The sequence below is a fragment of the Bacteroides clarus YIT 12056 genome (assembly GCF_900129655.1).
Classification (GTDB): Bacteria; Bacteroidota; Bacteroidia; order Bacteroidales; family Bacteroidaceae; genus Bacteroides; species Bacteroides clarus.
On record NZ_FQWK01000003.1, the window covers coordinates 288358 to 519043 of the forward strand.

At 43.5% G+C, this 230686-nt stretch carries 215 protein-coding genes, 1 tRNA gene, 6 pseudogenes and 1 riboswitch (2 of these 223 running past the window's edge); of the genes and pseudogenes, 121 read left to right on the forward strand and 101 right to left on the reverse strand.

What is annotated here, in order from left to right; all coding sequences use genetic code 11:
• Positions 1 to 900: the 3' portion of a TrpB-like pyridoxal phosphate-dependent enzyme gene (locus tag BUB52_RS05895; protein ID WP_009121524.1), read on the forward strand. 468 nt of this gene lie to the left of the window's left edge; 900 of the gene's 1368 nt are visible here — the last part of the coding sequence; its start codon lies off the left edge, out of view; it ends in the stop codon at positions 898 to 900.
• On the opposite strand, the gene BUB52_RS05900 is transcribed toward BUB52_RS05895, so the two are convergent.
• From BUB52_RS05900 to BUB52_RS05945, 10 genes are all read right to left on the reverse strand, one after another.
• A complete protein-coding gene (locus BUB52_RS05900) occupies positions 897 to 2474 on the reverse strand; it encodes a chloride channel protein (protein ID WP_009121523.1) in 1578 nt (525 codons plus the stop codon). The two genes, BUB52_RS05895 and BUB52_RS05900, sit on opposite strands and share 4 nt — an antisense overlap.
• 228 nt (positions 2475 to 2702) lie before the next feature.
• Positions 2703 to 3242, reverse strand: a complete 540-nt coding sequence (locus BUB52_RS05905; RefSeq protein WP_009121522.1) for a hypothetical protein — start codon at positions 3240 to 3242, stop codon at positions 2703 to 2705.
• A 27-nt stretch (positions 3243 to 3269) separates the two neighbouring features.
• Positions 3270 to 3626: a hypothetical protein gene (locus BUB52_RS05910; RefSeq protein ID WP_009121521.1), complete on the reverse strand. Its 357-nt coding sequence runs from the start codon at positions 3624 to 3626 to the stop codon at positions 3270 to 3272.
• A gap of 4 nt (positions 3627 to 3630) precedes the next feature.
• A complete protein-coding gene (locus BUB52_RS05915) occupies positions 3631 to 4170 on the reverse strand; it encodes an RNA polymerase sigma factor (RefSeq protein WP_009121520.1) in 540 nt (179 codons plus the stop codon).
• 145 nt (positions 4171 to 4315) lie between these two features.
• Positions 4316 to 4492, reverse strand: a complete 177-nt coding sequence (locus BUB52_RS05920) for a DUF4250 domain-containing protein (protein WP_009121519.1) — start codon at positions 4490 to 4492, stop codon at positions 4316 to 4318.
• A 187-nt stretch (positions 4493 to 4679) separates the two neighbouring features.
• Complete coding sequence (locus tag BUB52_RS05925) at positions 4680 to 5708, reverse strand: iron ABC transporter permease (RefSeq protein ID WP_009121518.1); 1029 nt, start codon at positions 5706 to 5708, stop codon at positions 4680 to 4682.
• Positions 5701 to 6834: an ABC transporter substrate-binding protein gene (locus BUB52_RS05930; protein WP_039950514.1), complete on the reverse strand. Its 1134-nt coding sequence runs from the start codon at positions 6832 to 6834 to the stop codon at positions 5701 to 5703. The genes BUB52_RS05925 and BUB52_RS05930 overlap by 8 nt, the downstream gene beginning before the upstream one ends.
• An 8-nt stretch (positions 6835 to 6842) precedes the next feature.
• Positions 6843 to 7970, reverse strand: a complete 1128-nt coding sequence (locus tag BUB52_RS05935) for a YncE family protein (RefSeq protein WP_039950512.1) — start codon at positions 7968 to 7970, stop codon at positions 6843 to 6845.
• Between the two features lie 24 nt (positions 7971 to 7994).
• Positions 7995 to 10013 (reverse strand): TonB-dependent receptor, encoded by a 2019-nt coding sequence (locus tag BUB52_RS05940; protein WP_039950582.1) that lies wholly within the window; start codon positions 10011 to 10013, stop codon positions 7995 to 7997.
• A 57-nt stretch (positions 10014 to 10070) separates the two neighbouring features.
• Positions 10071 to 10265, reverse strand: a riboswitch (cobalamin riboswitch).
• Between the two features lie 28 nt (positions 10266 to 10293).
• Positions 10294 to 11529 carry a multidrug effflux MFS transporter gene (locus BUB52_RS05945; RefSeq protein ID WP_009121513.1) on the reverse strand — a complete coding sequence of 412 codons (1236 nt, stop codon included), beginning with the start codon at positions 11527 to 11529 and terminating at the stop codon, positions 10294 to 10296.
• Between the two features lie 156 nt (positions 11530 to 11685).
• Between BUB52_RS05945 and BUB52_RS05950 the strand changes: the two genes are divergently transcribed.
• The 10 genes from BUB52_RS05950 to BUB52_RS05995 all read left to right on the forward strand — a co-directional run bounded on the left by BUB52_RS05950 (position 11686) and on the right by BUB52_RS05995 (position 28297).
• A complete protein-coding gene (locus BUB52_RS05950; protein ID WP_009121512.1) occupies positions 11686 to 12537 on the forward strand; it encodes a helix-turn-helix domain-containing protein in 852 nt (283 codons plus the stop codon).
• An 80-nt stretch (positions 12538 to 12617) separates the two neighbouring features.
• Positions 12618 to 13850, forward strand: coding sequence for a Cof-type HAD-IIB family hydrolase (locus BUB52_RS05955; protein WP_009121511.1), 1233 nt, complete (start codon positions 12618 to 12620; stop codon positions 13848 to 13850).
• 67 nt (positions 13851 to 13917) lie between these two features.
• Positions 13918 to 18792 (forward strand): RecQ family ATP-dependent DNA helicase, encoded by a 4875-nt coding sequence (locus BUB52_RS05960; RefSeq protein WP_009121510.1) that lies wholly within the window; start codon positions 13918 to 13920, stop codon positions 18790 to 18792.
• Between the two features lie 410 nt (positions 18793 to 19202).
• Positions 19203 to 19955 (forward strand): hypothetical protein, encoded by a 753-nt coding sequence (locus BUB52_RS05965; RefSeq protein ID WP_009121508.1) that lies wholly within the window; start codon positions 19203 to 19205, stop codon positions 19953 to 19955.
• A 104-nt stretch (positions 19956 to 20059) separates the two neighbouring features.
• Complete coding sequence (locus tag BUB52_RS05970; protein WP_005646340.1) at positions 20060 to 20257, forward strand: helix-turn-helix transcriptional regulator; 198 nt, start codon at positions 20060 to 20062, stop codon at positions 20255 to 20257.
• Positions 20258 to 20268: 11 nt separating this feature from the next.
• The gene (locus BUB52_RS05975) at positions 20269 to 23439 is read left to right on the forward strand and encodes a type I restriction endonuclease subunit R (protein WP_008644515.1); all 3171 of its coding nucleotides are present in this window, start codon (positions 20269 to 20271) and stop codon (positions 23437 to 23439) included.
• Between the two features lie 3 nt (positions 23440 to 23442).
• Positions 23443 to 25125, forward strand: a complete 1683-nt coding sequence (locus tag BUB52_RS05980; protein WP_009121507.1) for an HsdM family class I SAM-dependent methyltransferase — start codon at positions 23443 to 23445, stop codon at positions 25123 to 25125.
• Positions 25109 to 26284, forward strand: a complete 1176-nt coding sequence (locus BUB52_RS05985) for a PDDEXK nuclease domain-containing protein (protein ID WP_008644513.1) — start codon at positions 25109 to 25111, stop codon at positions 26282 to 26284. Before BUB52_RS05980 ends, BUB52_RS05985 begins: the two co-directional genes overlap by 17 nt.
• A gap of 1 nt (position 26285) precedes the next feature.
• The gene (locus tag BUB52_RS05990; RefSeq protein ID WP_009121506.1) at positions 26286 to 27068 is read left to right on the forward strand and encodes an abortive infection family protein; all 783 of its coding nucleotides are present in this window, start codon (positions 26286 to 26288) and stop codon (positions 27066 to 27068) included.
• Between the two features lie 11 nt (positions 27069 to 27079).
• Positions 27080 to 28297, forward strand: coding sequence for a restriction endonuclease subunit S (locus BUB52_RS05995; protein ID WP_009121505.1), 1218 nt, complete (start codon positions 27080 to 27082; stop codon positions 28295 to 28297).
• Here the strand turns inward: BUB52_RS05995 and BUB52_RS06000 are convergent.
• Entirely contained in the window at positions 28221 to 28763 is a 543-nt protein-coding gene (locus BUB52_RS06000; RefSeq protein WP_039950510.1) for a restriction endonuclease subunit S domain-containing protein, read from the reverse strand. The genes BUB52_RS05995 and BUB52_RS06000 overlap by 77 nt on opposite strands.
• A 53-nt stretch (positions 28764 to 28816) precedes the next feature.
• On the reverse strand, positions 28817 to 29809 hold the full coding sequence (gene xerA / locus BUB52_RS06005) for a site-specific tyrosine recombinase/integron integrase (RefSeq protein ID WP_009121503.1): 993 nt from the start codon (positions 29807 to 29809) through the stop codon (positions 28817 to 28819).
• Between the two features lie 78 nt (positions 29810 to 29887).
• Here xerA and BUB52_RS06010 point away from each other — a divergent pair, with 78 nt between their 5' ends.
• Positions 29888 to 30859: a restriction endonuclease subunit S gene (locus BUB52_RS06010; protein ID WP_039950507.1), complete on the forward strand. Its 972-nt coding sequence runs from the start codon at positions 29888 to 29890 to the stop codon at positions 30857 to 30859.
• A 268-nt stretch (positions 30860 to 31127) separates the two neighbouring features.
• On the opposite strand, the gene BUB52_RS06015 is transcribed toward BUB52_RS06010, so the two are convergent.
• Both BUB52_RS06015 and BUB52_RS06020 read right to left on the reverse strand, forming a co-directional pair.
• The gene (locus BUB52_RS06015) at positions 31128 to 32336 is read right to left on the reverse strand and encodes a relaxase/mobilization nuclease domain-containing protein (RefSeq protein ID WP_008644496.1); all 1209 of its coding nucleotides are present in this window, start codon (positions 32334 to 32336) and stop codon (positions 31128 to 31130) included.
• A 12-nt stretch (positions 32337 to 32348) separates the two neighbouring features.
• Entirely contained in the window at positions 32349 to 32732 is a 384-nt protein-coding gene (locus BUB52_RS06020) for a plasmid mobilization protein (protein ID WP_039950574.1), read from the reverse strand.
• A 359-nt stretch (positions 32733 to 33091) separates the two neighbouring features.
• Here BUB52_RS06020 and istA point away from each other — a divergent pair, with 359 nt between their 5' ends.
• Both istA and istB read left to right on the forward strand, forming a co-directional pair.
• Entirely contained in the window at positions 33092 to 34711 is a 1620-nt protein-coding gene (istA, locus tag BUB52_RS06025) for an IS21 family transposase (protein ID WP_009121500.1), read from the forward strand.
• A 21-nt stretch (positions 34712 to 34732) separates the two neighbouring features.
• Complete coding sequence (gene istB / locus BUB52_RS06030; protein ID WP_009121499.1) at positions 34733 to 35509, forward strand: IS21-like element helper ATPase IstB; 777 nt, start codon at positions 34733 to 34735, stop codon at positions 35507 to 35509.
• A 73-nt stretch (positions 35510 to 35582) separates the two neighbouring features.
• Here istB and BUB52_RS06035 read toward each other — a convergent pair.
• Positions 35583 to 35825: pseudogene (locus tag BUB52_RS06035) on the reverse strand (recombination protein NinG); the annotation flags it as partial.
• A gap of 217 nt (positions 35826 to 36042) precedes the next feature.
• The gene (gene dnaK, locus BUB52_RS06045) at positions 36043 to 37965 is read right to left on the reverse strand and encodes a molecular chaperone DnaK (protein WP_009121496.1); all 1923 of its coding nucleotides are present in this window, start codon (positions 37963 to 37965) and stop codon (positions 36043 to 36045) included.
• 503 nt (positions 37966 to 38468) lie between these two features.
• Between dnaK and BUB52_RS06050 the strand changes: the two genes are divergently transcribed.
• On the forward strand, positions 38469 to 39884 hold the full coding sequence (locus BUB52_RS06050) for an MATE family efflux transporter (RefSeq protein ID WP_009121493.1): 1416 nt from the start codon (positions 38469 to 38471) through the stop codon (positions 39882 to 39884).
• Positions 39847 to 40431, forward strand: a complete 585-nt coding sequence (locus BUB52_RS06055) for a Crp/Fnr family transcriptional regulator (protein WP_009121492.1) — start codon at positions 39847 to 39849, stop codon at positions 40429 to 40431. Before BUB52_RS06050 ends, BUB52_RS06055 begins: the two co-directional genes overlap by 38 nt.
• Before the next feature lie 124 nt (positions 40432 to 40555).
• On the opposite strand, the gene BUB52_RS06060 is transcribed toward BUB52_RS06055, so the two are convergent.
• Complete coding sequence (locus BUB52_RS06060) at positions 40556 to 41347, reverse strand: META domain-containing protein (RefSeq protein WP_009121491.1); 792 nt, start codon at positions 41345 to 41347, stop codon at positions 40556 to 40558.
• A gap of 195 nt (positions 41348 to 41542) precedes the next feature.
• On the opposite strand from BUB52_RS06060, the gene BUB52_RS06065 reads away from it, so the two are divergent.
• The 11 genes from BUB52_RS06065 (at position 41543) to BUB52_RS06115 (ending at position 59558) form a co-directional block, all read left to right on the forward strand.
• Entirely contained in the window at positions 41543 to 42736 is a 1194-nt protein-coding gene (locus tag BUB52_RS06065) for a saccharopine dehydrogenase family protein (RefSeq protein WP_009121490.1), read from the forward strand.
• An 89-nt stretch (positions 42737 to 42825) separates the two neighbouring features.
• Positions 42826 to 43272: a thioredoxin-dependent thiol peroxidase gene (bcp, locus tag BUB52_RS06070; RefSeq protein ID WP_009121489.1), complete on the forward strand. Its 447-nt coding sequence runs from the start codon at positions 42826 to 42828 to the stop codon at positions 43270 to 43272.
• Between the two features lie 102 nt (positions 43273 to 43374).
• Entirely contained in the window at positions 43375 to 44412 is a 1038-nt protein-coding gene (recA, locus tag BUB52_RS06075) for a recombinase RecA (protein WP_009121488.1), read from the forward strand.
• Positions 44413 to 44742: 330 nt separating this feature from the next.
• Complete coding sequence (locus tag BUB52_RS06080) at positions 44743 to 47886, forward strand: SusC/RagA family TonB-linked outer membrane protein (RefSeq protein WP_254795044.1); 3144 nt, start codon at positions 44743 to 44745, stop codon at positions 47884 to 47886.
• Between the two features lie 37 nt (positions 47887 to 47923).
• The gene (locus BUB52_RS06085) at positions 47924 to 49654 is read left to right on the forward strand and encodes a RagB/SusD family nutrient uptake outer membrane protein (RefSeq protein ID WP_009121485.1); all 1731 of its coding nucleotides are present in this window, start codon (positions 47924 to 47926) and stop codon (positions 49652 to 49654) included.
• Between the two features lie 48 nt (positions 49655 to 49702).
• The gene (locus BUB52_RS06090) at positions 49703 to 50767 is read left to right on the forward strand and encodes a DUF5017 domain-containing protein (protein WP_009121484.1); all 1065 of its coding nucleotides are present in this window, start codon (positions 49703 to 49705) and stop codon (positions 50765 to 50767) included.
• Positions 50768 to 50809: 42 nt separating this feature from the next.
• Positions 50810 to 51475: a DUF4627 domain-containing protein gene (locus tag BUB52_RS06095; protein WP_009121483.1), complete on the forward strand. Its 666-nt coding sequence runs from the start codon at positions 50810 to 50812 to the stop codon at positions 51473 to 51475.
• 31 nt (positions 51476 to 51506) lie between these two features.
• Complete coding sequence (locus tag BUB52_RS06100) at positions 51507 to 52463, forward strand: fimbrillin family protein (protein ID WP_009121482.1); 957 nt, start codon at positions 51507 to 51509, stop codon at positions 52461 to 52463.
• 46 nt (positions 52464 to 52509) lie between these two features.
• Complete coding sequence (locus BUB52_RS06105; protein ID WP_009121481.1) at positions 52510 to 54087, forward strand: fimbrillin family protein; 1578 nt, start codon at positions 52510 to 52512, stop codon at positions 54085 to 54087.
• A gap of 456 nt (positions 54088 to 54543) precedes the next feature.
• The gene (locus BUB52_RS06110; protein WP_009121480.1) at positions 54544 to 56934 is read left to right on the forward strand and encodes a polysaccharide lyase family 8 super-sandwich domain-containing protein; all 2391 of its coding nucleotides are present in this window, start codon (positions 54544 to 54546) and stop codon (positions 56932 to 56934) included.
• Positions 56935 to 56957: 23 nt separating this feature from the next.
• A complete protein-coding gene (locus BUB52_RS06115; protein WP_009121479.1) occupies positions 56958 to 59558 on the forward strand; it encodes a DUF4955 domain-containing protein in 2601 nt (866 codons plus the stop codon).
• A 729-nt stretch (positions 59559 to 60287) separates the two neighbouring features.
• Here BUB52_RS06115 and BUB52_RS06120 read toward each other — a convergent pair.
• Positions 60288 to 63188, reverse strand: coding sequence for a chondroitinase family polysaccharide lyase (locus BUB52_RS06120; protein ID WP_009121478.1), 2901 nt, complete (start codon positions 63186 to 63188; stop codon positions 60288 to 60290).
• Between the two features lie 303 nt (positions 63189 to 63491).
• Between BUB52_RS06120 and BUB52_RS06125 the strand changes: the two genes are divergently transcribed.
• Together BUB52_RS06125 and BUB52_RS06130 are read left to right on the forward strand one after the other, a co-directional pair.
• Positions 63492 to 64085 carry a hypothetical protein gene (locus BUB52_RS06125; RefSeq protein ID WP_009121477.1) on the forward strand — a complete coding sequence of 198 codons (594 nt, stop codon included), beginning with the start codon at positions 63492 to 63494 and terminating at the stop codon, positions 64083 to 64085.
• Between the two features lie 2 nt (positions 64086 to 64087).
• Positions 64088 to 64384, forward strand: a complete 297-nt coding sequence (locus BUB52_RS06130; RefSeq protein WP_009121476.1) for a UpxY family transcription antiterminator — start codon at positions 64088 to 64090, stop codon at positions 64382 to 64384.
• Between the two features lie 38 nt (positions 64385 to 64422).
• Here BUB52_RS06130 and BUB52_RS06135 read toward each other — a convergent pair whose 3' ends face one another.
• Positions 64423 to 64767: a helix-turn-helix domain-containing protein gene (locus BUB52_RS06135; RefSeq protein WP_009121475.1), complete on the reverse strand. Its 345-nt coding sequence runs from the start codon at positions 64765 to 64767 to the stop codon at positions 64423 to 64425.
• 161 nt (positions 64768 to 64928) lie between these two features.
• Between BUB52_RS06135 and BUB52_RS06140 the strand changes: the two genes are divergently transcribed.
• Both BUB52_RS06140 and BUB52_RS06145 read left to right on the forward strand, forming a co-directional pair.
• A complete protein-coding gene (locus tag BUB52_RS06140) occupies positions 64929 to 65525 on the forward strand; it encodes a hypothetical protein (protein WP_009121474.1) in 597 nt (198 codons plus the stop codon).
• A gap of 2 nt (positions 65526 to 65527) precedes the next feature.
• Positions 65528 to 65824: a UpxY family transcription antiterminator gene (locus tag BUB52_RS06145; RefSeq protein ID WP_009121473.1), complete on the forward strand. Its 297-nt coding sequence runs from the start codon at positions 65528 to 65530 to the stop codon at positions 65822 to 65824.
• Here the strand turns inward: BUB52_RS06145 and BUB52_RS06150 are convergent.
• The 3 genes from BUB52_RS06150 to BUB52_RS06160 form a co-directional block, all read right to left on the reverse strand.
• Positions 65812 to 66834 (reverse strand): YeiH family protein, encoded by a 1023-nt coding sequence (locus tag BUB52_RS06150; RefSeq protein ID WP_009121472.1) that lies wholly within the window; start codon positions 66832 to 66834, stop codon positions 65812 to 65814. The genes BUB52_RS06145 and BUB52_RS06150 overlap by 13 nt on opposite strands.
• An 82-nt stretch (positions 66835 to 66916) precedes the next feature.
• Positions 66917 to 67813 (reverse strand): LysR family transcriptional regulator, encoded by an 897-nt coding sequence (locus BUB52_RS06155; protein ID WP_009121471.1) that lies wholly within the window; start codon positions 67811 to 67813, stop codon positions 66917 to 66919.
• 20 nt (positions 67814 to 67833) lie between these two features.
• The gene (locus BUB52_RS06160) at positions 67834 to 68451 is read right to left on the reverse strand and encodes a DUF6621 family protein (RefSeq protein WP_009121470.1); all 618 of its coding nucleotides are present in this window, start codon (positions 68449 to 68451) and stop codon (positions 67834 to 67836) included.
• 189 nt (positions 68452 to 68640) lie between these two features.
• Between BUB52_RS06160 and clpB the strand changes: the two genes are divergently transcribed.
• Positions 68641 to 71235, forward strand: a complete 2595-nt coding sequence (gene clpB, locus BUB52_RS06165; RefSeq protein WP_009121469.1) for an ATP-dependent chaperone ClpB — start codon at positions 68641 to 68643, stop codon at positions 71233 to 71235.
• Between the two features lie 84 nt (positions 71236 to 71319).
• Here clpB and BUB52_RS06170 read toward each other — a convergent pair whose 3' ends face one another.
• The 5 genes from BUB52_RS06170 to nusB are packed head-to-tail and all read right to left on the reverse strand — an operon-like array spanning position 71320 to position 74715.
• On the reverse strand, positions 71320 to 71757 hold the full coding sequence (locus tag BUB52_RS06170; RefSeq protein WP_009121468.1) for a DUF5606 family protein: 438 nt from the start codon (positions 71755 to 71757) through the stop codon (positions 71320 to 71322).
• Between the two features lie 27 nt (positions 71758 to 71784).
• Complete coding sequence (gene coaE / locus BUB52_RS06175) at positions 71785 to 72399, reverse strand: dephospho-CoA kinase (RefSeq protein ID WP_009121467.1); 615 nt, start codon at positions 72397 to 72399, stop codon at positions 71785 to 71787.
• Positions 72396 to 73406 (reverse strand): CdaR family protein, encoded by a 1011-nt coding sequence (locus BUB52_RS06180; RefSeq protein WP_009121466.1) that lies wholly within the window; start codon positions 73404 to 73406, stop codon positions 72396 to 72398. The genes coaE and BUB52_RS06180 overlap by 4 nt, the downstream gene beginning before the upstream one ends.
• A 14-nt stretch (positions 73407 to 73420) precedes the next feature.
• Positions 73421 to 73750, reverse strand: a complete 330-nt coding sequence (gene yajC / locus BUB52_RS06185) for a preprotein translocase subunit YajC (RefSeq protein WP_009121465.1) — start codon at positions 73748 to 73750, stop codon at positions 73421 to 73423.
• A 38-nt stretch (positions 73751 to 73788) separates the two neighbouring features.
• The gene (gene nusB / locus BUB52_RS06190) at positions 73789 to 74715 is read right to left on the reverse strand and encodes a transcription antitermination factor NusB (protein WP_009121464.1); all 927 of its coding nucleotides are present in this window, start codon (positions 74713 to 74715) and stop codon (positions 73789 to 73791) included.
• Positions 74716 to 74886: 171 nt separating this feature from the next.
• Here nusB and BUB52_RS06195 point away from each other — a divergent pair, with 171 nt between their 5' ends.
• The 5 genes from BUB52_RS06195 (at position 74887) to BUB52_RS06215 (ending at position 78136) form a co-directional block, all read left to right on the forward strand.
• A complete protein-coding gene (locus BUB52_RS06195) occupies positions 74887 to 75288 on the forward strand; it encodes a PUR family DNA/RNA-binding protein (protein WP_009121462.1) in 402 nt (133 codons plus the stop codon).
• A gap of 139 nt (positions 75289 to 75427) precedes the next feature.
• Positions 75428 to 76021 carry a 50S ribosomal protein L25/general stress protein Ctc gene (locus tag BUB52_RS06200; protein ID WP_009121461.1) on the forward strand — a complete coding sequence of 198 codons (594 nt, stop codon included), beginning with the start codon at positions 75428 to 75430 and terminating at the stop codon, positions 76019 to 76021.
• A 139-nt stretch (positions 76022 to 76160) separates the two neighbouring features.
• On the forward strand, positions 76161 to 76724 hold the full coding sequence (gene pth, locus BUB52_RS06205; RefSeq protein ID WP_009121460.1) for an aminoacyl-tRNA hydrolase: 564 nt from the start codon (positions 76161 to 76163) through the stop codon (positions 76722 to 76724).
• Positions 76721 to 77137, forward strand: coding sequence for an RNA-binding S4 domain-containing protein (locus BUB52_RS06210; protein WP_009121459.1), 417 nt, complete (start codon positions 76721 to 76723; stop codon positions 77135 to 77137). The genes pth and BUB52_RS06210 overlap by 4 nt, the downstream gene beginning before the upstream one ends.
• A 12-nt stretch (positions 77138 to 77149) precedes the next feature.
• A complete protein-coding gene (locus BUB52_RS06215) occupies positions 77150 to 78136 on the forward strand; it encodes a Gfo/Idh/MocA family protein (RefSeq protein ID WP_009121458.1) in 987 nt (328 codons plus the stop codon).
• A 110-nt stretch (positions 78137 to 78246) separates the two neighbouring features.
• Here BUB52_RS06215 and BUB52_RS06220 read toward each other — a convergent pair whose 3' ends face one another.
• Positions 78247 to 78672, reverse strand: coding sequence for an HIT family protein (locus BUB52_RS06220; RefSeq protein ID WP_009121457.1), 426 nt, complete (start codon positions 78670 to 78672; stop codon positions 78247 to 78249).
• A gap of 54 nt (positions 78673 to 78726) precedes the next feature.
• The gene (locus BUB52_RS06225) at positions 78727 to 80994 is read right to left on the reverse strand and encodes a monovalent cation:proton antiporter family protein (RefSeq protein ID WP_009121456.1); all 2268 of its coding nucleotides are present in this window, start codon (positions 80992 to 80994) and stop codon (positions 78727 to 78729) included.
• A 251-nt stretch (positions 80995 to 81245) separates the two neighbouring features.
• On the opposite strand from BUB52_RS06225, the gene mce reads away from it, so the two are divergent.
• The 6 genes from mce to BUB52_RS06255 all read left to right on the forward strand — a co-directional run bounded on the left by mce (position 81246) and on the right by BUB52_RS06255 (position 87894).
• Positions 81246 to 81662: a methylmalonyl-CoA epimerase gene (gene mce, locus BUB52_RS06230; protein WP_009121455.1), complete on the forward strand. Its 417-nt coding sequence runs from the start codon at positions 81246 to 81248 to the stop codon at positions 81660 to 81662.
• 120 nt (positions 81663 to 81782) lie between these two features.
• Positions 81783 to 83336: an acyl-CoA carboxylase subunit beta gene (locus tag BUB52_RS06235; RefSeq protein WP_009121454.1), complete on the forward strand. Its 1554-nt coding sequence runs from the start codon at positions 81783 to 81785 to the stop codon at positions 83334 to 83336.
• Between the two features lie 47 nt (positions 83337 to 83383).
• Entirely contained in the window at positions 83384 to 84316 is a 933-nt protein-coding gene (locus BUB52_RS06240; RefSeq protein WP_009121453.1) for an OadG family transporter subunit, read from the forward strand.
• A 25-nt stretch (positions 84317 to 84341) separates the two neighbouring features.
• Entirely contained in the window at positions 84342 to 84773 is a 432-nt protein-coding gene (locus tag BUB52_RS06245) for an acetyl-CoA carboxylase biotin carboxyl carrier protein (protein ID WP_022219586.1), read from the forward strand.
• A 1-nt stretch (position 84774) separates the two neighbouring features.
• Positions 84775 to 85935 (forward strand): sodium ion-translocating decarboxylase subunit beta, encoded by a 1161-nt coding sequence (locus BUB52_RS06250; protein WP_009121451.1) that lies wholly within the window; start codon positions 84775 to 84777, stop codon positions 85933 to 85935.
• Between the two features lie 108 nt (positions 85936 to 86043).
• A complete protein-coding gene (locus BUB52_RS06255) occupies positions 86044 to 87894 on the forward strand; it encodes a glycoside hydrolase family 13 protein (protein WP_009121450.1) in 1851 nt (616 codons plus the stop codon).
• A 153-nt stretch (positions 87895 to 88047) separates the two neighbouring features.
• Here the strand turns inward: BUB52_RS06255 and BUB52_RS06260 are convergent, their stop codons facing one another.
• Together BUB52_RS06260 and BUB52_RS06265 are read right to left on the reverse strand one after the other, a co-directional pair.
• The gene (locus BUB52_RS06260; protein WP_009121449.1) at positions 88048 to 89058 is read right to left on the reverse strand and encodes a class II fructose-bisphosphate aldolase; all 1011 of its coding nucleotides are present in this window, start codon (positions 89056 to 89058) and stop codon (positions 88048 to 88050) included.
• A gap of 367 nt (positions 89059 to 89425) precedes the next feature.
• Complete coding sequence (locus BUB52_RS06265) at positions 89426 to 90433, reverse strand: endonuclease/exonuclease/phosphatase family protein (protein WP_009121447.1); 1008 nt, start codon at positions 90431 to 90433, stop codon at positions 89426 to 89428.
• Positions 90434 to 90624: 191 nt separating this feature from the next.
• Here BUB52_RS06265 and BUB52_RS06270 point away from each other — a divergent pair, with 191 nt between their 5' ends.
• Together BUB52_RS06270 and BUB52_RS06275 are read left to right on the forward strand one after the other, a co-directional pair.
• Positions 90625 to 90876 carry a type B 50S ribosomal protein L31 gene (locus BUB52_RS06270; RefSeq protein ID WP_004289781.1) on the forward strand — a complete coding sequence of 84 codons (252 nt, stop codon included), beginning with the start codon at positions 90625 to 90627 and terminating at the stop codon, positions 90874 to 90876.
• A 933-nt stretch (positions 90877 to 91809) separates the two neighbouring features.
• Entirely contained in the window at positions 91810 to 93636 is a 1827-nt protein-coding gene (locus BUB52_RS06275; protein WP_157183391.1) for a PL29 family lyase N-terminal domain-containing protein, read from the forward strand.
• Between the two features lie 123 nt (positions 93637 to 93759).
• Here BUB52_RS06275 and gcvT read toward each other — a convergent pair whose 3' ends face one another.
• The 4 genes from gcvT to BUB52_RS06295 form a co-directional block, all read right to left on the reverse strand.
• The gene (gene gcvT, locus BUB52_RS06280; RefSeq protein ID WP_009121444.1) at positions 93760 to 94851 is read right to left on the reverse strand and encodes a glycine cleavage system aminomethyltransferase GcvT; all 1092 of its coding nucleotides are present in this window, start codon (positions 94849 to 94851) and stop codon (positions 93760 to 93762) included.
• A 36-nt stretch (positions 94852 to 94887) separates the two neighbouring features.
• The gene (gene pepT, locus BUB52_RS06285) at positions 94888 to 96111 is read right to left on the reverse strand and encodes a peptidase T (protein ID WP_009121443.1); all 1224 of its coding nucleotides are present in this window, start codon (positions 96109 to 96111) and stop codon (positions 94888 to 94890) included.
• Between the two features lie 222 nt (positions 96112 to 96333).
• On the reverse strand, positions 96334 to 97743 hold the full coding sequence (locus BUB52_RS06290) for an amidophosphoribosyltransferase (RefSeq protein WP_009121442.1): 1410 nt from the start codon (positions 97741 to 97743) through the stop codon (positions 96334 to 96336).
• A 167-nt stretch (positions 97744 to 97910) separates the two neighbouring features.
• The gene (locus tag BUB52_RS06295; protein ID WP_009121441.1) at positions 97911 to 100073 is read right to left on the reverse strand and encodes a glycoside hydrolase family 97 protein; all 2163 of its coding nucleotides are present in this window, start codon (positions 100071 to 100073) and stop codon (positions 97911 to 97913) included.
• 204 nt (positions 100074 to 100277) lie between these two features.
• Here BUB52_RS06295 and crcB point away from each other — a divergent pair, with 204 nt between their 5' ends.
• The 3 genes from crcB (at position 100278) to eno (ending at position 102680) form a co-directional block, all read left to right on the forward strand.
• Positions 100278 to 100655: a fluoride efflux transporter CrcB gene (gene crcB / locus BUB52_RS06300; protein ID WP_039950498.1), complete on the forward strand. Its 378-nt coding sequence runs from the start codon at positions 100278 to 100280 to the stop codon at positions 100653 to 100655.
• Between the two features lie 10 nt (positions 100656 to 100665).
• A complete protein-coding gene (locus BUB52_RS06305) occupies positions 100666 to 101334 on the forward strand; it encodes a pentapeptide repeat-containing protein (protein WP_039950561.1) in 669 nt (222 codons plus the stop codon).
• Positions 101335 to 101399: 65 nt separating this feature from the next.
• Positions 101400 to 102680 (forward strand): phosphopyruvate hydratase, encoded by a 1281-nt coding sequence (gene eno / locus BUB52_RS06310; protein ID WP_009121438.1) that lies wholly within the window; start codon positions 101400 to 101402, stop codon positions 102678 to 102680.
• Positions 102681 to 102817: 137 nt separating this feature from the next.
• Here eno and BUB52_RS06315 read toward each other — a convergent pair.
• A tRNA-Thr gene (locus BUB52_RS06315) sits at positions 102818 to 102891 on the reverse strand.
• Positions 102892 to 103123: 232 nt separating this feature from the next.
• Between BUB52_RS06315 and BUB52_RS06320 the strand changes: the two genes are divergently transcribed.
• The 6 genes from BUB52_RS06320 to BUB52_RS06345 all read left to right on the forward strand — a co-directional run bounded on the left by BUB52_RS06320 (position 103124) and on the right by BUB52_RS06345 (position 107557).
• Positions 103124 to 103651, forward strand: coding sequence for a DUF4199 domain-containing protein (locus BUB52_RS06320; RefSeq protein WP_009121437.1), 528 nt, complete (start codon positions 103124 to 103126; stop codon positions 103649 to 103651).
• Positions 103652 to 103715: 64 nt separating this feature from the next.
• A complete protein-coding gene (locus BUB52_RS06325) occupies positions 103716 to 104669 on the forward strand; it encodes a glycosyltransferase family 2 protein (protein ID WP_009121436.1) in 954 nt (317 codons plus the stop codon).
• A 2-nt stretch (positions 104670 to 104671) separates the two neighbouring features.
• Positions 104672 to 105157: a DUF6452 family protein gene (locus BUB52_RS06330; RefSeq protein WP_009121435.1), complete on the forward strand. Its 486-nt coding sequence runs from the start codon at positions 104672 to 104674 to the stop codon at positions 105155 to 105157.
• A complete protein-coding gene (locus BUB52_RS06335) occupies positions 105126 to 105893 on the forward strand; it encodes a DUF6048 family protein (protein ID WP_009121434.1) in 768 nt (255 codons plus the stop codon). Before BUB52_RS06330 ends, BUB52_RS06335 begins: the two co-directional genes overlap by 32 nt.
• Before the next feature lie 4 nt (positions 105894 to 105897).
• A complete protein-coding gene (locus tag BUB52_RS06340; RefSeq protein WP_009121433.1) occupies positions 105898 to 106479 on the forward strand; it encodes a manganese efflux pump MntP in 582 nt (193 codons plus the stop codon).
• 55 nt (positions 106480 to 106534) lie between these two features.
• The gene (locus BUB52_RS06345) at positions 106535 to 107557 is read left to right on the forward strand and encodes an FAD:protein FMN transferase (RefSeq protein WP_009121432.1); all 1023 of its coding nucleotides are present in this window, start codon (positions 106535 to 106537) and stop codon (positions 107555 to 107557) included.
• A 29-nt stretch (positions 107558 to 107586) separates the two neighbouring features.
• On the opposite strand, the gene BUB52_RS06350 is transcribed toward BUB52_RS06345, so the two are convergent.
• Complete coding sequence (locus tag BUB52_RS06350; protein WP_004289767.1) at positions 107587 to 107955, reverse strand: DMT family protein; 369 nt, start codon at positions 107953 to 107955, stop codon at positions 107587 to 107589.
• A 37-nt stretch (positions 107956 to 107992) separates the two neighbouring features.
• The gene (locus BUB52_RS06355) at positions 107993 to 108745 is read right to left on the reverse strand and encodes a PP-loop family protein (RefSeq protein ID WP_009121431.1); all 753 of its coding nucleotides are present in this window, start codon (positions 108743 to 108745) and stop codon (positions 107993 to 107995) included.
• 135 nt (positions 108746 to 108880) lie between these two features.
• Between BUB52_RS06355 and BUB52_RS06360 the strand changes: the two genes are divergently transcribed.
• The 11 genes from BUB52_RS06360 to BUB52_RS06410 all read left to right on the forward strand — a co-directional run bounded on the left by BUB52_RS06360 (position 108881) and on the right by BUB52_RS06410 (position 119426).
• A complete protein-coding gene (locus tag BUB52_RS06360; RefSeq protein WP_009121430.1) occupies positions 108881 to 110311 on the forward strand; it encodes a tetratricopeptide repeat protein in 1431 nt (476 codons plus the stop codon).
• 7 nt (positions 110312 to 110318) lie between these two features.
• A complete protein-coding gene (locus BUB52_RS06365) occupies positions 110319 to 110789 on the forward strand; it encodes an NfeD family protein (RefSeq protein WP_009121429.1) in 471 nt (156 codons plus the stop codon).
• 40 nt (positions 110790 to 110829) lie between these two features.
• Positions 110830 to 111831 (forward strand): flotillin-like protein FloA, encoded by a 1002-nt coding sequence (gene floA / locus BUB52_RS06370; RefSeq protein ID WP_009121428.1) that lies wholly within the window; start codon positions 110830 to 110832, stop codon positions 111829 to 111831.
• Positions 111832 to 111926: 95 nt separating this feature from the next.
• Entirely contained in the window at positions 111927 to 112805 is an 879-nt protein-coding gene (locus BUB52_RS06375) for a nucleoside phosphorylase (protein WP_009121427.1), read from the forward strand.
• 464 nt (positions 112806 to 113269) lie between these two features.
• On the forward strand, positions 113270 to 114655 hold the full coding sequence (gene mnmE / locus BUB52_RS06380; RefSeq protein ID WP_009121425.1) for a tRNA uridine-5-carboxymethylaminomethyl(34) synthesis GTPase MnmE: 1386 nt from the start codon (positions 113270 to 113272) through the stop codon (positions 114653 to 114655).
• Positions 114656 to 114906: 251 nt separating this feature from the next.
• Positions 114907 to 115812, forward strand: a complete 906-nt coding sequence (locus tag BUB52_RS06385) for a helix-turn-helix domain-containing protein (RefSeq protein WP_009121424.1) — start codon at positions 114907 to 114909, stop codon at positions 115810 to 115812.
• 99 nt (positions 115813 to 115911) lie between these two features.
• Positions 115912 to 117018, forward strand: a complete 1107-nt coding sequence (locus tag BUB52_RS06390) for a site-specific integrase (RefSeq protein WP_039950494.1) — start codon at positions 115912 to 115914, stop codon at positions 117016 to 117018.
• 134 nt (positions 117019 to 117152) lie between these two features.
• Positions 117153 to 117452 (forward strand): hypothetical protein, encoded by a 300-nt coding sequence (locus BUB52_RS06395; protein WP_009121422.1) that lies wholly within the window; start codon positions 117153 to 117155, stop codon positions 117450 to 117452.
• Between the two features lie 2 nt (positions 117453 to 117454).
• The gene (locus BUB52_RS06400; protein WP_009121421.1) at positions 117455 to 118045 is read left to right on the forward strand and encodes a YqiA/YcfP family alpha/beta fold hydrolase; all 591 of its coding nucleotides are present in this window, start codon (positions 117455 to 117457) and stop codon (positions 118043 to 118045) included.
• 256 nt (positions 118046 to 118301) lie between these two features.
• Positions 118302 to 118985 (forward strand): hypothetical protein, encoded by a 684-nt coding sequence (locus tag BUB52_RS06405; protein WP_009121420.1) that lies wholly within the window; start codon positions 118302 to 118304, stop codon positions 118983 to 118985.
• Between the two features lie 66 nt (positions 118986 to 119051).
• Positions 119052 to 119426, forward strand: coding sequence for a helix-turn-helix domain-containing protein (locus BUB52_RS06410; protein WP_009121419.1), 375 nt, complete (start codon positions 119052 to 119054; stop codon positions 119424 to 119426).
• Between the two features lie 18 nt (positions 119427 to 119444).
• On the opposite strand, the gene BUB52_RS06415 is transcribed toward BUB52_RS06410, so the two are convergent.
• From BUB52_RS06415 to BUB52_RS06430, 4 genes are read right to left on the reverse strand one after another with little or no spacing between them, the layout of a single operon-like run.
• Positions 119445 to 120476 carry a nucleoid-associated protein gene (locus BUB52_RS06415; RefSeq protein ID WP_009121418.1) on the reverse strand — a complete coding sequence of 344 codons (1032 nt, stop codon included), beginning with the start codon at positions 120474 to 120476 and terminating at the stop codon, positions 119445 to 119447.
• Positions 120473 to 122383 (reverse strand): DUF3732 domain-containing protein, encoded by a 1911-nt coding sequence (locus BUB52_RS06420; protein WP_009121417.1) that lies wholly within the window; start codon positions 122381 to 122383, stop codon positions 120473 to 120475. The genes BUB52_RS06415 and BUB52_RS06420 overlap by 4 nt, the downstream gene beginning before the upstream one ends.
• Positions 122380 to 122772 (reverse strand): hypothetical protein, encoded by a 393-nt coding sequence (locus tag BUB52_RS06425; RefSeq protein ID WP_009121416.1) that lies wholly within the window; start codon positions 122770 to 122772, stop codon positions 122380 to 122382. The genes BUB52_RS06420 and BUB52_RS06425 overlap by 4 nt, the downstream gene beginning before the upstream one ends.
• On the reverse strand, positions 122757 to 124010 hold the full coding sequence (locus BUB52_RS06430; protein WP_009121415.1) for a hypothetical protein: 1254 nt from the start codon (positions 124008 to 124010) through the stop codon (positions 122757 to 122759). Before BUB52_RS06430 ends, BUB52_RS06425 begins: the two co-directional genes overlap by 16 nt.
• A 541-nt stretch (positions 124011 to 124551) precedes the next feature.
• Between BUB52_RS06430 and BUB52_RS15840 the strand changes: the two are divergent.
• From BUB52_RS15840 to BUB52_RS06535, 20 genes and pseudogenes are all read left to right on the forward strand, one after another.
• Positions 124552 to 124812 (forward strand): annotated as a pseudogene (locus tag BUB52_RS15840) (site-specific integrase); the annotation flags it as partial.
• 541 nt (positions 124813 to 125353) lie between these two features.
• Entirely contained in the window at positions 125354 to 127171 is a 1818-nt protein-coding gene (locus tag BUB52_RS06445) for a reverse transcriptase/maturase family protein (RefSeq protein WP_009121413.1), read from the forward strand.
• 109 nt (positions 127172 to 127280) lie between these two features.
• Positions 127281 to 127508 (forward strand): annotated as a pseudogene (locus BUB52_RS15960) (tyrosine-type recombinase/integrase); the annotation flags it as partial.
• A 224-nt stretch (positions 127509 to 127732) separates the two neighbouring features.
• Entirely contained in the window at positions 127733 to 128902 is a 1170-nt protein-coding gene (locus BUB52_RS06455; RefSeq protein WP_009121410.1) for a hypothetical protein, read from the forward strand.
• A gap of 3 nt (positions 128903 to 128905) precedes the next feature.
• Positions 128906 to 129784, forward strand: a complete 879-nt coding sequence (locus BUB52_RS06460) for a hypothetical protein (protein WP_009121409.1) — start codon at positions 128906 to 128908, stop codon at positions 129782 to 129784.
• Positions 129785 to 129841: 57 nt separating this feature from the next.
• Complete coding sequence (locus BUB52_RS06465) at positions 129842 to 130459, forward strand: DUF4313 domain-containing protein (protein WP_254302461.1); 618 nt, start codon at positions 129842 to 129844, stop codon at positions 130457 to 130459.
• 15 nt (positions 130460 to 130474) lie between these two features.
• Entirely contained in the window at positions 130475 to 130630 is a 156-nt protein-coding gene (locus BUB52_RS15730) for a hypothetical protein (RefSeq protein WP_004326287.1), read from the forward strand.
• 15 nt (positions 130631 to 130645) lie between these two features.
• The gene (locus BUB52_RS06470) at positions 130646 to 130990 is read left to right on the forward strand and encodes a hypothetical protein (protein WP_009121407.1); all 345 of its coding nucleotides are present in this window, start codon (positions 130646 to 130648) and stop codon (positions 130988 to 130990) included.
• A gap of 18 nt (positions 130991 to 131008) precedes the next feature.
• Positions 131009 to 131986, forward strand: a complete 978-nt coding sequence (locus BUB52_RS06475) for a hypothetical protein (RefSeq protein ID WP_009121406.1) — start codon at positions 131009 to 131011, stop codon at positions 131984 to 131986.
• A gap of 33 nt (positions 131987 to 132019) precedes the next feature.
• On the forward strand, positions 132020 to 132313 hold the full coding sequence (locus tag BUB52_RS06480; protein ID WP_004326290.1) for a DUF4120 family protein: 294 nt from the start codon (positions 132020 to 132022) through the stop codon (positions 132311 to 132313).
• A 299-nt stretch (positions 132314 to 132612) separates the two neighbouring features.
• A complete protein-coding gene (locus BUB52_RS06490) occupies positions 132613 to 133551 on the forward strand; it encodes a hypothetical protein (RefSeq protein ID WP_009121404.1) in 939 nt (312 codons plus the stop codon).
• Positions 133548 to 133817, forward strand: coding sequence for a hypothetical protein (locus BUB52_RS06495; RefSeq protein WP_009121403.1), 270 nt, complete (start codon positions 133548 to 133550; stop codon positions 133815 to 133817). Before BUB52_RS06490 ends, BUB52_RS06495 begins: the two co-directional genes overlap by 4 nt.
• Positions 133814 to 134626: a DUF4121 family protein gene (locus BUB52_RS06500; protein WP_009121402.1), complete on the forward strand. Its 813-nt coding sequence runs from the start codon at positions 133814 to 133816 to the stop codon at positions 134624 to 134626. Before BUB52_RS06495 ends, BUB52_RS06500 begins: the two co-directional genes overlap by 4 nt.
• Before the next feature lie 21 nt (positions 134627 to 134647).
• Positions 134648 to 135367: an N-6 DNA methylase gene (locus BUB52_RS06505; RefSeq protein ID WP_009121401.1), complete on the forward strand. Its 720-nt coding sequence runs from the start codon at positions 134648 to 134650 to the stop codon at positions 135365 to 135367.
• 26 nt (positions 135368 to 135393) lie between these two features.
• The gene (locus BUB52_RS06510; protein WP_009121400.1) at positions 135394 to 136284 is read left to right on the forward strand and encodes a hypothetical protein; all 891 of its coding nucleotides are present in this window, start codon (positions 135394 to 135396) and stop codon (positions 136282 to 136284) included.
• Positions 136285 to 136370: 86 nt separating this feature from the next.
• Positions 136371 to 136637 (forward strand): hypothetical protein, encoded by a 267-nt coding sequence (locus BUB52_RS06515; protein ID WP_009121399.1) that lies wholly within the window; start codon positions 136371 to 136373, stop codon positions 136635 to 136637.
• 42 nt (positions 136638 to 136679) lie between these two features.
• Positions 136680 to 137273 (forward strand): hypothetical protein, encoded by a 594-nt coding sequence (locus tag BUB52_RS06520; RefSeq protein ID WP_009121398.1) that lies wholly within the window; start codon positions 136680 to 136682, stop codon positions 137271 to 137273.
• On the forward strand, positions 137270 to 139204 hold the full coding sequence (locus tag BUB52_RS06525) for a hypothetical protein (protein WP_009121397.1): 1935 nt from the start codon (positions 137270 to 137272) through the stop codon (positions 139202 to 139204). Before BUB52_RS06520 ends, BUB52_RS06525 begins: the two co-directional genes overlap by 4 nt.
• Positions 139205 to 139206: 2 nt before the next feature.
• A complete protein-coding gene (locus BUB52_RS06530) occupies positions 139207 to 139551 on the forward strand; it encodes a hypothetical protein (protein ID WP_009121396.1) in 345 nt (114 codons plus the stop codon).
• Positions 139552 to 140137: 586 nt separating this feature from the next.
• Positions 140138 to 141886, forward strand: a complete 1749-nt coding sequence (locus BUB52_RS06535; RefSeq protein WP_039950488.1) for a hypothetical protein — start codon at positions 140138 to 140140, stop codon at positions 141884 to 141886.
• A 150-nt stretch (positions 141887 to 142036) separates the two neighbouring features.
• Here BUB52_RS06535 and BUB52_RS06540 read toward each other — a convergent pair whose 3' ends face one another.
• The 17 genes from BUB52_RS06540 to BUB52_RS06625 all read right to left on the reverse strand — a co-directional run bounded on the left by BUB52_RS06540 (position 142037) and on the right by BUB52_RS06625 (position 155481).
• Complete coding sequence (locus tag BUB52_RS06540; RefSeq protein WP_009121394.1) at positions 142037 to 142492, reverse strand: glycoside hydrolase family protein; 456 nt, start codon at positions 142490 to 142492, stop codon at positions 142037 to 142039.
• A 47-nt stretch (positions 142493 to 142539) separates the two neighbouring features.
• Positions 142540 to 143043, reverse strand: coding sequence for a DUF3872 domain-containing protein (locus tag BUB52_RS06545; RefSeq protein WP_009121393.1), 504 nt, complete (start codon positions 143041 to 143043; stop codon positions 142540 to 142542).
• A complete protein-coding gene (locus tag BUB52_RS06550) occupies positions 143040 to 143900 on the reverse strand; it encodes a toprim domain-containing protein (RefSeq protein WP_009121392.1) in 861 nt (286 codons plus the stop codon). Before BUB52_RS06550 ends, BUB52_RS06545 begins: the two co-directional genes overlap by 4 nt.
• Before the next feature lie 6 nt (positions 143901 to 143906).
• Positions 143907 to 144464 carry a conjugal transfer protein TraO gene (locus tag BUB52_RS06555; protein WP_009121391.1) on the reverse strand — a complete coding sequence of 186 codons (558 nt, stop codon included), beginning with the start codon at positions 144462 to 144464 and terminating at the stop codon, positions 143907 to 143909.
• Positions 144461 to 145375 (reverse strand): conjugative transposon protein TraN, encoded by a 915-nt coding sequence (traN, locus tag BUB52_RS06560; protein ID WP_005776862.1) that lies wholly within the window; start codon positions 145373 to 145375, stop codon positions 144461 to 144463. The genes BUB52_RS06555 and traN overlap by 4 nt, the downstream gene beginning before the upstream one ends.
• A 46-nt stretch (positions 145376 to 145421) precedes the next feature.
• Positions 145422 to 146753, reverse strand: a complete 1332-nt coding sequence (gene traM / locus BUB52_RS06565) for a conjugative transposon protein TraM (protein ID WP_073212625.1) — start codon at positions 146751 to 146753, stop codon at positions 145422 to 145424.
• Between the two features lie 225 nt (positions 146754 to 146978).
• Positions 146979 to 147602 carry a conjugative transposon protein TraK gene (gene traK, locus BUB52_RS06575; protein ID WP_004326315.1) on the reverse strand — a complete coding sequence of 208 codons (624 nt, stop codon included), beginning with the start codon at positions 147600 to 147602 and terminating at the stop codon, positions 146979 to 146981.
• 32 nt (positions 147603 to 147634) lie between these two features.
• Positions 147635 to 148648 carry a conjugative transposon protein TraJ gene (gene traJ, locus BUB52_RS06580; RefSeq protein ID WP_009121389.1) on the reverse strand — a complete coding sequence of 338 codons (1014 nt, stop codon included), beginning with the start codon at positions 148646 to 148648 and terminating at the stop codon, positions 147635 to 147637.
• Between the two features lie 3 nt (positions 148649 to 148651).
• Positions 148652 to 149281, reverse strand: a complete 630-nt coding sequence (locus BUB52_RS06585; protein WP_009121388.1) for a DUF4141 domain-containing protein — start codon at positions 149279 to 149281, stop codon at positions 148652 to 148654.
• Positions 149278 to 149637, reverse strand: coding sequence for a DUF3876 domain-containing protein (locus BUB52_RS06590; RefSeq protein WP_009121387.1), 360 nt, complete (start codon positions 149635 to 149637; stop codon positions 149278 to 149280). Before BUB52_RS06590 ends, BUB52_RS06585 begins: the two co-directional genes overlap by 4 nt.
• A gap of 43 nt (positions 149638 to 149680) precedes the next feature.
• The gene (locus BUB52_RS06595) at positions 149681 to 150295 is read right to left on the reverse strand and encodes a hypothetical protein (RefSeq protein ID WP_009121386.1); all 615 of its coding nucleotides are present in this window, start codon (positions 150293 to 150295) and stop codon (positions 149681 to 149683) included.
• A 5-nt stretch (positions 150296 to 150300) separates the two neighbouring features.
• Positions 150301 to 152820, reverse strand: coding sequence for a TraG family conjugative transposon ATPase (locus BUB52_RS06600; RefSeq protein WP_009121385.1), 2520 nt, complete (start codon positions 152818 to 152820; stop codon positions 150301 to 150303).
• A complete protein-coding gene (locus BUB52_RS06605) occupies positions 152817 to 153140 on the reverse strand; it encodes a DUF4133 domain-containing protein (RefSeq protein WP_005776857.1) in 324 nt (107 codons plus the stop codon). Before BUB52_RS06605 ends, BUB52_RS06600 begins: the two co-directional genes overlap by 4 nt.
• Before the next feature lie 3 nt (positions 153141 to 153143).
• A complete protein-coding gene (locus BUB52_RS06610) occupies positions 153144 to 153440 on the reverse strand; it encodes a DUF4134 domain-containing protein (RefSeq protein ID WP_007843736.1) in 297 nt (98 codons plus the stop codon).
• 184 nt (positions 153441 to 153624) lie between these two features.
• Positions 153625 to 154284 (reverse strand): DUF4122 family protein, encoded by a 660-nt coding sequence (locus tag BUB52_RS06615; protein WP_009121383.1) that lies wholly within the window; start codon positions 154282 to 154284, stop codon positions 153625 to 153627.
• 1 nt (position 154285) lies between these two features.
• Positions 154286 to 154723: a DUF3408 domain-containing protein gene (locus tag BUB52_RS06620; RefSeq protein WP_009121382.1), complete on the reverse strand. Its 438-nt coding sequence runs from the start codon at positions 154721 to 154723 to the stop codon at positions 154286 to 154288.
• Between the two features lie 5 nt (positions 154724 to 154728).
• The gene (locus BUB52_RS06625) at positions 154729 to 155481 is read right to left on the reverse strand and encodes a ParA family protein (protein ID WP_009121381.1); all 753 of its coding nucleotides are present in this window, start codon (positions 155479 to 155481) and stop codon (positions 154729 to 154731) included.
• Positions 155482 to 156101: 620 nt separating this feature from the next.
• Here BUB52_RS06625 and mobA point away from each other — a divergent pair.
• The 4 genes from mobA to BUB52_RS06650 all read left to right on the forward strand — a co-directional run bounded on the left by mobA (position 156102) and on the right by BUB52_RS06650 (position 160578).
• Positions 156102 to 156524 (forward strand): conjugal transfer protein MobA, encoded by a 423-nt coding sequence (gene mobA / locus BUB52_RS06635; RefSeq protein WP_032588422.1) that lies wholly within the window; start codon positions 156102 to 156104, stop codon positions 156522 to 156524.
• Positions 156509 to 157771, forward strand: a complete 1263-nt coding sequence (gene mobB, locus BUB52_RS06640; protein ID WP_009121379.1) for a conjugal transfer protein MobB — start codon at positions 156509 to 156511, stop codon at positions 157769 to 157771. Before mobA ends, mobB begins: the two co-directional genes overlap by 16 nt.
• Before the next feature lie 62 nt (positions 157772 to 157833).
• Positions 157834 to 159870: a conjugal transfer protein MobC gene (gene mobC / locus BUB52_RS06645; RefSeq protein WP_009121378.1), complete on the forward strand. Its 2037-nt coding sequence runs from the start codon at positions 157834 to 157836 to the stop codon at positions 159868 to 159870.
• Positions 159871 to 160164: 294 nt separating this feature from the next.
• A complete protein-coding gene (locus tag BUB52_RS06650; RefSeq protein ID WP_039950483.1) occupies positions 160165 to 160578 on the forward strand; it encodes a hypothetical protein in 414 nt (137 codons plus the stop codon).
• A gap of 3 nt (positions 160579 to 160581) precedes the next feature.
• On the opposite strand, the gene BUB52_RS06655 is transcribed toward BUB52_RS06650, so the two are convergent.
• The 7 genes from BUB52_RS06655 to BUB52_RS06685 form a co-directional block, all read right to left on the reverse strand.
• On the reverse strand, positions 160582 to 161865 hold the full coding sequence (locus tag BUB52_RS06655) for a sigma-54-dependent transcriptional regulator (RefSeq protein ID WP_009121376.1): 1284 nt from the start codon (positions 161863 to 161865) through the stop codon (positions 160582 to 160584).
• On the reverse strand, positions 161846 to 164167 hold the full coding sequence (locus BUB52_RS06660; RefSeq protein WP_009121375.1) for a hybrid sensor histidine kinase/response regulator: 2322 nt from the start codon (positions 164165 to 164167) through the stop codon (positions 161846 to 161848). Before BUB52_RS06660 ends, BUB52_RS06655 begins: the two co-directional genes overlap by 20 nt.
• A gap of 106 nt (positions 164168 to 164273) precedes the next feature.
• The gene (locus BUB52_RS15735) at positions 164274 to 164450 is read right to left on the reverse strand and encodes a hypothetical protein (protein ID WP_009121374.1); all 177 of its coding nucleotides are present in this window, start codon (positions 164448 to 164450) and stop codon (positions 164274 to 164276) included.
• A gap of 7 nt (positions 164451 to 164457) precedes the next feature.
• Entirely contained in the window at positions 164458 to 165366 is a 909-nt protein-coding gene (locus BUB52_RS06665) for a permease (RefSeq protein WP_009121373.1), read from the reverse strand.
• A gap of 26 nt (positions 165367 to 165392) precedes the next feature.
• The gene (locus BUB52_RS15740; RefSeq protein WP_157183390.1) at positions 165393 to 165953 is read right to left on the reverse strand and encodes a MerC domain-containing protein; all 561 of its coding nucleotides are present in this window, start codon (positions 165951 to 165953) and stop codon (positions 165393 to 165395) included.
• Positions 165954 to 165987: 34 nt separating this feature from the next.
• Positions 165988 to 166521 carry a hypothetical protein gene (locus tag BUB52_RS06680; protein WP_009121370.1) on the reverse strand — a complete coding sequence of 178 codons (534 nt, stop codon included), beginning with the start codon at positions 166519 to 166521 and terminating at the stop codon, positions 165988 to 165990.
• Positions 166522 to 166559: 38 nt separating this feature from the next.
• Positions 166560 to 166862, reverse strand: a complete 303-nt coding sequence (locus tag BUB52_RS06685; RefSeq protein WP_009121369.1) for an ArsR/SmtB family transcription factor — start codon at positions 166860 to 166862, stop codon at positions 166560 to 166562.
• A 187-nt stretch (positions 166863 to 167049) separates the two neighbouring features.
• Between BUB52_RS06685 and BUB52_RS06690 the strand changes: the two genes are divergently transcribed.
• Both BUB52_RS06690 and BUB52_RS06695 read left to right on the forward strand, forming a co-directional pair.
• Positions 167050 to 167400 (forward strand): ArsR/SmtB family transcription factor, encoded by a 351-nt coding sequence (locus tag BUB52_RS06690; RefSeq protein ID WP_009121368.1) that lies wholly within the window; start codon positions 167050 to 167052, stop codon positions 167398 to 167400.
• Positions 167401 to 167402: 2 nt separating this feature from the next.
• Complete coding sequence (locus tag BUB52_RS06695) at positions 167403 to 167723, forward strand: hypothetical protein (RefSeq protein ID WP_050792276.1); 321 nt, start codon at positions 167403 to 167405, stop codon at positions 167721 to 167723.
• Here BUB52_RS06695 and BUB52_RS06700 read toward each other — a convergent pair.
• The 12 genes from BUB52_RS06700 to BUB52_RS06755 form a co-directional block, all read right to left on the reverse strand.
• Complete coding sequence (locus BUB52_RS06700; RefSeq protein WP_009121366.1) at positions 167720 to 168052, reverse strand: hypothetical protein; 333 nt, start codon at positions 168050 to 168052, stop codon at positions 167720 to 167722. The two genes, BUB52_RS06695 and BUB52_RS06700, sit on opposite strands and share 4 nt — an antisense overlap.
• Before the next feature lie 91 nt (positions 168053 to 168143).
• Entirely contained in the window at positions 168144 to 168380 is a 237-nt protein-coding gene (locus BUB52_RS06705) for an ATP-binding protein (protein WP_009121365.1), read from the reverse strand.
• A gap of 108 nt (positions 168381 to 168488) precedes the next feature.
• Positions 168489 to 169256, reverse strand: a complete 768-nt coding sequence (locus BUB52_RS06710; protein WP_009121364.1) for a hypothetical protein — start codon at positions 169254 to 169256, stop codon at positions 168489 to 168491.
• A gap of 25 nt (positions 169257 to 169281) precedes the next feature.
• On the reverse strand, positions 169282 to 170325 hold the full coding sequence (gene arsB / locus BUB52_RS06715) for an ACR3 family arsenite efflux transporter (protein ID WP_009121363.1): 1044 nt from the start codon (positions 170323 to 170325) through the stop codon (positions 169282 to 169284).
• 11 nt (positions 170326 to 170336) lie between these two features.
• Entirely contained in the window at positions 170337 to 170792 is a 456-nt protein-coding gene (locus tag BUB52_RS06720) for an arsenate reductase ArsC (RefSeq protein ID WP_039950482.1), read from the reverse strand.
• A 34-nt stretch (positions 170793 to 170826) separates the two neighbouring features.
• Positions 170827 to 171288, reverse strand: a complete 462-nt coding sequence (locus BUB52_RS06725) for a TlpA family protein disulfide reductase (protein ID WP_073212627.1) — start codon at positions 171286 to 171288, stop codon at positions 170827 to 170829.
• A gap of 16 nt (positions 171289 to 171304) precedes the next feature.
• Positions 171305 to 172318: a hypothetical protein gene (locus BUB52_RS06730; protein WP_009121360.1), complete on the reverse strand. Its 1014-nt coding sequence runs from the start codon at positions 172316 to 172318 to the stop codon at positions 171305 to 171307.
• A 7-nt stretch (positions 172319 to 172325) separates the two neighbouring features.
• Positions 172326 to 173294 (reverse strand): permease, encoded by a 969-nt coding sequence (locus tag BUB52_RS06735; RefSeq protein ID WP_009121359.1) that lies wholly within the window; start codon positions 173292 to 173294, stop codon positions 172326 to 172328.
• A gap of 105 nt (positions 173295 to 173399) precedes the next feature.
• Positions 173400 to 173633: a thioredoxin family protein gene (locus tag BUB52_RS06740; protein ID WP_004326347.1), complete on the reverse strand. Its 234-nt coding sequence runs from the start codon at positions 173631 to 173633 to the stop codon at positions 173400 to 173402.
• Positions 173634 to 173667: 34 nt separating this feature from the next.
• Entirely contained in the window at positions 173668 to 174375 is a 708-nt protein-coding gene (locus BUB52_RS06745) for an aromatic aminobenezylarsenical efflux permease ArsG family transporter (RefSeq protein WP_004326348.1), read from the reverse strand.
• 11 nt (positions 174376 to 174386) lie between these two features.
• Positions 174387 to 174827: a nitrophenyl compound nitroreductase subunit ArsF family protein gene (locus BUB52_RS06750; RefSeq protein ID WP_005776839.1), complete on the reverse strand. Its 441-nt coding sequence runs from the start codon at positions 174825 to 174827 to the stop codon at positions 174387 to 174389.
• A 63-nt stretch (positions 174828 to 174890) separates the two neighbouring features.
• A complete protein-coding gene (locus BUB52_RS06755; protein WP_009121358.1) occupies positions 174891 to 175217 on the reverse strand; it encodes an ArsR/SmtB family transcription factor in 327 nt (108 codons plus the stop codon).
• 621 nt (positions 175218 to 175838) lie between these two features.
• Here BUB52_RS06755 and BUB52_RS06765 point away from each other — a divergent pair.
• The 10 genes from BUB52_RS06765 to BUB52_RS06810 all read left to right on the forward strand — a co-directional run bounded on the left by BUB52_RS06765 (position 175839) and on the right by BUB52_RS06810 (position 184529).
• The gene (locus BUB52_RS06765; RefSeq protein ID WP_009121356.1) at positions 175839 to 177656 is read left to right on the forward strand and encodes a DUF3945 domain-containing protein; all 1818 of its coding nucleotides are present in this window, start codon (positions 175839 to 175841) and stop codon (positions 177654 to 177656) included.
• Positions 177657 to 177709: 53 nt separating this feature from the next.
• A complete protein-coding gene (locus tag BUB52_RS06770) occupies positions 177710 to 177970 on the forward strand; it encodes a DUF4099 domain-containing protein (RefSeq protein WP_004326355.1) in 261 nt (86 codons plus the stop codon).
• Positions 177971 to 178046: 76 nt separating this feature from the next.
• A complete protein-coding gene (locus BUB52_RS06775; RefSeq protein WP_009121355.1) occupies positions 178047 to 179816 on the forward strand; it encodes a DNA topoisomerase in 1770 nt (589 codons plus the stop codon).
• 291 nt (positions 179817 to 180107) lie between these two features.
• Positions 180108 to 180323 (forward strand): hypothetical protein, encoded by a 216-nt coding sequence (locus tag BUB52_RS06780; RefSeq protein ID WP_009121353.1) that lies wholly within the window; start codon positions 180108 to 180110, stop codon positions 180321 to 180323.
• Positions 180324 to 180341: 18 nt separating this feature from the next.
• A complete protein-coding gene (locus BUB52_RS06785) occupies positions 180342 to 180551 on the forward strand; it encodes a hypothetical protein (protein WP_039950479.1) in 210 nt (69 codons plus the stop codon).
• Positions 180552 to 180569: 18 nt separating this feature from the next.
• A complete protein-coding gene (locus BUB52_RS06790; protein WP_009121352.1) occupies positions 180570 to 181631 on the forward strand; it encodes a PRTRC system protein E in 1062 nt (353 codons plus the stop codon).
• 44 nt (positions 181632 to 181675) lie between these two features.
• Entirely contained in the window at positions 181676 to 181897 is a 222-nt protein-coding gene (locus BUB52_RS06795; protein WP_004326366.1) for a PRTRC system protein C, read from the forward strand.
• A 36-nt stretch (positions 181898 to 181933) separates the two neighbouring features.
• Entirely contained in the window at positions 181934 to 183043 is a 1110-nt protein-coding gene (locus BUB52_RS06800) for a hypothetical protein (RefSeq protein WP_009121351.1), read from the forward strand.
• A gap of 5 nt (positions 183044 to 183048) precedes the next feature.
• Positions 183049 to 183750: a prokaryotic E2 ligase family D protein gene (locus BUB52_RS06805; RefSeq protein WP_009121350.1), complete on the forward strand. Its 702-nt coding sequence runs from the start codon at positions 183049 to 183051 to the stop codon at positions 183748 to 183750.
• Complete coding sequence (locus tag BUB52_RS06810) at positions 183747 to 184529, forward strand: PRTRC system ThiF family protein (protein WP_009121349.1); 783 nt, start codon at positions 183747 to 183749, stop codon at positions 184527 to 184529. The genes BUB52_RS06805 and BUB52_RS06810 overlap by 4 nt, the downstream gene beginning before the upstream one ends.
• Before the next feature lie 54 nt (positions 184530 to 184583).
• On the opposite strand, the gene BUB52_RS06815 is transcribed toward BUB52_RS06810, so the two are convergent.
• Together BUB52_RS06815 and BUB52_RS15845 are read right to left on the reverse strand one after the other, a co-directional pair.
• On the reverse strand, positions 184584 to 184889 hold the full coding sequence (locus BUB52_RS06815; protein ID WP_004326370.1) for a helix-turn-helix domain-containing protein: 306 nt from the start codon (positions 184887 to 184889) through the stop codon (positions 184584 to 184586).
• 410 nt (positions 184890 to 185299) lie between these two features.
• A pseudogene (locus BUB52_RS15845) lies at positions 185300 to 185422 on the reverse strand (metallophosphoesterase); the annotation flags it as partial.
• Between the two features lie 162 nt (positions 185423 to 185584).
• Between BUB52_RS15845 and BUB52_RS06820 the strand changes: the two are divergent.
• The 6 genes and pseudogenes from BUB52_RS06820 (at position 185585) to BUB52_RS15820 (ending at position 194259) form a co-directional block, all read left to right on the forward strand.
• Complete coding sequence (locus tag BUB52_RS06820; protein WP_009121347.1) at positions 185585 to 186616, forward strand: ComEC/Rec2 family competence protein; 1032 nt, start codon at positions 185585 to 185587, stop codon at positions 186614 to 186616.
• Positions 186613 to 190542: a hypothetical protein gene (locus BUB52_RS06825; RefSeq protein ID WP_009121346.1), complete on the forward strand. Its 3930-nt coding sequence runs from the start codon at positions 186613 to 186615 to the stop codon at positions 190540 to 190542. Before BUB52_RS06820 ends, BUB52_RS06825 begins: the two co-directional genes overlap by 4 nt.
• Before the next feature lie 478 nt (positions 190543 to 191020).
• A pseudogene (locus tag BUB52_RS15850) lies at positions 191021 to 191144 on the forward strand (transcriptional regulator); the annotation flags it as partial.
• 62 nt (positions 191145 to 191206) lie between these two features.
• A complete protein-coding gene (locus BUB52_RS06830) occupies positions 191207 to 192520 on the forward strand; it encodes an SIR2 family protein (RefSeq protein ID WP_009121344.1) in 1314 nt (437 codons plus the stop codon).
• On the forward strand, positions 192510 to 193877 hold the full coding sequence (locus tag BUB52_RS06835; protein ID WP_217176572.1) for an ATP-binding protein: 1368 nt from the start codon (positions 192510 to 192512) through the stop codon (positions 193875 to 193877). Before BUB52_RS06830 ends, BUB52_RS06835 begins: the two co-directional genes overlap by 11 nt.
• Positions 193870 to 194259 carry an ATP-binding protein gene (locus BUB52_RS15820; RefSeq protein ID WP_009121342.1) on the forward strand — a complete coding sequence of 130 codons (390 nt, stop codon included), beginning with the start codon at positions 193870 to 193872 and terminating at the stop codon, positions 194257 to 194259. Before BUB52_RS06835 ends, BUB52_RS15820 begins: the two co-directional genes overlap by 8 nt.
• A gap of 147 nt (positions 194260 to 194406) precedes the next feature.
• Here BUB52_RS15820 and BUB52_RS06840 read toward each other — a convergent pair whose 3' ends face one another.
• The 5 genes from BUB52_RS06840 to BUB52_RS06860 all read right to left on the reverse strand — a co-directional run bounded on the left by BUB52_RS06840 (position 194407) and on the right by BUB52_RS06860 (position 200696).
• Positions 194407 to 195696, reverse strand: a complete 1290-nt coding sequence (locus BUB52_RS06840) for a 5-methylcytosine restriction system specificity protein McrC (protein WP_009121341.1) — start codon at positions 195694 to 195696, stop codon at positions 194407 to 194409.
• Positions 195675 to 197918, reverse strand: coding sequence for an McrB family protein (locus BUB52_RS15965; RefSeq protein ID WP_009121340.1), 2244 nt, complete (start codon positions 197916 to 197918; stop codon positions 195675 to 195677). The genes BUB52_RS06840 and BUB52_RS15965 overlap by 22 nt, the downstream gene beginning before the upstream one ends.
• A gap of 133 nt (positions 197919 to 198051) precedes the next feature.
• Positions 198052 to 198783, reverse strand: coding sequence for a hypothetical protein (locus BUB52_RS06850; RefSeq protein ID WP_009121339.1), 732 nt, complete (start codon positions 198781 to 198783; stop codon positions 198052 to 198054).
• A 110-nt stretch (positions 198784 to 198893) separates the two neighbouring features.
• On the reverse strand, positions 198894 to 199475 hold the full coding sequence (locus tag BUB52_RS06855; protein WP_009121338.1) for an RloB family protein: 582 nt from the start codon (positions 199473 to 199475) through the stop codon (positions 198894 to 198896).
• A gap of 12 nt (positions 199476 to 199487) precedes the next feature.
• Positions 199488 to 200696, reverse strand: coding sequence for an AAA family ATPase (locus BUB52_RS06860; RefSeq protein ID WP_009121337.1), 1209 nt, complete (start codon positions 200694 to 200696; stop codon positions 199488 to 199490).
• 576 nt (positions 200697 to 201272) lie between these two features.
• Between BUB52_RS06860 and BUB52_RS06865 the strand changes: the two genes are divergently transcribed.
• On the forward strand, positions 201273 to 202085 hold the full coding sequence (locus tag BUB52_RS06865) for a TrmH family RNA methyltransferase (RefSeq protein ID WP_009121336.1): 813 nt from the start codon (positions 201273 to 201275) through the stop codon (positions 202083 to 202085).
• A gap of 11 nt (positions 202086 to 202096) precedes the next feature.
• Here the strand turns inward: BUB52_RS06865 and BUB52_RS06870 are convergent, their stop codons facing one another.
• From BUB52_RS06870 to BUB52_RS06915, 10 genes are all read right to left on the reverse strand, one after another.
• On the reverse strand, positions 202097 to 203134 hold the full coding sequence (locus BUB52_RS06870) for an alcohol dehydrogenase (RefSeq protein WP_009121335.1): 1038 nt from the start codon (positions 203132 to 203134) through the stop codon (positions 202097 to 202099).
• Positions 203135 to 203221: 87 nt separating this feature from the next.
• On the reverse strand, positions 203222 to 204598 hold the full coding sequence (locus BUB52_RS06875; protein ID WP_009121334.1) for an MFS transporter: 1377 nt from the start codon (positions 204596 to 204598) through the stop codon (positions 203222 to 203224).
• A 12-nt stretch (positions 204599 to 204610) separates the two neighbouring features.
• Complete coding sequence (locus BUB52_RS06880) at positions 204611 to 205510, reverse strand: glycerophosphodiester phosphodiesterase family protein (protein WP_039950547.1); 900 nt, start codon at positions 205508 to 205510, stop codon at positions 204611 to 204613.
• 22 nt (positions 205511 to 205532) lie between these two features.
• A complete protein-coding gene (locus BUB52_RS06885) occupies positions 205533 to 206408 on the reverse strand; it encodes a sugar phosphate isomerase/epimerase family protein (RefSeq protein ID WP_009121332.1) in 876 nt (291 codons plus the stop codon).
• A complete protein-coding gene (locus BUB52_RS06890; protein WP_009121331.1) occupies positions 206408 to 207463 on the reverse strand; it encodes an MBL fold metallo-hydrolase in 1056 nt (351 codons plus the stop codon). Before BUB52_RS06890 ends, BUB52_RS06885 begins: the two co-directional genes overlap by 1 nt.
• A gap of 28 nt (positions 207464 to 207491) precedes the next feature.
• Positions 207492 to 209498, reverse strand: coding sequence for an outer membrane protein assembly factor BamB family protein (locus BUB52_RS06895; RefSeq protein WP_039950546.1), 2007 nt, complete (start codon positions 209496 to 209498; stop codon positions 207492 to 207494).
• Between the two features lie 28 nt (positions 209499 to 209526).
• Positions 209527 to 210921 carry a RagB/SusD family nutrient uptake outer membrane protein gene (locus BUB52_RS06900; protein ID WP_009121329.1) on the reverse strand — a complete coding sequence of 465 codons (1395 nt, stop codon included), beginning with the start codon at positions 210919 to 210921 and terminating at the stop codon, positions 209527 to 209529.
• A gap of 24 nt (positions 210922 to 210945) precedes the next feature.
• Positions 210946 to 214341: a TonB-dependent receptor gene (locus BUB52_RS06905; RefSeq protein ID WP_009121328.1), complete on the reverse strand. Its 3396-nt coding sequence runs from the start codon at positions 214339 to 214341 to the stop codon at positions 210946 to 210948.
• Positions 214342 to 214444: 103 nt separating this feature from the next.
• Positions 214445 to 215437 (reverse strand): FecR family protein, encoded by a 993-nt coding sequence (locus tag BUB52_RS06910; protein ID WP_039950544.1) that lies wholly within the window; start codon positions 215435 to 215437, stop codon positions 214445 to 214447.
• Complete coding sequence (locus BUB52_RS06915; RefSeq protein WP_009121326.1) at positions 215437 to 216069, reverse strand: RNA polymerase sigma factor; 633 nt, start codon at positions 216067 to 216069, stop codon at positions 215437 to 215439. The genes BUB52_RS06910 and BUB52_RS06915 overlap by 1 nt, the downstream gene beginning before the upstream one ends.
• Positions 216070 to 216232: 163 nt before the next feature.
• Here BUB52_RS06915 and BUB52_RS06920 point away from each other — a divergent pair, with 163 nt between their 5' ends.
• From BUB52_RS06920 to BUB52_RS06950, 7 genes and pseudogenes are all read left to right on the forward strand, one after another.
• Positions 216233 to 216667: a DUF6078 family protein gene (locus tag BUB52_RS06920; protein ID WP_039950473.1), complete on the forward strand. Its 435-nt coding sequence runs from the start codon at positions 216233 to 216235 to the stop codon at positions 216665 to 216667.
• Between the two features lie 369 nt (positions 216668 to 217036).
• Positions 217037 to 217165: pseudogene (locus BUB52_RS06925) on the forward strand (DUF4357 domain-containing protein); the annotation flags it as partial.
• 101 nt (positions 217166 to 217266) lie between these two features.
• Positions 217267 to 217947: a hypothetical protein gene (locus tag BUB52_RS06930; RefSeq protein WP_009121323.1), complete on the forward strand. Its 681-nt coding sequence runs from the start codon at positions 217267 to 217269 to the stop codon at positions 217945 to 217947.
• A 210-nt stretch (positions 217948 to 218157) separates the two neighbouring features.
• Entirely contained in the window at positions 218158 to 219801 is a 1644-nt protein-coding gene (locus tag BUB52_RS06935) for an RluA family pseudouridine synthase (RefSeq protein WP_087942765.1), read from the forward strand.
• Between the two features lie 36 nt (positions 219802 to 219837).
• Complete coding sequence (locus BUB52_RS06940; protein ID WP_009121321.1) at positions 219838 to 220275, forward strand: GNAT family N-acetyltransferase; 438 nt, start codon at positions 219838 to 219840, stop codon at positions 220273 to 220275.
• 38 nt (positions 220276 to 220313) lie between these two features.
• Positions 220314 to 220706, forward strand: coding sequence for a VOC family protein (locus BUB52_RS06945; RefSeq protein WP_009121320.1), 393 nt, complete (start codon positions 220314 to 220316; stop codon positions 220704 to 220706).
• A gap of 108 nt (positions 220707 to 220814) precedes the next feature.
• Positions 220815 to 222113 (forward strand): rhamnogalacturonidase, encoded by a 1299-nt coding sequence (locus BUB52_RS06950; RefSeq protein WP_009121319.1) that lies wholly within the window; start codon positions 220815 to 220817, stop codon positions 222111 to 222113.
• On the opposite strand, the gene nfo is transcribed toward BUB52_RS06950, so the two are convergent.
• From nfo to BUB52_RS06965, 3 genes are all read right to left on the reverse strand, one after another.
• Entirely contained in the window at positions 222103 to 222951 is an 849-nt protein-coding gene (nfo, locus tag BUB52_RS06955) for a deoxyribonuclease IV (protein WP_039950540.1), read from the reverse strand. The two genes, BUB52_RS06950 and nfo, sit on opposite strands and share 11 nt — an antisense overlap.
• A 22-nt stretch (positions 222952 to 222973) precedes the next feature.
• On the reverse strand, positions 222974 to 223285 hold the full coding sequence (locus tag BUB52_RS06960; RefSeq protein WP_039950471.1) for an MGMT family protein: 312 nt from the start codon (positions 223283 to 223285) through the stop codon (positions 222974 to 222976).
• 127 nt (positions 223286 to 223412) lie between these two features.
• Entirely contained in the window at positions 223413 to 223895 is a 483-nt protein-coding gene (locus BUB52_RS06965) for a PepSY-like domain-containing protein (protein WP_009121316.1), read from the reverse strand.
• A 161-nt stretch (positions 223896 to 224056) separates the two neighbouring features.
• Here BUB52_RS06965 and BUB52_RS06970 point away from each other — a divergent pair, with 161 nt between their 5' ends.
• Together BUB52_RS06970 and BUB52_RS06975 are read left to right on the forward strand one after the other, a co-directional pair.
• Positions 224057 to 224512, forward strand: coding sequence for a GNAT family N-acetyltransferase (locus BUB52_RS06970; protein WP_009121314.1), 456 nt, complete (start codon positions 224057 to 224059; stop codon positions 224510 to 224512).
• The gene (locus BUB52_RS06975) at positions 224505 to 224879 is read left to right on the forward strand and encodes a nitrous oxide-stimulated promoter family protein (protein ID WP_009121313.1); all 375 of its coding nucleotides are present in this window, start codon (positions 224505 to 224507) and stop codon (positions 224877 to 224879) included. Before BUB52_RS06970 ends, BUB52_RS06975 begins: the two co-directional genes overlap by 8 nt.
• Here BUB52_RS06975 and BUB52_RS06980 read toward each other — a convergent pair.
• Together BUB52_RS06980 and BUB52_RS06985 are read right to left on the reverse strand one after the other, a co-directional pair.
• The gene (locus tag BUB52_RS06980; RefSeq protein WP_073212633.1) at positions 224825 to 225031 is read right to left on the reverse strand and encodes a hypothetical protein; all 207 of its coding nucleotides are present in this window, start codon (positions 225029 to 225031) and stop codon (positions 224825 to 224827) included. The two genes, BUB52_RS06975 and BUB52_RS06980, sit on opposite strands and share 55 nt — an antisense overlap.
• Positions 225032 to 225033: 2 nt before the next feature.
• Positions 225034 to 225498, reverse strand: a complete 465-nt coding sequence (locus BUB52_RS06985) for a MaoC family dehydratase (RefSeq protein WP_009121312.1) — start codon at positions 225496 to 225498, stop codon at positions 225034 to 225036.
• Positions 225499 to 225859: 361 nt separating this feature from the next.
• On the opposite strand from BUB52_RS06985, the gene BUB52_RS06990 reads away from it, so the two are divergent.
• From BUB52_RS06990 to BUB52_RS07005, 4 genes are read left to right on the forward strand one after another with little or no spacing between them, the layout of a single operon-like run.
• Entirely contained in the window at positions 225860 to 227734 is a 1875-nt protein-coding gene (locus BUB52_RS06990; protein ID WP_009121309.1) for a PAS domain-containing sensor histidine kinase, read from the forward strand.
• Positions 227735 to 227764: 30 nt separating this feature from the next.
• Entirely contained in the window at positions 227765 to 228175 is a 411-nt protein-coding gene (locus tag BUB52_RS06995) for a secondary thiamine-phosphate synthase enzyme YjbQ (protein WP_009121308.1), read from the forward strand.
• A gap of 9 nt (positions 228176 to 228184) precedes the next feature.
• Complete coding sequence (locus BUB52_RS07000) at positions 228185 to 228910, forward strand: SDR family NAD(P)-dependent oxidoreductase (protein ID WP_009121307.1); 726 nt, start codon at positions 228185 to 228187, stop codon at positions 228908 to 228910.
• A gap of 38 nt (positions 228911 to 228948) precedes the next feature.
• Positions 228949 to 229929, forward strand: a complete 981-nt coding sequence (locus BUB52_RS07005) for a lytic transglycosylase domain-containing protein (protein ID WP_039950470.1) — start codon at positions 228949 to 228951, stop codon at positions 229927 to 229929.
• A 3-nt stretch (positions 229930 to 229932) separates the two neighbouring features.
• Here the strand turns inward: BUB52_RS07005 and BUB52_RS07010 are convergent, their stop codons facing one another.
• Positions 229933 to 230686 carry the 3' portion of a TIGR03915 family putative DNA repair protein gene (locus BUB52_RS07010; protein WP_009121305.1) on the reverse strand. It continues 20 nt past the right edge of the window, so only the last 754 of its 774 coding nucleotides appear in the window; its start codon lies beyond the right edge, outside the window; the stop codon is at positions 229933 to 229935.

A 230686-nucleotide genomic window follows, 5' to 3' on the forward strand; every position in this document is an offset into this window, starting at 1 on the left:
GAAGCTGCTGTCTATCAAGTAAAAATCAGCTATGAACAAAAGCCTTACCGTCGCAGCATCATGCAAACATTCGGTGCGCAGGTTACTCCTTCACCGTCCATGTCTACCCGTGCCGGGAAAGATATTCTGACCGCCCATCCCAATCATCAGGGTTCATTGGGTACGGCTATTTCCGAGGCTATCGAACTGGCACGCACCACTCCCAACTGTAAATATACACTCGGCTCCGTATTGAGCCACGTCACCCTGCATCAGACTGTAATCGGACTGGAAGCCGAGAAACAGATGGAAATGGCCGGTGAATATCCCGACACGGTTATCGCGTGCTTTGGCGGCGGTTCCAATTTCGGCGGTATCGCATTCCCATTCATGCGCCATACCATCCTTGAAGGAAAGAAAACACGTTTCGTCGCCGCCGAACCGGCCTCCTGTCCGAAGCTGACACGCGGTAAATTCCAATATGACTTCGGCGATGAAGCCGGGTATACTCCGTTGCTGCCGATGTTTACACTGGGACATAACTTCGCTCCCGCCAACATTCACGCCGGCGGTCTGCGTTATCACGGCGCGGGTGTCATCGTATCACAACTGTTGAAAGACGGATATATGGAAGCAATGGACATCAAGCAACTCGAATCGTTCGAGGCGGGCTGCCTGTTCGCACAAGTGGAGGGTATCATTCCCGCGCCGGAATCTTGCCACGCCATTGCAGCCACCATCCGCGAAGCGAATAAATGCAAGGAAACGGGTGAAGAAAAAGTTATCCTGTTCAACCTGTCCGGTCATGGCCTCATCGATATGGCGTCGTACGACAAATACCTGGCCGGTGACTTGCAAAATTATGAATTGACCGACAACGACATTCAGAAGAATCTGGATGAAATAGGCAATCTGGCCTAATAGATATTCGCCATACTGACGAGCGGTTCATAGAGTTTCTCTATGTCCTGCGAATCCATTTCAATCTGCACCTGGTCTCCCGGAATCAAACTTGTTTCCGCAGGGACCAGGTTTTTTCCGTCCCTATGCACATTGATGATAACGCAGTGTTCGGGCAAGGAAAGCTCGCTTACGGATTTCCCGTCAAAATAGGAACCCGTCATGACCTCTACTGCCAGAGTATATCGTTTTTCTTCCCGGAAATCGGAAGAGTTAATCATATCTTCATACAAAGTGACATTGAAGGACTTCATCTGGAGCAGTTCCGTAAAATAATAGGTCAGCCCGCCTACTACCACCGAAGGGTAGAAAACCTCAAAATGCCCGGTAATCTCTGTTATCAGCACAATAGCCGTAAGCGGAGTACGCTCAATAGCCACCAGGAATGCAGACATGGATATCAGCATGACGTAAGTGATATTTTGAGGCTCGATAATGCCGTGCCTCACAGCAATCAACCCTACAAGCTGCCCCAACAACCCGCCTGTCACCAAAGTAGGAATAAAGCTTCCGCCCGGAAGACCGGAAGAAACGGAGCATACCGAGAAACCGAAATGCAGCAGCATGACGGCAAGTACCCACATTATTTCCGTACTGCCGTTCTGCGCCTGTTCCAGCAAGAATTGTTCGCCGCCGCCCGTCAGGTTTACTTGCATCAATGAGATAATGTAAGCAACCAGCACCAAATAAAACATCTTGATATATACCGGAGACTTGACCGTAGAATATACCCGTTTGAACGAAATCATAAGCGCAGAGTATATTTTACCGGTAATGGAAATAATGACAGCCAGTATGAGAAAATATTTCATCTGGACGAAAAAGGTCAAAACCGGTTCCGACACCTCAATCAGATGATAAGGGTTCACGGGGAAAACCAAACTGGCAATAGCCCCTGCCACCACACCGGCCAACAGCGTAGTAATAGCCGTCTTGGGTGCGTCGAAACGTTCGATAGACTCAATCACAATCAATGAAGAGGCCAGCGGTGCGGCAAAGGCGGCCGCAAGCCCCGCTCCTGCTCCCGCCGCCAATAACTGCTTGCGTTCTCCCTGCAGAATATGCGTCCACCGTGAAACGAGACTGCCTATATAAGAACCTATCTGTACGGACGGCCCTTCGCGCCCCAATGACAATCCGGCAGAAACGGAAAGGATTCCGCCGGTGAATTTGGACACCAGCTCTATGAACGGATGCTTATAAGTGATCCGGCCGTTAATTGCCCCACGTGTCTGCGGAATGCCGCCACCACCGATAAGAGGCATTCTGCCGACCATACGGGATACAAGAATCAGAATTCCCCAAAACGATAAGAACAATGGGATATGCCAGTACCAGGCCGGACGGGATGCAAAGAAGTCGCTACGGATATGCAGCAAATAATAGAGCAGATAATGATAAGGAACCGCAATGAGGCCTGTCAGCAAGCCTACAATCATGCTGACAAAATAGAGCCGCGCATCCACCAGCTTCAACTTCCAGATATGCCAGCCGCGAACTGTTTTCCAATTCTTTATTTTCTGAAACAACCGCATGGGATATGTTTTGTTATCTGCATTTCCCTACAACAAATTCTCCCCTGCGAAGTTCTGAACCGATATCCTATTATATTTATTTCACCTCTCAGCCTTTCCGGAAATACAAAAAAACCTCCCCTTTGCATGCACAGAGAGGAGATTTTTGGCTATGTCCAAGAAGCAGAACGATACTTTTTATATTATGACACACTTTTATATAAACCGATAAGCTTCTTTAAACAGGCTCTAAGACTTCTGAACAGGACGTACCGGACTTTTCTGCTTTCCTTGCGCAACAGTTTGTTTTTTTCTGCGGTCAAATTCTTTTTTCAGCTTATCGGCATTATTCTGTTCCGTTTGATAAATCTTCATAATCTGTTTGGGAGAAAGTATCTTTCTAAATTCATTATAATACTTCTCACGTACATCCAGAATCCTACGGCTTTGGGCAAAACGTCCTTTTATCTGCTGTTCCACCTCGGCATCTGTCAGCAACGGTTTGGGTTCCGGCTTCACACCCGTTCCTTCCGCTCTTTGTTTTGCACGGTTCATCATTCTGCATTCGCGTAACTCTTTTAAATAATTCTGATAAACCGGAATGAACTTGGCGGTAGTGGCGTCATCCAACATCAACATTTTTACCATTTGATTAGTCTGATGCTCCATGACCTGTTCCGGTGTATGACGTTTCTTCTTATCCTTGTTCACCGAGGTTTGAGCAGAGAGACTGAGTTGACTGCCTATCATAAGGCATGTCAAAAATACGTAAATAAATTTTGCTTTCATAATTCTTTCTTTTTTAAGACAATACTATTAATTTAAAAATATATCGCTTTCGGAGAAGCTGACGAGCTCTTCCAGCTCCTCGTCCGACATTTCACGAATCCATTTATCTGCAGGAACTACCGCCGTACAATTTTTGGTATCCAATATCTGCAAATCGGAAGTTCCTCTTTCGCCTTTCCAAAAATGGGACGGTATAAACAGAAAGCCAACTGATACCGCAGCTATGGCGACACCCGTAGAAACAGTTATCCATAAACGGTGTCCCGGAAACCTGCTGCCATAAGTACATTTCCGCACATTACGCTGCATCTCCTCAAAGAAGCCTTCGGGAACGCGATAGGGTGTTTTTTTTCCTATATCATCAAAATCAAACTCTTTTTTCATAGTCCTAATTATTTAGTATGTACTCTTTAATCTTCTCCTTCGCATAATGATAATTCACTTTAAGCGTGTCTGCCTTACTATCGAGGATATGAGCTATTTCTTCATAATCAAGCTCATCATAGTAGCGAAGGTTGAATATTAATCGCTGCTTTTCCGGCAATCTCAATATTGCTTCCTGAAATTTGACAGCCAACTCATTTTCATAATCCACATAATCGGAAGCCTTTAATTGAGAAATCAGGTTTTCCTGAACATCCTCGGTCGAAACCGTTTCCCGTTTCTTACGGCTGTTCAACAAGCGAAGACTTTCATTCGTCGCAATCCTGTAAATCCATGTGCTCAATGAACTCTCTTGACGAAATTGCTCCCAATGCCTGTATACCTGAATAAAGACTTCCTGCAATACATCCTCCGCATCTTCATGCAACACCACCAAACGCCGTATATAATAATATATCGGTTCTTGAAAGCATTCCACCAACAGTTGGAATCCTTGCTCACGGTTGGATTTATATATTTGCCGAATCTTGTTTTCGTTTATCATCAGTTCATCCGGGTTTTACAGGTTAGAAAGGGAAAAAAGGCCGAAGTTAAATGAGGAGCGGTACATTTGTTGTTTATTAACAAAAAAATCAGGGCTGCATCTTGATAAAGACGCAGCCCTAATCCATCTGTTTATAAGTTCGGAATTACCAGAATCTGTTTCGTGCAGGGTTATACTCAAATCCCACCGTTTTCAGCGTCCGGATAATTTCATCTCTTTCTACGTTCATATCCTCACAGAGTGCATCCAGTGAAGGATAAAAATCACGCAATTTCATGTTGATGAAGCTATACAGCATCATCGGATCTTCAGGTAATTTCATAATCGCAACCTTTGTTTAAATTAAAACTAATACCGGGTGCAAAAGTACTATAAAAAATAATACGAAAGCATCTAATCCTTTGAAATCTGCAAGTTATCCACGCAAACGATTGAAATAACATAAATGCAATGGAGAGCCGCTATTTATGAGCGCTCTAAAAGAAAAAGTCCTATATAGTTGAAGAAAATCAATTGAAATGCTGCGGGGTTCTCTGACTAATGATAACATAGATGATTACCGGCGCCCCGATAATCGGCGTAACCGCATTCAAAGGGATAATCCCCGCCTCACCGGGCAGAACACAAATCAAATTGCAAAGTAAAGCCACCGCCCCGCCACTCAAAATAGTAACGGGCAATAAAGAATTATGATTGGCAGTCCGCAATATCATACGGGCTATATGAGGCACGGCAAGACCGATAAATGCAACCGGTCCGCAAAATGCAGTGGTTATGGCGGTCAGCAAGCCGGTTATAACCAAAAGCCAGTTACGTACATGCCCTATATTTACGCCCAGATTCTCAGCATAGCGCTCTCCCAGCAATAATGCGTTCAGAGGTTTTATCAGTAGTAAGGAACCGAATAATCCGGTTACCGTTACCAATGCGAAAGCGGGCATTTGTTGCAAAGAGACGCCACCGAAGTTACCCAATCCCCATATCATATAAGATTGTACCCCCTCCGCCGTAGCAAAGAAATTCAACAAAGCGATAGCGGAAGAAGCGATATAGCCTATCATAATACCCGTTATCAGCAACATGACATTGCTTTTTAACAGCGTAGAAAAGAAAAGGATAAGCCCCATTATCAACATGGCTCCTACAAACGCCCCTGCCAATACGGAAAAGAAACCGGACAGGCTGAACGTTCCGGCCGATATGCTCCCGCCAAAGAATAACATCACAAAGGCCACTCCCAAACTCGCTCCGGAATTAATGCCCAAAATAGACGGGCCTGCCAACGGATTTTTAAAGGCTGTCTGCAACATCAACCCGCAAACAGCCAATGCGCTTCCGCAAAGCAATGCCGTCAAAGCTTGGGGTAAGCGGGACTCCCATACGATAAAACTCCAGCTTGCTTTTTCCCCTTCGTTTCCCATCAGAATACGGAATACATCGGATACAGGAATCGTAACCGACCCTATCAACAGATTAGCCACAAACAGTAATACTATTACTATTCCTAATCCGACACCATATTTCCATCCTTTACTCATTCAATTTGCAAAAATAACGCAAACCGCCTAAATCTCCTATTTCAGGGTGTAGAATCTGTATCAAATCCGCCAATAAATAATCCGGACGGAAAGGCGTTTCTTCATAGAAAGGTACTTTCGCCGTATTACATCCGTAAATATTCCTCGTCTTGAATGCCTTGAAACCTGTATAACCCATATAATCGGCTTTCAAATCAGCATAAGTCATATCCCGGTCGCGATTGTATTTGATGGTCCAGACATCGGCATCTCCGGCTTTATCAAAAACTGTTTCAAAAGCCAAAGGAATGGAACCGCTATGTTTATCTTCCGAGAAGACATAACGTCCGCAGGCGTCATTAAACAAGCGTCCGATTGTACTGCGACCACCCGGAACGTACCATGCAGAACCGCTTTTCAGTTCGCTAACAATTGATAATGACACTGACGAAAGCGCAGCACGCTTTTTAAGCCGGCCATAACAGCTATCCACTTCGGCAAAAAGGCTGTCAGCCTCGGAAGCAACTCCAAAAAGCAATCCATAGAAACGCATCCATTCGGCGCGGCCTAAAGCGGAAGTTTCCATATAATCGGCACATTCGATAATGGGAATATTCAGTTTTTCAATGCGTCCGTAACCGCCACTATTCTCAAATGGAGAGAGCAGGATGGCATCGGGATGTAACTCAATAATCTTTTCCATATCAGGGTTCATTCCGTCGCCGCAGTCAATAATAGCTCCCTTACTGCATCCGTCCTGTATAGACGGGAGTTTGATATACTTCAAGTCACAAACACCACCGATACTGCCCGTAACTCCCAAACTCTCCATAAGGCTGCAATGAACCGAAGAATAAATTACCGATTTGCGGAGAGGGGTACGGACAATCGTACCTTCGGGTAAATGAGCCGGCAATGATTGGGATGACGGAACCAGTATGTACGTATGCAATGTTTTCAGGGTGTCCCAAGGGTTGCGCAAAGTAGCGACGGTGCAATCGGAATAGGTTATCAATGTGAGATTGTCGGCATAGCGCAGGGGGATGGTGTCACCGGCCGTTAAAGCCAAAGAAGCTTTACTTCTCCCACCGCAAGAAGAGAAAAGCAAAGCTACTAAAAACAAGACTGATAATACAAGTCTCCTCATTGTCTCTGTTAATTAAAGAATACAGCAGAATTTGGGTTTTGACCACCACAATCAAATTTTTCCATATATGTACCGTCATTTCTGAAACGGTAAATATCACCGTTTACATTACTATGTCCTGTAGTACCGATATAAATATCACCATTACTATCGTTGACCGCTATCATGTAGATAACTGCTGTAGAAAGCTCTTCTGGAGCATTTTTCAAGAAAGAACCGGAGCTTTTAGTGCTAAGCTTTACATCATAAGTATAAAACGTATTGACTGCCGCAGTTTCCGGCCAATTGCTGTAATCCACTCTAGAGTCCACACAATACAATTTATCGTTTTCAACGGCCACGTGAGTGGCATATCCCAAATTAGTCACCTTATTATTATTTTTTGAATCTATCATCTGCAATACCCGGCTTTCAGCGCTATAATCCCAAGAAATAAGAAATACCTTGTCATTATCTTCCGTCAAATTATTAGGGTTTGAGGCTACCGTCAAAGTCTCTTTAAAAGAGAATGCATTCAAGTCAAAAACTAAAACTTCCGTATGATAAATATAGTTTCCACCTTCAATCTTATAAGCATTGGCTACATAAAGCATATCATTACAGATGGCAACCCCTTCCAAATTATCACCATATCCTGTTAGCTTCTTTTCTACTTTCAATGTATTGGCATTGATTTTGGCAACCACACCGCCATAGAAAGACGCATAAATATAGCCGTCATGAGCTGCAATATAACGAATACCGGCAGACAAATCTGCATCACCTACAAAAGAAACACGAGCCTGCTCCACACATGCTGCATTCAGTTTGGCCAAATAATTAGAACCATAAACAGAAACATAGATGTAATCTTCATACTCTATCATATCCTGACCGGTATCTCCCAATGAAGCCTTGTTCTGTGCTTTATAAATATCACCGATAACATCATTGTCTTTATTCGGAGCATAAAATGCTATACCGGCATTATTCTGTCCCATAGTTCCTTCATTCAAGAAATAAGCACGGACATAAGGTAATTCAATCTTTGAACCGCTATCGTCCCAACTTTGCCCATCATCATCACTGCAAGATGAAAATGAAACACTCAGTGCCAACATACACAGTACACTCAATAATAAACTTCTTACTTTCATAACACTTTATTAATTAAATTAATTTTAAAATTTAAACGTCCCTGTCACTCTCCACGAACGCCCCGGCATAGGATAATATTTTATCACATCATACTGTTCATCAGTCAGATTGATGATTTCTGCTTGAAGCTGTAATTTACACTTCTTAAAAGCACACTCTTTAGAGATACTGGCCGTATGTTCCATATAACCAGCTATCTCATTTTCAGGAATATTTTGTGACAAGCAATAACGTTTACTTACACCTACGACGGAGTAACCTATGCTAAACCAAGGCATTTCAAACCTCGCAGATACATTGCCGCTATGCTTCGGAGTATAAGGCAACTGTTCCTTATAATTTTTGGCATCCGAATCTGTAAGGTCAATTGCTTTCTGCAAAGTATATCCGCCGGATATAATCAAATCTATATTTTTAGCTAACGGCGCTGATATCGCCAAAGTAGCGTCTACTCCTGTAGCACGGACAGTCCCATAGTTTGCCATACGCCACGCATAAGTAGTGGGAAAAGCTACAATTTTATCAGTCACATCATTGTAATAGGCATCAAATGTCACAGAAATATAGTCTAAAAAAGACAGAGATGAACTGCTCCACGTAATCCCTACATTATATTCATTCGCCTTCTCCGGACGTAAACTTCGATTGCCCAATCTATAATAATACAAGTCGTTAAAAGTAGGTGTACGAAAAGTGCTTTTGTACATAAAACGCAGAAAAAAAGTTTTTTCCATCCAAGGCTGTATACTCACGGAAGCCGAAGGAGCCAAACGACGGAAATTCTCAGGAGCATTCCCAACCTCCACTTTTTCAGTGATAAAAGTATGTACCAATGAACCGGAAGCGGTAATTCTTCCGTATTGGTAACGGATATTGAAAGCTGTCAATGATGCATACCGGGTAGGAAACGGGCAGTCTTTCAGATTACTACGTAATGTATTTACAACCCCATCTTGTGCCAAAGACAAGGATAAAGTCTTAAATGGACGGTATAGAGCCGTTGCAGATAAATAATATTCATCCTGCCTATGTACAGCCTGATAATATCCGTCCGCATATTCCTTCCCTTCATCCTCATACCTATTCCAGCCATAGTTATACTTTGCCTGTGCCTGCAAACTCCATTTCGAAGAGAAGTGTTTTTTATAACGCGCCTGTACAAAGGCATTCTCATCCCAAAGCGTTTCGTCGGAAATCGGGTTATAAAGAGTTACCGCCCCCGGAAGCCCACGACGGGAATTGAAATAATATCCTTTTACGTCCACCTCACCACCATCTTTAAAAGTATGATATAGCGTTGCTTCTCCTTGCCAAGAATAAATATCTGAATTATTACGCTTTTCTTCTGTCACATACTTTCCATTGACCAAAGTAAAAGGATAATTTCCATCGGCACGCATATAATTAGCATTCAAAGCCAGACGCGTACGGTTACCTATTTTTTGCCACCAACGCAACGCGGAGGTAACATACCCAAACGATCCACTACTTATCCTAGCTTGGAAAGCAGCACTGCGCCCTTCATCAAAATGCGGTTTCTCAGTCTCAATGCTCAATACACCTGCCGATGCATATAAACGGGCTGATTGCAACATATTTTCTGTTTGTCCTATTGCTAAAGAAAGGGTTGAGACATTATCAAGCGAAAAACGCCCTATATCAATTTGCCCTGCCTGAGAATTACTCACAACAACCCCATCATAACTGACAGCCGTATGCACCGCCCCTATATTGCGCACAGAAACAGTCTTCAACCCGCCGATACCACCATAATCTTTTACATTGGCACCTGCAAAACGACGTACGGCATCTGCCATATTCTGTATGCCGAGACGGCTTATATCTTGTTGCGACAATGTTTGTATAGGTACAGCCGAAGTTACTTTATTAGGCATTCGCCGTGCCGTAACAGTCACCTTTTCAATTTGGTGCACTTTTCCTGTAATCGTATCCTTTTTCGCCACCTCTTGTGCCGAAAGCAGAGCACCGCCCATACAAAAGAAACCGATACAGGCAAACCGCACCTTCATTCTCCACATCATAAAAGAGTAAAGATTATCTTTAAACGACATACACTGTCCGCTTTCCTCGAACGGACAATTTTTTGACTTTGTTTTGCAGGTCTTCTGACTTATTTCTAATGTATCGCCTTCCCATTTTAATTAAAACAGTGGCTAAAGAATGATACATTCAACGCGAAACTCACAGCAGCGGGACTGTTCGGGATTTACACCCGATTCCCTTTTCATCCGTTTCCCGAATAGGGAACCGGAACAAAACGCGGGCAAAGATAAGAATATAATATAAATATTACTCAGCCCCTTATAACAGTTTCTGCAAAAAAACATTTATTATTCTATAAGGAGCGAAATTCAGAGCCTTCTTGCGGAAAGGCAACCGGTGGAAAGAAAAACAAGCACATACGCAAGAACATAACGACCCCATAAAGAATAAAAAGCCGGTAGACATTCTGATATCTCCCATACCTACCAAAGGCGATACAATCCCGCCAAAAGCAAATCCTATCGCGCCCAAAAGAGCGGAAGCCACTCCGGCGTTTTTACGTTCACAATCCATCGCCAAAGTGTTGGAAGCCGTAAAAGTCATCCCTACCATCGCAAGCAGGCAGAAAATCAGTATCTCGTAAATCCAAAAATTACAATCCAGGAAAAATGCCACAGAAAGTAATATAGAAATAAATAACATGCCATGATTACCTACATGTAAAGCCCGTTCCATTGTGGAGAAACGAACAGCCAAAGCGGAAGATATCACCATGGCAACGGCATTAACTCCGAAACAGAAACTGAACAACATCGGTGAAAGACCATAATATTGCTGCATGATGAAAGGAGCGGAAGCTATATTGGTAAACAAAACTCCCATCGTAAAGCCATACTGCAATATGTAACGTACGTACTGACGGTTATGCAAGACAATACCAAAACGGCGATACATATCTCCCCACCTTATATTCTGCCTCTGTCCGCCCGGTAAAGACTCTCTAAAACGCATACTTCCGATAATCAAAAGAACGCCTACTATAAATAAGAACCAGAAGATACCATGCCAGCCGCCAAAATCAGCCAGTACCCCGCCACCTATCGGAGCAACCACCGTAGCGATCCCATTAATAGCGCCGATAGTGGCAAGCATCCCCGCAAGTTCGTGAGCAGAATATTTATCGGCGGCAATAGACCGGGATATCACAACTCCTCCGGCTCCGGCAATTCCCTGTACAAAACGTAACGCGACGAATTGTGATATATTTTGAGAAAAAATACAGCCGACGGTAGAAATCAAGAACAAGGCCATAGCTATCAATAAAGGAGAACGACGGCCATACTTATCACTTAACGGACCAAAAATCAGCTGGCCTGTCGCTAAGCCTACCATACTTGTAGTAAGCCCCAACTGCACTCTTGAAGATGTGGTTTGGAAGAAATCCGACATTGCCGGTAAAGTAGGCAGGTACATATCCATGACAAACGGGCCAAAAGCGCTCAACATTCCCAGAAATACCAATATAAAACCTTTTGAATTTTGTTTACCTGTCATTACCTATTCCTCTTTTATAAATCGGCGGCAAAATTACCCCATATTTACAAGATAAGCTATGGCTTATCTTGTACAAAACGTTTCATTTTAGGAACAATATACGATATTATCATAGAATATAGCTACATTTGTTGCGTAAAAAAGAACTATATTCACATGTACGAATCGTTATCACCCGATACTTCCAGCATCAGATATGAGGAAACCGATTTATCGTATCTGAAACAGCGTCCATACCGTTTTAAATGCGGTATATACTTAATCTGTACACAGGGGCAAAGTATCATCTCCACAGGAGTACAACAATATACCTTTAATGAACAGACCGAACTGATTTTTCTTACAGGAAGCCTTATCCAGGTAATACAAGCCTCAGCAGATTTTAACGTACGCATGCTCCTATTCCCCAAAGATATTTTCTTAAAAGCCATATTGCCAATTGACACACCCTATTTCAACTATACCCATGAACATCCGCACTATCATCACACGGCAGATGAGAGAAGCCAGAAAACATGGCGGGAAATAGTATTATGGATGGATATAGCGCAAATGCTTTTCAAAGACAATACGCTCCAGTTCAGAAAGCAACAAGAATTTAATTTCCTGCAAAGCTTATTAATGTGGCTGTTCAACACTATTCCGGAGAAGCTGGCCGCCAACAAGCAATACAGCAGAAAACAGATGCTTTGCCACCAATTCATGCAACTGATACGTGAGCACAGCACCTGCGAACATCAGGTTCCGTTTTATACAGAACAACTGTGCATTACTTCTCGCTATCTATACGAAATCACTACTCAATACATGAATGGAAAAACTCCCAAGCAACTGATAGACGAGCAACTGATAGCAGAAGCCAAAGTTCTTTTAAATGAGCCGCAACTATCCGTTACCGAAATCGCGGAACAGTTGCACTTTGCCGATCAGTCTTATCTGAGTCGCTTTTTTAAGAAGAATACCGGTATCTCTCCTAAGGAATTCCGCCTGCAGAAACTGTTACAATAAGTTTCGTCAAAATAAATTAAATCCGTTCATTTTAACCGTCATTTTATTAACTTTGTTAGCATAACCAAAATCGAGTCGCCATGAAATATAAATTATTAGTTCTTGACGTGGACGGAACGCTTCTCAACGACGCAAAAGAAATCAGCAAACGCACTCTTGCATCTTTACTCAAAGCGCAGCAAATGGGAGTACGTATCGCATTGGCTTCCGGCAGACCGACTTATGGCCTCATGCCACTGGCCAAAACTCTTGAGCTGGGGCATTATGGGGGCTTTATTGTTTCCTATAACGGTTGTCAGATTATCAATGCTCAAAACGGAGAAATCCTGTTCGAGAGGCGAATCAACCCGGAAATGCTGCCTTATCTGGAAAAGAAGGCGCGCAAGAATGGCTTCGCCATATTCACTTATCATGATGACACTATCCTGACAGACAGTCCCGACAATGAACATATCCGCGCCGAAGCCGAATTGAATAATCTGAAAGTTATTAAGGAGGAAGAATTCTCCACGGCTGTAGACTTCGCACCATGCAAATGCATGTTGGTCAGCGATGATGAAGAAGCACTGGCCGGACTGGAAGAACATTGGAAAAAACGTCTGGACGGAACTTTGGATGTCTTTCGTTCGGAACCTTATTTTTTGGAAGTCGTACCTTGCGGAATCGATAAAGCCAATACCTTAGGCGCTTTATTGTCGCATCTGGACATAACTCGTGAAGAAGTAATCGCCATCGGAGACGGCGTATGCGATGTCAATATGCTCCAGATTGCCGGTTTAGGCATAGCCATGGGGCATTCACAAGATTCCGTAAAAGTTTGCGCCGACTACGTAACGGCTTCCAATGAAGAAGACGGCGTTGCCCAAGCCGTCGAAAAAATGATTTTAGCCGAAGTTCATGCCGCTGAAATTCCTCTTGACCTGTTAAACGCACGGGCACATCATGCATTAATGGGCAATTTAGGTATCCAATACACTTACGCCTCGGAAGATCGCATAGAAGCAACCATGCCCGTAGACCACCGTACCCGCCAGCCTTTTGGTATTCTGCACGGCGGCGCAACCCTCGCACTTGCCGAAACCGTCGCCGGGCTCGGCTCCATGATAACTTGTCAACCCGATGAGATAGTCGTAGGTATGCAAGTCAGCGGAAACCATATATCTTCCGCACATGAAGGAGATACCGTGCGGGCTGTGGCAACCATCGTACATAAAGGACGCTCATCCCATGTGTGGAATGTAGATGTATTCACTTCCACTAACAAGCTCGTGTCTTCCATCAGGGTGGTGAACAGTGTATTGAAGAAAAGATAAATGAAAAAAAGTTCGATGCAGATACATAACCAATTCAAGTTATAGAACTATTTATTATATTGAACATATGTCAATATGGAGCAAGCTCATAGGAAGCAAGAAAACCGAGGATAGGAATAATATCATCGGCAATAAAACTACCTCTGTACCATGTAGTATCCAAAATTATGCCATAGTAGATGTTGAAGTAGGCTTGAAAGATCATAAAATCCATGATATAGGAGCACTCAAACATGATGACACGACATTCCACAAAACGTCAAAAGAGGAGCTATTTATTTTCTTAAACGACATAGACTATATCTGTGGCCACAATATCATTCACCATGACGCCAAATATCTGTTCACGGATAAGACATGCCGCTGGATTTTAGTCGATACACTTTATATTTCGCCTTTGTTATTCCCGGAACACCCTTACCATAAGCTTGTGAAAGATGACAAGTTGATTAGCGAACAGATGAACAATCCGGTGAATGATTGTAAGAAAGCAAAAGATTTATTACTGGATGAAATAGCACGCTGGAATTCATTGCCAAAGGAAAAGCGTATATTATTCGCATCGCTACTGAAAGACAAGAAAGAATTTACCGGATTTCTCAGCATGGTAAGTGCGGAGTATACCCATGAAGGAATATCCGAACTCATCAAAGAACTTTATACAGGAAAGATTTGCCAACATGCCGACCTTGACATGCTCATCAAACAATACCCATGCGGATTGGCATACGCATTGGCTCTGATTGACACCACGGATTACCGTTCCATCACCCCCGGATGGGTACTTTACAATTATCCGGAAGTGGAATTTATTGTAAAACTCCTACGCCACACCAATTGCCGGGAAGGTTGCGACTACTGCCATACGCAATTGGATGTGCTCCATAATCTAAAAGTCTTTTTCGGATATGAACGTTTCCGAACATACGAAGGCGAGCCGCTGCAAGAACAAGCAGCCCAGGCAGCGGTGAAGGGTAAATCGTTACTGGCGATATTTCCTACCGGTGGCGGCAAATCACTTACCTTCCAATTGCCGGCACTCATGGCAGGACACGCCATGCACGGGCTCACGGTTGTTATCTCCCCTCTGCAATCTTTAATGAAAGACCAGGTAGACAATCTTGCCGACAGAGGTATCACGGACGCCGTAACCATAAATGGAATGTTAGACCCCATCACAAGGTCACTGTCCATACAAAGAGTGCAAGACGGAGAAGCCTCACTGCTGTATATATCCCCCGAAATGCTTCGTTCAAAAACGATTGAGAAAATATTGATAGCCCGGCACGTCGTAAGGTTTGTGATAGACGAAGCGCATTGTTTCTCTTCATGGGGGCAGGATTTCAGAGTTGACTACCTTTACATCGGCAAATTCATCCGGCAATACCAGCAAAAGAAACAATGCAAGAGTCCGATACCCGTATCCTGTTTTACGGCCACAGCAAAGCAGAAAGTAATACAAGACATCTGCGACTATTTCAAACAAACCTTAAATTTGGACTTGGAGTTATTCGCATCAACGGCTTCAAGAACAAATCTACATTATTCCGTCATACATTTAGAAAGCGACAATGATAAATACTTAAAGTTAAGAGAACTCGTAGCTGAATCCGATTGCCCGACAATTGTTTATGTATCACGCACCAAACGAACCAAAGAGCTGGCGGCCAAATTGACTCGCGACGGTTATAAGGCACTCCCTTTCAATGGCAAAATGGAAGCTGATGAAAAAATAGCCAACCAAGACGCCTTCATGAACGATCAGGTACACATCATTGTGGCTACATCCGCATTCGGCATGGGAGTCGATAAAAAAGATGTCGGTCTTGTGGTACATTATGACATTTCCGATTCACTGGAGAATTATGTTCAGGAAGCAGGTAGAGCAGGGCGTGACCCAGGCCTCAGCGCACGTTGTTATGTGCTTTATAGCGACAATGATTTGGACAAGCATTTTATATTGTTAAACCAAACAAAACTAAGCATCAGTGAAATACAACAGGTATGGAAAGCCGTCAAAAACCTTACCAGACAACGCATGAAAGTCAACTGTTCCGCATTGGAAATCGCCCGGCAAGCGGGATGGGATGATTCGGTATCCGACATCGAAACCCGCGTACGAACAGCATTAGCGGCTTTGGAACAAAGCGGATATCTGGTAAGAGGAAACAATGTACCTCATGTATATGCCACGGGAATCACAGTGAAGGATATGGACGAAGCAAGACAACGCATATCAGCCTCACTACTTTTTGGCAGTGACGAAATAGAAAAAGCAGTCCGCATCATCAAGTCGTTGATATCTCAAAAGTACATCGCCAAGGCACAGGATGCGGAAGCGGAATCACGAATCGACTATCTGGCAGATATATTGGGACTAAGTAAAAGAGAGGTTATATCTGTAGTGGAACGCATGCGGCAGGAAGGCATATTGGCAGACAGCAAAGATATATCCGCCTATTTGCAGGATGCAGGTGATTCGGAACGAAAGTCGCAAATGCTTCTCGAACGCTTTGCAAAACTCGAACAATACATCCTCAAACATATTCCCGATGAGTCTTTACGAATCTCATGCAAGCAACTGAATGAAAATGCCGTGAACGACGGAATCAATACATCCAAAGAAAAAGACATCCGGACGCTGCTCTATTTCCTTACCGTCAAGGGATATATACGTAAGAAAGAGGATGCGGCCCATAATATGGAAATAAGGCGCCAAGCAGACTTGGAATCTACCATCAGGCGCTTTGAGAAACGATTGGAAATAAGCCGTTTTACCGTGGAATGGCTATACAAATCAGCTTCAGATGCAGAAAAGGAAAATGTACCGGGCAAAGCTATTCAGTTCTCCGTAGTAGAACTTTTAGACCGGATAAAATCAAGTTCTCAATCCCTATTCGGAGGACTTGACGACATTCAGCTGGAAGACGTGGAAGAAGCGCTTCTGTACTTGTCCAAAATTGGCGCGCTAAAACTTGAAGGTGGTTTCTTGGTACTTTATAATGCCATGAATATCCAAAGAATAAAGGACAACAAATCGCGATATAAGCAAGACGACTACCGGATGCTCAACGAATTCTACAAGTTGAAAATCCAGCAAGTGCATATTGTAGGCGAATATGCCAATCTGATGGTGAGAAATTACCATGCGGCCTTGCAATATGTTCAAGACTATTTCCAAATGGACTACAAGAAGTTTGTCACAAAATACTTCAAAGGAGACAGAGTAAGCGAGATACAACGCAACTTAACGCCACGGAAATACAATCAATTGTTTGGGCGATTATCCAAACGGCAGATGGAAATTATTTCCGATAAGGACTCACGTTGCATTGTGGTGGCAGCCGGTCCCGGTAGTGGAAAAACACGGGTATTGGTCCACAAACTGGCCTCGCTTCTGCTACTTGAAGATGTAAAACACGAACAGCTTCTGATGCTGACGTTTTCAAGAGCAGCCGCAACGGAATTCAAACAAAGGCTCATGGAGTTGATAGGCAACGCCGCCCATTTTGTCGAAATAAAAACATTCCATTCCTATTGTTTCGACCTTCTGGGACGGATAGGAAATCTTGAAGAATCCAAAAATGTCGTTGCAAAAGCAGCCGAGATGATATACCAAGGAGAAGTAGAACCAAATAAAATCGGCAAGACAGTGCTGGTCATAGACGAGGCTCAGGATATGGGAACCGAAGAACACGCACTTGTAAAGGCTCTGATGGCTAACAACGAGGAAATGCGTGTGATAGCGGTGGGAGACGATGACCAAAACATCTATGAATTCCGCGGCTCCGATTCAAGTTATATGTATCGGCTGGCACAAGAAAACGGGAGTACATTTGTCGAAATGACCGAGAATTACCGCAGTGCGCACCACCCGGTGAATTTTGCCAACGAATTTCTAAAAAACATTGACAAACGGATAAAAAGTACGCCCATCATCTCCATGAGAGAAGAGGAAGGCCGGGTGGAAGTGACACGCCATCAATCAAAGTATATGTACCAGCCGCTTGTCGAAAACTTACTCCGACACAAAGACAAAGGCACATCGTGTATACTCACCCAAACAAACGAAGAGGCTGTTATCCTGATGGGGCTCTTACGAAAGCAAGGTGTGAGCAGCAAACTTATACAATCAATGGACGGCCTCCGCTTTTGGAACATGGCCGAAATGAGATTTTTCCTGAGGTATATAAACAAACGGATCAACACACCGCTAATTACAGAAGAACTGTGGGAGGAAGCCAAATGTGCAACCTTCTCCGCTTATGACAGAAGTCAAAGTTTGATGTATGTAAAGCAGTGTGTGGAGCAGTTTGAACAAACCAACAAGACAAAATATTTCAGTGACTTCAAAGAATTTGTATTTGAGTCGTCAGTGGAAGACTTTTGCGACATATCAGGAGCCGATGTCGTGGTATCGACCATTCATAAAGCCAAAGGCAGAGAGTTTGACGACGTGTATATGCTCGTATCCGACGGTTATATAAAGGACTCCCATCTGATGCGTCGATATTATGTAGGAATAACCCGCGCGAAAAACCGGCTGTTTATACATACGAATGGCGATTACTTCAATCATTTAAGTACAGACCGATATTTTATCGACCAACAACAATATGATATGCCTGAAGAAATCGTATTACAGCTCTCTCATAAAGATGTTTATTTGGACTTCTTCAAAGAACGAAAACAAGAGGTCTTGGCATTGAGAGGGGGAGATTCATTGACTTACAGTAATTTCTTTTTGTACAGCTCATTGACCGATAGACCTGTGGCAAAGCTATCATCAAAAATGCAGGGCATATTGTCTGAGTGGGAAGAAAGAGGTTATAAAGTAAAATCCGCATCCGTGCGATTTGTAATGGCATGGAAACCCAAAGACGCAGAAAAGAATGAACCGGAAACAGCTGTCCTTTTAGCAGACTTGGGGCTTTCTTTGTAGAGAATAAAAATAGGGTATAACTCATTGAGCTACACCCTATATTCCTATTTGTAGTTATCGTTGTTTATCGCAACTTACTTCACTTCCTCAAATATAATATATACTGATTATAAGTAATTTATAAATCTATGGTACAAATATGGGTTATTTAATGAGTGTGCATTGAATAGGTAAGCATAGAAAGCATAAAAAGAGCCTTCAACTTGCCGAAAGAAAATTTATATTTATTTAACTATCCATTTCTTATTTGCAGATGTTTTCATTTTCTCATCGGTATTTTCTCTTGTTATGCTCTTGTTTGCACAAACGCCATAAAATGAAGTTGTTGCCTCTTTGCTGCTTATTTTTGCCTTTCGTTTTTTACGGAAATACATTATACCTTTGCAAGACAACCATAGATAAAAATAGTTATGAAGCAAAGGCAACATATATTCCAATCATGGGTAATAGAAGTAATAACGGTACTTCTGGCATCCACAATATCATTTCCTATAAGTGATGCTTTGGGCGTGCGGTTAAGCATTCTCCCTTTTGTCATGGTAGCTTGTTATGTTGCTCTAAAACTCATTTACCATTTATACCTCTCTCTGTCGGCACATATAATATCTCTTGCTTCTTTAGTCCGCCACAAACCTATGCAATCTGACCGACAAAGTAAAGATGATTGCGCTTTTACAACTGCTATATCTATGGTTGGCAATGATAACATTCAAATGAAACGGATGGAGTTGTTTCATTACGAGTATCAGCATGAGGAGTGGCAATATCTCCAACAGAAAGAAAGAGAAGAAGATGAAAAGCTACAAGCCGTATTGCAATATACCCGAAATATATTCAAGCAGTTTGACTTTAGCGAAGAAGAAATCTTCCAAATCTGCGAATGCGTTAGATACTTTGTATCCAATCGGCAAGCTCTTAGTGTAAACATCCACATCAAACGACGCACTACTGTTACTCAAATTTCACTAAAGAACTTCGCTTGGAACATTGCTTTTCAATACAACATCAGCCGGGATGTTACAGCGCAATTTGTTATGCATACATTTCATGAATGGTTTGCCAATTCCACTATTGATACAGTCAGAAAGAACTTGCGTACAACAACGGGAAAACATAAGATTAATATTGATGAGAATATCATTTCTATTGTTCGTAATTCATAACTCGCTAGGCTCTAAATCAGTTATATAACATTAAATATTTGATTACATGATATATTTATCGTGTAAAATCACTATATTTGCATCAAAAGCATTATATTGGCAATATGGAAGATTTGAATCAATTAAAGCTCGTATTGGTTAAAAAGAAAAGAACCAACAAATGGTTGGCAGAACAGTTGGGTGTGAACCAAACAACGGTTTCCAAGTGGTGCACCAATACAACCCAGCCTGACTTGGCAACGCTAAAACGCATATCGGAGTTGTTGGAGGTTAGTGTGAGCGAAATTATCAACTTTGAATAGGATGTACGATTATGGGCAATAACAAATTTAATGAGAATACCAGAGTACAAGTTCCAGCAGCACTCCATCTGTGCAAGTTGGGATATACTTATTTGGATAACATCTGTGCCTATGACACAAAGACAAACATCTTGATTGACGTTTTCTTGAATGCAGTAAAACGCCTTAACCCCGGATTGTCAGGCTCAGAGGCATCACTATTGTATGCCAAAATCGTGAATATTGCCAATAACGATGATTTGGGACGTGAGTTTTACCAGTTGCTTTCAGCAAATAGCGGCATGAAACTTATTGATTTTGAAAATCCCGAAAACAACGATTGGCATGTAACTACGGAATTCACTTGTGAGAATGAAGACACCGAAGATGAATTTCGTCCAGACATTACATGTTTTGTAAATGGTCTTCCACTTGCATTCATTGAGGTCAAGAAGCCGAACAATCGTGAAGGTATTTTGGCGGAAAGGGAGCGCATCAACAAACGAATGAGTAAGTCTTGCTTCCGCCGCTTCTTTAACATCACCCAACTGATGATTTTCTCCAACAACCAAGAGTATGACACTGATAGTCGCGTGCCTATACAAGGGGCATTTTATTGCTGCGCGGCTAAGGAGAAGGCATTTTTCAACGTGTTCCGTGAGGAGGACAAACGGTATGTATCAGATTATCCTTATCGAATTATAACCGATGAAATAGAGAATAGAGTATTGAAGCACCGCAACTGCGTGGTCATTAAAAACTTGCAAGAATACCAAACCAATAAAGCTGTAACCACGCCGACAAATCGCATCATTACTTCCATGTTAAGCAAGGAGAGATTTTTATTCTTGCTACGTTATGGGTTCGCATACGTGGAACGCAAAATCGAATTGGATGACGGCACACAGGGTACTCAATTGCAAAAGCATGTGATGCGCTATCAGCAGTTATTCGCTTCGTATGCCATCCGCAACGCTTTATCAAAAGGCGTGAAAAGCGGCATCATTTGGCATACGCAAGGCAGCGGAAAGACCGCACTCGCCTATTACAGTGTGAAAAGTCTAACTGACTATTTCGCACAACGGAATGTGGTAGCAAAGTTCTATTTCATAGTTGACCGCATCGACTTGATGGAGCAAGCAACGGATGAATTTGCTGCCCGTGGTCTAGTTGTCCACAATGCCAAAAGTCGTAAGGAGTTAATGGATGACATAGCAAGCAGAGAAGTAACAAGCAATGATGAGGGAAAGCCTGAAATTATGGTGGTTAATATCCAAAAGTTCAAAGAAGACAAGGCCAAAGTGACGGTGGATGATAGTTACAGCACCAATCTACAGCGTATCTTCTTCGTTGATGAAGCGCACCGAGGGTATAACCCACAAGGCAGTTTCTTGGCAAATCTTTTGGAAGCAGACCAAAGCGCAGTCAAAATAGCATTAACAGGAACGCCGTTACTAAAAGAGGAACGCGAATCGTGGCGAGTGTTCGGCGACTACATCCATACTTATTATTACGACAAGTCCATTGCCGATGGCTACACTTGCAAACTGATGCGTGAGCCTGTCGAAACTGTCTATAAGGAGAAGATTGAAAACATCCTCGATCAGCTGGCCGGTAATGTGGAAGTTAAGAAGTCCGACATCGACCGTAATCAAATTATGGAACATGAAAGCTACTTGAATGCTCTGTTGGACTATATCATATCTGACTTCCGCCGCTTCCGAAAAGAACAAAATGATGAAACAGTGGGCGCAATGATAGTATGTCGAACAAACCCACAAGCAAGAGAACTATATCGTCTTTGGCAGGAACGCTTCAACATTGCAAGTAAGGTTAGCCAACACCAAGAGCAACAAATGTATATGGCGGCAGAACCGATGCTCCAATATGGGAACTACAAACCACTTACTGCATCACTCATACTACATGACGAGGGTGACAAGCAGGAACGCAAGGAGTATATCGAAGGTTTCAAGAAGTTGCAAGAGATAGATGTCCTCATTGTCAACAAAATGCTTCTTACTGGCTTTGACGCACCACGTTTGAAAAAATTGTATTTGGGTCGCTCTCTCGATGGACATGATTTGCTGCAAGCCCTTACAAGGGTAAACCGCCCTTATCATGATTTCAAGTATGGCTATGTCGTGGACTTTGTAGATATCAAAGAAAATTTTGATGCAACCAATGACCGTTATCTGCGAGAACTTAACCGCACTTCGGATGAGTCGGATAACACACATACCGAAAATATTGCCAACGATATATTGGTCAGCAAAGAGGATGTAGAAACTAAGATAAAAGAAATAAAGAGTGTACTTTTTAATTTCACCATTGATGATGTAGAGGAGTTCCGCAAACAAATAGACGAGATTGAGAATAAGGACAGCTTGTATAAGTTGCGTAACACGCTCACAGATGCCAAAGCTATCATCAATCAAGTACGTTCTTTTGGTGATGAAGAAACCAAAGAAAAACTTGCTTCACTCCCTATGGGAAGAATATCCTCTCTTATCACAGAGGTCACCCACCGCATTGAGCGCATCAATCTTTTTGAAAGCACAGAGCACATGGCTGATGTTTCCGGCATTATCAATGTGGCTCTTTCGGAATTAGAATTTGAATTCAAGAAAGGAATACCCGAAGAGTTGCGGATTGTTGTCAATGACATCCGGGAACGTAGCGAGCGGGTACAGGCAGAGTTTGAGGCGAACTTCGATACTAAAGAAGAAAGGTATGTTATCCTCGCCGATGAGTTCCGTGAGTATTTTCGCAAGAAAGGATTTGTGCCACAAAGCACCGAGGATGCCAAGGCAAGCATTCAATATATGGACGAGGTGATGAAGAAGATACGCGAAATCAACCGCCGCAATAATATCCTCAAACGCAAGTATAAGGGGGATGAGCGTTTTGTCCGCATTCATAAGCGCATTGAGGAACAGAACCAAAAGCGTGAACGTCCCATCATATCGGCACACGAATACGAGATAGCCGAGAACTTGGCCAAGATGAAAGATGAAATAGACAGACAGCTATTCCTTGATATTAATATTCTTGACAACGAGCCAGCATTTGGTCAGGATGTGCTGTCTATCATAGGCAAGGAACTTATAGCGATGAAGATACGGGCAGACATCAAAGACCGCAAGTATCTAAGCAGCTTGATAACAACAGAGTATTTACAACAACGCAATTACGCTTATTAGCATATGGGTAATATCAATATATCAGAGGCTACAATAGCTCTTATCGATTCTCTTAAAAGCACCACTGGAGCTTTCGGATTGGCAGGAACAGGAAGTGAGTACAAGATTGTGACAGAAATGTTCCTCTATAAATTCTTCAATGACAAGTTTGGCTATGAAGCCAAGCGTGACCCGATGTATGGTGAACGCTTGTCAAAAGCAGAGAAATGGGATGCCGAGTATGACACATTTACCGAGGAGGAAGTGGAAGATTTGTTCAGCTATCTGCCACATTCTGTGCCACGTTTGAAGCCTGAACATACGTTATCGCATCTTTATAATTCTGCCACAAAGGGCGATTTCTCCACTTTGCTTGATGCCACATTGGTAGATATTGCCTCGCTCAATGCCGAAACATTCTCTGTTACCACATCGGGAAAGAGCAAAGTCAATATCTTCTTCCCGTTGACAACCTACGTTACTGATACACAAAAACGTGACGAGTTCGCCAAGTCACTGATGCGTAATGTGGCTTCATTCAACTTTGAAGATGTTTTTGACGAAAAATACGATTTCTTCTCGCGCATTTTCGAACATCTATTAAAGGGGTTCAACAACGCAGGAGGCGGAAAATATGCTGAATATTACACGCCACGCGCCATCGCACAAGTGATGGCACGCCTGTTAGTAGGCGAAAACACGGATTTGCGCGGCGTGACCTGCTATGACCCTTCGGCTGGAACAGGCACACTACTTATGGCACTGGCACATCAAATAGGCGAAGAACGCTGTACCATCTTCTCACAGGACATTTCAGAAAAGTCTTCGGAAATGCTTCGCTTGAATTTGATTCTTAATAATTTTGCAGCCTCGCTCCCCAATGTCGTGCAAGGCAATACACTCACAGAACCGTCACACAAGGAAAGCAACGGTGTGTTGCGCAAATTTGATTTCATAGTTTCTAATCCGCCGTTCAAACTTGACTTTCCCGAATATCGCGACACATTGGCATCCGACACTATCCGCTTTTGGGCGGGAGTACCCAATGCAGTGAAAAAGGTTGATCCGATGAAGCCCAAAATGGCCATCTACACCTGTTTCATACAGCATGTGCTTAACTCCTTGAAGACTACAGGCAAGGCTGCCATTGTCATTCCCACCGGTTTCATCACAGCCAAAAGCGGTGTGGAGAAGCGTATCTTACAGCGAATTGTGGACGAGCGATGGGTGTACGGCGTGATTTCCATGCCGAGTAATGTATTCGCTACAACTGGAACCAACGTATCGGTAATTTTCTTCGATAAGTCGGCCAATCACGACAAGGTCATCTTGATTGATGCCAGTAAATTAGGTGAGGAGTATAAAGAGGGAAACAATCAAAAACGCCGCCTTCGCGACTTTGAGATAGACCAGATAGTCAATACATTCCAAAACAAGGAGGCAGTAGATGATTTCTCTGTAGCCGTGACCTACGATGAAATCAAAGAGAAAGGTTACAGTCTTTCAGCCGGGCAGTATTTCGACATCAAGATTGACTATGTGGATATAACAGAGGAGGAATTTTATGCTCGAATGGAAGAGTACAAACGGACGCTCGCTAAACAATTCGCTGAAAGCCGTCGATTAGAGGCAGAGATAATGAGGCAACTTGACAGCCTGCAATTCAATAACATAAATAATCCAGAGCAACATGATACAACAGACTAATAACATACCCGCAATATACACAGAGGCTGCGGAAACCATTAAAACCGCTATACTTCAAGGCCAATATGAGGCTCTGAAAGGTGAGAACCGCATCCAACTGGCCGTGTATTACAGCGTAGGCAAATATGTATCGCAAAATTCACGAAAGGGCAAATGGGGAACTGGTGCGCTTGCAAGCATAAGCAATCACCTCAGAAAGATACTCCCGGGATTGCGAGGATTTTCTGCGGAAAGTTTAAAAAAAATGAGGTTGTTCTATGAGGCATGGGATATTTTGGATAACAGCCTGCACAAATCCGATAATTCGGTAATTGCGATTACCGAATTAGAAGAAACGCCGCAATCGGTAATTACGATTACCGAAACGGGGCAGATAGACATATACCATGCAATGACTATTCCCAATACAGCTGACTTTCCGGCGATGGAGTTCTTGGCTGTGCCGTTTACGCACCATTCAAGAATTATAAGCAAGGTAAAAGAACTGCAAGAACGATACTATTATATTCGGAGGTGTGCGCAAGAACACCTGTCTGTAGAAGTCCTTGTAAAGCTCATTAACAACAACGCCTTTGCCTGCCAACAACAGCTTCCCAACAACTTTTCAAAAACGATGCTTGATGCAAAGGAGGCTCGCAAGGCTGTAATGATGTTCAAGGATGAGTACGCACTTGATTTTATCAATGTGGAAGAAATTGGGGAACGTGACAGTGAGGACGTTGATGAGCGAGTGGTGGAACAGCAGATTGTTCAAAATATCAAACGGTTCATTATGACCTTTGGGCGCGATTTCGCATTCATAGGCAATCAATACCATCTTGAAGTTTATGGTGTAGAGCATTTCCCTGACTTGCTTTTCTTCAATCGCGAACTGAATGCAATGGTATGTGTGGAACTAAAGACGGGCTCTTTCAAGCCCGGCTATCTTGGACAACTTATGGCTTATCTGCGCATTTTGGATGACCACGTGAAAAAGCCGCATGAAAATCCAACCATAGGAATTGTGCTGTGCAAAGAGGCAGACAAGGAATATGTGGAATATGTCATCCAAGATTACAATAAGCCAATGGGCGTGGCTACCTATACGACATCGGCAGATATGCCTGAAAAGTTGCGCAAAGCTTTGCCTGATAGTGAAGAATTAAAGAAATTATTGTGAAATGAGCAATCAAATATCGCCAAAATACCAAATGAATATCATACAAAACATCAATGATAAATTGTATGAATTGTTTAAGTCGTATGATGATGTAGAAGCTTATGTCTGCAAATGGCAAGTATTTTACGATGACTTTGGCAATGCAAATTTTTATATCCAATATAAAGACAATGAACATAAAAAAATTGATTTGAAGAAAACTCTCCATCAGATAGATGGGGAAACTTTGTTAAAGATAGCAATAGATTTAGGGCTTGACACTCCGGACTTTATACCATCAATTCCTATGTTTAAGAATGAATTAAAATCATCCTTTGAAACAGCTGCTCAAACATTTGAGAAAGCGTATTGTAATGTTGAAAAAGACCCTAGCCTTGCTATCGGTCTGGCGAACTCCGCATTAGAAAGTATTATTAAAGCTATTTTAAAGGATAAAAGAGTGTCCATACAATATAACAACAGGGATACATTGTCCACTTTGATAAAAAATATTTGCAAAGCATTTAATATTAACAATGACCAATCATGCCCTAAAGAAATTAGAACCATCGCCAGTTCCTTAATTAGTTGTAGCACAGCAATAGAAGATTTACGTAGCACAAAAACAGAAATGCATGGAAAAACGAAAGATGATTTTATTATAAACGACTCTTTATGCGCTTACTTTGTAGTTAACGCTGTATCTACAATCGGATTATTCTTGTTGAATTACTATCGGAATAAATATCCTGCACAAGCAAGATATGTATCAACCGAAATTGATCCTGATGATTTACCTTTTTAAAATAAGGCTATATGGAACTGAAAAAATATAAACTGGGTGACATAGCTAAGATTGAAATTAGCGGAGTAGATAAGAAATCCGTTGATGGTGAAACCCCTGTAAGGTTATGCAATTTTGTTGACGTATATCGAAACTGGGCAATTACACAGAAGTTATCAGAAAACTTTATGATTGCATCTGCGAAAGAAACAGAAATTGCCAAATGCTCTATTCACAAAGGGCAGGTCGCTATAACGAAAGATAGCGAAACAAGAGATGATATTGGCATTCCAGCTTATATCGCTGACGATTTTGATAACGTACTTCTTGGCTACCACTGTGCCTTGATTACACCTAATGATGATGTTTTAGACGGAAAGTATCTAAACGCTTTTATGCACACACGTTATATCCAAAAGTATTTTGAGAACAATGCTTCTGGAAGCGGGCAAAGATACACTCTTTCTAACGAAACAATATTTCAGATTCCCATTCTGCTCCCATCACTGGAAGTGCAAAAAGCTATTGGAAATCTGTTATCCAATATCGACCGCAAAATAGAACTCAATCGTCAGATAAATGATAATTTAGAGAAGATGGCGAAGCAACTTTACGACTATTGGTTCGTGCAGTTCGATTTTCCCAATGAGAATGGACGACCTTATAAGTCAAGCGGTGGAGCAATGGTGTGGAATGAGAAGTTGAAACGAGAAATTCCTAAAGAATGGGATAATTGCACTTTGGAATATTACCTCATTATCAAAAATGGGCGTGACCATAAACATTTAGGCAATGGAATATACCCTGTTTATGGAAGTGGTGGAGAAATACGTAAGGTTGATAGTTTCATATATTCTGGAGAATCTATCCTAATGCCTCGCAAGGGATCATTAAATAACATTATGTATGTTAACGATGCTTTTTGGTCTGTTGATACGATGTTCTATTCTGAAATGAAGCAACCACATTGTGCAAAATACGTATTTTATTCAATTAAAGATATTGATTTTACACGATGGGATTCTGGAACAGGAGTACCAAGTATGACTTCATCTACATTATACTCAATTTTATTGGTAAAGCCTGATGCAGACAGCCTTGCAAAATTCGATGAAATAATAACACCGTTATTTCTAATGATTAAGAAAAATGAAATGCAGATAGTGGAACTTACTAAGCAGCGTGACGACCTTTTGCCCCTTCTGATGAATGGCCAAGCATCGGTAAATTATCATTTATCGCACGACTAAGTTGAAGTTTCTTTTCTATATCAACAACTATTTTGCCGATATTCTGTTCTTCATCAGAAGAGAATGTCGGCATTTTATATCGCATTATTTGCTCCTTGTCGCCACGTGGCATTTTGCTTCCTTTCACGCCTTTCATTACATAGTCATAAAATGCGTCTTGCATCAATGTCGCATATAAAAAGTTTGGGAAATGTCCTTCTTTAGCTCTAAAAACAAGTACGTCAGACGAACATCCTCCTTCAATATCGGCAAACCAAATCTTTTTCAAATAGGGACGAATATTGGCTATTAAAATATCCTTAGGCTGAAAATGCATAAGGGCACAAGGCATTGGAGGCAAATTCTGCGCACATTCTCTGCCTCTCTTATTTTGTAATAAAGAGTCTGTAGTAACATAGTTGTTTAACGAAACATCGTTACTACTAATTTTATCTGTCACATACTCTGCAATATCAGCCAATATCATACCTAAATCTATTTTTATGCAAAGGTAGTGGATTTGGCTAATATTCAAGAATATTACCCTATATATTTCCTGTGAGCCATTTTCACATTGTTCTGATTGACCATTGCATAGTGCAAGGTAGTGTCAATCTTGACGTGACCGAGCAATCGTTGCACTTGCTCTATGGGCATCCCTTTGTCAATGGCCATAGTTGCCAATGTACGCCTGAACTTATGGGGATGTACCTTGGCTATATTCACTTTACGACCAAGTGTTCGCAAACGCACTTCCACGCCACTAATTGAAAGCCGAGAATGAGGATTTGAGAGCGATACGAACAATGCAGGATTATCATCCGTGCGACTACTCAAGTAGTTCTGTAAGTGTATTTTGGTTCGGGCATTGAAATATACTTCACGCTCCTTGTTTCCTTTTCCAAATACTACACATTGCCGTTCATGAAAATCAATGTCTTCACGATTGAGGTTGACCAATTCGCCTACACGCATACCTGTGCTGGCAAGCAAATCAATCATGGCGATGTCACGGATTTCTTGGCAACTATCACGCAGTACCTCCATGTTTTCATCAGTCAGTACCTCCTTCACGAGACTTTCCGTGCGCACTCGATGGATACGTCTTACAGGGCTTTTCACAATGAAATCTTCATCTTCGAGCCATGCAAAAAACGAAGAGAAGATGCGCCGCATATTGTCGATAGTTACTCGACTGACTTTCCGCTGTTCTTGATAGCCGGATAGATAGTTGCGTATATCGTTAGTTGTAACATCGCACACGGGCTTGCAAACAGCCACAAATAGCGTGTCAATAGTAGATTGATAATAGCCGATTGTCTTTTCTGAGCAACCCTCTATCTTCTTCGCTGATAGATACGCCTGCAATAGTTCTGCATTGGCTTTTGCTTGTTGTTCTTCTTCACTGATGGAAGGTATAACTTCGTAGCTATCTAATGCCTGCGTAAGTATGTTTTCAAGCAAATTAAGCTGCTCTTTGGATAAAATGGTTGCCATTCCATCCACAACGGTGTGTATAACTGTTCTTTTCATTTTCTATATCTTTAGGTTTATGTCTATATAATATAGAAAAGGTTGCAAGTGAATGCGCTAAATGATAATTTAGAGAAGATGGCGAAGCAACTTTACGACTATTGGTTTGTGCAGTTCAACTTTCCAGATGAGAACGGACGGCCTTATAAGTCAAGTGGTGGTAAAATGTCCTACAATAAACGGTTAAAGCGAGAAATCCCTATTGATTGGCAAGTCAAAAACCTAATAGACTTTACTGAAATCAAGAATGGTGCAACGCCTTCAACTGCTGATGAAGCAAATTACGGAGGAGATATCGTGTGGATAACTCCAAAGGATTTATCAGACCAACAATCAAAATTCGTGTACCAAGGTGAACGAAATATAACCAAACAAGGCTTTGATTCTTGCAGTACAAGTATGCTTCCCATAAACTCTGTACTTATGTCAAGCCGTGCTCCAATTGGTCTTGTATCTATTGCAAAGAATGATGTCTGCACAAATCAAGGTTTCAAAAGTTTTATTCCAAAGAAGATGGAAGACTCCATCTATTTGTACTATTACATAAAGCATCATATTAAGCAGATTGAGCAATTAGGTTCTGGTACGACCTTCAAAGAAGTATCAAGGGATGACCTTTGTAAATTTCCAATTCTTGTTGTTGGCGCAAAAGAATCTTATAGGCAATGGGCTGAATTACAAAATGGAATAGCTGATAAGCAATTTGTACTTCAAAAAGAAATCGCAATACTTACTAAGCAGCGCGATGAACTTTTACCATTGTTGATGAACGGCCAAGCATCGGTAAATTATCATTTATCAAAATGGAGTATAGGATTTTTATGTCTTGATATGCACATAGAATATGACAAGGACATTGTACAAAAGGAAGCAGACAAACAGGATTTTAACCCACTTGTCCGAAAGCCATATTCCTTTACTTTTTTCAAGCATACAAGCTATCCGTTTTTCATGTTCCTTTTGCAGTTCAAGTTGTTTGTTACGATGAGCCATAAGTTGCCGACCGACTTCCACAACAAAGTTCATACAAATGTTGTTCAAAGATTTTAGGGTTTGAGGATGTACTTGTGCATCGATTTTCTTCATCTGCATTTCTTGAGCAGATGAGTTGAATTTTGAAACGATGCTTTCCATACGGTCAATAGCGGCATTGAGCACAGCGGTTGTCTGTTTCAGTTCCGCTATGTTTTCAGTAAAGCTGCGTTCTACCTGCAAGATCTTACTCTCATTATTGGTACTTTCTATGAGGCCGTCAATGTTTATCTTGTCGGATTTCCCTTTTCCAATTCCCATACTTCATTGATTTTAAGTGAAACAATTATCTGTGTAGACCTCTCCTGCGCTTGCAAAAGTGATTAGCCATTTGAGCACATCGCCTTGCCCATTCACGTTCGTCCTCATCTTTATCTTTTCCCCATCCGCTCATGTCGGAACCTCCGCCGCCACTGGATGCAGCCATGCTCGTTGCACCGTCAAGGTATTCGGCAAAAAGGAGCAAGGCGGTTTTCTGTACATCTTCAATGGTCGCAAAGGAATTGTCATCCGGCACGGAACATTCCTTGCGGATGATTTCGTCCGCTTCTTCCGATATGGCCACATGGTAATGGTGGTATTCATCTGTGGAAATGTCGTAGTGCTTGATAACTGGGGCCAGATGGTTGGTCTGTGACATCTCAGTCGAAACGATAGCTGGCCGTATTCCCTGTTCGGAATTTGGGATTAGCGAAGATTTCCGCTCTCCATGAAGCCTTGCCCATGTCGCTTCTATCTTTGACGGCATGAGGTGTCGGCCTTTACCGAGAAGGGAGGATTTATAACTGGAGTTGCCCGACAGGACAGAATAGCCTCGTACATTCCCCTTGTCATTCTCTTGCAAGTGTATAACGTAGCCGTGCGCTTTCAGTCCGGCCTCATAGCCTGACCAACTGAATTCCGGCAAGGATCGGAGTACATCCATGCAAGTGTCAGCTATCTCCAGTCTGCGTTTCTCGTAAATATTCTCCGGCTGTACCCATCCACGCCGTTCATTGATGATGTACGCAGCCGACATTGCCCGTTCCGCTATCAGGTGGTCATCATTGACCTTTCCATCCATGTCCACACGGTTTACATCTATGTGTAGATGAGGTATGCCACTTTTCGCATCATGGTGGAGTGCAACTACATACTGACTGTTCTTCACGTTGGTGAACTTCGCACTGGCACGTTTGGCCTTTTTCGAGAGGTCGATGGAATCAAATACTCGGATGTACTCGTTTGCCAACCTTACCCAATCAGCCAGTGTCCAACCTGCGGATTCTTCCTTAGTTGGGGATATTTCCATTCTTATCACATTCCGTTTGAGCGGTCTGCCTTTGTTGATTATACTGGAAAATTCTTTTTGTTTGAGTACCATGCGCTGAAACATGGCTTCAGCCGATATATCATCGGGTAAGAAATTCACTTTCACTATCTCGGCCTTGTCCTTGTTGACCGAATAGCGGACGGCGTTTCCGCCGTGGCTGATGGTGGCCGCTTTTGCTATCATCTGGTTGGGGATTTATTGAGTGATGTATTCCTGAATTTCATTCCAACGGGCTATAAGGGGAACGGCGGCACGCATCCACTGCTCCACGAAACGGGTGTCTGCGAAGTATTGCGCCCGATGGCTGCCCTGTATGGACTTGACGGCTGCCGCTATTCGTATTAGTTCGCCCCGTGCATCAGAGAGACTGCAAAGGGCTTCCACCTCCTTGTCGGTAAGTCGCCGCCTCGGATGCTGCCTCAAAGCACATTTTCGAATATAGTCGCTCAAAGTCAAACCGCAGGTCTCGGCAAGTTCTACGACTTTTGCGTATTCTTTTTCGGTCACTCTGGCCTCCAGCCGCTTTGTGCGCTTTATAGCCTCTTTCTTTTCATCCTTGTTTTCTTCCGTTGTTGCCATATCTAATGATTTATAATAAGGTGATACGATAAAATAAAACTGGTCAGCCCAGTGCGAGCTTGCGAGCGGCTGTAACGGCTTATGTGGCATGGAAGCGCGGAGCGGTTTTGTGCGACATAGGCAATTCTTGTAACAGTCCTGACACGAACTTTGGATATATTACAGCTCACAGAAAGGATGGTTTGTCCGAAGTCTTTATAAACGTCTAAAACAAACGTACTCCGCCACATTCATTTCTGTAGCTAACACTTGAAAAGGGACCCGGAACAACATTTAAAAAGTGCCCCACCCATGGGTATGTTTAACCGAACAAAATTGGTATATTCATAAAAACCAATGGCGTTCATAATATGTACCACATGGAAGAAAGAGATTCCATAATTCTCGCCTATAGGCGTGACGGATTGAGCATCCGTGAGATCGCCCGTCGTAACGGCATGAGCCGCAAGACTGTACGCAAGTATCTCCGGGCTTTCGAACAAGCGGTCGGTGACAACCCCGACGCGGAAGTAATGGACACGTACCTGCAGCAGCCGGTGCGCTATGACAGCAGCAAACGTGTCCGCAGAGTGATGAACCAGCAGGTGATGGAGGCGATAGACGGCTTCATGGCCCGCAACCGGTCTAATGCCGCGGCCGGATTGCGCAAGCAGCAGATGCGCAAGATTGACATGTGGCGCCGGTTGCGCGATCAAGACATAGAGATTGCCTATTCGACGGTATGCCAGTATGTCCGTGCATTGGAAGTGGCGGTGTCCGCTCCGGCCAAGTCCCCGGCGGCGTTCATCCGCCAGGAGTATGAACCGGGGTTCCGGTGCGAGTTTGACTGGGGCGTGCTGACACTTTGGATTGCCGGTGTCAAGACGAAGCTGCACATGGCCGTGTTCACGATGAGCCATAGCAACCTGCGGCGGGCATACCTGTTCTCCCGCGAGGACACGTTGGCCCTGATGGAAGCACACCGCAACTGCTTCCGTGCTTTGGGGGGCACGCCGCAAGTAATGGCCTACGATAACATGCGGGTGGCCGTCAAGAAGTTCCTTGGACAGGAGCGCGAACATACCGATGCCCTGCGCCGCATGGAACTCCACTATTGTTTCACCCCTCATTTCTGTAATCCGCGTTCGGGATGGGAGAAAGGCAAGGTGGAGCGTTCGGTGGAACATATCCGCCGGCGGGCTTTCGCCTATGATGTCCGTTTCGGTTCGCTGGAGCAGGCGCAGTGCCATCTTGACAAGGTCTGTGACAGGCTCAACGGGGAGGCTTCCAACATGTCCGCTCAGGAGAAGAAGGAGCGCGTACAGGCCGATATCGCGGCTTTGCGCCCGCTTGACCACGGTGACATGGGCTGCTTTGAGCAGCGGCATGCCCGTGTCGGGAAGTATTCCACCATTACCGTCGATGGCGTGCATTACTCTGTGCCTGACCGGCTTGTCGGTCGGGAGGTACCCGTAAAGATGTATTCCGAGCGTATTGTCGCGCTTGACGGTCGCGACAAGGTAGCCACGCATGTACGCTCCCGGCGTCCCGGTGACTGGCGTATTGACCTGATGCACTATCTGGGCACGTTCCTGCGCAAGCCTGCGGCGTTGGGACGATCCACGGCCATGCGACAGGTACACCCGGGCGTGGCGGCACTGTTCCGCAAACATTTTGCGGATTCTCCCAGATCGTTTGTCGAACTGCTCGTGTTTACCCGTGACAACCGGCGCACTTATGCCGACATGCTGGCTGCGGCAGACCGTCTGTCCTCCCGGGGACTCAAACGCCTGTCTTCCGAACAATTGGGCGCCGAGATGCTGGCCAGTGACGGCAATGGAGCCGCAAACGTCCGTCAGGAAGCGGCCACCCCGACCCCGTCCCCGTCCGATCCACAACAGAGCGCCATTGAAGAATCGGCCTCACAGACATTGGACACACTTTCGGCGATGATCGGATGTGGCGCCGCACAACAACCTGTAAACAAAATTACCGTCTAACAACATAAGAATTGCATAGCAATGGAACAAAACGAAAATCAAGACTCCATACGCGAACGGATACGTGCGTATGCCTTCGACCTCAAACTCCCGCTGGTACGACGCGACATTGACCTGCTTATACAGCAAGGGCTTGATGAACAATGGAACCTGTGGATGTTCACGGCCGAACTCCTGCGTCGGGAAAAAGAAAACCGCTCGGAGAACCAGCGCCGGCACCGCATCAAAAATGCCGCGTTCCCACAGTTGCGATATCTCAACGAAATAGACACGGACGCGCTTCCGCCTGAAGCACGGAAGGCCTTGCCAAACCTTGAGACGCTCGATTTCATCAAGGAAGGGCGCAACCTTATACTATACGGGAATCCCGGGACCGGAAAGACCCATCTGGCTACAGCCTTGGGGATTGCGGCCTGCAACGCGGGATACTCCGTACTGTTCACTTCCGTGCCCAGGCTGCTTACGCAGATAAGGGAATGCAGGAACGCAATGACACTAAGGGCGCTCGAGAACAAGTTCGAACGATACGACATGGTCATCTGCGACGAGTTCGGATACGTTTCTTGTGACAAGGCGGGAGCGGAGATGTTGTTCAACCATCTCTCACTCAGAACTGACAAGAAAACAACCGTCATTACAACAAATCTCGCATTCAACAGATGGGACGAGATTATTGCGGACAAAGTACTGGTTACAGCAATGGTAGACAGGCTAACGCACAAGGCGATTCTACTGAACATGACGGGAAAATCGTACAGAATGAAAGAAACACAAGATATGATAAATAAACAAGTTTAATTAACTTTGCAAAACCTATCGGGTGGTACACGTTTCAAATGCTACCCGGGTCCCTTTTCAAGTGTTAGCTACATAGGGTTTCTTTGCTAATCCCGAACAAAGCATAGGCTTCGGGAACAGTGATATAGTCTTTGGATTTCGGTATCTTCTTCACAACCTCATCCAATTTCTGCATCCTCAGTTCCTCGTCCTTGTTTCTTTTCCAAGCAATTTTGGAGCATCTTGGAGAACAATACCAAGATTCAATGGTCTTCGCCTTGAACAATTCTCCGCAGACCTTGCATTTGCGTACTATCTCGAACTTTGCTGCTGGCATATCTGTCTTTGAAACATAAATTATTCACTATCAATACCGACAATATATTAAGTGTCACTTTATCTACTTTTAAGTGCCGGCACAAATATGGTACAAATATACGATAAAAATCCGAGAAACAAGCAAATCTATTAGAAAGTGCTAAAAACAAAATAGGGAGTAACTCATTGAGCTACACCCCACTTTTCTATCGTTGGTTATCGTTGTTTACCGATACTTATTTCACTTCCTCAAAGTCAGCATCCTGTACATTATCCCCATGCTTATTGCCATTATCCTGAGCGCCGCCTTGTTGTCCGGCATTCATATCAGGACCGGCTTGTGCACCACCCTGAGCACCGCTCTGAGCATACATTTCAGCGCTTGCGGCCTGAAAAGCAGTATTCAGTTCAGCCATTGCAGAGTCAACAGCAGCCAAATCCTGTGCTTTGTGAGCATCTTTCAGTTTCTGAAGGGCAGCTTCAATCGGAGCTTTCTTGTCGGCAGGCAACTTATCGCCCAGTTCCTTCAGTTGATTTTCAGTAGTGAAAATCATTGAGTCGGCTTGGTTCAGTTTGTCAACTTTCTCACGTTCTTTCTTATCGGCTTCGGCATTTGCTTCGGCTTCGGCTTTCATCTTTTCGATTTCTTCCTTGCTCAAACCGCTGGAAGCCTCGATACGGATAGCCTGTTCCTTACCGGTAGCCTTATCCTTGGCAGATACTTTCAAGATACCGTTGGCATCGATATCGAATGTTACCTCGATCTGAGGAATGCCGCGACGTGCCGGAGCGATACCTGTCAGGTTAAACTGACCGATTGACTTGTTCTGTGCAGCCATCGGACGTTCACCCTGCAATACGTGGATAGTAACTTCCGTCTGGTTATCGGCGGCGGTAGAGAATGTTTCGCTCTTCTTGCAAGGAATAGTCGTATTGGCGTCAATCAGCTTGGTCATTACACCACCCATAGTCTCGATACCCATAGACAGCGGAGTAACATCCAGCAATACAACACCCTTGATTTCGTCTGTCAAAACAGCGCCCTGTACGGCAGCACCTACCGCTACTACCTCATCCGGATTCACGCCTTTGGAAGGAACTTTACCGAAGAAGTCTTCAACCAATTTCTGTACAGCCGGTATACGTGAAGAACCACCTACAAGGATAACTTCATCTATATCGGAGTTGCCCAAACCGGCATCACTCATAGCCTTCTTGCAAGGTTCAAGACAAGCCTGAATCAAATTGTGAGCCAAAGCCTCGAATTTGGCACGCGTCAGAGTCTTAACCAAATGCTTGGGCACACCGCCTACCGGCATAATGTACGGCAGGTTGATTTCCGTACTGGTAGAAGAAGACAATTCGATCTTTGCCTTTTCGGCAGCTTCTTTCAAACGCTGCATAGCCATCGGATCCTGAGTAAGGTCAGCACCTTCGTCGTTCTTGAACTCTTGAACCAGCCAGTCGATGATAACCTGGTCGAAGTCATCACCACCCAGATGAGTATCACCGTTGGTTGACAATACTTCGAACACACCGCCACCGAACTCAAGGATAGAAATATCGAATGTACCGCCACCGAGGTCGAATACGGCAACCTTCATATCCTTATGCGCCTTGTCGATACCGTAAGCCAAAGCTGCGGCAGTCGGCTCGTTCACAATACGCTTTACTTCCAGACCGGCAATCTGGCCGGCTTCTTTGGTAGCCTGACGTTGAGAATCGGAGAAGTAAGCCGGAACGGTAATAACGGCTTCCGTCACTTCTTGTCCCAGATAATCCTCAGCGGTCTTTTTCATTTTCTGCAGAATCATTGCAGAGATTTCCTGCGGAGTATAGAGACGTCCGTCAATATCCACACGCGGAGTATTGTTGTCACCCTTCACTACTTTATAAGGCACGCGGGCTATTTCTTTTTGTACCTGATCCCAGTTCTCACCCATGAAACGTTTGATTGAGAACACTGTTCTCGTCGGGTTTGTGATAGCCTGACGCTTTGCAGGGTCACCCACCTTACGTTCACCACCGTCCACAAACGCCACAACAGAAGGAGTGGTGCGTTTGCCTTCGCTGTTTGCAATTACTACAGGTTCGTTTCCTTCGAATACGGAAACGCAAGAGTTTGTTGTTCCTAAGTCAATACCAATAATTTTTCCCATGATCGTTATTATTTTATTTGTTATTATTCAGTTTCGGTGTCCGCCTCGTTGGCAGACGCCAATAAAAAGACAAACGTCGTGCCAAATTGTTCAAGGAGGCGGCAGATTTATGAATGTGACAGTTTGTCTGTCAGTTTGGCAGAGTTAAATATATTTTTTCTGTCGGAAATTACCATTTGTTAATTTCTATCCCGTTCAAAAGTCCTACTTTTGCCCCCCGAAAAAGAAAAGAAAGTGTTTGAGACAGTTAAGACAAGTATTTTGATTTTCTTTTTTCAGGCTTTCTCAGAGGAAAGCCGAAATAAAATCAAAACACTGTCTAAAAAGAGGCATTGCTACTGTTTATTCGTTCCACCATGGTGGAACAGAAACTTCTCCATGATGGAACACAAGTTTCTCCACGGTGGAACGAAAACTTCCCCACGGTGGAACAAATAAATATTAGCAGCCGGACTTCTTAAACGAAGAAACAGATTACAATAATATATAGAAGACTGAAGATTATGGAAAAGATGAGAGACAGCATTGACTTCAAGAACATGGACATTGCGGCATTATTCCGCAAATTACTGCTCCCTACCGTACTGGGAATGATATTTTCCGCATTATTCGTCATTACCGACGGTATCTTTGTGGGAAAAGGTATAGGCAGCGATGCCCTTGCCGCCGTTAATATCGTGGCGCCGCTATGGTTATTCTCCACCGGCATCGGCCTGATGTTCGGTGTAGGAGCATCTGTAGTGGCTTCCATCCACTTGTCGCACAATAAGCCCAAAGTGGCACGTATCAATATTACACAATCCATAGTGGTATCCTCCTTGTTGCTGATATGCACTTCCACCCTGTTTTGCCTGTTTGCGCCGCAAGTGGTGCATCTGTTAGGCGGTTCGGAACGGCTCGAACCTTTGGCAGTAGAATACATGCGCTGGTTCGTGCCATTCTCCGCTTTTACGGCCCTGCTTAATTCGGGAATGTTTTTCCTGCGACTGGACGGTTCGCCCAACTTCGCCATGTTGTGCAATATAGTTGCCGCCGTTCTGAATATCATACTCGATTATCTGTTTATTTTCCCCTTCGGCTGGGGGATGTTCGGCGCGGCTTTCGCAAGTGCCATAGGAACGACGGTGGGAGCGCTGATGATTATTGTCTATCTCGCACGGCGCAACTGTGCCCTGCGGTTCTATCCGGTGAAGCTCAGCCGCAACAGCATGAAGCTGATGAAACGCAATGTGGGTTATATGTGCCGGCTGGGGTCATCCGCCTTTCTGTGTGAAGTGGCGATTGCCTGCATGATGTTTGTCGGCAACCTTGTATTCATTCATTATTTGAAAGAAGACGGTGTGGCGGCATTCAGCATTGCCTGCTACTTCTTCCCGATTATATTTATGGTATACAATGCCATTGCGCAGTCGGCGCAGCCTATTATCAGCTTCAATTACGGGCTCAACGAGACGCCTCGTGTACGCCAAGCCTACCTGCTCGCCTTAAAGACAGCCATTGGTTGCGGAATATGCTTTGCGCTGATTACAATATTCTGCAGCCGGGAGATTGTCGCCATGTTCATCGACCGGAGTTATCCTGCCTATGACATAGCAGTGAAAGGTTTGCCTCTATATGCATCCGGTTTCGTGTTTTTTGCGGTTAACATAGTTTCCATCGGCTATTTTCAGAGTGTGGAACGTGCCAAATACGCCACTTTCATCACGCTGCTACGTGGATTTATCCTACTGACACTCTGCTTTTACGGACTTCCGCTGTTGCTGGGTAAACCGGGAATTTGGCTGGCTACCCCGCTGGCGGAACTGTTGACCGCTCTTTTCATACTCATTATTTATATAGGCAGGAAAAGAAATGGCAAGGAAAAATCAATATCTTTGCAGCATGGAAATCATGCTAAAGAAATTCTGCAAGAAGTATAAACTGCCCGAGAAAAGTTTATTTGAGCTATTGTCTCATATGGAAGAAGTTGCTTTTTCCAAAGGAGAGCTCATAATAGAGAAAGGAGAACGGAATTCTAATTTCTACCTCATAAAGAAAGGTATATGGCGGGCATACTATCTGGCAGACGGAACGGAAAACTCCTTATGGTTCGTCAGTCCCGGTGATGCCGCATTCTCTTCATGGGGCTATGTGGACGACAAACCGTCTCAGGTCAATATCGAGTCTGTAAACGACAGTACAGCCTATTGCATCAGTAAAGTCAAATTGGAAGCTCTGTTCGCACACTCTATCGAGATGGCAAACTTCGGCAGGAAGATTTTTGAACGTGAAATATTGTCAGTAGACGCTTCGACACTGGCTTATGGGGCGCCGCCTACCGCCAAAGAGCGTTATCTTACATTAATGGAAGAGAACCCGGAACTATTGCAGGATGTACCGCTGAAATACCTGGCTTCATACCTGTATATCACTCCGCAATCATTAAGCCGCATACGTGCCGGACTGAGAAAAAAAGGGAATGTGTAAAAATAAGAAACACTTACTGTTTGTTTCTTTATTAAGCGCAAATTCCACGGATTTCACAGAATAAAGAATAAAATAAATCTGTGAAATCCGTGGAATCTTATATTGAATAACGTACAAAAGTCCGTTATTTCTTTACCAATACCATCACAAGGTTATTATCCGTGTCATAGAAGCCCATACCGCCGCCTGCCAGCTTACCGAAAGACTGAACGGAATTCAACGCTTTCAAGACCCGGCCTTCCACTTCCATATCAGGGCATGCCATCATAGTGCTGATGACTCTCGGGAACGAAATGGCCGCAGGATTTGCATCATCCACATCAAAAGAACCGTTGATGATGTTACATCCGGCATTACCGTGCATGCGTTTTTCCGCAATGTCAAACTCGATAGCCGGCTGTTTCTCCATTCCGGAAGGAATAGCCTGCCCGCCGGCCTCACTGATTATCCATCTGCCATTCAGGTCGGACAACTTGGAAGAAGCTTCCTTCTTCTGCAACACGATAAGGGGACGGTTGGAAGAACCGCACAATGCCATGTTCTCTTTGCCCAGTTGCTTATATTTCTTTACTTGCCCCAAAGCGGCCAACACATTCTTTTCGACTGTCATGTCAGGACACATCATACGGGTACTTCCCAGCGCTCCCAGGTCTATCTGTCCGGGCTTGGCATTCACGTCGAAAGAGCCCATCAGGCGGTTGCAACCGCTGTTTCCATAGACTTTTCCGGTCTTTGTGTCAAAACCGATGAAAGGGAATTCCTGATTCGGAGCGGGCACGACCGCACTGCCGTTTATTTCAATAATATTCCACTCGCCACTCAGAGAAGAGAGAGTTGCGGCATTTTTTGTCGAAGCGCACGATGACAGCCCCACCAGAGTAGCCGCCATACAAAGGGAAACAAATACTTTCTTCATTGCTATTTTTTGTTTAAGTTAATTTTTACGGAACAAAGATATGTAAAATAACCCAAAAGCAAACCTTTTGTTTAGAAATAGCAGTACTTTCCCCAAAGTATTTAGCAGGATTTTAATGTTTATCTGAGAATTAAGCCTTATATTTGCTCTTTGAAAAAATGATAATCATATTTAAAACTTTTGCAAGTAGAAGAAATGGGTAAAGTTCTTATTATCGGTGCAGGCGGTGTAGGTACCGTTGTTGCGCACAAAGTGGCTCAAAATCCGGATGTGTTCACAGAAATCATGATTGCCAGCCGCACCAAATCCAAATGTGACGCCGTTGCGAAAGCAATCGGTAACCCTAACATCAAAACCGCCCGGGTAGATGCAGACAGCGTGGACGAACTGGTGGCGCTCTTCAATAGTTTCAAACCTGAAATCGTCATAAATGTGGCTCTCCCCTATCAAGACCTTACTATCATGGAAGCCTGTCTGAAAAGCGGAGTGAATTATCTGGATACGGCCAATTACGAGCCGAAAGACGTCGCTCACTTTGAATACAGCTGGCAATGGGCATACAAAAAACGCTTTGAAGACGCCGGACTGACAGCTATCCTCGGTTGCGGTTTCGACCCGGGTGTAAGCGGCATATATACCGCCTACGCCGCCAAGCATCACTTCGATGAAATTCAATACCTGGATATAGTGGACTGCAATGCGGGAAATCATCATAAAGCGTTTGCAACCAACTTCAATCCGGAAATCAATATTCGCGAAATCACCCAGAACGGACGTTATTACGAAAACGGCGAGTGGGTAACCACCCGTCCGCTGGAAATCCATAAAGCGCTCACCTACCCGAACATCGGACCGCGTGACTCTTATCTTCTTTATCACGAAGAACTGGAATCTCTGGTAAAGAACTTCCCCACCATCAAGCGTGCACGTTTCTGGATGACGTTCGGACAAGAATACCTTACGCACCTGCGTGTTATCCAAAACATCGGCATGGCACGTATCGACGAGGTGGAATACAACGGTATGAAAATCGTTCCGCTGCAATTCCTGAAAGCCGTACTCCCCAACCCGCAGGATTTGGGCGAGAATTACGAAGGCGAAACCTCCATCGGTTGCCGTATCCGCGGTTTGAAGGACGGCAAGGAACACACCTATTATATATACAACAATTGCAGCCACCAGGAAGCTTACAAGGAAACAGGCATGCAGGGCGTGAGCTACACAACCGGCGTTCCCGCCATGATTGGCGCCATGATGTTCCTCAAAGGCCTGTGGAAGAAACCGGGCGTATGGAACGTGGAGGAATTCGATCCCGATCCGTTCATGGAACAGCTTAACAAGCAAGGATTGCCTTGGCATGAAGTAGTTGACGGAGACCTGGAAATTTAGTTTAATGAAGAATTAAGAATGAAGAATTTGGTTGCACAACACACGCCGCATGGTAATTCTTCATTCTTAATTCTTAATTTTTAATTTATATGAACGTAGGAGATAAAGCGCCCGAAATATTGGGTATCAATGAAAAAGGCGAAGAAATTCGTCTGAGCGATTATAAAGGAAAGAAAATAGTACTTTACTTTTATCCAAAAGACTCAACTTCAGGCTGTACGGCGCAAGCCTGCAACCTGCGCGACAACTATGCCGACTTGCGCAAGGCCGGTTATGAAGTTATCGGAGTCAGCGTAGACAACGAGAAGTCTCACCAAAAATTCATCGAAAAGAACAACCTGCCCTTTACCCTTATTGCAGACACAGACAAGAAACTGGTAGAGCAATTCGGTGTATGGGGTGAAAAGAGCATGTACGGACGTAAATATATGGGCACCTTCCGCACCACCTTTATCATTAATGAAGAAGGAGTGATCGAGCGTATCATCACGCCCAAGGAAGTAAAGACCAAAGACCACGCCGCACAAATCCTGTAATAAAGATTAGTGAGCAACGGTCAGTGATTAATGCCGTGCGATCCCGTTCATTAATCATTCACCACCGATCACTAACCACTAAACACTAATTATTTATTTTATATGGCAAAGAAAGACGAACTTAATTTTGAAAACGGAAATAATATGGCAGCAAGCGAAAAACTAAAGGCACTGCAAGCTGCCATGGATAAGATAGAAAAAAGTTTCGGTAAGGGTTCTATCATGAAAATGGGCGACGAAAGCGTCGAACAAGTAGAAGTAATCCCTACCGGTTCTATCGGACTGAACGTAGCATTGGGTGTAGGCGGTTATCCCCGCGGACGTATCATTGAAATCTACGGTCCGGAATCTTCCGGTAAGACCACGTTGGCGATCCATGCCATCGCCGAAGCGCAAAAGGCGGGCGGCATCGCGGCGTTCATCGATGCGGAGCACGCTTTCGACCGCTTCTATGCGGCCAAACTCGGCGTAGATGTAGATAACCTCTTGATTTCGCAACCGGACAACGGCGAGCAGGCATTGGAAATTGCAGAACAACTGATTCGTTCTTCCGCCATCGACATCATTGTGGTAGACTCCGTAGCCGCCCTGACCCCGAAAGCCGAAATTGAAGGCGATATGGGCGACAACAAGGTAGGCTTGCAGGCACGTCTTATGTCACAAGCGCTGCGTAAGCTGACATCCGCCGTAAGCAAGACCCGTACAACCTGTATCTTCATCAACCAGCTCCGCGAAAAAATCGGTGTAATGTTCGGTAACCCCGAAACAACCACCGGAGGTAACGCGTTGAAGTTCTATGCTTCCGTACGTCTCGACATCCGTGGAAGCCAGGCTATCAAGAACGGAGAAGAGGTAATCGGTAAGCAGACCAAAGTGAAAGTTGTAAAGAACAAAGTAGCTCCTCCTTTCCGTCGTGCAGAATTCGATATCATGTTCGGCGAAGGCATCTCGCGCGCAGGAGAAATCATCGACCTGGGCGCGGAACTGGGTATCGTCAAGAAAAGCGGTTCCTGGTTCAGCTATAACGACACCAAAATCGCACAAGGACGCGACGCCGCCAAGCAAGTTATTCTGGACAACCCGGAACTGGCGGAAGAACTGGAAGGACTTATCTTTGCAGAACTGAGAAAAGACAAATGATTCCTTGATTTATGATTCCGGATTTATGAGTGTATAAGTCTGAAATCAGAAGTCAGGAAATACTCCGGCACGAATTGTACGGCATCTTACGGATAAAGAATAAAATCCGTGGTATTCTGTACGATTCGTGCCTTATTTATGTCATTACACAAGCTACACCATACTCTGATGTGGCTTTCTTTTTATGTACAATTTTATTTTTGTACGAAAATGTACTCTGTCTGTACTATTATAGAAGAATGTTTTTACATATATTTATAACTTTGCCACCGGATTTAAAAAACAGCATAAGATAATCTTATTTTTGATAATATGAAAAGAAACCATTCCGTGAGCTTTAAAAGAGCGAGTTCTCTTTTATTCTTTTTGCTGCTTTCGCTGACTGCGCTGCAAGCACAAATCAAAATTACAGGTACAGTTACCGATGAGACTAAAGAAACAGTTATCGGAGCCAACATTACTGTAAAAGGAACCACAATCGGTACTATCAGCGATATAAACGGCAAATACTCGATTGAAGTACCTAATCAGAAAGCCATTCTTGTTTTCTCCTTTATCGGTTACACCACCCGTGAAATTCCGGTAGGAAAGAATAAAGTAATCGATGTCGTAATGAAAGAAGACGGCGTGATGCTGAATGAAGTAGTAGCCATCGGTTATGGTAGCGCCAAGAAAGGCGACCTTGCCGGTTCTGTGGCGAAAGTAGACATGGAAGAGCTCAATAAAACTCCTGTCGCATCGTTCGACCAGGCATTAGGCGGACGTGTTGCCGGTGTGCAAGTGGTAAGCGGTGACGGACGTCCCGGTTCGGCAGCGAACATCGTTATCCGCGGTAGTAATACGGTTTCCGACAACTCCGATGGTTCTCCGTTGTATGTTATCGACGGTTTTGCGACCGACGACCCCAACGCCGCCGCCTATAACCCGAGTGACATCGAGTCCATGGACATTCTGAAAGATGCTTCCGCAACCGCTATTTATGGCGCGCGCGGCGCCAACGGTGTAATTATCATCACTACCAAACGCGGTAAAGAGAGTGCTCCCCGCATGACATACGACGGTTACTTTACCTGGCAGGAACAGCCTCAATTCCTCGACATCATGAACGGTAAGCAATTTATGAAGTTGCAGACCGAAATGTTGACCGAAAAAGAGCTGAACGATACCTACTTCGGATATAGCGAAGCATTGGGACGTAAACGTACATTGGCCGATTACGATTACATACCTTATTATAACTGGCAAGACGAGGTATATCGGGGCGCTCCCATGACAAGCCACAATGTATCTCTTTCCGGCGGTAGTAAAAACACCCGTTATAGCTCGAGTATTTCTTATTATAACCAGCAAGGCGTTATCATCAACTCCTCTTACGAGAGCTTAAAAGCACGCCTTACTCTCGACCAGAACATCAGCAAATCCGTAAAGTTCGGCGCAACGATGAACTTTGCCAATAACCTGTCCAAAGGTTCGGCACCCTCACAGTCGGGCGGCGGTACATCTCAATATTACCTCTATCAGGTACTCGCTTACCGTCCGGTTACTTATAATGAGAAAGACGACCTGATTAACAACATGGTGGATGAGAGCGGAAACTATCCGTACAACCCCATGAAAACCGTACAGAACTCGTACGACCAGACCCGTACACGCCAACTGAACCTGAATACGTATCTGACTTGGGATATTATCAAGAACCTGACTTTCAAAGCCACGTTCAACTATACGTGGAGACAAGATGTGCGCCGGACGTTCTACAACTCGGATACCTATCAGGGAGACCCCAAATACTCCGCAAGTGGTGTAAACGGTAATTTCTCCGACAAAGACCGTAACAGTTGGTCCAACGAATACACATTGAACTACAAACGCCGTTTCGGCGATCACAATCTGGCAGGACTTCTCGGAGCTTCTCTTTCCAGCGACCGCACTACGGTGATGGGAGCCGGTTCGGGACTTATCACATGGGAAAGCCTCGGTTTCTGGGGATTGGATAGCGGTACTCCCCGCTCCATCACTACCACCAGCGTGGAAAGCAAACTGATGTCTTACTTCGCGCGTTTCAACTACGACTGGAAGTCACGCTACATATTGATCGCTACCATCCGTGCCGACGGTTCGTCACGCTTCCCCTACAACAAATGGGGTTATTTCCCTTCGGCATCATTTGCATGGTGTCTTTCCGACGAGCCGTTCATGAATTTGGAAGACACATTCGTGTCCAACCTGAAACTGCGTGTAGGTTGGGGAGCTACCGGTAACAACAATACTTACAATGACTACGCTTCTTCCGTGCTCTATGCCACCGGCCAGAACTACGCATTCAACAATATGCTCACTTCAGCCATCTACAACAGTCAGATAGGTAACAGAAACCTGAAATGGGAAACTACCTACCAAACGAATATCGGTTTGGACTTCGGTTTCTTCAACAACCGTATCAACGGTGAAATCGATATCTACAACAAAGACACCAAAGACCTGTTGCTCTACGCCGAAGTGCCCGGTTCGCTCGGTTTCTCTTCCGTACAACAAAATATCGGAAGTATCAACAACCGCGGTCTTGAATTTTCTATCAATACCGTAAACTTTGTAGGCGGTAAGGGCAAATTCAAATGGACCACCAACTTCAATATCTCTTTCAACAAGAGTAAAGTCACAGGACTTTCCGACGGACAGGAGAGCCGTTACAGCAGCGTGATAACCACTAACAACTATATCTGTAAGGTGGGACACCCGCTATCCGAGATGTACGGCTATGTATACGACGGTGTCTATCAGTACGAAGATTTCAACGAAGTGGCTCCCGGACAATACGTATTGAAGCCTGAAATACCCAATAATACTGAAGTTCGCAGCAACATCCAGCCCGGTAGCGTAAAATTGAAAGATTTGAACGGCGACGGTAAGGTAACGGCTGAAGACCAAACGATTATCGGTCACGGTCTGCCCATCCACACCGGTGGTTTCACCAATAACTTCGAGTGGAAAGGCTTCGACTTGAGCGTATTCTTCCAATGGTCTTACGGCAACGACGTTATCAACTATAACCGTACCCGTCTGGAATCGCTCAACAGCAAGCACACTAACCAGCTTGTTTCCGCCGCCAACCACTGGACACCGCGTACGGTTAACCCGGACGGCAGCATTACCGAGGGTAACTACACCAATTATCTGTGTGCTCCCAACCGCAGCCTGACCAACATCAATACCGACCGAGAAATAGAAGACGCTTCTTTCTTGCGGTTAAAGAATGTGCAGCTGGGTTACAGCTTCCCCACCAAGATGCTGAAGAACCTGAAGATACGTTCGCTCCGTGTATATGTATCCGCACAGAACATTTGGACGTGGACCAAATATACCGGTTACGATCCCGAAGTATCTACCCGTAACTCGGCAATGACACGCGGTTTCGACTATTCCTCCTACCCTCGCACCCGTTCCTATACATTCGGCGTGAAGTTAGGTTTGTAATATGATATTCAGAAGTAACTAAAAAGATATAAACACCATGAAAAAGTTGATATATATATTGCTAAGTGCCGGACTCTGCACCTCATGCAACTTTCTGGACACTGAAATTTACGACAATCCCGATGCGGAGACCATCTATCAGGATGAAACCTCTTGTATGTCCGGATTAGCCGGTGTATACGACGTATTGGGTTATGCGGGAGCTTACGGACAATACTTGTGGGGCGACCTCGACTCCGGAACAGATATTCTCGTCTACAACCGCAGCTACGGTAAAGATAACCTCCAACCCAATCTTTATACGCACAACAATACGGACGGTTATATCAAGGACTGCTGGCTTGCCCTCTACGACGGCATCAACCGCGCCAACGATTTTATCGACCTCATCAATCAGCGTACAGACGAACAATGCGGAAGCGCAAGAAACAAGAAAATGTATATTGCCGAGGCTCGCGCACTGCGTGCACTCTACTATATGAATCTCGTTGCCTATTGGGGTGAAGTGCCATTGCGCCTGACTCCTACCCGCGACCTCACCACGCAGCTCTTGGAAAAGTCTCCGCAGGAAGCTATATACGCACAAATCATCCGTGACCTGAAAGCGGCGGAAAGTGGCTGTCTCCCCGCTGACGAGCTGAACGCTCCGGGACGCATCTCCCGTACCACGGTACAGGCATTGTTGGCTCGTGCCTATATCTGGCAGTCCGGTTATCCTGTTTATGCCGATACTTGGGAAGAAGCCCGTACCTATGCCAAGAAAGTTATAGACAGCAATCTGCATCACCTTTACGGAGAAACAGACCCTGCTCACCAAGGCTATCGCGACCTTTTCATCAATATGTGTTCCAACCGTTACGACCTCGAAGCCCGCGAAAGCATGTTCGAGGTGGAGTTCTACGGCAATGGCATGGACCGCAGTAACGAATGCGGTAAAGTAGGTTTGTACATCGGTATATCGCAAGGTGTCACCACCGACCCTGATGTACCTTACGCATACGCCTGGTACGATGCTACCAAGATACTATACCGCCTCTACTTGGAAGACGGTCTGGAAAGTGACAGAGATGCGGAAAGAGAATACAAAGTAAATGTAGCCAAAGACAAAGGCGACCAGCGTCGTTGGTGGACTTTCGCCGACTACACTTATAAAGCCAATGCCAAGACCGGAAAAATAGAAAAGAACTACCTGACCGATGCCAACCTGACAAGCGCCAACAACTACGGCCGCACCGGCAACCCCGGCAAATGGCGTGCCGAATACGACCCCGTACGTCCGTGGGCACGTAACAATTCGTCCATCAACTTCCCCATCATGCGTTTTGCCGACGTATTACTGATGTTTGCCGAAGCCGAAAACGAGCTGAACGGCCCCACAGATGAGTGTATAAAAGCCCTCAACCGCGTACGCGAACGTTCCAATGCACGAACTCTCCTACAAGGAGAAGCCGGTAGGACCGACAACAAGGAGAACATGCGGCAATTACTGTTCAGGGAACAGACACGCGAACTCTGCTTTGAAGTGCCCCGGCACATGGAATTGCGCCGCCGCGGCGAACAGTTCTATTTCGACCGCATACGTATGCTCTACGACCAAACCGCTCCCGAGAACCCCAATTGCGGTGCTTCCAGCGCCACAGTGGGCTATGAGCGTAGCGACGTACGTTCCGTTCCGGCCTACAATATATCCGAGCGTAATTTGTATCTGCCCATACCGCAGTGCGAGTTAAGCACCAATACCATCTGTAAGCAGAACGAACGCTGGTAACCCGATTAAAGTATATAATAGAAACGATAAATAACAGTTCATAACGATATGAAAACAAATAATAATCCCACTTCCGGTAAACGCCTTGCGCAACTGCTGGCGTTATGCCTGCTCGCTACTTTTTCCTCATGCGATCGCGATGGAACCGAAAGTGTAGAATTCGGTGTAAACGTCCAAACACCCGATGCAGTGTATGCCGGTCAGCCTGTCACCTTCGAATTCGACGGAAATCCCGACTACATAGCTTTCTACTCCGGCGAGAAAAACGACCGTTATGCCAACAGAGACCGTACCACGCTGCCCGAAGTAGACAGTCTCGGACTTTCATACTCCGCCAAGATGCAATATGCCGAAAATTATGACTATTTGGGCGACCGTATCCTGCGCGTCATGATTTCCGATACTTACGACGGTTCGGGAGAAATCAACCCCGAAGAATGGCACGACCTTACCGACCCGGATCCGGCTGTCAATGAAGAATACCTGAAAAGTGTTATCTTGGAAACCAGTACCACAGCCAAACTGCCGTATGCCGCTGTCAATCTCAGCCAATACAAAGATAAGGATTTCTACCTTGCTTTCCGTTATCTGGCGGAGCCTCACACAGGAATAAAGAGCGAAGGACATACTCTTCCGAACAACCCTACAAAGACATATAGCTACGACAACCGCCCTCGCATCGACGTCACCGAACTTAAACTCGTGAAGCGCGAACCGGACAAAAACCTGATTGTAGTGGAAGACATGGTAAGGGAGTTCGTTTTCACGCCGCACTTTGTCACCTCCAAGGTACAGAACAATTTCACTGTCAGCAACTACAGCATGATGTTCCAACCGCAAGAATATGTCGTAACGGATGGAAAAATAACAGTCAACGAATCCCAGGATTACGACATCGATGTATGGATGGTAAGCCAGAAGCTGTCGCCGCATAGCGTAGAGCCCGACCGTGGTACTCCTATCAAGGGAACAAACGCCCGTCTCGGCATCTATCAGCACACTTACAGCGAACCGGGTACCTATACCGCCACTTTCATCGTTACCAATGCCAACAAATGGAATTCGGAACAGATAGTACGTGAAGTAACCGTTGAAGTGAAACCTGCACAATAATTCAAACAAGCGTTTTATTAACCACTAAAAATAATTATTATCATGAAAAAGATTATTTTAAGCGTTTTCGGTATGCTGGTTATGGCAGCCGGACTGCAAGCACAAGAATTGATAAAGGACAATGAATTCGACAACGCCGACCTCACTACAGAATATGGCAGCAAAGACAACGTGACATTCGGCACTTGGTGCGCCGTAAACGATGAAACCGCAGCTTCTTTCCGCATCATCAACGACAAGCAGCGCGGCAAAGTATTGGAATTTTCCGTAGACCCCAAACTGACTACCTGGTACAAGTCGTTCGTGGCACAACGTTACGAAGGCAGCGTAGAACCGGGTATGTATAAATTGGGTTTCTGGGCTAAGTCCGAAGACATGGGACAAGTAAAAGTATTCATCCGTCTGCGTGATGCCAACGGTAAAGACCTGCAACGTTTCTTTGTGTGCACACAAAGCCAGCCTAAGAAAGCGGATCGCAAATTCTACGGTGGTTTCGGCAAGGCGAACCCTTCGGGCAAGTGGACCTACTACACGCTCGACTTCAACTTCGGTAAAGTGGCCAACAGCATCTACCAGTTCAGCATGAACGATACGGAGGATGCTACTCCCACAGACTTGAAGAACTTCTCTATCTGTTTCCAAAACAGTGCATCCGAACCGTCAAGTGTCCTGATAGACGGCGTATCACTGAAGAAAATAGAAGAATAACACGCAATCAAATAAAGAAACGGTATCCGTTATGATAAAAAACAAACTCATATTTCTTTTCCTTGCAGGGGTTTTACTGACCGCCTGCAGCGATGATGAAGCACCTGCCGCAGACCCTAAGGCATACCCTCTCATTATCGAAGCAAAGGTGTACACCAACTATGACACCCAGCAGGAAGGAACTACCTGGACCAAGCCCGAGGACAAAATCGGCGTATATGTGCTGAAAAGCGGCAGCAGCGAAGTGGTGAGCCCGCACGCTAATCTCAGCTACAGTCCTACACCGACTTCGTATGACGACTATTTCCAGCCCGACCAAGTAGACGCCATTCCCTACTTTCCTACAACAGGTGAGGATGTATGGGATGTAGCCATCTACTATCCGCGTCAGGAAACGTTCGAAACCGAAGGTATGGTGCCTCTGAAGTTGGACAAACAGGGAGACATGAAAGCATCTTCCCTATTGTATGGACGTGCCAGCTCGCTCACTAAAGAGAATACGGTGGCTTCCATGCGCCTTGCTCCCGCCCTGAGCCGTTTGGTATTTTACTTCCGTGCGGAGGGGGATATAACGGCGGAACAGCTCGATAATGTGACAGTAGACCTTAACGGCCTACCTACCATCGGTAGTTTCAATGTTGTCGAGGGACGTTTCAGTGCCGATACAGAAAGTGTAGCCTCGTTCCGTATGCGTACTTCCTCGTCTACCGATGCCACTGTGGCACGTACCACAGAAGCATTCGTTATGCCTCTCGGCGGTACACAGGGATATGTAGCCACTATCAATGCAAACAAGTTGCCTGATGCGCTGAAGAAGAAGACTTATACTATCGGTAGCAGCATAGGTAGTTTTGAGCGTGGAATGCAATATGTATTCGATGTTACTGTCAGCAACACCGGCTATACTATCGAGAGTTCCTCCTCACCTATCGCAGGTTGGGAAGAAGACGATAAAATCAGTGGTGAAGGTGAAGAAGTACAATCTTAGTTAATCAAAAATAATATTTATCAACTATCAAAAACAATTGAAAGATATGAAAACCTTAAAACATTTAGCACTGTGCCTTGCAGCGGCATTCATTGCTACCGGTTGTAGCAATGATGAAAATGAACCGAAGACAGGTACTGTGAAAGAGGGCAAACCCGTGAAATTTGAAATGAATATCGGAAATACCAATACACGTACTGTTACAACTGGTAGCGGTAGTAACCGTAGCGTGTCTTGGCGTGAAGGTGATGCCGTAGGTATCTTTGTATACGAAAGTACCGGTGCACCTACTGAATATAGCAATAAAAAATACGAATATAAAGATGGTGAATGGAAAGCTTCTGGTGCTGACGACGCTATTATTCTGCCGGAAGACGGGGAATATACGTTCTATGCCTACTATCCTTATTCCGAATCTGTAGCTACTCCCGCCGCTGCTACATTAAGCGTTCAGCAAGACCAAACAATTGCTGACGGAAATAACGGAAATACTAACTATGATTTGAGCGACATCTTGACCGCTAAAGCGGAGAAGATTACCAACAACGCAACTATTACCCTACAATACAAACATCTATTTTCAATGGTGGAAGTATTGGTTTCCGGTGATTTGGTATCAGCAGCACCTGCAAGTGTTGTATTGAAAGATGTCAAAACTTCAGCAACTATCGATCTTACAACAGACGATATAAGCGCAACCAGTGATAATGCTGACGTATCTATGTGCCCTGTAGAATCCGAGACTACTCAAACTACTTATTTATACCGTGCCATTGTTCCGGCTCAAACGATTGAAGCAAATAAAACTTTATTAGAAGTGTATGGAGTAGGTGCAGATAAAGATAAGAATTATAGATTTACACACACAGCCGCTGTTTCTTATGAACAAGGCAGATACCGCAGAATTAATGTATTGATAGGTGAAAATAATGCAGGAATCACAATTCCCGGTGGAACTGTTGATGAATGGAAGCCATCAGATAAAATCGATGTAGAGGGAGAAGAAATCATAGCCCCTGTAACTACCTTTGATGTCCTTTTTGAGCAAAACACCCCGGTTGTAGACAGAAAAACATATAAGGAAGATAAAATAACAGATAACACTAATTTCTGGTTTGCCAGAGCCAATGCAACCAAAGTATCATACAACGCTACAGAGAATGCTATGGAAATTAAGTCTGATAATGCTTCAAGATTAACTTGGGATAATTCCAGCTTTGGTTATCATTTCGGAAGCAAGCCTTTGGTAAAAGGTCAATATCGTTTCTCTTTTAAAGCAAAACTCTCTATAGCAGATACTGGTCAAACTTTAGGTATAACTTTCAGAGATGCAACAGACTGTGTTGCATTTAAAGTCATCAGTAGCTTTAGCGGAAAAAGAGTTCAAATCGGACAAAAACTTACAGACGACTGGGCAGAATATTACTTTGATATTGACTTAAGCATGGCTGCCGCTAAAGCGGGTCTTGGCGATGTTCCTACAGAAGAAGAGGATCCTGAAGGATGTTATAAGTCAACAACCGACGAAAATATACAAGGTATAACGATTGTCCTTTGGAAGAATGTGGCAAAAGATTATTCTATATTCTTTAAAGACATGAAATTCGAGAAAATAGAAGAGTAGCAATAAATCATATCGCTAAAGGACTTAAGTGGTTAAGATTATCACAAATTTTCAACCTTAATCAAATCTCTATTCTTAACCAAAATCCCTTGCTCCGCCCCCGCAGCAAGGGATTTTTTATGTAGTTATTTGCAATACTTATATGGAAATTATCCTGTTCACTATATAAAAACAGAGGAGTGATAAATCATACAATATTTTACTCGATAGCATATGTTTCATGCAAAAGCTGTATATGTTTTGATAATTATTATACTATATTTATCATTCTATCCTCACTCCAAAATACATTCCGACGAAAATAAACATAAAGTCTCACTTATTCACGAATTACATCGGACACAAACTAACTCCCCTCCCTACTTGAACAATAATCTCCCCTTTTCTGTATTTTTTTATACCTCACATATCCCTCAAAATGCCGAATTTAGCAACCAAAATTAAAAGACTGATATTATGAAGAATTTTCTTGGCTTATTTTTACTTCTGTCCCTGGCAGGACAACCACATGCCCAGGCATCAGAAGCAACCGACAACAGTATCCCATCCGCCGTTACCCACCAATCCGGCAATACCTCCGATACCTCTATCGAAGACTTGCTGAAATTACGTAAAAAATATCCCTTGAAACCGGCAAAAGCCACCAAGGCAGAAGTACAGCGTGCTATCGACTTCATAAAAAGCTTTGATACCGCCAAAATGGAAACGGTAAAGATTGAAGATACCCGCAAACTCGCCGCCGCCATACGTGCATTGGCATACGCTGCACAAGAGAACCTGCCCGAAGGTTCCGAATTTTCTCCTTACCTGGATAAAGTACTGAACGACGGAGTAATAGAACGCATTCCCGCATTTCCATACAACTCGTACACAGACGTGCGTGTCGTTCCCGTCGATTTTCTTTCCGCCCTGCCGGTTTGTACTCCCGAACAACAGGGACGACTGATTGAATCGGTAAAAGGACTGATGGAGTTTTATAAACTCAACCAGAAAGACGCTATCCTGAAACGTACCGTCAACTCCGACTATCTGTACAACGTGCTTCCGCATCTGTTTGTATGCGCACTCCATAACCCGGACAATGCACAAGCAGCGGAAGACCTGCGTTCATTCTCACGTTATCTCTCGGCATGTACGCAATATGTACCCGGTGAAAAAGACATCCTGAAACCCGACGGTACAGGTTTCCACCACAAAACACATTACAACGGCTATATGTACTCCTACCGCACATGGGTGGAATATATGGGACGGCTGAAAGGCACTGCTTTCCGTATCACCCGCAATGCATACCAACGCATGAGTAAGGCAATCGTAAGCGTATACCTTATGGCTACGTCTTCCGCATCCGATACGGAACATTTCTACGCCAACAGCCTCGCCGGACGTCACCCGCTCTACGGACTGGACGTGAACTTTTCCAAAGCTCTTTTCCGCGAGCTGGTAGAGATTGGCGGAGACATGGACGGCAAAGAATTCGACCCGGAACTTGCCGCCTATTACAACGCCTTCTTCAAAACCGACCATTATAAAGGCGTCACTCCCCGAAAACTGGACGGCTTTTATCAATTCAACTACAGTCCGGCCGGCATCTATCGTCAGGCGAATTGGGTAGCCACCATGCGCTGCCCCACCACCCGTTTCTGGGGTGGCGAAATCTATAACAAGACCAACCGCTTCGGACGTTACCAATCGCACGGTACATTGGAAGTATTGTATGAAGGCTCTTTAGCGGCTTCCGGCTACCCTTACAAGGACAAGAAAAGCGCTGAAAAAGGCGGATGGGACTGGAACGTAATGCCCGGTACCACCACCGTACACTACACCGACTGGAAATCAATGTTGCCCAACGGCAACAACGCCGACCGTTTCGACCAATGGTCGCACACCACCAACTTTGCAGGTGCATTGGCATGGGGTGATTGCGGTCTGTTCGCCGCTGCCTTCGACCAGGACGACAAATGGGGCAGCCAACGTTTCGTTCCCACCCACCTCTCTTTCTGCAAGTCAGTCTTTGCCATCGACGGCATGTTGTTCAGCATGGGCAGCGGCGTAAGCGCACAAGGTGAATATCCTGACAAATGGATTACAGCCACCAACTTGTTCCAAAGCGTTACGGACGGCAAGGCCTCAACGATAGTCAACGGCAAACCGTTGGCAGAGGGCGATTCACTGAGCATCGCCTCTTCCAAAGATACTTGGATTGTAAATCCATGCTCTACCGGATACTTCATCCCTGCCGGAAACGACCCGCTTATCGTTCGCTACGGCAAGCAGACCACTCCATCCTCTTTCGGCCTTACCGAGCAAGGTATGGGAACAATGACAGCCGCCAAAGCATATCTTCTGCACGGCGCGAAGCCCGTACAAAAGAAATATCAGTTCCTTGTAGTACCTGCCACTACGGCCGAACGCATGCGCGCCGACGCCAAACGTTTTGTACGCAAAGGCGGTATCTTCGAAGTAAAACAGCAGCAAGATTCACTGCACATCGTGAAGCACACACCTTCGCACACAACCGCATACGCTTTGTTTGCCCCTGCCACAGGGCTGAATGAAGGTGCGCTGCTCGCCTCGGACACGGAGCTGCTGCTATTGGAACGCATCACAGGCAAGCAGCTTTCAATAGCTGTCTGCAACCCCGACCTGCGTCCGCAGTCCGATAAATACTTCGGTTGGGTATCCACCCCCACCACCGCTACACTGACTTTCCACGGAACATGGACTTTGGATGAGACAAGCGCTGCGGAAGCCCTGTCCGTAACTCACACCGACGGGCAAACCCGTGTAACAGTAGTGCTGGAAGACGGTTTCCCCCGTTACCTCAATTTTATCGAAAAGAAATAAAAAACCAAATCTAACACATAAGTATGAGAAAAATGAACATCAAACAACTTTTGCTTCCCGCCGTTTGCAGCCTGCTGCTACTGCCGCTGCAGTCGTGCGACGACGATGCCGACAAACAGGCACAGGCCGAGTATATGAAAGAGCAGGTAGCCGCCTTTGAAGGTACGGTCGACCGACTGAATGCCTCCATTCTTTGCTACCAAAGTCTGCTGTCCGGCGAGATTCCCGTAGGTATCACTCCCATCGAAACAGGCTATAAAGTAGAACTTTCCGGTGGTAACGCCTACAATATCGGCGCCGGAGAAGAGGTAGACGCTTTCTTCCCCCTTATCACAATCTCCGAAAAGGGTAACTGGGCTTATAGCTTCGACGGCAGTAATTATCTCGACTTCACCGACCCATCCGGCAAAACGCTGAATGCCTACTCGCTGGAAGATATAGAAGCCGCTTACCGTTCTCCTCAATTGCAGATTGACAACGAAGGCTTCTGGAAAATAACCTGTGACGGCGGTACCACTTATGCCTATCTGTCCGATACCTCACGCAGCCGCATCGCTGCATTTGGCGGTAAAGGCGCAGGAGTAAGCTCGCTCTTCAGTGACATCGTTTATAACGAAACTGCCGGTAAGCTATCCCTTACTTTGGGAGCGGACAAAGGATTAAAGGATTTCCCTGTCATCAGTAACTTCTACCTCAAAGTAAAAGGAAGCGAAGCAGAAGACGGGCTGACGTTCTTCCTTAACGAAGAACGCAAGTACGAAGTGGAGACAAGCGATGTAGTGAGAACCAGAATAAAAGCTCCCGACGGCTGGACGGTGACACTGGAAAACGATGAATTATCAATTAAGGCTCCGGCCACAGCATCTGCCACAAAGACACAGAATATTAACATTATCACTACTTCTTCCAAGCAATACCAACGTACAGTGACGCTGGAAGCCAAGTTGCTGAACACGACTTTTGACGCCGACTATTGCAATGCATGGAAAGAGTTTGTGTCCGGTTCGGAGAACAATGTACTGCTCGACTTTTCGTATGCGGGATATATGCATGGAGAAGTAGCGCCACCGGAAATGGAGGAGCTGATAGCTCGCGGATATAAAGTGTTTGATGTAACCCGTTATGGTGCCATACCTGATGATGACAAGTCAGATCGGGAAGCATTCTTAAAGGCTTTGGAAGCAGCAGGGGCAAAACGTGCGCTCAACGGAAACACTACCCGAATGCAAGTAAATGGAGACGCTCCTCTAAATGCCATTATCTACTTCCCGAAAGGAGAATATATTTTACAGACCGAAGAGGAAGTAGACAAGACTATCAGCCTTACTATGGGCGGTTTCCTTATCAAAGGAGCAGGTAGAAATCTTACTACGCTCAAGATGAATGCTAAAAACACAATGGCTACTCCCGGTGATATGTGGACGTGTCCCACGATGATTGAAATAAAGAATTATTCCGGTGTTGACATGAAATCCGACATTACCGAGGTTACCGCCGATACTCCCAAAGGCGGGTTTGAAATAACCGTGGGTAGTGCTTCTAAAATCAAGGCGGGTGACTGGGTATGTCTCTACGTGAAAAACAATGACCCGGAATTTGTTGCCAAAGAAATAGCCCCCCACCCCATCAGCGATTTGAACGCTGCAACTTCAATCGTGAAAGATGGAGCGGAGATATATGATTTACATCAAGTGGCTTCTGTCAATGGTAATAAGGTTACTTTCAAAGAGCCTATCATGCACGAAGTGGAAGCCAAATATAATTGGGTTATCAAAGAATACAAACATTATGAAAATGTAGGGGTGGAAGACATCGCTTTTGAAGGAAAAGCGGAAGAGAGATTCCAGCACCATGAAAGTAGCAGTAACAATGGTTCTTATGACAGCGAATACAAGCTTATAGACTTAGTACGCCTGACCGACTCATGGATGCGTCGTGTTAATTTTGTCAGTGTCAGTGAAGCAGCCTCTTTGGTTAGTTGCGCCAATGTGTCGGCCTATGACATAGAAATCAGTGGCAATCGCGGACATTCAGCCGTACGCTCCAATTCTTCTTCACGCGTATTTATAGGTAAAGTATACGACCATAGTAGCGGTTATCGAATTCCTAAAGCCGGAGAGTTGGCTGAATGGATGGAAAATGCCGGACAGTATCACGGTTGTGGCGTATCCAAACCAAGTATGGGAGCCGTTATCTGGAATGTACAATGGGGAGACGATGCTTGCTACGAAGCTCACGCATCACAACCGCGTGCCACATTGATAGACCGCTGTACAGGCGCTTTCATTCCCAGCCGTCAAGGTGGAGACCGATACGAAGTTCCTAATCATTTAGGTGACTTAATCATTTGGAATATGAATGCTACCCGCACGGGCTATGAAAGCAATTGGAACAATCAGTTTGTATGGTGGGATAAAAATTCTGCATGGAGCAAAACAGTACCGCCCGTTATCGTCGGTTTCCACGGCGCTTCTATCAATTTTGCCGAAACATTCATCAGTGACGTACCACAAAACAAACGTATCGAAAGCCAAGGCAGTCGCGTAGAGCCTTATTCTCTCTATGAGGCGCAACTCCGCCGCCGTTTGGGTTATGTCCCCGCTTGGCTTACGGCATTGAAATAATAAATCCTTTTTAAGGTTATAATATCAGAACAGAAAGGCTGACAATCTTGTCAGCCTTTTCCTGTTATCTATCCTGCTCCAAAAAAGTAATATCCTCATAAGATAAGATACTATCATCGGAAGAAACAACCTCTTTTTTCCTTTTTGCAGATTACCCCTTCACCTTTCACAACTCCCTATTCATACGGGATAACGGGTGAAGGAAGTGAAATACATTTTGTAAATACCCAATGACACCAATCAGTTCGACAACCTTCCCTTAAAAGACAAATCGACTTCACGAGATGAAACTATTTGTCTCACGATATAAAATTATTCATCTCACGAGACGAAATTATTTCCCACACGAAACGAATCTATTCATCTTACGAGACATTTTTTGTTATCAAAAGACCTCACTTTAACACCCCAAACACCACACCTTAGCAACTGAAACACCACAGCATAACACACCAAAGCCCTAAGGTTTGGGGAGCAAACCCCTGCAATTCGAGGAGTTAAGGTGAGGTGTTTGGGTTACTAAGGTGTGGCATTCTTGAACAACAAGCTGTGAGGAAATTGTGAATGGACAAAATCAAAGGGTTCACCCGCTATCCCGCATGAATAGAGAGTTGTGAAAGGTGAAGGGCAAAAGAGATAAAATGTAAACACCCCTTTCGCATCCTGTTTTGCATCAATAAAGAAACAGGAAGAACGAAAGGGGTGAACAAAATACCTAAAGAAAACCCGTTATTTCTTCAATCGGAATTCCACCGGCTGTCCGTGCCGGCAGGTAACGGTTATTTCCGTAACATCTCCTGCCGACTGTACTTTTACCTTTTCATTGGGTACAGCCAAACTCCACGCGCCTCTCAGATGCAAAGTTTTGAAAGACGGCGCACTGGGCTCGGGAGTAGTATATGTTTTTTCCTTGATGTGCAGGTCAGGGTCACAAACGCTGACAATCAGCGTTCCATCCTCTGCCGTACGGCGCATTACCATTGTTTCGGAAGCAATATCCGCAACAACTTCATCTTCCGGCAAACTGACAGCCTCAAAAGCGGCATACCCCGTTACCCCCGAAGCACGGTCGAAAACGATATGCGCCTGCCGGTCACGACGGAGAATGGAATAACCGGGCTCCTTTTGCGCTGCGGCAAGTTCCCCGGCAGTGGGCTGAATGAGAATACTGTAAGCATAGGCAGCGTCTTGGGGAGCCAGACCATGTACTATATAGGCACTGGCAAATGTACCCTTTGTCGGAGATTTATCCGTATCTTTGGCACTCTGTTGTTCGGCTATCTGCACACGTACAAGACCTTCCGGTACAAGATAATGATTGCCGTATCCGTCACGCAACCAGCAATTGGGATTACCCGCCAGTTTTGCGCCGAATGACGGTTTGTCTATCTCCTTTCCCATCACGGAGATGGCCGCCTTGCCCGGACGGTATTCACTCTGAAAAAGGGTGGTCTCCGTAGGATACTGCGCATTACTGTTACTGATGCCCGTACCCAGGCAAACGATACGATTATCGAAGCAGAAAGCGGACTTGCGTGCCACAAAGTCTGGAGTGAAATTCTTATAATCGGCCTCTTTCAACTTCATCGCAAACATACCGTGACGTCCCTCCAAAGAGGAAGTTCCGGCAAAGTTCTCGGTAGAACGCGCCATTAAAGTACCGGTACGGGGATTGTCCAGCAATTCCAAGGGTAGATGGATGGTTGTCGTACCCGGCAGGCGGTTCCAGTCCCACCCCTCTTCCACATACCCGCTCGCCTTACGTGAGGGATAGCCCATTATCTGAACGGAACCGTAGCTTTGGTAGCGTCCGTAACGGTTGTCTTTCGTATAAATCTCCGAACCCCACACATTGGTATTGAATCCTTTGAGTGTCACCATCCAATCGGCACGGCGGTGAATACCGGCAGCGCCATAGTTATAAACAAAGAATCCTTGCGGAGCTTTGGCCGGTTGAATGTCTTTCTCCTTAAAGAAGCGGGCTTCCGGGCTGTTCTTACCATTCATCAAACGAAGATAGTCGGCAGCCAGCGCATGGTCGAACTCACCGCCCTGTCCGGATAAGTCGCCGGAAAGAGCCAGTTGCGCAAACGCTTTGATGTCCGCCCCACCCATCTTGCCGCCGAAAGGATGGCGTCCGCCAAGCCCGGTACTCCACTCTGTAAGATTGGAATAATTGCACATGGCGGTAAAGGCGCCCGCCAAAAGACGACGGGCTTCGAGCGAAGGTACAAATTCCGTTCCACCGGTCATGGCAATATAATCGCTCACCGTAGCAAGTGCTCCGGTAGTATAAGCAGGATAGAAACCGCCATGATGAAAAGTCGTACCGTCCACTTTGATACCGCCAATCGTACCCGGCGTACAATTTACCGAACCGGACACCCAGCGGGACAAACCGCGTAAAGCCTGTACACGTCCGCATTCATCGGGAATCATCATGGCAGCAATCAGCTTGGGCTGCAACAAGGTATTCCAGGAGTCGAGCATTTCATCGCGTATCTCGGCGCAAGGGAGCCTGGTCTCCTGCAGGGCAGACCAAAAAAGCAGTGTTTTGAGAATGTCGTCGCGGCGTGAAGACTTCAGAATGGTTTTACGCATCAACCAAGCCGTGGTATATATCTTACGTATCTGGTAGCCGTAGTGATGGTTGGTACCCATACCGCTGCCATAGGCAAAACCCTGGTCTATCGCATACTCCCATACGGCAAAGTAATTGCTTTCGGCCTCATAGGACTTGTTACAATAAGCATCGTAGGCAAATCCGGCAAGCATGGCTTCAAGGTCATTCCAAGAAAGTTCGCCTTTATCACGATGCAGCTCGTCGGGAGCCAGTAAAGGCGCGCCCGTAAAGCCCGAACCCGACGGATAGATATCAGCCTTTGCATAAGTAGCCACGGCTTTTTTCACTGCGGCAGCCACGGCAGAAGCGGCCGGCGGTGTCAGAGCCTCATTCAGTCGTTCTTCTATCGTTTTAAGGTCCCGGCGTTGTTGTTCCGTAAGCTTGGCCGGACGGGGAATGTCATATTCGTACTGCTCCCACTCCCATACGCGGCACCAGTGCCAAAGGTCGCGCCCTACGGCAAGGCTGTTGTAATCTATCTGCATATCGGGGGTAGTACGCAGGTTCATCGCCTTTTCCGGGAATTTCCAGCGGTCGAAGAACACCCGGCCTTTACGGTTGGGAGCCACTATACGGTAAGAGGTGATTGACTTGTCCGCCTTATCGCCGCGCATGCTCTTGAAGCCAATCCAGCAGGCACGCCATCCGGGCGATTGCAACCGATACGTAAACCAATAGGACACTTTGCCCTCGGCATCGAGAAACTCAAAGCGTAATGAATCCGGCTGTGACTTCTCGTTGTAAATCCACAGCGTAATGCCGTGTGTGGCCTCTGTCTTATTGTTCAAAGCCAGCGGAGCGTCCAACGCAACGTTCATTACCGAGCCGGGACCGAAATTCCATTCAAGACTTTTCTTACCTTCTTTATAATAACGGTTTGATAAAGAAAGGGATTTCCTGTCGGGAGAGGTAAAACCCTCGGGAACCCGGTCTTCAAAGCCAATGACTTGCTGCGCCCCCAAAGGGAACGTACAAAGGAACGCAAGAGAAAGCAGAATAAGTTTCATACGCTATTTATATCGAATTAGGTTAATTTCAGGTGGCTGTCACCTCTTTTACGGATGCAAAAATACACGAAATGATAATAGAGCAAAGAATAAAATGTTCAGGAATTAGCAGAAATCATACATTTACAAAGATTGGCAGTATAAAAGCCGGAAACGTATAATCCGTAACCAATCGTCTGCAGTCAATTGTCTTATATACTTCGCGTTAACGGTAATTTGTATATTTGTTTTTACGATATTGTTGTTTTATCAATTATTTTATAATATTTTTGCCACTGCAACAAACAAAATAATAAATAGTGTATGGCATTAATAACGTACATTCTTATTGCGATACCGGTATGTCTGCTGGCTATCATTCTATGGCTGTGTTTCGATTATTGGAAATATAAACGCAAGAATCATTTTATACTCCTGATACTTCTTTTTTATCCGATATTGTCGTATGCGCAACATACGGACAAAGCACAGTGCAAAATCTCATTTTCATCGTATGCAAACCAGCCGGGTAAACTGGAATATACCCAAGACGGCATAATTTACCGTTTTACCCCGGAAAGCAATGCATGGGAAATAACCATCAAAAACAATACTAATAAGGATATACGGATAAACTGGGAAAAAGCCAGCTTTATCATTAATGGAAAAGCGTCCGGTGTCGGTTTCTGCCCTGTTACAGCCGATAGCCCCCCTACGGATGTTATCAAAGAAAAATCCGAAATAACCCGGACTGTCACTGCATCCAACTTAATAAAAGGGAAAAAAGTCAATAAAATATACAGTAAACGAAATCTGAAGAGAGGCGGACGGACTTCCGTCAATATCGTTTTACCAATCGGTATCGGCAATCAACCGCAGTTTTTTCATATATTCAACTTTGTTGTAACAGCTAACTAACCATGACTTTCCAATATATTATCAACCATTTGAATAAACCGCATTTGTGGTATATCGTACTGACCGCCCCGCACACAGAACTCAGTACCCAAAAGAAACTGGAACGGCAAGGATTTATCACTTATGTTCCGGCGACTTCGGTTCGGCGCACTTGGGACGGACGTATAAAAGAAATACACATCCCGGCAATAGCAAGATGTGTATTTGTATATGCAACCAACGAAGAAATGCAAGAGATGCAAAAGGAATATGCCGTCCTGTCTCCGCAAACCGTTACAACCTTATATCAAAACCAATAAATTCTTTTGAGACAAATTTATAAATATATATCCATGAATCATTTCAACACATCGGAGATTCTTTTTTTCAAATTCAACCTCGCCAAGTCTTCCGGTTTCAATTCCAACTCCACCAGTATTTTAGCGGTAGCAACATTATATACGGATTCTTTCACATCACAATTTGTCTGTCCTTCACGCAAAGAGTATAGCATGGCAAAATCATAATTCAATGCCCTTGAAACATTGTACAACGTATCTGTATCAATACTTTTCCGTGTCAACATATAATCGACACTTTGAGGCCTAACACCCAGTCTTCTTGCTAGTTCAGCCTTAGTAACCTGATTATCAGCCATGACATTCCTGATAATCTCGCCAATATATATATTACTCTTTTCCATTTCTATGAAGATACGAATTAATTAGCCACACGAAAACTACTTGAACAATAATTTATCTGTATATAAGTTCGAATTATCCCATAATTTATTTGTTTTATCAATTAATTTATGATATTTTTGCCACGTATTCATACGAATAAAAAGATAATACATATAATGCTATGACATTGACTGTTTATATTCTCATTGCAATTCCTATCTGTATACTGGCTATCCTTATATGGACTTACTTTGACTACCGGAAATACAAACGGGAACATCATCTCATTATTTTATTGTCACTTTTGTTTCCCACATTATCGCATGCGCAATATATCGATAATGAAAATTGCCGTATCTCATTTAAATCGTATGAAAATCATCAAGATAAATTGGAATATATCAAAGATAATGTGTTTTATCAGTTCATCCCGAACAGCAGTGCATGGAAAGTAATTATCAAAAACAATACTGATGAAGTAGTATGGCTGAACTGGGAAAAAGCCGGTTTCATCGTCAATGGGAAAGCCTCAGGCGTCAGTCTCTTTCCTTTTACAACCGACAAAGTTCCTACGGAAAGCATTCAAAGCAATCATGGAATAAACCGCACAATCACCGCATCCAACCTGATTACTCCAAAAGGGATTAACAAAATATACAATAAAAGAAATATTAGAAAAGGCGGAAGAACTTCCGTCACAATCGTTCTTCCGATAACAATCGGAAACAGGCCGCAATTTTTTCATGCATTCAGTTTTACAGTAACAAAAGCTAACTAACTATGACTTTTCAACATATTATCACTCACTTGGGTAAACCGCATTCGTGGTATATCGTATTAACTGGTCCGCACGCCGAACTGAGTATTAAAAAGAAGCTGGAACGACAAGGTTTTATTACTTACGTTCCGGTGACTTCGGTTCGGCGTTGTTGGGCAGGGTGCATAAAAGAAATACACACCCCGGTAATAACGAGATGTGTATTTATATATGCGACCGATGAAAATATTCAGGGAATACAAAACGAATATACCGTCTTGTCTCCACAAACCGTTACAGCCTTATATCAAAACCAATAGATATAGGCCAGCGTGCTGCAACTGATAACCACCCAAAGCAGTATACCCTGCACCAGCGGTTTGATGCCCACCGCTTTCAATACATCGCGGGAAAGGGAAGCTCCGATAAAGAATAGGGTAATCGTCAATGTCTTACGTGCAATGCTATTGATTCCTGCACCGATCAAAGCGCCCGTTTCGGAAAGATTCAACACATAGGTGTTGACAACCATTGCCAGAACGAAGAAGAAGATAAACCAGGGGATACTGATTTTCTGTCCCTTACTCTTAAAGATAAACGAAGTGGCGATTGCCAACGGGATAATCCAAAGCGCACGGGTCAGCTTGATAGTGGTGGCAACTCTTAGCGCTTCTTCGCCATAAGCAGCACCCGCACCAACCACCGAACTTGTATCATGGATGGCAATGGCAGCCCACGTACCAAATTCATGCTGACTCATATTCAGCGCATGACCTATCATCGGGAATATAAACAATGCTATCGCATTCAATATAAAAATCGTACCCAAAGCCACGGACATCTCACTATCTTTTGCTTTCAATACAGGGCCTACCGCCGCGATAGCGCTACCACCGCAAATAGCCGTACCGGAGCTAATCAGATAAGAAGTGTCCCGGTCTACCTTCAGGAACTTACGACCGATAACCCAACCGATAAGCAATGTGCCTACCACAGAGATAATCGTAAATTCCATGCCCTCCCTACCGGAAGCAAGTGACGCCTGCAAATTCATGCCGAATCCCAAACCTACCACAGAATACTGCAACAGATATTTGGATGTCTTTTTATTAAACTTAGGATGCGCCTGCCCGCAAAGCAAGGCAAATGCCAAACCAAGAAATAAAGCTACCGGCGGAGTAACCCATGCAGCATAAGCGTGCATTCCCGGAATATAATCGAGAAATAAAAAGACAGAAAGAATGATAAGAAGTGAAACGTAAATAATTTTGTTGTTGTTCTGCAAGAAAGGCATATTAATGCTTTTCGCCAATGCTCGAGTTGAAGCCATACTTTTTTATTTTTATTAATTTGTTTTCGGCCGCAAAGGTAGGCTTCTTTTCCCAATCACGCCAATTGTTTCTACTTATATACTATAACTTATTGTTATTGTGCATGGCAAACTGCATGAATACTTGCGCCAAACCGCTTTCTTGTCCCTGAGGTTGTGCAAAGCTAAAATCGCGCAACATAGGCATTCCCTTAATTTCAACGACACGCAACTGTCCTGAATATAATTCACGTGTAATGGAACGAATAGAAACAATGCCCAGACAATCCGTGTGCTCCAAAAAGAGCTTGATGCTTTCCGTACTTCCCAAATACATCAAAACCTGTAAAGAGGATAACTTTATATTATGTTGCTGTAAGGCACGCTCAAAAACGTCCAATGTTCCCGAACCTCTTTCGCGAAGCACCAGAGGCAGATGCAACAGCTCTTCGGGGGTTATCTCCTCTCCCACCGTAAGTCTACTGCCCGTACGAACCACCGCTACCAGTTCGTCTTCCAGAAAAGTGGTATATTTAATGTTAGGCAATCGGAATACCCCTTCGACAAAACCCAAATCAATGCGATGCTCCTGCAAAGCGGCTTCTATCTCTCTGGAATTACCGTTCAGCAACGATAAATTAACTTGTGGAAACTTACCGATGAAACTGGCAAGCAGAGGCGGTAACACATATTGGGCAATGGTGGTACTGGCGCCCAGCTTCAAACCGCCTGTATATTCATTATGCAACAAGTGCATTTCGTATTCCAACCGTTTGTAATCTTCCAGAATCCGTTCGCAATGTTCCAAGAGCAACTTACCCGAATCCGTTAATGAGATTCTGCTACCCTGGCGGTCAAACAAACGCGTCTGATAAGCAGCCTCCAACTCTTGTATATGCTTGGTTATGGCAGGCTGGCTGACAAACAATTCTTGCGAAGCTTTCGTAAAACTCAGGTTTTTCGCGACAGACTGGAACACTTTTAAACGAAAATCACTCACGGCACAATGAATTAGTATGATTAATTATTCTGCAAATCTTCGCTTCTGATACCCAATACCGACATCAGCGGATATCCCAACATTTCCCAATGACATACCGCCGGAGCCTCAGGCTCTTCCATACGGAAATAAACAATATCTTTTGCATTCTCTTTGCGCCCGGAGCTTCCTGCCGTAAATTCCTTCAATACGTCTTCCACCTCTTTGCCATACTCCTCATTAAAAGGAACTGCAACCAGTTTCTTCACCTCGGCGGAATTTAAGACTATCTGCAACAAATCAAGATATAAGTCTCCGCGGGACACAAAACCCTCTGAAGGCACAGCCATAAAACTGAATTCACCCAAAGAGGCTTTGAAGGCCACTCCGTCCAATTCGCTTTTCAGGTCGGACGGCAGGCAATGCTCCAATTTTCCGGACTGTTCATCATACACCAGCAGTATCTGCACATCGTTATCACTTCCTTTTACTCCGGCATCCATAGCCAGATACATGGTAAAAAGCGCCAAATCCACCGTCTGTAAAGAACGTCCCAACAGAGGTTCAAAATACTTCTTCAAATCATTTATAACAAAGTTCAGGTAGGCAACGTCTATCACCATTACCGTTTCGGAAAGTTTTATTCGGGCATTTTCCATAATCGCATATTTATTGAGGGAGTAAAGGTACAAAAAGTTTCTCAGATAAAAGCCATTTGTCGCAAATCAGCCATTTTGACATTCATTTTCTTCTATTAACTGAAATTTTGTCTCATTTCTGCAGCTGGCAAATCTTTTGCGCCCTTTGAGGTGTTATGAATCTGATAAAAATAGAAAGGAGAACAAGATATGAACTTTAACAATTTTACCATCAAAGCGCAGGAAGCCGTACAAGAGGCCGTAAACCTGACGCAGGCACGGGGGCAACAAGCCATCGAACCCGTACACTTGCTTCAGAGCGTGATGAAGGTAGGTGAAAATGTCACCAACTTCATCTTCCAAAAGTTGGGCATGAACGGGCAACAAATCGCGCTCGTACTGGACAAGCAGGTCGACTCACTGCCGAAAGTATCGGGTGGAGAGCCTTATCTGAGCCGTGAAACTAATGAAGTGTTTCAAAAAGCCACCCAGTATTCCAAAGAAATGGGTGATGAATTCGTTTCGCTGGAACCGATTCTGCTGGCTTTACTGAACGTAAAAAGTACCGCCTCCACTATCCTCAAGGATGCCGGGATGACGGAAAAAGAATTGCGTAATGCAATCAATGAATTGCGGAAAGGTGAAAAGGTTACTTCGCAATCCAGCGAAGATACGTATCAGTCATTAGAGAAGTATGCCATCAATTTGAACGAAGCGGCACGAAGCGGCAAGCTGGATCCTGTAATCGGCCGTGATGAAGAAATCCGCCGGGTATTGCAAATCCTGAGTCGCCGCACCAAGAACAACCCTATATTAATAGGTGAACCGGGTACCGGTAAAACAGCGATTGTGGAGGGGCTTGCACACCGTATTCTAAGAGGTGACGTACCCGAAAACCTGAAAAACAAACAGGTTTATTCACTGGATATGGGCGCACTGGTTGCAGGAGCCAAATATAAGGGTGAATTCGAGGAACGTTTGAAGGCCGTTATCAATGAAGTGAAGAAGTCGGAAGGAGATATTATTCTGTTTATCGATGAAATCCACACACTGGTAGGCGCCGGCAAAGGCGAGGGAGCGATGGATGCCGCCAATATCCTGAAGCCTGCCCTGGCGCGTGGCGAACTGAGAAGCATCGGCGCTACCACTCTTGACGAGTATCAAAAGTATTTTGAAAAGGACAAGGCTTTGGAACGCCGTTTCCAAATCGTCATGGTGAACGAGCCGGATACGTTGAGTACAATTTCCATTCTCCGCGGTTTGAAAGAGCGTTATGAAAATCACCACCACGTACGGATTAAAGATGACGCCATCATTGCCGCCGTAGAGCTGAGCAACCGTTATATCACCGACCGTTTCTTACCGGATAAGGCTATCGACCTAATGGATGAAGCAGCCGCCAAACTCCGTATGGAAGTAGACTCCGTACCGGAAGAACTGGATGAGATTTCACGTAAAATCAAACAACTGGAGATTGAGCGGGAAGCCATTAAACGTGAAAACGACCAACCCAAACTCGAGCAAATCGGTAAGGAACTTGCCGAACTGAAAGAGCAGGAAAAGTCGTACAAGGCGAAGTGGCAAAGCGAAAAGACGCTGGTCAACAAGATTCAACAGAACAAGGTCGAAATAGAGAATTTGAAGTTTGAGGCCGACAAGGCGGAACGTGAAGGCGATTACGGAAAGGTTGCCGAAATACGTTACGGCAAACTGCAAGCGTTGAATCAGGAAATTGAAGAAACGCAGCAGAAACTGCACGAGATGCAGGGTGACAAGGCAATGATTAAAGAAGAAGTCGATGCCGAGGACATCGCCGATGTGGTTTCCCGCTGGACGGGCATACCGGTAAGCAAGATGCTGCAAAGTGAAAAGGACAAGCTGCTGCATCTGGAAGACGAACTGCATCAACGCGTAATAGGTCAGGATGAAGCCATTGAGGCGGTAGCCGATGCCGTGCGTCGCAGCCGTGCAGGATTGCAGGATCCGAAACGCCCTATCGGCTCGTTCCTCTTTCTCGGTACGACCGGCGTAGGTAAGACGGAACTTGCCAAGGCACTCGCCGAGTTCCTGTTTGACGATGAAACGATGATGACGCGTATCGACATGAGTGAATATCAGGAGAAGCACAGTGTTTCCCGTCTGGTAGGAGCGCCTCCGGGATATGTAGGATACGATGAAGGCGGTCAGCTGACGGAAGCCGTACGCCGTAAGCCCTACTCCGTCGTACTGTTCGATGAAATCGAGAAAGCGCACCCGGATGTATTCAACATCCTGTTGCAGGTACTGGACGACGGACGTTTGACGGATAATAAGGGACGTACCGTAAACTTCAAGAATACCATTATCATCATGACCTCCAATATGGGTAGCGGATACATTCAAAGCCAGATGGAGAAACTGAACGGCTCCAACAAGGAAGAGATTGTAGAAGAAACCAAGAAGGAAGTGATGAATATGCTGAAGAAGACGATTCGTCCGGAGTTCCTGAACCGTATCGACGAGACAATCATGTTCTTGCCGTTGACAGAAAAGGAAATCAAACAGATTGTTGTACTCCAAATCAAGAGCGTACAAAAAATGTTGTCCGCAAACGGTGTGGAACTGGTATTGACCGATGCCGCCATAGACTTCCTTGCCAATGCGGGATACGATCCTGAATTCGGCGCCCGTCCGGTGAAACGTGCTATCCAGCATTATTTACTGAACGACTTGTCCAAAAAGCTGTTGTCGCAAGAGGTTGACCGCAACAAACCGATTACGGTGGATGCCGATAGGACGAAAGACGGATTGGTGTTCAGAAACTAACAACTAATCGGACTTAAAAAGAAAGGTGTATGAGAAGCGGCCTCTCATACACCTTTCTTTTTTAAACCTCAAAATGGAGTATAATTATTCTGCGGTTGCCTCTTTAGTCTCTTCGGCAGCAGCTTCAGATGCTTCTTCAAAGTCGGTCATGCCACTTGCCACCAGCAGGTTATACCAGGAAATCAGTTTTTTAATATCCGATACATATACGCGGTCGCGGTCAAAATTAGGCAACACTTCCGCCAAATAAGCCTGAAGTTCTTTCACGGAAGCCTTTTTCACATCCAACGCCACAGCGGCGCCGTTCTCTTTTTTCTTCATTGAAAGAAGTACGTCTTTCAAAGGCACTTCCTCTGCATCCGTATACATGGCAATATCGCCTAAAGAGATAATCTTTTCATTGCCGTAAGCCGGAAAACGTTTCTTATCAACCAACGACTCGACAATCAACATATTCTTTCCCTGAGAAATGAGCTTATACAATCCCGGCTTACCGGAAATAGACAAAATAGTCTTCAACATAGTATATTCTGTTTTTGTAATTAGTAGTTATTTTTTCGGTGGGCAAAGATAGGTATTATTTTGAGACAAGAAAGTGATTAAAGCTAAAACCTGCGGAATTAACGGTGTTTCACCATCATTCACTATCACAAAATCCGCTCGCATACGTTTTTCTTCATCGCTCATCTGGCTACGGATGCGCCTTTCTATCAGTTCACGCGAGGAAGCATCCCGTTTCATGGCACGTTGTACCCGCACTTCTTCGGGGGCATACACCATAACGACCGCATCTACCTCACCTGCAAACCCCGCTTCTATCAAAATAGCGGACTCGATACCCGCCATCGAACAACCCGCATGCTGCCGGACCCACTGTCTGAAATCCTCTTTTACACGCGGATGAACAATGCCGTTAACTTGCCGGGCATGTTCGGGGCTACCGAAAAGGTAAGAAGCAAGCAAAGTTTTATTCAATATTCCACCGACATATACCTCCTCACCCAACAGAGCGATCAACTCGCCGCGGATACGATTATCCGCCACCATAAGTTGTTTGGTTTCCATATCGGAGATATAGACAGGTATCCCCATCACTTCCAGCAATCGGGATACAACACTTTTACCGCTGCCAATACCACCGGTTATACCTATCCTGACGGTCATAATGAAGGGGAAATTTGCTCTATGAGAAAATCGACCTGTTCCGGATTAAAGCGCACCTGATTCACTCCTTCCGGAACATTCTTCAACTTTACAGTATATTTGTCCGAGCCCAAACGTAGCAGCTCCTCATAGGAGACATTGATATGAAAATCATCTGCGGTTATTTGACGAAAGCGACTGAGGCCTACCTGAAAAGTCACTTGAACCTTAGACGGGAAAGCGCGCAACACTTTATCCGCAGGGAAATTTACACCATGCAGCGGCACTTCCACCGTTTTTTCCGTATAAATATCCACAGGAAGCATCATTTCAATAGAAGCGGGTACAAACTTCACTCCCCGCAAGGTAAGCAAAGACACCTGCTGCCGTAATGTATCGGAGATATTCTCCAGCTTAACCTGTTGCGTATAGGCAGCGGTTATCGTATCCAATACTCCTTCCGGCGCATATGCCAAAACCGAATCCGGTTTAAACACCGTATCCGATAAATAATACTGGCGACCGGCGCTGACCGTTCCCGATAATTTGACAGGTACCAACTTTGACATCCCCGTTGCATAAATATACTCCAATGTATCCGGCTTCATGGAAAGCAGACGCGTAGAAACATTCAACTGACTTAGTATCTTCTTTTCAAATTGAGAGGCATAAACGCGTACATGATTATCCGTACCTTTATAATCGGAGAAATCGAGCGTAACCGGATAGAAACTCTTTCCCAACATGTAATTGAGCAGAACGGTTCCCTTATCTTTCACTTTAATACGAAGTTCGGAAGCCGGTTCCGAAGTAATCATCGTATTATTGGATACACCACGCAGACGCACCGGAATGGAAAACTCCGCTTCGTAATCATTGTTCAATGTCTGCAACAACCAAAAACCACCGGCTATAAAGAAGAAAAATAAAAAAACAAAGAACTCTCTGCTCTTATCACTGAGCAGAAAGTCCTTTGTTTTTCCGGTTATATTTAAATAAATACGTTTTATGTTCCTACGCTCAAACATAGGCTCACATCTATTTATTTAGAAGCCTGACTGCTGTTTGCATCAGCAGCTGCGGCAAAAATAGAATTCTTGTCAATATGGATTTTAACGTTAGAAGCAATCTCAAGTACTACGTCATTATCGTTAATTTCCTTGATGATACCGTGAATACCGCCGGCAGTAATAACCTTTTGGTTCACTTGCAGTGATTTACGAAAGTTCGCGATTTCTTTTTGCTTTTTATTTTGCGGGCGAATCATAAAGAAATACATGATAACAAACATAGCTATCAGTAAAATCCACATCATGCTTCCGTCCGGGCCTGCAGCAGGAGCTTGCAGGAAGAATACAGTCATTAAATTCATAAATATTCCGTTTTAGTTTTTATTATTCAACAAAGGTATCAGTTTTTCGATAACTTCCCTTCTTTTTTCAATTCCTTAACTATTCCATCTAAGGTTCCATTGACAAAACTACCGCTCTTAGTAGTACTGTATACTTTGGCAATGTCTACATACTCATTTAACGAAACACTAACGGGAATGTTCGGGAAACTCAATATTTCCGCCAATGCGCACTGCATGATAACCACGTCCATGAAAGCTACGCGATCCAAATCCCAGTTGCGCGTATTTTCACTGATAAGATGGCGGTAATAGTCGCAATTCAAAATAGTGCGACGGAACAGGCGACGGGCGAACTCCTGGTCTTCATCATCCTTAAATTCGGGAAGCAAAGCCTGATTCGCACCATTCTTCTCATCAAAACGTTTGATTGTTTTCAGAACGAATGTATCAACAATTTCTTTATCATCATTCCAGTAAAGACTTTGATCTTCGAGCAAAACATCGAGTTCCTCATTATTGAAAATAAAGGTCTTATAAAGCTTTCTCCACAATTCGCGATCGTCCTCGTACGTATTTTCAGAAGAAGCCATATATTCCTTATATATATCGGAAGCTACAATCTTTTCGAATAATCCTTTGACAAAATCTTCATCATTCGCCCAAGTACGTTTCTGATTGGAGATAAAATCCATCAACTGGTTGTTTACTTCCAACTGGGAAATGAATTTGTTTTCTACGAACTTCATGTTCGGATACAACTCGTCGGCCGTGGGAGCCAATTTTGCTTTTGCCGCATCAATGCGCTTTTGTGCGTAGTTCGTCAGGGCTATCATCAACATAAGCAGGTAGTTGTAGAGGTCATAGGCTTTGGAAAGGCTAAAGAACAACTCTTTTTCCGCGGCATCTAAATTTTTGCTGCCATTCTGATAATAAGCATATACAATTTGTATAATCTTAAGACGAATAAGAACTCTGTTTATCATAACTAAAGTAAATACTGGTGTTTTAACGAGGGGCAAAAGTAGATATTTTTAATGAGTTTACATAAATAAATCACATTTTTTAATGCAGATAATCATTATCCGGGCTTTTTCTTTTGACAGTTTAAAAAAAATCGTCAATTTTGAACCCGATTACAACAAGATAGCTAAAATATGGAAGACTTTAAAAAGAAAAGTGGGCTGGACGTGAACGATAAAGAGATAGTATTCTCCCAATCCATTAAAGCAGGTAAGCGCATCTACTATTTAGACGTTAAGAAAAACAGAAAGGATGAAATGTTCCTTGCCATCACCGAAAGCAAAAAAGTGGTAATGGGTGAAGGCGATGATTCTCAAGTAAGTTTTGAGAAACATAAAATCTTTTTGTACAAAGAAGATTTCGAGAAATTCATGAACGGCCTGCAACAAGCTATTGGCTTTATCCAGGAGCAGCAAGGGTGTTATGCGCGTCACAACGACAATGAAGAGTTGCCGGCCAATGAACAGCCGGCTGCAAAACAGGAGGAAAAAGAGTCCCAGCTTGACGGAGAAATTAAAATAGATATTGATTTTTAAGGGGCAACCTTTTGATAATTCAAAAAGAAGCTGTACTTTTGCACCGCTTTTTTGCAACATCGTGTGGTGAACCACATCGTGTGATGGTGAATTAAGCAATAATCTACTTAATTTAGAGTAACACAAAAAATTTAAGAAAATGAGATCTATTGAAGTAAAAGGAACTGCAAGAACTATTGCAGAACGTTCTTCGGAACAAGCAAGAGCTTTGAAAGCTATTCGTAAAGACAACGGCGTACCTTGCGTACTCTACGGAGCGGGCGAAAACGTTCATTTCACCGTACCGGCAGAAGGTCTGCGCAACTTGGTTTACACTCCACACATCTACGTGGTTGACCTGATCATCGATGGCAAGAAAGTAAACGCTATCTTGAAAGATATCCAATTCCACCCGGTAAAAGATACTATTCTGCACGTTGACTTCTATCAGATTGACGAAGCTAAACCTATCGTTATGGAAGTTCCCGTACAGATGGAAGGTCTGGCAGAAGGTGTGAAAGCCGGTGGTAAGCTGACTCTGCAAATGCGTAAACTGAAAGTAAAAGCCTTGTACAACGCTATCCCTGAAAAACTGATTATCAACGTATCTCACCTGGGATTGGGTAAGACAGTGAAAGTAGGCGAGCTGAGCTACGAAGGTCTGGAACTGTTGAATGCTAAAGAAGCCGTTGTATGTGCTGTTAAGCTGACTCGTGCTGCAAGAGGTGCTGCGGCAGCTGCTGCCAACAACTAATTAGCGCTTTCTTAGCAAGAAAACAAGATATTCCGGAACGCGGATTAACGCAGACGACGCAGATTTCATATCCGCGGACAGCTGCGATAATCCGCGTTCCTCTTTTATCTAAATTATCATCAAAGTAAGAATAGAAAGAATGAAATATCTAATTGTCGGATTAGGTAATATCGGCCCCGAATACCACGAAACCCGCCATAACATAGGTTTCATGGCAGTAGATGCTTTAGCCAAAACAGCCGGAGCGACCTTTAACGACGGACGTTACGGGTTCACGGCTACAATATCCGTCAAAGGACGGCAACTGGTATTACTGAAACCGTCCACCTTTATGAACCTGAGCGGAAACGCCGTACGTTACTGGATGCAAAAAGAAAACATTCCATTGGAAAACGTACTAATAGTGGTAGACGATTTGGCGTTGCCTTTTGGAACTCTACGGCTGAAAGGAAAGGGAAGCGATGCGGGACATAATGGTCTGAAGCATATCGCAGCAACACTGGGAACTCAAAACTACGCCCGCCTGCGCTTTGGCATCGGTAACGATTTTCCCCGTGGCGGACAGATAGACTTCGTATTGGGACATTTCACGGACGAGGATTGGAAAACAATGGACGAACGCCTGAAAACAGCCGGCGAAATCATCAAAAGTTTCTGCCTTGCCGGCATCGACATTACAATGAATCAGTTTAATAAAAAATGAGCGAAGCAAGAATAGACAAATGGATGTGGGCCGTACGTATCTTCAAAACACGTACCATTGCGGCCGAAGCCTGCAAGAAAGGACGCATCAGCATTAACGGCGCGCTTGCAAAGGCAGCCCGTATGGTGAAGCCGGGAGATGTAATACAAGTACGCAAGCCGCCGGTTACCTATTCCTTTAAAGTATTACAATCCATTGAAAAGCGTGTAGGCGCCAAGCTCGTTCCCGAAATGATGGAAAACGTAACCACTCCCGACCAATACGAATTATTGGAAATGAGTAAGGTCAGCGGCTTTATCAACCGCGCCAAAGGAACAGGACGCCCCACCAAAAAGGATCGCCGCGAACTGGAAGATTTTACCGCGCCGGAATTTATGGATGACTTTGATTTTGATTTCGACTTTGAAGAATAATATTATAAGTATATGAGCGAGAAAATAATAAAATGGGGATTTATTGGCTGTGGAGAAGTAACCAAATACAAAAGCGGACCTGCCTTTCAGAAGATTGAGCACTCCGAAGTAGTGGCCGTAATGAGCCGGGATATTTCCAAAGCCAAAACTTACGCCAAAGAGAGAGGTATTGCCAAATGGTACAACGACGCGCAGGAGTTGATTAATGACGAGGAGGTAAATGCCGTATACATCGCTACCCCACCCTCTTCTCACGCTACGTATGCCATCATGTCCATGAAGGCCGGCAAGCCCGTATACATAGAAAAGCCTATGGCAGTGACCTATGAAGAGTGTTGCCGCATCAACCGCATCTCCAAAGAAACCGGCATACCCTGTTTTGTAGCTTATTACCGCCGTTATCTCCCTTACTTCCTGAAAGTGAAGTCATTGGTGGAAGAAGGCGCAATAGGAAATATCATCAACATACAAATCCGCTTTGCACAGCCGCCCCGCGACCTGGACTATAATAAGGAGAATCTGCCGTGGCGCGTACAACCGGATATTGCCGGCGGCGGTTATTTTTATGATTTAGCTCCGCACCAGATAGATATACTGCAAGATATGTTCGGCTACATCCTTGAAGCCAACGGATACAAAAGTAATCGCGGCGGACTATATCCCGCCGAAGACACCCTCAGCGCTTGTTTCCAATTTGACAGCGGACTGGTGGGTAGCGGCTCGTGGTGCTTCGTTGCCCACGAATCGGCACGAGAAGACCGTATCGAGATTATCGGAGACAAAGGAATGATATGTTTCTCCGTATTTACCTATGATCCCATAGCTTTACATACCGAGAGAGGAAGAGAAGAAATCCCGGTTGAGAACCCTGTTTACGTACAGCAACCACTTATTCAAGCTGTTGTAGACCATCTGCTTGGCAAATCAATCTGTAGTTGCGATGGCGAAAGCGCAACACTGACAAACTGGGTAATGGACAAGATTTTAAATAAAATATGAAGTATAAAATAAAGTATAAGGTATAAACGGCTGCGCCGTGATATTACATACCCATTCGTAATTCATAAATCAGATTCATCGCAAGTTTATACCTTATACTTCATTATTTTTTAAAGTTTACTTCTCACCGCCTCAATCAACTCCTGATATTCGGCATCCGTCAGATACACTTTTCCCGGATTCATTTGGAAAGTACCGCCATAATCGGGACCGTCTACATATTTCGGTGCCAAATGGAAGTGGAGATGAGACAATTTGTCCGAGTATGCACCGTAATTAATCTTCTCCGGATTAAACGCTTTCTGCATGGCACGAGTTACACGGGCTACATCAGCCATAAAAGCATTACGTTCCTCATCACTTAACTCATTCAAATCGTTAACATGGTCTTTATAGGCCACGAGGCAACGCCCACGATAAGTTTGTTCCTTAAAGAGGAAAACACGTGATACACTAAGCTGCGCAATCTCAATCATCAGATTATGCAACGTTTCATTATTCTGACAATACAGACATTCTTTCGGATCGCTTTTCATGATATACTTTTTTTAGTTTATATTTACAGGACAAAGATAATCGTTCTCTTAATATTACAGGTCTACATTTTCATCATTTTCGCCGACTAATTTATACACATCAACATTTTCGCCGACAATCCACACTACATCCCCTGCTACAAAAGGCTCGTGCACGTCGGGAGCGTGCAAAGTCTCCTCTCCCCGCTCCACACCTACAATCAGACAGTGGTACTTTTCACGTATGCCCGCGTCTTTCAATGTTTTACCCAGAAAAGGAGAATTAGCGTCGATGCGCAACTGACGTAATATCATCTCGCTTTTTTCCACAACGTCCGTAGCTACCGTTGAAAGTCTATCCATCTCTTCGCCAAATACATTCAACTCCTCATCGGTAGCTATAACCTGTATCTTATCCAGAGGGAAAAGACGTACCGAAGCTCCGGGAATATTTATCCGCTTACGTCCGCGAAGAATAGAAACCACATGCACTCCATAGCGTTTACCGAAGTTCAACTCCGCCAACGTCTTACCCGCCCATGCCGATTCGCCGGGTATTTCATAATCCGTCAGATGTAAATCACGGGAAAGCAAACGGCCTGCATATTCCGGTTTCTTCTCACCCAAATATTCCGCCCGCATATCCCGCGAGCGCAGATTCTGGAAGAAAGTACGCTCAATCATGATAGACTGCCGCTTCAACTGCCGGGAAAGTATCATCACTGTAACCAGCAGCACCGCAACGCCAAAAACAAGGCCGACCGACAACTTAAACAGTCCGGCAATGACAAACATCACGAAAGAAACCGCCAACAGGATTCGCAGCACAATAGTAGCCACCAACGGAGCACGGTTTCCCCGACTGTCGCGCCACAAAGTAACAAATTCCACCGAATGATTTTTCTTAATCATAATGGCCCGCAGAAAAGGAGCGATAAACAGAATAATAACCAGAGCGGACAGCAAAGGTCCCCAAACGCCCGGCAAGCTTTCCTTGAAAAACGGTACAAGAAAACGGAATGCAATAGCTATCACCGCCACGCTTACAATGGAATAAACCACCGTAATACGCAACAAAGCGAGTATCAGTTTCTTCCATAAGCTTTCATGGTTCACCGTTTGCGAGCCGGAAGCGTAATGCAACAAAAACTTCTGCCACCTTTCCGGCAGATGCGTATCGACAAAATTGGAAGCCGGCTCGGCAAAACGAATCATATAAGGAGTAAGAAAAGTAGTGATAACCGATACGGCTACTACGATAGGATACAGAAAATGGCTTGTCACGTGCAAAGACACTCCCAAAGAAGCGATGATAAAGGCAAACTCGCCAATCTGCGTCAAACTAAAGCCGCATTGCATAGCCGTCTTCAGCGGCTGTCCGGCAAGCAATACCCCCAACGTTCCGAACAAGGACTGTCCGGCAATAACCGCCAACGTAATGACAACAATAGGTCCGGCATACTCCACTATCATCAAAGGGTCTACCATCATACCTACGGATACGAAAAATATGGCGCCGAACAAATCCTTCACCGGTTTAACCAGACGCTCGATACTCTCCGCTTCTACCGTTTCAGCCAGAATAGACCCCATAATAAAAGCGCCGAATGCCGCTGAAAATCCCGTATGGGCAGCCAGCACAACCATACCGAAACAAAGGCCGAGCGATACAATCAACAACGTTTCCTCACTCATCAGTTTACGGCATTTTTTCAGCAGGACAGGAATCAAGTAGATACCGACCACAAACCACAATATAAGGAAGAACAGCAGCTTCGCTATGCTGCCCAGCATTTCCGTACCCTCAAAATTATGGCTGACTGCCATGGTGGACAGCATAACCATCAGGACGATAGCCAGAATATCTTCCAGAATCAGAACACTGAGCACCAACCCCGTAAACTGTTTCTTGCGTATGCCCAAATCATCAAAAGCCTTATATATAATAGTAGTAGACGACATGGCGATCATACCGCCCAGAAAGATGCAGTCCATCCGCTTCCATCCGAACGCCGTGCCTACCGCTACACCCAATAATATCATACAAAATATAATCGTGCAAGCAGCAATAATGGCGGCACCGCCCACCTTCACTATTTTCTTAAAGCTAAACTCCAGCCCCAAAGCAAACAGTAGGAAAATAACGCCGATATCCGCCCAAGTCTGTATATTCGCCGTATCCATTACCGAAGGCGTATAGGTCATGTGGGGACTGGCTAAAAAGCCCGCCACAACATATCCTAAAACCAACGGTTGTTTCAACTTCTTAAATAGCAGCGTCATTACTCCGGCGCAAATCAGTATCAATGCCAAATCGGCAATCAAGGGAGCTAAATGTGACATAATATTTGTCCGATTGTATTTCTACTGACAAAGATATAACAAAAAAAGCTTTTGAATCTCTTTTTCACAAAAAACCGAACGCTATAAATTGATAAAATAACAGTTGGCAACCTCAATTATAAAATCAATTTAAGAAGAAATACCTTTATAATTAATTGGCGAAAAATTTCTTTATTCAAGTAGAAATATCTTTCTTTGTACTGCTTATTGTAAAAATTAGGAATTGAATACCAACATTAATAAAAACTGTTATGAAGATTTCACACATTGAACATTTGGGTATTGCCGTAAAAAGCATTGAAGAAGCCCTTCCGTACTACGAAAATGTATTAGGTTTAAAATGCTACAACATTGAAACCGTAGAGGACCAAAAGGTAAGAACCGCCTTCTTGAAAGTAGGTGACGTGAAAATTGAGTTACTGGAACCGACTTCCCCCGAAAGCACTATTGCCAAATTCATCGAAAAGAATAACGGTAACGGAGGTATGCACCATTTAGCATTTGCTGTGGAAGACGGAGTAACCGATGCGCTCGCCGAAGTTGAAGAAAAAGGCATCCGCCTTATCGACAAAGCTCCCCGCAAAGGTGCGGAAGGTTTGAACATCGCATTCCTGCACCCGAAATCCACCCTCGGCGTATTGACGGAACTCTGCGAAAAAGGAGAATAAACAATTATGAATTATAAATTAGAATTATGAATTGTAGTCATGTAACGTCTCAATTCATAATTTATAATTCACAATTCATACAACATAATTCATAATTCACCATTCATAATTTATAAATATATGAGTAATCAACTTGAGAAAATTAAAGAGCTTATTGACCGCCGTGCAGCTGCGCGCCTTGGTGGTGGTGAAAAAGCAATTGCAAAGCAACATGAGAAAGGTAAATATACAGCTCGCGAGCGTATAGCTATGTTACTTGACGAAGGAAGTTTCGAAGAAATGGATATGTTCGTTGAGCACAGATGCACAAACTTCGGTATGGACAAGAAACACTATCCCGGTGACGGTGTGGTTACCGGTTGCGGTACCATCGAAGGCCGTTTGGTGTACATCTTTGCGCAAGATTTCACTGTTTCCGCCGGTTCCTTGTCGGAAACCATGTCTTTGAAGATTTGCAAAATCATGGATCAGGCAATGAAGATGGGTGCTCCTTGTATCGGTATCAACGACTCAGGCGGTGCCCGTATTCAGGAAGGTATCAACGCTTTGGCGGGTTATGCCGAGATTTTCCAACGCAATATTCTTGCTTCCGGCGTTATTCCTCAGATTTCCGGTATCTTCGGTCCTTGTGCTGGCGGTGCCGTTTACTCTCCCGCCCTTACCGACTTTACGCTGATGATGGAAGGTACTTCCTATATGTTCCTCACCGGTCCGAAAGTTGTAAAGACCGTAACAGGTGAAGATGTCAGCCAGGAAAACCTGGGTGGCGCAAGCGTACACTCCACCAAATCGGGTGTAACTCATTTCACCGCGCAGACCGAAGAGGAAGGTTTGGCTTTAATCCGCAAGCTCTTGGGTTATATTCCTCAGAACAACCTCGAAGAAGCTCCCTACATAGACTGTACAGACCCTATCGACCGTCTGGAAGATTCTTTGAACGACATTATTCCCGACAATCCGAACAAGCCTTACGATATGTATGAAGTTATCGGCGCTATCGTCGATAACGGCGAGTTCCTCGAAATCCAGAAAGATTACTCCAAGAATATCATTATCGGTTTTGCCCGTTTCAACGGACAATCAGTCGGTATCGTAGCCAACCAGCCGAAATATCTGGCGGGCGTACTCGACAGTAATGCATCCCGCAAGGGCGCGCGTTTCGTTCGTTTCTGCGACGCTTTCAATATTCCTATCGTATCTTTGGTAGACGTACCGGGCTTCCTTCCCGGAACAGGTCAGGAGTACAACGGCGTTATCCTGCACGGTGCCAAGTTGTTGTATGCCTACGGTGAAGCCACCGTACCTAAGGTTACTATCACGCTGCGTAAGTCTTACGGCGGTTCGCACATCGTGATGAGCTGTAAGCAACTCCGCGGTGACATGAACTACGCATGGCCTACCGCCGAAATCGCCGTAATGGGTGGTGCAGGCGCCGTAGAAGTTCTGTATGCACGCGAAGCCAAAGAGCAAGAAAACCCGGCCCAGTTCCTGGCAGAGAAAGAAGCGGAATACACCAAGTTATTTGCCAATCCTTACAATGCAGCCAAGTATGGCTATATCGACGATGTTATCGAACCGCGTAATACGCGTTTCCGCATTATCCGCGCCCTGCAGCAGCTGCAAACCAAGAAGTTGAGCAACCCGGCCAAGAAGCATGGTAATATTCCTCTTTAAAGATTGAGAATTGAAAGTTGAGAATTGAAAAATAAAAACTCAAATTTATGAATAAAACAAAAATCGGAATATTCCTTTCATTGATGCTGGTGCTGGGTTTCTGTTCTTCTTGTGGTGAGAAGAAGGCAAACTCCAAACTGTTGCTGAATGAAGTGCTTATCAACAACGAAAGCAACTTCCAGGATGACTACGGTGTACACAGCGCATGGATTGAAATATTCAATAAATCATACGGCAGCGCCGACCTTGCAGGTTGCTATCTGAAGTTTAGCAGCCAGCCGGGCGATACCGCCACTTATTTTATCCCGAAAGGTGATGTCCTGACTTTGGTAAAACCCCGTCAGCACGCATTATTCTGGGCGGATGGAGAACCTAATCGCGGTACATTCCACACCAACTTTAAACTGGACAGCCTAAATGCCAACTGGATCGGTCTGTACGATTCCGGCAAGAAACTGTTGGATCAGATCGTAGTTCCTGCCGGCGTATTAAAGGCCAACCAATCCTATGCGCGCGTCAGCGACGCTACTCCGGAATGGGAGGTCAAAGGAGAAACTTCCGATAAGTACGTTACTCCGAGCACCAACAACCAAACCATCGACAGCAATGCCAAGATGGAGAAGTTCGAGCAGCACGACAGCGTAGGTATAGGTATGTCTATTTCCGCCATGAGTGTAGTATTCTTTGGTTTGATTCTGCTTTATATTTCTTTCAAGATTGTAGGCAAGATTTCCGTCAACCTCAGCAAGCGCAACGCAATGCGCGCCAAGGGTATTACCGACAAGAAAGAAGCTAAAGAAAAACTATTGGGAGAAGCCCCCGGTGAAGTATTCGCCGCCATTTCCCTGGCTTTGCACGAAATGCAGAGCGATGTACACGATGTGGAAGACACAGTGCTCACCATTACCCGTGTAAAACGCAGCTATTCACCATGGAGCTCCAAGATTTATACACTGCGTGAAACTCCTCAGAGAAAGTAAAGTCACCTTTAATAAAGATAAAACGATGAAAGAATATAAATACAAAATCAACGGTAACGTATATAAGGTTACCATTGGAGATATTGAAGATAATATCGCCCACGTAGAAGTGAACGGTACTCCCTATAAGGTTGAAATGGAGAAAACTCCGAAAGCAGCTGTCAAACCGGTAGTGCGTCCTGTAAGTACGGCTCCGGCCGCTCCGGCCACTCCGGTCGTTAAGCCGGCCGCCGCATCAACCGGCAAGTCAGGCGTGAAGTCTCCGCTGCCCGGCGTTATCCTTGACATCAAGGTCAATGTGGGCGATACAGTGAAGAAAGGCCAGGTTATCATCATCCTGGAAGCCATGAAAATGGAGAACAACATCAATGCCGACAAAGACGGTAAGATTACCGCTATTAATGTTAGTAAAGGAGAATCCGTACTCGAAGGTACTGACCTTGTAATTATTGAATAATATGGGAGAATTTATCACATTTTTAGGAAATAACCTTGCCGACTTCTGGACATATACGGGTTTTGCCAATGCAACGGCAGGCCACGTAGTAATGATTCTGGTAGGTTTGTTCTTCATATACTTGGCGGTAGCCAAGGAATTTGAGCCGATGCTTCTGATACCTATCGGTTTCGGTATGCTGATCGGTAATATCCCTTTCAACATGGAAGCCGGATTGAAAGTCGGCATCTATGAAGAAGGGTCTGTGCTCAACATTCTGTATCAAGGAGTGACTTCCGGATGGTATCCGCCGCTCATCTTCCTGGGTATCGGAGCCATGACGGACTTCTCCGCCCTGATTTCGAACCCGAAGCTGATGCTGGTCGGCGCAGCCGCGCAATTCGGTATCTTCGGCGCATACATGACAGCCTTAGCCATCGGATTCGATCCGATGCAAGCCGGGGCTATCGGCATCATCGGTGGTGCAGACGGCCCGACGGCTATCTTCCTCTCGTCCAAGCTGGCTCCCAACCTGATGGGTGCAATCGCGGTGTCCGCCTATTCCTACATGGCGTTGGTACCGGTAATACAGCCGCCTATCATGCGTCTGCTTACCAGCAAGAACGAACGCCTTATCCGCATGAAACCGCCGCGCGTTGTTTCTCATACGGAAAAAGTGATGTTCCCGATTATCGGTCTGTTACTCACTTGTTTCCTCGTTCCGTCCGGCCTGCCTTTGCTGGGTATGCTGTTCTTCGGTAACCTGTTGAAGGAAAGCGGTGTAACCCGTCGTCTGGCCAACACTGCCAGCGGTCCGCTGATTGATACAATCACCATCCTGCTGGGTCTGACCGTAGGTGCTTCCACGCAAGCATCCGAGTTCCTGACCACAGACTCATTATGGATTTTCGGTCTGGGCGCATTCTCATTCATCGTCGCAACCTCTTCCGGCGTAATCTTCGTGAAGATATTCAATCTCTTCCTGAAGAAAGGCAATAAAATTAATCCGCTGATTGGTAATGCAGGCGTATCTGCAGTACCCGACTCTGCGCGTATCTCTCAAATAGTAGGTTTGGAATACGACCCGACCAACTATCTGCTGATGCATGCCATGGGTCCGAATGTAGCGGGTGTTATCGGTTCGGCGGTAGCCGCCGGTATCCTGTTGGGATTCCTGATGTAAGCAGTGAAAACGTTTGCATAACCTGCATAAAGGATAATAGCGGAGAGGCGACAGCCTTCTCCGCTATTTTTTTTAATTTAGCGCAGAAAACAACGAAAAGCTAATATCATGAAAAAAGTATTCTTCATTTTGGGAACGCTCCTACTTTCCCTCAGTACGTATGCAGCCATGAACGTAAACAAAATCGACCCTCCGTTTTGGTACACCGGCATGCAAAACCCCGAACTTCAGCTAATGGTATATGGTGAAGGCATCGGCAATACGGCGGTATCCGTCAACTATCCCGGCGTCTCGCTGAGTAGTACAGTCAAGTTGGAAAGCAACAATTACCTGCTGGTCTATCTCAAGCTGGACAAAGACGTGAAACCCGGTAAAATGACACTCACCTTTACGCAAGGCAAGAAAAAGCTCGTCAAAGAGTATGAGCTAAAGGCACGTGCCAAAAAGGGCTGCGAGCACAAAGGTTTCGACGCGTCCGACGCGCTCTACCTGCTGATGCCCGACCGTTTCGCCAACGGTAATCCCGACAACGACCAGATAGCAGGCATGGCAGAGTACAAGATAGACCGCAACGACCCGAATGCCCGTCATGGCGGCGACCTCGCGGGTATCGAACAGCACCTCGACTATTTTTCCGATTTGGGCGTGACCGCCTTGTGGTTTACTCCGGTATTGGAAAACAACATGACCGGCGGTTCTTACCACGGCTATGCCACCACCGATTACTACAAGGTAGACCCCCGCTTCGGCACCAACGAAGAATATAAGCGACTCATCGAAAAGTCTCATGCACGCGGCATTAAAATCGTAATGGATATGATTTTCAACCACTGCGGCGTAGAGCACGTATGGATAAAGGACATGCCCTGCAAAGACTGGTTCAACAATCCCGACCATGAAAACAGCTTTGTGCAGACATCCTTCAAGCTGACTCCCCACGTAGACCCGTACGCATCGAAATACGATTTCAGCCAGATGAACGACGGCTGGTTCGTAACCGCCATGCCCGACCTCAACCAAAAGAACCCGCATGTATACCGCTATCTCGTTCAGAACAGTTTCTGGTGGATTGAATATGCCGACATAGACGGTATCCGCATGGATACTTACCCGTACGCCGACTATGACGCCATGAGCAACTGGATGAAAGAACTGAATGAAGAATACCCCAACTACAATACCGTAGGCGAAACATGGGTAACCGAACCGGCATACACCGCATGGTGGCAAAAAGACTCCAAACTGTCCGCCCCGAAGAACAGCAATCTGAAGACAGTAATGGATTTCAGTTTCTACGACAAAATCAATATCGCCAAAACGGAAGAGACGGAAACCTGGTTTAAAGGATTAGACCGGGTGTACAACAGTTTCGTATATGACTTCCTTTACCCGAATCCGGCATCGGTGCTCGCTTTCATCGAGAACCACGATACCGACCGCTTCCTGGGCGAGGGCGACAATCTTCCGATGCTGAAGCAAGCCTCTACCCTGCTGCTCACCACCCGCCGTATTCCGCAATTGTACTACGGAACGGAAATTATGATGAACGGCGTAAAGAACAAGAGTGACGGTTATGTCCGCAAGGACTTCCCCGGCGGCTGGGTAGACGACAAAGAGACCGCACTGACAGCCGAAGGCCGCAGCAAAATTCAAAACGATTGCTACAACTTCTACAAAACAATACTGAACTGGCGTAAAGGAAACGATGTGATTGCCAAAGGCAGCATGACCCAGTTCATGGTACAGAACGGCGTATATGCCTATGCCCGTCAGCACGAAGGCAAGACCGTTTTCGTAATGCTGAACGGTACCGACTCTGCAACCGCCGTTCCTTTGAAGTTCTACAAGGAAATACTGAAAGGCGCCAAACAAGGTAAAGACATTCTAAGCGGCAGAACGATCGCCTTCGGAGAAGAGTTGAAGATGGGAGCGCGTGAATCACTGGTTATCGAGTTGTAAACAGACCCGGATTTGATATGAGCCAGGCACGGATTGTACGGAAAACCACGGAAATCCAAAGAGTACCGTAAAGCTCCGTTCAATCCGTACCTAAAAGTAAAAAGGGGAGTGCATTGAAATGCACTCCCCTTTTTTATAATCAGATTAACCCTATCAGTCCAATTGAGCCAATTTGTTTTCCGAACCAAGCACGTTGATGATTTTGTGCTTGTAAAGTTTCTCCATGTTGTCACGAGCCGGGCCCAGGTATTTACGCGGGTCGAATTCAGCCGGTTTCTCAGCGAATACCTTACGAACAGCAGCGGTCATAGCCAGACGAGAGTCTGAGTCGATGTTGATTTTGCAAACAGCGGACTTGGCAGCTTTACGCAGTTGGTCTTCAGGAATACCGATAGCCGCTTCCAGCTTACCGCCAAATTTATTGATAGTATCAACTTCTTCCTGAGGAACTGAAGAAGAACCGTGGAGTACGATAGGGAATCCCGGAAGTTTCTCCATTACGGCATCCAATACCGCAAATTCCAGAGGAGGAGGAACCAGGCGACCTGTCGCGGGATCTACGTGGCATTGTTCGGGTTTGAACTTGTATGCACCGTGAGAAGTACCGATAGAGATAGCCAAAGAGTCGCAACCTGTGCGAGTAGCGAAGTCAATAACTTCTTCAGGGTTAGTATATGTGTGGTGTTCAGCAGACACTTCATCTTCTACACCTGCCAATACGCCGAGTTCGCCCTCTACTGTAACATCGAATTGGTGAGCGTAGTCAACAACCTTCTTTGTCAGAGCTACATTTTCTTCGTATGGAAGATGTGAACCGTCAATCATTACTGAGGAGAAACCTGAATCGATACAGCTTTTGCAAGTCTCGAAAGTATCTCCGTGGTCAAGGTGAAGAACAATTTCAGGATGTTTGCAGCCCAGTTCCTTGGCATATTCCACAGCGCCCTGAGCCATGTAACGCAGCAAAGTAGCGTTAGCATACTGGCGAGCACCCTTGGATACCTGAAGGATAACCGGAGACTTAGTCTCTACTGCAGCCTTGATGATAGCCTGCATCTGTTCCATGTTATTGAAGTTGAATGCAGGGATTGCATATCCACCTTTGATAGCGCGAGCAAACATTTCTCTTGTGTTTACAAGGCCTAAATCTTTGTAATTAACCATTTTGTTTAAAGTTTATTGTTAGTGAATTAAAATTCTACGCAAAAGTAAGCATTATCCTTTAAAAAGAAGAACGGGAGAAGAATAAAATATCTCTATTTATCTGTCAAATCTGTTCTATTTTAAAGCCATTGGCTTGAATTAACAGAATATTGTAATCTCCATATTACAAAGTTCTTGCATCTGTCTGTTCATTCAGCCTTTTGCATTCTCACCTCTATAAACAAAAAAGCCGGAAAGCAAGTTTACGTTCCGGCCGATTATTTACACATTATTATATATAAAGTAAATACACGTAATCAGCTTGTACGCTCTGAATGACAGTTGCTCCTGATATAAACCAAGAGCTTGTGTAACATCCGGCGCCCGCTTACTTTTTCAGATAAACAATCGTAGGCAGATGGTCGCTGTAACCGTTCAGCCATACACGCCCGCCATGGGTACGCAGAGGCGCACCTTTGTACTTGCCGTCCTGCTGAATCAGATAGTCGCGGATAAAGACCTCGCTATGGTCGTAGCGTAATCCTTTCTTCGCTTTCACCACCGGCCTGGACAGTACAATCTGGTCGAACAGGTTCCACTTGCCGCGATACAGCAGAGTTCCCACGCCCTTATCCTCCAGTATCTCCCACCAGGGATTGTAGAACTGACTCGCTTTCATGCCCGACACATATTTACGGGCTCCCAGAGTCTGCATGCTTTCGTCCATCGGGTCATCGTTCATATCTCCCATGACAAAGAGTTTCAGTTTTTTATCCTCACGCAGCAAGGAGTCCGTCAGCGCCCTTACCTGCTTGGCGGCATGCACACGCACCGGTGATTTCGCTCCGCGGGAAGGCCAATGATTCACGATGAAGCACACACGCTCACCTGCCATTCGGCCGTCCACAATGAGGAAACCGCGTGTCAGATGCACCGTATCCCCTTCAAACGGAGTGGAGAGCACCAGTTTGGAGTTCGTCACGGTAAACTGCTGCGGGTCATACAGGAGCGCGCAGTCGATACCGCGTCTGTCGGGTCCTTCATAATGCACAAACTTGTAGTTGGATATGGCCGGCCGGCTGACAAGGTCTGTCAACGCCCTTCGATTCTCGACTTCCGCCACGCCGATTACCGCCGGCCCCTCTGGAACCAGATCCCGTGACAGGGAGCTCAGTACTTTCGAGAGATTATGCAGTTTGGCTTCGTACTTCCGCACACTCCACCGATAACTGCCATCGGGCAAAAACTCATGGTCGTTCTTGCCTGCGTCATGAATGGTGTCAAACAGATTCTCAAGATTATAAAACGCTATGCTGTACAGCTTGCGCTCCGTATTCTGTGCCGTGACTATTGTAACGCCGAACCAGAAAGAAAAGAATACAATCAGTTTTCTCATAGGTGATATGGTATTAATCTCCTGCAAAAATCTAAAATAAAAAGCTATAAACCTATCAATTTCCGGCTTTTTTTTGCAAAAAACCTTTTTTCATTTCATAGAAAAGCATTATCTTTGCGCACTGAAAAAGACCATTACACTATTTATTACCAAAATAGTAACAGAATATAAATTAAAAAACAAATATTGAAATGAAAAAAGGTATTCATCCTGAAAATTACCGTCCGGTAGTATTTAAAGATATGTCAAACGGCGACGTGTTCTTGTCTCGTTCTACTGTAAATACTAAAGAGACTATCGAGTTCGAAGGCGAAACTTATCCATTGGTAAAGCTGGAAATCTCCAGCACTTCTCACCCGTTCTACACCGGTAAGTCTAAGTTGGTTGACACAGCCGGTCGTGTTGATAAGTTCATGAGCCGTTACGGTAACCGTAAGAAATAATCTGTTTTTTAAAGAAGCAGAAAAAGGGAGTCTGATACAGATTCCCTTTTTTTATTATACCGCGCATACTCAGGTTCAGCCAAACGACAGGATGTACATCAAAAAAAGTTTTCAAGCCTATCAAACAGACTTTTCAAGCGCACCAAAGACGATTATCACCGTACACAAAAGCGTCCCGCAAGATGAAATTATTTATCCCGCAAGGCGGATTATTTTGTCTTGCGGGATGGATAAATCCGTCTTGCGGGATGGTCCTTTTCGTCTCGCAAGACGGATTTACTTACACAATTACCTCCGTGCACATTTGCCGGCGCCCTTCAAACATTTCAAAGCCGAAAACAAGGTTTCACCCGCTATCCCGCATAAACAGGCGTGTGGAAGGTGAAGGTAAATATCATCAAACTGAAAACGGAGAGAGCTTATGCCTAAAAGAAACAAAATAAAAAGTGGACAATCCATTCTCTCTTAACAAAAAACTACTTATCTTTGCGAAAGTTCCATTGAGCGCAACGAAACTAATTATTTTTTAAGAAGCGTTATTGAAATTATCTTCTACAATCAAACTTCGCAACTTTGAAACCCATGAAGATGATAACAACAACGCTCACGTCTGTGTTATATACCTACTTTTCCATCGGTGTATCCGGTAGAGGAGTATCTATATACAAAATGGCGTGAGTGGCTGTTGTTTATCCATGGGTGGGGCAATGCGAAGGCCTGATTGTAGGATAAACAAATACAGCAACTCACGTTTTTTGTATGTTTAACTTAACAATATAACACATGGCTCAAAGCAAACAAACTCTCCAAGACACCTCCTGCACTTCTCACCTTGTTCTCCAAGAAGAAGCAACACCCCACACGTCTTACACAGACAACGGCAGACGCCGGCATATCGGCAGAAAAGCAAACAACAATACTTACGGATATATTATGAAAAAGAACTTAGTTTTACTGCTCACGGTCATAGCGGCTCTGAGCGGTTGTATGCAAAATGATTTAGCCGAGATACGCAGAGAACAGGCAACTCTTGCCGCACGCATATCGGCTATTGAGAAATGGCAAGCATTGGTAAACGACAACATCGCCGGCTTGCAGTCCATCATCAATGCACAAAGCGACAACGACTATGTGACGAGCGTAACTCCCCTCACCGATGGCTCGGGCTACGTAATAAACTTTGTGAAAAGCGGAGCCGTCACCATCAGAAACGGCGAGCAGGGTATTGCCGGAGCCACTCCCCAAATCAGCGCAAAAGAGGATAACGGTATCTACTACTGGACTTTAAACGGCGATTATCTCCGTGTCGACGGCAAACGGCTGCGTGTCACCGGCGAACCGGGAGCTACCGCCCCCACTCCCCGGCTGAAAACAGGCAGCACGCTCAATTCGGAAAGCGGCGGTTCCGCTTATGAGGCGGATGCGACCTATCTCAGTGTGGACAACGGCGCCAATTGGACAAAAGTAACGGGACCTCAAGGCGACGCCATCTTCACAACGGACGGTATCGATACCGACAACGACGACTATATAGAGCTGACGCTGGCCGACGGCACAACCAAAATCCGGCTTCCCCGCTACAAGACTTTCCAAATAGGTACGGATACGGAACACACCAATGCCGCCATCTCCCTCACCGAGCTTGCTACCGACATTCCTCTCAGTCTGCCCAGCGACCTCAAGGCAGACAGCTATACCGCTATCATGGCTCAAATCACCAGCGACCGGGGTACAAGCACGGATATCAAAACCCGCGCCGCCGCTCTCCCCTGGACAGTGAGTGTGGAACATCCTACATTTGACCCGGCTACCGGCAACTGCAAGAATGACGCCAAAGTAACGGTTACCGCTCCCGAGGACATTGCTGACGGCGAAACCGCCATGCTCGAAGTAAGCATTATAGGCGCAGACGGCCGGAAAACAATAGCCACCCGCGCTTTGAAATACACCGCAATAGTCAACACAGGTGACTATTATTACAGCGACGGCACTTTCTCCGCCTCTCTTATCTCTTCCAAAACATGCATAGGCGTAATCTTTCATGTGGGCGATGTAGCAAAAGACGACGCTGTATTAAGAGCAAAGATAGGCGACACGTCTACCGGTAACCACGGACTTGTGGTAGCATTGAAAGATGCCGGCAAAGGAGTAATTTGGCAGACAGCCGATGCAGCTATCGGCGATGCCGGCCTTTCCGAGCCTTATGTCAGCATCCTTATCGCAAAGACCAGAGATGAAGACCCTGACGGCAATCTGAATATGATGTTAGGATATAACAATACGGAAGTTATCAAAAAATACAACAAAAGCAATAGCGGCAGTAAAGCCACCATCCTGCAATCCATAGATACTTATGCGGCAAGCAATACGGCTCCCGATAAGAGTAGCGGGTGGTATCTTCCCTCCATCAAGGAACTTTCCCTTATATACTCGGGGATTATCAACGGAAGTATCTGGGATCTTGGGTATGATATTCCTGCAAACACATCCAACAAAACCTTAATCGAGAAAAAGTTCAGTACATTAAACACCCAAGCAGCCGGTAGTGCCGAGAACTTTTCAATACGCAGGAACAATGACCCTTCCAATAACTACTTAGGCTATTGGTCGAGTTCGGAAGCTCCGGAGAAACACACTGCAAATCCTAATCAAGATTATTTCAATCGCGCATGGTACGGTGATTTTCTTGACAGCTACATTAATCAAACCTACAAAAACGATGACGGGCGTCTTTGTGTCAGAGCAATTTTAGCATTTTAACTCCCGATATGTAATAATATTGAGTTTTAGAAATTCAGGCCTACCGCTATCAAACAATCAAGGCTGAATTAAAATTCAGCCTTGATTGTTTTAAATAAAATAAGGTATCTTTATTTCACAATCCTATACTTTGCCCCGGAACGGCGGACGTACCACCACCGCTTTCAGCTTGCGCCCGCGCATATCGATACAGATTTCCGTACCAACCTTGCTATATTCGGGCTTCACATATCCCATACCGATACCGATTTTACGGGTAGGCGACATGGTACCCGACGTAACCACGCCAATGGGAGCGCCTTCCGGGCTCTGCAATTCATAACCGTGACGGGGAATACCGCGATCCACCATTTCAAAGCCAACCAATTTACGCGCCGTACCCTCCGCTTTCTGTTTCTCCAGCATCGGACGGTTGGTAAAGTTCTTACCCTCCGCAAACTTGGTAATCCATCCCAGCCCGGCTTCGATGGGCGACGTGGTATCATCCAGGTCATTTCCATACAGGCAGAACCCCATCTCAAGACGAAGCGTATCACGGGCACCTAAGCCGATAGGCTTGATACTGAACTCCGCACCTGCCTCGAACACGGCATTCCATATCTTCATCGCCGCTTCGGGATAGAAATAAAGTTCAAAACCTCCGGCTCCGGTATAGCCGGTATTGGAGATTATGACATCCGGCTCGCCTGCAAACTCCCCATGCGTAAAAGTGTAATATGGAAGCTCAGAAAGATTGACAGGCGTCAGCTTCTGCAATGCCTCGACGGCTTTCGGTCCTTGTACCGCAAGCTGCGCCATACGGTCGGAAGCATTCTCCAATTCAGCCCCCTCCGTATTATGAGACACACACCAGTTCCAGTCCTTCTCGATATTGGAAGCGTTGACAACCAGCAGATACTTCTCCTGTTCGTACTGATAGACCAGCAAATCGTCTACAATACCGCCATCCTCATTGGGAAAGCAAGTGTACTGTACTTTACCGGGCGTAAGGGCGGCCACATTGTTAGAAGTGACTTTCTGCAAAAAGTCCAAAGCATGCGGGCCTTTCACCCAAAACTCTCCCATGTGGGAGACATCGAATACGCCGACGCCCTTGCAAACGGTGAGATGTTCGTCAATGATACCGGAATATTCGATAGGCATATTGTATCCCGCAAATTCGTGCATCTTAGCGCCCAGCGAGATGTGTGTTTCTGTAAACGGAGTGGTTTTCATGGTATGAGGAATGAGTTATGAGTTATAAGTTGTGAGTTATTGGGCGGCAACGAGTTCGGCGATCTTGACGATAACATTCATGGCCTTCTCCATGTTCTGAATGGGAACGAACTCGTAACGTCCGTGGAAATTCAGACCGCCGGCAAAGATGTTGGGACAAGGCAACCCTTTGAACGAAAGTTGCGCACCGTCCGTACCGCCGCGAATAGCTTTTACGTGAGGCTCTACGCCGACAGCTTCCATAGCCTTGAAAGCAGTATCGATGATGTGCATCACCGGTTCAATCTTCTCGCGCATATTATAATATTGGTCGTGCAGCTCCAGTACGGCCGTACCCTCGCCATATTCGGCGTTAATCTTGCGGACAAGGTGTTCAAACTCTTTCTTGCGGTTCTCAAAACGAACACGGTCGTGGTCGCGAATGATGTAGGAAACCGTAGTCCGCTCCACTTCACCCGTAATGCCGATGAGGTGATAGAATCCTTCATAACCTTCGGTATGTTCCGGCGTTTCGTGGCCGGGAAGCATGGAAATAAAACGGTTGGCTACGCGGATAGAGTTTATCATCTTGTTTTTGGCGTATCCCGGATGTACATTGCGTCCCTTGAACACAATCTTGGCGGAAGCCGCATTGAAGTTCTCGAACTCCAACTCGCCCACTTCACCACCATCCATGGTATAGGCCCATTCGCAGCCGAACTGCTCGACATTGAACTTATGCGCTCCCAAACCTATTTCCTCGTCGGGATTGAAACCGATACGGATTTTACCGTGTTTGATTTCAGGATGCTCTTTCAGATAGGCTATCGCCGAAACAATCTCCGCGATACCCGCTTTGTCATCGGCGCCCAGCAAAGTCTTTCCGTCGGTGACAATCAAATCTTCTCCCTTATGGTCGAGCAGTTCCGGGAACTGGGCGGGAGAAAGAACCACTTTCCCTTCTGCGCAAAGAACAATATCCTTGCCGTCGTAATTCTCTACAATGCGCGGAGAAACATCTTTTCCGCTCATATCGGGACTTGTATCCATGTGCGCGATGAAGCCGACAACAGGCACAGGCTTATCTGTATTGGCAGGAAGGGTGGCAAACAGATAACCGTTTTCATCCAACGTAATATCTTCCAAACCCAAAGATTCCAATTCTTCTTTCAAAAACCTGGCAAATACCATTTGCCCCGGAGTACTCGGAGTTACTCCACTCTCCTCATTCGATTGCGTATCGAAACTTACATACTTTAAAAAACGTTCTACTAAAGTCATAATGATTAGTGATTAGGGTTTAGTGATTAGTGATTAGCGATGAACGATTAACGGTCGGTAGGCTGCAACCGCGCCCTCCCTCTTTATCCGAACGGCATTAATCACTAATCACTAAACCCTAATCGCTATTTTACTGTTTTCCTGCCGTAAAGTTAAAAAAAGGGTCGTGAACTGCCAAGCAATTCACGACCCTTTTTTATTCCTTGATAACTATTTTGTCAATCAAAAGTGGCTGCTACCGTCAAAGCAGTGGGTACAAAGTTTACATTTAGGCAGGCCGATAGCCTCAACCAGTGTCTCCAGCGTATTGAATTTTAATGAAGACAGACCGAAACGCTCGCGGATAACTTCTACCATTTTCTCGTACTCCGGCGAACCGGTAGTGGCGTATTTCTCAAGATTTTTGTTTTCATCGCCTTCCAGCTCCTTAATGACACGACGGGTAATCAACTCCAAATCGCCTTTGGATGCCGTGAAGCCGACAAACGGGCAACTATATATCAACGGCGGACAGGCGATACGGATGTGTACCTCTTTCGCTCCATACTCATAAAGCACCTTTACATTATCGCGCAACTGGGTTCCGCGGACTATGGAGTCGTCACAGAACAACAGGCGCTTGCCTTCCAGCATGGCGCGGTTGGGAATGAGTTTCATCTTCGCCACCAGCGAACGCATTTCCTGTCTGCTGGGCGTGAAGCTGCGCGGCCATGTCGGAGTGTATTTTGAAATGGCGCGATGATAAGGCACTCCCTTTCCTTCGGCGTACCCCAACGCCATGCCTACGCCGGAATCAGGAATACCGCAAGTGCAATCCACTTCCGAAGTATCGGTTTGTCCCATCTTCAATCCGGAAGAGAAACGTACGTCTTCCACATTCTTTCCCTCATAACAGGAAGTGGGGAAACCGTAATAAACCCACAGGAAAGAGCATATCTGCATCTCCTCATCGGGCTTGCGCATCTGCTCTACTCCATCGGCATGCAGGCGGACAATTTCGCCCGGACCCAAATAGCGGTCTACCTCGTAACCCAGATTCGGGAAACTGCTCGACTCGCTGGTGGCCGCATAAGCGCCGTCTTTCTTGCCGATGACAACAGGAGTACGCCCCCAACGGTCGCGTGCGGCGATAATGCCGTCTTCAGTGAGCAGAAGCATGGAGCATGAGCCTTTAATATGCTTATATACATTCTCAATGCCGTCTACAAAATTCTTGCCCTGTATCAGCAGCAAAGCGATAAGTTCTGTTTGGTTGGTTTTGCCGGAGCTTAATTCGGCAAAGTGCATGTTTTGCTCCAGAAGTTCGGCTTCCAGTTCTTCCAGATTCACAATCTTGGCAACTGTGACGATGGCAAAACGACCGAGATGGGAATTTAAGATAAGAGGTTGAGGGTCTGTGTCGCTGATGATGCCGATGCCGGAATTTCCTTTGAATTTATCCAGCTCATCTTCAAACTTCGTACGAAAATAGGTACTTTCCAAATTGTGGATAGAGCGCTTGAAAGTCGCTTCTTCCTGATCGTAAGTAGCCATACCGCCACGTTTTGTCCCTAAGTGCGAATTATAATCTGTGCCGTAAAACAAATCTGCCACGCAACTTGCTTTGGCGACTGTTCCGAAAAAACCTCCCATAAGTTCCTTGTGTTATTAGTTATTTTATTAACGGCCGCAAAGGTACAAAGAAGTTTCCTTGTTAGCGCCATTTTCCACCTCTAAAAAAATAATAAAAAGACTCCCCGCCGAACGAAAATCCGGCGGGGAGCCAACCAATACCTAATCGGAAACTCTTTTTACCCTGATTATTTCCACTTCTTCACAGCTTTCTTGTCGGCCGGAGTAGCTTCAATCAAGCTCAGCGCAAAGCCACCGCTACGCGCTTCTTTAACGGACATTTTGGTTTTGGCGGTTACGATGCCTTTCTTTATCCGGTAGGAAGTGGGGTTCTCTTTGTAGTCGGCATCCTTACCGTCGGCATACAGGGTAGCCACATATTGCTTGCCCGGTGTCAAGAAATCGAGCGTAAAGTCGGCCGTACGGGCGTTTTCATCTGTGATACCGCCTACAAACCAGTTATCGGTACCTTTCGCCTTACGGGCTACGGTAATGTAATCTCCCGGTTCAACCTCGATATATTTGCTATCATCCCAATCTACGGCTACATCCTTGATGAACTGGAACGCATCCATGTGCTTCTCGTAATTCTCCACCAGGTCGGCAGCCATTTGCAGCGGACTGTAAAGGGTTACGTAAAGAGCCAATTGCTTGGCAAGCGTGGTTTGCACCTGTCCGTGAGGTAGGTCGCCCATGAAATCCAGTTTTGTATCGAAAATACCCGGAGTATAGTCCATCGGACCGCCGATAAGGCGGTTGAACGGAAGCAGTGTAGTGTGGAACGGCTTGCTACCGCCAAATGCCTCGTATTCGGTACCGCGGGCGGACTCGTTACCAATCAGGTTCGGATAAGTACGGCACAGCCCGGTAGGACGTACGGCTTCGTGTCCGTTGACACAGATTTTATAGTCGGCGGCTTTCTTTACGGCATGGAGATAGTGATTGTTCATCCACTGTCCGTAGTGATGTTCGCCGCGGGGAATGATATCGCCTACGTAGCCGCTCTTCACGGCGTTATAACCGTTGTCCACCATAAACTGATAGGCTTTATCCATATGGCGTTCGTAATTGCGGACGGAAGAAGAGGTTTCATGATGCATCATCAGCTTAACGCCTTTGCTCTTGGCGTATGCATTCAGCATCTTTACATCGAAATCGGGATACGGAGTTACAAAATCGAAAACATAATCCTTGGAATGCCCGAACCAGTCTTCCCAACCTTCGTTCCAGCCCTCTACCAGCACCTGGTCGAAACCGTTGGCGGCCGCAAAGTCTATGTATCTCTTCACATTCTCATTATTGGCGCCATGACGTCCGTTGGGTTTTGTTTTGGAATAGTCCGTTTCGCCCAACTTAACGGAAGGAAGATCGTCCGTATATGCCCATGTGCTCTTACCGGCAATCATTTCCCACCATACGCCTACATACTTCACCGGTTTAATCCAGGAAACATCTTCATAAGCGCAAGGCTCGTTCAGATTCAAAGTCAGCTTGGAAGCGAGGATATCGCGCGCATCGTCACTTACAATCACCGTACGCCACGGCGACTTGCAGGGAGCCTGCATATAACCTTTATCACCTACCGCATCGGGTGTCAGCCAAGATTCAAAAATCAGGTTCTTATCATCCAGGTTCAGGTGCATGCAAGAGTAGTCTACCAAAGCGGCTTCGTGCAGATTGATATACAGGCCGTCGGCCGTTTTCATTTGAAGAGAAGTCTGTACGCCTGTCGGAGAGAACTGCGTCTGCGACGCATTACCGGTAATGGCTCCTTTCATCAGGCCGCGGATTTCGGAGAGTTTGGACTCTGTAAAGTCATACTCCTGCGTATCGTAGTCACCCGGAATCCAGAATGCCTTATGGTCACCCGCCATGGCAAACTGGGTACGTTCTTCTTTGATAACGAAGTAATTCAGATTCTTCTGCAAGGGGAACTCATAACGGAACCCGAGACCATCGTTGAAAAGACGGAAACGGATAATGATATTACGGTCTTGCGCTTTCTGGTTCAGCGTTACGGCCATTTCATTATAGTGATTGCGGATTTGTTTCACTTCACCCCACACCGGTTCCCATGTTTCATCGAATGTGGAAGTTTGGGTATCGGTCAGAGTGAATCCGTTCATCAGTCCCGGATCGTTCTTCAGTTCCAAACCGAGCTTTGAAGGTTTAATAACGGCCTTTCCTTTATAGAAAAGTTCATAGACAGGTTCACCTTGAGGATTGACGGAGAAGTTTAATTGAAGTTGGCCGTTGGGCGAGGTTATGCTCCCGGCCATTGCTGCGCTGCCCATAAAAAGGGCAAGCAGGAAGCAGGTTAGTTTAGTGCAAATTGCTTTCATGTTTCTCATGCTATGGTTTATAATTTATTTGATGCAAATATAAGCAGGAAAGTCTCCTGATTTAAAGTTATCAAATGAAAATAGATATGAAATAAAAGCAAACGTTTGCATAAGTGATTATAAACCTGTTTTTTAAAGAAAAGACGCCCAGTCGAAAATACAAATGGGATGAAAACATTATCTTTGCCAACCAAATACCAGACTTCGATTATTATGACTAAAATACTGATAGCCATATTTCTTGGCGGCGGCACCGGCAGCGTATTGCGCTATTGCACGCAAATGGCGCTCCACGAACGGATAGTACCCTACTCCTTTCCCTGGGCCACATTTGCCGTAAACATCATCGGAAGTTTCCTGATAGGATTGTTCTATGCCTTGTCCGCGCGCTTCAACTTATCCACGGAAGTAAGAATGCTGCTGACTACCGGCTTGTGCGGCGGCTTCACCACCTTTTCCACATTCTCCAACGACGGATTGATGCTGATAAAACAAGGATTCTACGGGTTATTCGCCCTATATACCTTATTAAGTATTTTATTGGGATTTTTTGCGGTATTGGGCGGAAGTATTTTAGGAAAGACCTTTTAAAATGGCAGCCATGAAACCGAGCAAACTTTTCAGCATGCCGCCCGTACGGATTGTCTCGCCCACTCTTGAAGGACAGGCCGAGAGCTCCAAATCACTCAAGGAATGGTTCGTGACAGAAGAAACCGTCAGAGGGCTGCGCTTCAACAGACAGACGGAAGAGTCTATCGATTGCTCTTATAAGAGTATCACCAATTGTACTTTCAGTCATGTACAGTTCAACAACTGCAAACTGAAGGCAACCCACTTTACGGATGTCCGTTTCGAGCATTGCGATTTGTCCAATATATCGTTTGCGGAGAGCTCCCTTTTCCGGGTAGAATTCATTTCCTGCAAGCTGGTCGGGACAAACCTGCCCGAAACGATTCTGAATCATTGCAGGATGCGGGATTGCAATGCAAGATATCTCAATCTGTCCATGAGTAAAATCAACCAGGCGGAATTCGCCACCTGTGATTTGCGCAACAGCGACCTCAACGACTGCAAACTGACTTCCGTCGCCTTTACAGATTGCGAACTGGTGGAAGCGGAATTTTCGCATACTCCGCTAAGAGGCATCGATTTGAGTGATTCGCATATCGAGGGCATACATGTCAATCTGCCGGACATACGGGGAGCTATCGTCAGTACCCACCAAGCCATGGACCTGACCAGCCTGTTGGGACTCGTAATAAAAGACTGAAAACCCGAACAATTTTCCGTTTTCGCTTGTTATAGTCATAGAATTTACATTTAAAATAAAATAAGATGAAAATAGAAAAGATTATCGGACGTGAGATTCTCGATTCAAGAGGAAACCCTACTGTAGAAGTTGATGTAATATTGGAGTCAGGCTTTATCGGCCGCGCTTCCGTACCCTCCGGCGCATCCACCGGCGAACATGAGGCTCTGGAATTGCGCGACGGCGATAAGAAACGTTACGGCGGCAAAGGCGTGCTGAAAGCCGTTGACAATATTAATAATATCATCGCTCCCAAACTGATTGGCATGTCTGCTCTCGAACAGATGAGCATCGACCATGCCATGCTGGCGCTGGACGGCACAAAGACCAAATCCAATCTGGGCGCCAATGCCATTCTGGGTGTTTCACTTGCCGTAGCCAAAGCGGCGGCGGCCTACCTCGACGTTCCCCTTTACCGCTATATCGGTGGAACAAATACGTATGTAATGCCGGTTCCGATGATGAATATCATCAATGGCGGTTCGCACAGTGATGCCCCTATCGCTTTTCAGGAATTTATGATACGCCCGGTAGGCGCCAATTCTTTCCGCGAAGGCCTGCGCATGGGTGCAGAAGTGTTCCACGCCCTGAAGAAAGTATTGCACGACCGCGGCCTCAGTACCGCCGTTGGCGATGAGGGCGGTTTCGCTCCCGGTCTGGCAGGAACGGAAGACGCTTTGGACTCGATTATTGCCGCCATTAAGGCTGCCGGCTACGAACCGGGTAAGGACGTAATGATTGCTATGGACTGCGCCTCTTCCGAATTCTATCACGACGGCATTTACGATTACAGTAAATTCGAAGGCGAGAAAGGCAAGAAACGCACAGCCAACGAGCAAGTTGATTATCTGGAAGAACTGATTAACAAATATCCTATCGATTCTATCGAAGACGGAATGAGCGAAAACGACTGGGAAGGCTGGAAGAAACTGACCGACCGCATCGGAAATCGCTGCCAACTGGTAGGTGACGACTTGTTTGTCACCAATGTGGACTTCCTCGCCATGGGTATCGAAAAAGGTTGCGCAAACTCCATACTGATAAAGGTAAACCAAATCGGCTCCTTGACAGAAACGCTGAATGCCATCGAAATGGCGCACCGTCATGGCTACACAACCGTTACTTCCCACCGTTCCGGTGAAACGGAAGATGCTACGATTGCGGACATTGCCGTAGCGACCAACAGCGGTCAAATCAAAACCGGTTCTTTAAGCCGCTCAGACCGTATGGCCAAATACAATCAGCTGTTACGCATCGAAGAAGAGCTAGGAAACAACGCCGTATACGGATACAGAAGAATAAAATAAGTACACGTAAAAGTCAGTAAATGACAGGTATTAAAAAGTTAAAGGGAGTACACCATAACAGTGTGCTCCCTCATCTTTTATAGCAATATTATAAAGAAAAAAAAGATGCGTCTATATTATGATGCATCTCTTTTTTGAGCCTCTTGTCGGATTCGAACCAACGACCCCGAGATTACAAATCACGTGCTCTGGCCAACTGAGCTAAAGAGGCAGGCGGGTAAGCTTTCTATATCGCGCCGCTACAACCAACTACCTTTGCTGCGATCAAGCCCTGGAGGATTTGAAGGGAGCTGGCCGTATAGGACTTACCCATGTTTGCGGGTGCAAAGGTAGATAAAAATTTTAAATCCGCAATACCTTACCCTAACTTTTTTCAACTTTAACAAGAATACAGGGTCTACAACCAATATTATTTATAACTTTGCGCCATATTTCTAAGAAAAATGGCAGAAAATAAAGGTTACATGCAATACGCGATGTTGTTCGGCACCTATTTGGGCGGATATTGGATTTTAAAATTCATTCTCTTTCCTCTGGGGCTGACAATTCCGTTTTTATCTTTCCTTTTCGTAGGGCTCACGTTATGTGTTCCTTTCATGGGGTATTATTATGTACGAATATATCGTAATACTGTATGCGGTGGCGGTATCAGCTTCCTGCATGCATGGATATTCACAGTATTTATGTATATGTTTGCCGCATTGCTGACGGCTGTGGCACATTACATTTATTTCCGTTTCATCGATCATGGTTTCGTTATCAATGCCTACGAGTCGCAAATCGATATTTTAAATCAAAGTGGCGTACCGGGCATAGAAGCCTACGCAAACATGTTTCAAGAAACACTGGAAACTGTGAAATCGCTCACTCCCATAGACATCACCATGCAATTGGTGTCATGGAATGTATTTTGCGGCTCATTACTTGCTCTTCCCACCGCCTTATTTGTAATGAGACGTAAGAAGGAATGACAAGCAAAGACGGATTTCAGATAAATTCAGGTATAGTGTAAATAGTAAAATCGTAAATAAGCAAATGGATATTTCAGTTGTCGTTCCTTTATATAATGAAGAGGAGTCTCTTCCGGAATTGTTTGCATGGATTGAGCGGGTAATGAAAACCCATAACTTTTCTTATGAAGTTATTTTCGTCAACGACGGAAGTACCGACCGTTCCTGGCAAATAATCGAGCAATTACAAGCAGAGTCCGATAAAGTGCGCGGAATAAAATTCCGTCGCAATTACGGTAAATCACCGGCGCTCTATTGCGGTTTTGAACAGGCCCAAGGCAATGTCGTGATTACAATGGATGCCGACCTGCAAGACAGTCCTGACGAAATACCGGAACTATACCGCATGATTACGGAAGATGGTTACGACCTGGTATCCGGCTGGAAACAAAAGAGATATGATCCGCTGTCAAAGACCATACCGACAAAGCTGTTCAACGCCACGGCACGCAAGGTGTCCGGCATAAATAACCTGCATGATTTTAACTGCGGCCTGAAAGCCTACCGCAGAGACGTTATAAAAAACATAGAAGTGTACGGTGAAATGCACCGTTATATCCCCTATCTCGCGAAAAATGCCGGATTCAAGAAAATTGGCGAGAAAATCGTACATCATCAGGCACGGAAATTCGGCAAAACAAAATTCGGCGGGTGGAATCGTTTCTTCAACGGATATCTGGACTTAATATCGCTTTGGTTCCTTTCCACGTTCGGCATCAAACCTATGCACTTCTTCGGCATATTGGGTTCGCTGATGTTCTTTATCGGATTCGTCGCTGTCATTATAGTCGGCGCCAGCAAGCTGTATTACATGAATCAGGGTATGCCATACCGCCTTGTGACAGACTCCCCTTACTTCTACCTGTCACTAACATCCATGATTATCGGTACGCAGTTATTTGTGGCCGGTTTCCTCGGAGAACTGATATCCCGCAATGCGCCGGAGCGCAACAAGTACCAAATTGAGAAAATGATTTAACCATGAAAGCATTAGTCAAGTTCATAATATTCGGGGCTATTCTTTTCCCTGTTTTCAGCGTAGTAATATCCTGTTCGGAAGAAGCAGACTGCTCAATGGCGACACGAGCCATGATGCAATGTTACCTATATACATTAGATCCTGAGACTAAAGTGGTATCTAATGATACACTGGATTCGTTAACGGTTACTGCCTTTGGTACGGATTCCATTATCATCAACAACCAAAAGAAAGTGCACGACCTATCATTGCCATTGAGATATACCGCCGACTCCACTGTACTGGTATTTCGTTACAGCGAAACATTGACAGACACACTTGTCGTCCACCAGACCAATACACCTTACTTCCTGTCAATGGATTGCGGTTATCAAATGAAACAAGCCATAACAGGTGTCCGTTATAGTCGTCACAGCCTTGATTCTATTCGCATTGCAAATAAAGAAGCCGGAATTTATGGAGCAGAAAATCTTAAGTTATTCTATTAGTCTGGCACTCTGTTTACTGTTGTCTCTTCCCTTGCAGGCGCAAAACAGCAGCCTTTCTTCCCCACCGGCAAACAACCCGCCCAAAAAGGAGAAAAAGGAAGCCAAAGAGGAAGTGTACTATCCGCTATACAATGGTATTTCTGTCAGCGTAGATTTATGGGGTCCCGGAAGCAAACTGCTTGGAAGCGACTTCTTCAGCAGCGAAGTGGCTGTCGATGTAAATCTTAAAAACCGTTTTTTCCCCATTGTAGAATTAGGATACGGCAATACCGATACCTGGAGTGACAAAGGAGTGCATTATAAAACCGGCGCTCCCTATTTCCGCATCGGCATGGACTATAACGCACTTTATAACAAGAAACACGGGCATATGATTCTCGTCGGCCTGCGCTATGCGGCAACCGGTTTTAAATATGATGTAGAAGCGTTAGCAGTCAACGATCCTGAATACGGCGGTAGCTTGGGTAATCCGAATTTAGTAGACGGCATTTGGGGAAACAGCCTGCCTTTTAATTATAAAGGAATGAAAGGCTCGATGCAGTGGGCTGAATTTTGCGTCGGCATACGGGCGCACGTATGGAAAGACCTGTATATGGGTTGGGCCCTACGATTTAAATTCCGTCTGAGTTCTTCCGTTGCCGGGCACGGAGATCCGTGGTATGTACCGGGCTACGGCAAATACAACGGAAACACGACCGGGGTTACCTATACAATAACTTATAAACTACCATTCTGAGACAATGACAGGATTAGAAATCTGGCTGCTTGCTATAGGGCTTGCGATGGACTGTTTCGCCGTATCTATAGCCAGTGGGATTATATTAAAACGTGTTCAGCTGCGTCCGATGCTGATAATGGCGTTGGCTTTCGGCTTTTTTCAGGCGCTCATGCCATTGCTTGGCTGGATAGGAGCCAGTTTTTTCAGCCATCTCATTGAAAGTATAGACCATTGGGTAGCTTTTGCCATTTTAGCTTTTCTTGGTGGACGCATGGTCATGGAATCTTTTAAAGATGAAGGCTGCAGGCATGAATTCGACCCAACCAGTCTGAAAGTAGTCTCCGCATTAGCAGTAGCCACCAGTATCGACGCTTTGGCGGTAGGCATTTCGTTTGCATTTCTGGGTGTCCGTAATTTTGCAGCCATTCTGCCGCCTATCGGCATCATAGGGTTTGTGTCTTTTGCTTTATCATTTATCGGACTGATGTTCGGTATCCGATTCGGATGTGGTATTGCCCGCAAGCTGCGTGCAGAACTTTGGGGAGGTATTATCCTTATCATTATCGGTACAAAGATATTGATAGAGCACTTATTCTTGAGTTAAGAGTTGCAAACCGGAGAAAGAAAAATTTGATTCATTTATTTTAGTATCAGACATTATGGATAAGAAAGTACAACGGAACTTTTTATGGATTGCCTTACTCGTATTAGGTACTATCGGAATACTTGCGCGTCACAATCGCACGGCTCCTTATCAGACTGCCAGCGGACTGATTTTTGGAACCGTCTACAATATAACTTACCAGTACGACGGTGATTTAAAAGCAGAAATAGAAACCGAGCTCAAACGATTTGACGGTTCGCTGTCGCCATTCAATGACACAGCTACCATTACTCGTATCAACCGGAACGAAAATATTATTCCCGACACATTCTTTGTCAACGTATTCCGCCGCAGTATGGAAATATCCCAGGAGACCGAAGGAGCTTTTGACATCACAGTAGCCCCATTAGCCAATGCTTGGGGATTCGGATTCAAGAAAGGGGCATTTCCCGACTCCACCATGATAGACAGCCTATTGGATATTACAGGCTACACAAAAGTTTCATTATCCGCCGACGGAAAGGTAATCAAACAAGCCCCTCGTATCATGCTTTCGTGCAGTGCCGTAGCCAAAGGGTATGCAGTAGATGTCGTTGCACAGTTGTTGGAAAAGAAAGGTATCAGGAATTTTATGGTAGATATAGGCGGAGAAGTAGTAGTTCGCGGAGAAAACCCGAAAAAAAGTTTATGGCGAATCGGTATCAACAAACCGATAGATGATTCGCTTGCCGTAAATCAGGAATTGCAAGCGGTATTACAGGTCACCGATGTGGGTATAGCGACTTCAGGCAACTATCGAAACTATTATTATAAAGACGGCAAGAAATATGCCCATACCATCGACCCGCGTACAGGATATCCGGTACAGCATAACATTCTGTCGGCCACCGTAGTGGCCCGCGATTGTATGAGCGCAGATGCTTACGCCACCGCCTTCATGGTGATGGGATTGGAGGAAGCCGAACGTTTTGCCGACGCCCATCCCGACCTTGACGCATGTTTTATATATACTGATGAAAACGGAGAATTCCAGATGTTCTATACGAAAGGAATGGAAAAGTATATGACAGGAAAATAATAAATTAGCGGGTCTTACCCGCTAATTTATTATTTATAGAAAACGAAATATACTGCCAAGACCAGGCATACGAATGCCGCAAAATGGTTCCAATGCAAAGATTCCCCTTTAAACAGCACAGTGGTAAATATCGTAAAAATAATAAGCGTTACCACTTCCTGAATAACCTTTAACTGCATTAATGAGAAAGGACCGCCGTTACCGATAAAACCGATACGATTTGCCGGAATTTGAAAAGCATACTCTGCCAGCGCTATCATCCATGAAAACAAGATAACGGCATAAAGCGGCCAATTAGAGATAACTTTCATTTCTTGCAGTTTCAAATGTCCGTACCAGGCAAATGTCATAAAGACATTGGATACAATTAAAAGTAAAATGGTATAAAAAGCTTTCATATAATAATTGAATATTTAGAAATTACTTATTAATGGTCTATCCTATCTCTGTTCTTTTTGGCAACAATTCATCTTGTACATTACTCATGCTCCCCCATAAACTATACCGGGCTTCAGGATTCATCTCTTCCAACTGATGTAAAATACCTTTCATCGTGCTTCGGCTCGACTGCGATTCATAAGGACAGTTCTTCATTTGTTTCCGATAATCCCTTATCCTCGCCAATTCTATCAAGTCCGCTTCGTGTACAAGACACATCGGCCGTATAATCGTCATATCGAACTTCTTCATTACCAACCGCGGTGGCATTGAACTGAATGCCCCCTGATAAGTAATATTCATCAGCAGAGTCTCCAAAATATCATCCATATGATGTCCCAATGCAATTTTGTTGCATCCCTGCTCTTTAGCTATAGTAAATAAAGCCTTTCGCCGATTCCAAGAACATAAAAAACAAGGGGATTTACGAGTATCAGTACTCGCATCAAACTCTGTTTCATACAGAACAAAAGGTACGCCCCATGATTCTGCAAAATTTCTAAGATACTCCGCATCGCTCTGATAAGGAATATTCTTCATGACTACGTGCACGGCAACCACCGAAAACTTCGGTTTAAAAACCCGGGCGCGACGAGCCAGCAGTTCAACCAACGCCAAAGAATCTTTCCCACCGGAAAGCCCGATGAGAATCCTGTCGCCGCCTTCAATCAGTCCGTATTCCACCACACCCTTACCGAACCGTTTTTCAATACGTCGCAATGTCTTTTCTTCCTCCGTAAACCGTGCCATAAAAATCAGTTAAAAGTCGGTTGCAAAAGTAACTGAAAAGAATCATTTAAAGAAGAATTAACATAATAGAATCACGGAAAACAGCTTTATTCCCGATTAATTTGTATTTTTGAACTCATTAAAAAGATTTTTAGTATGAAGAATAAATATATACTGCTTTTACTTTTTGTTTTTTGGGGAATACATGCTTCAGCGCAAACCCTTGCCCAGGCTAAAGCGCTCTATGAAAAAGGCCAATATGAAAAAGCAAAGCCCGCTTTTAAGAAATTTGTGAAATCACAGCCCAATAACGGAAATTACAATTTGTGGTATGGAGTATGTTGTCTGAATACGGGAGAAGCGGAAGAAGCCATAAAGTATTTGGAAACAGCCGTAAAGCGCCGGGCTACCAGCGGGCAGCTTTTTCTGGCACAAGCTTATAATGCCACTTACCGATTTGAAAACGCCGTTAACACTTATGAAGATTATATTGCCGAACTGGCAAAAAGGAAACGTTCTACCACCGAAGCCGAAAAACTTCTGGAAAAGAGCAAAGCAAATCTTCGTCTGCTGAAAGGCGTAGAAGAAGTGTGCTTCATCGACAGTTTTGTTGTAGATAAGAAAGATTTTCTCGAAGCATATAAAATCAGTCCCGAATCCGGGAAATTGTTTATGTACGATGCCTACTTTGAGAATTCCAATGGTACAGGCGGTACCGTATACGAAACGGAGTTGGGAAATAAGATTTATTATAGCGAGTTACAGAAAGATAGTACGCTCAATATCCTGTCGCGCAACAAGATGATGGACGAATGGGGGAAAGGCAGTATGCTCCCCGGCAGTATCAACGAGTCCGTGAATGCCAGTTATCCATACGTATTGGCAGACGGCATCACGATCTATTACGCAGCAGACGGTCCTTCATCAATGGGCGGATACGATATTTTCGTAACACGCTACAACACGAATGCAGACACTTACTTAACTCCGGAGAACGTAGGCATGCCGTTCAACTCGCCTTACAACGATTATATGTACGTTATAGATGAGTTCAACAATCTCGGTTGGTTTGCATCTGACCGCTATCAGCCGGATGGTAAAGTCTGTGTATATGTATTCATTCCTGCCTCATCCAAACAGGTATACAATTACGAAAGCATGGATAAAAACAAGCTTATAAAGCTTGCCCAGCTCCATTCCATTAGAGATACTTGGACAGATGAAAGTTTGGTAACTGATGCAAGAAAACGCCTGTGGGAAATAATGCAGGAAAAGCCGGAAACAAAAAAACACCATGAATTCGAGTTCGTGATTGATGATCGAAATACTTATCATTATGCTGCCGATTTCCGCTCTCCGCAGGCAAAAGCGCAATTTAAAAAATATCTGCAACTGGAAGAAAGCTATAATCTGCAACTGGGTAAACTGGAAAATATGCGTACCCAATATTCACGTGTCAATCAAAACGAAAAAAATAAAATGGCTCCGGCCATACTTGATTTAGAAAAACGAGTACAACAGTTGGTAACCGAAATAGACCGTGCCGCTATCCAAGTACGGAAGTTAGAAAAGCAAATCATTAAATAGAACAGCCATGGACATATTCATCATCGCAGTTTTAATCGTTGCAGCAGTTATACTGTTCCTCGTAGAACTATTCATAATACCGGGTATCAGCATTGCCGGCTTTTTAGCGGGCGGTTGTATCATTTACGCCAATTACTATGCTTTTGCCAATTTAGGAACAACAGCAGGATTTATCACACTCGCCATATCCGCTATAACCTGCGTTGGTTCATTAGTGTGGTTCATGCGCTCCAAAACCCTGGATAAGATAGCTTTGAAAAAAAACATCACTTCAAAAGTAGACCGTAGTGCCGAAGAGAAGGTAAAAATAGGTGATACCGGTACTACCACTACCCGTCTTGCTCTCATCGGATATGCCGAGATTAACGGTGACATCGTAGAAGTAAAATCCACAGACGGTTTTCTGAATGAAAAAACTCCCGTTATAGTAAATCGCATTACAGACGGAGTAATACTTGTGGAGAAGAACAAATCGTAAATTACAAATCACTAATAAGTAATCATTAATAACTAAAATCATGGATCCAAGCACGATGTATCTCACCGCCTTTATTATCATAGGCGGTATCATTTTTCTGGTACTGTTTTTCCACTATGTTCCATTCTTCCTATGGCTGTCTGCCAAAGTTTCAGGGGTTAACATATCACTGGTTCAACTATTCCTAATGCGTATTCGTAATGTACCGCCTTATATCATTGTGCCGGGCCTGATTGAAGCACATAAAGCCGGTTTGAGTAACATCACCCGCGATGAACTGGAAGCACACTATCTGGCCGGCGGACACGTCGAGAAAGTAGTGCATGCCTTAGTATCGGCTTCTAAGGCCAACATCGAATTACCTTTCCAAATGGCAACTGCCATCGACCTTGCCGGACGTGATGTGTTTGAAGCTGTTCAAATGTCGGTAAATCCAAAGGTTATTGACACCCCGCCTGTTACAGCTGTGGCAAAAGACGGTATCCAGCTGATTGCCAAAGCCCGCGTAACAGTACGTGCCAACATCCGTCAGCTGGTAGGTGGTGCCGGAGAAGATACTATTCTTGCTCGTGTAGGCGAAGGCATCGTATCATCCATCGGTTCTTCTGAAAACCATAAATCGGTTTTGGAAAATCCCGATTCCATTTCCAAGTTAGTGCTTCGTAAAGGATTGGATGCCGGTACGGCTTTTGAAATCCTGTCTATTGATATTGCCGACATCGACATAGGTAAGAATATCGGTGCTGCCTTACAGATAGACCAGGCTAATGCGGACAAAAATATCGCTCAAGCAAAAGCTGAAGAGCGTCGTGCTATGGCCGTTGCCAGTGAACAGGAAATGAAAGCAAAAGCACAAGAGGCGCGTGCTAAAGTTATCGAAGCCGAGGCTGAAGTACCTAAGGCTATGGCAGAAGCATTCCGTAGCGGTAATCTGGGTATAATGGATTATTACCGGATGAAAAACATTGAGGCCGACACTTCAATGCGCGAGAACATTGCCAAGCCGACAACCGGTACATCCAACCAGCCATTGAGCAAATAACCCGGTAAAGCTGCCGATATAAACGTCGGAACCGGTGAACAGAAATCGGTTACCGGCGTTTTCTCTTTATAAACGAACTTATAATACCCCGTAACATGAAAAAGTATTTTGCATCTTCCGAACTTATTATCAATGAAGACGGTTCCGTTTTTCATTTACACGTAAAGCCTGAATGGCTGGCAGATAAAGTAATCCTCGTAGGCGACCCCGGCCGGGTAGCATTGGTCGCTTCCCATTTTGAGACTAAAGAATGTGAAGTAGAAAGCCGCGAATTTAAGACGATTACAGGTACTTACAAAGGCAAACGTATCACTGTTGTTTCTACCGGTATCGGTTGTGATAACATTGATATTGTTATGAATGAGTTGGATGCCCTTGCCAACATCGACTTTCAGACGAGAGAGGAAAAGCCTCAGCTACGCCAATTGGAATTGGTTCGTATCGGTACGTGCGGCGGTCTGCAGCCTTACACTCCCGTAGGAACTTTTGTCTGCTCTGCCAAATCCATCGGTTTCGACGGCTTACTGAACTTCTATGCCGGACGTAATACTGTTTGTGATTTGCCTTTCGAACGTACTTTCCTTAATCACATGGGATGGTCGGGAAATATGTGTGCTCCTGCTCCTTACGTAATTGATGCAGATACAGAATTGATAGATCGTATAGCCGAAGATGATATGGTACGAGGCGTCACTATTGCCGCCGGAGGATTCTTCGGCCCGCAAGGGCGGGAACTGCGTGTCCCCCTGGCAGACCCACATCAAAATGATAAAATTGAGAAATTCGAATACAACGGTTATAGGATTACTAATTTTGAAATGGAAAGTTCAGCATTAGCCGGTTTAAGCCGTTTAATGGGGCATAAAGCTATGACCGTTTGCATGGTAATTGCCAACCGCTTAATTAAAGAAGCCAATACCGGATATAAGAATACAATAGACCAGCTTATTCTTAAAGTACTCGAACGTATTTAAGTATCTTATAACAAAGTCTTAATCATTTCTATCAGATAGTACAATGAATAAGACTTTGTTATATTTATTACATCCTGCATGATATGCCTGCTGTTGTTTTGCATGCGTGGGCGTCTTGTCACAGTAGCAGCAGGCATAGCTATGGAGGGCTATTATTTGTATACTATTTGTTGGGGATGGTTTCAGATTAGCCAATACTAAATCAGAGAGAAGCATAAAGATTATATTTACATTTCCTCGTTATTCTTTACCCATAGCTACTCACATTTTTTACAGCAAGACATCTATTTGTAATACTGCGATTTCTGATTCATCTGGTGCTAAGTTCTTCTACTCTACCATTACGTATTTCCTTCAAATAATCCTTCCCAATGTAATACGTCCTTTTTGAAGTATTTTTAATAGCATTAAACATTAAATTAAGAGAAACCACTATCTTTGCCAAATAAAATAAACTGGAAATAATGAACCAAGATACTATTTGCGCCATAGCGACCGCCCAAGGAGGGGCTATTGGATGTATTCGTGTTTCCGGACCGGAAGCTATTGAGATCACATCTCGCATTTTTATCCCCGCCGCTACCAATAAAAAATTAGAGAACGGCAAACCCTATACACTTACTTTTGGGCGCATTTATGACGGTCCTGAAATTATAGATGAAGTACTTGTCAGTTTATTTCGCGCACCTCACTCCTATACCGGTGAAAATAGCACAGAAATCACTTGCCATGGTTCAGCCTATATTCTTCAAAAAGTATTACAACTACTTATCAAGAGCGGTTGTCGTATGGCCACCCCGGGTGAGTATACTCAACGTGCGTTCCTAAATGGGAAAATGGACTTAAGTCAGGCTGAGGCAGTTGCCGATCTAATCGCCTCATCTTCTGCAGCAACCCATCGTCTTGCCATGAGCCAAATGCGGGGCGGTTTCAGTAAAGAACTTACTGCTTTACGCGATCAATTGCTTCATTTTACCTCACTTATCGAATTGGAATTAGACTTTAGTGATCATGAGGAGCTGGAACTTGCCGACCGTTCCGAGCTTTGCCAACTAGCGAATAACATTGAAAAAGTCATAGCTCGTTTGGTAAATTCATTCAGTGTAGGTAATGCCATTAAAAACGGTGTTCCTGTAGCTATCGTTGGTGAAACGAATGCAGGAAAATCTACGTTACTCAATGTCTTGCTTAATGAAGAGAAAGCCATTGTCAGTGATATTCATGGTACTACACGAGATATCATCGAAGATACTGTTAATATAGGTGGAATCACTTTCAGATTTATTGATACGGCAGGTATCCGTGAAACCAACGATACGATTGAAAGTATCGGTATTGAACGTACCTTTCAAAAATTAGATCAAGCAGAAATCGTTCTTTGGATAATTGACGCTACGGATGCCCAAACTCAAATTACCCAATTAGCCGGTCAACTTCTTCCTCGTTGTGAAAGAAAGCAGCTTATCCTCGTTTACAACAAAGCCGATTTGGTGGATAATATACAAAATAGTATTCCTAATGATTTTCCTGACAATGTAAAATCAATCATCCTATCCGCAAAAAATAGAGAACATATTGAAGAACTTCAACAAATGTTGATAACATCTGCTCATCTTCCTACTGTTACTCAAAATGATGTTATAGTTACCAATGTTCGCCATTATGAAGCGTTAAACAATGCATTGGAATCTATCCACCGAGTGCAGAAAGGTTTGGCGAATAATATTTCTGGGGATTTCGTATCACAAGATATTCGGGAATGTATTTTCCATTTGAGTGATATTGCAGGAGAAGTAACGAATGATATGATATTACAGAATATATTTCAGCATTTCTGCATCGGCAAGTAACTATCTGATTATCAATGAGTTAAATTGACTATAATCGATTGATATGGCGCTCTTTACGGGGCGCCTTTTTTGTTGCTCTACTGTCAATATTAGTCATTTATAAGCTTTGTACATCATCTTTTTGTACCGTTTTTGTACCACGAAGCAAAATTCCGGCATTTTACGCTGGACAGATTGTGGAGTGAGTTTACGCCATTTTACAGAATTTTACGGGATTATACAGATTATTGGGTGAAATAAAGCGAAATAAAATGAAAAGTAGAATTGAAATTAAAAGAATTTGTGCCTGGTGCGGTAAAGAATTTATTGCCTACAAAACGACGACAAATTGTTGTTCCCATAAGTGTGGAAACGCATTATATAAGAAACGTAAGCGTGATGCAGCAATAATTGTCAATAATAATTTAACTGAAAAAATTGTTACAGAAAAACCTATTGAGAAGATTAAAGACAAACCTTTTCTGACTATTACAGAAACTGCAATTTATCTTGGAGTAACAAGACCAACAATATATGGTTACCTTAAACGAGGCGATCTAAAAGCAACACGTATAGGAACTAAATTTCTTTTAAGCAAAGATGACATAAACAATATGTTTAATCATCCTGCAGATTTTAAGTTGCCACCTAAGGAAAAACAAGCAATCACAGAATTTTATACTACAGCTGAAATTATAGAAAAATTCAATGTTAGCGAATCATGGATATTTGTGATGGCTAAGAAAAATAAAATTCCCAAAACGTTCAACCGTGGTAAGACTTACTGGAGTAAAAAGCATGTTGATGCTTATTTTTCCTCGAAGGCTCCAGACGCAGACATTACAGAATGGTACAGTGTGCAAGAAGTACAGGACAAATTTCAAATGAGCCTTAATGCTATATACTCTTTTGTTTATAAAAATGCTATTCCGAAAAAGAAAGTTGGTATTACCGTATATTATTCAAAAAAGCACTTCGATATAGCAAAGGGAATACGTCAGGCTGAAGAACCCAAATACTATACAGTTCGAGAGGCTATGGAAAAATTCAAAATAACAAGAGACCAGCTATACCATTATACCAAGTATCATCAAATTCCCAAGATTAAGAAGGGAAAGTATACTCTTATATCCAAACCTGAGCTCGATAATTTGTTCGAAGATCCTATCATTGAATAATCCTGGTATAAGTTATTTTCCGGTGTGAGTATTCACCAAGAAAACACCAGTTTAATTTGTACCGATAATAATAATTTATCAACCAAAAACATTAATCTTATGGCACTTACATGTACTAACGTAACATTGAGACAAAGAGTTATCAGTAACGGCAGAATTTCTCTCTACCTGGACTATTATCCGGCTATTCGCAATCCGTACACAATGAAAATGAGTCGCAGGGAATATCTTGGCATTTATATCTATGCCCGTCCTAAAAATGAGATTGAACGTGATTTCAACAATGAGATGCTGAGTAAGGCTGAAGCCATTCGTTGTATCAGAGTACAGGCAATCGTCAATGAAGAATTTGGATTTCTTGACAAGCACAAAATGAAAGCTGACTTCCTTACCTATTTTCGTGAGAAAGCAAAACTGAAGTATCACAAATGGGACTGCGTTTACCAGCATTTTGAAAAGTTTGTAAACGGCTATTGCACTTTCGGTGATGTAACGGTAGAGCTTTGTCAGAAGTTCAGACAGTATCTACTGAACTGTAAACAGATCCGTCACCCTAATATCAGTGTTTCGAGGAATTCGGCAGCTGGCTATTTTTCAACTTTCCGTGCATTACTGAAAATAGCTTATCAAGAGAAGATGCTACGTGAAAATCTGAATGACTTCATAGACAAGATTGAATGGAAAGAAGTCAAAAAGCAGTATCTCACATTAGCAGAAGTTAAGAAACTGGCCGCTACACCATGCAAGATTCCTGTACTGAAACAAGCTTCATTATTCTCCTGTATGACCGGTCTTCGTATCAGCGATATTTTACAGCTTACATGGGATAATATTGAAGTCGGTCCTGACAATGGTTATTACATCAGAATTTGTACAGAAAAGACAGAAACTGAAGCGACTCTCCCCATTAGTAACGAAGCGTTGGAACTATGTGGTATTCCTGGTTCAGGCCGCGTATTTAAAGGACTGACCAGAGCTATGACGAATCAGCCTCTCAAGCAATGGATTTCGGAAGCCGGAATCAAAAAACACATAACCTTCCACTGCTTCCGTCATTCGTACGCCGTCATACAAATCTCTTTGGGCACAGATATTTATACAGTATCGAAAATGCTTACTCACAAAAATGTTTCGACCACACAGATTTATGCTGATTTGGTCAATTCCAAGAAGCGAGAGACGGCTAATAAGATTTCGTTGAAATAATATAGCTCTTATCTTACCTACTAACAGGTTATATCTGATAAATCTATCGGATATGACCTGTTTTTATGTTTGCTTTATCTGACAGAATCGCTATCTTTGAAGAAAATTGAGTCTTTAAATGAATAACTACAGCTATGATAAAAATATATGGAATGGAAACTTGTCCGGATTGTACGTATGTAGAAGAGCAAGTAAAAGGTAATAACCAATATGAAGTCATCGATATTGGTCAACACGTAAGAGATTTGAAAGCATTCTTGAGACTAAGAGATTATCATCCGGCCTTTAATGAAGCCAAAAGTGTTGGAGCCGTTGGAATTCCTTGCTTTGTACTGGAAAACGGTACGGTTACTTTGAATCCAGAAGATGCCGGATTACGTTCACGTCCTATCAATGAAGGAGCAACATGTAATATTGACGGAAGCGGTTGTTGATTATGGCACAGAAAATTCTTTTCCTTCATGGTTTCTTTGCATCAGGTACATGTATCCCAGCTCTTGCCTTGAAAGAATATTTCAGCGGTAAGGCAACAGTCTTGAGTCCAGACTTACCCCTGCATCCACAGGAAGCTATCGACTTTATCCAAAGATTGTGCAACCAAGAACAACCTGATATATTGGTAGGAAACAGTAATGGCTCGTTTTTGGCACAGATAGTAGCATCTAAAAACAATATCCCAGCTTTACTCGGAAATCCTCATTTCGAAATGACACGTTTCTTGATAGAACGTATTGGTTCGCATGAATACAAATCTCCACGAGCTAACGGAAACCAGCAGCTTGTCATTAACCAAACATTGATTGATGAATTCGCAGAACTTCAACAGCATCAATGGGACAATTGTCAGGTAGCTAACCAAGAAAATATATGGGGGATATTTGGTGAGAATGACCATCTAGCACACTTTGAGCCTTTATTTTTAATGCATTATAAATATTCATACCACTTTCCTGGCGGTCATACTCCAACAGCTGAAGAAGTACAAAAATATTATGCGCCATTAGCGGAACGATTATTGGAATTATAGCATAACTTATCATATAATATAGAAAGAATACCACTTTTGTTTATTATATGATAAGTTATAAATCCATGTCTTATATTCAATCCCATAAATTAATCCGCCCCTATTCCATCTGAACACTTCTTACTTTCCAATAATAATCAAACTATTTATGACAATTAGTGACGTTTGATGAAGTCTGATGTCACTCTTGTCATTTTCTGATAATACATAATCAGTAAACATTACCTTTGCTTACGAACAGTTAAACATATGGCTTATGTATTTGAAGAAATTTGAATATTTTATTTTAGATTCTAGTGTAGCTGGAACATTACTTCTTATAGCACTTGCTATACGCATTGAAGCAGTCAATGCAGGCTTTGATCAATTCAGCTCAAATATTATTTTTATATCGGTCTTTATAATATCTACAGGATTATATATATCAATGCAAATTGCATTATACGAGATAATTATATATTTATGTCATCATAGCAAATCTTTGTTCATCCATGAACATCTTAATGATTCTGTGATTGCACCAGAACAAGCATTTATGGAATATGAAAAACTCCGTTCGAATACTATTACAGAACAGAAACGTACGAACGATAAAAAGCTAGAGTTAGTACATATATACATCCATCAAACGATGGCTGCTTATACAAGCCAAGAAAATCTGCAGCGCCTCTGTGCTTATATTTCAGATTTCTTTCAGGATAAAACTGCTATCGATATTATTCCTATAAAAGTAGATTCAAAATTGAAAGCTATAGATGTTATGCATTTGGGTTGGAACATAGGTAAAGCATTAGGTAAACGACGTTCATATACAGCAAAATTCATTAAAAAAGTATTTGCTGATACCATGAAAGAAAATGAAATCAACACGATAATCAAAAAGATGTCTCACTCAGAAACAGAGTGCCTGATTAAATTAAATCCAGATATAATTCAATAAATCAGACTTTATATTCATAAATACTGCATCAACAAGTATTAATCCTCAAAAGTAAAAACAGATAGTATGACAAAAGAACCTATCACATTCGACAAGCTTCCGCAGGCTGTAAGCTATTTAACAGAACAAGTAGAGAAAATTTACCAATTAGTTGAAACACTACAGCCACAGAAACTTGATCATCAGCATCAACTAATTGACATAGATAAGGCTAGCATACTTATCCAAAAATCAAAACCGACAATCTATAGACTTGCTCGTACAGGTCTCATCCCAGCCTATAAACGTGGTAAAAAATTATATTTCTATGAGGACGAACTCTTTAAATGGATAGAGGCTGGCAAAAAACAAAGCCAACCTCTATTCTATCAGGAACAATCCGCACAAATACTTAAGGGGATGAAACGCAAACCTAGAAATGGAGTTAATATTTGTCTCTGACAATGGAAATTACAAAAATTAATATTCTTTATCAAACCATAATTTATAAAAGCTCATTTCTTTTTCTTCATCATATCCTCGTATTAATTCGGCTTGACTATTTAAAATTTTCACTTCAAAATTATTGTCTAAACGAATTGAATTCATTCGACTAATGGATTTACGCTTGATTGCCTCAGGTTTAGGCATAAAAGTTTTAGGAATAGTATCATTCATGCACTCATAGTTTTGTAAGAAATCATTAAAATCTTGTTTATATTTACTGCTAGAAAATAATAAATCTGGTAGTTTCTTTACATCAATTGTAGATTTTTGATTCATCAATTCATTATTTCGACTAGCGGCTAAAGCAAGTTCCAAGTAATCAACTTTTTCACTTTTTTGCATCTTAGAAATAAAGGAACTGCATAGATTGGCTACAGATAGTGTAGTATGGTAGTCGTCACAACGATCTGCTATGTGTAAAAAGCTCTCCGTCCAATAACGAGCATCATTACCATTATTGGTGTTATCTACAACAAATACTATATAACCATCTTCAGACTTTTGATTTAAAATCAAACATCCCTTATCCATATTTTTGATACTGGCACCATAAACTGTTTTAACAGAGATAACCTTCCCATCATTATCTGTCGTCAAAAATGCATCTTTATGTTCTGACTTTAACAAAAGTAATGCTTCTATCATTTCATTATCAACTATACAATCTAGAAGAATTGTATAAAACTCACCACTTTTAATATTCGGGTGTAAACTTTGCTCATAAAGATATGTTGCTAAATTTACAGACTGCTTTATAAATAGTTCATTGTTAGAAAAAATTTTAGACACAAAATTATATACTGGATTCAATTCCAAATTATCTATATATGTAAATTGCTTTTGATCAACTGTTTTAAAGGAATTCTCAACAAATTGCTTTATAAATTCTTCAGAAGAACTTAAATCTGTTAATCGAGTAGCAAAAGAAACTCCTTCTTCTCTTGTTTTATTACCTATAACTTGAATCGTTGAGGCTTTTATTCTTTTTATATTAATCTTATTCATTCACCAACAATATAATAAGGGATTAATCCGAAGTCTTTATCTTGTGTAAAAACATAACGCGTATCAAAACTGGAAAAATCTTTCCAATATACTGGATCTGCATGCTCTATTAAAATAATTTGAAAATTGTCAGTTCCATCTGATTTCACATTTTGCTTCATAAATTGATCTATTAATTTAAAAGCAGATTTTAGTTTGCTTTCATCATCTCTTTTCCTTAATCGAAGATTTCCCAGTTCATTAGAAATTTCACCTCTATGTCGATTAGTTCCATAATATGGAATGCTAGGCTGATCAATAAAAAGAAAATTTGCTACACGCTGGGGATATATTTCTTTAATATATTCCTGTAAACCTAGAAAAAAACATAGATGCAAGAACATATAGTTTGATTTGCTCCCTATATTTCTAATTGGATAATAACTATCACTGTTATTATATAAATTCAATGTTAATGTTGTTTCGTCAAATCCAATCCTTTTATTCCTATAATTATCAGACATACCGTCTTGTTGTTCATAGTAACTTTGTACATAATCCAACATCTTATTAATACACTTCTGATTATCACTAATTAATTTGTTATATTGTTTCGTCAAACTACATAACAAATCTTCTTTGTTCGTTAGTTCTATATCACCAATATATTTACATGACACAGGTTTAATTCCTTTTAATTCATTCTCTAGTTTTACTGTTTTAGCTAGCCAATTATAATCAAAACAACGTTTAATGTATTCTTTATATGCCTCCTGTTTGACATTAATTGCCATTAGTTTTTGCTTTAATTCTGACACACGCAACTCCATATCAGCTGGTAAATAATCATCTGGAATCTGTATCTGTGTTACACTTTGATAGGCGTCCTCTAATGAATGTAGTAGCTCTATTGTCTCAACTCCCATAACTACACTATCTAAATTTTGCCTCAAATATTCAACTGGAGATAAGCTATCTTTCACCTCCTCAGCATATCGTTTGGCTTTATTATAAGATCGACGCAGACCTTTATAACAACGTAATTGTTCTTTGATTTCCTCTGCTTCTAATTCGAGTTTTTTTATTTCTTGACCTTTGCGATGGCTATCTGTAAACTTTTGAAATTCTAGAATTTCAGATTTTATTTTTGTAACAAATTCTTTTGAATTAATATCCATCCCTTCATCATCTAAAAGGCCCAAACTCTTTGCGAGCTCTTTTAATGATTCAATTTTCTTTTTATATCTAATATTATTTTCTTTATCAATATTTTTATATTTATATTGATTGGAAATTTCTCTTTCAAGAGATTTTATTTGATGAGATAAAATTTGTTCTTGAGACTCATCAATACCAATCCCCAATTTAAAAATTTCTGAAACGACACCATCTAACTTTTCATCCCTAAAAAATCTATAATCAAAATAAGTATTAAAGGTAGCAATAATATCTTCTGTTAAGAAGTTGAATAACAAAAAATTCCGGAATGAAATATTTATTTCTTTCTTATCTTGTTTAACAATTAGCCCATCACATGCAAATTTCTGATTAAAAAAAGATAATAAAAAAGCACGTGTTACACCAACTGTTGGTTTTGGTATAATATCAGGCATATCATTAGAATCTTCACCCCAGTAAAAATCCCTATCAGCAAATCCACTTTCTGAAGGAGCTTTACGAGCTATTACATAATCATGCCCATTTAAATGGAAATTCAACCCATACCAAGCTACATTCTCATTAATGACATCTTCAACTATTGTAGATTCTGGTGCCAAAAGACAATAATCAATAACTCGCAAAATAGATGACTTTCCTGTTGAGGAATCTCCTGTAATAACATTAACCTTATTAGGTTCAAATGTATATGTAACAGGTTGTGGATGGGTTTTAAACCACAATCTCATTTTTTTTATATAGAAATTCATAGAATAATTTTTAATTTTTGATATAATTCAATAGTAGAAAACTTTTGAGCCTCTTCCAAACAAGTATCAATTTCACTTATAATAGTCCGTAATCTATAACTACATGAATAATTTAACATACCATTACAAAACTCATTCCCTTTATCAGTCAGTGAAATTATTCCAGCCCTATTTTTAACAATATTTCCTTGAACCAATATTATAATGCTATTAACAACAATAGGCAGATACTCTTTATAAACTAACGTCAACTCAGTATTATTAACTGTTTTATTTTCCATAAGTAACGGAACCAATAAAGAAAGTCGTAGTGAATCACATGATTCTCGTTTAAGTACTTGAGCAATTACACATGAAATAATTGCTTCATTATTTATTCTGTAATCCATTCAATCCCATTATATTTATTTTTCCAATCATATCTCCATCCTAATTTAGGTCTTTCTCCATCTGAAAAATAGAAAAAACAACCATTGGATTGTGTTCTAGTAAGCTGATCTTCTTCAAATTTAAGATCTTCTTTCATCACCCCCAATACTACATTTCTCCCAGCATATAATATATTCTTTTCTGATGAATCTTCTTCTATATCAATATTTTCTTTATTAAAATGATATCTCCATCTTTGTTTTACTTCGTTTTCAAAATACTTACGTCCTTGTTCACCTGTAAATTTTAATGCATGATTATAACTATTCCCAAAATCAATACGATATTTTGCATAGTCTCTCACAGTATCAATATCAGAAGCCCTTAAATATTTAACCTCTAGTAATTGTTTCATGAATGTTAACTTTAAAGGCTCTTTGGGTATATCAATGTTTCTATTGATTGGAACAAATTTTCTTCTTTTATAAATATTAAAATAACTTCCAAATCTTTCATCAAATGATTCCTCATCAAATTCCAATGCTTTACCCTTTTGAATAGAATCTTTATAAGAATATCTTAATTCTCCTAGTAATGTTATCATACACTCATGAACATTTATTTCTGGCGTATTATGCTGAAACATAATATTATGCTTTATATCATCAATAATATCGTCATCTGTTTTAAATTCAAAACTAACATTTTGCAGAAATTCTTTCTTTAATGGATATTCCATTAACATCCTTATTTTCTTTTTCTTGTCACTCTCTACAATTTCTTTTCCATCTTGATATACAGAGTCGGATGTATTATTATACAATTCATTAATAAACGATTCTAGTTCATCATACTTTGTTTCATTCATCTGGAATTCCTGAATTTTTTTCCAAAGAGTATTATTACAAGCATCTTTATTCGACAGTAAAATAAACCTACTACTTGCAATCCAATCACGTTGTTGTTGTTCTGTTCCTTTTTTAGTGAGAATATCAATCCATACAGAAAATGTTTTCCAGAGATCATTATCTCTTTCAGCCATTTTAATAGGTTTATCTATACTTCCTTTTATGGTGTGCTTCTGTTGATAATAAATTTTCTTTTCATTTTCTTCCACACCAACATCTTCAAACATCTCAAAAGAAACTTTTTCTCCTGGTTGTAATGTTAACAATTTAAACAAGAAAAAATAATCTTGATATACGAAACCTGCTATAGAACCAATACCACTATGATTATTATGTTCATTCTGCTCCATATGTAATTATTTATATATTTAATTATAAGTTTATTTAACCGACTAATTTCATGCACAGAGTTATTATCATACTAATCAGAACATCATTATTCGGTATATCATATTCTTAGTACCACAAAGATAAAAGATTAACCACATTATTCAAACATATTTTATATAAACAGAAGCAGCAAATGCTCTTTAAAACAAAATATGAAACTAAATCAATCTATTAACTTACCTTATTTTAAGTTTGCAACACAACCGGGTATAGAAAAAACAACTTCAACAGTGATAGAAGTAAGCAAATATTTTTTTATGAATCAATAATTTATAAAGATTTTGAAGTATATTATCATATAGTCCATGTTTCATCATCCCCCTTCGCCATTTTACGCCATAAAACTTATCTTTTCCCCATCAAGAAAACTATCTTTGGAATATGAAGACAACATAAGAAATTCTAAAAAATGGTCTGACAAATATTGACGAACTCATGGACGTCCAATTTGGAAAAATCTGTAACGTTAGCACATAAAAGTTTCTGGAAAGGAACCAAAACTGTTACTTCACCGGTTTGGCTTTCACAGACGTAAATAATCTGAAAAAGGAACACCTTGTACAGGCTGATAATGGTGAATGGTGGATAAGAAAAGCAAGGGAAAAGACCGATAATATGTGCGACATTCCATTGTTGGATATACCAAGACTTATTTTAGAGAAATATCAATCAAATCCAATCTGCAATGAAAAAGGATTATTACTTCCTGTTCCCAGCAACCAACGAATGAACAGTTATTGTGCGCCCGTAAAGGTAGCGTAATGAATGTCTCTTTAGCAAGAGACTAGACTAGATTCTAAGTCTACTTCCAACCGACTTATCCGGCGGGGAAACCCAATGGGGAGTGTCGCATGTCGGTTGCAGCATGGCCGCCCTAATTGCCAAGGGCGAGTGCATCGCTGGGGAGAAAGACAGACACGAGGATGAAGCCTATACTGGTTGAACGATAGTTCAGTGAGGCATGTTGGACTTGTGACGAAAGGCAGTTGTATTGTCACACCGTGGCTCTCTCATTTGTCAGGTAGCCTTTGAGAGCATAGAATATAGCTACGGCACAACCGCAATAAGCGGAGAAAAGAACGAAAGTCGCATCCGACAGTCTGTCGCGCTAATAGTCATTACGAAACTAAACGGGGATTTCCTAAATCGGGATGCCTATGGAAACAGGGGCTATGTATAAAGATACTGAATACCCGATATGGAAACGGAGCTTCCGTAGTAGTCCGAGCAAGATAACGCCTTGCACATGGCGAAGGGAAGCAGTTGTCAACTTAATACAAACTAAGGAAAACGTGTGAGACGTATGAGAGATCCACAGCAAGTATTAAACGCTTTATGCGAACATAGTAAAGATTCGGATTACCGATACGAAAGGCTCTACCGAATTCTGTTTAATGAGGAAATGTTCTTCATAGCCTATCAGCGTACATATGCCAATCAAGGTAATATGACGCCCGGCAGCGATGGTAGAACCATCGACCGAATGAGCATTGACCGCATACGGAAAATAGTGGCAAGTCTGAGGGATGAATCTTATCAGCCCTATCCTGCCCGTCGAGTATACATTCCTAAAAAGAATGGAAAGAAACGCCCGTTGGGTATTCCCTCTTTTGAGGATAAACTCGTGCAGGAAGTGGTACATATGATTCTGGAAGCCATTTACGAAGGACACTTTGAGGATACCTCACATGGATTCCGCCCCAATAGAAGTTGTCACACAGCATTAAGAGATATAAGGGTGACATTCAAAGGAACACGATGGTTTATTGAAGGTGACATCAAAGGCTTCTTTGATAATATTGACCATAATATTATGATCGATATCCTCAGAGAACGCATCTCCGATGAACGGTTCCTGCGTTTAATCCGCAAATTCTTAAATGCAGGCTATATGGAGAAATGGACATACAACAATACTTACTCGGGAACACCACAAGGTGGTATCATCAGCCCTATATTGGCTAATATCTACCTTGATAAGTTCGACAAGTACATAAAGGAGTATGCCGAAAATTTCAATAAAGGCAAAGGACGGAGGCTAACCTGTGAATATCAACGTAATCGGAATCAGAGAAATGCATTACGATGGAAACTGGAAGACGAAACGGATGAAAACCGTAAAGCTGAACTGAAATCAAAAATTGCCCGGCTGCGCAAGCAGATGTTGGATATTCCTGCAACAAGGGACATGGATGATACATTCAAAAGATTGAAGTATGTAAGGTATGCTGATGACTTCCTTATTGGAATGATTGGCAGCAAGGAGGAATGCAAGATTGTCAAAGCCGACATTACGACTTTCATGAGAGAAAAGCTCAAACTGGAGATGTCGCAGGAGAAGACTTTAATCACCAATGCACAAGAGCCTGCAAAATTCCTTGGATATGAAATCATGGCACGTCGTTCTATGGATCATACACGCACACGGAGTGGGTTACAACGCCGTCCGTGGCTGGGAACAATTGTGTTGAATGTATCTTACGAAACCGTACTTAAGCGCCTTCAATCCTATGATGCTGTGCGTATCACACAAGTTAATAGGAAAGAGACTCTTAAGCCTTCGTCTCGTAAGTATATGGTAAATAGACAAGACGCAGATATTCTGGCGCAATACAATCTTGAATTGCGGGGATTCTACAACTACTATTCCATTGCGGACAATATCAGTTATTGGGGGTGGAAGTTCAATTATTTCATGAAGTACAGCATGCTTAAAACGCTCGGTCGAAAACACAAAAGAACTGTCGGACAAATACTCGAAAAGTATAGGGACGGGACGGATGTGGTTATCCCTTATAAGGATAATAAAGGAAACGAGAAACAAAGAGTATGGTATAACGGTGGGTTCAGATGCAAACGTTTCACAGACATCTATGAGGATAACCATTACGACAATATACCGAACACGATGTATCTTCCTGCCCCCACACTTGTGGAAAGGCTTAAAGAGAGAAGATGTGAACTATGTGGAAAAATGGGAGACCTTGTGATGCATCATGTACGTAACATCAATCAACTGAAAGCTGATACAAGATGGAATACCATGATGATTAAACGACATCGTAAAACACTCGCGGTCTGTCACGACTGTGATGCATTAATCCACAAAAGCTATGATTAATAAAGTTATGTTGACAATGGAGAGCCGTATACATGGAGACATGTACGTACGGTTCGGGGGCAGGTTAGTGGAAACTTACCACCGCAAGGTGGAAAAGCGCTGTTGGCCTAGCCTACTGAAAGAAATAGCTGATGTATGTGGTATTCAGAAGAATCTTTCCACACATATTGCAAGACATACATTTGCATCACTGGCTATTGCAAATAAGGTTTCCTTGGAATCCATTGCCAAAATGTTAGGACACACGGACATTCGTACAACTCGTATTTATGCCAAAATAATGAATTCTACCATTGCCAATGAAATGAAAGTACTGCAAAACAAGTTCGCAATATAATTTTCAACCATTATTTCATTTCTTACAGCAAATATCGCACTTTGCCACTGACTGTGCAAGGCGGCCCTGTCGGGCTGGTTGGCGGAAAAAAATCATCCTCGCTTCGCTCCGGTATTTTTTTCCGCCAAGCCTTGCACCGGTCATTGGCAAAGAACAGCCGGGCCAGTAAGAAATTGAAATACTGGCTCCACGGAGCCGGTCATGTCTAATTTAAATAAAAGAATATGACTGAAGAAGTTGAAAAGAAGGTATGTGAAGGTACAGTAGCAGACCTCATGAAAGACAAGACCGGAAAACAGACGGTTGTCACGTTGACAAGAAAGAATGCTTACCGAGTGAAGAAAATCAGAGAACAAGGGACGGATAACGAAGCCGTCCTTTTTCATTTCCGTAAACGCTGTACGGGAATGGGCTCCTATGTACACACCATCGAAACGGCAGACGGGGAAACAGAACTGCATCCAAATGAATTTGAAAAATGGGAAGCTGTGGAATTCCTGTATCCCGGCTATCTGGAAGACCTGCTTGATGCTGCATACAACGCATACAGATGGAGTTCCTTCGAACCTGAAGCAAGGGCGGAAACAGACATCATGCAATATGAAAAACAACTTGTAGAGGATCTGAAACAGATTCCGGAAGAAAAACAGAACGAGTATACCAGTGCATACCACAGTAAGCTTTCAGCCCTATTGGGCAGTCTCTCACGATGTGCCAGTCCGATGGTGACCGGGCCTGCAAAGTTCAACTGTCAGCGTAACAACAAGGCACTGGATGCATACCAGAACAGATTTGATGAATTCCACGACTGGCGCAACCGTTTCAAGTCTGTCATGGAAAGGATGAAAGAAGCATCCAAACCGGAAGAACAGAAACAGGAGGAGGCATGGAAGCGTCTGAAGCGTGACATTGCAAGCAGCGCACAGACAATCCGTGATATTGATACAGGTAAGGCAAGAGGATACAGCCGGGCCCTGTTTGTCAGCAGCATCCTGAGTAAAGTAAGCACCTATGCAGGAAAAGGAGAAGTGGGAATCGTACAGAAAGCCGTGGACTTCATTACAGACTTCAATGCACAATGCAAAAAACCAGTAATCACCCCACGGAACCGTTTCTTCCAACTGCCGGAAATGGCACGCCAGGCCAGACTGAAACTTCAGGAAATCAGAGAACGGGAAAACCGTGAACTGAAATTTGAAGGCGGAACGCTGGTATGGAACTATGAGGCAGACCGCCTGCAAATCCTGTTTGACAATATTCCGGATGACCAGAGGCGCAAGGAACTGAAATCATACGGTTTCAAATGGTCGCCGAGATACCAGGCATGGCAACGGCAACTTACACAGAATGCCGTATATGCAGTCAAAAGAGTGTTGAACCTTCAAAACCTATAAGACATGAAAGACCGATTGAAATATGTAATCGATTCCCGCTACTTCGACGGAACATGCCTGACAAGTATGAGTGACGGATTCCATAATGACTATGGTGGGGAAACAATCGAAGAACTGCGCATACGGGAAAACAATCCCTATCTGAAAGCAGTAACACCTTCTGATATAGACAAGAAGCTGCGGCTATACAATCAGTCCCTGTCCGAACCGTTCAAGGAAATCACCGAAGAAGACTACTATGACCTGCTGGATGTACTGCCACCCTTACGCATGAGACAAAACTCGTTCTTTGTGGGAGAACCGTATTACGGAAATATGTACTCTTTCTGCTTCACCCGTCAAGGAAGATATTTCAAGGGCCTACGCTCTGTACTTACCTCGCAATCCGAACTGGACAGTCAGATAGACCGTCACATGGAAATCATCAACCGGAAAGCCGTGATCTCAAAAGAGGAAACAAGCAAAACAATCAGCGGAACCAGACTCATTCCCTATTATTTTTCACTGGACGGAAAACAGCCCGTATTCATCTGCAACCTTGTCATCCAATCAGATTCCAGTCAAGCAAGGACGGACATGGCGAATACCCTGAAAAGTCTTCGCTGGAACCATTATCAGTTCTATAAAGGAAAAGGGCATTACGAAACTCCGGACGAACTGATAGACCATGTATCAGGAAAGAAGCTCACCCTTGTTTCCGACGGACATTTCTTTCAATATCCTCCCGGCAGGGAATCCGCAACTTTCATCGGACACATCAAGGAGACATCAGAGGAATTTCTTTTCCGGATCTATGACCGTGAATATTTCCTGTATCTTCTTAAAAGACTGAGGACCGTGAAAAAGGAATCGGCACAGGAACAAATAAATATCAAATCATAACATTCGGGGGAATGCGGTAGAATGACTGCCGTATTCCCTCATAAAAACAATACAAGTATGAACAAATCAAACACTCTATACTGGAAAACAGCCACAGATCCGGCTGAGCGCATTGAGGTCAGACTCGTCCTTAACAGTTATATCGACAATGACAATCTGTATGTAGGACTTGAATCCCGGTCTAAGGAGAATCCGGAATGCTGGGAATCCTACACGGACATCACCGTCAACCTCAATTCCCTTCCCCCGTTCCATGCTTATGTGGACAGCCGGGACTGCAACAGACATGTACATGATTTCTTGTCCAGTAACAGAATAGCGGAGCCTGCCGGATTTGAATATCAGGGATTCAGAATGTTCCGCTTCAATCCTGACAGGTTGAAGGAACTCGCACCCGAACAGTTCAAGACAATCAGCGCCAAACTGCCACCACAGGATGACATGATAAAGGACATCATCTATCAGGAAAGACAATTCCCTTTGAGAACTGTTCAAGACATTCACGGAATATATCTTGTTTCAAGCAAGGAACTGGAAGAATCTCTGATCGAAGGAGTACGGAACCTGGATGCTGCGGCAAATGAACTGCTGGATGGCATCTGCCTGTTCTGTTCCACACAGGAACTGCGCTATCTTACGGATGCAGAACTGATAGAAACAATCTACGCACAATAAAAAGGAGGAACAAATATGAAAACCGGAGACATTGTATTTCTGAGACGTCCCTATAAGGGATACCGTGCCGTCGAACTGATGGAAAGACTGGAATGCCGCTGGCTGGTCAGGATTGTTGAGAGCGGTCTTGAACTGGAGGTATATGAAGATGAACTTATATCAGAATTTTAATACGAATAAAGTGTTATGGAAAAATATCAGTTTGCATTCCATTCGGAAATAATCGGCTATACCTCTCCCCATATCGGCGAGGTCAGAAAAGCCATACACAGAAAAGTGGAAAAGGAAAAGTCTGCCGCCATAAAGAATGATATTGAGCTGCACATGTACAAGGTGCATGACGGCATACCGGTTCTCCTTAACACCTGCTACCTGTATGATGAAAAAGGATGTATGGTACACGGAAGTATCAAGGGAACCAAGGATTATCTGCTTGAGACATGGAGATACCATACAAACAGACATTCCAAAGGTTTCAGTTCCACAAGAATCAGGCCCTGCACGACAAGCAGGGCTTTTTCGTTTGTATAACTCTTAAAATCAGGAATCATGAACCAGACATTACAACTTACAGACTATATTCCACAGTATGTAAGCCTCTACTACGTGGACTACCGGGATGATCTTGATGAGCATGAAGACATCCAGGAGGAATGTATCCGTTCCAACAATATGGAAAAACTCTATGAAAAGGCATACGAATGGTATGAGGAACAGGAAAGCTCAAACATGCACGACTATCTGGAGGAGACAAGAAAGAATATGGAAACGGACAATTTAGCCGGAGAGTTTGAAGAGCATGAAGATGAAATCAGGGAACTTATCTACGACCGGAACGATTCCGACCCGGTAAAGGATCTGATACGCAACTCGTCCGTCACTAATTTCTTCTATTCGCTCGGAGTGGAAATCAGCGGATATCTGACCGGTTGTTCACTGCGGGGAGAATCAGTCGCCATGGCCTGCCATAAGGTACGCCGCGCACTGCATCTGAAAAAGGGGCAGTTTGACGAGAAGATTGAAGAACTGGTAGAGAATGCCACATACGGCGGAGAACTGCGCATCTACTTCAACGCCATGTTTGACAGGCTCATCAGCAAAGACCCTGAGAACGATTTCAAAAGCATCCGTTTCCACGGGAATGTAATGGTGGCCATTGCCGACAGCCGGAACGGTTCCGGACATCATGTACGGATTCCGCTGGATATCACTTTCCCTTTCCGAAGGGAGAACCTGTTTGTCGATTCACAGGTACACTATTCCTATGCCAATGAAGTCTGCGGCATGACCAATGACTGGTGTGATTCCACAAAATGGGAAACGGGCATGATACCTTTTACCGGATCTGTCCGAAAAAGCCGGATGGCTGAATACAAGAAACAGGAAGCCGCTTATGAGCAGACATTCCGAGACGGGAAATGCACCTTCGGTGACATGAACTACAAACGTCACCGTGACGTGCGGTATTCGAATGAATATCCTGCCGGATGCAGGTGCCCTCATTGCGGTACTTTCTGGATTGACTGAAAAAACATTTACCAACCAATAAATTCAAACGATATGAAAATCTGCTGTTCACAAGAGCATTACGACAAGGTCGTACAGTATGCAAAATCAATCAATGACAAGACACTGGAAAACTGTCTTGAACGTCTAAAACAATGGGAGAAGAACGAGAACCGTCCATGCGAAATCGAACTCTATTACGACCATGCACCGTATTCGTTCGGATTCTGCGAACGTTATCCGGACGGAAATACAGGCATTGTCGGAGGACTGCTGTATCATGGAAATCCGGACGAGTCCTTTGCCGTCACCATGGAACGTTTCCACGGATGGAGCATACATACCTGACATATATGCGACAGTCTGTATTGGGGAGCCTCATGCAATATGGGGTTCCCTTTTTTTATGCCGCAGACATGATGACAGCATCCTCATTTCTTGCTGCAAAAATAGCTGTTTGCCGCGCAACTCCCGCAAGGCGGCCCTGCCGGGCTGGTTGTCTGGAAAAAAATCATCCTCGCTTCGCTCCGGTATTTTTTTCCGCCAAGCCTTGCAGGGATGCGGGCAAACAGACAACAGGGACAACAAGAAATAAGAATGCCTGTACCTTACAGGCAGACAATGTATAACAATAAATATCAGAAGTCATGATTACAGACCAGAAGACACAGAACAGGCTTCACGCGGATACCGGAACAGAACTGTTCTCCATCAGACAAAGGAAGGAAGCCGTCACAAGGATGCTGGACATTCTAAAAGAAACTCCGGAATACCTGCAGGTTATGAACCATATACCGGCTTATGCCATGGATGACGATACGTCAGAATGGTGGAATTCGGAAGAATCGGAAAATTTCATGAACTCACTCCTGGAAGTGATGGAAAGCTATACTCCGGACGGATACAGGTTCGGACCTAAATCCGGCACGGCCGACCTTTACGGCTACTGGGAAAGCAAGACCGGGCGGACAACCCTCTTCCATCTGCTTTTCAGTCTGGAAAGCGGATATGAATGGGGAAAAGGTCTTTCCCATGAGAAAACGGACGCATTCTACAAGGAAATAAAAGAGAAATTTCATGGAGAGGGATTCGAAACGGACAGAACAGGCTGTACATCACAGGCCATGTATCTTGTAAAAGGAAAGACACGCCTGTACGTGCATCCGATGGAAATAAGCGGCTACTGTGAAACACTGCATATTCCACAGATTACAGCCATACTGAAAAAAGGAGGCCGTACATTCCGTCTCGTAAAGGATACGATAGCGGAAGAGGTGTATTCCTTCACCGATGAAGAAGAAATGGAATATTACCGTGCCAGATACGGAACGTGCATCCACAGGAATATACTGGATGCCTTCAATAACCGCCGGGCAGGGAAAGAAGACATCCTTTCCATGATGGCATCACGGATAAATGTGGCGACGACATCACATCTGCACGGTATCGGATATGATTCACCGGCATACAGGTTCGTGCATGAGGCATACGACAGACTGGTAAACAACGGAAAGCTGAAGGAGAATATCAGGAAGACAGGTCGCTGCAACATCATAATGGCCATTTCAAATACCAACGCAATATGAGACTGAATTACAATGATATGCTGCTTCTGGCAATATGGGAATACAACAGAAGACAGGACGAGGATCTGACCCTGGAACTGTTTCAGGAAACATTCGGACAGGTTCCCGGCGCACATTTCCATGACAAATGGGTGCATTATTACAACAAGAACCTGCTGATGATGGCCGCCTATTTCAGGGGTGAGGAAGAAAACGGCCAAAAATTCTGTGATATGATCACCCGACAGGTTGAACGCTATACACAAAACAGGAGGAGAACAGGATGAATACAAAGATACGATATGACCTTGACAGTCTTGAACTGGCAAACGGTGACTTCGGATATCCCATTACAGAAAAGGAAGTACGGAAAGTGAACCGTATGCTGGAACTGATGGAGAATGTCCGAAGCAGGCAGATGTGCCCGACAGAAGGAGACTGCGTGGAATTTGTCTCACGTTCTGGTGACTATTTCGGAAAAGCTCATATAGAACGGATAACAGGCAAATATGCGGATATATGCCTGATACCGGAAACGGTATTCTGTTTCGATGACATGGGAAAAGCCGCCTATGATACCACCGGAAGTCCCTGGACGCAGGTCAATATCCGGAACATGAAACCCGCAGGTTCTGAAATCCGCATATTCAGGACATGGGGATTCGGGAAACGCAGCAATACGGGCAGTCTCAGGTTCGATGCTCCGGTCAGGAAATGGGAATACAGAGAACCGAATCCGTTGTATGACGGTTACACCACCCGTAACTGGTGCCGCTATCATATCATGAAACACCGGGACAGGGAAAGGACAGGCGAATACACCTTCCGCAGCGATTTATTTACGCTGTACAGCCGGAGCGAGCTGGACGAGCTGGCCGCAATCCTGAAAGGCAGACTCTACAAGGGAATCCTGCCTGACTCTCTTGTACTTTGGGGATACCGCATGGATATTAAGGAAATATCACGTGAGCAGTGGAACAGTATGGGACAGCACGGACAAATCCGCATGAAATTCATGGGATACGGTCCGGTCAGAATCCACACGGACAATGAAAACCATACCGTAACAGTATACAGAATCAACGACAGTCTATAACCAATTATAAAATAAAGGAATATGGCACAAAATGAAATCTCCAACGAAGTCAGGCCGCTCGACAGGCTCATTACAGGCTTTGCCTCCTCATGCGGCTATGAAATACAGACCGTATTCAACGACCTGCTGCGTTTTATCATCCACGGCTTCTCTCCGGGAGCACCGCCAATAAGCAACTGGAAATACAAGCGTCAGCAAAACGCCTCGTTCATGGAAATGACAGCCGAATGGACACGTATCATGCAGAAACAAATCGGCAGGTCGGGCTGGTTCGACGCTTTCGGTGAACTCCACATGGCTTACTGCTCAAAACCGGGACAGCAGGCAAACGGACAGTTCTTCACGCCGTCACATATCTGTGAACTCATGGTCATGTGCGCGGCAGGTAAAAAAGAGACCGGACAGAGGATGGGAGATCCCACATGCGGAAGCGGAAGACTCCTGCTGGCATACCATGCGCACAATCCGGGAAACTATCTGGTCGGAGAAGACATCAGCCGGACCTGCTGCATGATGACCGTATGCAACATGCTCGTCCACGGATGTGTCGGGGAAGTGATCTGTCATGACAGTCTCCAGCCGAAGGCATTCACCGACGGATGGAAAGTCAACCAGGCTCTGCCCTTAACGGGAATACCTTCTATAAGACGCATGAAGGAAGAGGAATACAGGAATCCCCTTCCGGAAAATATCGGACGCTTCAAAGAGGCAGTCCGTATCATCAACCTATTGGCCAAATAATTACCAACCATTTAAAAAATATAATTATGGAAGCTTTAGCAACATTGAACAATCAGAGACAGTTTGATTTCCAGAACAACGGAATCGAAGTAATGGACCTTGAAACACTCCAGCGTACCTACAAGGAGAACGACATCTACGGCAATCCGGTAAGGGGAATCTACCACTACCAGGTCATCCAGCGCATGACGGACATCTGCCGCCGTCACAACCTGAACTATGAGGTGGAGGAAATCTTCGCCGCCCAGAACAAGAACCGGACACAGCCCGGAGTGGTCATCCTGCCGCAGGTGGAACAGACCTATGGAGAGAAGGCGGTAGAGGCACATGTACTGCGAAGAATCTTCACGACCATCCGCATTCTGAACGGGGATACCGACGAACTGACAACCACACTCGTGGTAGCCTACCATCAGGACGGTATCCAGGCGGCAATAGGTCCCTGCGTACGTATCTGCCACAATCAGTGTATCCTTTCACCCGAACGAAGCGTTGCCAACTACGGTAAGGACAAGGTGACTACCGAGGAACTGTTCAAGAAAGTAGATGACTGGATGCGGAATTTTGAGCGTGACATGGATGCGGACAGAAGCCGAATCCAAAGGCTAAAGGAAAAGGTGTTGACACCCAGTGAATTATACATGATCATCGGTATGCTGACGGCTCTGCGTGTATCCCATGACAGTGCAGACAAAAGACTGGCATCACAGGTGGACACCTATCCGCTTAACCAGGGACAGATTTCCGTGTTTACGGAAGAACTGCTCAAACTCTCACTTGAACAGCCACGCATTACAGCGTGGGATGTCTACAATGTAGCGACAGAAATCTACAAGCCTGGAAAGACTGATTTTCCTGCCATGATTCCACAGAACGGAGCAATGGCCGATTTCCTGCTTTCATATAACCAGAATTAGAGCCTGAAACCGAATACGACAGGCCCGGTTCCGTCACCAGCGGAATCGGGCTTTGTCGTTTATCAACCGTAATAATAAGATAAGGTATGACAGCAAACAACAGAAAAAAGGCTGAAATGTATATCCTTTTCAGCTGCAACGCATGGCACGAATACAGTTCATTCGAGCCAAAGGCGGTTTTCTCTTCCATAGAAAAGGCAACAGACTTCCTGCAAAAGAACAGAAGAAAACTGAAACTGGAGGAAGATGACATCGAATGTTTCAGACAGCACAGTCAGACTCAGGGCAGAAATACCAATTACCTGGTACAATCCTGTCCCTACAACCCAGTCCGTGCAAGAGACTTGGAATGACAAAGAATCCATTCATAAACAATCATATAAAAATATACGACTATGACAAATGATGAAAACACTTACATCGGAATGTCCCTGCCGGAAGGAATACGGTACATCACCGTTTTTGAAAAAGGGGATTTTGAAAACTGCGGAAGAATACTCAGGACATTCTATCGTACGGAAGACAGGGTGAGAAAATTGCTCGCTTTGGGAAACCTGCTCCATCTGGGAGGCAGTCTCTCATCAAATGAAAACAAGACAAGCTGTTGGCCTTTGAATAATGGGAATCCCATTCACGAAGCAAAGGAAATATCAGGCAAGGAAAAGTTCTTCCTGCTCGGTGACTGGACTTACCTGTATGAAAATGGCAGATGGTTTCTGGGCTATGAAGGAAAAATCTATGAAATCAGCAATCCTGAATTTTCTGTCTTTGTTCCCGACAAGGACCATACACCTTCCCCTCTGGACAAAGGACTTTCCTTTGCCGTAATCGGCGAAACGGGAAAACTGGAATTCACTCCGGAAATTGTCAACGGATGGGATACCTGGAAAAGACTTCCCAAAAGAGTCAGTGAAAAAGGAAAAACGGTATATATATTCCGCAAAACACAACTTATAAAAGTCATCAAACCTAAAAAACTGGAATCATGAAAGAAATCAATATGACAAAGGCTATATCATATATGCCGGACAAATTCATCACAATGGAAATGGTTGAACTGGCCGCGACCGAACACCGTCCGGAACTGGTCAACTATCTGCCGGAGAAATATATTACTTCTGAAATACTTGACAGTATATTCAAAACAGATGATTACGGATGGCGTTCCTGGCAGCTTTCGAAGATACCTGAAGAAAAACGTAACCGCCAGATTTGTCTAAGGGCAATAAAGGCCGAAAAGAGTAATTTTCCTGACATACCGGAAAAATACAGGAACAGTGACATACTTGAATCGCTGTTCGCACACAGGAATTTCATGCACTACCTGCATCTGATACCTTCATCCTCATGGAACAACGGAACAGTCCGTGATGCAATATACTCCCTTTACCGTGACGTACAGCAAAACGGAGGTTACCGGTACTGTTCAGAGAGGTATGAACAGCAGTTCTTATATGAAACAAGCGTCATGCTTTCTTTCGTTCCTCGACAAGCCAAGGATTTCAGACTTTGGAAAGAACTGATCCATGACGGACGTATCGCAACCATGACTATCGACAAAATGATGCCTAAATGTTTCAAACAGGCAGCATACTACAAGGAATGGGCCATACGCTGTATCAAGGAAGTGGATATACGCTGGCTTGACTATGACACCGTATGGAAGGCCATCTGTCACAAGACAGGCAACCTGCATGGCATTTTCGATTCATACGGACATTACGAGTGGTTCTCCAAACATGCGGATGATGCCATGGCTGACAAAGCAATGAAGCTGGAACCTAACCTGTTTAACAAACTTCCCAGACGGTTCCGGACACCGGAAAGACTTATTCATACACTTGAAGTAAAAAGAGAAATCAACAGTTACAACTTCATTCTTGAACCGAACCTGATGACGAAAGAGGTTTGTATGGCACTGGCCAGAAGGGATTCGTTCTACCCTGATATTCCATCGGAACGCTGGACCAGGGAACTTGTGGAATATTTCACCGAATACGGCCATAGTCTGCGCTGGCTCCCTCAACTGCCGAAGAAACTACAGACCAGAAAACTTGCCGAGAAGGTTCTGAAGGAGAAGCCTCAATACTTCCATTATCTGCGGATGGAATTCATCACACCTGAAATGTCCAGGTTGTTATGTCAAAAAGACCAGGATAATATCCGGTATTTCAAGGAACGGGTCATGGAATTCCAAAAATATACAGGGCTTCCAGCCGAATTCTATGGATGTGAAACGGATTTCGAGCATATCAGGGACCGTGATGACAGCCGCCGATACTGCCGTATAGGACTCGCTTACATCGCCTTACAAAAATGTAAACGCGGATGGCATGAAAGTGAATATTATCTTATCATGACACGCCATCCCAACCGATATATGCCTGCCAAGACAGTGTTCAGAAAACAGATTACTACATTCCACCGGACATGGCTGGAAAAGACAATATGTGACAACGACCCGCAATTCCGGATTCCGAAGATTCAAAAGGATTTGAAAGATGTACAAGCCATGCGGTATTATGAGGTGGAACATATCCGTACTATACTGGGTTGCGAAATATTCCGCAACTCTTTCATGGGGCAGACAGTGGAATACTGTATCCGCAAGGACGGGCTGACCTACCATGACAGGAACATGGAAAGGCTCGCCTCCGGCCTGCAATACAAGATCCGTCAATTGAAGGAGCAGGCTGTACTCCCCAAAGGAACAGATGACTCTATGGAAATCAATGCAGAAACGGTACACCGCAATATGGGGTATTGTCTGATTGGAATAGAAGCCTTTGCGGAAGACTACGGACTGGACATAGCCCGGACCTATACCCTGAAAGAGCTGAAGGACGTTATCCATGAACAGGGATACAAGCCTTCACTGGAGAAATACAAAAAAGAAGTCCAACATCTAAATCTTATCTGAATATGAATATTTTCCAAAAAAGAATTGAAAACCTGTGCGATGAAATCGTCGGCAGGATACTTGCACTGATGCAGGCAAACTCGGTTTCCGAAGTAATACTTAAAGACAATGACAATCCGGTTTACGTAATCTGGTTTGACAAGACCGGTGATCCGTGCGAATGCTCCGTACACAAGGTAACTGCCGTCGGAGAAGGAATCACACTTGAAGTCCGTGATAAAATAACCGGAGAAAATTACAAGGTCACAAGCCGCCATGAGGCGGCTTTGGCCAATCCGGTATGGCTTAACGAGATACTGGAAGCCATAAATGACATTTTCCTAGAAAAGAATACAGAAGCGGAATAAAAAGTAAATGTAAAAATAATTTAATTACAAAAAATCCGACAATCATATTATTTTCATTCTTAATCACAAAAGATGATGTAGGTTAGTCTAATTGTTAAATAAGTTGGAAGATATAATTATTATACCTATTGAGTTTGTATTCAATAAAAGGGTTCTATTATAAATTTACTTATATATACAGCTCATAATTTATAAACGAGTTTTGAATTGCATTTTAAGCTTCTTAAGCATGGCATTGCATAAAACATATATTTCTTTACTTAAGTTTCTGATTTTATATTTCTCTGATAATCAAGCAGTTAAGAAGATAAGGGATTAAGTCGATGCATTGTGGGCTGTTTGCTTCACTATTGGCTTTTAACTCCTAAGCCCACCTTGGTGGGGTCCTCCCCTTCGGGGGGGGGAGTTGGAGGGGCTTCCTTTTAACTCCTTTAACCCCTGTAAGTTTGGCTTCGCCGATTTTTCAATTCGGTATAACCGAAAGTTCAGTTTCTTTATTAAAACACAAAATTATTAGTAATCTTGAATAATGTTTTCACAGAAATGGTTATTTTTACTATCAAATCACATAAAAAATACAATTAATATGAATAACATGATTCAATTAAAGTCTATACATATACCTCTAACATATCAAAAGTTATATAATAAGAAAAATCCTAATTTGGATAAACTCAAGTCCTCTTTGGCGAAATTTGACAAACAAATATTATTAAAATGTGCATTAACATTGTTGCATAATGCAGACTCTTGGTCAAATATTAATGACTTTATAACGCACTTTTTCTCAACAGAAAATGAGGCTTTTGCATATAGAGTCCTTTATAGACACGATGAAATAATTTCTGAATTATATGCAAATTCTAACGAGGTTATGCCAGAAGTAAAAGTATTGACAAAACATTCTTGTTTAGAACTATTACGTATAATTTTTTCTGTTAATTATACTGGAGAAAACATAAGTGATAATGCATCATTACAATTGATTATTTTCGATTGTTTATTGACTATTAATGATATGACAACCCCTACTCCCGATTGTCCTGAAGATATAGATGAAAAATTGAAATTGGCATACGTCGCTTTGTTGAACATCTCATCATATAATGATTTTACGAATATAGATACGACAACCAATTTTATTTTGCAATGTCATAAATCAAGGCTATTATTTAATTTTTTAGATAGCCAAGATAATCTAAAAAAAATGAAGGATATGTACTTGAAAGAAATGGGATGTAGATATTGGGAAGAGTATATATTTGTTCTATCTAAATTATTTATTTTGAATTATCAAGACGAATCACCAACAACACGCATTGTTTTAGATGAAAATCATCCTTCCTTTCAACACGACAAAGTAATATTAGACAAATTTGCTTTAATGAGCAATGAAATTATACCATTTGAAGAAAATGTTGATTTCATATCTTTTAGAAATCAGCCACTAATCCGGTTAGAAAAAAATACATATTGGGTTATTGATGAAAATTTTCTCGCCAATCGTCTTTACAGAAGTCTCTTTTTTGGAATAAAAAAACAAAATGATTCCATCCAGGAAAAATATAAGATAGCTAACTTCTTCCAATTTTTTACAACTAATTTTTCAGAAGAGACCCTTTTTTACGATGTTATGAAACACATAATAGGAAGAAAATCATATATACATCATTCAGGTGCAGAAATGAGATGTATGGAGATTTCAGGCGAGCCAGACTATTATATTCGAAATGGTAATGATATATTTTTATTTGAATTTAAAGATCCATTGTTCCGTAAAGAAGATAAGGTTGAATGTAACTATGAAAATGTAAAATCATCCATTGAGGAAAAATTAGTACACAAAAAGAAAGGAAAACCATCTGCGATAGAACAATTATGCAACAATATCGAATTAATATTAAACGATGAATTTCAAATTGATTTAGGAATTCATTCAAAGAAAGTGAAAATTTATCCAATATTGGTTGTTGGAGATACAACTTTTACAAATGTAGGAACTAGTTTTATCCTTAATGATTATTTTCAGAATGAAATTTCTAATAGAAATATAGAAAATAAGAACATTCGACCATTAATATTAGTAAGTATAGACAGTTTAATATTGTATCAATTTGAATTTGAAAATAAGAACTTGAAACTACGAAATGTTTTAGATAGTTATCTGAAATTTCAGAATATGGAACATCCTTACGGCAAGAACGACATAATTCGAAATGTAATGCATTGCTACTTTTCATTAGATCAATATCTGCAAGACAAAATTCTTAGAAAATCTAATACATATCATCTTGAACCATTAATTAAGTCTTTTAGAGAAAAAGGATTAACATAAATTGGACAGGGACACGATGACTTTATATACATGACACTGTCCAAAATTTTGTGTAAATGGAAACAGGATTCAGTTATAAGCTTCTACTTATATCTGGATTCTGTTTTCAAATATAGTGATAAACTGGTTCATATTCCACGTATCGTCATTCTATGGCATAAATAGTAACCTGTATTCCTCTTTTCTTCTCCTTTCTATTGACGGAATTTTCTTTCCCTTATAGTGACAATATCGTATGAAATCCGCATAAATGTTCCGGTTACCGGCTTCCAGTTTCCTTATCAACGTGCTTTTGGGCATCCTGCCATAACCGAGCAATTTATATGGTCCCACCTGGTATGCCAGACATGCAACCAAAAGCGAATCCTTTCCCAGATGACGGAACAATGCACACATTTCCTTCAAGTCTTTTCTCAGAATACTGTCTCCCTCACTTTCTGTCAGTCTGGCGGGAAACTTTTCCCCTTTTCTGATACAGTGACCGTATGCAACATACGGATGATGTTCCGGACCATGCCATCCTTCATATTTCTTGATACACCTGACAGCCGTTTCCCAACGTGAGTCTTCCACATTCCCCTGTGCACGCAAAGAAGTTACCGTCATGGCCAGTACCACCAATGGCAGTACTGACCTTAGAAGTCTTACGGTTATTATAAGGCACCTCCTTCCTGAACTGACAATGAATCTTCCACAGTACCTGTTTCTTCATCACCTGCATCGTTGAAGTCAAATTCCATTTCCGTCATGTTTCCCCAGTTGTCCTCGACAACGACAATGAAGTTCTGTGCCTCGTCACATAGTGAAGTATAATACAACCTGAACTTCCGGTTCTCCAGCAGATAACGGTCATTCGGCTTGAATTCAAGACCGTTGTCCAGTTTCAGGGAACCTTCCCCGTCATACTGGAAATAACGGATTGTATAGACCGTACCGTCAAAATCGCCCTCACTTTTGAGTTCACACCGTATTTCCGCCGTCTCATTCTTATTCAATTCCTTGGGAACCGGCATTGTTTCCACGGTAAACGGATAACTCTGCTGGATTTCCAGCTCGGATTCGCACGAGGTCAGTACAAGACTGACCAGACCTATGCATAACATGGCAATCTTGCCTGCCAGCCCAAATCCTTTTCTCATATTCTTTTCTGTCTTCATTTGTTTTCCTTTGTTTTTGTCAGATATTCATTCAAGTCCTTAAATCCATCATACAGACCGGAACAGTCCGTAACCTTATTCCCGAAATGTATGTTCAAAGTCTCCAGTGCGGTAATCCCGGCTCGGTCACGGTCAAGAAAGCACCGGATTTTACCGTAACCCTCCAGAACGGCATACGACCGTTCCAGATTGGATACAGAGTTCAGCACCAGGCAGTCCTCATCCTTCACAGTCCGCAATACCAATGCCGAAAGGAAATCTACAAATCCTTCAAACACGCAGCACATATCCTGTTTTTTTCCGGACAGGGACACACAGGAAATGTCTTTGGGAGAGATGCATCCCTTGAACATCGGGTTACGGAGTTCATAACCGCCGCTCCGGTTCATGAAGCCTATGGCAAAATATCGTTTGCCCCGTATTCCATATGCCACTTCCTTGCAGAACCTCCCGGCTATGGCCGGATCAATGCCTCTCTCTTTCAGGTAGCTTTTCAATGCCTCATGACTCAGTTCCGTCACTTTCACGTCCTCGAATCCGGAAACGCGGGGTATCTTCTTACGTTCCTGTAAAGGCCGGAGGGGAAGGATGCCGGATTTCCCTGAAAGGAACTCTAGCTGTTCCATGAAACCGGTGCTTCCGGTCAGTTCTCCGGCAAGATGGAAGATGTCACCTCCCTTTCCGAGGCCAAAATCAAACCAGACATTCCGCTGCGTATCCACCTTGAAGGATGCGGTTCTCTCATTTCTGAAAGGGGATCTGAACCAGACATCATTTCCTTTACGGGATACAGGCATATGCCCCAGATCTTCAAGAAAACCGACAAGAGAAATCCGTCTAACCTGTTCCAGTTCCATAACCCGCTAATTTATCATAAAACGAATGCCGATTCCATATTGGGTATGGCAATGTCCGAGACTTCCGTCCCACAGGAAACGCTCACGCAAGGAAGCCGTCAATGCCACACGATCGGCAAGGTACAGTTCCATCTCCAGCGTCAGGGCACAGCCGTACACAAAGGCATCGCCGTTTTTCAGGGTGGCCCCGTCATAGAGTTTTTTATCGGACCAGTTTACCGTCTCATATCCGGCCAGTGCCGATCCTCCAAGATTGAGGAAGAACACTTTTCCCGCATCGGAAAGGAAATTCAGGTAATATCCGCCTTCTGCCGTAAACTGCGCCGAAGGGATGGTCACATGACGGTAACCGTGTTTCCTATGCAGGTATTCCGCTCCATATACCCATTTGTTCCCGCCTTTGGCATAGTTTGAAAGAATCATTCCCATATAGTATCCGTTATCGGAAGCCATACCTCCACGCATTTCCACGCCCTGCATCCTTGGCAGAATCCGCTGGGCGTCTGCCTGCCCTACGGAAAGGACAAGCATCAATGCCAGCATATACAATACTTTCGTTCTCATCGCACCTTCAGTTCATTGATGGTTTCCGCACGCACCAGGTCTTCGTTGACCACCTCAAAACTCTGGTGACGGCCGCCCTGTTTCTCATACATCTCCACAACCAGTTTCTTGTCGTCCGGTATCGTAAACTTGGGAAGGGCGAATACCGTACATTCCGAATCCCTGCCGTTTACACGTGTCACATAATTATAGGCACGCAGCGGATAAATCACCTGCTCCTGCATGGCCGTACGCTTCATCACCTTTTTGTCCACCACCTTGAACGTAATGAAATCCACGTCAAAGGGCACATTCGAGGAGTTCTTTACCTGGGTATGGAAATAAAGCAGGTCATTATGGGTGTACAGCCCTTTGAGCAGATACTGGATACCGAAACGCTTGCAGCCGATATGACGGATACGGCGTTTGTCATTCTCATACACGGATTTCATGATAAGACGTACCAGACGGGGTGACTCGTTATCCAGCTCGGTCAGATAGATTTCCATGGCATTGTTGGGACGGTTCACCGATTCTCCGTCATGGATGAAATCACACATCTCCACATTCAGCAGTAACGGCTCATCGGCATACTTCACGTTGAAGGTATAGAAGTTCCCGTCTTCGGTTATTACAGACATATTGGTCTCCTCCCTGAAATTGCGTGTCGTGGCCTTTACTCGGATTACATTCTCGGCACCGTCGGCCTTGCCGGCTATCAGGTTTGTAGAACCAAGATCCACATACTTGACCGGAGCAGGGAAAATGACATGGACAGTCTTGTCATACGTTATTTCCAGTCCGTGCGGCGGAATCATCTGGCTGAAACCGATCTTGCGGGTCAGCCCCTCATAATAATCACCGCTACTCTGCTGCGCCCAGGCAGCCGATACGCCCAGTAAAAGGGCAAACATCATCAGAATCTTCTTCATGTGCTTTTGTTTAATGGTTGTCTTTTCTTTCATAGTTTCCTGTATTTCATTTCTCCGGTGAATGGAGCAGTACCCGGTGTCCGGCCTTCAAAGTAATCTTTACCGTACGCATCCGTTTGGATATGTACTGGGAAACGCCCTGTATTACACCTTTTCCCAGATCGGAGGCAATCTGCGCCCCGGCATCGGTGGAAATGTTGATGCTGCTGTTCATCGAGGTTCCCATGTTGGCGGCAATCTCCCTGGCAGCGTCATATTCCAGTGAACCCGGCACCAGGATTCCCTGCTGTCCGTCCAGATCATAGACTTCCAGCTCCACAGGCAGGATAGTTCCCTTGTATTCCACGGCATTGACCATGATTTCCAGCCGTTCACCCTGTATGCGTGTGCCACCTACCAGTACGGTCCCTTTCGGTATGAAACGTCCGGCAACAGACATGGGCTCGGTAAGCCGCAGGCGCAAGACCTGTCCGTCGGATACGGTCTGCGTACCGTGTACACAGGCAGCAATGGTATTGCCTTCCGTTACTGTCTTCCGGCCGACAGCCGTATTGAAACCGGCATTGCGTTCTCCCGAAAAGGCGGATATGAACTCTTCGTCGCTCATAGGTCTGGAAAGCGAGGATACCACCTCATTGTGAACCTGTTTCACCGGTATGGCTTTTTTGTCCTCCGCTTTTCTGACGGGAGAAGGAGTCTCCACTGCCTGACGGTTATTGTATTTGGCGGCCAGTTCGTAGGATTTTTCCATCAGGGCCATCTTTTCCTCCATGCCTGACAGTGGTTCCTGTTTCTGCTGCTGTTGCTGCATACGCTCCAGTTCCTCAATCCTTTCCAGAAGCCTTTCCTTTTCCGGATCGGTCCGCGGTTCATAGATGCTTCCCAGCGTACGGTTCATCTCACGGTAGGCTCCGGCCGAGGAACTAACCGGTCCGGCATTTCCTTTTTCTGTTTCCGTTTCCGTGTTTGTTTGCCTCTCCGGTGGAATGTTATCGGGAAGACGGACACTGTCTTTCCGTTCCTCTTTGGCAAACATGGACTCCGCAGCTTCAAAGAATGTCTTCCTTTTCCTGCTTTCCTGTTCCATCAGAGCCTTTTCATAGGCATCCTTCTTGTTCCCTTCCAGGCGCCTGTCCTCGGGAGAAGGGATTTCCGTATTGAATCCCTGTCCTTTATCCTGCCGCTCCCGTTCCTGCCCGGAAGGTGAGAATATCAGATAGAAACTTCCCAGACACAGCAGGAACATCAGAGGATACACAACAAATCCGGCGCGTTTGCGTTTCTGTTCCTCACTCAGCGGCTTCCTGTCCTTTGAGGACCGGAGCCTGAACGGTTTCATCAGCCGTTCCATTACTTTCTTGACTTTTTCTTTCTCCATTTCTTACAATAGATTGAATGAACTCCATACGGAGTGAATCCTTTTCCATAAATTCCATTCCGGACTCCTGGTTCTTACTGCCTATAAACGGTCTGCATGCCGTATAGACACATGCGGCGGCAAACGGGACAAACAGTATCCAGAGAACGGCCTTGCGCTGTTTAACGGTAAGTCTGTGGCAGAACCTCCTGAGTTGAAGGTCCGCCTGTCTCGTCAGGTTCCTTTTCATCGCTCTACGCTCCTTATGTCCTTGTTTTCCAGTATGGTCAGATGTTCGATGATAAAGCCGTTGGGGTTGTCATCGGAACGGGACGTATTCTGAAGCTGGCAGTCAGTCACCAGCGAACGTTCCGTCACATTACTCTCACGGATAATCATCTGGCGGGCATACGTCCTGGCCCTGTAGGGGTATCCGGAAAAGTCGCAGACCACGCTGTCCACCCGTACCACCTGATTGATATTACCGGAAATGAGACGGTTATAATATCCTTTCTCAGCAAAATCCACATAGTAATGATAGGCGCTTTTGTCCGCCAGCTGCAAGGCACGGTTGATATTGTGCTCAATGGCATCCTTCTGTGGCGACAGCCCGAAAAAGAGCTCATGGAACCTTCTTACATGCTCCCTGGCTTCAGCCGGACGGTTCTGTGAAAGATCCTGCGAAAGGGCAAGCATCAGTGACTTGCCGCCATCGAGTACATAAATTTTCTCACGCTGTTTCTCCGCAAAGCGGTATGAGTTCCACAGGGCAAAGACGGTCACAAGCGTGCAGCATCCGACAAAGACCGCAAGCATCAGGCGTATCCGTCTGAAACTGCTTTCAATATTGGTCAGTGATTTGAATTCCATCTGTTTTCATGATTTTTATGTTCCTGTTCTGTTTATTTTCCACGCAGACGCCCTCCGATATTTCCCAGTCCGGAACCTGCGGCACCGGCTGCAAATCCTCCGGCCTTGGTCGCGGTACGGTTGATGTTGCGGTTGTAGTTTCCGGCACCGCCTGCCTGCACAATCCATCCGGCCACGGTCGGCACGGTAAAATATCCGATGATACCTATCAGCATGAAGATCACATATACCGAATTGGAGTTGTCCAGCGAATAGTTCGGATTGTTCTGGAGCTCCAGGATGTCGTTCTGCAGCATAAGTACCTGAATCTTGGCCAGCATACAGCTGAAAAGGTCACTCACGGGAAGCCACAGATAGACGGAAATGTAACGTGTGAACCACTGGCTGAGCGTGGACTGGAAACCGTCCCACACGCTGAAGGCAAAGGCAATGGGACCGAGGATGGACAATACCACCAGAAAAAAGGTCCTTACCGTATCTATCAGCAGGGATGCCGCGGAAAAAAGCAGTTCCAGCAGACTGCGGAAGGCATCACGGATATTCTTTTCCAGATTGTACATGCCCACTTCCATATACATGCCCATGCGGGTTGCCATGGCATCGGGCGACCATCCAAGCTCGTCCAGCTGACGGTCAAACTCCTCGTCGCTGACCAGATAGGCCGTTTCCGGATTACGGAGCATGGCTTCATGTTCCAGCCTGTCCTTCTGCTCACGGTACTGCTGCATGTCCATCGTCTGCCCCTCAAGCATCCTGTGGGTTCCCTGCACAATCGGACTCAGCACCGTATTCATCGTTCCGAGTACCAGGGTCGGGAAAAGCATGATGCAGATGCCTATCGCAAACGGACGCAGAAGCGGATACACGTCTATCGGTTCGGCACGGGCAAGCGACTGCCAGACACGGACGGCCACATAGAACAGGGCACCGAGTCCGGCAAGTCCCTTGGCCACATCCAGCATATCCTCACAAAGTGGCATCATTTCATTGTAAAGGCTCTCCAAAATGGTATGGAGATTCGAGAAATCCACGGATAACAATACCATAGGCTACCAGTATTTGGAGGTGTCATTGCCATAGAGCTTCAGGACACGGTCAAGGTCATTCTTCTTGCGGGCACGCAGAAAACTCACGGCTATATTCCTGTTCGTATAGTAATTCACGAGATTGCGGTAACGGCGCATACTGGCATAACAGTCATCCACCACGTCCATACGGTCCTTGTCGGTCATGGAAAGGGTGCTGACGTTGATTACCTGCTTGAGGTCCTGCAACACCCCGTTGCTCTCTTCCAGAAGTTTGGTATAACCGAAAGCGATGGCATCCAGCTCTTCGGGAGAAAAGTTCTCGTCACCCAGCATCTTTTGGAAATTGGTCACGTAGATTTCCGACACGTCACCGACCATCAGGATAATCTCACTGACCTTACGGGCATCCTTCACCAGATTGTTGACGGACTTCAGGGCATCATAGTATTTCTTGTACTGCTGGTATATCTTCACCGTCTCCGCAAAATTCTGGGCGGTACTTGTCGCAGTTGAAGAGGTATGCACGATATTGTCCGACATGTTGATGATACTCTGGGCAAGGTTTCCCGGATCGGTCACCACCCACTGTGCCCGTATCTGTCCGGCAAGAAAAAAGGTTCCTGCACAAAGCAGCAGCAGTCTTTTTCTCATGGACGTACCTCCTTCCTTACATAGTCACCGTTCGGAGAAAAGGTCAATACGTCAGCCGCCTCATTGTAGGCGATGTCTATGCGGTAGCCGGTATTAATGAACAGGTTACCGTTTTCTTCCACCAGCAGATAGGTTTCCGGCTTCAGCTTCCGTGTCTTTCCGCTACGGGCGAAGACCGTCACCTTGTAGGCGTCCTCTTCCTTATATATAAGAACATCGGGCTTGCCTTCCACACTGCTCCATGAACCGCACAGGCGGTCACAGTCCTTGAACCTGCTCTCACTGCAGCTCTGCAGCAGCAGTGATGCCGCCCCGATCAGGCAGGCGGCCAGTCTGTACAACTGTCTGTTTTTCATGTCTTGTTTTTTTAATGATGTTGTTCTTGTTTTACTGAATCTCTCAAAGTCCCATCTTGCGTCTCTTTGGCTTCGGACTGACCGGGATGCTGACTCTTCCGGCCAGCCTGTCTTTGCAGACAGGCTTCCGGCATTCCTTGCGGATAGCATTGTCGTCCTTTTTGTTTGGGGGCTTCAGACCAACCATGGTTTCAAACCTGGCATAAAGTTCCTTATAGGCCTTTTCTGCCTGTTGCCGTCTGATTTCATCCGGGGAATTCCGGTCAATGCCGTATTTCATGAGAAAACCGGAATTAATGAAAGGGCTGTCAATATTCTTCGGGTTGGCTATGAAACCTCCCAGCTTTTCCAGTTCCCCGTACAGTTTGTCGAGATACTGTACGGGAGGAGGGGAACAAAGCCGCTCGAAAACCTTCTCCACAGTATGTGTCAGTCTTACATCGACCTCTACGGCATCAGGTATCTCGCCTCTGAGCCTTCTTTCCCTGTAATCTTCCGGTTCCATACTTTCAAGCCGGTGATACAGCTCATAGTCTTCTGAGAATCCGTAATGTTCACGGATATCCTTCGGTATGTCCCATCCGTTCATCAGGGACCAGTAGAGACATTCGATTGTCTCCTTACGCTTTCTTTCATCCGATTCAAAACTGTCATTCATAACCGTTATGCTTTACCGTTTGACCTTTTCCTTTCCCTTCTCATTTCCGCAATGCGTTTCACGGCCAGTTCCAGATTTCCGCCCAGTTCCTTGGCCAGCTTCTGCAATTCCAGCTTTTCCGACTCTTCCGTGGTATATACGGCATATTCCTCATCGCTGACTTCCGTGGCATACACGGCCGAGTGGGTACCGCCAAGACCGATCCAGACCTCACGGTAGAAACGTCCGGGATGGTTGGCCTGGTTAATGGACAGGATCTGTCCGCGTTCCTTGTCGGTCAGTCCGAGAAGCCGCTGGATATGGTCGAACTTGTTCATGTATTTCCGCTGGTCAAGGAGAATCTTGCAGTCACTGTTGTTGATGATAGCTTCCTTTACGACAGGGGAACTGATGATGTCATCCACTTCCTGGGTGACCACCACAGCCTCCCCGAAATATTTTCTGACGGTCTTAAAGAGATACTTTATGTACTCACTCATATTGGCGGACATCAGGGCTTTCCAGCATTCCTCAATGAGTATCATCTTGCGGATGCCTTTCAAACGGCGCATCTTGGCGATGAAGGTTTCCATGATTATCAGCGTGACCACGGGCAGAAGCACCTTGTTTCCGCTGATATTGTCCAGCTCAAATACGATAAAGCGCTTGTTGGTAAGATCCAGTTCCTTGTCCGAATTAAGCAGGAAATCATAATCACCGCCACGGTAGAACGGTTCCAGCACGTTCAGGAAACCGTCGATGTCAAAATCCTTCTCACGGACTTTCTTCTCCTCAATCATCCGGCGGTAGTCATCACGCACAAACTCGTAGAATCCGTTGAAATCGGGTCTGACATCCCTGTTTTCCGTTATCCTGCGGATGTATGCGTTCACCGCTCCAGAAAGGGCCACTTCTTCCGAACGCCTTGGGGCTTCATCCTCACGTTTCCAGAGTGTGAGTATCAGTGTCTTGATGCTTTCACGCTTTTCCACGTCAAATTCCCCAGAATCCGTATAGAACGGATTGAAGGCGATGGGATTGTCCTCCTCATAGGTGATATAGATACCGTCCTCGCCATGTGTCCGGTCATGAATCAGGCTGCAAAGTCCCTGATAGCTGTTTCCGGTATCCACCAGCAGGATATGGGTACCCTGTTCATAATACTGGCGGACAAGGTGGTTCGTAAAGAAGGATTTACCGCTGCCGGAGGGACCGAGTATGAACTTGTTGCGGTTGGTGATGATCCCTTTGCGCATGGGCAGGTCACTGATGTCCAGATGAAGCGGTACGCCGCTCTGCCTGTCCGTCATACGGATACCGAACGGGCTGGGCGAACTGCGGTAATTCGTTTCCGAAGCAAACAGGCAGACAGCCTGTTCCAGAAAGGTATAGAAACTTTCCTCAGCCGGAAAATCGCCCGCATTGCCGGGAATACCAGACCAGTACAGCACCGGGGTATCTATCGTGTTGTAATGGGGTACGCATCCCATCAGGGCAAGCTGGCTGCCGGTATCGTTCTTGATACGCCTGAGCTCTTCCTCGTCTTCCGCCCAGGCCAGTACGTTACAGTGGCACCGTACCGGAACAAGCCCTTTCGTATGCGCCTCGTCAAGATACATTTCTGCCCATTCATAGTTCACGGCATTGCTGCGGCTGTATTTCGACAGGGACAGCATGTTGCGTGAAGTCTTTTCCATGCGTTGCAGGATTTCCTGAGCGTCATCGATAAACACGTACTGCGAATAGACATGGTTGCATGAGAGCAAAAGTCCTACCGGAGCCGCAAACGAAAGACGGCAGTCGCTACGGTCCGTGGACAAGCGCTCATAGCGCATGTCCGTGCCCACACTGCCGGGAAGGTCTTCCGTATCGGAAAGCACATGCAGGCAAAGACGTTTGTCACCGATGCGCATACGTTCCGGATCAAGGCAGATGTCCTGTAATACGGGGTGTGTGTCCTCCATACCGAGAGTCAGGTATCTTTCAATCAGCCCGGGACATTCTTCCGTTCCGACCACCTCTTCAGTTCTAAGACGCTTCATCCTGACATGCCCCGAATCGTTCATGATACGCTCGAACTGCTCCACAGCCTCCAGAAATTTCACGACCGAATCCCAGTCCGTGACTTCCTTGGGAAGGATATAGCCACGGCACAGGGTACTGAAATCACTGCGGCGGCTGGCACGTTCGCGTGTAGTCTTTGTCAGATACAGGAAGCAGCGGTGCCTGAGATACGGGCGTTCGTTGAAATGGCGCTCATAGCTGCGGGACAGGAAACTTTCCGTCCCGTCTCCTTCGCTCCGGTAATTTTCCTTGACGAACCAGTCCTGCTTGTACACGACAGAATAATTGGGAAGCACCTTCATGGCCTTCACCCAGGTACCGTGAATGGCTTCATATTCCGCCGCCGTCACCGTGTACAGTTCAGGCAGCTCGACCTCGAAGGCTACCGTAATGTCCGCATCCTTGCTTACGATGCAGTTGTTTTCCACGGCCAGAATCGGGAATCTGTCTTCCAGATCACAGGCCTTCAATACACTTCTCATTTCTTTCTCTTCTTTTTGGTTAATGCTCTGAATATTCTGCGACGGGCTGACAAATAGCGCGGATGGCGTTTTTCGGCCAGCATCTTCATCAGCCCGTGCTCACCGTAGCGGGCATTCATGCGGAAGGTCAGCCATACGGCCAGGGTACCGGATACCGCCCCGAAAGACAGGCATACCAGCTGGCTGACACCGGCCATATACAGGACAACCACCGCAAGAAAGACCGACACAAGGCCTCCGGCAAAAAAGAACAGGTACTGTGATTTCAAGCCCTTGAACTCAATCGGACGGCCTGCTCCTTTGTTGATACGGTAATCCATGGCTTACAGGAAGAAGGAACGGAGAATGGTGGCGGCCACAATCAGGAAGATACAGGCGAAGAACCAGCTTGCCGCAGTCTTGGACGTATCCGGGTCACCGCTGCTGAACTTGCCATACGTCTTGATACCGCCGACCAGACCGAGTACGGCTCCGATGGCATAACACAATTTGGTGGCCGGATCGAAATACGAAGTCATAAGGCTGGTAGCCTCATTGATGCCGGCAAGACCCTGTCCCTGTGCGAAGGCACCTGCCGCTGCCAGCACACACAATACTGAAAATAGGATTCTTCTCTTCATTGTCGAATCATTTTGGGGTTTGACATAAATGTTGAATTCGACTGCAAATATATAAGGCTTAAACCGCTGTGAAACAACACCGTCATCAGGTGTCACCAGATGTCATCAGATGTCATTCAGGAAGCCTTACAGACATAAAAAAAGCATCCCGAAAAGATTTCCGGGATGCCTGAATATATCGGTGTCAGATATATTTCCGCCAGTTGTCAGACGGTTCATTCCCATCCTTTACTTTAAGCGGTTTGGGATTGCCGTCCTCATCAAGATACCTGTCTATCAGTTCCTCTACAATCGCAGAATTCTCCATATTGGAAAGGAACACGTCAATCAGGCTGGTCTGCCTGATGGAGAACAGGACACGAGCTGCCTGCATGGCCTTCTCATGGTCGGCTTCATCCTGATGTGTCAGATATTCGCCGAGTACTTCCATGTCCCTGCTGGACAGAACAGGTGATACGGATTCCACTTCTGGAGACTCCGCATCAAGGTCTTCCTGGACTTCCTGCAGAAGTTTCATCTTATCCAGCTGAAGGTTGCATTCCACATCTTCCTGCTGCACGTCCTCCTCTTCACCGATAAAATTCCTTTCAAGTGGCTGGCTCATGAAGGGAGCGGCAGTCTTTCCGGCATTCTCGTCCAGATAGACATAACGGGTACTTCCCATCACTTCTGCATCTGAAACCGCAGATTCCATTCCAGCAGCTTCTTCCCTCTCCTTTTGTGAAACAGGTTTCGCATAAAGCAAAGTACAAATAATTTCAATATGTTTTCTCCAGCCATACACGCTGTACAACAAATAACTTATACAGACAATTCGTACACAGAGGTATATTAGTTCTTCCATATCAGAATGGTTCTTGGGTTTTACGGCGAAACAGCTCGCCGAGCTCTTTACTGTAAGTCTCAAGATGGTGTGCCAGCACATTATCTAAAAAAGCGGGCACACTCATGTCATCACTCAGAAGGGGAAGGATACGAGCCAGCCTGCAATACATGTCATAGCTGATATAGGTCTGCTTTCTGTGTACGGACTTCTTTCTGTCCAGAAACAGTTCCTTATACATTTCCACCTTCTCTTCCAGTCCGGGGTCAGCGCGAATCGTCTTGCGGGACTTTTCCTGTCCCTGTGTCTTTACTTCCGGCACATTTTTTTCCTTTTCTGTGACAGGAAGAACATTCTCGCCGACATTTGCTCCAGATTTACCACAGGAAATGGATTCACTGGCCATCATGTCCTTCAAGGCATCCTCATCCACCTTGAATATCTCTCTTTTCTTTGCCATAGTTCTTATCCCGGAAATATGATACGTTCCATCTCCTGGGCAAAAGCCTCAAGACGGCTGTCTTTCAGTAGTGATTCGGAAGGAGGAAGAAGGGTGCAGCGGAAATGCTGTCTGGAAGAAGGTGTCATTTCCTTGTTGAAGCGTTCAAGATCCGGAAGTACGGTTTCAAAGACCTTCAACCCCATACGGAGCACTATTGCATTATACATTACATACAGTTCTTTTGAAGTACGGCTGTCCATACGGTTCCAGAATAAACGTATGTCCTTCAGGGGAGCTTCCGGATGCTGTCCGATAAAATCCTGAACGGTCGATACAAAGGAAAGGCTGCTCTGCATGACCATACGGTCCTTTACAATGGGAGTAAAGATAAAATCCATGTTCATGACGGACTCGAATACACCACGGGAATTCACCGTTCCGGGAAGATCGAAAAATATCAGGTCATAGTCGCCTTCCAGTTTGCCGGGAATCTCTGCGGCTGCCTCCGGCGTGGAAGTGACGATCGGATAGGCCTTACGGGAACCGTCTTTAAACTGACGGCAGAAAAGTCGCTGGTGATACTCGCTTTTCTCAAGGTTCTTCAAATCCCTTCCCCTTAGTTTTTCCAGACTGAACTGTGGATAGTCACAGTCAACGACAGCAACTTTCAGACCTTTTACATAATTAAAATAACTGGCAAGAACCGCTGTTACCGTGGACTTGCCCACACCGCCTTTCTGATTGCTGAAGGCGACAAGAATCGGACGTTTGTTCATACCTTTTGTTTTTGGGGTTAATATTCATTTTTTCTTTCACTAATCTTACAATGGCATTACGCTATTGTAATACTATGTTGCCATGTTATTATGTCCTTATATTATTGCAATACTATGTTGTTATGTTATTATGTCATTATGTTATTGCAATACTATGTTGCCATGTTATTATGTCCTTATATTATTGCAATACTATGTTGTTACGTTATTATGTCATTATGTTATTGCAATATTGCACGCTTAAATCGCGTCAAAAATAAGGTCTTTCAAGCATACAGGTAATATGTAGCCTGCACCATAACATCAGATGTCATCAGACGTCTTTATATGTCATACAATCCACTATTTCACAACTGTTTACACGGTCATAATTTTGCAAAGTCAGAACTAAAAAATGGCTTGGAACATCTTCCGACGGACAGCAGCACGCCGCTCACGTCGCGCAGCAATCCGCCGGAGGTGGATTCTCTGTTCAAACGAACAGAGCAAGTTGTGTTTTTGTACGACAGAAATTATTCTGCCATACAAAAACCAACTTGCCCTCCCTAACGGTCGGGGGATTTTCCTCCAAAGTCGGAAAATCTGACGGAGAAAGCAAAACAACCCAAAAGCAAAAAAGCATGGAGAAAAAACAGGCTAAAAGGACAGGCAGAAAGCCGAAAACTGATCCGGCGGACTACAAGTACAGCTTCCGTCTGAACGCGCAGGAAAAAAGCAAATTTGAGAAACTGTTTCTGGAATCCGGAGCAAGGGACAGGACAATCTTTATCAAGAAATCAATCTTTTCAGAACAACTGAAGGTAATCAAGGTGGATAAGGTTTCCATGGACTATTACATCCGGCTCGGGGAATTTTACAGACAGTTCCAGGCAATAGGCAACAATTACAATCAGGTCGTAAGGGCCGTACAGAAAAATTTCGGGGACAAAAGGGCGATGTCCTTGCTTTACAAACTTGAAAAGGCTACCCTGGAACTGATATTGCTCAACAAGCAGATTATGGCATTAACCAAAGAATATGAAAAGGAATGGTTGCAAAGATAAGTCATGGGGCAAGCCTTTACGGAGCGCTGGTCTATAATCATGAAAAGGTATTTCAGGGGACAGCGGAAATCCTGTCCGGACACCGGATGATTTCCGACCGCCCGGGACTGCCGAGCGAGGACATGCGTCTGGCTCTCCTTTCATTTGAAAACCATCTGACGGTAAACAGGAGGACAGACAAGCCGGTCCTGCATATCGCCCTCAGTCCGGCACCGGAAGACAGGCTGGACAATGACAGGCTGGCGGAACTGGCAGAAAAATACATGCAGAAAATGGGTTATGGTGACCAGCCGTTCATCGTGTACAGACATGGCGATACCTGCAACACGCACGTACATATCGTGAGTGTATGCATTGACGATGAAGGAAGGAAAATCAATGACTCCTATGAGCACCGCCGTTCCATGGCCGCCTGCCGGGAACTGGAACATGAATTCGGACTGCGTAACAGTGCAGATGCGGAAAGACGGAATCCGAAAGCGGAACTGAAAAAGGTGAATGCCTCACAGGGGGATATACGCCATCAGATAGGAAACACACTGAAGGCCGTACTGGAAAGCTACCGTTTCCAGACTTTCGGAGAGTATTACGCACTGCTTTCCACACTGAACATTGAAGCTCGACAGGTTCGGGGCGATTACATGGGAACACCCTATACGGGCATCATCTATTCGGCTACAGATGATAGTGGGAAAGTTGTCAGCCCTCCGATAAAAAGTGCAAGGTTCGGCAAGCGTTTCGGAAATACGGGACTGTCCGAACGTATGTTACGGCATACACAGGACTTCAAGGAAGGCAGATGGGCTCCTGCCATATCCGGCAAGGTCGTATGGGCCATGCGTAACGCAAAATCGGAACAGGAATTCAGGGAACTGCTGAAACAGGAGCACATTGATGTGGTATTCCGAAGGAACGATACCGGACGTACCTACGGTGTCACATTCATAGACCATGAACGGCGCGAGGTGTTCAACGGTTCACGTATGGGAAAGGAGTTTTCCGCCAACGTATTCAACGGCCTTGTCAACTGGTGGGAAGGAATACCCTGGCAGGACAGACAACAGTCAGGTCCGGAGGAACTTTGGAAACGGTACGGTCACCGTATGGAAGAAAACAATGCGCTTGAACAGGCGGCAGGCATCTTCTCCTTTGAGGCAAATCTGGCAGTCGATTACGAGGAAGAAGCGTTCCGTCGCCGCATGAAACGGAAAAAGAAACCGCAGAAGCGCAAATCACGCGGTATCTGATCAATCAAAATGAGTCAACAACAGGGGGAATAACGGATTCCCCCACAATCATCTACATCATTATGCAACAGGAAGACGATTTGAGAGCCCTTGCCAAGATTATGGAATTCGGCAGGGCAGTCAGTATTTTTATTCTGGTAGTCCACGTTTATGTGTACTGCTATCCCAGTATGAGTGCCTGGCATCTGAATCTGGATGTCATAGACCGGATACTGATGAACTTTGACAAGACAACCGGTATATTCGGCTGTATCCTTTGGACAAAACTGATGGCAGTTCTTCTGCTGGCCATATCCTGTATGGGTACTATCGGAGTCAAGGGTGAGAAAATAACCTGGCAGCGTATATGGGCGGTACTTACTGCCGGGGCGGTTCTGTTTTTCATGAACTGGTGGCTGCTTGACCTGCCTTTTCCACACGAAGCGATTACTGCCCTGTATGTGGTTACACTTGCAGCCGGTTATCTATGCCTGCTCATGGCGGGACTGTGGATCAGCAGGCTTTACAGGCATAACCTGATGGAGGATGTGTTCAATATGGAAAACGAATCCTTCATGCAGGAGACAAGGCTGATGGAGAATGAATATTCGGTCAATCTGCCTACCAGATTCCAGTATGGCGGCAAACTCAACGACGGATGGATCAACGTGGTCAATCCTTTCCGTGCGACCATCGTATTGGGGACACCGGGTTCCGGTAAATCATACGCAGTGGTAAACAACTACATTAAACAGATGATTTCCAAAGGTTTCAGTGTCTATATCTATGATTATAAATTTGATGACCTTTCCACCATTGCCTACAATACCTTATTGCACAATATGGACAAATACAAGGTAAAGCCACATTTCTACGTCATCAACTTCGATGATCCGCACCGTTCACACCGCTGCAATCCCATCAACCCGGAGTTCATGACGGACATCTCTGACGCATACGAAGCAAGCTATACCATCATGTTAAATTTGAATAAGACCTGGATTGAAAAACAGGGTGACTTCTTTGTAGAGTCTCCGATTATCCTACTGGCAGCTATAATCTGGTATTTGAAAATATACAAAAACGGTATCTATTGCAGCTTCCCTCATGCCGTGGAACTGTTGAACAAACCTTACTCTGATTTGTTTACCATACTGACTTCCTATCCGGAACTGGAGAACTACCTTTCTCCTTTCATGGATGCATGGAAAGGTGGGGCACAGGATCAGCTCCAGGGCCAGATAGCTTCTGCGAAAATTCCGCTTACCAGAATGATTTCTCCACAGCTGTACTGGGTCATGACAGGCAATGATTTTTCTCTGGACATCAATAATCCGAAAGAGCCTAAAATCCTTTGTGTAGGTAATAATCCGGACCGACAGAACATCTATTCCGCTGCGCTCGGACTGTATAATTCCAGAATCGTCAAACTGATAAACAAGAAAGGACAGCTTAAAAGCACGGTCATTATAGACGAGCTTCCAACCATCTATTTCCGAGGGCTGGACAACCTGATAGCAACGGCACGTTCCAACAAGGTGGCGGTCTGTCTGGGATTTCAGGATTTCAGCCAGCTTAACCGTGACTATGGCGAAAAGGAGAGCAAGGTGATTCAAAATACGGTCGGCAACATATTCAGTGGTCAGGTAGTCGGCGAAACGGCCAAGACACTTTCCGAACGCTTCGGTAAGATTTTACAAAAACGTCAGTCCATATCCATCAACCGTCAGGATGTTTCTACATCGATTAATACCCAGCTGGATTACCTGATTCCTGCATCCAAGATTTCCAACCTATCACAGGGTACGTTTGTCGGTTCCGTGTCGGACAATTTCGGTGAGAAAATCGACCAGAAGATTTTCCATGCGGAAATTATCGTGGACCATGCCAAAGTAAGTGCGGAAGAAAAGGCTTATAAAAAAATCCCGGTTATCAACACGTTCAAGGACAGTGAAGGGAATGACATCATGCTCCAGCAGATACAGCGAAATTATGACCAGATAAAGGCGGATGCCCAGGCTATCATCAACGATGAAATGGAACGTATAAAGAACGACCCGGAACTATGTGAACGGCTGGGAATAGAAAGTGCAGAAGAGGAGAAAAGAAAAGCTGAATAGATACAGAATGACAAATAAATCCTGAATCAGTTTGATTTTCAGGGAACATTCCTTATCTTTGAACTTGAAATAGAACATAACGGCGGATTACGGGATGTTTTCCGTCGATTATATACATAAGTCGCAAGACGTCTCGAACAGGAATCTGACAAATTCATAAACACAGAGGCTATTGCGTGAGGCTTATGCTATACCTTATAGCGTGAGCCCATGCGAGTTTCTGTGTTGGGCTTTGTCAGAGCCTCTGTTCGAAATAAGCATGGGTTTCATGCTTTTATTTTTAATAGCAGAGGTATGGCAAAAGTACAGATTATTATGCCCGTCACATTGGACGGTTTCCTGCCGGACAAAAATGAGATACTGATGGAATGGCTCAGAACAGACCGGAACGGCTTCCATTATTGGGAAGAGCGGGCTACATTCAACATGTATCCGCATTACGGTATGCTTGACTTGATGGATGCAAAAGAGAGACGAGACAATAACTGTACCTTCTTTATGAAAGTACAGGACGAAAAAAGTGCCGAATATGCTGGTGGAGTATTTCTCTTCCGACTCGCAGATGAACTGGTCATTTACTTGCTTCCAATATCATACAAAAGCGGGAAAAACATAACCGGAAAGATTCAATTCGGACAATGGACTTTGCGTGAGTCCAAAACATTCCGAAACAATATATGCAGACTGGTATACCGCCTTAAAGAATAAAGATTACTTCAGATCAAGTTTCTTCATTTTCTTGTACAGGGCTGTACGACTGCAACCGAGTTCCGCTGCTGTCTTGCTGACATTACCATGATTTTTATCAAGCAGATTTCGTATCCTTTCCTTTTCCTGAATGATACGAATATCCGGATTGTCATTACAATCTACATTTTCCAGTCCCAAATCACAGACATCCAATAATGCATTATCTGCAACAATTACTGCACGTTTGATTTTTGCGTTTAATTCCCGTACATTACCCGGCCAGTCATACTCCAACATACATGCTTTCGCTTCTTCGGTAAATCCCTCATTCTTGATACGTATTCTACCGGAATGTTCTTTTCTGAAGAACTCGGCAAGCGGGAGAATATCGTCTTTACATTCTTTAAGTGGTGGCTGCAAAATTTCCAATTCAGCAAGACGATAATACAAGTCCTCGCGAAAGCGACCTTCCTCTACCGCTTTTTTCATATCCTCATTGGTAGCAGAAATAATACGTACATCCGTACGTTTCACCTTATCACTTCCTACCGGGTTAAACTCTTTCTCCTGAAGAACACGCAGAAGAAGAATCTGCATGGAATACGGCATATTACCGATTTCATCCAGAAATAAAGTTCCTCCATTGGCTGTTTCAAAATGTCCCTTCCTATCCGCAACAGCTCCGGTAAATGCGCCTTTGACCGCACCAAAAAATTCAGAAGCCTGCAAATCGTTAGGTATACTTCCACAATTGACGGCAACGAATGGCTTGTCACGCCTGTCACTATAACGGTGAATCATCTGGGCTATCACCTCTTTACCGCTTCCACTAGGACCAAGTATCATAACAGAAAGATCCGAAGGAGCCACTCGACGGGCAAGTGAAGCGGCTTTTCTGGCAGCTTCGCTGGTACGTTCTACAAAAGAACGCTCTTTACGTACAATAACAGGCTGCTTAAGCATACTATGCACTAATTCTATCAATTGCTCTTGATGAACAGGCTTTTGCAAATAATCCTTAGCGCCGAGTTTGATCGCACGGACTGCATCCGTGATACAGGCATAATCTGTCATGACAATAAATGGAACTTCCATCTTAGAACGCATCATCCATTCCAGAAGGCTGATACCGTCACCTTCCGGCAGACGTACGTCTCCCAATACCATATTTACTTCATTTCTTTTTAGGATACAACGTGCGCCAGGTTCATCTATAGCCGTCAATACATCATAACCAGCCTTCTGCAGCCATTTTTCAATCAAGCCACAGAGTATCATATTGTCTTCAACTATCAGTATTTTCATATTTCTTCAGTTCATTCTCTGTTTCTTTAATTAATTTTTCAATCCACTCTATAATTTGAATGCCTTGCTCACAAATAGTTTCATCACTAGTATTCATATCGTGCAACCTTTCTTGAAAATCACGCAACATATACTCTTTCCCTAGTATCTCCCATACAGGCATCATTCGATGTATTGTTTTTCTCATGGATTCACGATTGGTTGTCTTTATGGCTGTTTTAAGTTCCTCAATTTCTTTTCTTGATTCCATGATAACAAGAGACATAATATGTTCATAATCATCTGTACTATCCAACAAGCTGGAAAAGTCAAAATCTCCAGTTTGAGAGATTTTTATTTGAGACATAATGGTTGATAAAAAAGTAAGTAATGCATGGATGTTGAACGGCTTATGAATGCAACCTGCAAATCCTTCTTTTTCATAGATTCCGGAATTTCCGTCACCACGGGCAGTCATGACTGCAACAGGAATGGTTCTTGAATTTCCTATGTCTGAATTTCTGAGTAGTTTTAATAGAGCGAACCCATCGGTATCCGGCATTTGTACATCAGTAAGTATCATATCATAATCTGATTGTCTAATAGCTGTTACTACATCCCGTACATTCATACAGGTCGTACAAGTTATACCATTACGCCCAAGCATGTCTTCTGCTATTTTTAGCAATATAGGATCATCATCCACAACAAGTACATTTTTCGGCAAAATGGTTATAGACTCACTATAAGAATTACATTTGTGCACAAACTCATCCGTTTCTGGTAAAAGAAATTCAAGTTTGAACACGCTCCCCTTACCAAGCTGACTTTCTACATTTATTGTTCCATCAAGGACTTTAACTAATCCTTTAGTCAGAAAAAGGCCTAAACCGAAACCTTCAGAATTAACATTCTGCGCAGCACGTTCAAAGGGAGAAAATATTTTTTTAAGCGTCTCTTCATCCATTCCGATACCTGTATCCCTTATTTCAATCAACAGTTTCCCTTCTAAATATTCAGTATGAAAACAGATATTTCCTTTGGATGTAAACTTGATGGCGTTTGTAAGCAGATTGTCTAGTACTTGTTCAAGTTTGTCCGCATCTCCATTTACAGTTACATTTGAACCATTATGTTCCGAATATAGAATCAGACCTTTTGAAACCGATTTACGGGAGAATTCATCTGAAATGCGCAGCAAAAAACGATTTAGATGAAAAGGTGCATCATTACGTAAGCTACCGACGTCATTAATTCGGTAAGCATCCATCAGGTCGTTAACTAAATGTAGGATGTGTTGGCAAGAATGACGGATGTCATCTAAATAGATTTCGCGCTTTTTCTTTTCTCGCGTTTCCGAAACCAAATCGGCACAGTTATGTATATTACCAAGTGGGCCTCGTACATCATGAGAAATAGTTAAAATAATTTGCTTGCGCATTTCAAGTAAATCTACATTCTCTTTAATAGCCTGTTTTAATTTTCGTTTAATCGTTTCTTCTTTATTAAAATCCGAACGTATAATAAAAAAGGAGAGCAATAATAAAATAATAGCTATGATTATAATTATAGAGAATAAGCGAAAAGCCGTTTTTTGAGCATTTATAATTTCTTTATTATATTCAATAAAATTCTTTTGAATATCATCATCTAAAACATATAAAAGTTCGCTCAATTGATTATTTATCAATTTATTTTTCATGATTAAACTATCTGATTCCATCTCTATCTGAATCAGATAATTTTTATGATCTATATTTGTTTTTTTCTTTAATTCTGAATATTCTATCACATAATATGGTTCTTGAACCGTTTCAGTTTTGCCAAAAAATCCAGCTAAACCTTTCTTCTTTCTCGTTACTGTTCGTGTTTTTAAACTCTTTTTAGGAATTTGTGATTCAAAAAATAAACTGTCTGACTTCTCTTTGGACTTAATTGTTCTCATGATATGCAAAAGAGAATATTCTTTTTGCTCTAACATATTACATAAAGAATCAACTTGCTCAATCTGGATAAAACCATTACAATGTATTTTTATATCTTGTAAAATACTATCTGTAAACAAACGATTCCTTTGATATTCTAAATAGTCTCTATAATTCCATGTAAATACAGACTCGCTTAAAGATGATAATTTATTGACATATAAAGGTAAAACAGATATTTTGCTATGAACTAGATTTATTTGATATTGCTTATTATTTATGTCCTCTAGCTTAATCTTCTGATATATAAAAATTAAAGACATACATGCTATAATAAAAAAAACAATGATGTACCCCAATATAACTCTTCCATATAATTTTGAATCATTGATTTTCATATTTATATCATGAATTTAATTGTCTGTATAGCAAATTAATAATATAAAGAATCATATCAATAAAATGATATGATTCTTTAATACATTACATCATAGGATGTGAATACTAACAACATCCGCATCCGCAAGAGTTGTCATTATTTTCTTCCTTATCTTCTTCCGTTTTAGATTTTTCTTCTTTCTTTTCCTCTTTTATTTCTTCAATCTGAGGTCCACAACAACAACATGATTTTGGCGCGAATAAAGAAGCCCAAAATCCTTTCTTTTCTTCTTTTTTATCCATAAGTTCTTTATAATAAAATGTTAAACAAATATCCTGATACAACAGCTGTCAGGAATATGACCAGCACAATCATGGCAACAAGTTTCTTCTTGAATATACTTGCCAGCATAGTCATTTCCGGTATGGCCATTCCTGCACCTCCGATAACGAGTGCGATAACTGCTCCTATGCTCATACCCTTACCCATTAATGCAACTCCGATAGGTATGGCAGTTTCAGCACGTATATAAAGAGGAATACCCAATACGGCAGCTACCGGTATGGCAAACGGATTGTCCGGACCTGCAATATTCATTACAAAATCCTGTGGCATATAACCGTATATACCAGCTCCGAGAGCAACACCGATCAATAGATAACCCATTATTGGACGAAGACTGTCCCAAGCACTAGCAAAGGCTATTTTCAACTTTCCTTTAAATGGAAGAGTTCTTTTGTCAACGGTATTGCCACTTCCTGAACAGCAGGAAGACGGTTTCAGACGTACATTTTTGACATACTTCTGCATTCCCATTTTCTCCATTACAAAACCAAAAATAACCGAACAGAGGAATGCTATGACAAAGTAGGCTACCATTGCCTTTATTCCAACCATTGCACCGAGCATTCCTATGATTATCGGGTTAAGTAATGGCGAAGCTATCAGGAATGACATGGTTGATCCGAAAGAAACACCAGCATTTAAGAATCCTACTGTCATAGGGATTGTAGAACAGGCACAGAAGGGGGTCAAAGCACCGAATCCGGCTGCTATTACATTACCGAACATCCCGGCACCGGACAGCCTTTTACGTATTTTCTCTTCCGGTACATACATGAGAATTATTTCAACCAATGCACTGATAAACATAAACAATGCAATCAGCTCTAAGGTTATCAGTACGAAATACTGAAGTGTTTCAATTAATGTATTCATAATGCAAATTTATTTTATACTAATCATTAGTTACCGCAACATCCCTCTTTAATGGCTGGTGCCTGTGACGGACAGCATGAAGACTGGCTGTTATCCTTTGACACTGAAGAACAGCAATTACCGTTACCCTGTGCAGAGCATCCGCCCGAAGCACATCCTCCGGCTGTGCACCCTTCGCCACAGCCGCCCGTATTCTCAACCGGACAACAACCGGATGTTTGCGAAGCGTTGCTTTCAGGTGTTCCCATAAATAAAGCCAGGACTGTGATTACAGTACCAATCCATAAAAAGACTTTGGGCATAATACTATTGCCTTTTTTCTGCTGGGCAGAAGAAGTTTCAGAACAGCAACAGCTCTTTTTCCTGAAATATGCCTGATAAAATCCGTATATCAGAGATATGATGGCAAAGGCTATAAACCATCCTCTGTATTCTGCAAAAAAGCTCAGCTGTGATGCACCTATTCCCACCGTTGCCAATATTCCAGCTATGATTGGCATACCACAGCAGCTTACTACTCCTAAAAAAACCAAAACAGATGCTACTACACCCGTTATGCCTGACCAAATTGTTTTTTTCTTGTCCATAGTTTTTATTATTGTTTATTGTATATATACGATATTAAAAGATATAATAAAGGCCTATTTGTAATGAATTGCCGCTTATATCAACGCCCCATCCGCTATCGCCTAATGTATTGGTCTCGCCGTTTGTACCCCTATACCCTAAGAATCCGAATCCGGCTGCAAGGCAGAACCGTTCCGTTAAGCCAAAGATTACACCAGGCTTAAACCCGGCTTGCCATGATGAAGACATCTGCTCTGAATCACTCTTGTCTAGTGAAATACCTGCTGTACTGTCCACAAATAACTTCAGTTTTCCAGATACATAATAGAAATATCGTGCGTATGGCATTAGTGATACAGAATTGGTTCTGATTTCTTCTTTTTTTAAATACGAATATCCTAAAGCTGTGCCTATATACCATTTGTCTGATAAAGTATATCCGATATCGGGCGCTACAGAGAATGATGTGATTCCATCCTGATGGTTATGCCAGGCTTTTACAGATCCTCCGACAGCATAATTCTGAGCTTGCAAAACTGTACAGGTTGATAATACAAGACTTGACAATAGTAAGAACTTCTTTTTCATTGTTTATTGTATATATACGATGTATAAAGGTAAATTTTTTATTTGAACAATTCCTTGAAATAAATTTTGGCTAATTCATAGTTCTGTCTGTTTATGCAGTATTTCACTTTGGGTGGTGTTATCTCTCCATCAATAAGTCCGGAATCTTTCAGCTCCTTCAGATGTTGTGATACGGTCGCCTGAGCTATCGGCAGTTCATTTACAAGATCACCACAATAGCAGGCCTCCTGCTTTGACAGAAGACGTATAATAGCAACTCTTGCCGGATGGCTCAAAGCCTTGGCAAAACGGGCTATTACAATGTCCTTTTCCTCAAAATGTTCTGCTTTACTGTATGCCATAGTTCATGCGTTTTAAAAATCAATCGCAAATATACGATAAATATTCGTTTCTACAAAAATATCAGTCAATTCTTTTATTTATATTTTCAAATTAAAAATCTGCATGTATTGTTGTATATGATTAACGAATGCATTACATTTGCGCAACGTATGCGAATATGCGCATATATACATATATGATATAAATATGGATGAACAATATACCAATACATTTAAGGCTTTGTCCGATACAACAAGGTTAAAGATAGTCTGGCTTCTGAGTAACATTGACTCTAAAGTCTGTGTAAGTGAAATTATGGAAGTCTTGTGTGAACAGCAGTATAATGTGTCAAGACACCTGAATATCCTGAAAAAGGCTAATATTATATCCGAAAAAAAGGAAGGCCGCTGGGTTTATTATTATCTTAATATCAAGGATGATTCCTTTTATGCTTTCATAATAGATGCTATCAAGAGTATTCCTGAAAAAGAAATGGAAGCGGAAAAAGAAAAATGCAAGGCATTGCTTAATCTTCGTAATGAAAATAAAACAATATAATCATGAGTTCAATTAAAAGATTTATCAGTCAGATATTTATGTCATGCCCCTATACGATGGCAGGCAAGAAGTGCGTCAATGCCGTTACCGGTAAAAAAGAAGAAAGAAAAGTTTCGTCATGCAAGGCTGAAGAGTATAAGGCTGGCATCAAACTTGGCAGGAATATTGCTCTTATTGGTTTTTTCTGTCCTATCTTCTGGGGTTCTGTCATCATGGGTGCTCCCGCTTCTGTTATTCTTTTCAATCTTACTCATTCAGGTATCATAATTGCCCTTGGTGCTCTGATAGCACTCCTGAATTATGTAAAATACAGAAGGGCTTAGTAGGTGGTTCTCAGATATTGTTCATAAAAACTCAGAACTAAAAGTTTAAGGGTTGAATACAGATTGACGCTGCATTCTCCTTTACATGCTTCTGTTACAGTACATGATTTTACCTGTAAAATAACACTGTAACCGTCTAAACGGTCCAAATCACCTGTTCTATTCCGATAGAAGGATATGTACAGAACATAGTCCCAACATTTCTGCTCCGCTTCCGTCAGATCCATGTCACTTTCAGTATATACTTCGAAATTGTTTCCAAGATTCCGAAGTATGTCCGCAGCTATATCTGCCATATCTTCCCTGTCTGAAATAATAAAAATCTTCATATCATCGTGTGTTTATATTATTAAAGTGACATCCGACAGTCAGCATATATGCCAACGGCCGGATGTCTCTTGTTTTTCCGGTTGTAACGTCTTAGCCACCACAACCACAACTGCATTTGATGTGTTCCTTATATTCACCCGAATAGATAATTGCACCTTCCGGGCATAAGTTCCCGCAGCCGTGACAGCCGTCAATACACCCTTCACGGTACACGACTACCGGACGGCCGTTTTCAACATCATAAACACTATGCTTGCATTTATTGTAGCAGGCAAGACAACCGATACATTTGTCCTCGTCAATAAGAGGAAACCATTCTTTACTCATATATAACCCAATTTTTATTTATCCGATTAAAACCCTGTCTTGTCCCGAAAATATTTCCGGAATCAGAACAGGGTCAGAACACACAAGTATTACCGTTATTTAAAAGAATCAGTTACAGGTCGGTCCGCATCCTCCCGGAGCACATCCTGTCTGGACAATTTTCTGTGCAGCTTCCACAAGCTCGACCACATCAGGTACATTCTCAAATCTGCCAGACATGATGCCCTGTGCGTTGATTGCCACGATGTAGCTGTCTTTCAGCTTTCCCTTAATATTAAGCATGGTGATGAGTTTGCTTTCAGCTGAATCCTCTGTGTCGATTCTGATAACTTCCACCTTGCCAGACATGCTGTCTTTTGCTGACTTACATATATTTTCAGCCTTAGCATCACTTTCAAACTTGCTGTTTGACACAAGGGCTATGACGGGAGTTCCTTTACTGAGTGCATAACTTATATCACTGAACTTCGGGGTTGGTATGGCTTCTTCAAGGCTTTCCCTGCTTACCTGGTTTTCAAGCATCCCGCCCATCAGCAGTCCTCTGTCTGACATGACAAGTACCAGCGGCGTGGGAGCACCGTTCAGACGGTATTCTTTCACAAGTTCTGCATTTGCCTTCTCATCCATATTCATGGTAACAGCCGTCACGTTACTCTTTTCTGTGATGACAGAGCCTACGATGCTGTCAAGCCTTGACGCATTCGTGGCACTGTCTGTCACAATCATAAAAACAGTTTTTCTTTCGTCTTTTGCCTTTTCAAGCTGATCCTTTACACTTGATGTTACAGTCTTTTCATTAGCTCCGTTGCCGCTTGCCGTACAAGATGTGGCAGCCAATAGCATTGTAACGGCAACCAGCATTAAATTCCTTTTCATGTTGCTGTAGATTGTTTATAGGTTTTTATTGTTTAAAATATTTCCTGGTGTTGTTGGCTATCTTAACAAGCGAGAGCATGACAGGCACTTCTACCAACACACCGACTACTGTCGCAAGTGCCGCTCCGGACTGAAGACCGAAAAGCGAAATTGCAACCGCCACGGCAAGTTCAAAGAAATTGCTCGCGCCAATCATTCCTGCCGGGGCAGCTACATTATGAGGCAATCCTGAAGCCTTTGACCATCCGTATGCAAGGAAGAATATGAAGAATGTCTGTATGATCAAAGGTACGGCAATCAACAGAATATGCAACGGATTGGCAAGGATGGTCTCTCCCTGAAATGAAAACAGGATAACCAGTGTCAGAAGCAGCCCTATGATAGTCGCATTGTCGAACTTCTTCACGAATACATTGTTGAAATAGTCTTCTCCCTTTTTCGATATTACAGTGCGGCGTGTGATTACACCACCTGTAAGAGGGATGACTACAAACAGAACCACAGAAAGCGTAAGCGTGTCCCAGGGTATGGTTATTCCGCCAACACCGAGAAGAAATGCCACTATCGGAGCAAAAGCCACCAGAATAAGCAAGTCATTCACCGCTACCTGTACCAGCGTATAAGCAGCATCGCCTTTGGTAAGGTAACTCCATACAAACACCATCGCCGTACAGGGTGCGGCACCCAACAGAACTGCTCCGGCCAGATATTCTCCTGCAAGTGCTTCTGGTATCCATTGTTTGAATATCACATAAAAGAATATCCACGCTATACCGAACATTGTAAAAGGCTTAATCAGCCAGTTGACCACACAGGTTATGAATACGCCTTTCGGCTTTCTGCCCACATTCTTGATACTCTGAAAATCCACCTTCATCATCATGGGATAAATCATCAGCCATATAAGAATTGCTACCGGTATGGATACATTCGCATATTCAAACTTACCGAGTGTTTCGGGTATGGCAGGAAACCATTGCCCTATGACTATTCCCACAACAATGCAGATAGCCACCCACACTGTCAGATATCGCTCAAAAAAACCTATTCCTTTTTTTTCTTTCTCCATATTCCTATTTCTTAGCAGTTACCGCCGCAAGAGCATTTCGGCAATTCTTCCTTTCTGATTTCTGTAATGTAGAAACGGGCAAAAGCATTTCTGATTTCGTCACGAACACGGCGGAACTCCGAATCGATGAATTCCGGTGTACCTGTAGCATGTGACGGATCATCAAAGCCGATGTGCATACGTTTGCCGACCTTTCCTATAAAGGCAGGACAGCTTTCATTGGCACCACCGCAAACGGTTATTACATAATCCCATTCCTGATCGAGGTAAGTGTTTACGTGTGTAGGTACATGAGAACTGATGTCTATTCCTGCTTCCTTCATCACTTCCACCGCCTTGGCATTTACCTGGGCTGCCGGTTCGGTTCCACCTGAATATACTTCTAAATTTTTGTCGAATGACTGTAAGAAGCCGTGAGCCATCTGACTTCGGCAGCTGTTTCCTGTACAAAGAATCAATACTTTCATTTATTCTGTTTTTTTATTGGTTTGACTTAATATTTTACTTGAATACCTTTTTCAATTCGTCAGCAGGTATATATCCGACATGCCGGTATATTTCCTTTCCCTGACTGTTGAGAATGACCTGTGTCGGTATGGTGTGTATCTCAAAATGTTCGGCCCAGTCTTTGTTCCATTTCTTTGAAAGGTTGATGAAACGTACATTTACCTTTCCTTCGAAATCTTTCCGAATGGTTTCCATTTCCTTTTCCATCTTCTTGCAGGGCGCACATCCGACGGCTCCGAACTCCAGGAATGTATAACCGTATTCCGTTCCGTCAGGCAGAGGATAAGTGAAATAAAGCCGTATGCTGTCTGCTATGTTGGCCACAGAATCATTCTTTATTTCCTGACCTGCCCTTGTCATGTCCGTTTCACAGACCTCCTCCCGGTTTTTCCCATTTCCTGGCTTGCATCCTGTAACAAGCAGCAGCATTGCTGCGGACATCAACAAATATTTCATAAGCGTTTCCATTTTATCATATCTTACATTCCACACTCAGGAGAAGATAATTCTCGCGTCTTCCGTTCCTGGCTTTCCAGCTCTGATAGTTCGGTGAGATTCTTACCTGTCTGATGGGAGAATATTCAAAACCACCGATAATCGTGTGTCCTTCAATGACATTACCTATCTTTGCACCTGCTGCATCCAGAAGGTCAAAACGTCCGAACAGATGCATTTTGCGTGCTATATTTACGGTCGTGTAAACTGAATAACCGTTCACGTCTGTTCCGGATGAGAACTTATAGTTGAATGCCCGGTTATATTCAGCTCCAAGTGAAAACCTACTGTTGCTGTATCCGGCAAAAGCCGCTACCGAATACTGGTCTTTCTGAACGCCTGCATCCGTTTTCAGATACTCCGGTGTGTTGTATATGTCACCGTATATCCTGAACATGAATCCTTTTGCCGGTTCCAATGTGATGCCGGCACCGTACTTGTACTTGTTGTCCATGTTCTTGAACTTTCGTCCTTCACCATTTGTCAATGCCAGATCTGCCGATATAAGCGGCGAGAACTCATAGCCTGCCACAATACCTATATCTTCACAGAAGACTATACCGTATTCTTCCTGAAAGGACTTGAATATGTATCTGTGGCCCCAGAAGTTCTCCTGCTCTGAAAACTGCTTCAGGTTTACCAGTCCGGCAGACACGAAAAATCCGTTTCCTTTCCAGTCTATCTGTGCGTTCTTCAGATATCCGTTGAACTTTGTATTCCCGTTTTCATCAGCCACCGTTTCCACATTCATGAGAATCTTTGCGGAAAAACCTTTGGCAAAGAACCCTTCATAACCGACAAACGCACGGTCAAGGTTGAATCCGCTGTTTTCATTCTTGTGTCCCAGCCCGGCCTTGTAATTGGAGAAAAGCGTAAGCACTGGTTTCCCTGAAAATGCCTTTTCACTTTCCTGTGCCACTGCGGGCTGGAGAGAAATGGCAGCCAGCATAACCGCAGGCCACCATTTCTTTAATTGATATCCAATCATCATCAGTCCTTTACAGTATATAATTAAACAGATAGCCGGACAAAATGATGAAAAATGCAACCGTTCCGAAGAATATGCCAATCAGTCTCCATGTCATTACTTTCTTCAGCAAGGTTGCTTCCGGCAATGAAAGGCCGACTACAGCCATCATGAAGGCTATCGCGGTTCCCATAGGAATACCTTTTGCCACAAATACCTCAATTATCGGCACGATACCTGCTGCATTGGCATACATCGGTACGGCAAGTATAACAGATAGAGGTACCGCATACCAGTTGTCCTTAGACATATATTGTTCAAAGAATCCTTCAGGTACAAATCCGTGCATGAAAGCACCGATACCGATACCAATCAGAATGTATATAAGCACACCGCTGACAATCTTCCATGCATCACGTACAATGGTCGGAAGTCGTTTGATAAAAGTGGTATGATCTTTTTCCCATTCACCGGCCTGGGCAGACGAATTGGCCTGTATCTGCTTTACCCAGTCACTCAGATAAGGAGCCAGACGCATACGTCCGAGTACAAAACCTCCTATCACTCCCAACAGAATACCGCTGATTACGTAGATAAGTGTCACTTTCAGACCGAAAGAACCGAGGAACATGGCCACAGCTACCTCATTCACCAAAGGCGATGTAATAAGGAAAGCGAAGGTGACACCCAAAGGAATGCCGCCTTTGACAAATCCGATGAACAAAGGTATGGATGAACATGAGCAGAACGGAGTGATAGCTCCGAAAAGTGATGCCAATAAGTACTGCAAACCGTACATCTTGTGTGTAACCAGATAGTTTCTCAGACGCTCTATCGGGAAATAGGCATTGATAATTCCCATCAATACACTGATGAAGAACAAAAGGATTAAAATCTTTATGGTATCATAAAAGAAGAAGTTTACGGCAACTCCTATCGGAGTGTCGGCACTCAGTCCGAAAAGGCCGTAAACAAGCCAGTCTGCAAATTCCTGAATCATAATGTATATTTTTTATTCGTCTAAATACGAACATTGTTCCTGTTAAAAAAGCGGCAGATGCCATAACGGTTGTATCTGCCGCTTATGGTTAAATAATTCTCCCTATCAGATACCAAGAAGTTTCTTTACATCACTTTCTGTCGGCACCTGTCCTTTCATCTTCACTACTTCGTCAATGACAACGGCAGGCGTAGTCATGATGTTGTAGTTCATCATTTCCATGATGTCGTCCACCTTGGTCAGTTTTGCATCGATGTTATTTTCTTTCAAAACCTTCTCAATTACATTATAGGTTGATTTACATTTGGCACAACCCGGACCTAATACTTTAATTTCCATATTCGTAAATATTTTATTTGTTATCAAATCTGTTTTACAGATACATTATCCAGCAATAATAGATGCCGATGATGATGAATACCACACCTACAATAAGGTTCATCCATTTCTGCACCTTCTGCATCTTGCCGTAGAAACTTCCCATCTGCTGTACACTGAAAGCAAGAATCCATGCAACGGCAAGTACAGGCAAAGCTGTGGCAATAGCGAATACCACCGGCAGCAGATAACCGGCTGTAGCCGTTGCAGACATCGGTATAAGCATACCGAAATAGAAAACTCCGCTTGTCGGACAGAAAGCCAGGGCAAAGAGTATTCCAATCATCAGGGCACCCCATCCGCCTTTTCTGGCGAGACCTTCCGCATTTCCGTTAAACCCGAATTTCGGAAGATTAAGTTTGTCACCAAAGAGCATGAACAGGCCTATTACAAGCAGAAGCGGACCAAGAACGAGTTCACCCCATGTCCCGATAGTCTTCTGAATACCGAACATGCTGGAACCTTCTTTCAGAATCATAATCAGTACCACTCCGAGCAGGGTGTATGAAAGGACACGTCCCAACGTATAAAGCAGACCGTTCCGGAAAATGCGTTTCCTGTTTTCAATGTCTTTTCCGATAAATCCGATGGCCGCTATATTTGTTGCAAGCGGACAAGGTGATAGTGCGGTCAGCAGTCCGAGTAAGAATGCCGTAAGAACGGGAGTAGAGCTGTTATCCAGCAATGTCTGTAACCAATCCATAGCCCTATATATTATTTCAACATTTCATTTACAGATTTCACTACACCTGCCTTGAATACATCCGGTGACTTACGGGCGTTTCCGAAAGCAAATTCTGTCATATTCTCGTATGTCTCCTGTCCGTTCTTATACTTAACGATAAACAGTGATGACCAGGTAACCTCATACTTTTCAGCTATCTTCTCATTTTCTTTCTTGCTGATGTCTATTACCTTAAAAACAACCTCACCTTTTTTAATCTGCTCGGCAAAACTTTCTTCCATCGCAGCTTTTGTGTTGCTTTCGATAGCCATACAGGTTGCGCAACGCTGCTTTCCATGAAAATACAATACTTCTACATGGTCTTTTACTGTCACTTCTTTTTGAGTCTGTGCTTCAGTTCCGTTCTTTGCGTTCATGTTGCAAGAGATAAAGGCGAAACATACAGCAATTAAGAATAAAATCTTTTTCATGTCTTTCTATTTTTATTGTTAGTTATTCGCAAAACGACGAACTTTCTTGTCAAAAAAAAGAGCTTACTTGCAGCAGCCCTCTTTCTTACATATAGGTTGGCCAAGAAAATCTGCAAACATCTTTTTTGCTGTTTCCCAGTTTTCCTTGTTGATACAGTATTTTACTTTCGGTGTTTCTATCTCCCCTTGGATAAGTCCGGCTTCTTTCAACTCCTTCAGATGCTGAGATACCGTAGCCTTTGCAATGGGAAGTTCCTCATGAATATCACCGAAAAAGCAACATTCCTGAGATGCCAGGAACTGGAGTATGGCTATACGTGCCGGATGTCCCATCGCTTTTGCAAAACGGGCTAACTTCTCCTGCTCCTCTGTATACTTCTTTTTTATCATTTCTATCCCTCTTTCTGTTTGTTGTTCGCAAAAGTACGAATATGTTTCAATAAATCAAATGAATTATCATATTTTAATCTTTTAAACACTTGTTATCCCTTCCATCAAATATAAATCCCAATCCTGATTTGCCAGCCGCATTTATTCCTTTTTTCAGGAGAATTTTCCTTATGGCTTACGCCATGAAAATTCACCTGAAAAAGAATGCGGCGGCAAACGGATTAGAATTAAAGAAAAGATTACAGGGATTAACTGCGACCGACGTGACGCATAGCCGTAAATCAAAGGCGGCTATCCTTATATTCCATATATGGCCTCATAAATACTGTGAAAATGCATCTTCCCAAATAACAAAACATAGTCTGCTTATCAAATTCCGAAATAAGACAGGGATTTCAACTCCCTCCGATCTGCATAGTCCGGTGGCTTTGCTATGCTTTTATTCCAACTCTTCCTACTTCTTTTCATTCTTTTTTCTACTGTTTCTACATTCTTTCCTATCTCAGGTATGACATCTGATGACATCTAATGCCATCTATTTATAAATCAATCATTTATTCAATTTATCACTTTACATTTGGACTGTGAAACAAATCAAGTAATCACTCAAAACAAAAGATTATGGCACAAGAAAACAGTCCTGACAAGGAAAAAAGGCAAGGCCGGACAAAGAAACCGGAAAAGCCTTATGTGGAACAAATTGACGAGCTTTTGCTGGTACATAACAAGAACGACCCCAAGGAGGGTTTGGGAGTGGTCAGCAAGGCAGACGAGAAAGGTAATTATCAGACGGTTACACCGGAGGAGAAGAATGAGAACTCATTCCTGAAATTCGACAAGAATTCGAGTATTCTCGAAAACTTTATCAAGAATTTTTGGAGCCAGCTGAAGGAGCCTACGCATTTCAGGCTTATCCGTATGACCTTCAATGATTACAAGCAGAACAAACAGGCTCTCAAGGATTTGGCCGAAGGTAAGAATACAGACGCGGTAAAGGAGTTTCTGAAACGCTATGAAATCGTACCGAAGGCAAACAATCAGAAAAACAGTCAAACAAAAGAGGAGGAAACAACAATGGCAAAGAAGCAGGAACAGACAACGCAGGCTCAGCCTGAACAGGTATCACAGGTGGAAGCTGCCACACAGGGGCGCGAACAGCAGGAACCGCAACGCCAGCAGACACCCACGTACCGCTACAACGAGAATATGATTAACTGGGAGGAACTGGGTAAGTTCGGCATATCCAAGGAAATGCTGGAGCAGTCCGGACAGCTTGACGGCATGCTGAAAGGATACAAGACCAACAGGACAATGCCGCTGACACTCAACATTCCTGGGGTACTGACTGCCAAGCTGGACGCACGCCTTTCATTCATATCCAACGGCGGGCAGGTCATGCTGGGCATCCACGGTATCAGAAAGGAACCGGAACTGGACCGTCCTTATTTCGGACATATCTTCACGGAAGAGGACAAGAAGAACCTGCGTGAAAGTGGAAACATGGGACGCGTGGCTGACCTTAACCTGCGTGGTAACACAACTGAGCCGTGTTTGATTTCCATCGACAAGAATACCAACGAACTGGTAGCCGTCCGACAGGAGCATGTCTATATCCCGAATGAAATCAAAGGGGTAACCCTGACTCCGGACGAAATTCAGAAACTGAAAAACGGAGAACAGATATTCGTAGAGGGAATGAAATCCAATCAGGGTAAAGAGTTTAATGCCAATCTGCAATACAGTGCAGAAAGAAGAGGCATCGAATTTATCTTCCCGAAAGACCAGGCCTTCAATCAGCAGACGCTCGGCGGGGTACCGCTTTCCCCCATGCAGCTCAAAGCGTTGAATGAAGGACATACCATCCTTGTAGAGGATATGAAGCGAAAGAACGGCGAACTGTTTTCCTCCTTCGTTACCATGGATAAGGTAACAGGCGGGCTCCAATATACACGCCACAATCCGGAAACGGGAGAAATCTACATACCGAAGGAAATCTGTTCGGTACAGCTCACACCGGAAGATAAAGAAGCTTTACGCAAAGGGCAGCCCATCTATCTTGAGAACATGATCAACCGTAAAGGTGAGGAATTCTCGTCATTCGTCAAGCTGGACCTGGCAAGTGGAAGACCACAGTATTCCAGAACTCCGGACGGTTTCAACGAACGACAGGCACCTACCATCCCGGCTGAGGTTTACGGACACCTGCTTTCGGCACAGGAAAGAGCAAATCTTCAGGACGGAAAGGCCATCCTTGTAACGGGTATGAAAGGTCCCAACGGCAAACCGTTTGATTCCTATCTGAAAGTAAACGCAAACACCGGACAGCTGCAATATTTCCAGGAAAATCCGGATGTGCGCCGCAATACCTCACAGCGTGCTTCACAGACTGACAATACCCAGCAGCAGGAACAGAAGAAGGGAGCAAAACAGGCTGTCTGACCTGAACGGGATTCAAATCATTCAAATCATCAATTACTAAAAAAGGAAAGAACATGAACAAGACCAATCATCATATCTACAAGGCTGAACAAATCGACTGGGAGAAACTGGAATCGGTAGGTATCAGCAGATCGCAAATTGAAAAGGACGGAAACATGGACCTGCTCCTTCAGGGAGAGGAAACCAATGTCATGTCCATTAAAATCAAGACTCCTGTATTTTCACTTACAATGGATGCCACACTCAGTCTGATTGAAGACGAGAATGGAAATCCGGTCATCAGCATAAACGGTATCAACCCTTCAGGTGAATAAATAAGAATCCATAATGTATCATCTCTCTTTCCATACGGACTTACCGTATGGAAAGATATAAAAAACAGAATTTATCATGATTGCCATATTAACAGACAAACCAAGTGTAGGAAAAGAAATCGGAAGAATCATCGGTGCAACCAGAGTAAGAAACGGATATGTGGAAGGAAACGGCTACATGGTTACGTGGACTTTCGGGAACATGCTGTCACTGGCCATGCCGAAGGACTACGGAACCCAGAAGCTGGAACGGAATGACTTTCCTTTCATCCCGTCCGAATTTGAGCTGATGGTACGTCATACACGCACCGAGAACGGATGGATACCGGACATTGATGCCGTGCTCCAGCTTAAAGTAATCGAGAGAGTGTTTCAGGCATGTGACACCATCATTGCGGCTACCGATGCCAGCCGTGACGGGGAAATGACATTCCGCTATGTATATCAATACCTGAACTGTACACAGCCCTGTTTCCGTCTGTGGATTTCATCCCTTACCGACGAGTCTGTGCGTAAAGGCATGGAAAACCTGAAGCCGGACAGTTGCTACAACAGCCTGTTCCTTGCTGCCGACAGCCGCAACAAGGCGGACTGGATTCTCGGAATCAACGCCAGCTATGCCATGTGCAAGGCGACGGGCCTCGGCAACAATTCCCTTGGACGGGTGCAGACACCGGTACTGGCTGCCATCAGCAGACGCTACCGTGAAAGGGAAAACCATATTTCATCGGACAGCTGGCCCATCTACATCAGCCTGCAAAAGGACGGCATCCTCTTCAAGATGCGCCGCACACAGGATCTTCCCGACAAAGAATCCGCAACAATGTTTTTCCAGGACTGCAAACTGGCACATCAGGCACAGATCACAGGTATCAGTCACAGCGTTAAGGAAATACTTCCACCGGATCTGCTTGACCTGACACAACTTCAGAAGGAAGCGAACATCCGCTATGGTTATACCGCATCAGAGGTGTATGACATCGCACAGTCCCTTTATGAAAAGAAACTGATTTCCTACCCAAGGACTTCCAGCCGTTATCTGACGGAGGATGTGTTTGACTCGCTTTCACCAATCATGGCACGTCTGCTATCATGGGAGCTGTTCCCTGCCGCTAAAGGAACTGGAGGTATTGACATATCCAGTTTGTCCCGCCACGTAATAAGTGCAGAAAAAGCCAATGTACATCATGCCATCATCATTACAGGTATCCGTCCCGGAAATATGTCCGAAAAGGAAATGCAGGTTTACAGACTTGTAGCCGGAAGGATGCTCGAAGCATTCATGGCTCCATGCCGCATAGAAACGACAAATGTTGAAGCGGTCTGTGCCGCACAGCATTTCAAGGTCGAACAAACAAGAATCATTGAAGCCGGCTGGCATGATGTGTTCATGTGTTCCGACATGATCCCGACATCGGGGTATTCCGTCAAAGAACTCCCAAAAATGGAGAAAGGTGATACCCTGAATGTATGCGGATGCAACATGGTACACAAGAAACAGCTGCCGGTAAATCCGTTCACGGATGCAGAACTGGTGGAATACATGGAACAGAACAGACTGGGTACGGTATCCTCACGTACCAATATCATCCGTACACTGGTTAACCGTAAGTATATCCGTTATTCAGGGAAATATATCGTTCCGACCCCGAAAGGCATGTTCACCTACGAAACCATCCGTGGAAAGAAAATTGCGGATACTTCACTCACCGCAGACTGGGAAAAACAGCTGGCCGGACTTGAAAGCGGAATGATAACCGGACAGGACTTCCTGAACAAGATCAGGACTCTCGCCAAGGAAATGACTGATGACATTTTCAACACCTATTCCACAAAAGAAGAATAACATCTATACCTAATCAACCAAGAGAATGCAGGCCGGAAGGTCTGCATTTTTTGTATCCGTACAGAAAAGATTCTGTTTTTCCGCTTTTAAGCGGCAAAGGTCTTGGATTGCCTGCCTTTTGCCGCAAGGCTGCCCTGAAGGGCTTGGCTGGACAGGAAAAAATCATCCTCGCTACGCTCCGGTATTTTTTCCTGCCAGGCCTTGCGCAAAAAGGCAATTCAAGAGGCCGGAGGCCTATAAAATCGGGAAAACACATCCCGATGGGATTATTCATTCATAAAATTAAGGATTATGAAACTACAGATTATCGAAAGTATCAGCAAGCATGCGATAACCCTGGTACTGGTTATCGGAATACTTATGCTGACAGACAAAGGTATCATGCCTACAGGTATTATTGCAATGCTCCTGCTCACCGGAGGAATCATAGGATTTCTTTTCAGAGCTCTTCTACTGATTGTCAGGATAGCATTTATCTTTTTCATTGTCGGACTCCTGTTTTTCTAACCAATAAAACCTACAGATATGAAAACAAGTACATGTATATCTTCCGCTCCTGTCATGCCGGCTGTATGGCCACAGAGTGAACATATCAGACCGGTCAAAAGACGTCTGCCCAATACAGTTGATGAGCCTAAAAACATCGGCTACTATCTGGAATCGCTGCGTGATATTGCAAGCAGACCGGACAGGGAGGATGTCCTGAAAGAATTCTTCAAGGAAACTTATGTATAACCATAAAATTTTTCAATTATGTTTTTTCAATCAATTTATCAGATGATTACAGCAGGTACGGATCTGAATATCAATATCCGTAAAGTGGACAACAGCCTGAGCGTAGCAGTCATGCCAAGGCGGAACAGCCTGAAAGAGGATACGCGGCAAAACATGGTGCCACTGGTCGTAAACGGAACACCGGCAGAACTGGATATGGGCTTCCTGCAGACGATACTACAACCAATACAGAAGGTACAGGGGCTGCTTGTCAATGCGGAAAATTTCGAGAAACAGGCAGAAAAGGCTACATCACAGGCCAAATCATCCAAGGCTCCAACAATACCGGCCGAATCAAAGGAAGCCAAGGAAAAACGGGAAAAGATGGAAAAACTCCTCAAGAAGGCTGATGAAGCAACTGCCGCAAAAAGGTTCTCCGAAGCAATGACATGGCTGAAACAGGCACGGGTGCTTGCTCCTTCAGAAAAACAGAAGGAGATTGACGAAAAGATGCAGGAAGTACAGAAACAGGCCTGCGAAGGAAGTCTGTTCGGTATGACAGAGGAACCGGCGCCGGTAATTCCCCAACCACAAGGCAGCATGAACGGTCAGCCACAGCCCGGTATGCAAACAAGCATATTCCCGGAGCAGCAGACCCATACTATGAATCCTGAACCTGTCATGCAGTCTGCTCCACAACAGATTCCACAGGGAATGCCTCAACCGGTATATGGAATGAACGGAGCATATATCCAACCTGCTCCAAACCGCCCCGTAATGCAAGGAACAGGTATGCCACAAGGAGCTACAATGCAGCCCTATCCGCAGCAGCCGGCTTACCAGCCTGAGACGGCTCCTTATCCACAACAACAGGTACGGCAGCCGACAAACGACCATATACCGAACGGAACAGCACAGGTACAGAACGGAAACGGACGGGAATACCAGACTGCACCGGCAGCCCATGATACATTCTGCTTCGATCCGGAAGACGAGAATGACAGGGAGCTTCTAAGAGAGGACCCGTATGCGGAATATCCTGATTTTCCGGCAGAGTATCGGATGAAGGACGAGGCACAGGTAGAAATGGTATACTGCTGATATACACAATAAACGATTTGTAAAACCAATAAACTATAAACAATATGGCACTGGAAATTAAAGGAATGAAAAGAGTATTCAAGATGAAGAAGAACAGTCAGGAAATTGTACTGGACGATCCGAACGTAAACATGTCTCCGGCTGAAGTGATGGACTTCTATTCAATGAACTATCCGGAACTGACCACCGCGACCGTACACGGACCGGAAATCGAAGACGACCGGGCGGTATATGAATTCAAGACCACTATCGGAGTAAAAGGGTAAGAACATGAAAAAAGGACAACGTAAAGACAAGAAACCATGTACACAACTTACGGAACGGGCTTTGGAAAATTTGGCCAGACTCATCATATCGGAACTCGAAAATACGGACATAAGCCGGGGCATCAGGAACAGAAAGAAAAGAAGACTCCCTCCCGCAGAAAGCCTCATGGTTTTCTGAACACGAGAATACCTTCCATTGCTCCCGACCTGTATGTGGAGAATGACAGGGATGTAACGGTAAATGTCACCACCAAAGAGAATCTTGATTTCCTGTACCGTTCAGCCATGAAGTATGCGCAGCTCCTGGATGTGGAGCTGCCATACCATCCTACAGGCAGGACTTCCATAAGAGAAAAAATATGCCTGCTATATAATGCGCTGGATTCCATAGTATCTCATCATGTAAATCTGGAACTTGTCGGTGACAGGCTCCAGTTCTGTATCTATCATTTCCATGAATGGCCTGATTACACCCTGTTCCTGATACCGATAGATTTTACAGAAAGGCTGAAAGGTGAAATCAAAAGGATTACACTGGAGTTCATCAGACAGTTCATCAAATATCACAGGGTGATGGATATAACCGATACCCCTTATTTTGAGATGTCGGAAGTCTGTATCGATTATGTGGACTTTGAACAGCTCGATGAGGAAGAGAAAAAGGATTTGTACAGAAAGGAAAAGCTTTTCAGGTCATATGAGAAAGGGAGAATCCACAGGAAACTGTGCCGGATGCACTCCAAGGCTTTCTGTAGGAATCTGGAAGAACATATCCGCAACTGTAATCCTTCCAGCAATAAGGAAAAAAGACTTTTGGAACTGATTACTGAAGGGATGTCCCTGATTGCAAAAAACAGTCCTCATATCTTGAATTATGATTATGACTATGCAAGCGAAAAGGAAAGGGATTTCGAACCGCCACCGCTCGAATATCAGATTCTGCTTACCTATTCCATTACGGATACGGTTACCAAAGACATGGAAAGCTGTTTCAGTACTGACTGTCAGGAAACATATAACCAGACTCCCGTATCATTTACCTTCATCACACCGGAAACTGAAAAACTGTTCAGACCAGAGAATTATCCGGAACGGTTCTCAAAATGGTTTGAGAAATTTGTAGAACATGTTACCTATAATTTATAAACATCATGAATGAACTAACCCAAAACATACAGAAAATGATGGTGCCGAAAGCTGCTATCATAGCCTACAAGTATGAAGACAGAAGAAATTCTGACACCAGGTACTTCATAGAATTGCGTCCCATCGGGAAAAGCGGACAGATGGGGGCAGGTATCCCCGTCACATACGAATTCATGAATACCCTGCTGGAATCCTATACGGAGGAAATGAGCGGGATACCGGCAGGCAGAATCCCCGAAAACATGCTGGCCTGCAATCCGAGAAAAGGACAGGAAGAATATATCTGGTACAATCCGCCCGGAAAGAGACAGATGTTCTTTCACAAGGATCTCAATATACAGGACGGCATGTTCAATTTGCCGGGAATTGTCTACCATGTAAAAAACGGAAGCATGGACGTATTCGCCTTCAAGGGAAAACGTCCGGTGGAGACGACTCCGCTGTTCCGTGCCCCGTTCTTCAACGTGACCGGATCAAGTGTCTGCCTTGGCAGCAGTTTTCTGGAAAAGCCACAGAACCCGACTTTCCTTTCCCTGCTGGATTACTGGGAAAAACGGTTCTGGCTGACTGAATTCTCTCATCTGGGAGGAAATGTGAATCCTACCGTTTCAAATCTTGTCATCGTCACCGAGAACATAAGAAACAATCCGTTCGACATGAACGAACTCAAGCCCATGAATAAAAAACTTAAAGACATACTTCCATGAAAAAGATACATTTTACCGACCGCTACCTGCTCAATCCGCGTCATCCGGTAACGGTGTTTGTCATCGGAGCCGGAGGTACCGGCTCACAAGTGATAACCAATCTGGCACGTATGAGCATGGCACTTCAGGCATTGGGGCATCCCGGACTGCATGTCACCGTATTCGATCCCGACACAGTAAACCAGGCCAATATAGGACGTCAGCTTTTCAGTGAGACGGAACTGGGACAGAACAAAGCCGTATCACTAGTCACACGCATCAACCGTTTCTTCGGATACGCATGGACTGCCGAACCGCAATGTTTTCCTACCAGGAATTTTTCTGAAGATAGCACAGCAAATATCATCATAACCTGTACGGACAATATACGTTCACGTCTTACGCTTTGGAAGTTCCTGAAGAAAGTCCGCAAAGAAAACTTCAGTGACCATTCGGCTCCCATATACTGGATGGATTTCGGGAACAGCCAGACAAAAGGACAGGTCATCATCGGGACGGTACGTGAGAAAGTTCTCCAACCTTCTTCACAAGAATATATTCCCATGCCTAAAATGAATGTCATCACCGAGGAAGTGGACTATGCGAAAATCAAGGAAAAAGAATCAGGACCAAGCTGTTCTCTGGCGGAAGCCCTGGAAAAACAGGATTTGTTCATTAACTCCACACTGGCACATATCGGATGTGATTTGCTCTGGAAAATGTTCAAGGAAGGAAAGACACTGTATCGCGGTGCCTATGTCAATCTGGAGACATTGAAAGTGACCGCAATCCCGGTATAATGCATAAGTGACCGTATCATCTTTCCATCAGAATACGGTCACTTATTCTATTTGCTACTTATTATTTACTACGTTCTTACCTCGCTGGAGCAGGAAACTCTGTATCTCTGAGGCGAGATAGAATGATTTCCCGTTCTTTTCAACCGAATAATATTTAATCTTGCCCTCTTGCCTGTAACGTGCCAGAGTTCTTTGTGACACACCAAGGAGTTCTGCCAGATCCACATTATCAAGCAGTTTATCCCCATTCATACATTCTTTCAGACGGTTCATCTGATCCAGTTTCTTTTCAATGCGGGCAAATCCCTCTACCATGGTTCCTATCAGTCTTTCGAGTATCTCATTATCTATATATGACATAATTCCAATATTATAAGTGAATAAATCGATACTCTTTTCGTGCGCACTCTAAGAGTATATACTCATAATAGTGAGAATAACATGCCAAACAGAAAAAGAAGGGCAGAGCATTTTGTATATAGCTGTTAATCAGTTATATAAATTAACATCTTGATTTCCTGCTGTAAACCGATAGTGTAAACTATTTAAAGCATGTCTATTACCAAGTTTACATTTCTATAACGACTACTTATTATACTTTAGAACTAATCTTATAAAAGAGGTTTACTAATAGCTTTATATACCCCTCCTATTCATTTAGCTTTAATATACTTTACAAAATAGGCTTTATATTTCATGCATCAAAGTATGAAATATAAAGCCTGACTTTTTACTGAAAACAGTTTAATAATGGATTAGTAGTTAAATTTTCATCCTATTTCAATATATTTACCAGAATCAAATCCATTCTCTAAATGCTCGTTTTGGAAAATATATCCCATCTGATTGGACAGTAATTTAGTACCTCCAATCTTAGAGTCTATATTAGTATGTAGGGCATTCTGCTTCAAATGCCTAACTCTATATAAAAAAGTGAAACCAAAATTGTCTTAACAATATCACTTTTTCTACTTCTTAAAGTATGTATATTATACTAATAGCTTAAATTTGTATGTAAGATTATTATCCATAGCTGAAAAAATACTGCGATACAAATGAGTAAGATTTATTTTCTTCCTGTAAGACATGGTGATGCATTCATTATTGAGTGCACCCAAGGAGATGCACATGGACTTGTTGTTATTGATGGTGGACCTATGGGGTGCGGACATATACTTCAAAAAAAGTTAAAAGAATTAGGTACTCCTGATCTTATGGTGTTGACTCATTATGATGATGACCATATTGGAGGAATTCTACAATTGGTTGGCACTTGTTTAGATGATAATGTTGCTCTAGCAAAAGAGGTATGGGCAAACTGTGCTGGTTACGTGGAAATGGCAGAGAATAAGAGCACAAATGCTAAGCAAGGTGTGACGCTATCGGTTAAGTTGAATGAATTGAAAGAAAAACATGAAATAATATGGCGTGATGATCTGTCTGAAGGATTCAAAACGAATCTGCCTTTCGCCAGCATAGAAGTTGTATCTCCACCAGAGACCATAAGGAGAATGGTTATAAAAAAACAAGAAGAAGAGGGACAACAGTTATTGAAGGCATCTCAAATGAATATAGACAACCTAAAGAAATCTATTACTGAACTAACTGAATATATACCCAAAGAGCCAGATTTGAATAAAGATGCTGAACTTGCCAATGCATCTAGTATAGCCTTAATCCTAAAGTGTGACGATTTGAGTATATTGATGTTAGGGGATTGCTATCCTCAAAACGTAGAAAGATACCTTAGAGAAAAAGGTTATTCCGAAGATAACCCACTGGTTGTTGACTTTGTTAAGGTATCACATCATGGAAGTAGAAATAATACGAGTAACAGCTTACTAGACATTATTCGATGTGATAAATTTATTATATCAACCAATGGAGGTAATTGCCGTTCCAATCATCCAGACAGGATAACCATAGCTCATATTTTATGCCATGAGAAAAGGAACAAAGATAGAAAGGTACATTTATATTTTAATCATAAAAAGGAACTAATAGAAGCAAATGGAGCTCCTTTTTTAAACGCCGGTGAATGTAAGGAATGGAATTTTGAAATACATGATAATATCACAGAACTATGAATCTAACAAAAGCAAATATAAAAGATTTGAAAAAGGTGACAGTAAAGATAGTGTGTTCTAATGGTAACGAAGGTTCAGGTACTATCGTTTCTGTCGGAGAAAACATCTATGTTCTTACAGCTGCACATGTAGTAGAGAATGAGACACATGATAGTCATTTTGCCAAAGACAAGATAGCAATCTCATTTATGAGAAATAGCAGAACAATAAAATTGTCTGTAGATAAAGTGAGTTACTACAACAGAAAAGATGATGCCGCTATATTACATGTCGTAAATCCTGGCAATATGCCAACTTCAGGACTTGATCAGGTTCGGTTGTTGACAACAAACGTCAGTGGTCCTGCAGAACTTTGTGGCTTTCATAAAAACGAAGATAGTCCTAAACACTATACTTTTGAAAACCGAGGAGCAGAAATTTGGGCGATAGACAATATTCAACTTAGGGTTCAGAGTCTTGAGCCGGCAAGAAATTTTGAAGGAGTTTCAGGTGGAGGCATATTCTATCAAGATACGAATAAAGTATTATATATGGCTGCCTATATGTTGGAAGTGGGAAGATATGATGGTAATAACAATGAGTTCGTTTGTAAACCTTCATCCAATTTTATCTCAAGCGGACTTCTAAATTCCATTGTTGATGAACGTTGTTATGAGTTCGTTGCCGATCCGGCTGTAGCCTGTGGCATCGATAGCAGACAAATGTTGAATTCCTTAGATAGATCTGGTTATGAACTTAATCAGACTGGATTTTTTATAGAGAACGATAGAACTAAGGAAATTATAGACCAACTTAGGGACGACGATACTCCAACACTAATATTAACGGCATTATCTGGGATGGGTAAGTCAAAACTTATTTATGAAGCTTTTAAGGGGACAGAACGTGAACAGAACAGATACTATGCAAAGTATAATGCCCACCGAGAACAGCTGACAGGAGAGTTAAAGCTAATATTTAAACAGAATCTAGGAAATGACGGAATCGTCATTGTGGATGACTGTCCGATGGATCTTATAACAGAAGTTATCAGTATTAGGGATCAATACAATGACCTTTTTCGATTAATTTTAGTCCATCATGACTATTTCAATGAAGAACTTGAACGCATGTCTTTTCCTGTAATTAGGCTTAAACCTCAAGAAATGGAGGAAAGAATAGGACTATATATTAGTGAGGAACTTGAAGAAAACGAGCAAAATAAGAATGATATTCTGGTGATCAAGAAGTTAGCAAGTGGATATCCCCAGATGGCAATAGAGCTAGTTAAGGCATATAAAAAAAACAAGATTGCTGGCCCAGAGGCTGTTACACATCTGATGCCCAAACTGCTAAACCTGACAACTGGTTCAGAAAAGGAGGAGAAAAAAGTTTGGCAAACATTGTCACTCTGTCTGCCATTTCCTTATAAAGAAGCAACACATGAAGGGTTTGAATACTTGCTAAAGAACAATCATGTAACACCGCTTAATGGAATGGAGTATGAAGAACGTAGAAGTATCGCAGCAGGATTAGTACGAAAATATTGCCCGACATTAATAGATGTACAAGGTATGTGGCTTTATGTAAGGCCTTTCCCTCTGGCTGTCTGGCTGACAGCGGAATGGTTTAAAAATGTATGCAACACTCAGGTACATTTTAAGGAACTTATTGAAGATATCAAGAAACAGCCACCTTTGGTACAGATTGCTATCAGTGAAGGTTTCTGTAAACATATACAACAGATGTCTGGAAACAAGGAAGCTTTTATGATGGTTGAGCAACTAGTCAATTCCGATATCAATCACCCTTTTTTCGACGAGGAGAATCTATGTTCTGGACTGGGTTCTAAGCTTTTCCTCGCAATGAGCACTGTGAACCCAGCTGCAATAGCTTCAAACTTTAGGAAGGTTTTTGAACATAAGGAGATAACTTGGTTAAGAGAGCATGTCAATGGAACAGAAAGACGGAATCTAGTTTGGGCTCTTGAACGTCTATGTTTTGCCCACGAAAGTTACCATGATGGTGTAGTGATGATGGCCCAGTTAGCTGTTGCTGAAAATGAGGATATTGGCAATAGTGCTACCGAACAATTGATACAACTCTTCCATATAAATCTTGCTGGGACAGAGGTGGATTTGAGAGAACGTTTGAATACTTTGAAAGAACTCGTAAATAAAGGAGGAGAATATATACCGTTGGTAATACGATGTTTTGAAGCTGCATTACAAAACGGTGGATTTCTCAGGGTTGGTGGAGCAGAAAAGTTTGGTTTTGAAAACAGAAAAGACTATACACCAAAAACTTGGTCTGATATATTTGAATATTGGTACGGATGCAGAGATTTATTGCTGGAATGGCTAAACAAAAAGCCCCAATTAGCAGACCTTCTAGCAGAAATAGTAGAGAAGAATATTTACAACTGGATACGAGGAGGACAAAAGAATGTCCTTGTGCCGCTTTTGGAGAAAATAGCCGAAATAAAGAATTACCACTGGGATAAAGGTTATAAAGCCTTATCTGAAACAGTATATGCCTTTGGAATAGATGGAGAAGCATTAGGGCTTTCGGAACTTATGACGAAAATGAGAAGTGAGACTTTTAAGACTCAGCTTGACGAGGCTAGATATAAAATGCGGGGACAATACCATTTAGGGGACAAAGAACAAATGGAATTATCAGAGAAACTATTTGCTCAGTTGGCTTCAGAGTTTATTGACAAGAAAACTTATGCCAATGAGGAAGAAGTAAATACACTTCTTGAAGATAATGAGTATATTCCAATAGGTTTTGTAAGAACATTAGTAACAACAGTATCAGATGAACAATTAGAAATTCTTTTTGATACCATTTTTAGAATATTAACAACAAAGTCTATTGAATTTTATAGCCCATTCTTAGGTAATCTGTCTTCATATTCAAAGTATAGGAAACCTCTGTTGAAGTTTTTGGAAAGATTGAGAAATAAAAGACAAGAGCTCTTATATGTATCTTTAATGGCAGTTACAGAAAATGAAGAACTAAGTCATTTTTACAAACTTTTCTCAGAACAAAAAAAACAAGTTCTAGAAATGGACTATTTACCAGTTTATCTTAATTTCTTCAAGTCGGATAGATATGAACATTATTTATTGATGTTAAAGACACTGAAAGATAGTTTCCCTGATCGTCCTAATAATTTGATTGCATATGTAGTAGCAGAACGTTTTACAATGAGGAAAGACGAGCACCCTGAAGCTATCGCCATTGTGAAAGATGCGTTGCTTAAGTATCAAATCAATGGTGATACTGGATATGTATTACATGATTATAGTCGTATTCTTATAGAGACTTTGCGATTATGGCATGATTCTGAATTTGCCAAGCAGGTGAACAGCAAGTTCATTGAAGTGTATAGTACTCAAATGGTACATCTAAGCACAAAAGGTATTTTTACAGAATTATTAAAGAGTTATTTTGATGATGTATGGCCAGAATTCGTTAAAGCATTCTTGGGAGCTGATACCTTTTTATTCTATTATCAGGTGAAGGATGAATTGGGTTCAGGATTTAGTTTTGGAAAAGGCCCACTGTTTGATGCAGAAGAAGGATTGATTAAGCAGCTTTGTTTAGATAATCCAGAATCTGCTCCTGCAAGGATTGCGTCCATGGTTCCTTGTTTTGACAATGAAGTAAATATGTTTAACAAGTGGATTATATGGCTTTTGGATAATTTTGGAGAACAGAGAGATGTGAGAGATAATATCTCGTCCAATTTAGGTTCGTTTTCATGGACTGGTAACATATCACCATATTATGAGAGAAATATCAAGTGCTTTGAATATCTGTTGAATCATTCAAAGCAAGAGGTACGAGAATGGGCACAAAAATGTATTAATGACGAAAAGAAATTGCTTGACATAGAGAAAAATAAAGAAGATTTTATGCATATAAGATACGAAATATAAAACTAACCAAACAATAATACCATGCAGTCTGTATCTAATTCATTACTGTTGTGCAGTTGGACAAGCATGATCATTAAACCTCAATTAACTTGGCGCTCTTTATGAGCGCTTTTTCATTGCTCAAATATGCTCTAAGAACATAGTTGTAACATTGGAACTACCACATTTAAAGCGTGATTATTGTGTAAACAACTTCAAATGATATCAGTGAGAAAAACTGAATAGCTTTGCTAATTTCTTTGAGAAGTATTCCAGCTATGGAAACAAATACCCCAGCATCGAATATAACGACTACAAACATATCAGTTCCTTGATTTAAAACTTATCCATAAAATAACTTTCAGATAAATAATAATGGGTATCATTGAAGTGATTTAAGTATAATGTATTTCTTTATTAAAGTGAGTATTTTCCTCTCCTTTCTATCTTTTTATTATACCATGTTTTATATCTTTGTAAAACAACAAAGAGTCTAACAATAAATAAGCCCATGAACCGAAGAAAATATATGTTTGAAGAAAAAGGTATCAAGCAGGCATATCTTGCTGAAAAACTTGATGAGAAACTTCTATATTGTAAACTCTTATGTATGTAATCGAAGGTAACCAAATTTTAAAGTTCCATCTGAAACAGCTAAGATACTTAAGTAAAAAATCGGTAAAGTATGGAAAATAGGAAACAAATAACAAATATATGTCTTTTAAGAAAAGAGGGATTAACCCTCTTTTTAGAGAAAGAAGGAGATGTATTTACTGATATAAAAAATGAAAATACATCTATACTTCCAGAAGAGCTTATTGCAGAACGTGAACGAGAGAAAAATATTTCTGAAAGAATAAAAGATTATGCACAAAAGTTAAAGCGCAAAGAATACTATAAAAAACTAAATTATCAAATTGAGAATCTTTTATTTCTTACCGGTGCTGGTTCTTCTTACAACTTTGGAGATGGTGACAAAAAAGGTAAGCTTATGTTCAATTTATGGGATGATGCAATTGAGTTGGTTGGAGGTAAAGAAAATATGGACACCTTTTGCGAGGCAGTAAAATATGCAGACAAAGATGTAAATGGAGAATATCTTAAGAATCTTGAGAAACTTCTTTCTTTAGCGGAAAAAGCAAAAGACTATATTACGGTAAAAATTTTTATAACTAAAGAAGATGTTAAAAAAGAATGGGATATTTCATGTGTTATCAATGAAATTAAAAAAATGATAAAGGAAGAATGCAATTTAAAGATCGTATCTACTGAATCTTCTGCTACTCATGAAAAGTTTCTTAATAAAATTACCAAACGTAAAAGTTCTATAGCTAGAGTAAAATTGTTCACTCTAAATTACGATACATTATTTGAACAAGCCGCCCGTAAAGGTAATTACACTATCATAGATGGTTTTTCTTTTTCACAACCAAGAATATTCAGTGGACGATATTTTGATTATGATGTTGTAATTCGTGATGGCAGTAGAATTAAAAATGAAGATAATTTTGTCCCTAGAGTATTTCATTTATACAAGCCTCATGGTTCTGTTGATTGGGAAAAAACGGAGAACAATGTTTTTCAGAATAAAGCCGAAAATATTCCAGTAGAAAATTCATTAATGATTTTTCCACAAGAAAATAAATACGAGCATTCTTATGAACAACCTTTTTTTGAAATGATGACACGCTTTCAAACTGCATTACGTTTGAAAAATACAACTCTTGTTGTCATTGGATTCAGTTTTGGAGACAAACATATATTATCTATGATAAATGAAGCCTTAGAACAGAACCCTAGTTTTCAGCTTATTATTATCAATTATAGAAATGCAGGTATTTATGAGAATGACACATTTTACAAAGAAGCAGAAAAAAGAGGTAACATAATAATAGTTAATGAAACATTTGCAGATTTTGTAGATGCTTATCCTGATATCAAAATTTATGACCAGTCAGATGAATATCGTTTAGTAAAAATTGTCAATGATGGAAACTAATAGAAATCCTTTTATAAACGAATACTTTATTGGTTTTGTAAATCAAGTAAGTCCACAAGGAGTAAAGATACATTTCCCTTCATCTGGATTGCTGCAACCTTTTTTTAGATTTGGGGAACTTTATCATGGAGGATTGGTAGGCAACTATGTAGTTATAGAAGGGCATCAAATAGGATTTTTAGGGAAGATACAAGGTCTTGAATTACCAGAAAAAGAACGTTTGGAACTCAGTGAAAAATCTTTTGAAACAAATGATATGCATCCCATAGGATATATTGAAATTCTATTGTCCTTTAACTTTGAAAATCCAGAAGAAATTCAACGTGGACTAAACACTCTTCCCCCTATTGGTGCTAAAGTTTTTGTTTGTTCCTCTGAGTTTATTCAAAATTTCTTTAGGCGGTTTGGGGTAAAAAAAGAAAATACCAACCCTTGTCTTATGAAGCTTGGAGTCCTAACTCAAAACAACGAGACACCTGTTGAAATTTCTTTAGATGCATTATTTGGTAGACATTGCGCTATTGTTGGCACAACAGGAGGAGGTAAAAGTTATACCACAAGTAAATTACTTGAAGGTATTTCCAATGCTGGTGCAAAAGCGATTATCATTGATCCTACTGGAGAATATATTGGCTTTGACTCCAAAGATGATGCTGAAAGCACTATCATTAATAAAAATAGTTATTTTCACTATTCACGTTTGTCTGTAGGAGATTGGTTTGCATTATTCAGGCCTGCAGGACAAGTTCAGCAACCTAAATTATTAGATGCTATTAAATCACTCAAATTGGCAAAGTGTTTAATAAAACATGAAGAACCCAATACCAAAGGAGTGTATAATAACCCCAAAGCAAAAGACACATTTGTAAAATGTATTAATGGAGTTATTATAAAATCAGGAAGTTATAAAGATGCATATCGTCATTTTGCAACTAAATACAATAATGAAATCGATAATAATGAAATTTCTCTTTTTGATATTTCAAAACTGATAACACAACTTAAAGAGGAATCTGTTTATGAGAACTTTGGAGAAAATATAAATATTTGGGGGAATGTAGACAATAGAACAAGAGATAACATTGCTAGCTTAATTATCCGTATATATAATAAAATATCAAATACATCATTTAAACATATTTTCGGTTTAGAACAAAATCCAGATAATGACTTATGTGCTAAGATAGAATCTTTTACGAATGATAAATCAAAGCATATACTTCGCATTGGGTTTGAAGATGTGCCTTATGACTTTCAAACTAGAGAGATTTTAGCCAATGCAATAGCAAAATTTCTATTAAATAAAGCACGAAAAGGAGATTTTAAGGTACAGCCTATTGTGTTTTTTTGTGGATGAAGCGCACCAGTTTCTAAATAAAGAAGTTAAGGATGAGTATTTCCAATCAATGAGTTTAGATTCTTTTGATTCCATTGCCAAAGAATGTAGAAAATATGGTTTATTTCTATGCTTGGCTACGCAAATGCCTAGAGATATTCCATTGGGTACTTTAAGTCAAATGGGTACTTTTTTAGTACATAGATTGATAAATTATAAGGACAAGGAAACTATAGAAAGTGCTTGTTCTTCGGCTAACAAATCAACTTTGGCATATTTGCCTATATTAGGAGCAGGAGAAGCTATATTAATGGGAGTAGATTTTCCAATGCCTGTAATGTTAAAAGTAGATTTACCTCAAATCGAACCTAATTCACATACGCCCCAATTCTCTATAAAATAAAACATTAGTGTTCCTTTTTAACGGGACACTAATGAAATCGGGGTATAATACATTCCGAAGATACTTTATTTCTCCTTTAAGCCAAAAGAGTATTACCTATTAACTCAACAAATAGGAAACAGGCATTAGAAGAAGTTTACCCTGACTTTATATTTTGACAGGTAACCTTACCCCCAACTTGTAAAAATTTCTAAATCCATTAATTTTCCGTGCCTTCTGCAACAAGCTTTCTTCATGATTAAATCGCGTAACTTCCAAATCATCAGAGGCTTGTTTCTCCGGATAAATTATCAGGCAGGGATATTCTCCCATGTAAGGCTGGGCATCAATCAAATGGCTTATGATTTTCTCATCTCTTGCATAAGCACTGACTTGCCTAATATCATCAATAATACCCTTGTTGCCATTTTCGTATCTTGGTTTGTACTTGGTGTCAATAATCAAGTTTTCGTCGAGTTTAATAAAATCGGCAGAACACTGGTGATATCCTTTGACCTGAAATAAAATCTGTTTGCCGTAAGCCCTGTTCAAAAGACTATAGACATATACCTCATAAAGGCGTGACATATCAATCCAGAATACAGGAGTACCACCCTCAGTCCTATTAACTTTCTCAATAGAGTACCCGAACCTCCTGAGAATCTTTTTTGCCAGAATGACTGCCTCATTGTAATCTTTAAACAGTCCATTAGCGGCTACACGCCTGATTTGGTATATTTCAATCTCATCACCTACATTTTCAAACTGTGCCAAAAGGGAGTTCGTTAGAGCCGAAAGCTTCGCAAAAGAATCATGCGAACCAAACTTCCTGATGAACCGGGCAGTGAAAAGTAAAGCTTTCTTAAGCAACCTGTTTTCCTGACTATCGACGGTATATTCATGAAAACTACAGTAACATCTGTCCAACCGACGGCCAATTACGTTCATACGCAAGTTTTCGCCGGTTAAAACACGTCCCTTCGCCTTACACTGAAGATTCTCCTCCTGTAATACATAATCCTTTCTGAGACCGCGCTTCGTTAATCTTTTAAGAACAGTCAAGTAATGGATAAGCAAGAGAGGAGTAATCTGATCCTGTAGCCTTGCACAATTTATATATTTTTTTTCACACTCAATGCCATAAATCAGGGAAAAATAGTCAGAACTCAGTTCGTTTTCTAGACAGGCCATGAACATCTTAAAATAATCGACATTCTCCATTTCTTTTTTAGGATGCACTACAACAGACAATCCTTCCTTTTCATCAAGCCAATCGGCTCCAATAAAATAACTGGCTTTCATATCAGGTCCTATCCCGAGATACACAGGCTTTTCCATTATCCCTGTTTCACGAAAACAGATACCCTTGTCAAGGATACATTGGATATCTTCGTTACATAGTTTCCCATGCTCCTCCAGAAAAATGGTTCTATATGTCAATCCAGCAGACTTTCCCATTCGTTTATCTTATCTTTAAGTTCATCAGAAGGCTGTAACAGCCCGTCTTTTTCATACTCTTTAATCAAAGGAATAATCTCATAATCCAGCTTCAGTCTGAGTTCCTCGGCAGAGGAAGCCATGAAGTAACTATGGCCAACCATCAATTCATCCATTTCCAGATCCTCAGTCTTATTATCGCTGATAAATTCCTTAACGGCATTGAAAAGTTGATTTGCCTTTTCACCAAGTTCCACCTTCTCTTTGTAGTGAGAGACAATAGCTTCAGTATCAGCCTCAAGTGTATAAAAGGCGAAACGTCTTCTCACTGCATAATCAATACGTCCGGTACTTCTGTCAGTAGTATTCATTGTGCCTATAATATAGATGTTCGAAGGAACAGAAAACTCTTTCTTTGAGTATGGAAGTATCACAGAAACAGGATGTTCTCCATTCTGTCTTTTGTCTGCTTCTAGCAATGTAATAAGTTCACCGAATATCTTGGAGATATTTCCTCTATTTATTTCGTCAATAATAAGTACACAAGGTTTTGAGACCTGCAGCTCCTTGTTCATGTAATCACGTATCACCTCTATATAGCAGGAATTTTTGTCACCAGGATCTCTTTTTTCCAATTTCTCTTTAGTGATACTGGTCGCAGAACTACCATTTTCCAAATATTTGCCTGAACTTATAGATAGATTACCACTTGAGTTGAGTATTACCGTAAAAGGTGAATGATCTGTTTTTGTCTCAAATTTTAATTCGCCTTTTTTCAATAGATTCTGTAACAGTTGGTACTGTTGTTCAAAATCCGGTTTTTCCTCCTGACTACAGATTTTCTTAAATATTCCATCTTCGACCCTATAAAGTACATCTTTACCGTTCTCTGCGACTTCAGGCTTCAGTCCTTCTACAAAATCCTCATATCCCATTGATTGGTGAAAGGTTGTAAAAAATATACAATTATTTTTTCTTTGCTCATCATACAATTTCATGATTTCATTATGATCATTCGGGTTAAACTGTATGCCAAGTATGGACAAAGCCAAAGCTGCCGTATTGTATGTCTTGCCAGTACCCGGTGCTCCTTGAAGAATTATCTGTTTCTTCTGCAGGAGAATTTGCTTTAATAATTCTAATCTGTCTGCCATGATATTAATTTCTATTTGTTCTATATCTGAGAATGCTCCTAAATGTGCTCTGACTGGTAACCCCTTATCCTTATAAATTTTGAAAAGTTCAATCGGTATCGGGATCTGAAGGCGTTCAAAACGTGATGACAGAAAAAGTATTTTAGCGCTTTTATTGTCATCTACATATTCGTCCAACGATTCACTGAACCATATAGGATCTTTTTTTTTCCATTCTTCCATCTTCAGCGAATAATCCGAAGCCTCAACAAAGTCATTAACGGTAGCCTTGTATACAGCCTCATTGTTTTCTACATAATAAAAATCAAAATAGCCATCATTCTCGATTGTTTTTCTTAAACGCGGTAAAATTTTATTTTTTGGCTGAGGCAATTCATGCCACCAAGTTACGCTGTATTTCGCACCATTCTTAAAATCTATTTCCAACTGATTTTTCCATTCGGTCCTGTCACGGGCAACTAGTCCCTTGACAATATCACACCAAATATCAGCTAAGTTATAAATCAGTCTGGAATAAAGATGCGTCTTATTGAGCGGATTACTGACCTGTATATCTAGTTCCTTAAAAAAATCACATATATCACTCACAAAGTGATCATGTACATAATCCTTCTTCAACAGTAATTGAGATATAATAAAACGGTGCTCTTCACTCAGTATATTTATGTTAGTTTCAGGCTTAAGGATATAATTGACAGTGTTATGTATTGCTGGTGTGCATTTGTTTCTGTCTAATTTGTACAGTAACAATTGCTTTATCCATGCATTCTGCCGGATATTAGATCTTGCCAATACCCTTTTGTCATCATATTCGTTAAGTTTCGCCTTGTTAAAAGCATGTACATCACAATAGGCAACTAAATTGTCTATCAATCCTAATAGCTCCTGTACATCATTTCGGTCGGAATAACGCTGTTTATTGTAAGTCCAATCAATAATCTCTTCTATCAGCCGCCTATTATCATACTCCATGAATTTATAAAAAGCATCTCTGGCTTTCTGAAAATAGAAATCCGTTGATACCATAATCTTCTGCATTCCTTCCGTCTGTAGAAATTCCTGACTCTTTTTATATACTTCTGTATCCATAATATTATCTTATTTATACTGCAGAACCTCTGAAAATACTTAAATGATAGCGAGTTAACATTATAAGTTGTCAAAAGGTCAAGTCATTCAAAAAATGATATGTTGATGTTATGTTTAAAAGACGTAATGAGTATTATTCGGACAATTCACCTCTACGATATTTTCCAACAAGGAAGTTAAAAATACAAGTATGAACATTTCCTAGGAAATTGCTCACAGCCATCAATGCATTAAAAAGTTTCATGGAATCCATCATTACTTTACTTTCAACAATCTCTTCCTGTCGTGATTTATATAATTTCTCAATGTCAAGATGGGTCTCAAAGTTACGTTCGTCTTTCCACCATGAAGAGGTATGGGATTGTTTTTCAAGGAGATATGTTAAATCCTGATATTGACGGTTAATTACTTCCGGAAAGTACTTCATTATGGATAGAAGTCTGTTCCATTCTGAATTCTTGTGAGATTTATCATTAAAGCCATAGAGTTTTTTGAAGCCCTCATTGAGGATTACAAACAACTTTCCACGCATAAATCTTCGGTCATAGTCACGGTCAGCAAGAATGAAGTATTTTCCGGCAACCATACTGTCAATCATTGTAATAAGGACAAATAAGTAGACAGAGGCAACTATTCGGTTTATTTCGTGGTATTCATCATGCTGTTCTTTCGCATCTTCCAGAATACTTATCATCAACGGAAGCCCCTCGGAGTGTTGTGCTATAATACCATCTACAACAGAAATAAATTCTTTACGTTCTGATTCCGAAAGTATTTTTCCGTTGTATTGTTCCTCATTAAACCATTGTGTATAATTATACTCTTTAATCTGCGCGTATTGTATATCTGCAAATTCTTCTTTCATAATGATATGTCTTTAATAAAACTGTTATGGATCATTTTTAAATGCAATGACAATTCCACTAATTATGATTTCCACAATAGGCATTAAATCTTTTTTTCATCAATCCATATTTAATATAACGATTCACTAACTTTTTTAATCGCCTTATAAATCTCACTATAAGAATCTCTACCTTTATATTTTTCAGCTAGTTCACATGCCTTATCCATTTTTGAATCAGCAAGCATTTCTTTAACCCATTTATCCTTCTCAAGGTATTTTCGAGTTTTATCGTATGTTGGCAGATATTGCTTTAATGCTCTTTCTGTAGCTGCTGAATCTTGAAAATATCGACACGTATCTTCAAAATGTAATAAAAACCAATATTCTATTGACTGTAAACTATCACAGAGAATCACATTGGGATTATTCTCATATTTCTTTTTGAGCGACAGCATTTTTTTATTTTCTGCATCAGAACGCCTGCTAACATCTGCATCAAAAACACATATTACAAAGACATCTTCATCTAGAAGTTCTTTTATCTTCTTTTCTATTTTCTCAATACTATTGTTTTCAAATAAACGAGGAGAAATAGAATATCTATAACCAAGTATTTTTTTCAAATGACTGAAATAGAATAATTCAGTCAAGCCCTCACCAACGATATGAATAACCTGTCTGGTCGCTGTATTTTTTCTTGCTTTTCTCATAAAAGTACATGATTATAGATTAGGAACTGCACCGAATTTACCAAATTTATATGCCTTTTGGAGAGAACTGATCCTATTCAATCCCTTGAAATCTGTTAGAGGATACAGCACACTTGATCCATCCGGATTCTTTTCAGAAAACCAGACATTATCTTTTCTAAGCAAATCTTCCTCTCCTAACAGTCCATCATAATGTGTAGTGAGCAACAACTGGGCTTGCCCTGATTCTTTTAGAAAACGTTCAATGATGTATTCTATCAATTTCGGATGAAGAGAGGATTCAATCTCGTCAACCGCAAGAAAAGCATCTCTTTCAAGAATCTTCTGCACTTGAGCAGCCAAGCCAAACGTACGGATAGTACCGTCCGATTCAAACAGTTCCGGGAACTCATAATAATCATTGTTACCATCATCAGATGAAACTTTATGCTGATACATAGTATAATTAATCGACCCCTTATGTGTTTCCTGCTCTTTGGAAGTAATATTTGAAATATTGAAATCAGCTTCCTGTAGATATCTCAAAATATAATCTTTTGCAGACTCATTTTTGATTGATTCTTCGGCATAACGACTTAAAGATGATGCAGGCACAATTGCCGGCATAACCTGATTGGTTAGATACTGAAGAACTGCCTCTAATTCTACAATATGTGTATTTACCTGCATATAAGCAGCAAAAACTGACATGTTATGCAAACACTTCAATGTTATTTCCTCTTTGACAGATTGCGACATTTTGATCTTTTGTCCAAATTTAATAACTGATACGTTATTCTCAGTATTTCTTTCAAATATAGTAGCAGGCTGTTGACTTGGATAATAGATCAGACTTTCCTTTGCTACGTGCCACCTGTCTAAAGCTACAGAATAGACATAACGAACTGCTTTTTCCTCATTCTTCAAGTAGAACGAAATCAAATATTCAGATAACTGCCTCGAACTTGTTTTATTCAGGAGAAACGGGACTATTTGAATTTGTTCTGCCTTATTAAGTGGGGTATAAGTAATGAATGATTTGATAAAATCACAAACTTTAATAATATTACTCTTACCCGAAGCATTTGCTCCATAAATGACAGCCACTTTCAATAGTCTCACATCACCCCCCAATTCGACAACATGATATGACTCCATATCCTTACTTCTATCAGCTTCAAAACTTAATATAGCCTCGTCTCTGAATGAGAACATATTCTTAAATCTAATTTCTGCTATCATATAATCTGTTTTTCCACAAATATATAACTAAATATCTAAATTTGCAAATTAGATTTCAATATTTACATCATTTATGCAAAAATCAAAAACTGATATTCTTTTATCGAATTTATTGTACCCGTAGTCAATATAATCATTAAATCAAAACATCAGTCCATCCATTAATATAAAAAATCGATACAAATTAACATCAGTCTTCATATTATCTCACTTCCAAAGATTAAAGGACAACTCAAAAATACGTATTCTATTTGCATAATATTGAACACCATTGATGAATATGCTACATCACTAAAAAAGGGGTAAAAAATACCTCGTTCTTGTAACTTATTTGCTGGAAAACTTTGAAATTCAACAAAATACAATTATCTTTGTCTTACAAAAAGAATGTGACGACATATAACTTATTGATAATCAATGAGTTATAATGACTAAAAATGACAAAAAATTAGACTTCTGTACCTTTTAGAGTTCCAAATATTTGATAATCAAAAACTTGCAATTACTGCATCGGAAAATAATAAAAACCTAGCGTAAAAGTCTCCAAAACATATAACACCATCAAGAAATAGCAATATGCCCATCATCGAAATATCATCACTATCCTACCCAGGAGTAGAAATCTTCAGTACTCTCACCGAAGCACAGTTACGCAATCGTATCGAACCATCCAAAGGTATTTTTATCACAGAAAGTCCTAAAGTTATTTCTGTGGCTATCAATGCAGGCTATGAACCTTTAGCTCTCTTATGTGAGCGAAAGCATATCACAGGTGATGCTGCAACTATCATTGAACGTTGTGGAAATATTCCGGTCTATACAGGTAAAAGAGAATTGCTTGCTACCTTGACCGGATACACTCTGACCCGTGGTGTTCTTTGCGCTATGCGTCGCCCTAAACCACATAGCATCGAAGAAATATGTCGGGAAGCCCGCCGCATCGTGGTAATAGACGGCGTAGTTGATGCAACCAATATCGGAGCCATTTTCCGTTCTGCTGCTGCTCTTGGCATAGATGCTGTATTGCTCACTCCTACTTCCTGTGATCCGCTCAACCGCCGTGCAGTAAGAGTATCTATGGGGTCAGTCTTTCTGGTACCATGGACTTGGCTGGATACCACCCTTAGCAAACTTCACGATTTAGGATTCCGTACAGCAGCTATGGCACTAACGGATGATTCCATCTCCATCGATAACCCTCTTTTGGCAACCGAGCCTAAATTAGCTATTATAATGGGAACTGAAGGAGACGGACTATCATACGAAACGATTGCCGAAGCCGACTATGTAGTACGCATCCCCATGTCACATGATGTCGACTCACTCAATGTGGCAGCAGCCGCTGCCGTAGCTTTTTGGCAACTCCGTGCACCGGATTCCAACAAGTAATAGTATAATTCTCATTTTCCTTCTATCGCAATCTTAATCACCCCTTCCAATCTATTTTCGAAAATATGATATGCCTCTTCAATCTTCCCCAAAGGAAACCGATGTGTAATAAGCGGCGTAGTATCTATCTTTCCTTCCTCAATCAAACGGAGTATTTCGGCGCAGTCGCATCCGTCAACCCCACCTGTTTTGATAGTCAGATTCTTACCATACATATCCGGTAAGGGAAGGAGCTGAGGTTTGTCATAAAGGGCTACTACAGTGACGACCGCATTAGGACGGGCACATTCCCATGCCATACGGAAAGTATCTTCAACCCCAGCCACTTCCAACACAACATCAGCACCGCCATGCTCACTGTTTCGAAGCACAAAATCTCTACAATTCTCCGGTATTGTCACCAGCACATCAGGATAATGCTCACGAATAAACCGAATCCTTTCAGAAGACTTTTCACAAACAATAATGCGTTTCGGTTTCTTCAACATCACACAAAGCAAAGTGCATATTCCGGTAGGTCCCGCCCCTATAATAAGTACAGTATCATCTTCAGAAATCTCCGAGATACGAGTCGCCCAAAAACCAGTTGCAAGCACATCGCCTACAAAAAGCGCCTGCTCATCACTCACCGAATCAGGAATACGGTTCAATCCCTGATCGGCATAAGGGACTCTGACATACTCCGCCTGTCCGCCATCAATACGGCATCCTAATGCCCAACCACCATTCACATCCGTACAGTTATTCACATATCCGTGTTGACAGAAAAAGCATTCGCCGCAAAAAGTCTCAACATTTACAGTAACCCTGTCACCCGGTTTGACCGAAATTACACTGCTCCCAACCTGTTCAACAACACCCACCATTTCGTGTCCGACCGTTATTCCGGGGACAGCACGCGGCACGCTACCATGTTTAATATGCAAATCACTGGTACAGATACTGCCAAGTGTTACACGAACAATAGCGTCGCGCGAATCTCTCAAATCGGGTGTTGGTTTGTCCAACAGCCCGAATCTTCCATGTTCGATATATGTATATGCAAGCATAGCATCCCTCCTTTATTATCAGTTCCTAATTTTTTTTGCGAATATAATCATAACGCACATAATAAAAGAACGATAACACAAAAAACACTACTCTTTATTGCTTGCATTCCACACCAGCAACGCCAATAACACGGACAGCAATGCCGCACCTATCCAGAACCAATTGATATAGGTAAAATCATAGACCTCCACACCATTAACAAACCGCTTATTACCTTCAATCAAGACACCACTCATCACATCCTGCAAACCGGCACCGATATAACTCGCAATACCCACTACACCCAAAGCCGCACCGGAAGCGTTACGGGGAGCAATATCCACGGCCATCAAGCCACCCAGAAAGCAAATCAGCACACCGATACCCAGACCGAAAAGAATCATAGACAAGGCATCCAACCAGAAATGCACTCCCGGAACAAGCAGGAAAAGACAAAGGGAAAAAACATTCATCAATCCGAAAATCAAGGCCGGAATATTACGACGCCCGCAGAAAAAACGGTCAGAGATAACTCCGGAAAACATCGTCCCCACAATGCCCCACACCGAACTGATGGAAATGATAAAGCTCGCGTCCAATGTGGAATAACCTTTCTCAGCCTGAAGATAGAAAACACCCCAGCTGTTAACCGCATAGCGGCTGATATACATGAAAGCACTGCTGAAAGCAAGTATCCAGATGGCAGGATTTCTCAAAACAGACTTCTGGGCACGGTTGAACTCGTCCGTTTCCACAGAATCCATCGCCTTTTTAGCCGCAGGAGCATTGACAGCCGGAAGACCCTTGCTCTGGGGAGTGTCATGAAAGAAACGCCAGACAATCAAAGCGCCAATCAGACCCACAAGGCCGGCACCGAGAAAACCGTAACGCCATCCGAGTGCGCTGACAATGGAAGCGACGATGATAAAGGTCATTGCCTCACCGATATTATGGCTGGCACTCCAGAAGCCATAGAAAGAGCCACGCTCCTTGTCGGTAAACCAGCGGGACAGACCGACCACACAGGAAGCAGCTCCCATAGACTGAAACCAACCGCTGATACCCCAAAGTACGGCAAACAGGATGAAAGAGTGTACAAAGCCCAAACAAAGGTTCACCAATGCGGTCACCAGCAGACCGGTTGACATGAAGCGGTTGATATTGCTACGGTCCGCAAGGAAACCGTTCGTAAACTTACCGACAGCATAGGTAAAGAACAGGACGGCGCCAATGATACCCAGTTCGGTTTCCGAAAAGACACCTTCATCCACTATCGGTTTCTTCACGACATTAAGGCTCAGACGGCAAACGTAATATATGCCATAACCCAATGTGGCGGCAAGAAAAGTAGACCATTGCAAACGCTTCAAGCGCCGTCTATCCTCAGGCCGGAAATCACTAGAAAGCGAGTTGGAGGACAAAGCTCCGCCGCTACAGGGTTTCGCTTGCGATACCCTGTAAAAATCAATAATAGACTTAAACATAACACTCAATCTTTATTCATGCAAATTCCTGCCTCTTAGATATTCCAGTAACAGGGCGGGACGGTCAGTCTGAATCAGGCGGGCTCCCTGACCGATTATCCATCCCCAGCTCTCATCCGGTTGACACAGTTCCACGGCACGGTCATCATCATGTCCGCCACAGAGTTCGGGCCAGAGGCTGTTGATAAAGATTTTTGCACCACTATCACGCACTTTCTTTATCAACCGCTGTACTTCGGGACCATCATTATTAAACACCAGTTCAAAGGCTTTAGGGTTCATGTGAGTAAGATAGCTGTCAATAACGGCTTCCGCATCCGCCTTATGTAAATTCACCACAGGCATGAAAATCATTTTATTCAGTACATCGCCATTCTCCGCCTTGACCTGTTCGTAAGGCAAACCGGCTTTCACGACGCACTGGTCCACCGTACCTGTTTTTTCAAGGATGGCGTAAGCATCTTTAAAATAATCATAACCCTTGTCCACGTTCACCATTATCTTACCTTTGCACAATGTCATTACCTCTTCAAAGGTAGGAATCTGATGACGAGTTTTACAACCGGCACCGTTCTTCAGTCTCAACATTTGTAATTCTGCCAATGTATAATCCTCAGGACGCCCTTTCCCGTTCATGGTACGATTAATCAGCTTATCATGCATCAAGACAAGATACCCGTCCTTTGTTTTTTTCAAATCAATTTCTACCATATCCACTCCCATATCAATGCAGTTCTGAATTCCTTGCAAAGAGTTTTCAGGAGCATTACGCCAATCCCCACGATGAGCAACAACTAAAAGTTGAGATAGATTGTCATTCAAAAAAGTATTTCTAATTTCATCAGCTTTGTTCTGTCCCCAACATAACTGGGTGAAAACAAACAATAAGAAAAACCAATATAATCTTTTCATAATATGTTTCTTTTTAATAAGTTTACTGTACACCGCTTATTATCTTTTCAAAAGTTTCACGAATACGGGATGGAACAGGGCGTATTTTGTTATAATCGCAATCTTTCATTGCCTCATACATAAACACTCCTTGATATCCGTTACTCCGCAAATCTCTCATAAAGTTTTGCCAATCTATTTTCCCTTGAGTAGGAAGCCAATGACACTCATTCACCAAATCAAAATCCGAAGCATGAATTGTTCCTACATATTGACCTAATACCTCCATAAAATGCCTTGTGGAACCCTTCGTATAATGATTTGTATCAAAACATACTTTTACACCGGGAATATCATGAATGAGTTTTAACAATTCTTCAGGCGTATTTCCTAAACAAGTACGTGGCAAGTTTTCAATACACAACTGTGCTCCTATACGGTCGGCATATGGTTTAAGATAAATAATAGAATGCCGTGCATTTTTTATACGTTGTGCACGAATACTATCCGCTATCGGTTCTGAACTGGGATGTAAAACTAATCGTGCAGGTTTAAAATGCCTGCATTGTTCTATCATCCGTGCCATAAAACGAACATTCTCTTCACGGAGCGAATCATCCAAAACCGAAATATCCAATACCCGTGAAAAAGGTAAGTGAACGGACCACACCTGCATACCTGCGCTATCAATTTTACTCTTCATCATTTTAATACGAGGTATTACTTCTTCCACCGGAACACCCCGATAACACTGATTAAAAGCTACTTCTACATAATGAACACCCTGTTCTTTTGCTTTCTTGAAGTCTGCTGCCACCGGATTTTTCCAAATGGCAGTGGTTGTCCCCACCTCATACTGTTGCGCATGGCAAATGAATGAGAATGTAGACAACACTGTCATAAGTATATACTTTCTCATTAGTTCAATTTTCCGTTCTTCCAAACCAGTTTTTCGCCCCACATAGGCACATACGTCTGTTCACAGTTTATCTTTGAGGCACGTTCCAAAGCCATTTCAACAGACCATCTGGACGAATCGGTATCTGCATGGGCAAGTTCCAGTATATGAGACAATAATACATAATCAGGAAGCGTCTGTCCCAAACCTGTACCAATAATATTATTTTCGGTCAAGGCATTCGGTGCATAACGTGGAATCAGGACATTCACATGAGATGCAATATTAGTAAATTGTTCCGGTTTAAAATTTGAATCCCCCGTATGTATCAAAGTAAAGTTACCGGTGTCTTCACCGCAATCTATATAAAAGACTGTTACGAAATTGGATAAACCGGAATTATTATGATCGGTTATGCTGGTGTGAATAGCAAAATTACCGATTGTATAATCTGTCGGAGTTTTAGAGGTATATTCATACGACTCATCTTGCAGATAGTTCGAAAGAACCGGTTTGCCAAGGTCAAACATCGCTTGAATCAGTTCCTTATTATAATGATCGGCATGATTATGAGTCACACATAAAAAATCAATATAAGGAGCCAACTCTTTTGCCCAACGATGAGAAATATCTATGGCGAAACAACCCGATGACGTTTTTATCACATATCCCATATTGTACAGTTGCCACAATTCAACGGTGCCTTCTTCTACTGAAGAATTTTTAATATCCTCCAAAACACGATCAAATGCACTACGATAATATATTAATATAGGGTCTGCTTTCTCCATATTTTCACTAGTCTGATCATATCCGCTCAGAAAAGTTGAAAAGTAATCACTTAAACAATTATCTGCATATCCTTGTATTTTAGTTAAAGCTCCGGTTCGTTTTGCGTCAAGAGTAAGTGGAGACGTGCTCCACAATTCTTGTACTGTAACATTGACTTCTTCCGAGAGGTCATCAAGAATTCCTTCATATCCTGTCGTTATGTCATCATTATCATTACTGCAACTCATGAGCCCTACCGCTAATAAGCAGGTAAGGAAATATTTTATTTTTCTTATATTGTCCATAAACTTTCTATATCTTTAAAATTCATATTTACTTCTGACGGTTGGTACCTTGCAGGTCGCCGCCACGCATACTCCAGGAGGATGCTTCAAAGACCTTATCAATAGCCAAAGCCTTAATAGATCCGATGTTTCCTTTGATAGTACCACAATAAAGACGTTTATCCGGCCCAATCGTAACACCTGCCATGACTTGTCCAACATTAGGTATCATACTATTGACTTCTCCATCAATAGTATTCAATCCAAATACAGCAAATCCTTTTTGAGTTCCCATATAAAGTACACCATCATCACTTAAAGCAAGGCCATTATAAATTAAATTATAAGTTGTTGTTAATCCCTTCGTCCATTTTTTATTTCCATTAGTCGGATCTACTGCATATACATTAGCAGATTTTTTTTCTGTAAAATATATAACCCCATCTTTGTCCACTACAGGAAAGTAACTATCATCGGTAGAAACAGGACAACTCCATTCTCTTGCTCCTGTATCCATATTGATCGATATCAATCCACCTTTACTTTTCAATGCTGCATACAAATGTTTTCCATTCAAAGCAAACGCACCAGTTTCCGTAACTTTCGTTTCTTCTGATGTTTCCCAACGCTTTTCTCCCTCCGAAGTATAAGAGTAAATTTTCGCATTGGTACCCGCATAAATATTCCCAGCTTTATCGACAGCAACTGCACTTCCTATCCCGCTTTTATCTAATTCCTCGGCCCATTCTATCTCTCCATTTGCTGCATTAAGAGCATATAATGTAGCCTTATTAGTGAGACAATAAAGTTTACTCCCATCTATTGATAATGCAGGAAAAGCATCAATTCCGGCATCTAATTTTACAGACCAAAGTTTAGTACCATCAGGTTTAATGGCATATACATTATCTTTAGAATTGTTGCCTACACATTGATAGATAATCCCATCATCTCCAACCAATGCGCCACCACCACCTTTATTATTGGAATAATCAATTGCAAATACCCATTTAATAACTCCACTGGCAACATCGATGGCAAATAGATGTCCGGACAAATCTTTCACAGTAGTTGGGATATACATTGTTTTACCATCTAATGAAAATACCGGATTAGACGCTTTTACATCACCATTATAATTTGCAAATTTCAAGTCTACCGAATTCCATTTATAATCTACTATTATAACTTTCAGGCTTCCTGTATCAACAGTACCGTTCGTGTAAGTCACTGTCACGGAAACGACATACTCATCAATAGCTCCATACGCATGCTTTGGACTTAGTTCCACAGATGTCGTTCCATCACCAAAATCCCAATTTACAGACTGTACATCACCTCCCATAAAAAACATGTCATTCAATGTAAATGTCACAGGCTCCCAAAGTGTCAGTTCCGTCTTTTCAGACTGATCAACCAAAATAGGAGAAACCTTTCCCGGAGTAGCCGAAACCTCAACAGGTTCAGAGTTTCCCGTAGGATAAGAAGCTACCATACTAAAAGTATATTCCATATCATTAGTCAATCCTTCAATGATATAAGACTCCAATGAAGTATCATCCAATGTTATTACCTTACCATTCGGGCTCACAGTTATCTGATAGTTCGTAAAACGTTCACTATTAGGCTTTATCCAATTCAACCGCACCCGCTCATTACCAGCAGTAGCCGTTAAGTCCGTAACAGGATAACGTGCATTCTTGGGAGTACAATTTACAGACGTTTTACCGGCCAGCCCACCTGCATAACGAGGTTGTACGGAAAAACCATAAGTCATGTCATTCACCAAATTCTCTACAACTACACTTTTCTTGTCAGCTCCTACTGTCATCTGTCCGCCATCATCCTCAGCGGCTCCGGTAGTCCAGATAACCAGATATTCGGATGGGTGAGCGTTTTCATAGTCTTCCCAGGTCAGAGTTACATTCATATCTCCGGCGCTTGCCTCTAAAGATTTCAATTCATACAAATCAAAATTAGCCTTCGGCAGCTCTTCTTCACATGCAGTAAAAACTGCCGCAAAGACAAAAAATAAACTATATATTACTTTTTTCATTGTCTGTTTCTTTAAGTTTAACAAGGAATCAATATCCGGGATTTTGCCATAGAAGTTTCTCATTATTGATACGTTCCAGTTCCGTTTTGGGAATAGGATACAGGAATTGGTAATCTTGAATTTCATGTCCTTCCGCTTTCATGGCCTCTTTAGCGCCCCCCATTCGTACAAGGTCAAACCATCGATGTCCTTCGTAGGGGAACTCGCGCTGACGCTCCAACATAATCGCCTTGCGGAAACTATCCTTATCAGGAAGCTCTGCAATCTGTATGGCAGAGCTGCATGAACGTGTATGAACCGCATTCAAAGCATTCATGGCAACAGAGGTCTGCGAGTTGCTATACTCTATTTCGTTTAGAGCCTCGGCATACATAAGCAGTACATCGGCATAGCGCAAAACAATCTGGTCATTACCCACCGTATTATAAGTGGCGCTCTTGACATCCTTGAATTTTTTCAACACAAAGACCTTGCTTTCCACTTGTGTATATTCTATCAGTTCCTTGCGTTTATCATCAGCGTCCGAATAACACTTTTTCAATGCTTCCGTCTGGTTGGTATCATCGCTCAAATTGGTTATGGAGAACCAATAGCCATGCCCCTCACCCTCTATATCCTTATTGAAACGAACTGCAAAAATGACCTCATTATTCATTTCATTATCCACATCGAATACTTTGTCCGGAGAAGACATCAAACTATATTTACCTATAATCTGAGACAGAACATCCCTTGCTTCCTCCCACTTATGGAAAGTTAGATACACCTTACCCAACAGCGCTTTGGCAGCTCCCGAAGTTATACGCCCTACTTCGGTACCTGTGTACGACTGAGGCAACATATTATTTTCTATTATCTGCTTCAAATCACCTGTCAGAAAATCATAAACCTGTTGTTCCGAACTGCGTCCGATCGCCAGCGCTTCAGAAACGGTTACGACTTTATCAGTCATAGGTACTCCTCCCCATAAACGGTACATATTAAAATACGTCAAGGCACGGATAAACAAGGCTTCAGCTTTATACTGCTTTTTCAACGCTTCATCGAAATCCGCTCCATCTATTTTATCCAGCACCAGATTACAACGGTACACACCATTATTAAAATTAGCCCATGCATCCTGCAAGATACCATTCGACGGTTTATCGGAAAACTGGTCTATATCATACCGATCTTGCGTTCCGGTAGTGGGAGCGCTCAAATACAGATTATCACTCCGATATTCACAGCACTCGGTAAAATAGCTTACCTGTGTCTGCAACTTTGAATAACAACCTATAACCGCTACATTAAAATCCTCGGCCGTCTTATATATCTTATCCGTAGGTACACTACTGCTCGGTTCCAAATCGAAAAAATTATCTGTACAGGACACCGACAGAAAAGCGGCTGATGCTATTAGAAGAAGTTTATATTTTTTCATATTTCATATCTATTAAAGGGGTAATTAAAGAGTTATATTCAGGCCGAATAAAAACGTTCTGGCCAGTGGATACGTTCCATAATCCTCACCCGGAGAGAGTGAGTTCCCGGGACGTGCATTAACTTCCGGATTATATCCGCTGTAATCGGTAGATGTCCAAAGATTTTGTCCCGACACATACACTCTCAGCTTCTCGACAAAGAAGTGGCGAGTCAAGCTTTGAGGCAAAGTATATCCTAAAGTCACATTTTGCAATCTCAGGTAAGAACCGTCCTCCAAATGCCAGGTTGAAGTTCTGCCGTTGTAGCCTTTTGACTTACGATTGGCACGATTCACCTGACCGTTACCCGGATTATCAGCATTCTTCCAACGCCCCAGAGCAATCGTCGTTCCATTGACGTTACCTTCCATATTATCAATATATCTTCTATTCAGGTTCAATATTTCATTTCCATAAACACCCTGGAAGTTAAAATCCAAGTCTATCCCTTTATACCATACTTTACCACCGAAACCATAAGTAAAGTCAGGCATATAATTACCTACAATCGTACGGTCTTTATCCAAATCCATCACGCCGTCACCGTCTACATCTACAAAACGGAAATCACCCGGCTGAGTATTGCTGAAATGAGGATACTTCTTCAGCTCTTCTTCATTGGAAAAGATACCGTCTTGCACCAGCAGATAGTAACTGCCGATAGGCTCACCCACTTTAGTGATATAATAAGCATGGTCTACACTGCCGGTAGAGATAATAGGAGCGTTGCCGGGACCAAGAGCCTTCACCTCATTCGTATTGGTCGCATAATTGGCATTGAACGAATATCCGAAATCTTTCGTAAAATTCTTCTGAGAAGTCAAAGCTATCTCCCATCCTCTGTTATTCACTTTACCGATATTCATCAACGCAGTACTATAACCTGTCAGATGAGGAACAGGAACATTCAGAAGCATATTGGAAGTGTTCGTATTGTAATAATCTACCGTAACTCCCAGCAGCCCCTTAAACATCTGTATATCAATACCGGCATTAATCATCGCATTCTTTTCCCAGCTCAAATCCTCATTTTTAATCGTATTGGGCTTATAGCCATAAATGAGCTGGCCGCTGTTTGTTCCAAGTATATAATTATCGATTGCCATAAGCGACAGATGGTCATAGTTGCCTATTTGAAAATTACCGGTAACACCGTAACTTGCCCTTATCTTTAAATCATCTATAAAAGAAAGTGCCTGAGTGTTTTGGAAGAAATCCTCACCGCTGACTCTCCATGCTGCCGAAGCTGACGGGAAGTACCCCCAACGATTATTCTTTCCGAAACGTGAAGAACCATCGGCACGTATGGCGGCAGAAGCCATATATTTACCTTTATAGCTATACTGAGCGCGTGCCAGATAAGAGGCTATGGTCCATTGCGTCTTATCGGAGTTACCTTTCGTCACCGTACCGCCCGAGATGGTCTGGATATAATCATTCGGAAAGTCTGTGGCCGTTACATTATCTCCTTTATAGGTTTCTTTCTGCGCAGACTGAACCAACACTACATTTAAAGAATGGTCTTCATTGATAGTAGTATTATAATTTATCTTATTCTCTATCAACCAATTAAAATAAAAGCCGGAAGAGCTGTAAGCAACAGGATTGGATTTGGTATCATAATACTTCTGTCCCAGCAACGGTAATTCCGAGGAACGGTACGTATCATTATGCGAGCCGTAATAATCACCACCGAAAGAAATATTGTAAGTCAGCCCTTTAAAAAACTCTATTTCAGCAAACACTTTTCCTACAATGGCCATACGGTCTACAACGTCGGATTGCAAATTGGCCATCGCGACGGGGTTCAATATGGCATTGTGTTGATAATCGTTCCCGATTCTCCAATAACCGTTTCCCTGATAATTATAACTTCCGTCCGCATTATATACAGGCCATACAGGCGGCATCATCAACGCAGACTGTACAACACCGCCTGAACCTGATGCGTCCACACGATTGGAAGTCGAGTAGGACGGAGAGAAATTAACCCCGAACTTGAATCTTTTGTACTGGCCGTCAAGATTCATACGCATACTGTATTTCTTAAAATCGGAATTGATAACGACACCTTCTTTATCGTAATAATTGGCCGAAACAAAATAGCCGACCGTTTTCCCACGCCCCGAAACAGAGATATTATGACTCTGTGTACCGGCAGTCCGAAAAATGGCATCCTGCCAATCGGTGTCCGTCAATCCGCGATCGCCATTCAGGTAAGGGAACAGTTCGGTGGGAATACGTTCCCACGAGTTGGGACGCATGCCGTTCGGGTCGTCGGGCGAAACTCCCGGATTGGCATCCAGATAGGCGTTGTCATGACCGTCCTTGGCAAACTCCGCAAACTGGTAGGCATTCATCATATCCAGTTTCTTCGATACATTCTGTATGCCATAATAACCGTCATACTGTATCTTCACTTTTTCCGTCTGCCCCTGTTTGGTAGTAATAATAATAACACCATTGGAACCGCGGCTGCCATAAATAGCTGCCGACGAAGCATCCTTCAACACTTCCACCGATTCTATATCATTATTATTAAGATTGGCGAAGCCACGTTCTACCGGTACACCGTCAATGATATAAAGCGGATCGCTACCGGCATTGACAGTGCTGATACCACGCACGCGGATACTGACATTGCCTTCCGGATCACCGCTTGGAGTAGTCACCTGCACTCCCGGCATTTTTCCCGCCAATGCCTGACGAAAATCTGAAGCGGATGTTTTGGCAATATCTTCCGCCTTCACAGAAGATATGGAAGTAGATACGTCGCTCTTCTTCTGCACGCCATATCCCACAACCACTACTTCCTCCAACAATTCACTGTCCTCTTTCAGAATTATATTGGCAAGCGCTTTGTCCCCTGCCGAAAAAGTCCGTGTCTTGTAGCCTATAAACGAGATGACAACTTCCGCTTTCTCGGGAACGCCAGCCAATGTATATTCTCCGTCAACATTCGTAATCGTTCCCAAAGAAGTACCTTTCACGGCAATGCTCGCACCAATTACCGGTTCGCCTTTTTCGTCAACGATGATACCGGAAATCCTTTTCATCTTTCCACCCTGCCCTGCAGCTTCCGAACTGTTTTTCGCTTTCAGATAGACTTTCTTTCCGCTTATCTCATAAGCAACGTTCATGCCGGACAGCAATCTGTTCAGTACATCAGACAGTTCTTCTTTATCCGCCCGGACAGTAACGAGTTTATCGGGATTGACCGTAGGACGGCTGTATGCAACCGTCAGTCCGGTCTGTTGAGTAATGGCATCAAAGACTTTCGCCAGTTTCACCTGCCGGAAATCCATTGAAACCTTTTGAGCAGTGGCCGTAATACAAGCCATAGAGCTAAAAAGCAGTACAAGCAGAATCTTGTGTTTCATAACTTTAATTTTAGATTAGCAATAGTATAAAATTCTCTTTATACTAAGTAGACACACAAGAGTCCGGAACGGGTGAGAGAAAATCTCTTTTTTTTGCTGAATTTTATTTTGTAGTGACAATTATCTCTTTTTCAGCCTCATCATACCGAAAGTATAAGGGGGCGATCTTCTCCAAATCACGCAATACTTTTTCAAGAAGTGTATTTTCGGAAGTCAGCGTGAAATAAACATTCCAAGCGTCCTGGTTCTCCACTTTAAAATCAACATTATACCAGCGATGCAGCACCTTGATAACTTCCGCCAAAGGAGCATCCCTGAAAGCGATTACATTTGTTTTCCACAAAGAAGAAAAGCGGGTGTCACTGTTTCGTGAAATGGTACAGCGGTCGTCCTCCCGGTTGTACACCAGCCGTTCACCGGGCTGCACCGGATATTTCTTATCCGAGGGGAGCGTAAGGTCGATACGCCCTTCATCCAGACATACGGTAATATCTTTATTATCCGGATAGGCATTGACATCGAACGAAGTTCCCAGTACATGAATGGCAGGTCCGTTCAGATTAACGATGAAAGGGCGGTCCGGATTTTTAGATACCACAAAATAAGCTTCACCTTCCAGATAGACTTCGCGGCTGGAAAGCGCGAACTTCCTGGGGTACTTCAAGCGGGAATCGGAATTGATATATATGCGTGTGCCATCCTGAAACATCATTTGCAGGCGCTCACCCTTTGCCACATAGATTTCTTCGTAACCGGAACCGCCAAACAAATCCACCCGCTTGTCCAACTGTACAAACAGGCCTGCCAGCACAATAAACGGAATCAATACCGCAGCCGCACGGAAAGCTATCCTGCGGATACGCTTCCGGCGGATATTCCTGCGAATACGGGCAAACAATTCATCAGACGCTATTTCATGGTTCACATAAAGTTCTTCATAACCAAGCTTCACCTGTTCCACCTCACAATCCATGCTTCGGGACAAATAGGCCGTTCCTTCATCCGTAGCGAACCATTGCGCGACAAGACGGGCTGTTTCAGGAGTAGATGTTCCGGCAAGTACTTCCTGTATCTGTTCTTCGGTGGGTTTATTCATCATCTTATTATCCATAGTATAAAAAAGACACTTAAATGCTTCAGCAGGGTGAGGTATGTAACAAATATTAGCAATTTATGCAGATGCGCGCGCAACAACTTCAACGCTTCCGAATAATGGGTCTTGATGGTATTGACCGACAAATGCATGCGCTCCGCTATTTCCTGATTGGTAAGTTCATCACGCACTTTCATCATACAGATTTCACGTTTCTGAGACGGCAGCTTGTCCAGCGCTTGATAAAACAATGACATCAGTTCCTTCTTCTCCAGATTCTCTACCAGCGTATCTTCATATTCGGGCGTGCTTTGCGCCATCTCATAATTCTTTGCGACGGCAGTATTCTCATTGCGGATTACATTAAGAATATGGTTCTTCGTCATCGTCACCAGATAGTTCTTCAGACTGACACCTACGCGAAGTTCCGAACGGAACTCCCAGAAACGGGTAAAGACATGCTGCACCGCATCCTCTGCCATGGTCTTGTTCATCAGGTAGCGATAAGCCAGTACATAAAGCAGCTTATGGTACTTTTTATAGACCACGGTAAACGCCTCCACGTCTCCCCGCTCTACCCGCGCGAAAAGTGTTTCATCATCCATATCCGGTGTTAGTGGTATAAACAAAGACATCCTACAGTTGCTCTAAGGTTACAAAAACAGGCCAAATATAGGTATTTATAGATTGAGTAGAATAGAAAAGGATAAAAAATAGCAGAAAACTTTTCATTTGTTTCCTTTCCTTCCCGGGAAAAAAGGCCTTACCTTTGTCTGCTATATCATTATACCTGTAAATATGAAACATCAATCAGAAAAGCCATTGGCACCTTATAGTTTCTCACGTTGCTTCAACGCCCAATGCGCAAAAGCCGAAACCTGCCTGCACCGCCTTGCCGCTGTCCGCGACACGCCCGAATATCCGTCCATCCGCGTCATCAACCCACTGTGCATACCGGCAGACAGCAGCAAATGTCCTTACTTCCAGTCGGCACAAAAGGCGCATGTGGCGTGGGGCATCAGCCATTTGCTCGATGATGTTCCGTACAAATATCTGCATACGCTGAAAAACCGGCTCATCGCCCACTTCGGTCGCGGAAAATACTACCGCTTCTACCGGGAAGAGTCTTACCTCTCTCCCGACGACCAAGCATATATTCGCAGCATATTCCGTCAGTATAACATCCAGGGAGAACCGGCCTTCGATTCTTACAGCGAGGAATATAGCTGGTAGAGTACCGCAGGGATGACGGGGAATACGCGATCCTATTTTATCCGACAAGTAAGCTAACAGATTAGTTCACAGTGGTGAACACTTTGTTCTATCGTATAAAAACATTTTGTTTCCATACGATAAAACGAAATGTTCCGTGCGTTGAAACAAAGTGTTCCAACATACCGAACAAAGTGTTCTCCATAAGGAAACAGTTTGTTTCGCGCATCCAAACAAACAGTCGGCCATATCAACGCCGTCCGTTCACCCTACGCAAACGGGAAACAACACACGAGACAGGAAAAAAAGAAGCATATAAGGAGCTGAAATGACAAGGATAAAAATTCTTTTTCTATCTTTGCGATACGAATACGCGATAACAGCGAGCATGACATCACCTTTTCAAGTCCGAGTACTGCTGCCGACTTCTGCACCGGCAGCTGCAATAACGGGTGGCGCGTTTGGAAAGACAAAGACGGAAACACATTGGACGCTGTTTACAGAAAGCAATTAGAGTAGATATTATAAAGATACTGAATAAAAAAGTAAAAAGTAAGAAAACAGAATAACCTTCCAATACTTTCCCTACCTTTGTATATCATAAAACAAAATTGAATGATATGAAGAAGTGTTTCGTTGGATTTCTGGCGTTAGTCGCTGTGTGCAGCGGTTGCGGCACAAGCCAAATGGCGTCGGGCGACCCCGGCGCAATATTTGCGGGTGCAGCCATCGGCGGAAATGTCGGTGGTGCCATCGGCGGTCTGATAGGTGACAATAACGGCGGCTGGCGAGGCGGTTATCGGGGCTCGGCCATCGGCACAATTATCGGAACCATTGCCGGAGCAGCCATTGGGAATGCCGTCTCCGCCCCGAAACAGGAAGAATACAGCTATCGGATAGAAAGAACGGAAACCTGCAAACCGAAGCCCGAAGCCTATCCCGCTCCCTCCGTTTTCGACAATCTGAGAATACGAAACATACGTTTCATCGACGATGACCGCGACCATATAATCACTTCCGGCGAAAGCAGCAAAGTGATTTTTGAAATCATGAACGAGGGGAATCAGACGATATATAATGTAGTCCCTATGGTGACGGAAATTACAGGCATGAAGCGCATCTATATTTCTCCGCCCGTCATGGTGGAACAGATAGCTCCGCGCAACGGCGTGAAGTATACCGCCAACATCAGCGCAGGAGACCGGATAAAGACGGGCGATATCACCATACGCGTGGCCGTAGCCGACGGAAACGGGCAACAATACGACTGGCAGGAATTCTCACTGTCCACCAGGCGGTAAAAGAGTTACCGGAGTTTCCATACGAACCGAACAACCTATAAACAACAGATTATGGCCGACAACTATCTGGAAAATCAATACGAACGATACCTGGCACGCAAGGCCGCCTGGGAAAGAGAACGTAAATACGGAAAGAAAAAGAAATCTGTACACCCGCGCCCTCTGCCGCAACAAGCCGAAGATGATGTTGTGACCGATTCGGAAGAAGTTATGCTGCATCCCTTCCATACGTCCGTAACAGACATTCCGCTGCCGGAAAAGTTTACTTACCCCTTTTGCTACACTCCGCATCCACTCTGCATCGCGGCGGTGAAAGAGGTGCAGGACTATCTTGGCCGACAAGACCGATGGAAAGAAGAGTTGGCGCAAGGCAAAATGTTCGGCGTATTGGTGGTGAAAACGGACAAAGGCGAAATAGGATATCTCGCGGCTTTCTCGGGCATCCTGGCAGGCAAAAACGTGCATCCTTTCTTTGTACCGCCCGTGTACGACCTGTTGCAACCGCAAGGATTCTTCAAAACAGAAGAAGAGCAAATCTCACAAATCAACGTACGTATCAGACAGTTGGAAGAGGATGAAGCATACAGACGGCGGATTGAGCAACTGACCGCCTTGCAACAAACCGCCCGAGCGTCTTTGGAAGAAGCCAGGCTGCAAATGAAAGCCGCCAAAGAGAGGCGGGAAGAACGGAGACGGCAGGCCGCCTTATCTCCCGACTGCCGAATCACTCCCGAAGAAGAAAGCACTCTGATACGTGAAAGCCAGTTTCAGAAAGCGGAATACAAACGTATGGAACGTGCCTGGAAAGAGCGTATCGCCCCTTTACAACAAACCGTCTCCACCCACGAGGCCGGCATACAGGCATTGAAAGCCGAACGGAAGGTGCGCTCCGCCGCCCTGCAACAAAAACTGTTCGGACAATTCAAAATGCTGAATCACCGGGGAGAAGTCAAGACGCTTTGCGACATCTTTGAGCAGACCGTACACAAAACCCCACCCGCAGGAGCCGGTGAGTGCGCCGCCCCCAAACTGTTGCAACAAGCCTATCTGCATGGTTGGAAGCCTATTGCAATGGCAGAGTTCTGGTGGGGAGAGTCTCCCAAAACAGAGATACGGCATCACGGACATTACTATCCGGCTTGCAAAGGCAAGTGCGAACCGATTTTGAGACATATGCTGCAAGGTCTTGAAGTGGACGAGAATCCGATGCTGAAGGAATTGCAGTCCAACAAGAAAGAATTGGAAATCATCTATGAAGATGAATGGTTGGCGGTGGTTAATAAACCGGCAGGCATGTTGTCCGTTCCCGGCAAAGAAGATGCGGCTTCCGTTTACAGCGTGGTACGTGAACGGTATCCTGACGCGGACGGTCCGTTGATTGTGCATCGCCTGGACATGGCGACATCGGGTCTGTTGGTGGTGGCAAAGACCAAGCAAGTTCACCAAAACCTGCAGGCGCAATTTAAAAACCGCAGTATCCAAAAGCGCTATATAGCATTGCTTCAAGGAATGGTTTCGCAAGATACGGGAACGGTTGAGCTGCCGCTATGCCCGAATCCGCTTGACCGTCCCCGGCAAATGGTACATGCCGAATATGGCAAACCCGCCGTAACAGACTTTGAGGTATTGAAACGCGGGGATAACCGCACCCGCATCGCTTTTTATCCACGTACCGGACGCACACATCAGCTTCGGGTACACGCCGCCCACCCGCTCGGACTGCACTGCCCCATTATCGGCGACGAGCTCTACGGAAAGAAAGCCGAACGGCTGTATCTGCATGCCGAGACGCTGGAATTCACCCATCCCATAACCGGGAAGCAAGTGAGAATCAGCCGAAAAGCAGACTTTTAATCAAATGTTCAGGAATAAACAACAATACATATCAGAATGACTATTCTCCGCCCCACCCCGCAAGACTATGACGAGCTGCTCGCCGTATGGGAAGCCTCCGTACGAAGCACCCACCATTTCCTGACGGAAGAGAACATACAGTTCTATAAGCCATTGGTACGAAACCGATACTTTCAAGCCGTAGAGCTTTACATCATCCGGAACCGGGAAGGAAAAATCGCCGCCTTCATGGGACTGAGCGATGAGCTCATCGAAATGCTTTTTGTACATCCCGCGGAGCAAGGAAAAGGCTGCGGCAAGCAGTTGATACAATACGCGCTCCACGAAAAGCATATATATAAGGTAGACGTCAACGAGCAAAACGAATCAGCTCACCGATTCTACCTGCACACGGGCTTCCGGCTTATCGGAAGAGATGAAACCGACCCTGCGGGAAATCCTTTTCCCATATTGCACCTGCAATGGAAGCCGTAAACAAACCCATATCGCATAACACAAAAACAGATTGACTTATGAGAATACACCACATCGCCATCTGGACTTTTCGTCTGGAAGAAATGAAAGAGTTTTATATCCGTTACTTCAAAGGTACAGGCAATGAAAAGTACGTCAATCCCCAAAAAGGATTTGAATCCTACTTTATCCGTTTCGACAGCGGAGCCGACCTGGAGCTGATGAGCCGTACCGATGTACGGGATACTCCCATTGAAGAAAACAGACTCGGCCTGACCCACTTCGCCTTTGCACTCAACAGCAAAGAGGAAGTTCTCGGCCTGACGGAACAACTGCGCAGCGCCGGATATACCATCGCCGGGGAGCCCCGTACCTCGGGAGACGGATATTTTGAAAGTGTAGTACTCGACCCCGACGGCAACCGGGTGGAATGCGTGTTCAAGGCAGTCTAAAAAGTCATTTTACACAGAATTTAAATCAACGCCTTTCGCCCGGCATTGCACTAAGTTTCTTATGTTTGCAGCGTAATTCATAAGTTGATTTTAAATTTATCGGAAACCATGAAAATCATTGCATTCCTATTTACAGCATTTATCAGTCTGCAAACGTTCGGACAAGAGAAATTCCCCGACGGTACGCCTATCCCCGACTGGTTCAGACAAAACGAAATCGTAAACATCGAAACACTGGGACAGAAATATACCATAACCGATTATGGTGTAGTAAACGACAGTACAATCCTCCAAACAGAAAAGATACAGGCGGTAATAGACCGGGCAGCCCGAAACGGCGGCGGTGTCATTGTTGTCCCCAAAGGAACTTTCCTCAGCGGTTCAATCTTCTTCAAACCCCGGACACATCTATATATGGAAGAAGGTTCCGTATTGAAAGGAAGTGATGACATCAGCAATTTCGCCATTGTCAACACCCGCATAGAAGGACAAAGCCTGAAGTATTTCGCCGCTCTGGTCAATGCCGACAAAGTAAACGGATTTACAATCTCCGGCAAAGGCACAATCAACGGTAACGGACATAGATACTGGAAATCATTCTGGCTGCGCCGGCAGGTTATCCCGAAATGCACCAACATGGACGAGTTGCGTCCCCGTCTGCTCTACATCTCCAACAGCAACGATGTGCAAATCTCCGGAGTACGTCTCATGAACTCTCCGTTCTGGACTACGCATATCTACCGCTGCAATAACATCAAGTTGCTGAATCTCCATATTTTCGCTCCCGCCGCTCCGGTAAAAGCGCCGAGCAGTGACGCCATCGATATCGATGTATGCAGCAACGTACTGGTTAAGAACTGCTATATGTCCGTCAATGACGATGCCGTAGCCCTGAAAGGCGGTAAAGGCCCGTGGGCGGATAAAGACGCCAATAACGGCAGCAATACCAATATCATCATAGAAGACTGTACATATGGTTTTTGCCACAGCGGCCTGACGTGCGGCAGTGAATCGATACACAACCGCAACATCATACTCCGCCGTTGCAAAATCAGCAACGCTACCCGTCTGCTGTGGCTGAAGATGCGTCCCGACACGCCGCAACACTACGAATACATCCTGGTGGAAGACATCACAGGCGATGCCAAGAGCATGCTGCTCATCAAACCGTGGACACAGTTCTTCGACCTCAAAGGCCGTAAGGATATTCCCCTCTCACGTGCCAACAACGTAACTTTGCGCAATATCAACCTGAGTTGCGACATATTCTTCAACGTCAGCAAGTCCGACCAGTACGAATTGAAGGATTTCACTTTCGAGAATCTGAATATCAAGGCAAAGGACGCCAAATGCGATAAAGAGATTATCTCTAATTTTGAATGGAAGAACGTTAAGGTCAATCAATAACGTTCGCCTCAAAACCACGCAACATATTGATTTCTTCCGCCCAAAGTGATTCATCGGGAGTTTCAAGCACAATCGGCATGTCGTTGAACCGTTCATCTTTCATGAAACGTTCAAAGAAACCCATGCCGATAAGTCCTTTCCCGATGCTATCATGGCGGTCTACGCGAGTTCCCAACGCCTTTTTGGAATCATTCAGGTGGATAGCGCGAAGAAAGCCGAAACCGACGGTCTTATCGAAATCCTCAAACACCTTATCGTACTCGTTTACAATATCATATCCCGCCGTATAGGTATGACAGGTATCAAGGCAAACGCCTACGCGGGACTTATCTTCCACCCGGTCGATGATATGCTTCAAGTGCCAGAATTCATTGCCGACATTACTGCCTTGCCCGGCGGTGTTCTCAATAACCGCCGTAACGCCCTGCGTCTTGCCCAATGTCATATTGATGGATTCGGCCACCCTATCCAGACAAGCCTTAACGGAAATCTTGTTCAAGTGACTGCCCGGATGAAAATTCAGTAACTTCAATCCTAACTCTTCACAACGCTGCATCTCATCCAGAAAAGCCGCACGGCTTTTCGCCAGTCCTTCCTCTTCGGGATGTCCCAGATTTATCAGATAACTGTCGTGCGGAAGAATATAGCGTGCATCCAAAGCATACTTTCCGCAATTCTCCTTAAATAAAGCAATGCTTTCCCGCGTCAGAGGTTTCGCCACCCACTGGCGCTGGTTCTTGGTAAACAGGGCAAAAGCGTTCGCCCCTATTTCATGGGCATTGACGGGAGCGAATTCCACACCGCCGCCGGCGGATACATGCGCGCCTATAAATTTCATATTCCGATTGTTATTCATTTGTTTATTGTTCTTTCATAAATTCCCATTGAGACTTTTTCATATCTACAAAACCGTTTGCCCTGAACCGGACACCTTCACTTTCCAGCAACGCTCTTTGCTCCGTCCAGCCCGGTACCAGTCTGCCTTGACTGTTCACCACCCTATGGCAAGGCAGGTGCAAATCTTCCGGCACGTTGTGCATCGCCTGTCCCACCATACGCGAACACTGAGGTCTGCCTACCAGATAGGCAATCTGTCCGTAAGTCACCACGCGTCCCGCAGGAATAGCGGCAACAACGCTGTAAACATCTTGCAGAAAAGCATCGTGATTCATAAGATACAGTCTTTCTTTCCGGCAAAGATAAGGCAAACGGAGAGCATACAAAACAAGTCCGCTCATTTTTTACACCGAATGACGGGATGAGATGCCCGCCTGTCGGGACAGGAACACCTCTTTCCGTTTATAGGAAGGTGCTTGCTCCAAGCGTGTTATAGGCGTAAGTGATATTCTGCTGGCGAAGGACCTCGCCTTTCGGAGTAAACAATATCTGATATTTTATCTGCACATTCGGTTTGCCCACTTGTATGGCCACGATGGGTTGCCATTTGGGAAACTGTACCCAAACAACGTTCTGTACCACCCCGTCCGAAAACTGGCTGGCGGCAAAAGCATTGAACACGGCGGCGGGCACTTCATCCAGCGTTTCCCAGTCCGTTTGCTTCATTACCCACTCCGCATCCGAGTTGAACCAGACTTTGGTATCGAAGCCATTCATCATAAAATCCGCCACATAATACGCCTTGTCCTGCGACCAGGCTATGCCGACGGCTGTGGGATACATCTTTTTAAGAGCTATTTGCACGCTGTCGGGAGCATAACCGGCAGAGGCGGATATAGATGCCAGAAGCATCAGAATCAATAAAGAAGTTTTCAATTTATTCATAATCGTTCAGGTATTAATGGTTCACCGCAAATGATGCGCGGCAAGCACGGATTATACTTATTATACGAATTATCACTGATTAATCAACAGTATCACTTCGTTTTTTGTTTGGTAGTATCCCTGCAAAGATTAATTTTGCAACGTAAATCCATGAAAGCGATATGATAAGTATATATCCTGTTCTTCATAACAAGAAACAATACCTCGACCTCCTACTCCTGGCCGACGAACAAGAGTCCATGATAGACCGTTATCTGGAACGTGGCGAAATGTTCGTCCTGACGGATGCAGGTAACATAAAAGCCGCCTGTGTCGTTACTCGTGAAGCGGAAGATGTTTTCGAGATAAAGAACATTGCCACCTACCCGCAATTCCAACGGCAGGGATATGGCAGGATACTGATAGAATATCTTTTCAAGCGGTATGCAGACAGATGCCGAACTATGCTCGTGGGTACGGGCGACAGTCCTCTGACCGTTCCCTTTTATGAAAGCTGCGGATTCACATATTCGCACCGCATCCCCGACTTCTTTACGGACAACTACGACCATCCCATATACGAAGCGGGCAAGCAACTGAAAGATATGATTTACCTAAAACGCAGCATGCATGAGTAAAAAGAACGTCCGCCCATCACGCATCGCCCAAGAGCAACGCACCGTAGAGCAGATGATCCGTCTCTACTGCCGCAAGAAAGAGGGCAACAAAGAACTTTGCCCGCAATGCCTCGAATTACTGGAGTATGCCCGCGTGCGCCTGTCCCGCTGCCCGTTTGGCGAGAAGAAGAACACTTGCAGGCTCTGCCCCATTCATTGCTACAAGCCTGCCATGAAAGAACGGATGCGTGAGGTGATGCGGTATGCCGGGCCGCGAATGCTGCTCTATCACCCTGCGGCGGCACTCCGGCATTTATGGAAGGAGTATATACATCAATATTTCAGCAAACGCTTCGGACTGCCATGCCAGGAACAGCACAAACAGTAGACTTCCGTCAAATTATACCCTTCCAAAGAAGCTTCGGGATCTTTGGGCACAATCTCTCCCTCACGGGAAACATATACGGGCAGACGCTCTCCGCTGCCGTTCAGGACAAAAAAAGCCCCCACTTTACATTGGGGGCATACCATTTTACGCATCATCAGTTGAAGTAATATAAGAAGATGGCGATACCTTCGAGCGCTTTCTTCTTTTCGCCCTCTATTTCGATAGCAAACTTGATTTCCGCCTTTGCCACACCGCGCAGGTTTGCCAGCGAGTGCAGGGAAGCCACCAAACGGATGCTCTGCCCGGACAGTACAGCCTGGCCGAACTTCATCTTGTCCATACCATAGTTAATCATCATCTTCAGGTTGTTCACCTCAATAATCTGGTTCCACAGATGCGGCAGCATGGAGAGGGTAAGATAACCGTGCGCAATAGTACTCTTAAAAGGACTTTCGGTCTTGGCACGCTCGGTATCAACGTGAATCCACTGGTGGTCCAGCGTTGCGTCGGCAAAGAGGTTGATACGTTCCTGCGTAAGCTCCACATATTCCGAAACACCGATTTGCTGACCTATCAGCTTTTCAAAATCCTCATACGAGTTGATAATAACTTTTTCCATATATTCTTTGTTTTGTTGGGTAAATAGCGTTGTAAACGGTAACAAAGATACCGCTTATCTCCGAATAAATTACAAACAGACTGCTAAAAAGCCATATATTCCGGCTGTTTTTACCATAGTCTACCTTATTATGAGCCGCACATTCCACAAAGAACGCGTAAGTTTATACTTGTCTGCAAACAGATAATGTCATGGCTCCGCATAACAAAACAAACATACGGTTGGTAATAACTGTTATTGTATTGTATTGTATTTTTATTATATCTCTTCCCCATTTCTTTTCATTTCTGCGAATTATATCTATTTTTGTAAGCATATACAAGTATATAATAAGAATATCAATCACTCTAAATATTCCTGTATGGACGCTAAAAAGGATTATAACCTGTTATCAGACATAATGCGCAATGCCAACATGGGCTGGTGGGAAGCCGACGTGCAGGATGCGAGTTATATCTGTTCCGAATACATCGCCAACCTGCTGGGTTTGAAAGAAGACGGTTACATCAGCTTTGAAGACTTCAACAAACGCATCTTGAAAGAGGAGCAACCGCATACCACCACACATTCCTTTTACAATATGCAGCAGATGAATGAAGCCGTCTATCTGCTCGATAGCGTAAAAGGCCCCGTATGGGTGCGCAGTAAAGCCTGTATGCAGAAAACCGATGAAAAAGGACATACCAAGATTTACGGCATAGCCGAAATACAGGACGGCCCTTATATGTCATCCGCCTCGCAGGTGCTGCAACAACGCGAACGGCTTTTGCACAACATCTACAAGAACCTTCCGGTGGGCATCGAACTCTACAACATAGACGGAGTTCTGATAGACCTCAACGACAAGGAACTGGAAATGTTCCACTTGCGACGGAAAGAAGACCTGCTGGGTGTCAATATCTTCGACAATCCCGTATTTCCGCAAGAGATGAAAGAGAAACTGAGAAAATATGAAAACGCCGATTTCACGTTCCGCTACGACTTCGCGCAAGTAGGCTCTTACTACGACCCGCAGACCAAAACGGGTACGATAGACCTCGTGACCAAAGTAACCACGCTGTACGACGAAAAGCACGTCCCTACCAACTATCTGCTGATAAATGCCGATAAGACCGAGACTACCGTAGCCTACAACAAAATACAGGAATTCGAGAGTTTCTTCGAACTGATAGGTAACTATGCCAAAGTAGGGTATGCCCATTACAATCTGCTCACCCGGCAGGGATATGCCCAACACAGCTGGTATATCAATGTCGGTGAGCAGGAGGACACACCGTTGTCCGAAATCATCGGAGTGTACAACCACATCCACCCCGACGACCGTCACGATATGCTCCGCTTTCTGGATAACGCCCTAAAAGGTACAGAGAACAAGTTCAACAAGGAGATACGCATTCTCAGACAAGACGGCAACTGTTCTTGGACGCACGTCAACCTGATAGTGAAAGTGTACGCTCCCGAACAGAACTGTATCGAACTCATCTGTATCAACTACGATATCACCCGGCTCAAAGATACGGAAGCCATGCTGATACTGGCCAAAGAGAAAGCCGAAGAATCAGACCGCCTGAAATCCGCTTTCCTCGCCAACATGAGTCACGAAATACGCACGCCGCTGAATGCCATTATCGGTTTCTCCGGTCTTTTGCCCTACATAGAGGATGCCGAGGAGCGCGACCGCTATATAGCCCTGATAAACCACAACAATGAGTTATTGCTGAATATCATCAATGATGTATTAGACTTGTCGAAAATAGAAGCCGGACACATAGAGCTGTCTCCCGTCTGGCTCAATCTCTCGGACCTGATAGACGAGAGCTGCACCGAATGTCAACGTAATGTTCCCGAAGGCGTAACGCTCAAAACCCGCTATCCGGCAATTCCCCGCCTGATAGAGCAGGACCCGATGCGCATCAAGCAGGTATTAAGCAACCTCGTATCGAACGCGTTGAAGAATACAACGCAGGGATATGTCGAGATTTCATACGAAACGGGACAGTCCGAAGCGAGGATAAGCGTTTCCGATACCGGGTGCGGCATACCTCAAGAAAAGCTCGGCGTGATATTCGAACGGTTCGAAAAAACGGATTCTTTCGTACAAGGAGCCGGACTGGGCTTATCCATCTGCAAGTCCATCGTGGAACACATGAACGGGAGAATCGAGGTGATATCCGCCGTAGGCGAAGGCAGTACGTTTACCGTAACGTTTCCCTGCCAAGTACAGCCGGCGACATAACGGAATAGAAATAAAGAACAGGAAAGAAATATGATAATACAAAAAGAGTTTACCCTCACCCCTCACAAGCGTGGCTTTCATCTGGTTACGGAAGAAATATCCCGCAACCTGCCGCCGTTGCCACCAACCGGATTATTACATTTGTTCATCAAGCACACAAGCGCCGCACTCACCATCAACGAGAATGCCGACCCGGATGTACAGACAGATATGGAAGCCATCTTCAACCGCCTTGTCAGGGAACGTGAACCTTATTACGAACATACCTGCGAGGGGGACGACGATATGCCGGCGCATGCCAAGTCCACCATTGTGGGAGCGGAACTGACCATCCCCATTACCAACGGACGGATGAACATGGGCATTTGGCAAGGTATCTATCTGTGTGAATTCCGCAATCGTGGCGGCGGAAGAAAAATCATCGCAACCGTTATTGGATAATCTCTGCCCATGAAAAAAGCCATTATCATAGGAGCCACCTCAGGCATCGGCCAGGAAGTAGCCCGTTTACTCGTGCGGCAAGGTTGGCGCATAGGTATTGCCGGCAGGCGCGAAGAAGCCCTGCGGAGCATGCAGCAAACCAACCCCGAACAGATAGAGATACAATGTCTTGATGTGACAGAGGATAATGCCATCCTGCATCTCAACCGATTGGTAGACCGCCTAGGCGGTATGGACTTGTTTTTCCTAAGTTCCGGTGTGGGTTATCAGAACAGAAACCTGGAACCGGAAATAGAATTGAACACCGCACGTACCAATGTCGAAGGATTTACCCGAATGGTAACCGCCGCTTTCGACTATTTCAAAAAAACGGGTGGCGGGCATATCGCTGTAATCAGTTCCATAGCGGGCACCAAGGGGCTGGGTGTAGCACCCGCCTACTCCGCCACCAAGCGGTTTCAGAATACGTACATCGACGCTTTGGCGCAACTTTCACGGATGCAGCGCCTCAACATCCGCTTCACCGATATCCGTCCGGGCTTCGTAGCAACGGACTTGCTGCGGAACGGCAAGTACCCGATGCTGATGCATGCCGACGAAGTAGCCCGACACATCGTCCGGGCATTAAAACATAAAAAACGGGTGGCGGTAATTGACGGACGTTACAGCCTATTGGTATTCTTTTGGCGAATGATTCCACGTTGGCTGTGGGAACGGTTGCCTATAAAGAATTGATTTCGTATCTTCACGCCAATAAACCAAAAACAACCAAGATGAAAAAAAAAGCCGGATATATGATACTTACAGCCACCGTTGCCCTGTGTACAGGCGCTTCGTTGCCTTTTCTCCTCGGCAACAGTGTGCTGAATCCTGAACAACAATCCGTTAAATCGGAAGTGCCCTACTGCGTCACCTCTCCTACCGTACCCGCCAAGATTACCTTTGCCGGACAGGAAGTGGACTTGCTGCGCTACGATCACCGGGAACGTATGGACCGCGAACTGATGTCGTTCACCTATATGCATTCCACCACGATGCTCACCGTAAAGCGTGCAAACCGCTATTTTCCTATTATAGAACCTATATTAAAAGCAAACGGCATACCGGATGATTTTAAATATCTGGCCGTAATAGAAAGCGCGCTTAACCCGCTTGCCAAATCACCCGCCGGTGCCGCCGGCATGTGGCAGTTCATGCCCGGTACAGGACGTGAGTTCGGTTTGGAAGTAAACAATAACATCGACGAACGTTATCACGTGGAAAAAGAAACGAAAGCCGCCTGTAAATATCTGAAAGAGGCCTATGCCAAATATGGCAACTGGCTCTGCGTAGCCGCTGCCTACAATGCCGGACAAGGACGCATCTCCGCACAGTTACAGAAACAAATGGTGAGCCGAGCGGCAGACCTTTGGCTGGTAGAGGAAACCTCACGCTATATGTTCCGTTTGCTGGCGGCAAAGGCTGTTATCAGCAATCCGCAACAATACGGTTTCTTACTGAAACGTGAACATCTTTATCCGTCCATCCCATACACTGAAGTGAAAGTCACTACTGGAATAACCAATCTGGCGCAATTCGCCAAAAGCAAAGGTATCACCTATGCTCAGCTAAAAGATGCCAATCCCTGGCTGCGTGACATTTCTTTGATGAACAAAAGCGGACGTACATACATCCTAAAGATACCGACGCAAGCCGGAATGCACTACGATCCGCATAAGACCGTTCCTTATAACAAGCACTGGGTAATAAATTAAGAGTCAAGTCTGTTTCTCCGTCAAATACTTCCAATAACGCACAGGCATATCTTGTCTGTGCTTGCGGGGATTCAGCCTCTCTCTGATGCAGATTGCCTTGAAATAGGTTTTCCAAAGTCGCTGAAAGAGTTTTTCATCTTTATCCATAAGGCTTTCGTCCAGCATACCCGTCACAAGATGTCCTTCATGACTATCTTCGCCGAAAGTAACTTCCCGTATTTCTTTTAAATCGTAATAATAGCCATAAGCGCGCTTAATGTCATATATCAACCAACGTTGGTCGGCAAAGCGGTCTTTAAAATGCCCGGTTATCAGGGGAAGTGCATTCTTCTCCGGCTCCACCGCTGCAAAATAAGTACCGTCCGCAGCCTTTTGAAAACGGATGAACTGCAACATCCGTATGCGTTCCCAATCTACCCGTTTCCACATACGTGAGAATTCCAAAACATCAGGGTCGGCAAAATTGGTTTCAATGGAACGGGGAGCATCTATTGCTTTACGGATATAACGAAACAGGAGCGATGCCGTTTCCGGCTCTTCCGCCAGCCAGCATTGGGTAAGGCAGGACAAGGCGGATGCAGACAGTTTTTTCTGTAAGCCGCGCCAAACCCTACCCGCTTTCTCTTCATCGGAAACCACCGTAAAAGCCTCATCATGGAATAAGGGTAGCGGCTCTCCCTCTGCCAACAAAGCATCCGGAAAAGTACGGCGGGAATAGGCCTCGAAAACAGAAGTCAGCAATCCCTCGAAAGTATTA

What these genes read in the sequence shown, in the direction of transcription:
- BUB52_RS05900 (WP_009121523.1), bottom strand. Translation starts at nt 2,474, where the DNA reads ATGCGGTTGTTTCAGAAAATAAAGAATTGGAAAACAGTTCGCGGCTGG.
- BUB52_RS05905 (WP_009121522.1), bottom strand. Translation starts at nt 3,242, where the DNA reads ATGAAAGCAAAATTTATTTACGTATTTTTGACATGCCTTATGATAGGC.
- BUB52_RS05910 (WP_009121521.1), bottom strand. Translation starts at nt 3,626, where the DNA reads ATGAAAAAAGAGTTTGATTTTGATGATATAGGAAAAAAAACACCCTAT.
- BUB52_RS05915 (WP_009121520.1), bottom strand. Translation starts at nt 4,170, where the DNA reads ATGATAAACGAAAACAAGATTCGGCAAATATATAAATCCAACCGTGAG.
- BUB52_RS05920 (WP_009121519.1), bottom strand. Translation starts at nt 4,492, where the DNA reads ATGAAATTACCTGAAGATCCGATGATGCTGTATAGCTTCATCAACATG.
- BUB52_RS05925 (WP_009121518.1), bottom strand. Translation starts at nt 5,708, where the DNA reads ATGAGTAAAGGATGGAAATATGGTGTCGGATTAGGAATAGTAATAGTA.
- BUB52_RS05930 (WP_039950514.1), bottom strand. Translation starts at nt 6,834, where the DNA reads ATGAGGAGACTTGTATTATCAGTCTTGTTTTTAGTAGCTTTGCTTTTC.
- BUB52_RS05935 (WP_039950512.1), bottom strand. Translation starts at nt 7,970, where the DNA reads ATGAAAGTAAGAAGTTTATTATTGAGTGTACTGTGTATGTTGGCACTG.
- BUB52_RS05940 (WP_039950582.1), bottom strand. Translation starts at nt 10,013, where the DNA reads ATGATGTGGAGAATGAAGGTGCGGTTTGCCTGTATCGGTTTCTTTTGT.
- BUB52_RS05945 (WP_009121513.1), bottom strand. Translation starts at nt 11,529, where the DNA reads ATGACAGGTAAACAAAATTCAAAAGGTTTTATATTGGTATTTCTGGGA.
- BUB52_RS05950 (WP_009121512.1), top strand. Translation starts at nt 11,686, where the DNA reads ATGTACGAATCGTTATCACCCGATACTTCCAGCATCAGATATGAGGAA.
- BUB52_RS05955 (WP_009121511.1), top strand. Translation starts at nt 12,618, where the DNA reads ATGAAATATAAATTATTAGTTCTTGACGTGGACGGAACGCTTCTCAAC.
- BUB52_RS05960 (WP_009121510.1), top strand. Translation starts at nt 13,918, where the DNA reads ATGTCAATATGGAGCAAGCTCATAGGAAGCAAGAAAACCGAGGATAGG.
- BUB52_RS05965 (WP_009121508.1), top strand. Translation starts at nt 19,203, where the DNA reads ATGAAGCAAAGGCAACATATATTCCAATCATGGGTAATAGAAGTAATA.
- BUB52_RS05970 (WP_005646340.1), top strand. Translation starts at nt 20,060, where the DNA reads ATGGAAGATTTGAATCAATTAAAGCTCGTATTGGTTAAAAAGAAAAGA.
- BUB52_RS05975 (WP_008644515.1), top strand. Translation starts at nt 20,269, where the DNA reads ATGGGCAATAACAAATTTAATGAGAATACCAGAGTACAAGTTCCAGCA.
- BUB52_RS05980 (WP_009121507.1), top strand. Translation starts at nt 23,443, where the DNA reads ATGGGTAATATCAATATATCAGAGGCTACAATAGCTCTTATCGATTCT.
- BUB52_RS05985 (WP_008644513.1), top strand. Translation starts at nt 25,109, where the DNA reads ATGATACAACAGACTAATAACATACCCGCAATATACACAGAGGCTGCG.
- BUB52_RS05990 (WP_009121506.1), top strand. Translation starts at nt 26,286, where the DNA reads ATGAGCAATCAAATATCGCCAAAATACCAAATGAATATCATACAAAAC.
- BUB52_RS05995 (WP_009121505.1), top strand. Translation starts at nt 27,080, where the DNA reads ATGGAACTGAAAAAATATAAACTGGGTGACATAGCTAAGATTGAAATT.
- BUB52_RS06000 (WP_039950510.1), bottom strand. Translation starts at nt 28,763, where the DNA reads ATGATATTGGCTGATATTGCAGAGTATGTGACAGATAAAATTAGTAGT.
- xerA (WP_009121503.1), bottom strand. Translation starts at nt 29,809, where the DNA reads ATGAAAAGAACAGTTATACACACCGTTGTGGATGGAATGGCAACCATT.
- BUB52_RS06010 (WP_039950507.1), top strand. Translation starts at nt 29,888, where the DNA reads ATGGCGAAGCAACTTTACGACTATTGGTTTGTGCAGTTCAACTTTCCA.
- BUB52_RS06015 (WP_008644496.1), bottom strand. Translation starts at nt 32,336, where the DNA reads ATGATAGCAAAAGCGGCCACCATCAGCCACGGCGGAAACGCCGTCCGC.
- BUB52_RS06020 (WP_039950574.1), bottom strand. Translation starts at nt 32,732, where the DNA reads ATGGCAACAACGGAAGAAAACAAGGATGAAAAGAAAGAGGCTATAAAG.
- istA (WP_009121500.1), top strand. Translation starts at nt 33,092, where the DNA reads ATGGAAGAAAGAGATTCCATAATTCTCGCCTATAGGCGTGACGGATTG.
- istB (WP_009121499.1), top strand. Translation starts at nt 34,733, where the DNA reads ATGGAACAAAACGAAAATCAAGACTCCATACGCGAACGGATACGTGCG.
- dnaK (WP_009121496.1), bottom strand. Translation starts at nt 37,965, where the DNA reads ATGGGAAAAATTATTGGTATTGACTTAGGAACAACAAACTCTTGCGTT.
- BUB52_RS06050 (WP_009121493.1), top strand. Translation starts at nt 38,469, where the DNA reads ATGGAAAAGATGAGAGACAGCATTGACTTCAAGAACATGGACATTGCG.
- BUB52_RS06055 (WP_009121492.1), top strand. Translation starts at nt 39,847, where the DNA reads ATGGAAATCATGCTAAAGAAATTCTGCAAGAAGTATAAACTGCCCGAG.
- BUB52_RS06060 (WP_009121491.1), bottom strand. Translation starts at nt 41,347, where the DNA reads ATGAAGAAAGTATTTGTTTCCCTTTGTATGGCGGCTACTCTGGTGGGG.
- BUB52_RS06065 (WP_009121490.1), top strand. Translation starts at nt 41,543, where the DNA reads ATGGGTAAAGTTCTTATTATCGGTGCAGGCGGTGTAGGTACCGTTGTT.
- bcp (WP_009121489.1), top strand. Translation starts at nt 42,826, where the DNA reads ATGAACGTAGGAGATAAAGCGCCCGAAATATTGGGTATCAATGAAAAA.
- recA (WP_009121488.1), top strand. Translation starts at nt 43,375, where the DNA reads ATGGCAAAGAAAGACGAACTTAATTTTGAAAACGGAAATAATATGGCA.
- BUB52_RS06085 (WP_009121485.1), top strand. Translation starts at nt 47,924, where the DNA reads ATGAAAAAGTTGATATATATATTGCTAAGTGCCGGACTCTGCACCTCA.
- BUB52_RS06090 (WP_009121484.1), top strand. Translation starts at nt 49,703, where the DNA reads ATGAAAACAAATAATAATCCCACTTCCGGTAAACGCCTTGCGCAACTG.
- BUB52_RS06095 (WP_009121483.1), top strand. Translation starts at nt 50,810, where the DNA reads ATGAAAAAGATTATTTTAAGCGTTTTCGGTATGCTGGTTATGGCAGCC.
- BUB52_RS06100 (WP_009121482.1), top strand. Translation starts at nt 51,507, where the DNA reads ATGATAAAAAACAAACTCATATTTCTTTTCCTTGCAGGGGTTTTACTG.
- BUB52_RS06105 (WP_009121481.1), top strand. Translation starts at nt 52,510, where the DNA reads ATGAAAACCTTAAAACATTTAGCACTGTGCCTTGCAGCGGCATTCATT.
- BUB52_RS06110 (WP_009121480.1), top strand. Translation starts at nt 54,544, where the DNA reads ATGAAGAATTTTCTTGGCTTATTTTTACTTCTGTCCCTGGCAGGACAA.
- BUB52_RS06115 (WP_009121479.1), top strand. Translation starts at nt 56,958, where the DNA reads ATGAGAAAAATGAACATCAAACAACTTTTGCTTCCCGCCGTTTGCAGC.
- BUB52_RS06120 (WP_009121478.1), bottom strand. Translation starts at nt 63,188, where the DNA reads ATGAAACTTATTCTGCTTTCTCTTGCGTTCCTTTGTACGTTCCCTTTG.
- BUB52_RS06125 (WP_009121477.1), top strand. Translation starts at nt 63,492, where the DNA reads ATGGCATTAATAACGTACATTCTTATTGCGATACCGGTATGTCTGCTG.
- BUB52_RS06130 (WP_009121476.1), top strand. Translation starts at nt 64,088, where the DNA reads ATGACTTTCCAATATATTATCAACCATTTGAATAAACCGCATTTGTGG.
- BUB52_RS06135 (WP_009121475.1), bottom strand. Translation starts at nt 64,767, where the DNA reads ATGGAAAAGAGTAATATATATATTGGCGAGATTATCAGGAATGTCATG.
- BUB52_RS06140 (WP_009121474.1), top strand. Translation starts at nt 64,929, where the DNA reads ATGACATTGACTGTTTATATTCTCATTGCAATTCCTATCTGTATACTG.
- BUB52_RS06145 (WP_009121473.1), top strand. Translation starts at nt 65,528, where the DNA reads ATGACTTTTCAACATATTATCACTCACTTGGGTAAACCGCATTCGTGG.
- BUB52_RS06150 (WP_009121472.1), bottom strand. Translation starts at nt 66,834, where the DNA reads ATGGCTTCAACTCGAGCATTGGCGAAAAGCATTAATATGCCTTTCTTG.
- BUB52_RS06160 (WP_009121470.1), bottom strand. Translation starts at nt 68,451, where the DNA reads ATGGAAAATGCCCGAATAAAACTTTCCGAAACGGTAATGGTGATAGAC.
- clpB (WP_009121469.1), top strand. Translation starts at nt 68,641, where the DNA reads ATGAACTTTAACAATTTTACCATCAAAGCGCAGGAAGCCGTACAAGAG.
- BUB52_RS06170 (WP_009121468.1), bottom strand. Translation starts at nt 71,757, where the DNA reads ATGTTGAAGACTATTTTGTCTATTTCCGGTAAGCCGGGATTGTATAAG.
- coaE (WP_009121467.1), bottom strand. Translation starts at nt 72,399, where the DNA reads ATGACCGTCAGGATAGGTATAACCGGTGGTATTGGCAGCGGTAAAAGT.
- BUB52_RS06180 (WP_009121466.1), bottom strand. Translation starts at nt 73,406, where the DNA reads ATGTTTGAGCGTAGGAACATAAAACGTATTTATTTAAATATAACCGGA.
- yajC (WP_009121465.1), bottom strand. Translation starts at nt 73,750, where the DNA reads ATGAATTTAATGACTGTATTCTTCCTGCAAGCTCCTGCTGCAGGCCCG.
- nusB (WP_009121464.1), bottom strand. Translation starts at nt 74,715, where the DNA reads ATGATAAACAGAGTTCTTATTCGTCTTAAGATTATACAAATTGTATAT.
- BUB52_RS06195 (WP_009121462.1), top strand. Translation starts at nt 74,887, where the DNA reads ATGGAAGACTTTAAAAAGAAAAGTGGGCTGGACGTGAACGATAAAGAG.
- BUB52_RS06200 (WP_009121461.1), top strand. Translation starts at nt 75,428, where the DNA reads ATGAGATCTATTGAAGTAAAAGGAACTGCAAGAACTATTGCAGAACGT.
- pth (WP_009121460.1), top strand. Translation starts at nt 76,161, where the DNA reads ATGAAATATCTAATTGTCGGATTAGGTAATATCGGCCCCGAATACCAC.
- BUB52_RS06210 (WP_009121459.1), top strand. Translation starts at nt 76,721, where the DNA reads ATGAGCGAAGCAAGAATAGACAAATGGATGTGGGCCGTACGTATCTTC.
- BUB52_RS06215 (WP_009121458.1), top strand. Translation starts at nt 77,150, where the DNA reads ATGAGCGAGAAAATAATAAAATGGGGATTTATTGGCTGTGGAGAAGTA.
- BUB52_RS06220 (WP_009121457.1), bottom strand. Translation starts at nt 78,672, where the DNA reads ATGAAAAGCGATCCGAAAGAATGTCTGTATTGTCAGAATAATGAAACG.
- BUB52_RS06225 (WP_009121456.1), bottom strand. Translation starts at nt 80,994, where the DNA reads ATGTCACATTTAGCTCCCTTGATTGCCGATTTGGCATTGATACTGATT.
- mce (WP_009121455.1), top strand. Translation starts at nt 81,246, where the DNA reads ATGAAGATTTCACACATTGAACATTTGGGTATTGCCGTAAAAAGCATT.
- BUB52_RS06235 (WP_009121454.1), top strand. Translation starts at nt 81,783, where the DNA reads ATGAGTAATCAACTTGAGAAAATTAAAGAGCTTATTGACCGCCGTGCA.
- BUB52_RS06240 (WP_009121453.1), top strand. Translation starts at nt 83,384, where the DNA reads ATGAATAAAACAAAAATCGGAATATTCCTTTCATTGATGCTGGTGCTG.
- BUB52_RS06245 (WP_022219586.1), top strand. Translation starts at nt 84,342, where the DNA reads ATGAAAGAATATAAATACAAAATCAACGGTAACGTATATAAGGTTACC.
- BUB52_RS06250 (WP_009121451.1), top strand. Translation starts at nt 84,775, where the DNA reads ATGGGAGAATTTATCACATTTTTAGGAAATAACCTTGCCGACTTCTGG.
- BUB52_RS06255 (WP_009121450.1), top strand. Translation starts at nt 86,044, where the DNA reads ATGAAAAAAGTATTCTTCATTTTGGGAACGCTCCTACTTTCCCTCAGT.
- BUB52_RS06260 (WP_009121449.1), bottom strand. Translation starts at nt 89,058, where the DNA reads ATGGTTAATTACAAAGATTTAGGCCTTGTAAACACAAGAGAAATGTTT.
- BUB52_RS06265 (WP_009121447.1), bottom strand. Translation starts at nt 90,433, where the DNA reads ATGAGAAAACTGATTGTATTCTTTTCTTTCTGGTTCGGCGTTACAATA.
- BUB52_RS06270 (WP_004289781.1), top strand. Translation starts at nt 90,625, where the DNA reads ATGAAAAAAGGTATTCATCCTGAAAATTACCGTCCGGTAGTATTTAAA.
- BUB52_RS06275 (WP_157183391.1), top strand. Translation starts at nt 91,810, where the DNA reads ATGAAAAAGAACTTAGTTTTACTGCTCACGGTCATAGCGGCTCTGAGC.
- gcvT (WP_009121444.1), bottom strand. Translation starts at nt 94,851, where the DNA reads ATGAAAACCACTCCGTTTACAGAAACACACATCTCGCTGGGCGCTAAG.
- pepT (WP_009121443.1), bottom strand. Translation starts at nt 96,111, where the DNA reads ATGACTTTAGTAGAACGTTTTTTAAAGTATGTAAGTTTCGATACGCAA.
- BUB52_RS06290 (WP_009121442.1), bottom strand. Translation starts at nt 97,743, where the DNA reads ATGGGAGGTTTTTTCGGAACAGTCGCCAAAGCAAGTTGCGTGGCAGAT.
- BUB52_RS06295 (WP_009121441.1), bottom strand. Translation starts at nt 100,073, where the DNA reads ATGAGAAACATGAAAGCAATTTGCACTAAACTAACCTGCTTCCTGCTT.
- crcB (WP_039950498.1), top strand. Translation starts at nt 100,278, where the DNA reads ATGACTAAAATACTGATAGCCATATTTCTTGGCGGCGGCACCGGCAGC.
- BUB52_RS06305 (WP_039950561.1), top strand. Translation starts at nt 100,666, where the DNA reads ATGAAACCGAGCAAACTTTTCAGCATGCCGCCCGTACGGATTGTCTCG.
- eno (WP_009121438.1), top strand. Translation starts at nt 101,400, where the DNA reads ATGAAAATAGAAAAGATTATCGGACGTGAGATTCTCGATTCAAGAGGA.
- BUB52_RS06320 (WP_009121437.1), top strand. Translation starts at nt 103,124, where the DNA reads ATGGCAGAAAATAAAGGTTACATGCAATACGCGATGTTGTTCGGCACC.
- BUB52_RS06325 (WP_009121436.1), top strand. Translation starts at nt 103,716, where the DNA reads ATGGATATTTCAGTTGTCGTTCCTTTATATAATGAAGAGGAGTCTCTT.
- BUB52_RS06330 (WP_009121435.1), top strand. Translation starts at nt 104,672, where the DNA reads ATGAAAGCATTAGTCAAGTTCATAATATTCGGGGCTATTCTTTTCCCT.
- BUB52_RS06335 (WP_009121434.1), top strand. Translation starts at nt 105,126, where the DNA reads ATGGAGCAGAAAATCTTAAGTTATTCTATTAGTCTGGCACTCTGTTTA.
- BUB52_RS06340 (WP_009121433.1), top strand. Translation starts at nt 105,898, where the DNA reads ATGACAGGATTAGAAATCTGGCTGCTTGCTATAGGGCTTGCGATGGAC.
- BUB52_RS06345 (WP_009121432.1), top strand. Translation starts at nt 106,535, where the DNA reads ATGGATAAGAAAGTACAACGGAACTTTTTATGGATTGCCTTACTCGTA.
- BUB52_RS06350 (WP_004289767.1), bottom strand. Translation starts at nt 107,955, where the DNA reads ATGAAAGCTTTTTATACCATTTTACTTTTAATTGTATCCAATGTCTTT.
- BUB52_RS06355 (WP_009121431.1), bottom strand. Translation starts at nt 108,745, where the DNA reads ATGGCACGGTTTACGGAGGAAGAAAAGACATTGCGACGTATTGAAAAA.
- BUB52_RS06360 (WP_009121430.1), top strand. Translation starts at nt 108,881, where the DNA reads ATGAAGAATAAATATATACTGCTTTTACTTTTTGTTTTTTGGGGAATA.
- BUB52_RS06365 (WP_009121429.1), top strand. Translation starts at nt 110,319, where the DNA reads ATGGACATATTCATCATCGCAGTTTTAATCGTTGCAGCAGTTATACTG.
- floA (WP_009121428.1), top strand. Translation starts at nt 110,830, where the DNA reads ATGGATCCAAGCACGATGTATCTCACCGCCTTTATTATCATAGGCGGT.
- BUB52_RS06375 (WP_009121427.1), top strand. Translation starts at nt 111,927, where the DNA reads ATGAAAAAGTATTTTGCATCTTCCGAACTTATTATCAATGAAGACGGT.
- mnmE (WP_009121425.1), top strand. Translation starts at nt 113,270, where the DNA reads ATGAACCAAGATACTATTTGCGCCATAGCGACCGCCCAAGGAGGGGCT.
- BUB52_RS06385 (WP_009121424.1), top strand. Translation starts at nt 114,907, where the DNA reads ATGAAAAGTAGAATTGAAATTAAAAGAATTTGTGCCTGGTGCGGTAAA.
- BUB52_RS06390 (WP_039950494.1), top strand. Translation starts at nt 115,912, where the DNA reads ATGGCACTTACATGTACTAACGTAACATTGAGACAAAGAGTTATCAGT.
- BUB52_RS06395 (WP_009121422.1), top strand. Translation starts at nt 117,153, where the DNA reads ATGATAAAAATATATGGAATGGAAACTTGTCCGGATTGTACGTATGTA.
- BUB52_RS06400 (WP_009121421.1), top strand. Translation starts at nt 117,455, where the DNA reads ATGGCACAGAAAATTCTTTTCCTTCATGGTTTCTTTGCATCAGGTACA.
- BUB52_RS06405 (WP_009121420.1), top strand. Translation starts at nt 118,302, where the DNA reads ATGTATTTGAAGAAATTTGAATATTTTATTTTAGATTCTAGTGTAGCT.
- BUB52_RS06410 (WP_009121419.1), top strand. Translation starts at nt 119,052, where the DNA reads ATGACAAAAGAACCTATCACATTCGACAAGCTTCCGCAGGCTGTAAGC.
- BUB52_RS06415 (WP_009121418.1), bottom strand. Translation starts at nt 120,476, where the DNA reads ATGAATAAGATTAATATAAAAAGAATAAAAGCCTCAACGATTCAAGTT.
- BUB52_RS06420 (WP_009121417.1), bottom strand. Translation starts at nt 122,383, where the DNA reads ATGAATTTCTATATAAAAAAAATGAGATTGTGGTTTAAAACCCATCCA.
- BUB52_RS06425 (WP_009121416.1), bottom strand. Translation starts at nt 122,772, where the DNA reads ATGGATTACAGAATAAATAATGAAGCAATTATTTCATGTGTAATTGCT.
- BUB52_RS06430 (WP_009121415.1), bottom strand. Translation starts at nt 124,010, where the DNA reads ATGGAGCAGAATGAACATAATAATCATAGTGGTATTGGTTCTATAGCA.
- BUB52_RS06445 (WP_009121413.1), top strand. Translation starts at nt 125,354, where the DNA reads ATGAGAGATCCACAGCAAGTATTAAACGCTTTATGCGAACATAGTAAA.
- BUB52_RS06455 (WP_009121410.1), top strand. Translation starts at nt 127,733, where the DNA reads ATGACTGAAGAAGTTGAAAAGAAGGTATGTGAAGGTACAGTAGCAGAC.
- BUB52_RS06460 (WP_009121409.1), top strand. Translation starts at nt 128,906, where the DNA reads ATGAAAGACCGATTGAAATATGTAATCGATTCCCGCTACTTCGACGGA.
- BUB52_RS06465 (WP_254302461.1), top strand. Translation starts at nt 129,842, where the DNA reads ATGAACAAATCAAACACTCTATACTGGAAAACAGCCACAGATCCGGCT.
- BUB52_RS15730 (WP_004326287.1), top strand. Translation starts at nt 130,475, where the DNA reads ATGAAAACCGGAGACATTGTATTTCTGAGACGTCCCTATAAGGGATAC.
- BUB52_RS06470 (WP_009121407.1), top strand. Translation starts at nt 130,646, where the DNA reads ATGGAAAAATATCAGTTTGCATTCCATTCGGAAATAATCGGCTATACC.
- BUB52_RS06475 (WP_009121406.1), top strand. Translation starts at nt 131,009, where the DNA reads ATGAACCAGACATTACAACTTACAGACTATATTCCACAGTATGTAAGC.
- BUB52_RS06480 (WP_004326290.1), top strand. Translation starts at nt 132,020, where the DNA reads ATGAAAATCTGCTGTTCACAAGAGCATTACGACAAGGTCGTACAGTAT.
- BUB52_RS06490 (WP_009121404.1), top strand. Translation starts at nt 132,613, where the DNA reads ATGATTACAGACCAGAAGACACAGAACAGGCTTCACGCGGATACCGGA.
- BUB52_RS06495 (WP_009121403.1), top strand. Translation starts at nt 133,548, where the DNA reads ATGAGACTGAATTACAATGATATGCTGCTTCTGGCAATATGGGAATAC.
- BUB52_RS06500 (WP_009121402.1), top strand. Translation starts at nt 133,814, where the DNA reads ATGAATACAAAGATACGATATGACCTTGACAGTCTTGAACTGGCAAAC.
- BUB52_RS06505 (WP_009121401.1), top strand. Translation starts at nt 134,648, where the DNA reads ATGGCACAAAATGAAATCTCCAACGAAGTCAGGCCGCTCGACAGGCTC.
- BUB52_RS06510 (WP_009121400.1), top strand. Translation starts at nt 135,394, where the DNA reads ATGGAAGCTTTAGCAACATTGAACAATCAGAGACAGTTTGATTTCCAG.
- BUB52_RS06515 (WP_009121399.1), top strand. Translation starts at nt 136,371, where the DNA reads ATGACAGCAAACAACAGAAAAAAGGCTGAAATGTATATCCTTTTCAGC.
- BUB52_RS06520 (WP_009121398.1), top strand. Translation starts at nt 136,680, where the DNA reads ATGACAAATGATGAAAACACTTACATCGGAATGTCCCTGCCGGAAGGA.
- BUB52_RS06525 (WP_009121397.1), top strand. Translation starts at nt 137,270, where the DNA reads ATGAAAGAAATCAATATGACAAAGGCTATATCATATATGCCGGACAAA.
- BUB52_RS06530 (WP_009121396.1), top strand. Translation starts at nt 139,207, where the DNA reads ATGAATATTTTCCAAAAAAGAATTGAAAACCTGTGCGATGAAATCGTC.
- BUB52_RS06535 (WP_039950488.1), top strand. Translation starts at nt 140,138, where the DNA reads ATGAATAACATGATTCAATTAAAGTCTATACATATACCTCTAACATAT.
- BUB52_RS06540 (WP_009121394.1), bottom strand. Translation starts at nt 142,492, where the DNA reads ATGACGGTAACTTCTTTGCGTGCACAGGGGAATGTGGAAGACTCACGT.
- BUB52_RS06545 (WP_009121393.1), bottom strand. Translation starts at nt 143,043, where the DNA reads ATGAAGACAGAAAAGAATATGAGAAAAGGATTTGGGCTGGCAGGCAAG.
- BUB52_RS06550 (WP_009121392.1), bottom strand. Translation starts at nt 143,900, where the DNA reads ATGGAACTGGAACAGGTTAGACGGATTTCTCTTGTCGGTTTTCTTGAA.
- BUB52_RS06555 (WP_009121391.1), bottom strand. Translation starts at nt 144,464, where the DNA reads ATGAGAACGAAAGTATTGTATATGCTGGCATTGATGCTTGTCCTTTCC.
- traN (WP_005776862.1), bottom strand. Translation starts at nt 145,375, where the DNA reads ATGAAGAAGATTCTGATGATGTTTGCCCTTTTACTGGGCGTATCGGCT.
- traM (WP_073212625.1), bottom strand. Translation starts at nt 146,753, where the DNA reads ATGGAGAAAGAAAAAGTCAAGAAAGTAATGGAACGGCTGATGAAACCG.
- traK (WP_004326315.1), bottom strand. Translation starts at nt 147,602, where the DNA reads ATGGAATTCAAATCACTGACCAATATTGAAAGCAGTTTCAGACGGATA.
- traJ (WP_009121389.1), bottom strand. Translation starts at nt 148,648, where the DNA reads ATGGTATTGTTATCCGTGGATTTCTCGAATCTCCATACCATTTTGGAG.
- BUB52_RS06585 (WP_009121388.1), bottom strand. Translation starts at nt 149,281, where the DNA reads ATGAGAAAAAGACTGCTGCTGCTTTGTGCAGGAACCTTTTTTCTTGCC.
- BUB52_RS06590 (WP_009121387.1), bottom strand. Translation starts at nt 149,637, where the DNA reads ATGAAAAACAGACAGTTGTACAGACTGGCCGCCTGCCTGATCGGGGCG.
- BUB52_RS06595 (WP_009121386.1), bottom strand. Translation starts at nt 150,295, where the DNA reads ATGAATGACAGTTTTGAATCGGATGAAAGAAAGCGTAAGGAGACAATC.
- BUB52_RS06600 (WP_009121385.1), bottom strand. Translation starts at nt 152,820, where the DNA reads ATGAGAAGTGTATTGAAGGCCTGTGATCTGGAAGACAGATTCCCGATT.
- BUB52_RS06605 (WP_005776857.1), bottom strand. Translation starts at nt 153,140, where the DNA reads ATGGATTACCGTATCAACAAAGGAGCAGGCCGTCCGATTGAGTTCAAG.
- BUB52_RS06610 (WP_007843736.1), bottom strand. Translation starts at nt 153,440, where the DNA reads ATGAAGAGAAGAATCCTATTTTCAGTATTGTGTGTGCTGGCAGCGGCA.
- BUB52_RS06615 (WP_009121383.1), bottom strand. Translation starts at nt 154,284, where the DNA reads ATGGAAGAACTAATATACCTCTGTGTACGAATTGTCTGTATAAGTTAT.
- BUB52_RS06620 (WP_009121382.1), bottom strand. Translation starts at nt 154,723, where the DNA reads ATGGCAAAGAAAAGAGAGATATTCAAGGTGGATGAGGATGCCTTGAAG.
- BUB52_RS06625 (WP_009121381.1), bottom strand. Translation starts at nt 155,481, where the DNA reads ATGAACAAACGTCCGATTCTTGTCGCCTTCAGCAATCAGAAAGGCGGT.
- mobA (WP_032588422.1), top strand. Translation starts at nt 156,102, where the DNA reads ATGGAGAAAAAACAGGCTAAAAGGACAGGCAGAAAGCCGAAAACTGAT.
- mobB (WP_009121379.1), top strand. Translation starts at nt 156,509, where the DNA reads ATGGTTGCAAAGATAAGTCATGGGGCAAGCCTTTACGGAGCGCTGGTC.
- mobC (WP_009121378.1), top strand. Translation starts at nt 157,834, where the DNA reads ATGCAACAGGAAGACGATTTGAGAGCCCTTGCCAAGATTATGGAATTC.
- BUB52_RS06650 (WP_039950483.1), top strand. Translation starts at nt 160,165, where the DNA reads ATGGCAAAAGTACAGATTATTATGCCCGTCACATTGGACGGTTTCCTG.
- BUB52_RS06655 (WP_009121376.1), bottom strand. Translation starts at nt 161,865, where the DNA reads ATGAAAATACTGATAGTTGAAGACAATATGATACTCTGTGGCTTGATT.
- BUB52_RS06660 (WP_009121375.1), bottom strand. Translation starts at nt 164,167, where the DNA reads ATGAAAATCAATGATTCAAAATTATATGGAAGAGTTATATTGGGGTAC.
- BUB52_RS15735 (WP_009121374.1), bottom strand. Translation starts at nt 164,450, where the DNA reads ATGGATAAAAAAGAAGAAAAGAAAGGATTTTGGGCTTCTTTATTCGCG.
- BUB52_RS06665 (WP_009121373.1), bottom strand. Translation starts at nt 165,366, where the DNA reads ATGAATACATTAATTGAAACACTTCAGTATTTCGTACTGATAACCTTA.
- BUB52_RS15740 (WP_157183390.1), bottom strand. Translation starts at nt 165,953, where the DNA reads ATGGACAAGAAAAAAACAATTTGGTCAGGCATAACGGGTGTAGTAGCA.
- BUB52_RS06680 (WP_009121370.1), bottom strand. Translation starts at nt 166,521, where the DNA reads ATGAAAAAGAAGTTCTTACTATTGTCAAGTCTTGTATTATCAACCTGT.
- BUB52_RS06685 (WP_009121369.1), bottom strand. Translation starts at nt 166,862, where the DNA reads ATGGCATACAGTAAAGCAGAACATTTTGAGGAAAAGGACATTGTAATA.
- BUB52_RS06690 (WP_009121368.1), top strand. Translation starts at nt 167,050, where the DNA reads ATGGATGAACAATATACCAATACATTTAAGGCTTTGTCCGATACAACA.
- BUB52_RS06695 (WP_050792276.1), top strand. Translation starts at nt 167,403, where the DNA reads ATGAGTTCAATTAAAAGATTTATCAGTCAGATATTTATGTCATGCCCC.
- BUB52_RS06700 (WP_009121366.1), bottom strand. Translation starts at nt 168,052, where the DNA reads ATGAAGATTTTTATTATTTCAGACAGGGAAGATATGGCAGATATAGCT.
- BUB52_RS06705 (WP_009121365.1), bottom strand. Translation starts at nt 168,380, where the DNA reads ATGAGTAAAGAATGGTTTCCTCTTATTGACGAGGACAAATGTATCGGT.
- BUB52_RS06710 (WP_009121364.1), bottom strand. Translation starts at nt 169,256, where the DNA reads ATGAAAAGGAATTTAATGCTGGTTGCCGTTACAATGCTATTGGCTGCC.
- arsB (WP_009121363.1), bottom strand. Translation starts at nt 170,325, where the DNA reads ATGGAGAAAGAAAAAAAAGGAATAGGTTTTTTTGAGCGATATCTGACA.
- BUB52_RS06720 (WP_039950482.1), bottom strand. Translation starts at nt 170,792, where the DNA reads ATGAAAGTATTGATTCTTTGTACAGGAAACAGCTGCCGAAGTCAGATG.
- BUB52_RS06725 (WP_073212627.1), bottom strand. Translation starts at nt 171,288, where the DNA reads ATGAAATATTTGTTGATGTCCGCAGCAATGCTGCTGCTTGTTACAGGA.
- BUB52_RS06730 (WP_009121360.1), bottom strand. Translation starts at nt 172,318, where the DNA reads ATGATGATTGGATATCAATTAAAGAAATGGTGGCCTGCGGTTATGCTG.
- BUB52_RS06735 (WP_009121359.1), bottom strand. Translation starts at nt 173,294, where the DNA reads ATGATTCAGGAATTTGCAGACTGGCTTGTTTACGGCCTTTTCGGACTG.
- BUB52_RS06740 (WP_004326347.1), bottom strand. Translation starts at nt 173,633, where the DNA reads ATGGAAATTAAAGTATTAGGTCCGGGTTGTGCCAAATGTAAATCAACC.
- BUB52_RS06745 (WP_004326348.1), bottom strand. Translation starts at nt 174,375, where the DNA reads ATGGATTGGTTACAGACATTGCTGGATAACAGCTCTACTCCCGTTCTT.
- BUB52_RS06750 (WP_005776839.1), bottom strand. Translation starts at nt 174,827, where the DNA reads ATGAAAAAGATTTTATTCTTAATTGCTGTATGTTTCGCCTTTATCTCT.
- BUB52_RS06755 (WP_009121358.1), bottom strand. Translation starts at nt 175,217, where the DNA reads ATGATAAAAAAGAAGTATACAGAGGAGCAGGAGAAGTTAGCCCGTTTT.
- BUB52_RS06765 (WP_009121356.1), top strand. Translation starts at nt 175,839, where the DNA reads ATGGCACAAGAAAACAGTCCTGACAAGGAAAAAAGGCAAGGCCGGACA.
- BUB52_RS06770 (WP_004326355.1), top strand. Translation starts at nt 177,710, where the DNA reads ATGAACAAGACCAATCATCATATCTACAAGGCTGAACAAATCGACTGG.
- BUB52_RS06775 (WP_009121355.1), top strand. Translation starts at nt 178,047, where the DNA reads ATGATTGCCATATTAACAGACAAACCAAGTGTAGGAAAAGAAATCGGA.
- BUB52_RS06780 (WP_009121353.1), top strand. Translation starts at nt 180,108, where the DNA reads ATGAAACTACAGATTATCGAAAGTATCAGCAAGCATGCGATAACCCTG.
- BUB52_RS06785 (WP_039950479.1), top strand. Translation starts at nt 180,342, where the DNA reads ATGAAAACAAGTACATGTATATCTTCCGCTCCTGTCATGCCGGCTGTA.
- BUB52_RS06790 (WP_009121352.1), top strand. Translation starts at nt 180,570, where the DNA reads ATGTTTTTTCAATCAATTTATCAGATGATTACAGCAGGTACGGATCTG.
- BUB52_RS06795 (WP_004326366.1), top strand. Translation starts at nt 181,676, where the DNA reads ATGGCACTGGAAATTAAAGGAATGAAAAGAGTATTCAAGATGAAGAAG.
- BUB52_RS06800 (WP_009121351.1), top strand. Translation starts at nt 181,934, where the DNA reads ATGTACACAACTTACGGAACGGGCTTTGGAAAATTTGGCCAGACTCAT.
- BUB52_RS06805 (WP_009121350.1), top strand. Translation starts at nt 183,049, where the DNA reads ATGAATGAACTAACCCAAAACATACAGAAAATGATGGTGCCGAAAGCT.
- BUB52_RS06810 (WP_009121349.1), top strand. Translation starts at nt 183,747, where the DNA reads ATGAAAAAGATACATTTTACCGACCGCTACCTGCTCAATCCGCGTCAT.
- BUB52_RS06815 (WP_004326370.1), bottom strand. Translation starts at nt 184,889, where the DNA reads ATGTCATATATAGATAATGAGATACTCGAAAGACTGATAGGAACCATG.
- BUB52_RS06820 (WP_009121347.1), top strand. Translation starts at nt 185,585, where the DNA reads ATGAGTAAGATTTATTTTCTTCCTGTAAGACATGGTGATGCATTCATT.
- BUB52_RS06825 (WP_009121346.1), top strand. Translation starts at nt 186,613, where the DNA reads ATGAATCTAACAAAAGCAAATATAAAAGATTTGAAAAAGGTGACAGTA.
- BUB52_RS06830 (WP_009121344.1), top strand. Translation starts at nt 191,207, where the DNA reads ATGGAAAATAGGAAACAAATAACAAATATATGTCTTTTAAGAAAAGAG.
- BUB52_RS06835 (WP_217176572.1), top strand. Translation starts at nt 192,510, where the DNA reads ATGGAAACTAATAGAAATCCTTTTATAAACGAATACTTTATTGGTTTT.
- BUB52_RS06840 (WP_009121341.1), bottom strand. Translation starts at nt 195,696, where the DNA reads ATGGGAAAGTCTGCTGGATTGACATATAGAACCATTTTTCTGGAGGAG.
- BUB52_RS15965 (WP_009121340.1), bottom strand. Translation starts at nt 197,918, where the DNA reads ATGGATACAGAAGTATATAAAAAGAGTCAGGAATTTCTACAGACGGAA.
- BUB52_RS06850 (WP_009121339.1), bottom strand. Translation starts at nt 198,783, where the DNA reads ATGAAAGAAGAATTTGCAGATATACAATACGCGCAGATTAAAGAGTAT.
- BUB52_RS06855 (WP_009121338.1), bottom strand. Translation starts at nt 199,475, where the DNA reads ATGAGAAAAGCAAGAAAAAATACAGCGACCAGACAGGTTATTCATATC.
- BUB52_RS06860 (WP_009121337.1), bottom strand. Translation starts at nt 200,696, where the DNA reads ATGATAGCAGAAATTAGATTTAAGAATATGTTCTCATTCAGAGACGAG.
- BUB52_RS06865 (WP_009121336.1), top strand. Translation starts at nt 201,273, where the DNA reads ATGCCCATCATCGAAATATCATCACTATCCTACCCAGGAGTAGAAATC.
- BUB52_RS06870 (WP_009121335.1), bottom strand. Translation starts at nt 203,134, where the DNA reads ATGCTTGCATATACATATATCGAACATGGAAGATTCGGGCTGTTGGAC.
- BUB52_RS06875 (WP_009121334.1), bottom strand. Translation starts at nt 204,598, where the DNA reads ATGTTTAAGTCTATTATTGATTTTTACAGGGTATCGCAAGCGAAACCC.
- BUB52_RS06880 (WP_039950547.1), bottom strand. Translation starts at nt 205,510, where the DNA reads ATGAAAAGATTATATTGGTTTTTCTTATTGTTTGTTTTCACCCAGTTA.
- BUB52_RS06885 (WP_009121332.1), bottom strand. Translation starts at nt 206,408, where the DNA reads ATGAGAAAGTATATACTTATGACAGTGTTGTCTACATTCTCATTCATT.
- BUB52_RS06890 (WP_009121331.1), bottom strand. Translation starts at nt 207,463, where the DNA reads ATGGACAATATAAGAAAAATAAAATATTTCCTTACCTGCTTATTAGCG.
- BUB52_RS06895 (WP_039950546.1), bottom strand. Translation starts at nt 209,498, where the DNA reads ATGAAAAAAGTAATATATAGTTTATTTTTTGTCTTTGCGGCAGTTTTT.
- BUB52_RS06900 (WP_009121329.1), bottom strand. Translation starts at nt 210,921, where the DNA reads ATGAAAAAATATAAACTTCTTCTAATAGCATCAGCCGCTTTTCTGTCG.
- BUB52_RS06905 (WP_009121328.1), bottom strand. Translation starts at nt 214,341, where the DNA reads ATGAAACACAAGATTCTGCTTGTACTGCTTTTTAGCTCTATGGCTTGT.
- BUB52_RS06910 (WP_039950544.1), bottom strand. Translation starts at nt 215,437, where the DNA reads ATGAATAAACCCACCGAAGAACAGATACAGGAAGTACTTGCCGGAACA.
- BUB52_RS06915 (WP_009121326.1), bottom strand. Translation starts at nt 216,069, where the DNA reads ATGTCTTTGTTTATACCACTAACACCGGATATGGATGATGAAACACTT.
- BUB52_RS06920 (WP_039950473.1), top strand. Translation starts at nt 216,233, where the DNA reads ATGAAACATCAATCAGAAAAGCCATTGGCACCTTATAGTTTCTCACGT.
- BUB52_RS06930 (WP_009121323.1), top strand. Translation starts at nt 217,267, where the DNA reads ATGAAGAAGTGTTTCGTTGGATTTCTGGCGTTAGTCGCTGTGTGCAGC.
- BUB52_RS06935 (WP_087942765.1), top strand. Translation starts at nt 218,158, where the DNA reads ATGCTGCATCCCTTCCATACGTCCGTAACAGACATTCCGCTGCCGGAA.
- BUB52_RS06940 (WP_009121321.1), top strand. Translation starts at nt 219,838, where the DNA reads ATGACTATTCTCCGCCCCACCCCGCAAGACTATGACGAGCTGCTCGCC.
- BUB52_RS06945 (WP_009121320.1), top strand. Translation starts at nt 220,314, where the DNA reads ATGAGAATACACCACATCGCCATCTGGACTTTTCGTCTGGAAGAAATG.
- BUB52_RS06950 (WP_009121319.1), top strand. Translation starts at nt 220,815, where the DNA reads ATGAAAATCATTGCATTCCTATTTACAGCATTTATCAGTCTGCAAACG.
- nfo (WP_039950540.1), bottom strand. Translation starts at nt 222,951, where the DNA reads ATGAAATTTATAGGCGCGCATGTATCCGCCGGCGGCGGTGTGGAATTC.
- BUB52_RS06960 (WP_039950471.1), bottom strand. Translation starts at nt 223,285, where the DNA reads ATGAATCACGATGCTTTTCTGCAAGATGTTTACAGCGTTGTTGCCGCT.
- BUB52_RS06965 (WP_009121316.1), bottom strand. Translation starts at nt 223,895, where the DNA reads ATGAATAAATTGAAAACTTCTTTATTGATTCTGATGCTTCTGGCATCT.
- BUB52_RS06970 (WP_009121314.1), top strand. Translation starts at nt 224,057, where the DNA reads ATGATAAGTATATATCCTGTTCTTCATAACAAGAAACAATACCTCGAC.
- BUB52_RS06975 (WP_009121313.1), top strand. Translation starts at nt 224,505, where the DNA reads ATGAGTAAAAAGAACGTCCGCCCATCACGCATCGCCCAAGAGCAACGC.
- BUB52_RS06980 (WP_073212633.1), bottom strand. Translation starts at nt 225,031, where the DNA reads ATGCGTAAAATGGTATGCCCCCAATGTAAAGTGGGGGCTTTTTTTGTC.
- BUB52_RS06985 (WP_009121312.1), bottom strand. Translation starts at nt 225,498, where the DNA reads ATGGAAAAAGTTATTATCAACTCGTATGAGGATTTTGAAAAGCTGATA.
- BUB52_RS06990 (WP_009121309.1), top strand. Translation starts at nt 225,860, where the DNA reads ATGGACGCTAAAAAGGATTATAACCTGTTATCAGACATAATGCGCAAT.
- BUB52_RS06995 (WP_009121308.1), top strand. Translation starts at nt 227,765, where the DNA reads ATGATAATACAAAAAGAGTTTACCCTCACCCCTCACAAGCGTGGCTTT.
- BUB52_RS07000 (WP_009121307.1), top strand. Translation starts at nt 228,185, where the DNA reads ATGAAAAAAGCCATTATCATAGGAGCCACCTCAGGCATCGGCCAGGAA.
- BUB52_RS07005 (WP_039950470.1), top strand. Translation starts at nt 228,949, where the DNA reads ATGAAAAAAAAAGCCGGATATATGATACTTACAGCCACCGTTGCCCTG.